This is a genomic window from Pseudothauera lacus (assembly GCF_003034845.1).
In the GTDB taxonomy this organism is placed as follows: Bacteria; Pseudomonadota; Gammaproteobacteria; order Burkholderiales; family Rhodocyclaceae; genus Pseudothauera; species Pseudothauera lacus.
The window spans coordinates 1-227,289 of record NZ_PZKC01000002.1; the positions used below are offsets into that span (position 1 = coordinate 1).

Sequence of the window (227,289 nt, forward strand, 5' to 3'; positions counted from 1 at the left end):
CCAGTTGCGCCAGGCTGCGCTGGCCCTCCTGCGAGCGCGCCAGGCTCTCGCGCGAGCGTTCGCGGACGTCCTCGGTGCTGGAGGCGATGTGGGTGATGTTGCCGAGCATCTCGTCGACCGCGGCGGCCGCGCTCACCGACTGCTCGTTCTGGCGCCGCGAACTCTCGGCCAGACGGCCGGCACTCTCCGACAGGCCATGTGCCGAACCATTGACCGCCGCGGCGGATTCGCTGACCTGCTTCACCAGTCCGGCGATGGTGCTCATCATCTGGTTGAAGGTACCCGCGGTGGAGCCGATCTCGTCGTGCCCCTTGATCGTCAGGCGGCGCGACAGATCGCCTTCGCCGCGGGCGATCTCGGCAAGGCTGTCGGACATGTTGGAAAGCGGCCGGCTGACGAAGGAACGTACGAAGAGGACGACGAAACCGAGCAGCGGGATGGATACCAGTATCGCAAAGAGGAAGATCTGGTTGCGGAAACTGTCCACCGCCTCGTTCACCTGATCGAGCGAGATGCGCATGCTCACCGCGCCGAGGACGGTGCCTTCGGGGACCATGTGGCAGAGCAGACAGTCCTTGCCGAGATAGTTGGCCGAGGCGCGTGAAGGCATCACCACGCGCAGATGCTCGCCGTAGTGCTCATCGCGCTCGACGCGGATCACCGCCTCGCCGCCGGCGAGCACGCCGCGTTCGGCCTCGTCGGTGGCGGTCTCGGCAGCACTGCCGGGACCATAGATACGGGTCGTGCCTTCACCGCGCAGCACCTTCAGATCACGCACCGAGGAGAGTTCCTTGATCTGGTCGAGGAAGACGTCGCGCTGGTCCACGGTGCCGGTGATCATCATCCCGGTCAGCCCCGCCATGGTCATCTCGTTGATGGTGCTGGCAAAGTCCTTGGCCTGCTCGATGGCGGTGTTGCGGCTGACCCGCGTCTCCCAGATGATCATGGTGTTCCAGGCCAGGATCAGCATCAGCCAGATCGCGCCGGTAAGACGGAACCAGATCGGCATGTCGGCCAGACGACGCATGGTGTTCTCTCCCTGAGCGCAAGTCGAGTGGGTGCGCAGTGAATGTCGCCATTATCTACGACCTCAGAACTAAGGTCTTTAGTTTTCGGGGAAAAACGGCCGCCACCTCTTCATACGATCGGAATATGAAAGAAAAAACATATTCCCTGAAACAAAACGCTGCGATGATTGTCGCAGTGGGGTCCGGACGCGTATCCTCCACCCGTATTCCTTAAAAACAGCCAAGCCAAGAGGTCACACATGAAGAAAATCATCGCTGGCGCCGCATTCGGCATTGCCGCCCTTTCCATCGCCACCTCCGCCGCCGCCCAGGTCAGCGTCGAGGACGCCATCAAGTTCCGCCAGGCCGGCTATGCCTTCATGAGCTGGAACATGGGCAAGATCAAGGCCCAGGTCATCGACGGCCAGCCCTACAACCAGGATCAGGTTGCCGCCGCTGCCAACGCCATCGCCGCCATCGCCAACTCCGGCATGGGCGCGCTGTATCCCGCCGGCAGCGACACCGGCACCGGTTTCCGCGCCACCAAGGTGAAGCCGGAGTTCTTCCAGAACATGCCTGACGTCGGCCAACTCGCCGGCAGCTTCAACACCGCCGCCAATGAACTGGCCGCTGCTGCCGCCACTGGCGATCAGGGCGCGATCCGCGCCGCCTTCGGCAAGGTCGGCGAGACCTGCAAGGCCTGTCACGACAAGTACCGCGCCAAGTAAGCAGGTATTGCGCAGCACCGGACGACAGAACGGCCACCCGCGGGTGGCCGTTCTGTCGTTTACCAGGCCGGTACCGGCGCCGGGGGCGGCGGTGGCGGCAACAGGCCGCCGCTGGCCACCCACACCGCGAACAGCGCCACGGCCAGCGCCACCACGAAGGCCAGCCAGCCACCACCATGGGTGGATTGGGCCTCGCCATCGTCGACGTCCTTCCAGCCGGTGATCATCGGCTTCACCAGGTTGTCCTTCTTGACCCGGGCGTAGAACAGGATGGCACCCACATGCACCGCCACCAGCGCCGCCATCACCCACAGCATGTCGCGATGGATGCTGGTGATCCAGGAGCTGAAGGAGGCATCGACGAGGCTGCGCAGGGGGCCGCTGAAGGCGATGTCGTCGGTGGCGAAGAGGCCGCTAAGCGCCTGGAAGCCGAACAGGCCAAGGAGGGCGAGCACCGACAGCGCGCCGAGCGGATTGTGGCCGATGCCGCGCCAGTGGCCGCGCAGGTAGGCAACGATGGCGGCAGGCCCGCGCACGAAGCGGGTGAAGCGGGCGGTGTCCGAGCCGAGTACCCCCCAGGCCAGGCGGAAGCTGATCAGGCCAACGAGAATGAGGCCGAGGCGCTCGTGGTGGACCATCATGTTGCCGCCGTTGAGGCCGGTGAAGATGGCCGCGGCCACGACCACCACGGTCAGCCAGTGAAACAGGCGTACCGGCAGATCCCAAACGCGGATGCGCTTCTTCGTCATTGTTCTATCCTCTGCTGTCATCATTTGTCATGCATGGAGTGCTGCGCTGCGGCAGCGGTTCCCGCACGCGCACCGAGAAACGCGCGCAGGTGGCGCCCGGTGTGCGAGTCGGTGGCGGCGACGATGGTCTCCGGCGGGCCCTCGGCGACCACCCGGCCGCCGCCCTCGCCGCCTTCCGGCCCCATGTCCACGATCCAGTCGGCCTCGGCCATCAGGTCGAGGTCGTGCTCGATCACCAGCACCGTGTGGCCGGCATCGGCCAGGCGCTGCAGCACCTGGATGAGCTTCTCCACGTCGGCCATGTGCAGGCCCACGGTGGGCTCGTCGAGCACGTACAGGGTGTGCTTCTCCGCCGGCAGCGGGCGCCCGCCGGTGGACGCGGATTCCCCGGCGCGGCCGCGCACCTTGGCCAGTTCGGTGACCAGCTTGATGCGCTGCGCCTCGCCGCCGGACAGCGTCGGGCTGGGCTGGCCGAGGGTCAGGTAGCCGAGGCCGACGTCCTGCAGCAGTTGCAGCGGATGGGCGATGGACGGGTGGGCGGCGAAGAACTCCACCGCCTCGTCCACCGGCATCGCCAGCACCTCGGCCACCGTCTTGTCGCGCCAGCGCACCGCCAGCGTCTCGGGGTTGAAGCGCGCCCCGCTGCACACTTCGCAAGGCGTCTTCACGTCGGGCAGGAAATTCATCTCGACGGTGATCTGCCCCTGACCCTCGCAGGCCGGGCAGCGCCCGGCGCCGGTGTTGAAGGAGAAGCGCGAGGCGTTCCAGCCGCGCGTGCGGGCGTCGAAGGTGTCGGCAAAGAGCTTGCGGATGGCGTCCCAGAAGCCGACATAGGTGGCCGGGCAGGAGCGCGGCGTCTTGCCGATCGGGGTCTGGTCCACCTCCAGCACGCGGCCGACCTGCCGCCAGCCGCGGATCTCGCGGCAACCGGCGAGCGCCGCTGCAGGCGCCGGCGCTGCGTCCTTGCCGGCCTTCTTCGCCTTGGCCTTGCCCGCCGGGCTGGCGTCGCCGAGCAGGCGCACCAGATTGGCATGCACCACGTCACGCGCCAGTGAGGACTTGCCCGAGCCGGACACCCCGGTGACCACCACCAGGCGGCCGAGCGGCAGGCGCACCGCGACATCGTGCAGATTGTGCAGGCTGGCGCCGAGCACCTCGATGGCCGGATGGTCGGGCGCCACCGCGCGGCGCACGCCCATTGGATGCGCCAGCGGCGCGCGCAGGTAGCGTCCGGTGGCCGACTCCGGCGCGGCCATCAGCTCCGCCAGGCGGCCTTCGGCCACCACGCGGCCGCCGCGCACGCCGGCGCCGGGGCCGAGGTCGATGACGTGGTCGGCGCGACGGATGGTGTCCTCGTCGTGCTCGACCACCAGCAGGGTGTTGCCGCGGTCGCGCAGCGCCTCCAGGGTGTCGAGCAGCATCTGGTTGTCGCGCGGGTGCAGGCCGATGGTGGGCTCGTCGAGGATGTAGCACACCCCGCGCAGGTTGGAACCGAGCTGGGCGGCCAGGCGGATGCGCTGCGCCTCGCCGCCGGACAGCGTGGGCGCGGCGCGGTCAAGCGCCAGGTAACCGAGGCCGACCTGGCGCAGGAAGTCGAGCCGGCCGCGTATCTCGCTGACCAGATCGCGGGCGATCTCGGCCTCGCGGTGGGCGAGTCCCAGTCCGCCGAAGACCTCGGCCGCGGCATCCACCGACAGCGCGGCGAGCTGGTGCAGACCACGCTCACGGAAACGCACCGCGCGCGCCACCGGGTTCAGGCGGGCGCCCGCGCAGCTCGGGCAGGGTTCGTCGGTGGCGGCGTCGGCCTCGCCCAAGTCGAGCGCATCCGGGTCGTCCACCTTGCCCGCCAGCTTCAGCCCGGTGCCGTAGCAGTCCGGGCACCAGCCGTGCTTGGCGTTGTAGGAGAACAGGCGTGGGTCGGGCTCCGGGAAGCTGGTGCCGCAGCACGGGCAGGCGCGCAGCGTGGAGAAGGTGACCGGTGCAGCGCCGAGCTTGCCGAGCTCCAGCACCTTCATGACCCCCTTGCCGTGCTCCAGGGCTTCGGCAAGCTGGGCGCGCAGCGTGGCTTCCTGCGCGGCGCCGACCACCACCATGCCCACTGGGAGGTCGATGTCGTGCTCCTTGTAGCGGTCCAGGCGCGGCCACTTGGTGGTCGGCAGGTAGTCGCCATCCACCCGCAGCTGGGTGTAGCCCTTGCCCTTGGCCCAGCGCGCCAGCTCGGTGTACAGGCCCTTGCGGTTCACCACCAGCGGGGCGAGCAGTTCCACCGAGCGGCCGTCGAAGTCGCGCAGGATCTGCGCGGCGATGGCCTCGAAGCTCTGCGGGGTGACCGGCACCTCGCAGGTCGGGCAGTACTGGGTGCCGAGCTTGGTATACAGCAGGCGCAGGAAGGGGTGGATCTCGGTCAGCGTGGCCACCGTGCTCTTGCGCCCGCCGCGGCTGGTGCGCTGTTCGATGGCCACCGTGGGCGGGATGCCGAACAGGCCGTCCACGTCAGGCCGGCTGGACGGCTGGACGAACTGGCGGGCGTAGGCGTTGAGCGACTCCAGATAGCGGCGCTGGCCTTCGCCGAAGACGATGTCGAAGGCCAGCGTGGACTTGCCCGAGCCGGACAGCCCGGTGACCACGGTAAAGCGGTCGCGCGGGATCTGCAGGCTGATGTTCTTGAGGTTGTGCTCGCGCGCGTGGCGGATGTCGATGGCCGGCGCAGCCACGAGACGGTAGCGGGCCGGCGCCTCGGCGACGCCGGGAGCGGCCAGCGCGCGGGTCTCCGCCAGCGCCGCGGCATAGTCACGCAAGGCGGCGGCGGTATGCGAAGAATGATGCGCGCGCAGCGTGTCCGGCGCGCCTTCGGCGACCACATGCCCGCCGCCTTCGCCGCCTTCCGGGCCGAGGTCGATCAGCCAGTCGGCGGCGGCGATGACGTCGAGGTTGTGCTCGATGACCACCAGCGAATGGCCCGCGGCCAGCAGGGTGTCGAAGGCGCCGAGCAGGGTGGCGACATCCTCGAAGTGCAGGCCGGTGGTGGGTTCGTCGAACAGGAAGAGCAGGCCGGGGGCGCCGGCCTCGGCGGCCTTGCGCCTGGCGCCCTTCTTCTGCGCCGCCGCGGCCAGGTGGCCGGCGAGCTTGAGGCGCTGGGCCTCGCCCCCGGACAGCGTGGGCACCGGCTGGCCGAGGCGCAGGTAGTCGAGGCCGACCTCGACCAGCGGGGCGAGCGCGGCATGCACCTTGGGCTGGTCGGCGAAGAAGGCGAGCGCCTCGCGCACGGTCATTTCAAGCACGTCCGCCACCGACTTGCCGCGCCATTGCAGCTCCAGCACCTGCGGGCGGTAGCGTTTGCCGTCGCAGTCCGGGCAACGCAGCCAGACGTCGGAGAGGAACTGCATCTCGACATGCTCGAAACCGGAGCCGGTGCAGGTCGGGCAGCGTCCGTTGCCGGAGTTGAAGCTGAAGGTGCCGGGCGAATAGCCGCGCTGCTTGGCCTCCGGCAGCGCGGCGAACAGGTTGCGGATCGGGTCCCAGGCGCCGACATAGCTCACCGGGTTGGAGCGCGAGCTCTTGCCGATTGGCGACTGGTCAACCATCACCACCCCGGCGATGTGCTGCAGGCCGTCGATGGCATCAAAGGCGCCGGGCGCCTCGGTGCCCTCGCCGAAGTGCTTGGCCAGCGCCGGATGAAGGATGTCCTGGATCAGCGTGGACTTGCCCGAACCGGACACCCCGGTGAGGCAGACCAGGCGCTGCAGCGGAAAGGCGATGTCGATGCCGGCAAGGTTGTGCTGGCGTGCGCCGCGCAGGGTGAGTCGCGGGGTGGCGCTGCCGACCGGCCGGGTGGCACGGCTACCCAGGTGCTTGTGGCCGGCCAGCCACGGGCCGGTGACCGAGGCCGGGTCGGCGGCGATGGCCGCCGGGGTGCCGCGCGCGACGATGTTGCCGCCGCGCTCGCCGGGGCCGGGGCCGATCTCCAGCAACTCGTCGGCGGCCAGCATGACCTGCGGGTCGTGCTCGACCACCACCAGGGTGTTGCCGGCGTCGCGCAGCCGGGTCATCACCCCGAGGATGCGGCCGATGTCGCGCGGATGCAGGCCGATGGAGGGTTCATCCAGCACGAACAGGGTGTTCACCAGCGAGGTGCCGAGCGCGGTGGTGAGGTTGATGCGCTGCACCTCGCCGCCGGAGAGCGTGCGCGACTGGCGGTCCAGGGTCAGGTAGCCGAGGCCGACGTCGGCCAGGTACTGCAGGCGGCTGCGGATCTCGCCGAGCACCAGCTCGGTGGCTTCGTCCGCACCGCTGCGCACTGCGCGGCCGGGCTGGGCGAGTTCCTCCACCGCCGCCCGCACGCGGTCGATGGGCAGCGCGAACAGTTCGTGGATGGGCAGGCCATTGCTCTCGCCCAGCGGCAGGCGCCACAGCAGGGCTTCCGGCTTCAGGCGGGCGCCGTGGCAGGCCGGGCATTCGGTGTAGCTGCGGTAGCGCGACAGCAGCACCCGGATGTGCATCTTGTAGGCCTTGCTCTCCAGCCAGTCGAAGAAGTGGCGCACCCCGTACCACTTGCGCGGCCAGGACGATTCCCAGCTCTTCCAGGCGGCGTCGCCTTCCAGCACCCACTGGCGGTGCTCCTCGGGCAGCTCGCGAAAGGGCACGTCCATGGCCACGCCGTACTTCTTCGCCATCTTGGCCATGTCGTCCTGGCATTCGCGGAAGGACGGGCTCTGCCAGGGCTTCACCGCGCCTTCGGCCAGGGTCTTGGATTCGTCCGGGATCACCAGGCTGAAATCCACCCCGATCACCCGGCCGAAGCCGCGGCAGGTGTCGCAGGCGCCGATCGGCGAGTTGAAGGAGAACAGGCCGGGGGTGGGCTCGGCATAGTGGATGTCGCAGTCGGCGCAGTGCAGGTCGCTGGAATAACGCCATTCGATTTCGCCTGACTCCGCCAGCGCATGCACCGACAGGCGCCCGTGGCCGTGGCGCAGCGCGGTTTCCAGGGCTTCGAGCAGACGGCTGCGTTCGGCGCTGGAGGCGCGCAGGCGGTCCTGCACCACCCGCAGGGTGTTGCCCTCATGGGCGTGGATGCGGGTATAGCCCTGCTGTTCGAGCAGGGCGGTGATCTCGGCCTCGCTGTAGTTCTCGGGCACCGTCACCGGGAAGCTGATCACCAGGCGCGGATCGCCGGCCGCGGCGGCGCGCGCGGCCAGGCTGTCGGCGATGCTCTCCGGGGTATCGCGCGCCACCCGTGCGCCGCAGCCGCGGCAGTGCAGGTGCGCGGCACGAGCGTAGAGCAGCTTGAAGTGGTCAGCCAGCTCGGTCATGGTGCCGACCGTGGAGCGCGAGGTGCGCACCGGGTTGGTCTGGTCGATGGCGATCGCCGGCGGCACGCCTTCGATGCGGTCCACCCGCGGGCGGTCCTGGCGGTCGAGGAACTGGCGCGCGTAGGGCGAGAAGGTCTCGACGTAGCGGCGCTGGCCCTCGGCATAGAGGGTGTCGAAGACCAGCGAAGACTTGCCCGAGCCCGACACCCCGGTAACCACCAGCAACTGGTTGAGCGGGATGTCGAGATCGAGCTGGCGCAGGTTGTTCTGACTGGCGCCGCGGATGCGGATGCGGTCGGACGGCGGGGTGGACATGGGGCGATGGGCGACGCGGGAAGGGATCAGGCGTCGATTATCCCGGAAACCGTTACCGTCAGACGCCCTGACTTGAGACAGTGTGCGGCACCAACCCGGCCGCGGCGGATCAGCGACCGGCAGCGTCCTCGCCGGCTTCCTCGACCGGTGCGCCATCCTGTGCCGGCTCGCGCACCGCCTGCACGGCGCCCCGCCCGGCTTCACGGATCTTCATCGCCGCATCGCGGGTGGCATCGAAAATGCGCCGCGCGGCTTCCTCGGTGGCCTCCTTGGCATCGCGCCCGCCGCTGCCCGCGGCAGCACCGGCTTCGACGGCCTTCTCGCCCACCTCCTCGATGACTTCCTGCACCCCTTCGACGACCTTGTCCACACCGCCTGCCTCATCCTCCACATCATCCTGCGCTGCTGCCTCGTCCTGCGGCGGCGCGGGAATCTGGCGCTCCTCGACCGGCGCCGGGGCTTGGGTCGGCACAGGGGCCGGAGTGGATGCTGCGGGTTCGGTGGATTCGCCGGAACAGGCGGCGAGGCCGACGACGATGACGGCCACGAGGCACGTCGCGAGGGGTTTCATGATCGACTCCTGAAGGGGGTGAATGGCACAGCGTATTGTTGGTGCAAAACTACCTGTTCTGACTGCGAATGCAATGCGCAAGATCCTCTTTTGCACGGCGAATGCGCAATTTTTTGCATTTCTGCCCGCCACCAACGCAAGAGGCCCGCAGTTGCGGGCCTCTTGCGTGATGCTGGAACGCGCTTACTTGACGCGGTTCTTGTACTCGTCGGTACGGGTATCGATCTCGATCTTGTCGCCGATCTCGACGAAGGCCGGCACCATCAGCTCGAAGCCGGTGCCGATGGTGGCGGGCTTGAGCACCTTGCCGGAGGTGTCGCCCTTCACCGCGGGTTCGGTGTAGGTGACTTCGCGCACCACCGAGTTCGGCAGTTCGACCGAGATTGCCTTGCCGTTGTAGAACACCACTTCGCAGGCCAGGCCGTCTTCGAGGTACTTGAGCGCGTCGGTCATGTTCTCGGCTTCGACTTCGTACTGCTCGTAGTCGGCGTCCATGAACACGTACATCGGATCGGCAAAGTAGGAATAGGTCACTTCCTTGCGGTCGAGCTGGACGACTTCGAACTTGTCGTCGGCCTTGTACACCGACTCGGACGGCGCGCCGGTGAGCAGGTTCTTCAGCTTCATCTTCACGACCGCGGCGTTGCGCCCGGACTTGTTGTATTCGGTCTTCTGGACCACCAGCGGGTCGCTGCCAACCATGATGACGTTGCCGGAGCGGAGTTCCTGTGCGGTTTTCATGCTGTTTCCTGGAGTCTTTCAGCCGCGGCAGCGCCGCTGCAAATCATTAAAAACTCAGGATTTTACCGCTGCTTTGTGAATTTGCGCCAGTGTCGCGCAAAGATCCGGAAGGGTCGCCAGATGCTCGCACCACAGCGCCGCATGGGCACTTGCACGCGGCAGTGCCGGAGCAAGTCCGGGCCACGCCACGGCCGGTGATTGCGGCATTGCGGTGGCCTTGTCCGGAAGGCCGTTCCAGGCCAGTGCGAAGGCGCGCAAGGCGGCCGCCGCGTCGTCGTCGAGCATCGCCGTGTAACGCTGCAGGAAGGCTTCCAGCTTGACGCGGTGGGCATCTGCCTGCTGCGCGTAGATCTGCCAGACGAAGGGACGCGCCGCCCATTGCGCGCGCACGAAGGAGTCCTCGCCGCGAACGAAGTTGAGGTCGCAGGACCACAGCAGACGGTCATAGTCGTCCTGGGATAGAAAGGGCAGCACCTGCACCCGCAAGGCCTTGCGCTGCAGCGGCACGCCGGGCTGCAGCACGCTGCCGAGCGCGGCAGCGGCGTCGACCGCCATCCTGCCTGCGGGAATCAGCAGTTCGACCGCCCGTTCGCCGTCGGCCCAGCACCCCAGCAGGCTGCTCAGTTGTGGATGGCCATACGCGAACAGCGATACCGCCAGCGCTCCGGGGATCAGTGCAATGCCCTGTGCCGCCAGCCATTCTTCGCGCGCCCTGGCATCCCCTTGAAAGGCCGTGCGCGCGGCAAGCAGGCCGGGCTCACGGAGCAGGCCGCCGGTGCGCGGCTCGAAGCCGGGAAAACAGAAACGCTTCTGCAAGGCCAGGCGCGGGTGTGGTGAAGCGAGCAGATGGCAGTCGGCGACCCAGCTCTCGGCAGAGAGGTATTCGAGGTTCAGCCATGCCGGTGCCACCGGCAAGGCCGCCATGGCCTCCAGTTGCGCGGCGGGCAACTCGCAGGCAAAGGCTTCGATGACCACCATGCCGGGCTGCAGGGCGCGGAAGTCGTCCTCCCAGTGGCACAGCTCGACTCCGCTGACCCATGCGCCTGAGCTGCCGGCCTGTGGGCACAGGCGCAGCAGGGTCGCCCAGTCATCCACCCACAGCCGCGGGCGCAGGCCGCGGGCAGCCAGATCGCGCGCCAGCCGCCAGCACACGCCGATGTCGCCATAGTTATCCACAACACGGCAGAAGATCTCGAAGTCCGGACGGACGCTGGCAGGCATGGCAGTGGGCAAGTGACGGAGGAAGCTGGGGAGGACTTGTGGGTAAGTGGGCAAAAGCGTGGGGGAGCGAAAACGGTCTACATTTTCTCCACAGCCGTATGGCAATCCTGCCAAGCGCTTTTCATCAGCTTAAAGCCATTTAAAAACATAACTTTATATTAGTTATCCACAGAAAATCAGGCACTGTTAACATCTTTGTTGTTTATATAAACCTTAAAAACAGAAGAAAACACTCACCCTACGCAGCACCCGCCAGACCATCCCAGACCAGCCGAACCCCGGTCAGCAGCAAGGCACCATAGAGGATGCGGTAGAACAGCGGACCATCCAGCCTGCCGAGCAGGCGCAGGCCCATCCAGTAGCCCAGCGGGGCCGCCAGGGCGAGCACGAAGCCGGTCTGCAGGGTGGCCATAGGGAAGAGGCCGAGAAAGCCGTAGGGGACCCATTTGGCGGCGTTGATGGCAGCAAAGAACATTGCGCTGGTGCCGACGTAGATGACGCGGTCGAGGTTCTTCGGCAGCAGGTACATCGACATCGGCGGACCGCCGGCATGGGCGACGAAGCTGGTGAAGCCCGAGGTCATCCCCCACAGGCGCCCAAGCCAGCGGTCTGCCCTGCCGCCGGCAAGGAGGCGACGGGGTGGCCCGAACCAGCGTTGAACGACGAAGAGGATGGCGATGCTGCCAATGATCAGCTTCAGCCCGGCAACGTCGAGGTAGCGGAATACAAGGGTGCCGATGAGGATGCCCACCAGGCCGGCGGGCAGCAGCAGTTTCAGCAGGGCAAGGTCGAAGCGCTTGCGGAATACCGCCAGACCGATCAGATCCATCACCAGCAGTGACGGCAGCATCAGCGCGGCAGCGTGTGCCGGTGAGGTGACAAGGGCGATGAGGGGCACCGACAGCACGCCGAAGGCGCCCCCGAAGCCGGCCTTGGAGATGCCGAAGAGGGTGATGGCGACGAAGGCGACCGCCAGCAGCAGGGGGTCGCTGCCAGCCATCAGGCTTGGGGTGGATAGTTGGCGAGCTGGGTGAGGTCGGCTTCTTCGAGCCAGCGCCACTGTCCCGGGGCGAGATCGGCGGGCAGGGTGAAGCCGCCGATACGGCTGCGATGCAGGCGTTCGACGTGGTTGCCGGCAGCCGCCACCATGCGCTTCACCTGGTGGTACTTGCCCTCGGTGACGGTCAGCCGCAAGGCCCGTTCGCCGGTTTGCTCGCAGGCCGCGGCAGCGATGGGCAGCGGTTCGTCATGCAGTTGCACGCCGCGCAACAGCGCGGCAACCTGTTCGGCGGTAACAGTCTCGGCGCAGATCACTTCATACACCTTGGGCACGCGCTTCTTGCCCGAGCTCCAGAAGTGGATGAACTGGCCGTCGTCTGAAAACAGCAGCAGTCCGGTGCTGTCGTGATCCAGGCGGCCAACGGCCTGCACTCCGCGGGTCACCAGCGCCGCCGGCAACAGGCTGAACACACTGGGGTGGAACTGCGGTTTGTGCGAGCACTCGTGGTCGGTGGGCTTGTGCAACACCAGATAGACCTGCGGGCGATAGCGCCAGGTTTCGCCGTTGACGGAAAACTCGAGGTTTTCCGGCACAACTTCGGCAAACGGGTCGTCAATGATGTCGCCGGCAACGCTGACGCGTTCGGCACGGATGAGGGCACGGCATTCCTTGCGGGAGCCGAAACCCTGGGACTGGAGGAGGCGTTCTAGTTTCATGGCTCGATCTTATCCCGCACAGGGTAAACTGTCGCCCGCAAAGCAAGGGAGCGTGTGGGTGAAATTCGAACATCTGGTCCAGGTCAACGACCTCGCCGATCCGGCGCAGCCCCGTCTGACCCGCGAGGAGCTGTGGTTCGGCCTGCTGTGCAGGGCCGAGGATCCGCGGCCCTTCCTGCCCGGACTGGAGCGCTGCGTGATCGTCGAGCGTGCAGGTGAACGCCTCGAGCGCGAGCTGCATTTCGGCGCTGCGGTGGTGCGCGACAGCGTGGTGCTGGCCGAGCTGCAGTGGGTGCGCTTCGATTCCGCGGCGACTGCCGAGCATGCCGGCGGCAGCCTGACCATCCTCATCGAGGAGCCCGCTGCGGATGAGCTGTTCCTGCGTTTCCGCTACCACACCTCGCTGCCCGAAGCATCGACGCAGGACGAGCAGCTGGCGGCCTTTGTGCGTTCGGCCTATCACGAGTCGGATCTCGACACCGTCAGGGTAATCCGCGCCATCGCCGCCTCGGGCCGCCTGCAGTAGGCCGGCGACATTCCCTTGTTTCCCCTCCGGCGCCACGCTGTGCTGCCCGGGCTCTTGTTTGACAGTGAATCAGGACATCCAGACCATGTGGTTCAAGAATCTGCAGATCTACCGCCTTCCCGCGCCGTGGGCGATCACCCTCACCGAGCTTGACGATCAACTCGCACGCCGGCGTTTCCTGCCCTGCGGCAGCCAGGAAGCGGAATCGCGGGGGTGGATCGCGCCGCTTGGCGGCGACGGTCCGCTGGTGCATTCCATCGGTGGGCAGTGGCTGATCGCGCTGGGCATCGAGCAGCGCCTGCTGCCGGCCTCGGTGGTGCGTCAGGTGGCCGACGAGCGTGCGGAGGAGATCGCCGCGCAGCAGGGTTACAAGCTCGGCCGCAAGCAGATGAAGGATCTGCGCGAGGCCGTGCAGCAGGAACTGATGCCGCGCGCCTTCACCCGTCGCCGCAAGATGTACGCGTGGATCGATCCGGAAGGCGGCTGGCTGGGCATCGATGCCCCCAGCCAGACCCGCGCCGAAGATCTGCTCGAAGTGCTGCGCCAGACCCTCGACACCCTGCCGCTGGCACTGGTGCGCACCGAGCGCAGCCCGGTGGCGGCGATGGCCGACTGGCTGGCAGGGGGCGAGGCGCCGGGCAACTTCACCATCGACCAGGACTGCGAGCTGCGCTCGGTCGCCGACGAGAAGGCCGCAGTGCGCTACGTGCGTCATGCGCTGGATGGTGACGACGTGCGCGCCCATCTGGTGGGCGGAAAACTGCCCACCCGCCTGGCACTGACCTTCGACGACCGCGTGAGCTTCGTGCTTACCGAAAAGACCGAAATCAAGCGCCTCGACTTTCTCGATGTGGTCAAGGAACAGATCGACGACAAGGAAACCGATGCGCAGGCGCTCTTCGATGCCGGTTTTGCGTTGATGACCGGCGAGCTGCGCCTGCTGCTGCCGGCGCTGGTCGAGGTGCTCGGCGGTGAGCTGAAGGCGGCGGTGGACACGCCGGCCACCGGCATGGCCGCGGCGGCGGGCGATCCGCCCTTCTGAGCGGCCTGTTTGCCGCGGGTATCGGCGCCGATACCCGCGGCAGCAGTGCGTTCAACTGCCGTGCGCGCGCAGGATCAGCGTGTCGCCGCGCTGGTGGAATTCCAGGTGCTTGAGCACGCTCATGCCCAGCAGCACCTGGTCGTCGCGCATGCCGGGGTTGAGATGGCTGCGCACGTTGCGCGCCAGGAAGGGGCCGAGGCCGAGTTCGGCGATGGTGGTGGTGCGCACGGTGACCGCACCGTTGGCGGTCATCACCTGGGCAGCGGCACCCGGGCTGAGGCCCAGCGCGGGGCCCAGGTGGGCGGGCACTGAAACCTGGGTGGCGCCGGTGTCGAGCAGGAAGACCACCGGCTGGCCGTTGATGGTGCCCGGCGCGACGTAGTGGCCCATGCGGTTGCGCTGCAGGACCAGTTCTCCACTGCCGCCGGGCATTACCGCGAGGTCGCGGTTTGGGTTGTAGCGCCGTTCCAGCTGTTCGCTGAAGAACAGCCACAGCAGACCGAGGATGGCCAGCGCCGCCAGCCAGCTCATTGCCCGGCCGAGGCGGCGGGTGGGATCGGGTGGCGGCGCGTTCATTGGCGGTTGCTGCCGTTCAGCCCAGCACCTGGCCGTGCTCGCGGGTGGCGTGGAAGCCCACCTTGGGCCACTTTTCCATGGTCACCTCCAGGTTGTAGCGGCTGCTGGCCAGATACACCGGGTTGCCGTCCACGTCCTTGCCCAGGCGCATCACCTGTTCGCGCTCGAAATTACGCCGCGTCAGTTCGTCCGGGAAGGTCAGCCAGCGCGCGGTGTGGATGTCGGCGGATTCGAAGATCGCATCCACCTTGTACTCGTCCTTCAGGCGTTGCGCGACGACCTCGAACTGCAGCACGCCGACCGCGCCCAGCAGCATGTTGCCGCCTTCCAGTTCAAAGACCTGGATCGCCCCTTCCTCGCCGAGTTCCTGCAGGCCCTTCTGCAGCTGCTTGGACTTCAGCGGGTCGCGCAGGCGCGCGGCGCGGAACAGTTCCGGGGAGAAGTAGGGGATGCCCTTGAAGCCGAGGTTTTCGCCCTCGGTGAGGGTATCGCCGATCTGCAGCTGGCCGTGGTTGTGGATGCCGATGATGTCGCCGGCCACGCCGTCGTCCATCAGCACACGTTCGTTGGCCATGAAGGTAAGCGCGTTGGCGAGCTTCATCTCGCGCCCGGCACGCACGTGGCGTACCTTCATGCCGGCGCTGTAGCGTCCCGAACAGATGCGGAAAAAGGCGATGCGGTCGCGGTGCTTGGGATCCATGTTGGCCTGGATCTTGAACACGAAGCCGGAGAATTTCTCTTCCGCCGGCTGCACCATGCGCGTGCCGGTCGAATTGACGGCTGCCTCGCGCGGCTGCGGCGGGGGCGCCCAGTCGATCAGCGCCTGGAGGATTTCCTGTACGCCGAAGTTGTTGATACCCGAACCGAAGAACACCGGACTTTGCTTGCCGGCAAGGAATTCGCCGATCATGAAGGGGTTGGAGGCGCCCTGGATCAGCTCGACGTCATCGCGCAGCTGGCCGATCTCCATCGGGAACAGGGTATCGAGCTGGGCGTTGGCAATGCCCTTGATGACTTCCGCCTCGCTGCGCTTTTCCTCGCCGGCGGTGAAGCGCAGCACCTGGTCCTGCTGCAGGTGATAGACGCCGCGGAAGGCCTTGCCCATGCCCAGCGGCCAGGTCACCGGGGCGCACTGGATCTTCAGCACATCCTCGATCTCGGCGAGCAGGTCGAAAGGTTCGCGCACCTCGCGGTCGAGCTTGTTCACGAAGGTGATGATGGGCGTGTCGCGCAGGCGGCACACGTCAAGCAGCTTGATGGTCTGCGCTTCCACGCCCTTGGCGGCGTCGATCACCATCACCGCGGCATCGACCGCGGTGAGCACGCGGTAGGTGTCTTCGGAGAAGTCCTCGTGGCCGGGGGTGTCGAGCAGGTTGATGGTGTGGCCCTGGTAGTCGAACTGCATCACCGAGCTGGTCACCGAGATGCCGCGCTGCTTTTCCACTTCCATCCAGTCCGAGGTGGCGTGGCGCGCGCTCTTGCGCGCCTTGACGGTGCCGGCAAGCTGGATGGCGCCGCCGAACAGCAGCAGCTTCTCGGTCAGCGTGGTCTTGCCGGCGTCGGGGTGGGAAATGATGGCGAAGGTGCGGCGCTTGGCGACGTCGCGCATCAGCTCGGGCGGATAGGGGGTGTGGGTGTCGGTCATGAGGGCGCAGGAAAAGCGAAACCGCCGGCCGCAGGCGGGGCGCTTGCGGTCAGGCGGTGCGAAAGGGGCGATTTTATCAGGAAATCATGGGATTAAAGCCGCTGGCGGCTGCGCGCTGGTGACATCCCGCATTGCCGGCGGTCCACCAGCGGGCGTACAGTCGGCGTTTCTGTTGCACCGCAATAGCGTGCCACGATGTCCGACTTCCTCAACATCCTTGCCTTCTCCTTTTCGGTCACCGGACCGATCTTCGTCATCCTGGCGCTGGGCGTGGTGCTGCTGCGCACCGGCATGCTTACCGATGCCTTCGTCGACGCCGGCTCGCGGCTGGTGTTCAACATCGCCCTGCCGGCGCTGCTGTTCATCAGCATCAGCCAGACCCGTATCGAGGAGACCGCCAACTTCGCCCTCGTCGGCTTCGGCCTCGGCGCCACGCTGGCGGCTTTCGTGGTCCTCGAATGGGTGGCGAAGCTGTTCGTGCAGCCCGAACGCGACCGCGGCGTGGTGGTGCAGGGCGCGTTCCGCTCCAACATGGGCATCGTCGGCCTGGCCTACTGCGTGAATGCCTACGGCGAGGCCGGGCTGGTGGCCGCCTCGCTGTATCTCGGCCTGGTCACCATCCTCTTCAACATACTCTCGGTGATCACCCTGCAGCGCTCGCTGCATCGCGGCGGTGGCGGCCTCGGGCGGATGGCGAAGGGCATCGCCACCAATCCGCTGATCATCGGCATCGTCGCCGGTCTGGCGGTGTCGTGGACCGGCCTGCCCTTGCCGCAGATTGCCCTCAAGTCCGGGCAGTACTTCGCCGATCTGACCCTGCCGCTGGCGCTGCTGTGTACCGGCGCTTCGCTCAACTTCCGCAGCCTGCGCGACGAGATGGGCAGCACGGTGTTTGCCAGCGCCGCCAAGCTGGTGGCGATTCCGCTGCTCTTCGTAAGTGGCGGGGTGGCGCTGGGGTTCCGCGGCATCGAGCTGGGCGTGCTGCTGTTGATGTCCTCGGCGCCCACCGCGGCGGCGAGCTATGTGATGGTGCGCGCGATGGGTGGCAATGCGCCGCTGGCGGCCAACATCATCGCCCTCACCACGCTGGGTTCGCTGCTCACCACCAGCGCCGGTATTACCCTGCTGCGCGCACTGGAGCTGATGTAAGGCGATAAGATGGACGCTTTGCCGCCCCCAAGTACCATGGCCGATACCCTGCTCTCCGCCGCCGCGACCGCCGCCCGCCTGCCCTATCCCGAACTCGCCGCGGAGATTGCCGCGCTGCTCGCCGATGACACGGTGGTGGTGCCGCCCCGCCTGGTGCAGCCGCTGCCCGGCGGTGGCAGCCTGTTCGTGATGCCGGCGCACGATGCGACGGTGGCGATCACCAAGCTGATCACCTTTACGCCGGCCAATGCCGGCAGTGCGCGGGCGACCATACAGGGTGACGTGGTGGTGTTCGACATTGCCACCGGCACGCGCCGGCTGGTGCTCGATGGCCCGACGGTGACGGCGCGGCGCACGGCGGCGGTGTCGCTGCTGGCCGCCCAGCGTCTGGCGCCGCGGCCCGATGGTGCGCTGCTGATCGTCGGTGCGGGGGTGCAGGGGCGGGCGCACCTGGAAGCCTTTGCCGCCGGACTGGGGGTGAAGGAGGCGTGGATCTGCTCGCGCAGCGCCGCCAGTGCGCAGGGGCTCGCCGCCCATGCGCGCAGCCTGGGGCTTGCCGCACGGGTGGTGGACGATCCTGCCGCGGCTCTGGCGCACTGCCCGCTGGTGGTCACCGCGACGCCAGCGAGCGCGGTGGTGCTCGATGCCGCGCCGCGTAGCGATGCCTTCATCGCCGCGGTCGGTGCGTTCACTCCGCGCATGGTGGAGCTGGGTGCGCAGATGTGCCGTGAGCTGCACGCCCGCGGCACCGTGGTGGTGGATACGGGCGATGCCGGACACGAAGCCGGCGATCTGCTGCAGGCCGGCATCGACGTTGCCGCCCTGCCCGCGCTCGCCGCGGTGCTCGCCGGCGAGCCGGTGCGTCCGCCGGGCCCGGTGCTGTTCAAGAGCTGCGGCTGGGCAGGCTGGGATCTGGCTGCCGCCCGCCTCGCGGTGCGCGGTTGAAGCCGTTGCTCAGGGCGGAAAGAGCACCGGCAGCAGTACCACGCAGATCACCATCACGACGACGGTGAAGGGCACGCCGATGCGGACGAAATCGGTGAAGCGGTAGTGTCCGGGGCCGAGCACGAGGGTGTTCACCGGTGAGGACACCGGCGTCATGAAGGCTGCCGAGGCCGCCAGCGCCACCGTCATCGCAAAGGGATAAGGCGAGACGCCGAGCTGTTGCGCGAGAGCGATGCCGATGGGGGCCATCAGCACGGCGGTGGCGGTGTTGGAGATGAACAGGCCGACCACCGCGGTGAGGGCGAAGAGCATCGCCATCACCACGCGCGGCGAAGCCTCGCCGGTTAGGCCGAGCAGGGAGGAGACGATCAGGTCGATGCCGCCGGTCTTCTGCAGCGCGGTGGCGAAGGGCAGCATGCCGATGATGAGGATCAGGCTCTGCCAGTGGATGGCGCGGTAGGCGCTGTTGAGGTCGATGCAGCGCAGCGCGCCCATCAGCAGGCAGCCGATCAGTGCGGCGATGACGTTGGGCAGGGCGCCGCTGACCATCAGCCCAACGGTGACGGCAAGCGCCAGCAGGGCCAGCGGTGCGCGGCTGGCTGCCGGCGCAGCCTCGTCGATCTCTGCCGGCAGGCTGAGAACGAGGAAGTTCTGCGGCTGGGTGTGGAGCAGGCGGATGGCCTTCCAGGTGCCGGCGATCAGCAGGGTGTCGCCCATCTTCAGTTTTTCGTTGAGCAGCCCTTCTTCCAGTGGCTGGCCGTTGCGCCGCAGGCCCATCACGTTGATGCCGCGCTGCGAGCGCATGCGCAGTTCGAGGATGGAGTGACCGATAAGCGTGGAGCCCGGCGGCAGCGTGACTTCGGCCAGCCCCAGCTCGCGCGACATGTCGGTGAAGTAGTCGTTGCGGAAGACACGGTCCTGCAGACGCATGTCGGCGATGAAGCGCTCGATGCCCGCTTCGGCGCAGGAAAAATCCACCAGCAGGATGTCACCGGCGAGGATCTCGCGGTTCGCCGAAGTGCTCAGCATGACGCGGCCGAACTGGCGTTGGCGTTCGATGGCGATGACGTTGGCGCCGTGGCTGGCGCGCAACTGCAGCTCGCCAAGGGTGCGGCCGATCATTGGCGAACTCTGGGCGACCATCATGCGGCGCACCCGGCTGAGCAGGCGGTAATCCTCGGCCAGTTCGCGCAGCCGGCGGCGGCGCTGGTTGCGCTCCGGCTGCGCTTCGGGCTTGTCGGCCAGCCAGCGGCGCGCGAACAGCATGTAGAGCACGCCGGCGGCGAGCACCACGATGCCGGCGGGAGTGAAGTCGAAGAAGGCGAAGCCGTCGTAGCCGGCGCGCTCCAGTTCGCTGCTGACCACCAGGTTGGGCGGAGTGCCGACCAGCGTGAGCATGCCCGACATCAGTGCGGCGAAGGCCAGCGGCATCATCAGGCGCGCCGGACTGGCGCCGATGCGGCGGGCGATGCTGAGCGCCACCGGGATGAAGATCGCCACCACACCGGTCGAGCTCATCACCGAACCGAGGCCGGCCACCGCCAGCATCAGCAGCACCAGCAGGCGGGTCTCGCTGCGCCCGGCGGTGCGCACCAGCCAGTCGCCGACGCGGTAGGCGACGCCGGTGCGCACCAGGCCTTCGCCGATGATGAAAAAGGCCGCGATCATGATCACGCTCGGTTCGCTGAAGCCGGCCAGCGCCTCATGCACCTCCAGCGTGCCGCTGACCACCAGGGCGAGCATGGCGCTCAGCGCCACCACGTCCATGCGCGGACGGTTGGCGATGAAGGCCGCAACACAGGCCCCGAGCAGGACGAAGACCCACAGCATTTCAAGATTCATGTCAGGTGTGTTGCAAAGAATGTGCGGCAGGAATGGGTGACGGCGGGTATGTTAACGAGTGCACGGCCGCCGGCGCGGGAATCTTTCCGCACCGGCGGCATCACACAGCTTTCCCGGCCGCGCCGCTGTCCTGCCTGATCGACGGGCGCGCCCCCGCACAAGGATTTGTCATGCCGTCGAGATACCGTCAGTCGCCGCCCTTTGCGCGCATCCCGCTGCAGGCCGGCGCCCCGCTCAGTCCGTGGAAGAAGCTTGCCGCCGTGCTCGTCGGCGGGGCGATGTTCGTGCTCGCGCTGATGTTCTCGGTGGTGCTGTTCGCCGTCGTGCTTACTGTCGGCGTGGTGGCGTGGGCCTGGCTGTGGTGGAAGACCCGCGCGGTGCGCCGGCAGATGCGTGCCGCCGCTGCCAGTGCGCCGCCGCCGGGAGCGCGCCCGGGCGGCGGGCTGGTGATCGAGGGTGAGGTGATCCGCGAGGTGCGTGAAGAAGACGCCGCGCCGCCGCGCTGACCCGCCCGCAAGCGATGGCCATCGCCACCCCCCTGTCTGCCCGCCGCGTCGCCCTCGTCGCCGCACTGCTTGCGCTCGCCGCGCTGGCCTGGCTGAAGCCGCTCGACCAGCTCGCCGAGCGCTACGCCGAAGCCGGAATGAAGCGTGCAGTGGCCAGCTTTGCCACCGCGCGGGCGCTCAACGCGGTGATTTCGGTGGTGCAGGGCACCGAGGTGAGCGGCAGCCTGGTGGTCGGCATCACGCTGACCCCCGGGCAGGTGCTGGATCCGCTCAACCAGCTCGTCGAACAGTTTTCCACGCTCATGCTGGCCGCCAGCGTGGCCTTCGGCATGCAGTTGCTGCTGATGAAGATCGGCGCCTCGTGGGCCATCAGCCTCGTCCTCAGTGCCGCTGCGGCATGGCTGGCGTGGCTGGTACTGTGCGCCCGGCCGCCGCCGCGCTGGCTGCTGCGCGGCTTCGTCGCCCTGCTGCTGGTGCGCTTCATCGTGCCGCTGGCCTCGCTCGGCAGCGAAGCCGCCTATCACCTTTTCATGGCTGACGAATACCAGGCCCGCCAGGCCAGTCTGGAGCAGGTCGACCAGGGCCTGCTCAGCGTGCAGGGCAGCGAAGGCAGCGGCGGGGTGTGGGAACTGGGCCGCCAGGTCGACCGCCTGAAGGGTGCCATCGCGCAGCTCAAGGACACCGCCGACCGCATCGTCGACGACGTCGTGCGCATCATCGTCGTCTTCGTGCTGCAGACCCTGGTGCTGCCGCTGCTGGTGATGTGGGTGCTGCTCAGGGTTGGCCGAGGGCTGGTGACGGCAGGGGGCGAATGGCGCTGAAACCGCGCCGGTGATCCGTATTGCCGCCTACAGCCCGCGCAGCCAGGCCGGGCGCAGCGCCGCCCCTTCCGGGCGCTCGATGGCCGCACGCACCTCGGCAAGCAGGCGCGCCTTGTCCGCCCCCAGCGTGCCCTTGAGCACCAGCCAGTTCGATGCGTGGTCGGAACGGAACACCGTGCGGCGCAGTTCCAGCGCCGCAAGGAAGCGTTCCATCTCGACGAACAGGCCGTGCTGGTCGAGCGCCTGCCATTCTGGCCAAGCCTCCATGAAGCGCCGGCCGTGGTCGTGCAGGGTAACTACCAGAGTGGACAGGTACTCAGGCTGGGTGGCGTTGGCCAGCCGCGCCGAGTTGTCGGCGTGCTGCGCACTCAGCGCCTGCCCGCCGAGGCCGTTGAGGATCATCACCGAACGCGCGATGCCGGCCTCGCCCAGCTTGTCGAGCGCGCTGCGCGTGGTCTCGAAGCTCTCGCCCTTGTTCACCCGCGCGAGCACCTCGTCGTCGCCGGACTCCGCGCCCAGATAGGCGAGCTTGAGCCCGGCCTCGGCCAGCGTGCGCAGCTCGGCCACGCTCTTCTTCGCCAGATTGCGCGCCAGGCAGTAGCTCGACACCCGATGCACCGCCGGCAGATGGGTGCGGATCGCTTCCAGATAGACCAGCAGGCGGCGGGTGGGCAGCACCAGCGCATCGCCGTCGGCAAGAAAGACGCGGCGCACCTGCGCGCCGTAGCGTTCGCCGGTACGACGGATCGATTCCAGCATCTCATCCTCGCCGCGCGCGCGAAAAGCCTTCTGCGCTGCGGTGTACATCTCGCAGAAGGAGCACTTGTTCCACGAGCAGCCATCGGTGACCGGCAGGATCAGCGACTCGGCCTCGCTGGGCGGGCGGAAGACGGGTTCGACGTAGCGGATGGGGAGCATGAGGTTTGCGCTTGACGGGCCTTGCAGCGGTCGTTGAAGGGCGGTGGCCAGTATACGACGCAGCGCAGACGCGCGCGTTTCACGCCGCAGGCCAGCGTGCTATCTTCCGATGACACATGGCTGGTGTGCTCAATGAACAAGAAGAACCTCTCCGAACGCGACATCTGCACCAGATACGTCACCCCGGCACTGAGTGCCGCCGGTTGGGATGTGCACACCCAGGTGAGTGAAGAGGCCCACCTCTCCGAACAACACCGCATCCTCGCCAGGGGCGATGAACTGATGGCGCTGTGTGACCGCCTGCAGATCGACCTCGCCGCCGCCCGCGCCCACCTGGCCGACACGCTGGTGCAGGCGGCGCTGGAGGCGGCCTGAGCCATGACCGCGCCGCGCCCGATCCGTTTGTTCCACATCACCGCCATCGCCAACCTGCCGGCAATCTGTGCGGCGGGCGCCTTGCTGTCGAAGAACCGCGGTGCGGCGAACGGAATCGCCTACCAGAACATCGCCCACAGCGGCGCTCAGGGCGCGCGGGCAGTGCGGCACCTGCCGGACCCACCGGGCGGAGGCGTGCATGACTTCGTGCCGTTCTACTTCGCGCCGCGCTCACCGATGCTCTTTGCGGTCAACGGCGGCAAGGTAGCGGGATGCGCACTTCGGCAGGCCGACATTGTCCACATCGAAACGACCGTTGAAGCGGTTACCGCGACCGGGGCGGCTTTCGTGTTCTTTGACCGCAATGCGACCCTTGCCTACAGCCAACCGTATACGGACTTGAACGACATCGACGATGCCGTCGCCTGGGATCTGCTGACCGAGCCTCCGCAGCTCGATGGCTTCTGCCAGTACTGGCACAATCGGCACGCGGATCCGCGCCATGTGGACCGGATGGAGCGCAGAATGGCCGAGTTCCTTGTGAGCGACCGTGTGGCGCTGGAGGCGTGCACCCGCATCGGCGTATTCGACACCGCGCGGCAGGCCGAAGTATCGACCATACTTGAGGCAACGGGCGTGAAGCTGCCGGTGATGGTTGTGAAAGACTGGTATTTTCTGGAGTAATGAGATGACGATCCAGATCATGCAGGGCGACTTGCTCAGGCAGGACGACGTGGACGCCATCGTGAACACCGTGAACTGTGTGGGCGTGATGGGCAAGGGTATCGCGCTGCAGTTCAAGAACAAGTGGCCGGCCAACTTCCGCGACTACGCGGCTGCCTGCAAGGCCGGCGAGGTGCGCCCGGGGCGCATGTTCGTGCACGACTCGGGCGGGTTGATGAAGCCCAACTACATCATCAACTTTCCGACCAAGGACCACTGGCGCGGAGGGTCGCGCATCGAGTTCATCCGCGATGGGCTCGCCGATCTGGTGACTCAGGTTCGCAGGCTAGGCATCCGTTCGATCGCGATTCCGCCCCTTGGCTGTGGCAATGGCGGCCTGGAGTGGTCCCGGGTGCGCCCGTTGATCGAGAACGCATTTGCCGCACTGCCCGACGTCGATGTACGGCTGTTCGAGCCCGGAGAGGCACCCGATCCGAGGTCCATGGAGGTCAACACCGCGCGCCCAAGGATGACGCCTGGCCGTGCGGCGATACTCAAGTTGATCGAGACCTACCGCGCGCTGGATTATGGGCTGTCCCGCATCGAGGTGCAGAAGCTTGCTTACTTTCTTCAGGAGTGTGGCCAGCAGCTGGAACTGAAGTTCGTGAAGCACCATTACGGACCGTATTCGGATGCCTTGCGCCATGCGCTGCAGCGCATGGAAGGCCACTTTATCCGCGGTGTTGGCGACGGTGTGGTGGAATCAGAGATTGCACCGCTGAACGAAGCCCTGGTCGAGGCAGAACGTTGCATTGCCGAAGAGGGTAATGAAGCCCTGAATGAACGCGTCGAGCGTATCGCCGTGCTGATTGACGGCTTTCAGTCGCCGTATGGGATGGAGTTGTTGGCAACGGTCCACTGGGTATGTTCGCGTGAAGGCGCAGGCAGCGCGGATGAAGCCTTGTGCCGCATCGGCGAGTGGAATGGGCGCAAGAAGTCGTTGATGTCCGCAGGCCATGTGCAGGCGGCCTGGCTGCAACTCCAACGTACGGGATGGCTGGGCAGGCAGTCCTCGCGGCGCACCCCTGCCGACGAAGCGAGACATTGCACAGCGGGGTGAGTGCACCGCGACAGGGCGGCAGCGGGCTTTCTTGATGAATTGTGTGCGTCGCCTGCAGCTGGCAGCGGCGGGGCAGAAAAGCAGCAGGGCCACCCGGTAGTCCGGCCGGCCCTTCTGCGCGGTGCTCAAACTGGTGTCTCAGGGAAGCACTGCTATACCACAGCCCGAACGGATTTGATCGGTGTTCCCTTGGCGGCGCTCACACGTCGATGTTCTGCGCATACAGCGCATTCCCTTCGATAAAGGCGCGGCGCGGTTCGACGTTGTCGCCCATCAGCGTGGTGAAGATCTCGTCGGCGGCGATGGCGTCGTCGATCTGCACGCGCAGCAGGCGGCGCACCATGGGGTCCATGGTGGTTTCCCAGAGCTGCTCGGGGTTCATTTCGCCGAGGCCCTTGTAGCGCTGCTTGGTGAGGCCGCGTTCGACTTCGTTGAGCAGCCAGGCGATGGCGTCGGCGAAGCGGGTGACCGGCTGGCGCTTTTCGCCGCGGCGGACCTCGGCGCCGGGACCGATGAGGTCGGCGATGGCTTCCGCGGCGGTGCGGATGCTGCGGTAGTCGCCGGAGACGAGGAATTCCTCTTCGATCCAGCCGAACTTGCGGTTGCCGTGGTGCATGCGCTCGATGGTGAGGCGCCAGGCGTCGGATTCGTCGTGGAATTCGGCGCGGATGCTGAGCTCGGCGGGCAGGTACTGGGCGATGCGGGCGGCGGAGGCTTCGGCCGCGGCCTGGTCGGCGAGGCTCACTTCGAGGTTGTGCGCCAGCATGACCTGCAGCACTTCGGGGTCGATCAGGCTGGAGAGGCGGCGGGTGACCGCTTCGGCGAGCAGGTAGCTGCGCGCGAGGCCGCCCAGGGCTTCGTCGGCGATCGGCGTGGCGCCTTCGCGCGGCAGCAGGGCGGCGCCGTCCATGGCGAGCTTGAGGAGGTGGTTGTTGAGCTCGTGGTCGTCCTTGATGTAGAGCTCGCTCTTGCCGTGCTTGATCTTGTAGAGCGGCGGCTGGGCGATGTAGATGTGGCCGCGTTCGACGAGCTCGGGCATCTGGCGGTAGAAGAAGGTCAGCAGCAGGGTGCGGATGTGGGCGCCGTCGACGTCGGCGTCGGTCATGATGATGATGCGGTGATAACGCAGCTTCTCGGGCTTGTAGTCGTCCTTGCCGATGCCGGTGCCGAGCGCGGTGATCATGGTGGCGATCTCCTGGCTTTGCAGCAGCTTGTCGAAGCGGGCTTTTTCCACGTTGAGGATCTTGCCCTTGAGCGGCAGGATGGCCTGGAACTTGCGGTCGCGGCCCTGCTTGGCGGAGCCGCCGGCGGAGTCACCCTCGACGAGGTAGATCTCGCACAGGGCGGGGTCTTTTTCCTGGCAGTCGGCAAGCTTGCCGGGCAGGCCGACGCCGTCGAGCAGGCCCTTGCGGCGGGTCATTTCGCGCGCCTTGCGGGCGGCGTCGCGGGCGCGAGCGGCTTCGACGATCTTGTTGCAGATGGTCCTGGCGTCGATGGGGTTTTCGAGCAGGAAGTCGGTGAGCTTGCCGGCGACCACTTCTTCCACCGCCGGGCGCGCTTCGGAGGACACCAGCTTCATCTTGGTCTGGCTGGCGAACTTGGGGTCCGGCATCTTCACCGAGAGCACGCAGGCGAGGCCTTCGCGCATGTCGTCGCCGGTGATGTCGACCTTGGCCTTCTTGGCGATCTCGTTTTCTTCGATGTACTTGTTGATGACGCGGGTCATCGCCGCACGCAGGCCGGTGAGGTGGGTGCCGCCGTCGGACTGCGGGATGTTGTTGGTGAAGCACAGCACCTGTTCCTGGTAGCTGTCGTTCCACTGCATGGCGACTTCCACCGCGAGCTCGGCGTCGTGGCCGGCGCCGGTGGGGATGCGGGTGGTGCCTTCGGCGTGGAACACGGTGGGGTGCAGCACGGTCTTGGTGCGGTTGATGAATTCAACAAAGCCGCGCACGCCGCCGGCGAAGGCGAAGTCTTCTTCCTTGCCGGTGCGCTGGTCGAGGAGGCGGATCTTGACGCCGTTGTTGAGGAAGGAGAGTTCGCGCAGCCGCTTGGCGAGGATTTCGTAGTGGAATTCCACGGTGCCGAAGATTTCCTCGTCGGCGAGGAAGTGCACCTTGGTGCCGCGCTTGGTGGTTTCGCCGACCACGCGCGCCGGGCTGACCTCGACGCCGTCGACGATTTCGATGATGCGGTTCTGTGCGGCGCCACGCTCGAATTCGATGAGGTGCTTCTTGCCGTCGCGCGCGATGGTCAGGTGCAGCCACTTGGAGAGCGCATTGACGCAGGACACGCCGACGCCGTGCAGGCCGCCGGAGACCTTGTAGCTGTTCTGGTTGAACTTGCCGCCGGCGTGCAGCACGCACATGACGATTTCGGCGGCGGAGCGCTTGGGCTCGTGCTTGTCGTCCATCTTGACGCCGACCGGGATGCCGCGGCCGTTGTCGGTGACCGAGATGGAGTTGTCGGCGTGGATGGTGACGACGATGTCGTCGCAATGACCGGCGAGGGCCTCGTCGATGGCGTTGTCGACGACCTCGAACACCATGTGGTGCAGGCCGGTGCCGTCGGAGGTGTCGCCGATGTACATGCCCGGGCGCTTGCGCACGGCTTCCAGGCCCTCGAGCTGCTGGATGCTGGATTCGTCGTATTCGTTGCCGGAAGGCGCGGGCGTGTTCTGCGGTTCGGACATGGTCATCTCGGGTGATTCAAAGAACAGGATTCCCTCCCCTTCAAGGGGAGGGCCAGGGTGGGGACGGGTTTCGACGGGTGCTGGTTGCTGCCTGAGCGGAAACCCATCCCCCTCCCGACCGGTAGTCTCGGCAGCGCCTCGCCGCTCCGCCGGCAGCGAGCAGTGCTCGCTGAAACCCCGGCTACGCCCCCCTTGAAGGGGGAGGCGTCTGGTGCCGCCGGTCATCCGGCGGAGGCCTTAAATTCGCATCGGCATCACGACGTACTTGAACTGCTCGTTGCCGGGCAGGGTGATCAGGGCGCTGGAATTGCCGTCGTTGAAGCGCCATTCGACGTGTTCGGACGACAGGTTGTTGAGCACGTCGAGCAGGTAGGTGACGTTGAAGCCGATGTCGAGGGCAGCGCCGTGGTAGTCCACTTCGAGCTCTTCGACGGCCTCTTCCTGTTCGGCGTTGGTGCTGATCAGCTTCAGGCTGCCGTCGCCGAGCACCAGGCGCACACCACGGAACTTGTCGGTGGTGAGGATGGCGGCGCGCTGCAGGGCGGCGAGCAGCGGCAGGCGGTCGAAAGTGATCATGTTGGGGTGGTTCTGCGGGATGACGCGCTCGTAGTCGGGGAACTTGCCATCGATGAGCTTGGAGATCAGCTCCACGGCGCCGAAGCGGAACACCACCTGGTTGCCGGCCAGTACCACCTCCAGCGGGTCGTCGTTGTCGGCGAGCTGGCGGGAGAGCTCGAGCACGGTCTTGCGCGGCAGGATGGCTTCGGTGCGTTGTGCGACGGCGTTGTCGAGCGTGCTGGCGGCGTAGGCGAGGCGGTGGCCGTCGGTGGCGACCATGCGCAGTTCGCCGCCGTCGGCGATGATCAGCAGGCCGTTGAGGTAGTAGCGGATGTCCTGCTGGGCCATCGAGTAGGCCACCTGGGCGAGCTGGCGCTTGAAGGTGCGCTGGGCGACGGTGAGGCGGACGACATCGCCGTCGGGCAGGTTCATGCGCGGGTAGTCGGCGGCGGGCAGGGTCTGCAGCGCGAAGCGGCTCTTGCCGGCTTTCACGGTGAGACGCTTGTCGTCGAGGCTGATGCTCACCGCGGCGCTGTCGGGCAGGGCGCGCAGGATGTCCTGCAGCTTGCGCGCGCCGACGGTAATGGCGGTATCGCTGCCATCCTGGTGGCCGGCGGTGGCGGTGCGGATCTGGATCTCGATGTCGGTGGCGAGCAGGGTGAGGGTATCGCCCTGCTTCTCGATCAGCACGTTGGAGAGGATGGGCAGGGTGTGGCGCTTCTCGACGATGCCGGCAACCGACTGCAGCGGGGCGAGGAGCGCGTCGCGGGTGGTGTTGAGCAGGAGCATGGCGTCTGGTCTGGGTGGAGGTTGATCGGTGGGCTTACCCGCGCAGGACCTGGGTGAGCACGTGTACGTCGTGGTTGAGCTGGGGGTCGCCCTGGCGCAGGTCGGCGATGGTGCGGCAGGCGTGCAGGACGGTGGTGTGATCGCGCCCGCCGAAGGCCTCGCCGATCGCCGGCAGGCTCATCGGGGTGAGGTCCTTGGCCAGCCACATCGCCACCTGGCGCGGGCGGGCGACCACACGGGTGCGTTTCTTGGAGTGCATGTCGGCGACCTTGATCTTGTAGTAGTCGGCCACCGTCTTCTGGATGTGCTCGATGGTGAGCTGGCGGTTGTGGGCGTTGAGGAGGTCCTTCAGCGCTTCCTTGGCGAGTTCGAGCGAGATGCCGCGGTTGTGGAAGCGCGCGTAGGCGACCACCTTGTTGAGCGCGCCTTCGAGTTCGCGGACGTTGGAGCGCAGGTTCTTGGCGATCAGGAAGGCGACGTCGTCGTCCACCGCCACGCGCAGCGCCTCGGCCTTCTTCTTCAGGATGGCGACGCGCATTTCCAGTTCGGGCGGCTCGATCTGCACGGTCAGGCCCCAGTCGAAGCGCGAGATGAGGCGGTCCTCGAGGCCCTGGATGTCCTTCGGGTAGGTGTCGCAGGTGATGACGATCTGCTTGCGCGCCTCGGTGAGGGCGTTGAAGGCGTGGAAGAACTCTTCCTGGGTGCGGTTCTTGTTGTTGAAGAACTGGATGTCGTCGATCAGCAGCAGGTCGAGCGAACGGTAGTAGCGCTTGAAGGCGTCGAAGCTCTTCTGCTGGTAGGCGCGCACCACGTCGGCGTAGTAGTCCTCGACGTGCACGTAGCGGATCACCGCGCGCGGGTTGTGCTTGTATACCGCGTTGCCGATGGCGTGGATGAGGTGGGTCTTGCCGAGGCCGACGCCGCCGTAGACGAACAGCGGGTTGTAGGAGGTGCCGGGGTTCTGCGCCACCTGCATGGCGGCGGCGCGGGCGAGGTCGTTGGCGCGCCCGGTGACCAGGGTGTCGAAGGTGAAGTCGGGATTCAGCCGGGTCTTCTCGTAGGCCAGGTCGGCGCTGGGGATGGCGGCTTCGGGTTCGACCTCGGCGACGCTGATGTCAGCGGGGCCGCCGGCGTGCGCCGCGCCTGCCTCAGTGCTGGCGTGAACTGCCACGGCGACGGGCTTCTGCGCGGCCGGCGCGCGTGCCGCAGCGGCCGGCGGCAGCGACAGTTCAACCGCCACCGGGGCGTGGAAGAAGGCTTCGGCGAGTTCCTCGATGCGGCGCAGATAGCGCTCGCGCACCCATTGCAGGACGAATCTGTTGGGGGCGACGAGCTGCAGGCGGGCTTCGCCCTGTTCGTCCTCGGTCCGCGCGCTGAGCGTCTTGATCCAGGTGTTGAACTGCTGTGGGGGCAGTTCGTTTTCAAGGCGCGACAGGCAGAAGGACCAGAAGTCTTGGTTCACGGAACGTGTGGTCTGAGCTTGTGACACGGCGGTCAAAACGCGCCCGGCCCCGGGAAATTGCGCGTGGCGCAGGGGGCAGTGGCGGCCTGAGTGCTTGTTATATCGGGATGCCCATGCCGGCAGGCCGGGGCGCGTGACGGGCGCTGCCGGCCCCTCCTTGAGCCGGCGGGACGCATCGGGGGATTCTACCCTTCAGCGCCCGACTTATCCACAGCAGGGGGGAAAAATTGTTCTTGACAAACATGGGATTATCCAATTAAATCCTGCGTTTGACCTTTCTTCAGGCAAGCTGAAAATGAAACGCACCTACCAACCTTCCGTCGTCCGTCGCAAGCGCACCCACGGCTTCCTGGTCCGCATGAAGACCCGTGGCGGTCGTGCGGTGATCCGTGCCCGTCGTGCCAAGGGCCGTCATCGCCTCGCCGTCTGAGGTGACTGAGCTTTCAGGCGTCGATGTCTGCTTCCGCGACGCCTACAGACTACGCAAAACGGATGAGTATTCATCCGTTTTTGCTTTTCGGCGGGCCATCAAGGGGCGCTGGTTCATCGCCCACTACCGACCCAACGAGGGGGCCACGGCCCGGCTCGGGGTGGTGGTTGCCAAGAAGCTGGCACGCCGGGCCAGTCTGCGCAATCTGATCAAGCGCATCGTGCGCGAGAACTTTCGCAAGACGCGTGCAACCCTGCCGGCGCATGATGTGGTGGTTCGCCTCCATGCGCGTGCCGACGAGGCCACACGTGCGGCGCTCAACGAGGACATCGCCCGCCTGCTGGCGCGGCTGCCGCGATGAGTCCGCGCAAGGGGAGTGCCGAGAGTGTATCGTGTCGCCCTGCAAGGGCGCGGCGGCGGGTTTATCATTGCCCGCTCCGCGTATCGTCCGCTTACTGAATAGAAGTCCCCATGGATCAACGTCGCCTCATTCTCTTTCTGGTCTTCGCCTTTGCCCTGGTCATGCTGTGGGATAACTGGCTGGAGTACAACCGTCCGCAGGCGCCCCAGCCTGCAGTTGCCGCCGGCGCCGACAGCGGCGTGGTGGGCGAGGTGCCGACACCGTCGCCGGGCAGTTCGCTGACCGCGGTGGCGCCGCCGGGCGGCGAGGCCACGATGGCTGCAGCGACGGTGCCACGCATGGTGGTGCGTACCGATACCATGGTGGTGGAGATCTCCGCTCAGGGTGGCGACATCGTCCGCATGGAGCTGCCGGCGCACAAGTCCAACGAGGATCGCGAGCGCAACTTCGTGCTCTTCGATGACGGCGGTCGTCACATCTATGCCGCGCAGTCCGGGCTGATCGGCGAGGGCCTGCCCAATCACAAGACGATGTTCGCGCTGCCCGCCGACGAGGTGGTCCTTGCCGAGGGTGAGAACAGCGTGGTGGTGCGGCTGCAGGCGCCGGAAGAGAACGGCGTGGCGGTGACCAAGGTGATGACCTTCCACCGCGGCAGCTACGTCATGGACGTCGCCTACGAGATCCGCAACAGCGGCGAACGCGCCGTGCGTGCCGATGCCTACTTCCAGTTCACCCGCGACGGCAAGCCCGCCGAGGCGGTCGAGGTGTTCGGGGTCAATACCTTCACCGGGCCGGCGTTCTACACCGATGCGGAGCGCTTCCAGAAGGTGCAGTTCGAGGACATCGAGCGCGGCAAGGCCAAGTTCGCGCGCAATGCCAGCGATGGCTGGGCGGCGATGGTGCAGCATTACTTCGTTGGCGCGTGGCTGCCGGTCGAGGGCGTGGCGCGCGAGAACTTTGCCCGCCAGGTTGGTGGCGGTCTGTTCTCCGCGGGGGTGATCCTGCCGGTGGCGCAGATCGAAGCCGGTCAGGAGGGCAGCGTGGCGGTGCGCCTGTATGCCGGGCCGCAGGAGCAGGACAAGCTCAAGGACATCGCAGCAGGTCTTGATCTGGTGGTCGATTACGGCTTCCTCACGGTCATTGCTGCGCCGCTGTTCTGGGTGCTGTCGTGGTTCCACAGCCTGACCGGCAACTGGGGCTGGGCGATCATCCTGGTGACCGTCGCGATCAAGCTGGTGTTCTTCCCGCTGTCGGCGGCGAGCTACAAGTCGATGGCCAAGATGCGCGTGCTGGGCCCGCGCATGCAGCGCCTGAAGGAGCTCTACGGCAACGACAAGGCCAAGATGCAGCAGGAGATGATGAATCTCTACCGCACCGAGAAGATCAACCCGCTCGGCGGCTGCCTCCCCATCCTGATCCAGATCCCGGTGTTCATCGCGCTTTACTGGGTGCTGCTCGGCAGCGTGGAGATGCGTCACGCACCGTGGCTGGGCTGGATCCAGGATCTGTCGACGAAGGATCCCTACTTCATCCTGCCGGTCATCATGGGCCTGTCGATGCTGGTGCAGATGAAGCTCAACCCGGCGCCGCCCGATCCCATGCAGGCGAAGATCATGATGGCGCTGCCGTTCATCTTCACCATCATGTTCCTGTGGTTCCCGTCCGGCCTGGTGCTGTACTGGGTGGTCAACAACCTGCTCTCCATTGCCCAGCAATGGCAGATCACGCGGATGATCGAGGGTGCCAAGAAGGCCGGAAAGCCCGTCTGACACCATCGCGGCGATCGCCACCGCGCCCGGGCGTGGTGGCATCGGCGTGGTAAGGGTGTCGGGGCGGGGGCTGGAAGCCTTTGCCCGGGAGCTGTGCGGTTTCGTCCCGCAGCCCCGCATTGCCCGTTTCGCCCGCTTCATGGATGCCCGGCAACAGGCCCTCGACGAGGGCCTGTTGCTGTTTTTCCCCGCGCCGTATTCCTTCACCGGTGAGGACGTCATCGAGCTCCAAGGGCATGGCGGTCCGGTGGTCATGCAGATGCTGCTCGCACGCTGCCTGGAGCTGGGCGCACGGCTGGCGGAGCCGGGTGAGTTCACCAAGCGCGCCTTCCTCAACGGCAAGCTCGATCTTGCGCAGGCCGAGGGGGTTGCCGATCTCATCGAGGCGTCTACTGCTGCGGCGGCACGCTCGGCGCTGCGCTCGCTGTCCGGCGTATTCTCGCGCGAGGTCGAGGGCATCCGCGACGGCTTGATCGATCTGCGCATGCTCGTTGAGGCGACGCTCGATTTCCCTGAGGAAGAGCTCGATTTCCTGCATGCAGCACATGCCTTCGAGCGTCTCGATGGCTTGCGCGCGCGTGTTGATGACCTGCTCGACCGTGCTGCCCAGGGCGCGCTGTTGCGCAGCGGGGTGAACGTGGTACTGGTCGGCCAGCCCAATGTCGGCAAGTCCAGTCTGCTTAACCAGCTTGCCGGTGAGGAGCGCGCCATCGTCACGGCGGTGGCCGGCACGACACGCGATGCCTTGCGCGAAACGGTACAGATCGAAGGCATCCCCTTGCACATCATTGACACCGCCGGCCTGCGTGATACCGCCGACGAGGTCGAGCGCATCGGTATCGCCCGCACCTGGCGCGAGATCGAACGCGCCGACGTCATCCTGCGCCTGGTGGATCGCTGCGGCGAAACGGGCGCGGAAGAGGGCATTGACGCACGCCTGCCTGGCGGGGTTGAGCGCATCGTCGTCCACAACAAGATCGACCTGCGTGGGGAGGCAGCGCGGCGCGAGCTCCGTGATGGCACCGTGCATGTACACCTGTCTGCACGGGAGGGTGCCGGCATCGATCTGTTGCGCGCCGAACTGTTGCGGGTCGCCGGCTGGCATGCGCACGGCGAGGACGTAGTGCTTGCCCGTGAACGCCATCTCGAGGCCTTGCGCGACACTGCTGCAGCGATCGTGCGTGCAGGGGAGTGCGGCGACGCGCTCGAGTTGCTCGCGGAGGAGTTGCGCGCGGCACAGGACGCGCTGGGCAGCATTACCGGAGAGTTCAGTGCCGATGACCTGCTCGGGGTGATTTTTTCGCGCTTCTGCATCGGCAAGTAAGGTCTTGCCGTTCGTTGTTGCCTGCACGCCAGTGGGCTGATTGTTTCACGTGGAACAGATGGATATCGATCAGCTCTTCCTGGTGCTGGGCCCCGCAGCCTTCTTTGCGGGTTTTGTCGACGCAGTCGTCGGCGGCGGCGGTCTGATCCAGATCCCGGCCTTGTTCGCCGCCTATCCGACTACGACTCCTGCCACCCTGTTCGGCACCAACAAGGTGGCCAGTATCGTTGGCACCAGTTCCGCGGCCTGGCAGTACGCCCGCAGGGTACGCATACCATGGGCGGCGGCACTTCCGGGCGCGGCGGCGGCACTGCTTGGCTCCTGGTATGGGGCCAAGGCGGTGGCCTACCTGTCCCCCGAAGTCCTGCGGCCGCTGATTCTCATCCTGTTGATCTTCGTCGCCACGTACACCTTTATCCGCAAGGATCTTGGTACCGGATCCAGCGAGGACAACCGCCGCGGACGCACAGTCGCAATCGCCGCCGGCATCGGGCTGGTAATCGGCTTCTACGATGGTTTCTTCGGGCCTGGAACCGGGAGTTTCCTGATCTTCCTGTTCGTGCGTACGCTGGGCATGGATTTCCTGCGCGCCTCGGTGACCGCGAAGATCGTCAATGTGGCGACCAACTTTGCAGCCATCGGTTACTTTGCGCTCAATGTCGAGATCCTCTGGAAGCTGGCGGCGCTGATGGCAGTGTGCAATCTCAGCGGCGCGGTCCTTGGCTCCCGTATGGCACTGCGCCACGGCAGCGCCTTTGTGCGGCGCATGTTTCTCGGGGTGGTGTGTGTGCTGATAGCCAAGCTTGCCTGGGACCTTCTCTGAGGTTTCACGTGAAACAGCATACGGCGTGATTGGTAGAAACTGTATTCGCGCCAATATTGCGATTTCCTTACGTGCTAAAATCGCCAGCTTTCTGTAGTTGGATCGAAGCGCACCATGAACGGACTTCATCTGATTGCGGACCTCTACGACTGCCAGTGCACACCGGCAGTCCTTGAGGACCGTGCAGTACTCGAACGGCTTTGTGTGGATGAGTGCCGTGACGCCGGGCTGACGCCCCTTGGCGCCTACTTCTACCAGTTCATGCACGACGACGGCCAGAAGGCCGGCGTCACCGGCACCGTGGTCCTGGCCGAGTCCCATCTCGCCATCCACACCTGGCCGGAAAGCGGCGACGTCACCCTCGACGTCTACGTCTGCAACTTCTCCCGCGACAACAGCGACCGCGCGCGGCAGGTCTTCCAGCGCGTGCTCGATACTCTCAAACCGCGCGACTCGGCCTGTCACGAAGTGCTGCGCGGCAAGATTCCTGCCGAGGCCTGAGCATGGAGGAGGGCAGGGTGGTGCCGGATGAAGAGCTACTCAGCGAGTGGCTCAACGACGACGCGGGTTTCTTCTATCGTCGGGGGCGCCTGCTGGAAGAGGGCCAGACGGCCTTCCAGCGCTACGAGGTGTGGGAGACGCCGCAGTTCGGCAAGCTCTTCCGACTCGACGGCTACTTCATGACCTCGGAGCGCGACGAGTTCTTCTACCACGAGAACCTCATCCACGTCGGCGCGCTCACCCATCCTGAACCCCGCAGCGCACTGGTCATTGGCGGTGGCGATGGCGGTTCTGCCGAAGAGCTCTTCAAGCACCCGTCGATGGAGAAGGTGGTGCTGGTCGAGCTCGATGGCAAGGTGGTCGATATTGCCCGCGAGCATCTCCAGGCGGTTCACCACGGCGCCCTCGACGACCCCCGCCTGGAGCTGCGCATCGAGGACGGCCTGCGCTACGTGCGCGAAGTGGCGCCGGCCTGCGGCCAGCGTTTCGACCTCATCGTCCTCGATCTCACTGATCCCATTGGTCCAGCCGAGGAACTCTACGGCGAGGCATTCCTCCGCCAGTGCAAGGCCCTGCTGAATCCCGGCGGCGCCTTGACCTTGCACATCGGTGCGCCGATCTTCCAGCCCGCACGCGTGCGTGGCCTGGTTGACGGGTTGCGCCGGGTGTATGCGCGCGTGTCACCGTACTTCCTCTACATTCCGCTGTACGGCAGCCTGTGGGGCATGGCCTGCGCATCGGACACCCTCGCCCCGCAGGAGCTGAGCCCCGGGGAGATCGATGCGCGCATTGCCGAACGCCGTCTGAGCCGGCTTCGGCACTACAATGGCGCAGTGCACAGTGCGCAGTTCGCACTGCCCAACCATCTGCGCGAGCTGCTCGGCTGATCCCCAGCCGGCGGCCGCGCCCGCCAGCCTTCGTGTATCCGTGACCGCCAGCAGATCCCGTGCCCCGCGCGCGCACACCGCGCATCGTCCACCCCCGCCGCCGCCGCCCTCCGACAGCCTGGCCTATGCCCTGCAGCAGGCCGCCGTGCTGGTCGATGCAGTACTCGCCGGCGGCAACCTGAACGAACACTGGGAGGCGCTGCTTGGCGCCAACCCCGAATGGAGTGACGCCACCCGCGGTGCGGTGCGCGACCTCAGTTGGGGCACCCTGCGCGACTACGGCCGCGGCGATGCCGTACTCAAGCGCCTGCTCGACAAGCCGCTCGCGGCGCCTTACCACGCCTTGCTGCTGGTCGCCGTGCAGCGCATGGAGACCCGCCCCGACCAGGTCCATACCGTGGTCGACCAGGCCGTTCAGGCGGTCGGCGCGACCGCCCCGGGCCTGCGTGGCGTGGTCAATGCCGTGCTGCGCAACGTCGTTCGTCGTGCCGACGAAGTGGACGCATGGCGACGTCAGGACGAAGAGGCGCTGCACCGCCATCCGCGCTGGTGGGTGGAGCGCCTGCGCAAGGCCTGGCCGGCGCAGTGGGAGGCGGCTGTGGCCGCCGGCAACAGCCACCCGCCGATGTGCCTGCGGGTCAACCGCCGGCGCAGCACGCCGGCGGCCGTGGTGGCGGAGTTTGCCGCGGCGGGTATCGCTGCCCGCGTCGTCGGCGAGGACGGTGTTCTGCTCGACCGTCCGCTGGCGGTGGCGCGGGTACCTGGCTTTGCCGAAGGCGTGGTCTCGGTACAGGACGCCGGTGCCCAGCACGCCGCGCGCTGGCTGGGTGCGCAGGCCGGTGATCGTGTGCTCGACGCCTGCGCCGCGCCCGGCGGCAAGGCCGCCCATGTGCTGGAACTGGCCGATGTCGAACTGACCGCGCTGGAGCTCGACCCGCGCCGCGCGCGGCGCATCGACGAGAACTTCACCCGCCTGGGCGTCACCGGCCGGGTGGTGATCGATGACGCCCGTCAGCCGGCACGCTGGTGGGACGGCCGCCCCTTCCAGCGCATTCTCGCCGACGTGCCCTGTTCGGCCTCCGGTGTGGCGCGCCGCAACCCGGACATCAAGTGGCTGCGCCGCGCCCCCGACCTCGCCCGCTTCGCAGCCCTGCAGGCCGAGATCATCGATGCGCTTTGGCAGACCCTGGCGCGCGGTGGCACAATGCTCTATGTCACCTGTTCGGTGTTCGACGAGGAAAACCGCGCACAGATCGCCGCCTTCTGCCGCCGCCACGACGACGCCGAGCGCCTGCTGATCGAAGGCCGTCCCGAGCAACAGCTGCTGCCCACCGCCGACCATGACGGCTTCTACTACGCCCTGCTGCGCAAGCGTCCCTGAGCGCATCCTGCGCGCGCTGCTCGTCCTGCTGCTGTGCTGCTGGGTGCCGGCTATTGCCCTGGCCGAGGATGGCGCCGGCGTGCGCCATGCGGAAGTGGTGGCGGGCGAGGATGGCTATGTGCTCAACGCCGAATTCGATTTCGAGCTCAACAGCCGCCTTGCCGAAGCCGTCAATCGCGGCGTGGCCCTGCACTTCGTCACCGAGTTCGTCGTCCACCGTCCGCGTTGGTACTGGTTCGACGAGGTGGTGGTCGAGCGCCGCCTCAACTACCGCCTCAGCTACCACGCCATCACGCGCAGCTACCGTCTCTCGATCGGCGCCTTCCACCAGAGCTTCGATTCCATGGAAGGCGCCCTGCGCACCATGCAGCGCGTGCGCAACTGGTCGGTGGCCGATCATGAGCAGCTCGTTGCCGGGCAGACCTACAAGGCCGCGCTGCGCTTCCGCCTCGACACCGCGCAGCTGCCGCGCCCCTTCCAGGTTACCGCGATCGGCAGCCGTGACTGGCAGCTGAGCACGGAGTGGTCCGAATGGACCTTCCATGGCGGGGAGGCGGAGGGCGAATGAAGCGCATCATCCTGCTGGTGACCGCAGCACTGGCCGGCATCTCGCTGTTCCTGCTGGCTTCGGCGAGTGCCAACACCGACCTGCTGGCCGGCGCCTATCCCTACCTGATCGCCCTCAACGGCGCGGTGGCGGTGACCCTTGCCGGGGTGGTGGCGGTGCAGCTGCGCCGCCTCTGGCGCGAGTACCGCGGCCGCCAGTTCGGCTCGCGGCTGAAGTACCGCCTGATGCTGATGTTCGCGCTGATGGCCCTGCTGCCCGGGGTGGTGGTGTATGCGGTGTCGCTGCAGTTCGTCGTGCGCAGCATCGAGTCGTGGTTCGACGTGCGCGTCGATGCCGCGCTGGAAGGCGGCATTGCCCTCGGTCAGAGTGCGCTCGACTATCTCGTCGGCCAGGTCGGCGACAAGGCCGCGGACATGGCCCTCGAACTCGATGACCAGAGTGCGCTGTCGCCGACCCGCCTGAACCGCCTGCGCGAGCAGGCCGGGGTGGCCACGGTCACCGTGGTCGCCGCCAACGGTCAGCAGGTGCTGGCCACCGCATCCGACGGCAGTGCCGGTCTGTTCCCCGATCTGCCCACCCCCGCGCAACTGCGCCAGGCCCGCCAGTCGCGCCGCTTCACCCAGGTCGACGCGCTCGCCGACGGTTCGTTGATGATCCGCGTCGCGGTGCCGCTGACCACCCGGTCGCTGGTTGCCGAACCACCCTACCTGGTCCTCGGCCAGCCGGTGCCGGAGTCCTTCGCCCGCCATGCCGATGCGGTGCAGGAGGCCTACCGCGACTACCAGCAGCTCTCCCTCGGGCGCGCCGGCCTGACGCGCATCTACACCCTTACCCTGACCCTTGCCCTGCTCCTCGCCCTGCTCGGCGCCGTCGCCTTCGCCTTTGTCCTTGCCCGCCGCCTGGTGGCGCCGTTGCTGATCCTTGCCGAAGGCACCCAGGCCGTCGCCCAGGGCGACTACTCGCCGCGCCAGGCGTTGCCGGCGCGCGACGAGCTCGGCGTCCTCACCCAGTCCTTCAACCGCATGACCCGCCAGCTCGACGACGCCCGTGCGGCGGCGGAGCGCAACCGCGCCGCGGTGGAATCCGCGCGTGCCTACCTCGAAGGCGTGCTCGCCAACCTCTCCGCCGGTGTGCTGGCCTTCGCCGCCGATGGCACGCTGCGCGCGGCCAACCGTGGCGCGATAACCATTCTTGCCGACGAACTGGGCGGCTTCGAGGACATTCCGCTGACCGACTGGCCGCGCCTCGCCCCCCTGCGCGACGCGCTGCTGAAGGGCTTTGCCGAGCACGAGGAGGACTGGCACTGCGAGCTCGAGCTGCAGCACGACGACGCCCCGCCGCAGGTGCTGCTGATCCACGGTGCGCGCCTGCCGGAAAACTCCGGCGGCGGCTCGGTAGTGGTGTTCGACGACATCAGCAGCCTCATTGCCGCGCAGCGCACTGCCGCGTGGGCCGAGGTGGCGCGCCGCCTCGCCCACGAGATCAAGAACCCGCTGACCCCCATCCAGCTCTCCGCCGAGCGCCTGGCGCTGAAGCTGCACGACCGCCTCGACGACGAGGGGCAGGCGATGCTGGAGCGTGCCACGCGTACCATCGTCAATCAGGTCGAGGCAATGAAGAACCTCGTCAACGCCTTCCGCGACTATGCCCGCCTGCCGGCGCCGCAATTCACCGCGGTCGATCTGCAGGCCCTCATCGTCGAGGTGCTGGGGCTCTACGAGAGCACCCCGCTCGCCATCCATACGGATTTTGACAGCGCCCGTGCGGTGGTTCGCGGAGACCCGGCGCAGTTGCGCCAGATCATTCACAATCTGCTGCAGAATGCCGAGGATGCGCTGGCCGGACGGCCAGGTGGCGAGCTTCACATCGCCACGCGCTGCCGCGGCGACCGCGTCAGGCTGACGGTGCGCGACAACGGCCCGGGCTTTCCCGCGGAGATCCTCGCCCATGCCTTCGAGCCCTATTTCACCACCAAGTCGCGTGGCACCGGGCTGGGGCTGGCGATGGTCAAGAAGATCGTCGATGAGCACGGTGGCGACGTGCGGCTGACCAATTGCGACGGCGGCGGGGCGGAGATCCGCATCCGCCTGCGCGTCGCCGACTGAAGTTGACGCTGGACCCGGAGAAACATGGCAAAGGTATTGATTGTTGATGACGAGATGGGCATCCGCGAGCTGCTCTCGGAGATCCTCAGCGACGAGGGCCATGACGTGGAGCTCGCCGCCAATGCTGCCGAGGCCCGCAGTGCACGCAACAGCGCGCGTCCCGATCTGGTGCTGCTCGACATCTGGATGCCCGACACCGACGGCATCACCCTGCTCAAGGAGTGGTCGGCCAACGGCCAGCTCACCATGCCGGTGGTGATGATGTCCGGCCATGGCACCATCGATACCGCCGTCGAGGCCACCCGCATCGGCGCCATCGACTACCTGGAAAAGCCCATCGCGCTGCAGAAGCTGCTCGCCGCGGTGAAGCGCGGCCTGCAGCGTCCGGCCACTCCCGGCGCGCCGGCGGCGCTCAGCCTGGCGGCGTTCACGCGCTCGGTGCCGCTGCGTGAACTGCGCCGCCGCATCGAACAGATTGGCGACAGCTCCCGCGTGCTGCTGCTCAAGGTCGGTGCGGGCAGCATCGCCGAGCTCGCCGCGCGCAGCGTGCAGGCCGCCAATGCGCCGTGGCTCGATCTTGCCGCACTGCATGCACCGATCGACATCGCGCAGCTGCAGGGCGCCGGCGGCGGGGTGGTGTTCGTCGCCGAACTGGCCCGCCTCAGCCGCCCGCAGCAGAAGAATCTTGCTTTCACCCTGGAGCGCCTGGAGCGCTACGACCTGCGCATGGTGCTGGCCACCGACCACAGCCAGGAGGGCCTGCAGCGCCTGGGTTGGGACGACAGCCTGCTCAGCCGCCTGTTCGAGGTCAGCCTGGCGCCGCCTTCGTTGGGCGAACTGCGCGACGAGGTACCCGAGCTCGCCGCGCAGATCCTCCTTCACCTCGTCGAAGCGGGCGAGGTGCCGCGCCATCACTTCTCCACCGCGGCGCTCAACGCCCTGCGCACGCAGAGCTGGCCGGGTGGATACGCAGAGCTGCGCGCGGCGGTGAAGTCGATCGCGCTTGGCACCCTGGAAGAGGAAATCGCCCTCACCGACGTACGCCGCATGATCGCCCCGCCGGCGGATGCCGCAGCCTACGGCCTGCCTCTCGATCAGCCCCTGCGCGAGGCGCGCGAGGCTTTCGAGCGTCTCTATTTCGAGCATCACCTGCGCCTGGAAGGCGGCAACATGACCCGCCTGGCGGAAAAGACCGGCCTCGAACGCACCCACCTGTACCGCAAGCTCAAGCAGCTCGGCCTGCAGGCCGGGCGCAAGAGCGAGGACGGGTAAACCCCTGTTGCTGCGTTGCAACAAAGTATTTCAACAATCACTTCCGCAGGCGTAGAATCGCCCGCTTGTGAAGCGCACGGGCGTATGCGGTGAAGATCATCATCCTCGGCGCCGGCCAGGTCGGCGCCTCGGTGGCGGAAAACCTCGTCTCCGAAGCCAACGACATCACCCTGGTCGACACCAGTGCCGAGCAGCTCGCGGTGCTGCGCGACCGCCTCGAGGTGCGCACGGTGTGCGGCAATGCCGCCTCACCCTCGGTGCTGCGCGATGCCGGCGCCGACGACGCCGACCTGCTCATCGCCGTCACCCAGTCCGACCAGACCAACCTGTGCGCCTGCCGTGTCGCCAAGGCCATCTTCAACCTGCCCACGCGCATTGCCCGCCTGCGCTCGACCGACTTCGTCGACTATCCCGAACTGCTCGACGCCAACAACTTCGCGGTGGACTTCTCCATCTGTCCGGAGCAGATCGTCACCGACTACATCAAGCGCCTGATCGCCTTCCCCGAGGCCCTGCAGGTGCTCGAATTCGCCGACGGGGTGGTCAGCCTGATCGGCGTCAAGGCCTTTGAGGGCGGACCGCTGGTCGGCCATCCGCTGAAGACCCTGCGCTTTCACCTGCCCAACGTCGAGGTGCGCATCGCCGCCATCTACCGTAACGGCGAGCCCATCATCCCGGAGGGCGACACCGTCATCGTGCCCGGCGACGAGGTCTTCTGCCTTGCCGCCACCGTGCACATCCGCCAGGTGATGCGCGAACTGCGCCGTACCGACAAGCCGATGCGGCGGATCATGATCGCCGGCGGCGGCAACATCGGCTTCCGCCTCGCGCGCTCCATCGAGGCCGACTACCACGTCAAGATCCTCGAGGTCAGCCAGACGCGCGCCGAGCAGCTCGCCACCCAGCTTGGCAAGGCCCTCGTGCTGCGCGGCGATGCCACCGACGAGAAGCTGCTGGAGAACGAGGGCATCGACGAGACCGACCTCTTCGTGGCGCTGACCAACGACGAGGAAGACAACATCATGGCCGCGTCGCTGGCCAAGCGCATGGGCGCGCGCCGCACCCTGGCGCTGATCAACCGCAAGAGCTACGTCGACCTGGTGCAGGGCGGGCCGATCGACATCGCCATTTCGCCGGCGCATACCTCCATCGGCTCGCTGCTCGCCCACGTCCGCCGTGGCGACGTGGTGGCGGTGCATAGCCTGCGCCGCGGCGCCGCCGAGGCGCTGGAGATCATCGCCCACGGCAACCCCAAGGACTCCAAGGTGGTGGGGCGCCAGATCGAGGAGGTGCAGCTGCCCAAGGGCGCCACCATCAGCGCCATCGTGCGCGACGAGCGCCGCATCGACGGCAAGGTGCTGCGCCGCATGGTGATCATTCCCCACCACGACACGGTGATCGAGCCTGGCGACCACGTCATCGTCTTCTGTACCCACAAGAATCTGGTGCGGAAGGTGGAAAAGCTCTTCCAGGTCGGCTTCACCTTCCTCTGAGCCGCTGCCCAGCGAATGCGCGCCTATCATCCGGCCCTCAACGCCCTCGGCCTGATCATCATGATCTTCGGCCTGCTGATGGGCTTTCCGCTCGCGGTATCGGCGTGGCTGGGCGACGGCGCTACCCTGGCCTATGACCAGGCGCTGATGGTGACCTTTGCCTGCGGCGCGCTGCTGTGGATGTTCACCCGCCAGCCGCGCCGCGACCTGCGCGTGCATGACGGCTTCCTGCTGGTGGTCGCCGCCTGGGTGGTGCTGCCGGTGTTCGGCGCCCTGCCGCTGCTCGCCTACCTCCCCGGACTGAGCTTCACCCACGCCTATTTCGAGGCCGTCTCCGGCCTCACCGCCACTGGCGCCACCGTGCTCAGCGGGCTCGACGACCTGCCCGTCTCGATCAACCTGTGGCGCACCTTCATGCACTGGATCGGCGGCATGGGGGTGATCGTGCTGGTGGTGGCGATCCTGCCGCTGCTCGGCATCGGCGGACGGCAGATGTTCAAGGCCGAAGTGCCGACGCCGATGAAGGAGAGCAGTCTCACCCCGCGCATTACCGAAACCGCCAAGGGCCTGTGGGTGAGCTACATCCTCCTCACCGTGGCCTGCGGCCTCAGCCTGTGGTGGGTGGGGATGGAGCCCTGGGATGCGCTCATCCATGCCTTCACGGTCGCCGGCTTGGGCGGTTTCTCGAGCAAGGATGCCTCGCTCGGCCACTTCCACAGCATCGAGATCGAAATCGTCGTCATCGTCTTCGCCCTGCTCGCCGGCCTCAACTACGCCACCCATTACCTGGCGCTGGTGCGGCGCAGCCTGATGCCCTACTTCAATGATCCGGAGATCCCCTTCTTCCTCGGCGTGCTGCTGCTCAGCGTGCTTGGCCTGACCATCTACCTCAGCCAGTTCCACGCCCACAGCGATCTGGGCAGCACGCTGCGCTACGTCTCCTTCCACGTCGTCTCGATTGCCACCTCGCTGGGGCTGGCGACCTACGATTACACCCTGTGGCCGATGTTCGCGCAGCTGTGGATCCTCTTCCTCGGCAGCTTCATCGCCTGTTCGGGGTCCACCGGCGGTGGCATCAAGATGATGCGCGCGATGATCCTCTACAAGCAGTTCTTCCGCGAGATCGTGCGCTCCCTGCACCCCAACGCCGTGCGTCCGGTGCGCCTGGGCAGCCAGCCGGTGTCCGAGGGCATCCTCCACGCGGTGCTCGGCTTCTCCTTCATGTACATGGTTTCCATCGTCACCCTCACCCTGGTGCTGTCGGCCTCCGGGCTGGACATCGTCACCGCCTTCTCGGCGGTGGTGGCGTGCATCAACAACACCGGCCCCGGGCTCGGCGCGGTGGGGCCGGCGGACAACTACGCCGGGATGGACGTCTTCCAGAGCTGGGTGCTGGCGTTCACGATGATTCTCGGACGCCTGGAGATCTTCACCTTCCTCGTCGTGCTGACGCCTATGTTCTGGCGCCGTTAGGCGGGCAGGCGCAAAACGCGGGATAATTCCCCCTTGCCCCGGCGCAGCCCTTCGATGCGGGTGCGGCCGGAACGCCCGGACGAAACCAGGAACGTCACACCGTGAGCCGTCTCAAGAACGATACCTTCCTCCGCGCCCTGCTGCGCCAGCCCACCGAATACACCCCCGTCTGGCTGATGCGCCAGGCCGGCCGCTACCTTCCGGAGTACTGCGAGACGCGCAAGCGCGCCGGCAGCTTCCTGCAGCTGTGCAAGAGCCCGGCGATGGCCTGCGAGGTCACCCTGCAGCCGCTCGCTCGCTACGATCTCGACGCCGCCATCCTGTTCTCCGACATCCTCACCGTGCCCGATGCGATGGGGCTGGGTCTGTACTTCGCCGAAGGCGAGGGCCCCCGTTTCGAGCGCCCGCTGCGCGAGGAATGGGAGATCCGCAACCTCGCCGCACCCGATCCCGGCGTCGAGCTGCGCTACGTCATCGACGCGGTGGCGGAAATCCGCCGTGCGCTCGACGGCTCGGTGCCGCTGATCGGCTTCTCCGGCAGCCCGTGGACGCTGGCCTGCTACATGGTCGAAGGCGGCTCCGGCGCGCCCACCGACTACCGCCGCATCAAGACCATGGCCTACAGCCGTCCCGATCTGCTGCACCACATCCTCGCGGTGACCGCGGATGCCGTGGTGGCCTATCTCAACGCGCAGATCGAAGCCGGCGCGCAGGCCGTGATGGTGTTCGACTCCTGGGGCGGGGTGCTCGCCGAGAACGCCTACCGCGAGTTCTCCCTGGCCTACCTGAAGCGCGTTGTCGACGGCCTGGTGCGTGAGCGTGACGGCGAGCGCGTGCCCAGCATCGTGTTCACCAAGGGCGGTGGGGTGTGGATCGAACAGATTGCCGACATCGGTTCCGACGCCGTCGGCCTCGACTGGACGCTGGACATCGGCCGCGCCCGTGAGCTGGTCGGCGACCGCGTTGCCCTGCAGGGCAATATCGACCCCTCGGTGCTGTTCGCGCCGCCTGAGGTGGTTGCCACCGAAGCCCGCCGGGTACTCGATGCCTTCGGCCCCCACCCCGGCCACGTTTTCAACCTCGGTCACGGCATCTCGCAGTTCACCCCGCCGGAGAACGTTTCCGTGCTCGTCGACACCGTACACAGCCACAGCCGGGTCCTGCGCGCGCAGGGCTGAGGAGTGGTGCGCTGCAGCAGGGCGCGGAGTCATTTTTGCACGAAGATTTCCGCGCCCTGTCAAGCACAAAAATTCAGATTCAGGCTTGACTTATACACAACAAAGGGTTCTGCCGTGTTTTCACGCCGGAAACCCGCTGTTTATGCGGATAAAAACATAGGTCATTGAAAAACAACAAGTTTTAATCTGCCTATTGTTGGGGCAAAGCAGCAAAAATGCTTACGCGACGCAGGCTTGCAGCGCTTTCACCCACTTTTCCCACAAAGTTATCCACAGCTTTTGTGGACAAGCCCGGGGGCCGTTTTGGCGGCAAGGACTTAGCCCCTTTTCCCATGTCGGTTGTCAAGAAAGTGCCGCAAGCTGCTGTTTATTCAATACTAGTTGATATCGAGGAGCGTCAGGCGTGCCCATCGTCCGCATAGCGCTGCCCGTGCCGATTCCGCAACTGTTTGATTACACGGCAGAAGATGCAAGTCATGAGGATATCGGCCGCTGCGTGCGGGTACCGTTCGGCGGCGGTGAGAAAAGCGGCCTGATCGTCGACCTGCCCGTCGATGCCGACGTCGATGCGACACGCCTGAAGGCGGTGCGCCACATCCAGCGCGAAGTCTCGCCGCTGCCCGCAGACTGGCTGGAACTGGCGGCCTTCACCGCGCGTTACTACCATGCCGCGCTTGGCGAAGTGGTGGCGCTGGCCTTGCCACCCGGGTTGCGCCGCGCCGACGCGGTGCGCGATCTTGCCGCCGATCCCTTGCTGGCGCCGAGCGCGGCGGGGGCGGCAGTCCTCGCTGCGCCGCGGCGCGCCAGCCGCGCCCTGCGCCTGCTGCAGCACCTCGCCGCGCAGGCGCCGCAACGGCGCAGCGCCCTGCGCGCCCATGCCGATGGCGAGGCGGTGGGCGAGCTGCTGCGCAAGGGTTGGGCCGAGGTGGTACGCGAAGGCGCGCCACTGGTCAGCGGCACACTGCCGATCCTGACCGCCGAGCAGCACGCCGCGGTGGACGCCATCGCCGCCACGGCCACAGGTTACGCCGCGTGGCTGCTGCACGGGGTTACCGGGAGCGGCAAGACCGAGGTCTATCTGCGCCTCGCCGCCAACGCCCTGGCTGCGGGTCGCCAGGTGTTGATGCTGGTGCCGGAGATCGCCCTTACCCCGCAGCTCGAAGCACGGGTGGCAGCGCGCTTTGCCGGCGCCGAGATCGTTGCCCTGCATTCCGGCCTCGCCGAGGGCGCGCGCTCGCGCGGTTTCGTGCGCGCTCTGGAGGGGCACGCCGACATCGTCCTCGGCACCCGCCTGGCGGTTTTCGCGCCGCTGCCGCGCCTCGGTCTCATCCTCATCGACGAGGAACACGATGCCTCCTACAAACAGCAGGAAGGCGTGCGCTATTCCGCCCGCGATCTTGCCGTCTGGCGCGCCCGCCAGCGTGCCGTGACGGTGGTGCTGGGTTCGGCGACGCCGTCGCTGGAGAGCTGGCAGCATGCGCGCAGCGGGCGCTACCGCTACCAGGTGCTGAGCCAGCGTGCATTGGCCAGTGCGCTGCCCGAGGTACGGTGCATCGACACCCGCCGCCTGAAGCTCGACGAAGGGCTCAGCGCAGCGCTGCAGAGCGCCATCGCCGCACGCCTCGAGGCCGGCGAGCAAAGCCTGGTGTTCCTCAACCGGCGCGGCTACGCGCCGGTGCTGTCGTGCCCGGCCTGCGGCTGGGTGAGCACCTGCCCGCACTGTTCGGCGAATCTCGTCGTGCACCTCGCCGACCGCCGCCTGCGTTGCCACCACTGTGGATGCGACGGCCCCATCCCGCGCACCTGCCCAAGCTGCGGCAACCACGACATCCAGCCCTTCGGACGCGGCACACAGCGCATCGAGGCGCGCCTTGCGGAGCTCTTTCCGCGCGCCCGGGTGCTGCGCGTGGACCGCGATTCGGCGCGCACGCGGGCGCAGTGGGAAGCCCTGCTGGCGACCATCGCCGCGGGTGAGGCGGACATCCTCGTCGGCACCCAGATGATGGCCAAGGGGCACGACTTCCCGCGCCTCACCCTGGTCGGCGTGGTCGGTGCCGACGCCTCCCTGCATGCCGCCGATTTCCGCGCTCCGGAGCGCCTCTTCCAGCAGCTCATGCAGGTCGGCGGCCGTGCCGGGCGGGCCCATCTCGCCGGCGAGGTGCTGATCCAGACCGAATACCCCGAACACCCCCTCTACCGTTGCCTGGCCACCCACGATTTCGACGCCTTCGCCGCCATGGCCCTAGACGAGCGCCGCAGTGCGGGCTTTCCGCCGCACACCTTCCAGGCCATGCTGCGCGCCGATGCCCCCCTGCTGCAGGATGCCGTGGCCTTCCTGCGCGAGGCCGCCGCCGTCGCCGCCGGGCTGGCCCCTGCGCAGGTGCATATCTACGATCCGGTGCCGATGCGCCTGACCCGTCTGTCGCGCCGCGAGCGCGCCCAGCTGCTGGTCGAAGCCGCCGAACGCGGCGCCCTGCAGAGCTTTCTCGGCGCCTGGCTGGGCGCCCTGCGCGGACTGCGCACGCCACGTACACTGCGCTGGAACGTGGACGTCGATCCGCTGGAGGTCTAGGAGCCGTGCTCAGCCGTTGCGCAGCAGCCAGTCGTGGCGTTCGCTGAAGCGCTGCTGCCATACCGGTGAGAGGCCGCTGGCAGCGGCGAGGATGGCGAGTTCGGCGGGATCCGGGCGGTGTGCGAGGCGGGCGCGCCAGACCCGTGCGAGGGTGATGCCGGGGGCAGGGCGGTCGAGCAGCCGGAGTTCGTCGCCTGCGCTCACCAGACCTTCTTCGAGGACGCGGTAGTACCAGCCGGTGAGACCCTCGGCGGCGATGAGGCGCGACAGTCCGGGGTGTTCGGCGCGGCAATCGAGCTTCCAGCATGGGCTGCGTGGCTCGGAGACCTGGATGCGCGCCGTGCCGAGGCGGAAGATGTCGCCGACGCACACTGCTTCCTCGTCCCAGCCACGGGTGGACAGGTTCTCGCCGAAGAGGCCGGGGCCCAGGGCGGCGGCCAGCGCGGGCAGGCGTGCGGCCAGACCGGCGTAGTGCTCGGCCGGATAGTGATGGAGGGCCTTGTGCACGCCGCCGTGATAGCGCCGGTCGGCCTGGCGGTCGCCCTCCAAGCCCTCGGCGCCGAGTCGCACGGCGCCGCTCAGCGCGCTCTTGTAGATGCCGGTGAGCTGGCCTTCGGGGGGGAGCGGGCGCAGCCCGCCGGCGTACAGGCCGAGGAGGGGGAGGGTGGCTGGTTCGAGCATGGTCAGGGGTTGAGCCATGCTGCCCCGCGCACGCCGGAGGCGTCGCCATGGTGGGCAGGGAGCAGGCGGGTGGCGATGTGGTCGGAGAACACGTGCGCGCCCCACAGGCGCGGCACCCGGGCATAGAGGCGGTCGATACGCGAGAGGCCGCCGCCAAGCACGATCACCTCCGGGTCGAAGATGTTGATCACCGTTGCCAGCGCGCGAGCCAGGCGTTCCTCGTAGCGTGCCAGGGTGGCATTGCAGGCGGCATCGCCGTGCGCAGCGGCATGGGCGATGGCGGCGGGGTCGGTTGCGGTGCCGCCATGGCGGCGATGATCGGCGCTCAGCGCGGGGCCGCTGAGGTAGGTCTCCACGCAGCCATGGCGTCCGCAGTAGCATGGCGGCAGCGGCAGGTCTGCGCCGGCGGGTGCGGGCAGCGGGTTGTGCCCCCATTCCCCGGCGATGGCGTTGGCGCCTTCGAGCAGGCGGCCATTGACTACCAGGCCGCCGCCCACGCCGGTGCCGAGGATGACCCCGAACACCGTTGCCGCGCCTGCGCCAGCGCCGTCGGTGGCTTCGGAGATGGCAAAGCAGTTGGCATCGTTGGCCATCTGCAGCGGGCGGCGGAGACGCAGCTGGAGGTCGGCGAGCAGCGCGCGGCCGTTGAGACAGGTGGAGTTGGCGTTGCGCATCACACCGCCAAGGCGCGACAGCGAGCCCGGGGTGCCGATGCCGAGCGCGCAGGGGCCGCAGGCGAGGGAGCGCTCGGCATCCTCGACGAGCGTGGCGACGGCTTCGACGGTGGCCGCGTAGTCGCCCTGCGGGGTGGCGATGCGCCGCCGCAGGCGTTCGCCGCCAGCTTCGTCGATGGCGATCAGCTCGATCTTGCTGCCGCCCAGGTCGACGCCGATGCGCATGGTCCCGGACTCAGGCGCGGCGCAGACGGTCGACGGCGTCGCGGTGTACTTCGATGGCCTGCTCGCGGCAGCAAGTGCTGACCTTGAGGTCGCGGATGATGCCGTCGGTGAGGGCATAGCACCAGCCGTGCACGGTGACCTTCTGGCCGCGCTGCCAGGCTTCGCGCAGCACCGAGGTCTGGCTGACGTTGACCACCTGTTGCATGACGTTGAATTCGCACAGGCGATCGAGCTTGAGCACCGGATCATCCACCTCGTCGAGCGCGTGCTGGAAGCGGTCGCGCACGTCCTGGACGTGGCGCAGCCAGTTGTCGGTGAGGCCGACGCGGTTGTTGTTGAGTGCGGCGCTGACGCCGCCGCAGCCATAGTGGCCGACCACCAGGATGTGCTTGACGTGCAGCACGTCGACGGCGTACTGGATCACCGAGAGGGCGTTGAGATCGGTGTGCACCACCTGATTGGCGATGTTGCGATGGACGAAGACCTCGCCCGGCGCCAGGCCGACGATCTGGTTGGCCGGGACGCGGCTGTCCGAGCAGCCGATCCACAGATACTCCGGAGACTGCTGATGAACGAGGCCCGAGAAGAACCCCGGGTCCTCGCTGTGGATGCGTTCGGACCACGCCTTGTTGGCGGCGAAGAGCTGCTCGATGTCGCGCATGGGAATATCGGGCCAGGGATGGCCGCAGAGTTCGGGATATCCGTAATTATGAATTATTGAGCGCCGGGGGGAAAGCCGTGCGCGCCTCCCCGCTCACTTCTGCCAGATTCCCAGCGCATGGAGTTGCGCGCTGGCCGCCTCGGCCCAGCCGCGGTTGGCCGCGGGGCTGGCCGGGCTGGGGTGAAGAATGCGCCCCAGGCGCACGTCCATGCCGGTCAGCGCTGCTGCGGCACGCTTCTCCGCCCACGCGCCGATGCCGATCACCCACTCCGCCTGCACCGCCTCCACGACGCTGCGCAGGTGTGCGTCGCAGGCCGCCAGCAGGGGGCGGGCTTCGGAGGCCGGGAGCTTGTCGGGGGTGAGGTTGCGGCCATGGTCGAAAAAGGCCAGCGGGCAGTAGTTGGCGACGAAGTGGCCGGCAAAGAAGGCTTCGGGGGTGCCGAAGCGGGTACGGAACAGCCCCCACAGGCGCTGCCCGCTGACCTCGCTGCGGGTGCATGCGAAGCCTTCCACGGCGCGCTGCGGATTCGGTGTGGCGGGTTGGCCGACCTCGCCGGCCAGTCCCAGCCAGTCCCTCACCGTGGCGATTTCGCCGAAGGGCACACCGGTCTGCACCATGCCGAAGGGGCCCGGATTCATCCCCAGAAAGACCACCCGGCGGCGGCCGTCGCCGTAGCGCTGCAGATAGTCGCGGTGTATCGCCCAGGCGTAGTCGAGCGGGTTGTAGACATGGCTGACCGGCGCGGCGAAGCGCAGGCCGTCGAGCGCGTCGCCAAGCTGGCGGGCGGCGTCGATGAGGCGGGTGGCGGGATTGGGCATGCGTAGGGCGAGGCGCTGAGCGGAAAGCGCCGATTATCCCCCATCGCGCGTGCTGCGGGCCTTGCGCCTTAGCCGCTGGCGGCGGGCAGCGGTGCGTCGGCCACCAGGCGCGCTGCTGCCTTGGCGGTGGCGTAGTCGTCGTAGAGGATGCTCTCCGGCAGGCTGGGAGCGCGGAGCGCGGCGAGCTGGCTGCGGATGGGCGGCGGCACGACCACGAAGGCGGCGATGTCCTGCGCCTTCAGGCCCTCGACCATCTCCTCCAGGGTGAACACCGCGGAGAGGTCCATGAATGGCACCCGGCTGCAGTCGAACACCACCGCGCGGGTGCCCAGCACCTGGTCGACGCGGTCGATCAGGCGGCTGGTGGAGCCGAAGAAGAAGGGGCCGCCGACTTCCAGCACCCGCACCCCGCCGCGCATGGTGGAGCCGGGGGTGCCGGCAGGTGCGTCCTCGTCAGCCGGCCACACCTTGAAGCTGGACTGGCCGATGAGCTGGTGGATGATCAGTCCCATCGACAGCACCACCCCGGCGCCGACGGCGACGATCAGGTCCACGAACACGGTGAGGCCGAACACCGTCGCCATCACCGCCACGTCGGTGCGCGGTGCGGTGCGGATGAGCTTCAGCATGCGGTAGTCGAGGATGTCCATGCCGACCTTGATGAGGATGCCGGCCAGCACCGCCAGGGGGATCTGCGTGGCCAGCGGTGCGGCGCCGAGCAGCAGGGCGAGCAGGAACAGCGCGTGGGTCACGCCGGAGAGCCGGCCGCTGCCGCCGGCCTTGATGTTGACCACGGTGCGCATGGTGGCGCCGGCGCCGGGCAGGCCGCCGACGAAGGCGCACAGCATGTTGCCCACGCCCTGACCGATCAGCTCGCGGTTGGAGTCGTGCCGCGTGCGGGTGATGGAGTCCGCCACCAGCGAGGTCAGCAGGCTGTCGATGCTGCCCAGCATGGCCAGGGTGAAGCCCAGTACCAGCACGGTGGTCCAGGTTTCGATGGAGAATTGCGGCAGCACGAACTCCGGCACGCCCATGGGGATTGCGCCGATCACCGGCACATCGAACCCGGCATATACCGACAGCACGGTCATGGCGATCAGCGCCACCAGTGGCGCCGGCACGATGCGGCTGACCCGCATCGGCGTGCGGAACACGATCACCAGGGTGAGGAAGGCGAGCAGGAAGGCCTGGCCGTTGATCGCAGCCAGTGTTGCAGGCAAGGCCAGCAGGGCCTTCAGGGGTGCGGACAGCGGCGGTGCACCGAGCAGAGGGGCGATCTGCAGCAGGATGATGATGATGCCGATGCCGCTCATGAAGCCCGACACCACTGGATAGGGGATGAAGCGCACCAGCCCGCCGGCCTTCACCATGCCGAGCAGGATCTGGCACAGGCCGCCGACCAGCACCGCGGCCATCGCCAGCGCGAGGTTGCCGCCCACCGCCACCAGGGTGGAGGCGAAGACTACGGTCATCGGCCCGGTGGGGCCGGAGATCTGCATCCGCGTGCCGCCCAGCAGCGCCGCCAGCAGGCCCAGCGCGATCGCCCCGTACAGGCCGGCGGCAGCACCTGCGCCGGACGCCACACCAAAGGCCAGCGCCAGCGGCAGCGCCACCACGCCGGCGGTCAGGCCGCCGAACAGGTCGCCGCGCAGCCCGGCCTTGCCGAACGAATACTCCATCTAGCCTCCCCACGACTGCTCACCGGCCGGGCGGGTGGTGGCCGATGTTCCGGGACGCTGTCTCCTCCCGCCTTGTTATGTTTTTTGTCGCAAGTCCCGGAAGATGCGGGAAAAGTGCGCCGCATGCAAGCGGCGCGGGGCTCAGTCTTCCTGTTTGCCGTCCTGTCCGGCGGCGATCTCGGCGCGTACCTGGTCCATGTCGAGCTTGCGCACACCGTCGACGATCTGCTCCAGCGCGCTGGCCGGCAGCGCACCGGACTCGCGGAATACCATGACGCGCTCGCGGATCACCGCCAGGGTGGGCACCGAGCGGATGCCGAACACCGAGGCCAGTTCCTGCTGGGCGTCGGTGTCGATCTTGCCGAAGACGATGTCCGGATGCGCCTCCGCGGTCGCTTCGAACACCGGGCCGAAGCTCTTGCACGGCCCGCACCAGGTCGCCCAGAAGTCGAGGAAGACGATGGGGTTGTTGTCGATGACGCTTTCGAAGTTCTCGGAGGTGATCTCGATGCTGGCCATGTGCGGCTCCGTGTGGGGGTGAGCGCCCATGCTAACCCAGCGTGGCGGACGGCGTCATGCCCGGCGCATCGCGCAGACTTCGTCGAGCACGGCAAGAAAACGCACGGTGACTGCTGCCGGAGCCGGTTCGCGCCACGCCACCGCGACGGGGAAGTCGGCCCCGGCATCGGCCACCGGCAGGTAGCGCACGCGCGCGATGCGCACGCAGGAAAGTTGCGCAGGCAGCAGCGCCAGACCGAGGCCGGCAGCCACCAGGCCGATCTGCGTGGTGGCCTCGCGCGCGGTCTGCACGATGCGCGGCTCGTAACCGGCGGCCTGTGCCAGTTCGCGCAGCTTGTCGGGCAGGCCGGTGCCGGTGCCCGGCGGAAAGGTGATGAAGCCCTCGCCGGCCAGCTCGGCCATGCTGACGCGTTCGCGCCCGGCCAGCGCGTGCGCGGCGTGGATCACCAGGTTGAGCGGGTCGCGGCCGATCTCGCGCAGCGCGATGCCGGGCGGTGCGGCACTTTCCTCGACGCGTACCAGGCCCACATCCAGTTCGCCTGCGGCCAGCGCGCGGAACTGCGCCACGGTGAACAGCTCGTGCAGTTGCAGGTCGACCTGGGGATGGGCGCGGCGGAAGGCGGAGAGCAGGTCCGGCAGCATCTCGCTGAAGGGCAGCGATGAGGTGAAGCCCACGCGCAGTTCGCCGATCTCCCCCTGCGCCGCACGGCGCGCCTCGTCGGCGGCATGGCCGGCACGCGCCAGGATGGCCTGCGCATGCGCCAGGAAGCGCCGCCCGGCCTCGGTCAGTTCCACCTTGCGGCGGCTGCGCTCGAAAAGCTGCGCGCCGATTTCGGCCTCCAGATCGCGGATCTGCATCGACAGCGGCGGCTGGCCGATGTGCAGGCGCTCGGCCGCGCGGGTGAAGCTCAGCGTTTCGGCAACGGCGACGAAGTAGCGCAGGTGGCGCAATTCCATATATATACCAGATGTATCAATGGCGTCTGAAGAATATATTGGACTGTCTCTTGTAGGGCAAATAGCATCACCTCATGACAGCTTTGCCACCTCCTCCTCCGCCCGCCGCCCGCCTGGAAGCCGGCTCACCGGCCTTCCGGCGCGCCAACCAGGCGCTCTTCCTCGGTGGCTTCGCCACCTTCGCCATGCTCTACGGCACCCAGCCCATCCTGCCGCTGCTGTCGACCACCTTCGCGGTCAGCCCGGCGCAGGCCAGCCTGTCGGTATCCGCCGGCACCGGCGCGCTGGCCGCGGCACTGATTCCGGCCAGCATCCTGTCCGACCGCTACGGGCGCCGCCAGGTGATGAACGTCGCCCTGGCGCTGGCCGCACTGCTGGCGCTGGCCTCGGCCTTCGTTACCAGCTTCGACCAGTTGCTGGTGCTGCGCGCCCTGCTCGGCCTGGCGCTGGCCGGCCTGCCGGCGGCAGCCATGGCCTGGCTCGGCGAGGAGATTTCGCCGGCTGCGCAGGGCCGCGCGATGGGCCTGTATATTGCCGGCAACGCGCTGGGCGGGATGAGCGGGCGTTTCATCTCCGCGCTGCTCACCGATTTCTTCTCCTGGCGCATCGCGCTGGGCCTGCTGGGTGTGCTCGGCGCGCTCGCCGCGCTGGCCTTCTGGCGCTGGCTGCCGGCCTCGCGCCATTTCAGCGCCCGCCCCGCCACCCCACGCCGCGTACTGCGCGACGTCTGCGCGATCTACCGCGATCCCGGCCTGCCGTGGCTGTTCCTCACCGCCTTCCTGATCATGGGGGCCTTCGTCGGGCTCTACAACTACCTCGGTTTCCGCCTCCAGGATGAACCCTTCCACCTCGGCCAGAGTGCCGTGGGGGCGGTCTTCCTGCTCTATCTGCTGGGCACCTTCGCCTCGGCCTGGGCCGGCCAACTCGCCGACCGCTTCGGCCGCCGCAACGTGCTGTGGATGATGCTGCTGGTGATGGCCGGCGGGCTGGCGCTGACGGTCAGCGAGCGGCTGGCGGTGCTGATCGTCGGCGTCGGGGTGTTCACCTTCGGCTATTTCGCTGCCCACACCGCGGCCAGCAGCTGGGTCGGCAAGCGTGCGCAGGAACACCGCGCACTGGCCGCCGCGCTGTACCTGTGCAGCTACTACTTCGGCAGTAGCGTGCTGGGCACCGTGGGGGGGCTGGCGTGGAGTGCCGCGCAATGGCCCGGCGTGGTCGCCCTGCTGGCCGGCTGCAGCGCGGCCGCCCTGGCGGTGGCGCTGTGGCTGCGGCGGTTGCCGGCGGTGGAGCTCAGTCCTCGCCCTTGATGCCCCTGGCCACTCCGCGGGCACCGTCGCGCACGCCGTGGCCGATCTCGCGGCCGACGGTGGCGGCGCCCTGGCCGACCTTCACGCCGGCGTCGCGGGCAATGTGGCCAATGCTGCGTCCGCTGCCGACCACCGTGCTGCCAATGCCCTTGCCGAGCGCGACCGCCCCTTCGCCGATCTCGCGTGCGGCGCTGCCGACGGCGTGAGCGCTCTGCGCGGCGGTGGAAGAGGGCGGCGGACTGTTGTCGGCCGTGGCGGTGACGGGGAGCACGGCAAGCAAGGCGAACACGCTGCAAAGCGTCAGTGCAGGCCGCGCAATGATATTGCTCGTCACCATCGTTGTGCCTCCATCGAACTTGCTGGTTGGAGTATGAGCCACCGGCCATGGTTGAGCGGTAAGCGACGGTAAGCGGTACCGTGAAGTGGCCGACGGTCGCTGGAGGAATTGCCGTGACTCGCCTGGGGCCCTGTGCTAGCGTGACGAAAGTAATAGAGATGAAAGTTTCGGGCGCCGCAAGGGACGGTGCTCACCGCGAAGAGGTGGCAGATGGGCTTTGAATTGGCAGTCTTGTCCTCGGGGGGGGACGTGGTGCGGCTGGGACTTTCCGGCCGCCTTGAAGTTGGTGACACGCTGGATTTCCACAAGGCATGCCAGCCGGTCATCAAGGACCTCGGCGGCAGCGCCCTGCAGCTCGATCTGGAGCGTCTCAGCTACATCGACAGCTCGGGCATCGGTGCCCTGGTGGTGATGCACAACCGTGCCCGGGACGAGGGCTGGCGGATGTCGCTGTGCAACTGCAGCGGCGACATCATGAAGGTCCTGCGCCTGCTCAACCTCCACCGCCTCTTCCACATCGTCTGACCGTCGCGCCACGCACCCGGCCGGGTGCGTGGCGGCGCGGGAGCCCGTGCATGTTGCCCCAGCCCCCTATACAGGCAGACGACGCCGTCGACGCCGACCGCCTGCTGGCCGCCGCCCTGGAGCGTTGTGCCAGCGAACCCATCCATCTGGCTGGCGCCGTGCAGCCGCATGGCGCCCTGCTGGCCTGTGACGGTGCCGGCACGGTGCGCATGGCCAGCGCCAATCTGGCGCAGCTTACCGGCGACGACGCTGCAACCGTGCTTGGCCGCTCCTTGCCGGAGGTGCTCGGTGCGGCGGCGTGCGATGAGATCGAACGCCACCTGCACCGCGACATCGGCAATCCGTCCATTCCCTTCGCCATTGCCACCGCAGGGGGGTGCGCGCTCAGTGCCCTCGTCCATGCAAGCGACGGCCTGCGCGTGGTCGAGCTGCGCCCCGCTGCCGACGCCGCGCACCTGAACTTCGCATCGATGTATCTGCCGCTGCGCGAGGCGCTCTGGCACTTCGACCGCGACGACGATGTGGTTGCCTATTGCCGTTTCATCGTCGGTGAGATCCGCCGCCTGACCGGCTTCGACCGCGTCCTGGCGTACTGCTTCGATGACCACTGGGACGGCGAGGTCATCGCCGAGAGCCGTAATGAGGCCCTGCCCGGCCTGCTCGGCAACCATTTCCCCGCCTCCGACATCCCCCCGCAGGCCCGTCTGCTTTACCAGAAGAACCTCGTGCGGGTGATGGAGGATACCGAAGCCGAACCCGCCGCCCTGCTGCCGGCGCGCAACCCGCTCAATGGGCGCCCCCTGGACCTCAGCCACTCTGCGCTGCGGGCGATGGCGCCGGTCCACGTGAGCTACATGCGCAACATGGGGGTACGTGCCAGCATCACCCTGTCGCTCAAGCAGGGTGGCCGGTTGTGGGGCCTGATCGCCTGCCACAGTGCCAGCCCCCGCGTCGTGCCCTTTGAGCAGCGCGACCTGCTCGGCTTCGTCGGCAAGACCATCTCGCTCAAGCTGGCCAGTCTCGAACACCTCGCCAGCAAGCGCTACCAGAGCCGCGCCCGCCAGGTGCTGCTCAGCGTTACCCACGCCGTGCGCGATGCCGGTGACCTCGGCGAAGGCCTGCGCCGCGTGCAGGGCGACTACCTCGGACTGGCCGATGCCTGTGGCTGCGTGGTGGCCTTCGACGGTCATGTCGTCACCATCGGCCAGGTGCCACCGCCCGCCTTCCTTGACACCCTGACGGCATGGCTGAAATCGCATCTTTCCGACGACGGCATCCTCCATACCGAACAGCTTGCCAGCCTGCTGCCGGTCGCTGCCGAACATGCCGGAATCGCCTCCGGGCTGCTGGCGATCGCCCTCGACAGCGAGTTGCGCAGCTACATCTGCTGGTTCCGCCCCCAGGAACTGCGCGAGATCCATTGGGCCGGCAACCCGCACAAGCAGCTCGTACATGACGACAGCGGTCCGCGCATCGAGCCGCGGACCTCCTTTGCACGCTGGATCGAGACCGCGCGCAACCGCGCCCGGCCCTGGCAGCATGCCGAGCTTGACGCCGTCAAGCTGCTGTCGCTGGCGGTGCTGCAGGGCGTCGTCCCCCACGTGCTGCGCGCCCGCGAGGCCGCCGATGCGGCCAACCGCGCCAAGAGCGACTTCCTCGCCACCGTCAGCCACGAGATCCGCACGCCGATGAACGCGGTGATGGGCCTCACCTACCTGTGCCTGCAGACCGAGCTCGACACCCGCCAGCACGACTATCTCACCAAGGTCTATGGCTCGGCGCGCAACCTGCTGCAGCTGCTCAACGACATCCTCGACTTCTCCAAGATCGAGGCCGGCAAGCTGGCACTGGAACAGATCGGCTTCCACATCGACGACGTTCTCGAACGCCTGTGTACGGTGGTCTCGGTGAAGGCCCAGGAGAAAGGCCTGGAGTTCACCCTGCACACTGCCATGGACGTGCCGCCGGCGCTCATCGGCGACCCCACGCGGCTGGAGCAGATCCTCATCAATCTCACCGGCAACGCGGTCAAGTTCACACCCGCCGGTGGCGTTGGCGTGGACACCGAGGTGGTGCACCGCGATGGCGAGCGCGTGCGCCTGCAGTTCACCATCCGCGACAGTGGCATCGGCATGTCCGCCGATCAGCTCACGCGCATCTTCCAGCCCTTCGAGCAGGGCGACCGCTCGATCACCCGGCGCTACGGTGGCACCGGCCTGGGCTTGTCGATCAGCCGCCGCCTGGTGGACATGATGGGCGGCGAGATCGACGTCGACAGCGCGCCCGGAAAGGGCACCACCTTCCGCATCCGCCTGCCTTTCCGCATTCCTGCCGATCTCCCCGCCGAACGTCCCCAGCTCACCAGCCTGCACGGCCTGCGCGTACTGGTGCTGGAAAGCGGAGGAGCCGGCCGCGAGGTGCTGCTGGCCTATCTGCATGCCTTCCGCTTCCGTGTCGCCGAAGCCGGCAGTGTCGACGAGGCGTGCACCGTTCTCGCCGGTGCTGCGGCCGCCGGGACGCCCTACGACCTCATCTTTGCCGACCTGCGTGCTGCCGGGTGCACGGCCGGCGAGCTTGCCGCGCGCCTCGGCGCCGCCTGTGCGGAGGGCTCCGCAGCACGGCTGGTGGTACTCGCCAACATTGCCGATGGCGATCCCGGCGGTATCCCGGCGGGTGTCGATGCGATATTGCTCAAGCCTTACACGCAGAGCCGCCTGTTCAACACCGTGGCCCGTCTGTTTGGTATCCAGGCGCTGATCGGCAGTGCCGCGCCCCGCATCGATGACGACACGGTGCGCAGCCACCTGCGCGGCAAGCGCGTATTGCTGGTGGAAGACGACGAGCTCAACCAGGAAGTGGCCGTGCATCTGCTCGCCGCCATCGGCCTCGAGGTCGACCTCGCCGGCAACGGCCAGCAAGCTCTCGAACGCCTGCAGCAGCAGCGCTACGACGCCGTGCTGATGGACGTACACATGCCTGTGCTCGACGGCTACGGCGCCACCCGCGCAATCCGCGCCCAGCCCGCGCTGCGCACCCTGCCGGTGATCGCCATGACCGCCAACGCCATGCTGCAGGATCGCGAGCGCTGCCTGCATGCGGGCATGAGCGACCACATTCCCAAGCCCATCGATCCCGACAACCTGACCCGCTGCATGCTGCGCTGGCTCGCCCCCGATCTCCCCGGCGGCAGCGTGCGCAGCCCCGTGCAGGCCCAGCCAGCCGAGCCCCTGCCCCATCTCGCCGGCATCGATGTCGAGCGTGGCATCTGGCAGACCGGCGGCACGGTGCATCAGTACCTTACCCTGCTCGGCCGCTTCCGCGGCAACTACCAGCAGTTCATCGCTGCGCTGTGTGACGAACTTGCCAGCCACCGCCACGACGATGCCATCCGTCGCGTGCATTCCCTCAAGGGCCTGGCTGGCAGCCTGGGCGCTGTTGCCCTGCAGGAGAAGGCGGCCGCGCTCGAGGAAGCCCTGCGCGCCGGTGCGCGCGATCTCGCCCTGGATGCTCTCATCGGTGCCGTGGACAGCGAACTGCAGGCCTTTCTCGGCGAGATCGCGCGCACCGTCACGGCGCCCCCGCCGGAGGCCGCAGTGGCCGCCGGCGGCCCGTCGCGGACGGCCACGCGTGCCGAGCTGCTTGCCCTGCTCGATGTCGCGCGCAGTTGTCTGGAAGAGTACGACTCGCGCGTCGACGAGGTCGTCGCCCGCCTGCAGCCCCTGGTTGCCGGTCAGGCGGCATGGGCCGGGCACTGCCAGGCGCTGGAAAAGTGCGTGCGCAGCTATGACTACGAAGCCGCCCTGCGTCACCTCGCCGACTGGATGGCGGAGCTGGTGCAGGACGATACGGATGCGAAAGGCCCCTGAATCATGCTTGCCGAAGACGACACCAAGACCGTCCTGGTGGTGGACGATACCCCCGAGAACATCGATATCCTGAAGGGCATCCTCGGCCCCTATTTCAGCGTGCGCGCGGCGACCAGCGGTGAGACCGCCCTGAAGGCAGCACGCGCCGGCCGCCGTCCGGACCTGATCCTGCTCGATGTCATGATGGCCGGCATGGATGGCTATGAAGTCTGCCGCCAGCTCAAGGCCGACGAACACAGCCGCCACGTGCCGGTGATCTTCGTTACCGCACGCTCCAGTCCGCAGGACGAGGCCTACGGCTTCTCCATCGGCGCCGCCGACTACATCATCAAGCCGGTCAGCCCGCCGGTGGTCCTTGCCCGCGTGCGCACCCACCTGGCGCTCGCCGACCGCAGCCGCCATCTCGAAGAGCTGGTCGCCGAGCGTACCGAGAAGCTCCTCGCCCGCAGCCGCGAGCTTGAACACACCCGCCTGGAGATCCTCCGCCGCCTCGGCCGCGCCGGTGAGTACCGCGACTACGAAACCGGCATGCACGTCATCCGCCTCAGCCAGTTTGCCCGCCTGCTCGCCGAAACCCAGGGCATGGGCAGCATCGAGGCCGAGCAGCTGATGTACGCTTCCATGCTGCATGACATCGGCAAGATCGGTATTCCCGACGACATCCTGCTCAAACCCGGACGGCTGAGCGCCGAGGAATTCGCCCTCATGAAGACCCATTGCCGCATCGGTGCCGACATCATCGGTACGCAGGATTGCGCGCTGCTCCAGCTCGCTGCGCAGATCGCCCTCACCCATCACGAGCGCTGGGACGGCGGCGGCTATCCCGCCGGGCTGGCCGCCGAGCACATCCCGCTGGCCGGACGCATCACCGCCGTGGCCGACATCTTCGATGCCCTCACCTCGAAGCGGCCGTACAAGGACGCCTGGCCGGTGGAGCGGGCGCTCGATCACATCGCCGGCGAGGCCGGCAAGGCCCTCGACCCCCGGCTTGCCCACGCCTTCGTCGCCCGCAAGGACGCCATCTGCCGCATCATCGAGCAGTTCCGCGAACATGCCGACTGAGGCCGCGCCGCGCCGCGCGGTCATCCTCGCCGTCGACGACACGCCGTTCAACCTCGACACCCTCACCGAGCTGCTGCGCGACGAGTACACCGTGCGTCCCGCCCTGAATGGCGAGATCGCCCTGCGTCTGGCGCGCGGCAACACCGCCCCCGATCTCATCCTGCTCGACGTCATGATGCCGGAGATGGACGGCTACGAAGTCCTCCGACGCCTCCGTGCCGACCCCGAGACTGCCGACATACCGGTGATCTTCATCACCGCGCTGACACATTTCAGCGACGAAAGCCGCGCCCTCGCGCTGGGTGCCGCAGACTACATCACCAAACCCTTCAGCCCCCCGGTGGTGCTCGCCCGCGTGCGCACCCAGCTCGCCCTGCAGCAGGCCCGCCGCCGCCTGCAGGCGGCCAATGCCCGCCTCCTCGCCGAGCGTGAGCTGATCGAGGATGTCCTTACCCGCCTGCGCGAGACCGAGAGCTTCGACGCCCGTCAGCTGCGCTACCACCTCTCCTCGGTGGATCGCAGCAACGGTGACATCCTGCTTGCCGCGTTCACGCCCGACGGCGGCCAGCGCCTGCTCGCCGGCGACATCGCCGGGCACGGCCCCGCCGCCGCCGCCTGCGCGCCGCTGCTCGGCCACCTCTTCTACACCGCGTGCGCGGAGGGGCACAGCGCCCGCGCCCTCCTTGATACCCTGGGCAGCGTGCTCTTCCGCCGCCTGCCGGCACAGATCTTCCTGGTCTTTGCGCTCGTCGAGATCGCTGCCGGGCGCCGCCACGCCACGGTGTGGAACGGTGGCCTGCCCGGCTGCGTCGTGCTGCGCCCGCAGGCGCCGCCCGTGCATCTGGGCTCGCGCTCGCTGCCGCTCGGCCTGCAGGCGGCCGGTCCGGCAGCAGACGAGGGCGTGTTCGTCGAGCTGGCCGCGGGCGACCGGCTGTGCCTGTTCTCCGACGGTGTCAGCGAAATCACCAACGCTGCCGGTGAGGCTCTGGGTGAGGAGGCTGCGGCAAGGATGCTGCAGCAATGCGGCGGCGATCCCGACGCCTTCGTTGCCGCCCTGGTCGGCTACCAGGGCCACGACCGTTTTCGCGACGACCTCACCATCGCCGCGCTGGAGATCTGAGGATGCGCGCTGCTCAGGTCTCGTCGCCGCCCACCCATTTCGGCACCGCCGGCGGCCGGTAGGCGGCAAAACGCTGCAGCAGTGCCACCGGATCGCTGTCCACGATGACCATCTCGCGGTGTACCGGACGGACGAACTCCTCCGCTGCCGCATGGTCGAGGAAGCCGACCAGGCGATCGTAATAGCCTGCGGCATTGAGCAGGCCGCAGGGTTTGCCGTGGAAGCCGAGCTGCGCCCAGGTCCACACCTCGAAGATCTCCTCGAAGGTGCCGATGCCGCCCGGCAGGGCGACGAAACCGTCGGCCAGCTCGGCCATCAGCATCTTGCGTGCATGCATCGATGGTGTGACGTGCAGCTCGGTGAGCCCGGCGTGAGCGAGCTCCTTGCGCATCAGCGCCTGCGGGATCACCCCCACCGCCTCGCCGCCGAGGCGCAGGATCTCGTCGGCGACCGTTCCCATGATGCCCACGCTGGCACCGCCGTACACCAGGCGGATGCCGCGCGCCACCATCGCCTGCGCGAGGGCGCGCGCCGCATCGGCGTAGACGGGCTGGCGCCCGCTGGCGGAACCGCAGTACACGCACAGGCTGCGCAGTGGGGTGGAGGCAGGGTGGTCGTTCATGCGGGGCTCGTTTCAGTAAAGGGGGTGGTGATGTGCCCGGGCAATTCGGCATCGTAATGCGCGCCGCCAGGAGGGGGGGTCACCTGTTCGTTGAGCGCCTGTCCTCCGCTGCGGCCGCCAGCAGCCCGGTGCGCTTCTACAGCCAGCGCGGCGTGCGGCGGCGGTAGGCAAGATAGGCAGCGCCGAACTTCTCCGCCAGCGCACGCTCCTCGGGAAGGATCTGGAAGCGCGTCACGTAGGCCCAGAACGCGCAGGGGCCGAGCCACACCAGGACGGCATCGAGGCGGATGGCGAAGGCCACCAGCAGCAACAGCAGGCTGAGATACATGGGGTTGCGCGACCAGCGGTACACCCCGCCGGTCACCAGCAGGCGCGCGCGCCGTGGATCGAGCGGGTTGATGGTGGTGCGCGCGCGGTAGAACACCGCCATCGCCGCCAGCGCCAGCGCGGCGCTGAGCAGCGACAGGGCAACGCCGGCCACCATGTGCGCGCTGCTCGCATCCATGATCACTCCGGCCTGCCAGGCATAGGCCTGCATCGCCGCGCCGACGATGGCCGTGAGCACCGGTGCCGGCACCTTTGCGTCCAGCGCACCGGGCACGCGCCGCCCGGGGGTGGAGTGCAGCATCGTCTTCACGTCATCGGCCATCGCTGCTCCGGCTCCGGCACTGCTCCATCACCCAATGAACGCATCCTGTTCAGCTGATCTTCCGGGAGATCTCGGCCAGCCGCTGCTTCATGGCCTCGTCGACCTCGGCAGGCTGGATCTTGGAAATGATGCTGCGCAGGACGCGGATTTCGTTCGGGTCGATGACGCCATCGCGCTCTGCAATCGCCATGATCTTGCCCAGCTCCTCGGCGTCCAGTTTGCCGTCGTTGCTGAAACACTGAATGGAGCGAAACGACATCTCCAGGTAATCCCTGCTTTCGCGCATCTTGCGTTCTCCACCTGAGTTTGAAAATGCCGGCGGTCGCCGGCTTGTTCGAAGCATTCGGCATAAGCGTAGCGTGCGCCATTCATCCGGACAAGCAATTGTGCGCGGACCGGGCGCACAGAGCCGGCCGATCGCCTGCGACTACCTCGGTTGCTCGGTTGCGTCGTTGAACCACTTGTCCGGGTGGCTACCGCGCTTCGCTTCAGCTCTTGCAGCGGGCACGCAGCCAGGCAGTGGCTTCGTGGGCGGGGAGGGGACGGCTGAAATGGTAGCCCTGCAGTTCGTCGCAGCCGAGTTCGGCGAGGCGGGCGACCTGGACGGCGGTTTCGACGCCTTCGGCGACCACCGAGAGGCCGAGGTTGTGGGCCAGCGATACGGCGGCGGTGACGATGGCGGCGTCGTTGGCGTCGTGTTCGATGTCGGAGACGAAGGAGCGGTCGATCTTCAGGCGGTCGAGGGGGAAGAGCTTGAGGTAGGACAGTGAGGAGTAGCCGGTGCCGAAGTCGTCGATGGCCAGGTTGACGCCAAGGCGCTTGAGGTTGGCGAGCACGGCGATGGCGTTCTCGGGTTCCTCCATCACAGCGCTTTCGGTGATCTCCAGTTCCAGCAGCCCGGCAGGGATGTCGGCGGCTGCGAGGGCGCTGCTGACGCCTTCGGCGAGGCCCCTGTGCATGAGCTGGCGGGTAGACAGGTTGACCGACATGCGCAGCGCCGGCAGGCCGGCGTCGCGCCAGTGGCGGGCCTGCCGGCAGGCGGCGCGCAGCACCCAGTAGCCGAGTTCGACGATCAGGCCGGTTTCCTCGGCGAGGGGGATGAAGCGCGCCGGGGAGATCAGGCCGTCGTCGGGGTGGCGCCAGCGAATCAGCGCTTCGACGCCGCACACCTGGCCGCTGGCGGCTTCAATCTGCGGTTGGTACCAGAGTTCGAACTGTTCGAGCTGGAGGGCGCGGCGCAGCTTGCGTTCGAGATCCAGGCGGGCGGTGGCGCTGAGGTTCATCTCCTCGGCGTAGAACTGGTAGTTGGCGCGTCCCAGTGCCTTGGCGTGGTACATCGCGGTGTCGGCATTGCGCAGCAGGGTGGCGGCGTCCTCGCCGTCTTCTGGGAACAGGGCGATGCCGATGGAGGGGGTGGTGTGCAGCTCGCTGCCGCCGATGAGGTAGGGGGCGGAGAGCGCTTCGAGGATCTTCACGGCGACGTGGGCGGCGTCGCTGCTGCCACCAATGGCCTGGACGACGACGACGAACTCGTCGCCGCCCTGACGGGCGACGATGTCTACTTCGCGGACATTGCCGCGCAGGCGGTTGGCGACGTCGACCAGCAGCGCGTCGCCGACGTGATGGCCGAGGGAGTCGTTGATGTGCTTGAAGCGGTCGAGGTCGAGGAAGAGCACGGCGAGGCCGTGGTGGTTGCGCCGCGAGTCGGCAAGCGACTGTTCGAGGCGGGCGTCGAGCCAGAGGCGGTTGGCCAGCCCGGTGAGCATGTCGTGGTGGGCGAGGTGTTCGATCTCCGCGGCGGCGCGCTTGTGTTCGGTGACGTCGGTGTAGATGGTGACGAAACCGCCGTCGGGCAGCGGCTGACCCTGGATGTGCAGCACGGTGCCGTCGGGGCGGGTGCGCTCGAACTGGTGGGATTCGGGATGGCGGGCGCGGTCGAGCAGCTGGGCGACGATCTGTTCGGTGTCGCCGGGGCCGTATTCGCCGCGCTCGGCGTTGTAGCGCATCAGCGTTTCGAGGGTGGGGAGGCCGTCGGCGAAGAGTTCGTCGGGGAATTCGAGCAGGCGCTTGAGCGCTTCGTTGCAGGCCACCAGGCGCAGGTCGCGGTCGAACAGCGAGACCCCGCCGGGGATGTTGTCGATGATGGTCTGCAGGGTGGCGTTCTTGCGTGCCAGCTCTTCCTGCGCCTGACGGTGCTCGGTGATGTCGGTATAGGTGGTGATGAAGCCGGCGACGCGGCCATCGACGAACAGCGGTTCGCCGGAGACCAGATGAGTGCGGCCGTTGGGACGGGTGCGTTCGAGGCGGTGGGGCTTGAACTGCAGTGCCAGCTCGCGGCGCACGCGGACGTGCTCCCTGGGGTCGCCGGGGCCGTACTCGCCGGCCTGGGCCGGCACCATGATGAGGTCGTCGAAGCTCACCCCGCGGTAGAGCAGCGTCGGCGGCAGGCCGAGGACCTCGCCGAAGCCCTGGTTCCAGTACTGCAGGTGAAGGGTTTCGTCGAACACGCTGATGCCCTGCGGCAGGTGATTGACTACCGCGGCAAGGTAGGCGCGCTGGCGTTCGAGATCGCGGGCGATCTGCTGCTGGTTGGTGACATCCTGCACGGTGCCGACCACGCGCAGGGGACGGCCGTCGACGCTGAGCTCGACACGGTAGCGGTTGTGGAAGTGGCGCACCTTGCCGTCGCCGGACACCGCACGATAGGCGAACTCGCCGCCACGGGTGTTGAGATAGGCGCTGGCGAGGGTGTCGGCGACCTGCTGGCGGTCTTCGGGGTGGACGCGTTCGAGGAACAGCTCGCGCGAGGGTTCGGCATCGGATGGCAGGCCGAGGAGCATGCGGGTGCGCTCCGACCACCACAGTTCGCCGGTTTCGAGATTGCGTTCCCAGCCGCCGAGTTCGGCGACTTCCAGGGTTTCGAGGAGATCGTTGCGCAGTTGTTCGAGTTCGCGCCGCGAGCCCAACTCCTGGTTGAGGCGCTCGCGGGTGCTGCGGCGCTGCTGCCGCCAGATGCGCCCGAGGGCGACGGCGGTGCCGAGCAGCAGCAGCAGGCTGGCCGCGGCGGCGCCAAAGATGTGCCGCCGCGGCTGTTCGAGCACTTCGTCGACGTCGATCTTGCTGAGCAGTACCCAGTTGCTGCCGTCGACGCGTGCGAGTGCGCCGAAGACCTGCGAGCCGGGGCGCTGGTCACCGCCCTCGCCGCTGAAGCGGTTGTCGAAGGCGTGGGCCCAGACCTTGCCGGCGTTGCCGGATGCGAAGACCTGCGGCAACTCCATCATGGGGGCGAGGCGGCTGGGCAGTTGCAGCACGAGGCTGTCGCGCTGTTCCTCAAAGAGCAGGTTCTCGCCGCTGTAGCTGCGTCGCGGCCAGCCATGCAGCAGCGGTATCAGGTAGCGTGAGGGGTCGACGCGCAGCACCACCGTGTCGATGTGCCAGGATTCGCCGACCAGCGGTACCGGGACCACCAGGTCGAGGTAAATCGCGCCGTCGGCGTCGCGTTGCAGGGCGGTGAGCGCAGGGGCGCCGGTGATGCGGGTGTGTTCGATGACGCTGGTGGTGTGGGGAGAAATGCTGTGGGCGGTGCCGAGCGCCATCACCGACCCGCCGCTGCGGCTGAGGACCTGTACGGCGGTGTAGTCGAAGGCGTCGAGGTAGCTGTGCAGCCAGTAGCGCAGTTCGGCATTCACCACGCCGTTGCTGACCTGGCCGCTGACGCTGGCGTCGAGGCGCAGCAGGGCGGCGCGGTTGCGGCGCAGGACTTCGCCGTCGCCGAGGCGTTCGTTGCGCCAGCGGCCGACGTCCTGGGCGAGCAGGCGGGCCATCGACTGCAGTTCGGAATGCGTGCTCGCCTTTACCACGGCGAGTTGCTGCTGATAATAGGCGACGTAGGCGAGCGCGATGGCGCTCGCCACAATCAGGAAGACGGCGACGAACTGCAGGGTGAAGGGGTCTGCCTTGCGTGTGAACATGCCTCGCCCGGGTTCGTCGGGCTACGGCCCCGGCCGCTGGCCCTTCATGATGGATGAAAGCGCTTGCGCCCGATTCTGACAGTCGCCTGTGCTGCTTACAATAGTGCGTCGCAACGATACGGCTCCGTACGGGCTTGCCTGCGCGCCCAAGGGGGTCGAAAATGCGGGTTCAAGAAAACCACACCCAATGCGAGGAGATCCATCAATGACCCATCACATCACCGTATCCTTCGGTGCCAATCGTGAGTACGAACTGGTCGTGCACGACGCCGACACCGCCGGCATGGCCAAGGACCAGGCGCGCGCCTGGCTGGCCAAGGAATTCGAGGTGCTCGAATGCACGCCATCCAACCCGATGGGCAAGGTGCTGGTGCTGGACATGATCCTCAACGTCGCCAAGTACGCCGGCGAGGAGCGCTTCAAGACCCCCGGACAGTGGGCACAGCAGTTTGCCAGTGCGGTGGCGGTGGCGCTGGAGCGTCCGGCGATCCGCGTCGACGTCGCCGGCTTCCTGGTCGGCTGAAGCACGGTCGGGCAGCAGTGAATGCGGGGGCCTGCGGGCCCCCGCTTGTCTTTGTTCAGTGCCGGCCGAGGCGGTAGACCGCCATGCTGGCGAGGAAGTTGGGCTCCTCCAGCACCAGCTTGCCGTCGTCGAAGGCCAGGCGTTCGCGGATGGCGATGCCGTCGCGTTCGCACAGGGCTTCGAAGTCGGCGATGGTGAAGAAGCGCACGTTGGGGGTGTCGAACCACTGGTGTGGCAGACTCTCCGAAACCGGCATGTGGCCGTTGAGGATGCTCTGGCGGTGACGCCAGTAGCCGAAGTTGGGGAAGCTCACCACCGCCTCGCGGCCTACCCGCAGCATCTCCGCGAGGATGCCCTGGGTGTTGTGCATGGCCTGCAGCGACAGGCTCATGATGACGTGGTCGAAGAAGCCGTCCTCGAAGCCGGCGAGGCCCTTGTCCATGTCGATCTGGATGACATCCACACCGTTTTCCATGCACGCCAGCAGCTTCTCGGGGTCGTTCTCGACACCGTAACCGAGCACCTGGCGCACCTCGATCAGGTGGCGCAACAGGCTGCCGTCGCCGCAGCCCAGGTCGAGCACCTTCTCGCCGGGTTCGATCCACTGGGCGATGACCTCGTAGTCGTAGCGATAGCTCATGCGTGCACCTCGATGCGGTCGAACCAGCGCCCGAGCACGGCGTGGTATTGCGGTTCGTCGAGCAGGAAGGAATCGTGCCCGGCGGCGCAGTCGATCTCTGCGTAGCTCACCCGGCGCCGGTTGTGCAGCAGGGCGTAGACGATCTCGCGCGAGCGCGCGGGGGCAAAGCGCCAGTCGGTGGTGAAGGACACCACGAGGAACTCCGCGCGCGCCGCGGCCAGCGCCGCCGGCAGCTTGCCGCCATGGGCGAAGGCGGGGTCGTAGTAGTCGAGCGCCTTGGTGGTGAGCAGGTAGGTGTTGGCGTCGAAGTAGCCGGCGAACTTGTCGCCCTGGTAGCGCAGGTAGGACTCGATCTCGAACTCGACGTCGTAGCTGTATACCGCCTTGCCGTGGCGCAGGCTGCGGCCGAACTTCTCCGCCATGGCGTCATCGGAGAGATAGGTGATGTGGCCGACCATGCGCGCCAGCTTGAGGCCGCGCGCCGGCACCACGCCGTGGTCGTAGTAGTGGCCGCCGTGGAAGTCGGGATCGCTGAGGATGGCCTGGCGGGCGACCTCGTTGAAGGCGATGTTCTGCGCGGTGAGCTTCGGCGCCGAGGCAATTACCGCGGCGTGGCGCACGCGCTCGGGGTATTGCAGGGTCCACGACAGCGCCTGCATGCCGCCGAGGCTGCCGCCGATCACTGCGGCGAGGCGCTCGATGCCGAGGCGGTCCATCAGCCGCGCCTGGGCATCCACCCAGTCTTCCACGGTGACGAAGGGGAAGTCCGCCCCCCAGCGCCGCCCGGTGGCCGGGTTGATGGCGTTGGGGCCGCTGCTGCCGTAGCAGCCGCCGAGGTTGTTGACGCCGATGACGAAGAACTTGCGCGTATCGACGGGTTTGCCAGGGCCGACGAGGTTGTCCCACCAGCCGGTTGTGGCGGGGTCGCCGTCATAGGTGCCGGCGACGTGGTGCGAGCCGGACAGCGCGTGGCATACCAGCACGGCGTTGTCGCGCGCGGCGTTGAGTTCGCCGTAGGTCTCGTAGACCAGTTCGTAGTCTTCCAGGCAGCCGCCGCTGCGCAGTGCCAGCGCTTCCTGGAAGCGCGCACGCTGCGGCACGACGATGCCGACGGATTGGGGTTGGATCATGATCTGCCGTTGAAAAACGAAAAGCCCAGCCGGCTGGAAAACGCGGACTGGGCTGCCCTCGCTTTAGCCGGATTTGTTGAGCGCCCGCAAGCTGTGAATCAAATCGGCGCTATAGGAGGCGAAAGTTATCCCCGCGGGGGGGAAAAGTCAAATTCCACTTGCGCCAGGGCGCTTCAGCCGGCGAGACGTTCGACGGCCTCGCGCACGCGCATCGGTTCGTCCATCCTGAGGATGCGCTGTACCTTCGGGGCCAGTTCGCCGACGTCGGCGCGCAGCACCTGCTGCTTGATTTCCAGCACGTTGGCCGGGTGCATGGAGAAGTGGCGCAGACCCATGCCCAGCAGCAGCAGGGTGTAGGCCGGATCGCCGGCCATCTCGCCGCACACCGATACCGGCAGGCCGTAGCGCGCGCCGGTCTGGATGGTCGCGCCGATGAGCTTGAGCACCGCTGGATGGAGGGGATCGTAGAGGTGCACGACGGCTTCGTTGGCGCGGTCGATGGCCAGCGTGTACTGGATGAGGTCGTTGGTGCCGATCGACAGGAAGGACAGCCGGCGGACGAACATGCCCAGCGCCAGCGCCGCCGCGGGGACCTCGACCATGCCGCCGATCTCCACGCTCTCGTCGAACCTGACCCGCTCGGCACGCAGCTCGGCCTTGGCGCGGTCGACCAGCGCCAGGGTCTGGTCGATCTCGTGGGCATGGGCCAGCATCGGCACCATGATGCGCAGCTTGCCGTGCGCCGAGGCGCGCAGCAGGGCGCGCAGCTGGGTGCGGAACATCTTCGGCTCGGCGAGCGAATAGCGCACCGCGCGCAGCCCGAGGGCCGGATTCGGCTCGACCCGGGTGTTGCCGTTGAGGGCCTTGTCGGCGCCGACGTCGAAGGTACGGATGGTCACCGGGCGCTTGCCCATGGTCTTCAGCACGCTGCGGTAGGCTTCGTACTGTTCATCCTCGTCGGGCAGGCTGTCGCGGCCGATGAAGAGGAATTCGGTACGGTACAGGCCGACACCGTCAGCGTTGACCGCACGCGCTGCGGCGATGTCCTTGGGGCCTTCGATGTTGACCAGCAGGTCGATGTGCTCGCCGCACAGCGTGTTCGCCGGGGTGTCCTTGAGGCGTTTCAGCTTCGAGCGCTCGAGCTCCAGCTCGGTGCGGCGCAGGCGGTACTCCTCGACGATGTGCTCGTCGGGGGCGACGATCACCACCCCGCGGGTGCCGTCGACGATGACCAGTTCGTCGTCTTCGAGCACGTCACGGATGTGATGCAGGCCGACTACCGCAGGGATGCCCAGGCTGCGTGCGACGATGGCGGTGTGGCTGGTGGGGCCGCCGACGTCGGTGACGAAACCGGCGATGTTGTGGTCGCGGAAGCCGATGGTGTCGGCCGGCGAGAGGTCGTGGGCGACGACGATGGTGCCAAGCCCGTCACGGCGCTTCGCCGGCAGGCGCCCGGGGTGGCCGAGCAGCACCTTCACCAGACGCTCGACGACCTGCACGACGTCGGCCTGGCGCTCGCGCAGGTAGGGATCCTCGATCTGCTGGAACTGTTCGACGAGATGCTCCATCTGCTGCACCAGCGCCCATTCGGCGTTGCAGCGGCGGGTGCTGACCAGCTCGCGGGCGGCGTCGACGAGCATCGGGTCGGCGAGCAGCATGATCTGCAGATCGACGAAGGCGCCCAGTTCGCTGTGCGCCTGACCGCCGCTGGCCGCCGCCTTGAGGCCGATGAGCTCGCCGTGCACGGTGGCGACGGCGTCGTCGAGGCGGTAGAGCTCCTCGGCGATGTACTTCTGCGCCACGTGGTAATGGTTGACCTCCAGCAGGGCATGGGAGATCAGGTGCACATGGCCGATGGCAATGCCCTGGGAGACGGCGAGGCCGTGGATGGTGAAGGCCATGACCCTATTCCTCTTCGCCGAAGCGGTCGGCGATCAGCGCGACGACGGCGGCCAGCGCCTCGTCGGCATCGGGTCCGGCGGTCTCGACGGTGACCGTGGAGCCGCGCGCCGCGGCCAGCATCATCACCCCCATGATGCTCTTGGCGTTGACGCGGCGGCCGTTGCGCTCCAGCCACACTTCGGCAGTGAAGGCGCTGGCGGTCTGGGTGAGTTTGGCCGAGGCGCGTGCATGCAGGCCGAGCTTGTTGATGATGGGGGCGTCCGCGGTGGGCATGGTCGGGGGCTCACTTGAGATGCAGCACGCCGTCGCAGCCGCCGGAGATGGCGCGCTGGACGAGTGTGTTCATGTCCTTGTCACGATAGGTCAGCACGCGCAGCAGCATGGGCAGGTTCACCCCGGTGATGCCTTCCACGCGCCCCGGATCGAGCAGCTTGGTGGCAATGTTGGAGGGAGTGGCGCCGTAGATGTCGGTCAGCACCAGCACTCCGCGGCCGCTGTCGGCCCACGCCACCATCTGTCGTGCCGAGGGCAGCAGGTCGAGCGGGTCGTCCTGCGCCGAGACGCCCAGTTGCAGCACCTGCTGCGGACGCTTGTTGAGGACGTGGCAGGCACACTGCAGCAGCGCTTCGCCGAGGGTGCCGTGGGTGATGAGGAAGATGCCGATCATGAGAGTGGTCTGTACGCGTCGCCCGATTGTAGCCGAAGCACAGCGAGCTGCTCATGCCGCACTGCGCCATGCTTTTTGCGCCTGCCGGGGGCTATGATCCTCCTCTGCCGTGCGCCTGTCGCGCCGGCCGTGCGGAGCCCGAACTTGGAACCCCTGCTCGTCATCGCCGTGCTTGCCGTCTGTGTGGTGCTGCTGTTCGACTACACCAACGGTTTTCACGATGCCGCCAACGTCGTTGCCACGGTGATCGCTTCGCGGGCGATGACGCCGGCGCGCGCGGTGGTGCTGGTGGCCACCTTCGAGTTTCTTGGCCCCTTGCTTGCCGGTACCGCGGTGGCCAATACCATCGGCGGCTTCGTCGATCTTGGCGAACTGCCCGCCGAGCTGTCGCTGGGGGTGCTGCTGTGCGGGCTCCTCGGCGCCATCGGCTGGAACCTGCTGACCTGGTGGTGGGGCATTCCGTCGTCGTCCTCGCACGCCCTGGTGGGCGGCCTGATCGGCGCGGTGGTCGCTGCCGTGGGCGCCGGCCACGTGGTCTGGGGCTTCGAGGCGTGGCTCGCCGGCGGCTCGCCCAGCGGGGTCAGCAAGGTGCTGCTGGCGCTGGTGCTGTCGCCCCTGCTCGGCTTTGCCGTCGGCTATCTCATCCACCGCCTGCTGTCCTTCCTGCTGCGCGCCGCGCGTCCGGCGTTCAACCGCCGCCTGCGTGCGGCGCAGTACTTCACCACTGCCGGACTGGCCTTCTCGCACGGCGCCAACGACGCCCAGAAGAGCATGGGCATCCTCACCCTGGTGCTGCTGCTCGGCGGCTTCATCCCCGCTTTCGAAGTCCCCTTCTGGGTGGTGCTGGCCTGCGCCACGGCAATGACCCTGGGCATCCTCTCCGGCGGCTGGCGCATCGTGCGCACGCTGGGCTTCGCGGTGTACAAGGTGCGTCCGCTGCACGCGCTGGACTCGCAGCTGACCTCGGCGGCGGTCATCCTCTCCGCCTCCATCGCCGGCGCCCCGGTATCCACCAGCCATGTCGTGGCCAGCTCCATCATGGGCATCGGCGCCTCCGAGCACCCGCGCCGGGTGCGCTGGGGCAAGGCCGGCGAGATCGCCGCCACCTGGGCGATCACCATCCCCGCGTCGGCTGCCGCCGGCGCCCTGTTGCTGCTGCTGCTGCGCCCCCTGTTCGAATGAGAGCCGCATCATGAGCGATACCCCGCCATCCATCGTCCACCGCATCCTCGACCGCGTCTTTCCCAAGGCCCCGGACTTTCACCGCCTGCTTGCCGAACAGGCCGACCAGGTGGTGCATACCGTGACCCTGCTGGTGCGCTTCATGGAAACCGCCGACCCGGCTACCGCCAAGCAGATCAAGAAGGACGAACACACCGCCGACACCATCAAGGTGCGCAACATCCACACCCTCAACGAAGCCTTCTCCACCCCCTTCGACCGCGAGGACATCTATCGCGCCATCATGGACCTCGACGAGGTGGTGAATTACTGCAAGAGCACAGTGAATGAGATGGACGTGCTCGGCGTTGGCCCCGACGTCTTCATGCACGACATGGCGCGCTGCCTGCACGAGGGTGTGATGGCCCTGGCGGCCGGCTTCGCGCGCCTCAGGACCACCCCCGAAGCTGCCGCCGGCGACGCCGACATCGCCCGCAAGGCCGAGCGCCGGGTGGAGAAGCTCTACCGCCGCGCGCTCGCCGAGCTCTTCCAGGGCGAGGACTACCTCAACATGTTCAAGCGCCGCGAGATCTACCGCCACCTCTCCAACGCCGCCGACCGCATGGCCCACGGCGCCAACACCCTGCACGACATCGTCGTCAAGAGCTGCTGAGCAGGGCTGCCTCGCGAGACCTCAGCGCACTGCGTTGAGGAAGTGCATGTGGCGCTCGTACTGGTCGAGCACGTCGTTGATGATGTCGGCCTTGGCCCAGCCCATGATGTCGTAGTCCTGGCCGCCCTCGCGCAGGTGCACCTCGGCGCGGTAGTACTTGAGCGCTTCGGCGCGTTCGCGCACGGTGTCGGCGATGACGAAGGAGGGCGGCTCGTAGGCGCGCGGGCGCACCGAGTAGAAGAAGTCGATCTCCTCGCCGTGGCCTACCTCGACCCACACGCGGCCGTCGCCGCCCTCTTCGTCCCCACCCCCGGTGCGCACGGTGAGGCCCTGGCGGCCCAGTTCCGCGGCGACTTCGTCGAGTGCCGGCAGCGCCACCTCGCGGAGGAAGCGCACCACCTCGTGGCGTTTGGGCTGGTGGATGATGTTGCGCAGGCGGCGCTGCCAGTTCAGTGCGGCGTGCGGGCCATGCGGCATCACGCGGGCGTCGCGCAGCGCGCTGCGCTTGAGTAGTTCGATGCGCAGCGCGCGCACCATGCCCCAGCACATCAGGATCATCACCAGGGTGAAGGGCAGTGCCGCGGCGATGGTGGCGGTCTGCAGCGCCCCCAGCCCCCCGGCGGCGAGTAGCGCCGCGGCCACCACGCCTTCCACCACCGCCCAGAACACCCGCTGCCATACCGGCGAATCGTCATGGCCGCCGTTGGTGAGCATGTCCACCACCAGCGAACCGGAGTCCGACGAGGTGACGAAGAAGGTCACCACCAGCAGCGTGGCGAGTAGCGAGGTGATCGCCGACAGCGGCATCTCCTCGAAGAAGCGGAACAGTGCCACCGCGGTGTCGGCGGCTACCGCGTCGGCGAGCTGACCGAGGCCCTGGATCATCACCATGTGGATGGCGGTGTCGCCGAAGAAGGTCATCCACATGAAGGTGAAGCCCACCGGCACCAGCAGCACGCCGACGACGAATTCGCGGATGGTGCGTCCGCGCGACACGCGCGCGATGAACAGGCCGACGAAGGGCGACCAGGCGATCCACCATGCCCAGTAGAACAGCGTCCACCCCCCGATCCAGCCGGTGGGCTCGTAGGCGTAGAGGTTGAAGGTCATCTCGAACAGGCTGGACAGGTACATGCCGGTGTTCTGCACCAGGGTCTGCAGCAGGAACACCGTTGGTCCGGCGACCAGAACGAAGGCCAGCAGCAGGACTGCGAGCAGCATGTTGAGCTCGGAGATGCGGCGGATGCCGCCGTCCAGGCCGAGCGCCACCGACAGCGTGGCGATGGCGGTGATCACGGCGATCAGCACCACCTGCACGGTGAGCGTGGTGGGGACGTCGAAGAGGTGGTTGAGCCCGGCATTGACCTGGATGACGCCGAAACCCAGCGAGGTGGCGACGCCGAAGATGGTGCCGAGCACCGCGAAGATGTCCACCGCGTGGCCCAGCGGGCCGTGGATGCGCTCGCCGATCAGCGGATAGAGCGCCGAGCGGATGGCCAGCGGCAGGCCGTGGCGGTAGGCGAAGTAGGCCAGCGAGAGCGCCACCACGGCGTAGATCGCCCAGGCGTGCACGCCCCAGTGGAAGAAGGTGATGCGCATCGCCTGGCGCGCGGCCTCGGCAGTCTGGGCGTCGCCTACCGGCGGGGTGACGTAGTGCATGATCGGCTCGGCGACGCCGAAGAACATCAGGCCGATGCCCATGCCGGCGGAGAACAGCATGGCGAACCACGAGGTGTTGCTGTAGTCCGGGCTGCTGTGCTCGGGGCCGAGGCGGATCTGGCCGAAGCCGGATACCGCGAGGATCACCACGAAGGTCAGGAAACCGGCTACCGCCAGCACGTAGAACCAGCCCGCGGAGGCGATGGTCCAGTCGCGCATGACGCCGAACACGCGCTCGGCGGACTCCGGCGCCAAGACGCCGAAGAGCACGAAGGCCAGCGCCAGGATGCTGGAGGTGTAGAACACCGGGGGGTTGATGAGGACGCGCGGGCGGGCGGCGCGGGCGGGGGGCTGTTCGGTCATGCAGTCTTCTCCGTGGAAGAAGGCCGGTGGGCCTGTTGCCGGTGGCGACGGGGGTGTCGTCGCCAGGAGTGACGCGCGCATGAGGCACGCCGGAAAAACACGCGGCGGCCACGGCCGCCACGGTTCACTCTAGCCCGCATGCCTCCCGCTGTCACTGCCGCTGCCATGAGCTCAGGCCTGATGGATCAATGCCGGGGGCTTGCGTAGAATGACAACGTCGATTTCACGGAACCCATAATGAGTATGTCCATGAACAACAAGATCCTCACTCTGCTGCTGCTCGCCCTCCCCGCCACCGTCATCGCCCAGGGCCGTTCGGCGGACTACGAACTGCAGCGCCTCGAGGATCTGGCGCCCTGCCTGCAGGTGCGCACCGCGGAACGCTGCCTGGCCTCTCTCGATGCCTATGTTGGCAGTCATCCCGAACAGGCCTATCCGGCGGGCAAGGCCGTCAGGCTGCACTTCAGGCACTGGGCGGCGCTGCGCTTCTTCGATCGCGCACTGCAGGGCGAGCAGGCCGACCAGGTTTGTGCGGACGAGGATTTTGCCCTCGCCATGCTGGCCGCCCTGGAGCTCCCGGCGGACCATGCGGAGCAGCAGATGGCGCGCGCACTGCTGCCCGGGCGTTGCTTCACCGATGTCCTGCCGGTGATCGAGGGCGCGCTGCAGCAGAGTTCGGCGAGCAGCTATCTGGTCAATGCCGCCTGCCCCACCCTGCAGCAGCACGGCCGTGTCCCGCCTGCCTGCCGCGGTGGCGCGCAGGATGGTGCTGCCGTGGCCGCAGCGGTGGTGGAAACCCTGCCGGAGCTCGACCCTGCGGCGCAGGATGTCGTCGGTCCGGTCACGGTGCTTGGGGGGCCGGAGGGCGCGGTGCTGCAGTTCGCTGCCCTGCAGGCGGAAGGCCTCTACCTCGTCAAGCTGAGCGGGGCAGGCGGGGACTGGGAAGGGCGCGTCCTCCTGCACCGGGAGGACAGCCGCGGGCTTCAGGGTTCCAGCTTGTGGACCGAGCACCAGGGCCAGCGCTTCGTCACCGTGGTCAGACGCGACCGGCGTGGCTACCCGAGCTACGTTGTTTCCCTGCCCGGGCGCAACAGCGCGGTGTACCGGTATCTCCACGACGACAGCAAGGCCGCCTCGGCCCGCCTCCTGCTGGACGAATGGCGCCGTCAGTCGAGATAGGTGTCGATTCGCCGCCAGCCGGGGCTGGCGGCGTCTGCCTTACTCCAGGCCCTGGCTGGCGAGGTATTCCTCGTAGCTGCCGCGGTAGTCGACGATGCTGCCGTCGAGCTTGATCTCGATGATGCGGGTGGCCAGCGAGCTGACGAACTCGCGGTCGTGCGAGACGAACACCAGGGTGCCGGGGAATTTCTCCAGGCCGCTGTTGAGCGACTCGATGGATTCCATGTCGAGGTGGTTGGTGGGCTCGTCCATCAGCAGCACGTTGGGGCGCGACAGCATCAGCTTGCCGAACAGCATGCGGCCCTGCTCGCCACCGGAGATCACCTTCACCGACTTCTTGACCTCGTCGCCGGAGAACAGCAGGCGGCCCAGGGTACCGCGTAGCAGGGTCTCGTTGTCCTCGCCGGTGGCCGCGGCGGTGATGCGCGAGTACTCGGCGATCCACTCCGTGAGGCTGACGTCCTGCGCGAAGTCGGCAGAGTGGTCCTGCGCGTAGTAGCCCAGCTTGGCCTTTTCGGCCCACTTCACGTGGCCCTTTTGCGGCGTCAGTTCGCCCATCAGCAGCTTCATCAGCGTGGTCTTGCCGACGCCGTTCTCACCGATGATCGCCACCTTGTCGCCGGCGTCGATGGCCATGCTGAACTTGCTGATCAGCGGCTTCTCCATGCCCTCGTAGGCGAAGCCGAGGCTGTCGATCTCGCAGGCGAGGCGGTGCAGCTTGTCCTTCTCGTCGTAGTCGAAGCGGATCCACGGGTACTGGCGGGAAGACGGCTTGACGTCCTCGGGCTTCAGCTTGTCGATCAGCTTCAGGCGGCTGGTGGCCTGCTTGGCCTTCGACTTGTTGGCCGAGAAGCGCCGCACGAAGGCCTGCAGCTCCTGGATCTTGTCCTTGGCGCGCGCATTGGCGGCTGACTGGCGCTCGCGCGCCATGGTGGACGCTTCCATGTAGTCGTCGTAGTTGCCGGCGTACACGGTGATGGTGCCGTAGTCCAGGTCCGCCATGTGGGTGCACACCTGGTTGAGGAAGTGACGGTCGTGGGAGATGATCACCATGGTGGAATTGCGCTCGTTGAGCACCTCTTCCAGCCAGCGGATGGTGTTGATGTCGAGGTTGTTGGTCGGCTCGTCGAGGAGCAGGATGTCCGGGTTGGCGAACAGCGCCTGGCACAGCAGCACGCGCAGCTTCCAGCCCGGGGCGACGTTCTTCATCGGCCCGTTGTGCAGTTCGGTGCCGATGCCCACGCCCAGCAGCAGCTCGCCGGCGCGCGCCTCGGCGGTGTAGCCGTCGTACTCGCCGACCTTGCCTTCGAGCTCGGCGGCGTGCATGTAGTCGTCTTCGCTGGCCTCAGGGTTGGCGTAGATGGCGTCGCGCTCCTGGATCGCCGCCCACAGCTCCTCGTGGCCCATCATCACCACGTCGAGCACGCGCTGCTCTTCATAGGCGAACTGGTCCTGGCGCAGATAGGCCATGCGCTCGTGGGTATCCTTGGAGACGTTGCCTGCGGAGGGCTCGAGGATGCCGCAGAGGATCTTCATGAAGGTCGACTTGCCGGCGCCGTTGGCGCCGATCAGGCCGTAGCGGTTGCCCTCGCCGAACTTGACGGAGACGTTCTCGAACAGGGGCTTGGCCCCGAACTGCATGGTGATGTTGGCGGCGACGAGCACGGAAGATCCTGATATTCAGATAAAACAAAGCCTTGCATTATAGCGCAAGGCGTGTTTGGCTGCCGCGCATTGTGCGCTGCGGCAAGCTTACAGCCACTTCTGCAGGAACAGCGCCTGGCCGGCTGCGGGGTCGAGCTGGTAGGGGGCGAAGCCGGCACGCGCGTAGGCGGCCAGCGCGGGTCGATTGTTGGACAGTACTTCCAGGGTGAGCTTGCAGCAGCCGCGTGCGCGCGCGGCACCCTCGGCGGCGGCGAGCAGGGCGGCGCCTACGCCGCGGCCGCGGTGGCCGGCATGCACGGCGATGTCGTGGATGTTGAGCAGCGGCCGCGCCTTGAAGGTGGAAAAACCCTCGAAGCAGTTGATCAGGCCGACGGCCTCGTCGGCGGCGAAGGCGAGGAAGGAGACGAAGCCGGGATGGTCGGCGAGCCGCGCCGGCAGTTCGTCCTTGACCGCTTCGGCGAGCCCTTCGCCGCCGCCCATGGGGTCGCGCGCGTAGTGGTCGAGGAGGGCGACGAAGGCAGCCGCGTGGGGGCGGCGACGCAGGTCGGTTGCTTCGATGCGGAGCATGGCGGGGCTCACTCGGTAGCAATGACGACGCGGTTGCGGCCGTCGTGTTTGGCGCGGTAGAGCGCGTCGTCGGCGCGGTTGACCAGGCGCTGGTAGTCGGGGTGGCCGTCGTGCATGGCCAGGCCGATGCTGGTGGTGACGCGCAATGAGCGACCGTCGGCGAGCAGGAAGCTCTCCTGTTCGACACGGCTGCGGATCTTTTCTGCCACCCGGCGGGCGTGCGCCTCGTCCACCTCTACCAGCAGCACCAGAAACTCCTCGCCGCCGTAACGGAACAGGAAGTCGCCCGAGCGCACGGTGTTCAGCAGCAGGCTGGCCATCTGCTGCAGCACGCGGTCGCCGGCTTCGTGGCCGTGGCGGTCGTTGATGTGCTTGAAGTGGTCGACGTCGACCAGCAGCAGGGCGAAGGGCTTGCCCTGGTTGCGGCTGATCTCGGTCTCGCGGCTGAGGATGGCGGGCAGGAAGCGGCGGTTGAGCAACTGGGTGAGGGCATCCTTGCCCGATTCGAGATCGACGAAGCGTTCGAACATTGCCCCGACGAGGAACTTGAGCTGCCCCAGTTCGGCCTGCACGGCCTTGATCAGGCGGCGGGTCTCCTCGCGCTCGCCGTTTTCGAGCTGGCCGGCGCACAGCGGCAGGAGGTTGTCGTCGACGCTGTGGATGGCGAGGCGGATCGCCGGCAGCTCGGAAGAGCCTTCGAAGATCGCCGTGGCTTTGTGGTGCAGCCACAGGCCGAAGGAGGAGTCGCCCAGGGTCTGCAGTTCGTCACCGGCGGCACCGGCCATCATTTCCTGCAGGAAGCGGTTTTCCCAGTCGAGCAGGGCGGCGCGCTGGCGTTCGCGCTCCAGCGACATGTTCTGGCCGTAGGAGAACACCCGGTAGGCTTCATCGATGCGCGCGGCGCGTTCGTGCGAGGCGACGTAGGCCGAGCTCATCTCCTCGAAGGCGATGTCGATGAGGTTGTCGGCGTACAGTACCGCGTCCACCAGCGCTTCGCCGTCCAGCCCGCCCTGCAGCAGGCGGTGGGCGATCTCGCCCTTCAGCACACGGGCGCCGCGGGCAACGATATTGACCGGCAGTTCCACGCGCGCGTGCACTTCGCCGACGTGGCGCTGCATGGCCATGGCGGCGGCGAACTGGTCGCGGTCGGCACAGGAAAACAGCGTGCTCAGCCAGCGCTGCATGGAGTGCCGGAGGCGCTTTTCCACCGCGTCATGGGTAAGGAAGGGGCGCGCGTCGACATCGCCCATCATGCGGGCGTAGAACGCTACCGCCATGTCTTCGCAGTGCTCGTCGACGACCTTGCGGAGGGCGTTGCGGGTGCTCTCCGGCACGCTGTCGAAGAGGCTGATCCAGTCGGCTTCCATGGTGCCGCTGAGCGGCAGGTTGTTGGTGTGCATGGGGTAGGCGCGGTGTTGGGGGGGTGGCCGCACATTCTCCCACGAAGCCGCGGCGCTTGCCGGGCGTCCTGTTCAGCGCTGGCGCACCAGCAGCAGTCCGCACTCCAGATGGTGGGTGTAGGGAAACTGGTCGAAGGCGGCGGCTGCGGCGATGCGATGGGTGGCGGCGAGCGCTTCGGCGTTGTCGCGCAAGGTCTGTGGGTTGCAGGAGATGTAGAGGATGTGCTCGAAGCCGGCGGCGAGCGCCACCGTGGCCGGGTCCAGGCCGCTGCGCGGCGGGTCCACGAACAGCGTCGAGAAGCGGTAGCCGGTCAGGTCCACGCCCTGCATGCGGCGGTACTCGCGCCCGCCGGCCATGGCGTCGGAGAGTTCCTCGCTCGACATGCGCACCATGGTGATGTTGTCGGCGCCGTTGGCCTCGATGTTGTAGAGCGCCGCGCGCACCGAGGACTTCGACAGCTCGGTGGCCAGCACCCGCCCGAACAGCGGCGCCAGCGCGATGGTGAAGTTGCCGTTGCCGCAGTAAAGCTCCAGCAGGTCGCCGCCCGCATCTGCGGCCTGCGCGCGCGCCCAGCCCAGCATCTTGCGGTTCACTTCGCCATTGGGCTGGGTAAAGCTGCCTTCGATCTGCTGGTAGCGCAGCCGGCGGCCGTCGAGTTCGAATTCTTCCAGCAGCCAGTCGCGCTCCAGCACGATCTTCTGCCCGCGGCTGCGGCCGATGATCTGCGCGCCCAGTGCGGCGGCCAGTTCGCGCGCGGCGGTCTCCCATTCCGGGCCCAGCTTGCGGTGGTAGACCAGGCTCACCATCAGCTCGCCGGAGAGCGTGGCGAGGAACTCGACCTGGAAGATGCGCCGCTTGAGTTCCTCGCTGGCGATCAGCGCCTCGCGCAGGCGCGGCATGGCGCGCGCGATCGGCGCGGCGGCGGGCGGGAAGTCGTCGAGCAGGATGGGTTGCTTGGGGTTGTCGGCGTCGAACATCGCGTAGTCGACGCGTCCGCCGTGGTGCCACAGGCGGAACTCGGCGCGCATGCGGTAGTGGAGCGGCTCCGAGCTGAACACCTGCGGCTCGGGCAGGCCGAGCGGGGCGAAGTCGGCCTTGAAGCGGGCGAGCTTGTCGGCGAGCTGGGCGTCGTAGTGGGCGGGGTCGAAGATGGGCAGGGGCATGGGTGATGGACGGCGGCTTCCACCGAAGCGGGTTACGCGGCGGAGCACCTAAAGTGGAACAACGAAGCGCCCTCCCCTTGAAGGGGAAGGAACCTGCAAATACGGGCTTTACCAGTGTCGCATTAGGGTGCCAGAAAACGGGCGATGAAGCAGGGCGCGGCCGGGTCGACCCCGGCGGGCAGGGCCAGCCAGGCGCGGTGGCCGCTGCCGGGCAGGCGCTCGATGGGGTTGCCGTCGGCGTCCTCCAGGCGGTCGACCACGGTTTCGACATTGCCGCCGGGCTGTACGAACTCCAGCCGGTCGCCGCGCCCGAAGGCGTTCCTGGCCTCGATCTCGATGCGTCCGCGTGCCGCGTCGAAGCCCGCCAGGTCGCCCACATACAGGCTGCGTCCGGACTCCGAATGGCCGCGCAGGTAGTTCTGGTGGTCCGGGGTGTGGTGGCGCTGGTAGAAGCCGTCGGTGTAGCCACGGTTGGCCAGGCCTTCCAGTTCGCCCAGCAGCGTGGGGTCGAAGGGGCGGCCGGCAAGCGCGTCGGCTATGGCGCGGCGGTAGGCCTGCGCGGTGCGTGCGACGTAGTAGGGGCTCTTGGTGCGGCCTTCGATCTTCAGCGAATCGACGCCGATCTCGACCAGGCGCTGGACGTGCTCGATGGCGCGCAGATCGCGCGAGTTGAGGATGTAGGTGCCGTGCTCGTCCTCTTCGGCCGGCATCAGCTCGCCTGGCCGGCTGCCTTCTTCCAGCAGCCAGACCTTGCTGCCGCCCAGGTGGCGCGGCCCGCCGCCCAGCGCCGCGCCGCTGCGGGTGGCGGTACCGACGGTGCCGAAGTCGGTGGGATTGCCGAGCGGCGCGCTGCCGCAGGCGTGCACGTCGCCGGCGGCGTTCTCGTCGGCTTCATGCAGCTTGTAGTCCCAGCGGCAGGAATTGGTGCAGCTGCCCTGGTTGGGGTCGCGGTGGTTGAAGTAGCCGGAGAGCAGGCAGCGCCCGGAATAGGCGATGCACAGCGCGCCGTGCACGAAGACTTCCAGCTCCATGTCCGGGCAGGCGTCGCGGATCTCGGCCACTTCGTCGAGCGACAGCTCGCGCGACAGGATGATGCGTTTCACCCCCACCGACTGCCAGAAGCGCACCGATGCCCAGTTGGTGGTGTTGGCCTGCACCGACAGATGCACCGGCAGTTCCGGCCAGCGCTCGCGCACCATCATGATCAGCCCGGGGTCGGCCATGATCAGCGCGTCCGGGCGCAGCTCGACTACCTCGGCCATGTCTTCCAGGTAGGTGCGCAGCTTGGCGTTGTGCGGGACGATGTTGCTGACCAGGTAGAACTGCTTGCCGGCGGCGTGAGCCTCGTGGATGCCGGTGGCCAGGGTATCGACGCGGCCGAAGTCGTTGTTGCGCACGCGCAGCGAGTAGCGCGGCTGGCCGGCATACACCGCGTCCGCGCCATAGGCGAAGGCGGTGCGCATCATCGCCAGCGAGCCGGCGGGGGCGAGCAGTTCGGGGCGTTTCATGAGAATGGAGACGGGCGGGGGAAGGCGGGGTGGGGCGCGATTCTACCGCGCCCGCGCCTCAGGCCTGCTCAAAGCGGCGGCGAAAGCCGTCCGGTACGCCGGCAATCTTGCGTGCGCCATAGTCGAAGAAGACGATGCCGGTCTTGCCGCGCGCCACTTCGCGGCCGCTGTCGCGCTCGCGCATGCGCCACACCAGGTCGCAGCCGTACTTGCCGAACTCGCGGGCGTCCATCTCCACCTGCATGACCTCGCCGTGAAAGGCTTCGGACTTGTACTGCAGCGCGGCGTCGGCGACGATGATGCCCAGGCCTTCGACGTCCAGTTCGCCGTAGCCCATGGACTTCAGCCAGCGCACCCGCGCCTCCGAGACCACGGTGAGCAGCAGGGCGTTGTCCAGATGGCCGCCGTAGTTCATGTGGCTCAGATAGAGCGGGATCTCGGTGGCAAAGACGAAGCGGTCGGGCAGGTCGATGTGGATGCGGGCCATGGTGTCGGGCGGCAGTGAACCGCGGGTTGGGATGAGCCCGCGATGATAGCGCCAGAGCTCAGCGCTCTTCAGACAACTTCATTGCCTGCGGCTTCGGGCTTGGGCGGCAGTTTGCTGGCGAGAAAGTCGTCGAGGCCCTTGTGCACCAGCTCGAAGGTCTTCATGATCGCGCTCTCGACCTCGCCGCCGAGCACGCCGAGGCCGTCGAGGATGTCGCGGGCCTCGTTGAAGCCTTTCTCGAAGCCGCCGCGGATGAGATCGACGAAGTCGCGCGCGACCTGCTCGGCGTCGCCATCGGGGCGCTGTGCGGCAAAGGCCTCGAAGAAGCCGGTGGCGAAGCTGAGGATGCGTTCTGCCGTGGCTTCCGGGGAGTTGTCCTGGTTGGCGGCGGCATTCTCGATGGCATTGGGGCCGAGTTCGGCTTCCAGTGTTTCGTTGAGGCTGTCGATGGCGCTGCGGTAGAGCAGGGCGAGGGCGTCGTCGCCGGCCTTGATGGAGACTTCCAGCGAGGATTGCAGGATCTGCGTGTTGAGCGTCTGCTGCGCGGCGGCGCGGGTGTCGGCCGGGCGTGCGGCGGCAGGAGCAGCGGACTTGTCGGCGGAGGCGGGGCGGGCTTCGCCGGCGGGGCTGATGGGCAGTGCGGGCATGGCGACTCTCCTTGGCGGTCGGCATACACGGCCGCGTTGCAGCGTTAACGGCAGCGCGGCACAGAACTTGAGGGCTTTGCTGCGCCGGCGCTTGTGCTGCGCCGGAGGGCGACTTATCGTGCGCGCTTTCCCCTGTCAGCTTCATCTCATGCCCGAACCCGCACAACAATCCGGCCTTGGCCTCATGGACGTTGCCACTTTCGGGCAGGTGTTCACCCCGGAAGCGGTGGTGGGCGCGATGCTCGCCCTGCGCCAGCGCGCCGGCCGCGTGCTGGAACCGTCGTGCGGCGATGGCGCCTTCCTGGGCCGCTTGCCGGGTGCGGTGGGCATCGAGCTGGACGCCGGCCACTGCCCCGCGGGCGCGCTCAACATCGACTTCTTCGCCTATCCGGACAGCGAGAAGTTCGACACCATCATCGGCAATCCGCCCTACGTGCGCTTCCAGGACATCCTGCCGGAGACCCGTCGGCGGCTGGCCTCGGCGCATTTCGACGGGCGCTCCAACCTCTACCTTTTCTTCATCGAGAAGTGCCTGCGCCACCTCGCCCCGGGGGGCGAGCTGATCTTCATTACCCCGCGCGACTTCCTCAAGGCCACCTCCGCGGTGCGCCTGAACCGCCTGCTCTACCAGCAGGGCAGCATCACCCACGCCATCGAACTGGGTGACGCGCGGGTGTTCGACGGCGCGCTGCCCAACTGCCTGATCTGGCGCTTCGAGAAGGACTGCGGCGAGCGCCGCATGCAGGTTGCCGAACTGGGCAGCGGTGACGACGTCGCGGCGCTGCTCGCCGATCCGCCCTGGCAGGAACGCCACTTCGTCGAGGCCGGCGGCCACCTGATGTTCGCCCGCGGCGACTATCCGCTGCACCTGGGCGACGTGGCGATGGTCAAGGTCGGCGCGGTGTCCGGTGCCGACGAGGTATACGAAGACATCCTGCAGGGCAATCGCGACTTCGTCTGCTCCTCCACCGTGGCCACCGGGCGCACCCGCCGCATGATCTGGGTAGACCCCGGCGACCCGCCGCCGCACGCCCTGTTGCCCTACAAGGCGCGCCTCATCGCGCGCAAGGTGCAGAAGTTCGACGAACGCAACTGGTGGCAGTGGGGGCGCGGCTACTACCAGTCCGAGCGCCCGCGGGTCTACGTGAACGGCCGCACCCGCCAGCCCGCGCCCTTCTTCCTGCACCCCTGCACGCACTACGACGGCGCCGTGCTGGCGATCTTCCCGCACTGCGAGGACATCGACCTCGCCGCCTTCCGCGACGCGCTCAACGCCGTAGACTGGGCCGATCTCGGCTTCGTCTGCGACGGCCGTTTCCTGTTCACCCAGCGCAGCCTGGCCCACGCGCCGCTGCCGGAGCACTTCCGCCGCTTTCTGCCCGAAAAGGGGTGAAAGTGGCCTGCAGCCCTTGGTGTAACATTGCCCGCAAACAATCGCCGCAGCGCATCCGCCTGCGGCGTTCTTCGCGAGAACAGCCTCCATGGTTCCCCATCTCACCACCGCACTGACCGGCCCCCTGCTGGAGCTGGAAAAGACCTTTCTCGACAAGGCCACCGAGATCGAACGCTGGATGCGCGTGCAGTGGCAGGACCACCTGCCACCGTTCTACGGTTCCACCGACCTGCGCAATTCCGGCTTCAAGCTCGCGCCGGTGGACCTCAACCTCTTCCCCGGCGGCTTCAACAACCTCAACGACGCCTTCATGCCCTTGTGCGTGCAGGCCGCGCAGTCGGCCATCGAGCGCATCTGCCCGGATGCGCGCAGCCTGCTGCTGATCCCGGAGAACCACACCCGCAACCAGTTCTACCTGCAGAACGTTGCCAAGCTGGTGTCCATCCTGCGCCTCACCGGGCTCAAGGTGCGCATCGGCTCGCTGCTGCCGGAGATCGCCGAGCCCACCGTGCTGGAACTGGCCAACGGTTCGACGCTGACTCTGGAACCCCTGCGGCACAGCAACGGACGCCTTGGTCTGGACGGCTTCGAGCCCTGCGCGGTGCTGCTCAACAACGACCTGTCCGGCGGCGTGCCGGAAGTGTTGCGCGGACTTGAGGACCAGTGGCTGATCCCGCCGTTGCACGCCGGCTGGCATGTGCGCCGCAAGTCCAGACATGCCGAATGCTATGACCGCGTGGCGCGCGAGTTCGCCACCGCCATCGGCATCGATCCCTGGCGCATCAACCCGGAATTCGGCGTCTGCGGGCAGATCAACTTCCAGGAGCGTACCGGCGAGGAATGCCTGGCCGCGCAGGTGGACAGCCTGCTTGCCCGCATCCGCGAGAAGTACAAGGAGTACGGCGTCACCGACGAGCCCTTCGTGGTGGTCAAGGCCGATGCCGGCACCTACGGCATGGGGGTGATGACGGTCAGGGATGCCTCCGAGGTGGTCGGCCTCAACCGCCGCCAGCGCAACAAGATGGCGGTGGTCAAGGAGGGCCTGGAGGTGCACGAGGTCATCATCCAGGAAGGCGTGCACACCTTCGAAACCGTCGAAGGCGCGGTCGCCGAGCCGGTGGTGTACATGATGGACCACTACGTCGTGGGCGGTTTCTACCGCGTGCACACCGAGCGCGGGCGCGACGAGAACCTCAACGCCCCGGGCATGCACTTCAAGCCGCTGGCCTTCGAGACCTGCTGCACGCTGCCCGATACCGCCCAGGGCCCGGATGCGCCGCCCAACCGTTTCTACGCCTATGGCGTGGTGGCGCGTCTGGCACTGCTGGCAGCTTCGGTGGAGATCGAGGAAACCGCACCGGCCGCCGACCTCGCCGAGCTGGCGGCGCTGGGGTGAGACGATGAGCACGACCCTGCGCCTGGCCTTCATCCTCGACCCGCTCGCCGCACTGAAGCCCTACAAGGATTCCAGCATCGCCATGATGCGCGCGGCCGCGGCGCGTGGCCACGAAATCTGGACCATCCAGCGCGAGGCCCTGGCCTGGCGCGACAGCGCCGTGCATGCGCGCGCCCTGCGCGTCCGCCCGCTGACCGGCGATCAGCCCTGGTACGAGGCCGGCGAAGCCGCCGTGGTGCCGCTGGCGCAGTTCGACGCCGTGGTGATGCGCCAGGATCCGCCCTTCGACTTCGAATACGTCACCGCCACCTGGCTGCTGGAGCGTGCGGCGGCCCGCGGCGCGCGGGTGTTCAACGCGCCGCGGGCGATCCGCGACCATTCCGAGAAGCTCGCCATCACCGAGTTCGCGCAGTTCACCGCCACCACCCTGGTGGCGCGCGATGTGGGCGAGATCAACGCCTTCATCGACGAGCTCGGCGAGGTGGTGCTGAAGCCGCTCGACGGCATGGGCGGCAGCCAGATCTTCCGCGTCCGTGCCGACGACCCCAACCGCAACGTGATCCTGGAAACCCTCACCCACGAGGGCGCGCGCACCATCATGGCGCAGCGCTACCTGCCGGCCATCAGCGCGGGCGACAAGCGGGTGCTGATCATCGGCGGCGAGGTGGTGCCCTATGCCCTGGCGCGCATCCCCAAGGCCGGCGAGACGCGCGGCAACCTCGCCGCCGGCGGACGCGGCGTGGCGATGCCGCTCACCGGGCGCGAACGCGAGATCGCCGAGACCCTCGCCCCCGTGCTGTGGGCGCGCGGCCTGATGGTGGTCGGCCTTGACGTCATCGGTGGCCACCTTACCGAGGTCAACGTCACCAGCCCCACCTGCTTCGTCGAGATCGCCGCGCAGAGCGGCTTCGACGTCGCAGCGCTGTTCGTCGACAAGCTTGAGGCGGCCTGCGCGCAGGCGCGGGGCGGCGCATGACCGACCTGCGTTCATGGGGCCGCCGCGTTGCCCTGCTTGGCCTGCTGCTGGCCTGCGCAGCCCTGTTCGGGGCCTGCTCGCGCGCCGAGGTGCACCGCCAGGAGGCCTATGTGTTCGGCACCCGGGTGGATGTCTCGGTGTATGGCAGCGACCCCGCCGAGGCGCGCCGCGCGATGGACGCAGTGCTGCGCGAGTTCGACCGCCTGCACGCCGCCTATCACGCCTGGAAACCGTCCGAACTGACCCGCCTCAACGAGGCCCTGGCGCGCGGCGAGACGGTGGAGGTCTCCGAGGAGCTCGCCATGCTGCTGCGCGATGCGCAGGCCATGGCGGCGACCGGCGGCGAACTCTTCGACCCCGCGCTGGGCCGCCTGGTCGCACTGTGGGGCTTCCATACCGACGAGTTCGTGCCGGTGCAGCCCGAACCCGAGGCGCTGCAGGCGCTGCTCGACGCCCGTCCGCGCATGGCCGACCTGAGCATCGTCGGGCGCCAGGTCTCCAGCCGCAACCCGATGGTGCAGATCGACCTCGGTGGTTACGCCAAGGGCTACGCGCTTGAGCGCGCCGCCGCCATCCTGCGCGAAAAGGGTTCCACCAACGCGCTGGTGAACATCGGCGGCAACGTCATCGCACTTGGCGCCAAGGGCGACCAGCCCTGGCGCATCGGCATCCAGCACCCGCGCGAACCGCGCCCGCTGGCCACCATGCCGCTGTACGACGGCGAGGCCATCGGCACCTCCGGGGATTACCAGCGCTATTTCGAATCCGGCGGCGAACGCTTTTCCCATCTCCTCGACCCGCGCACCGGCTACCCGGCACGCGGCACTCAGGCGCTCACCGTGCTGATCACCGGCCGCGAGCACGCCGGCACGCTGTCCGACGGCCCCAGCAAACCGGCCTTCATCGCCGGTGACGCGTGGCGCGAATACACTCGGCGCTACGGCATCGACCACGCCCTGCGGGTGGCCGCCGACGGCCGCGTGGAGGTCACCCGTGCGCTGCGCGCGCGCCTGCAGTGGGTGCCGGGCAGTCAGGCCGACCTCGTCGTGGACTGAAGAACTTTGCCCCCCCGCAGCGCTCTCAAGCGCATGCGTACTCTCTTCCGCCTCTGCCTGATGGGTCTGGCCACGCTGCTGCTGGCCGGTTGCGGCGTGCGCTTCGCATACACCCAGCTCGACTGGCTGCTGCCCTGGTATCTGCGCGATTTCGTCACCCTGCAGGGTGAGCAGCGCAGTGCACTGGATCAGCGTCTGGACAGACTGCTGGACTGGCACTGCCGTGAGCAGCTGCCGGATTACGCTGCCTTGCTGCGCGACACCCGGACGGCAGTGGACGAAGGCGCGCTGGATGCGCAGCGTCTCGATGCCCTGCTGGCCCGTGGCGAGGGCTTGTGGGACGTGCTGATGACGGCCGTGGTGGACGATGCAGAGGCATTGCTGGCCAGCCTCGACGACGCCCAGGTGGCTGAGCTGGCAGCGGCCTTCGAGCGCCGCAATGCCAAGGCGCGCAAGGAGCATCTCGAAGGTTCTGCCGAGCACCTCCACGCCGGTCGCGTCGAGCGCATGGAGAAACGCCTGCGCGACTGGTTCGGCCGTCTCGAAGACCCTCAGCGCGAGCAGGTGGCGGCGTGGAGCCGCGCCCTGCAGCCCACCGCCGAGGATTGGCTGGCGCACCGCGCGGCCTGGCAGCGCGCTCTTCTCGACCTCCTCGGCCGGCGTGCCGGCGGCACCCTGCCGGCGGGCGAGCTGGAGCCCCTGTTGCGCACTCCGCAGGCGCACTGGGACGCCGCTTACCGCGCCCGCGTGACGCACAACCGCGCCCTTACCCTGAGCCTGTTGGCCGATCTCGTCAACGCCGCGACACCGCGCCAGCGCCTGCGCCTGCGCGCCGAGCTCGACAAGCTGGCCAGCCAGTTCGAACGCCTGGCTTGCGCTCCGTCGCTGCCCGCCCCGGCCTGAGGCGGGGCGGATACAGTCGGCCGACGATTCGCCCCGGCGCTGCACCCGGCGTTTCCCATCGCGGCGGTGTAGCATCGACGCTCGCCTGCCGCATGGCGATACCACCACCGTGCCCGAGAACCGCCCATGCCTCCCAAGACCCAGCTCGACCGCCTCGCCATCGGCATGATGGTGCTGTTCTGCACCATATGGGGGGTGCAGCAGGTCGCCATCAAGCTTGCCAATGCCGGCATCTCCCCGGTCTGGCAGGCCGGCCTGCGTTCCATCGGCGCGGCGCTGCTGGTGCTGGCGTGGGCCGTCGGTCGGCGGGTGAGACTTTTCGAGGCCGATGGCAGCCTGCCCGGCGGGGTGCTCGCCGGCCTGCTGTTTGCCGCTGAATTTGCGCTGATCTTCATCGGCCTGCAGTACACCAGCGCCTCGCGCGGGGTCATCTTCCTGTACACCGCGCCCTTCTTCGTTGCCCTCGGGGCGGTGTGGCTGCTGCCCCACGAGCACATGCGCCGCACCCAGTGGGCGGGCATGGCGCTGGCGTTCTGCGGGGTGCTGGTGCTGTTCGGCGAGAACCTCCTCGGCGCCGCCGGGGAGGCCTGGAAAGGCGATCTGCTGATCTTCTGTTCCGCCTTCTTCTGGGCGGCAACCACCCTTACGGTGAAGGCGTCGGCGCTCAACCGCGTCAGCGCCGAGAAGACCTTGCTCTACCAGCTTGTCGTCTCCGCGCTGATCCTGCCGCCGCTGGCGCTGCTGATGGGCGAGCCGGGCATCTTCGCGCCCTCGCCGCTGGTGTGGGCGAGCCTCGCCTTTCAGATCGTGGTGGTCGCCTCGGCGAGCTATCTGGGCTGGTTCTGGCTGGTACGCCAGTATCCGGCGACGCGGCTGTCGTCGTTCTCCTTCCTGACCCCGGTGATGGGGGTGCTGGCCGGTGGCGTGCTGCTCGGTGAGCCGCTCACGCCGGCAGTGTTCGCCGCCCTCGGGCTGGTCGGCAGCGGCATCTGGATCGCCAACCGTCCCCCGCGTCGACGCTGAAGAGGTGTGAACGGGCGCGCTTTACGTTGTCCCGTCAGCCCGCGCTGCCGTCTCTGGCGGCTTCCACCACCCAGTCGGCAAAGCGCTGCACCTCGCTGCGCATCGTCCGCGGTGCGGGAATCAGCCAGAAGCCGCGTCCGGGTATAGGCAGGCGCTGGCTGCCGATCACCTGCAGGCGGCCGTCCTCGATCAGCGGATCGATCAGCACGCTGCGCCCGATTGCCAGCCCCTGGCCGGCAGCCGCAGCGTGGATGAGCTGGTCGTAGTGCGAAAAGACGATGCGCGTGCGGGGCCGCACACCCTCCAGTCCAGCGGCCTGCAGCCAGTGTTCCCAGCCCAGCCAGGGAAAGCCCGGCTCGCCATAGTCGAGCAGGGTGAGTCCGGGCAGGGTGGCAGCGTTCAGCTCCAGCCCGGCAGCCAGTGCCGGGTGGCCGACGGGCATCACCGTTTCGCTGAACAGCTTTACCGCCTCCGCCGGTGTGTCGCGGTCGGCGCAGTAGCGCAGGGCGAGGTCGACATCCTCGCGCGCCAGGTCGATTACCCGGTTGCCGGCGGCAATGCGCACCTCGGTCTCGGGGTGACGCTGCTGGAAGTCGCGCAGCCGTGGCACCAGCCACAGCGCGGCAATGCCGATGGAGGCCGTTACGGTCACCGGGCGCGCGCCGGATGGGCGTATCGCCGCGGCCAGGCGGGCGTACTCGTCGAGCCAGCCAGCGGCGGCGGCGGCCAGACGGCTGCCGTCGGCGGTGAGTTGCAGGCTGCGCACACCGCGGTGGAAGAGCGTCACGCCGAGGGCGGCCTCCAGCGTCTGCACCTGACGGCTGATCGCCGACTGGGTGAGATGGAGTTCGTCCGCCGCGAGGGTGAAGGAGAGGTGACGGGCAGCGGCAACGAAGCCGCGCAGTGGATCCAGCGGCAGTCGTCTGAAGGTATTCTCATGCATGAATAAAACGCATCCTTGTGATGCGAATTGGCCGTTTGTATGGAGGCTAGTGGATGTCGATACTGCATGCAAGGGCGTCTGGTCCGGGGTCATCCCGATCCGCGGCGGCGGCCCGCCAGGAGATGATCATGGACAGGCTCGACGACACGCGTGCCCTGACGCTGCGTGCCCACGCCACCGAGGTGCTGAGCGGCGCCGCCGGCACCGAGGTGTTCTGTCGCAGCGGCTGCGTGTGGATCACCCAGTACGGTGACCACCGCGACATCATTGTCACCGCCGGGCAATCCTTCGTGCTGACCCTGCCCACCGCGGTGGTGCTCAGTGCCCATCGCGGGGCGCGCATCGAACTGCGCCAGACAGTGCCGCGCCGCCGGGCCTGGCGCAGCCTGCTCGGCTGGCTCGATCCGCGCAATGGCAGCGCGGCGGCGCGTGAGCTGAGCGGCCGTCTGCGCCACTGGCAGGATGCCACCGGCGGACGCGACATGCGTCCGCTATAGTGGCAGCGTGAGCAAGCCGCCGGGAGCGCCGATGTCTGCCATCACCGCCGCGGAGGGCAATCCGCAGATCGAGTTCTGGTTCGAGTTTGCCAGCACCTATTCCTATCTCGCGGTGATGCGCATCGAGGCGGCTGCGCAGGCCGCCGGGGTGGACGTGGTGTGGAAGCCCTTCCTGCTCGGCCCGGTGTTCCTGTCGCTGGGCTGGAACGATTCGCCGTTCAACATCTATCCGCCCAAGGGGCGCTACATGTGGCGCGATCTCGCCCGTCTGGCGGCCAGGTATGGCCTGCCCTTCCGCATGCCCAGCCAGTTTCCGCGCAACGGTCTGCTCGCTGCGCGGGTGGCGCTGGTTGGGGTTGCCGAGGGCTGGGTGGCGGCATTCTCCCGCGCCGCCATGTTGGCGAGCTTCGCCGAGGATCGTGACATTGCCGACGACGCAGTGATCGGTGAGCTCCTCGCTGCGCTCGGCTTGCCGGCGCCGGAGGTGCTGGCGCGCGCGCAGGCGGCGGAAAACAAGCAGGCCTTGCGCGCGCAGACCGAACGCGCGGCCGAGATCGGCCTGTTCGGCGCACCCAGCTTTCGTGTCGGCGAGGAGCTGTTCTGGGGCAACGACCGACTGGAGGATGCCCTGGCCTGGGCACGCGCCGGACCTTGAGCCGGGGGGATCTTACTGCCGTTCGGCTTCGCGCTTGCGGATGCGCTCTTCGTAGCGTGCGCGGTCGCGTGCGGCCTGATCGGCGCGCTGTGCGGCAGCAGTTTCGGCACGGCTGCGACGTTCGTCGCGTTCGGCATCGCGTGCGCTGCGTGTCTGTTGCGCTTCGGCCTGGCGCCGCGCGGCGGCAGCCTCACGCTCCTGCTGGCGCTGTGCTGCCTCGGGGCTGGGGGTGGGGTCGGGGAGGGTGATCGCGGTCGGTGCGGCGGCGCCTTCCGGCGGCGGCACGGCCCCCAGGGCCGCGGCGCGGCGCTGGCGCTCGGCAAGGTCGAGGCGGCGCGCCTCGGCTTCCAGTTCGCGGGCGCGGCGGATCTCCGCCAGGCGTGCGTCCTTGGCCTGCTGGATGCACCGGTTGACCTGGAAGCGCTCGTAACACTGCGGCTCCTCGGCGGCGAAGCGCGCCTCCGCAGCGTCGCGGATGGTCTTGGCCTCGTCCTGCAGGCGGGTGCTGCGCTGCAGATCGGTTTCGGCGATCGCTGCCGGGCTGATGGCCAGCAGTACGGCAAACACGGCGGCGGGTGCGGAGAGCAGGGCAGGTCGGGTCATGCGGGCACCGGGTGGAGGCAGCGGACGCGTAGAATAACGCCTTTGTACTCCGAAGCGATGACGTGATCCAGTTTCGAAATATGTCATTGGCGCGCGGCGCCCGCGTGCTGGTCGAAGAGGCCACGCTGCAGATCCACCCTGGCTGGCGGGTCGGCCTGACCGGCGCCAACGGCAGCGGCAAGTCCAGCCTGTTCGCCCTGCTGCGCGGCGAACTGCACCCCGAGCGCGGTGACCTGGAGATGCCGGCCGCCTGGGTGATCGCCCATGTGGCGCAGGAAACCCCCGCCCTGCAACGTTCGGCGCTGGACTACGCGCTCGACGGCGACGCCGAACTGCGCCGCATCGAGGACGAGCTCGCCCGCCTGGAAGCCCATCACGACCCCGCGGACGGCGCCCATATCGGCGAACTGCACGCCCGCCTGCACGAGATCGGCGGCTATGCCGCACGTGCGCGCGCCGCGGCGCTGCTGGACGGCCTGGGCTTCCTGCCCGCCGACCTGGAGCGCCCGGTGGCGGACTTCTCCGGCGGCTGGCGGATGCGCCTGAACCTCGCCCAGGCGCTGATGTGCCGCTCCGACCTGCTGCTGCTCGACGAACCCACCAACCACCTCGACCTCGACGCGGTGATCTGGCTCGAGCAGTGGCTGCGCGACTACCGCGGCACCCTGCTGCTGATCTCGCACGACCGCGAATTCCTCGACGCCTGCGTGAGCCATGTCGCCCATGTGGAGAACCGCCGCCTGACGCTGTACTCCGGCGGCTATTCGGACTTCGAGCGCCAGCGCGCCGAACGCCTGTCCCAGCAGCAGCAGCTCTTCGACAAGCAGCAGCGCGAGATTGCCCACATCGAGGACTACATCCGCCGCTTCCGCGCCAAGGCCACCAAGGCGCGCCAGGCGCAGAGCCGCATCAAGGCGCTGGAACGCATGGAGCGCATCGCCGCGGCGCATGTGGATACCCCGTTCTCCTTCAGCTTCCGCGATGCCCCCCCGGCGCCCGACCCGCTGCTCGCCATCGAGGACGGCGCCGTGGGCTATGGCGACACGCCCATCCTGTCGGGCTTCAAGCTCACCCTGCGCCCCGGCGAGCGCATCGGCCTGCTGGGACGCAACGGCGCCGGCAAGTCCACGCTGATCAAGCTGCTCGCCGGCGAACTCGCCCTCGCGGCCGGCAGCCGCAGCGAAGGCAAGGGCCTGGCCACCGGCTACTTCGCCCAGCATCAGCTGGAAACCCTGCGCCCGGACGAATCGCCCCTGCAGCACATGGTGCGCCTCGACCCGGCGGCGCGCGAGCAGGACCTGCGCGACTATCTGGGCGGTTTCGACTTCCGCGGCGACGGCGTGGGCGGCACCTCCACCCCGGCCACCGGGCCCTGCGGCAGCTTCTCCGGCGGCGAGAAGTCACGTCTGGCGCTGGCGCTGCTGATCTGGCGCCGCCCCAACCTGCTGCTGCTGGATGAGCCCACCAACCACCTCGACCTCGAGATGCGCCACGCATTGACGCTGGCGCTGCAGGACTACGAGGGCGGCATGGTGCTGGTCTCCCACGACCGCGCGCTGCTGCGCGCCACCTGCGACCGCTTCCTGCTGGTCGATGGCGGCCGCGTACAGCCCTTCGACGGCGACCTCGACGACTACCGCGACTGGCTGGCCGAACGCCGCGTGCAGGCGGCAGCCGCCGCGCAGTGCCCCGACCGCGTCGCCGACAAGGCCGCGCGCAAGGCCGACCGCGCCCAGGCCGCGGCCGACCGTCAGGCCCGCCTGGCCGCCCGCCGCCCGCTGGTCAAGGAAAGCGAGCAACTGGAGCGCAAGCTCGCCGGCTGGCAGGCCGAGAGGCAGCAACTCGACACCCGTCTCGCCGACCCCGCCTTCTACGCCAACCCCGACCCCGCCGAACTGCAGGCGCTCAACCGCCGCCAGGCCGAACTCGGCGCGCTGATCGAGGACGCCGAACTGCGCTGGCTGGAACTCGCCGAAGCGCTCGAAGCGCTGGCGGTGGACGGCGACTGAGAGACCCTGCCGGCGATGGTAGAATCGCCCGCTGTTCCCGCCATCCAACCCAAAGGCCCCACCGTGCAGATCGTCTGTCTCGACCTCGAAGGCGTGCTCGTCCCGGAAATCTGGATCGAATTCGCCGAGCGCACCGGCATCCCGGAACTGCGCCGCACCACCCGCGACGAACCCAACTACGACACCCTGATGAAGTACCGCCTGGACATCCTGGCGCAGAAAAAGCTGGGCCTGCCCGACATCCAGGAAGTGATCGCCAGCATGGGGCCGATGGACGGCGCGCGCGACTTCCTCGACGATCTGCGCGAGAGCTATCAGGTGGTGATCCTCTCCGACACCTTCTACGAGTTCGCCCACCCGCTGATGCGCCAGCTCGGCTGGCCGACGCTGTTCTGCCACAGCCTGGAAGCCGACACCAGCGGCGTGCTGGTGAACTACCACCTGCGCATGGCCGACCAGAAGCGCGAGGCCGTCAGGCGCTTCAAGGAACTGAACTTCAAGGTGGTGGCCGCGGGCGACTCGTACAACGATACCGCGATGCTGGGTGAAGCCCACGGCGGCATCCTCTTCCATCCGCCCGAGAACGTCGTGCGCGAATTCCCGCAGTACCCGGTGGTGCGCGACTACGCCGCCCTGCGCGCAGAGATCGATCGCGCCTTCGCCCGCAGCGCCTGACCGCCGCCATGCACCGCACGCGCTTCTACACCCTGTCGGCGTCCTGCCCGGACCGCAGCGGCATCGTCGCCCGGGTCTCCGGCTTCATTGCCGAACACCAGGGCTGGATCCTCGAAACCTCGCTGCACGCCGAACCGCCGCGCGAAGGCGAGGCCGTCGGGCGCTACTTCATGCGCATCGAGATCCGCGCCGATTCGCTGCCCTTCCATCTTGCCGAATTCCGCGAGCGCTTCCGCCCCATCGCCGAAGAACTGGAGATGGAGTGGAAGATCACCGATTCGGCGGTGAAGAAGCGCGTGGTGGTGCTGGTCAGCAAGCAGGAACACTGCCTCTACGACCTGCTCGCGCGCTGGCAGTCGAAGGAGCTCGACATCGAGATCCCCTGCGTGATCTCCAACCACGACGACTTCCGCGGCTTTGTCGAGTGGCACGGCATTGCCTTCCACCACGTGCCGGTCGGCGCCGACAACAAGGCTGCCGCCTATGCCGAGGTGCAGCGCATCTTCGAGGAAGTGCGCGGCGACACCATGGTGCTGGCGCGCTACATGCAGATCCTCTCGCCCGAGCTGTGCGCCGCCTACCCGGGGCGCATCATCAACATCCACCACAGCTTCCTGCCCAGCTTCGTCGGCGCCAAGCCCTACCACCAGGCGTGGACCAAGGGCGTCAAGCTGATTGGTGCAACCTGCCATTACGTCACCGCGGATCTCGACCAGGGGCCGATCATCGAGCAGGACGTGATCCGCATCGACCACTCCGACGCCGTCGAGGACATGGTGCGCTACGGCAAGGACATCGAGAAGACCGTGCTCGCGCGCGGCCTGCGCTACCACCTCGAAGACCGCGTGCTGGTCCACGGCAACAAGACCATCGTCTTCCGCTGAACGTCCCTCAGGCCTGTCCGTCGATAGCGCTGCCCGGCGCAGTTGCCGTCGATTCGGCCAGCAGGCCGATGAGCTGATCACGGCGGAACACGCCGGTCTTGCGATAGATGCGCTGCATGTAGGTCTTTACCGACGATTCCGAAATGCCCAGGGTCGCGCCCACCTCACGATAGGTGCGGTGGCTGAGTACCGCAAGCAGGACCTGACGCTCCTGCACCGAGAGCGACTTCTCCAGCGTTGGTGGCAGCACCGAGGAGACGGCGGTGGCTGAAGGGGGCAGGTTCTCCGCAAGCTGAGGCGTTTGCCGCGCGCGCTGGACGAACAGCGCCAGGACGGACAGGTTGAGCAGAATCAGCGCGACCAGGCTCACGGAGTCCGTATGCGCGGCGGTCAGCCCCGAGAGCCAGTGGCCTGCGGCGATGCCGCCGACCAGTGCGGCGACGCCGTAGCCATAGGCGCGCAGCTGATTGGTGAAGGACAGCACGTAGGCGAGCAGGAACAGATCGACGATTCCCGCGGCGGCCATCATCGCGTGCACGCCGGCGTGCTTCGCTGCAGTTGCGGGCAACAACTGCCAGCACGCGAAGGCCAGCATCGCCACGCCCACGCCCAGCAGTACGGTCAGTTCGCGGTTGCGCACGCTCAGGCCGATCACTGCAAAAGCGCCACCGATGTAGAGCAGCAGTTCGCTGCCGGGCAGGACGGCGATGGCATGGTAGGCCGGCAGCATCTGCCCGTACATCAGCCCGCTGACCAACTGGAAAAACATCACGAATGGCAGATAGCGGGGGAGTCCTGCACAGGGTCCGGAGAGATGCTCGGCCCGCGCACCGGGCGCAAGCAGGATTCCCGGCAGGGCGCCCGCCAGCAGCCCCAGCTTGCTGGCATCGCTCAGCGGCAGCAGGCCCAGTGCCAGGTTGAGCAGGTTGCCGCCCGCGAGGCCAAGTGCCGCCAGGATGACAGGGCGTTCTCCGCCCTTGAGCAGCACGCCCATGTAGATCGAAAGGGGAGCTGAGACCACACCGAGGCTGGCGAGGACGGGGTTGGTGAGTGACCCCTGAAGCGGGATGAAGGCGATCGTCAGTACTGCGGTCAGCAGAACGCTGGCGAACAGCAAGGGCTGGAAGATCCGCGCGCTGGCAAAGCGCGCGCACAGCAGGAGCATTGCGCACTGCGGCCACAGGAACCACGCCATGTCGCCCGTCTCACCCAGCAAAGGGCCGGACATCGGCAAGGCCGTAAGCCAGAGGACATACAGCGTGAAGCCTCCGGCACGAATCAACTCGCCTGGCAGAGCGACCACGGCAACGACCACAAGAATGCAGGGAAGAAGAGTCTAACTCAGCGCTACGCCGATGGGCTGAGCTGCCTTGGCAAGTGCCGGGCGCATGCTCCCCAAGCTGGGCAGTGATGACAGGAGGACGGCGAAACGAGAACAGAATCACAGGGTTTACAGCAGGGATGACATGAATCGGTGCGGATGACAGGGCGCCGACTGTCGATCCGCTGCGGCGCCGGTGTATCTTTGTATGCAGGTGTTACAAGATTTAACCCGCCGAACGGATCGCGCAGATGAAGCTCAGACCTCGCACCTTTGCCGTACTTCTGGCCGCCCTCAGCGGCGGTGCCGGCGCGCAGCCCGCCGAGACGGCAGCCACCGCGGAAACGGTGCCGCCGCGGACAGGGCTGATCGTGCCCCTCACCCCGCCGGATACCCTGAGTGCGCCGGTAGCGCCAAAAGGACCGGCGTTCGGTGAATTCAGCTTTACCACTGAGGAAACCGAGAGCTCCCTGGAGGTCACCCTGCGCAGCATGTTCGAGAGCCACCACATCTCGGGCCCGGGGCGCGCCGCGAGCATTCTCGAACCGGGTCGCCACTGGCTGCACGACCTCGAGCTCAACGCCAGGCACAGCCTAGGCGACAACTGGACCACCGAGTTCAACGCCATCCTGCGCTATACCGATTCCCGCCGCCACGACCCGCAGACCAAGTCGCTGCAGCGCCTGCAGCTTGTCGCCTCCGACCAGGTCAACCACCTTACCCTTGGCGATTACTACGCCACCCTCTCGCAGTACTCGCTGAACCGCGCCATCAAGGGCATCGGCTATCAGCGCAACATCGGCGAGGCGAGCTACGTACGTTTTGTCGCCGGTGCCTTTGACGCGCGCTGGAACCATCTCCTCAACCAGGTCGAGGACGAGCCCATAGACCGACACGTCACCGGCCTCCGCGCGCAGACCGCGGGGGACAACTACCGCATTGGCATCAACCTCGTTTCGGCCTGGGATCGTGACAACGATCCGGCGCGCACCACCGAGGATACCTACCGCCAGATCCTGCCCGCCTTCGACTGGGAATATCGTGCCGACAGTGGCCTGCGTCTCAGCGGCGAGCACGCCCAGGCCAAGACGCGGCGGCAGACTGCCGCCGGGGTGCGCGAGAACCTCAGCGGCTCGGCCCACCGCCTGAACATGGATGGCACGCTCGGCAAGCTGCGCCTGCGCGGCCGCGCCGAGCGCGTCTCCCCCGACTTCTACACCATGGGTGGCGGCGCGGCGCTCGACCGCCTGCGCACCTATGTGCGCGGCGATTACCGCCTCGGCACGGTGTGGAGCGTCTACGGGGCCTACGACTGGTTCCGCAACAACCTCGACGGCCAGCTTGCTGCCACTACGCGCACCAGCATTCCCGAGGTCGGCGTCAATGCCCGCGGCCTGTTCGACCGCCGCAGCCTCACCTTTGCCACCAGCCTGCGCCAGCGCCGCGTGGATACTGGCGCGCCGCAGCGCCGCGAGCAGGTCTCCGAGCGCCTCTACGTCAGTCTGGCCGACCGCTTCGACCAGGTATCGGTGCGCGGCGAGGTCGAGGCCCTGCTGAATACCCGCAAGGACACTTCCCCACGGCAGAGCAATGACGACCTGCTCTACCGCCTGGTGATCGACTCCCGCCACCTGATTGCCGGCGGCCGCTACGACCTGCGTCCTTACCTGAGTCTCGAGCACCAGGAGGTCGAGGACCCGGGCAGCGGGCGCATGGTGCGCACCGACGGCGCGCGCTTCGATCTGCGCCTGCTTACCCAGGGACATCTGTCCTACGGACTCAACCTCGAGCACCGCAGTACCGAGAATCGTGTCCCGGGCGCGGAGGATACCCGCCTGCGGCGCTATGCTCTCAACCTCGACAGCCAGCCGGCCTTGCTGCGCGGAGGAACCCTGCGCGCCGAGATCGGCCATGCCGAGTACCGTTTCGGCGACGCCGCAAAGAACTATCGTGAACGCTACGTCCGCGTGCTGACGGACATCCCCTTCAATTTCGGGAACTGAACCGATGGCCACCCACGCACACTTCAACCGCAGCCTGGTCGCCCTGCTCCTTGGCCTCGCCTGCATGCTGTTCAGTCAGTTTGCGGCGGCGCAGTGGTGGCGCTTCGGCGCCGATGCCGGCGAACCGGTGTTCACCGACCTGCTCTTCAACCAGGTCAATGCCCTGCGCGTCGAGCGCAGCCTGCAGTTCTCGCCCGGCGATCTCGATGGTGGCAAGGTCATCGTGCGCGGCCGTGCGGAAGTCGCGCAGGGCGCCATCGGGCGCGTCGAAGCCAGCCTCGACGACGGCTTGAGCTGGGTCGAGGTACCCTTCAGCGATCGCGGCATGTTTGCCTTCGAGTTCGCGCCCCAGTTCGAGCAGCCCTATCGCTTCAAGCTGCGCGCCCTGAGCACCACCGGGCAGGCCAGCAACGACAGCGAACACGCCTTTGAATTCAGGCTCGTGCGCGACGACAGCCGCGCGCTCGCGGAGGCTGCCTTCGAGCAGTTGCTGGAGCGCTACATGGCGCGCGACCGCGCCGGCTTCATGGCCATGGTGTCACGCGACTTCATCGGCAACGAGACCGCGCTCGACAGCGCCCTCAGCAACGATTTCCGCTTCTTCGACGCCATCCGCATCCGCCCCACCATCCAGCGCATGGCGGCTGCCGACGACCGCTGGACCATCTACTTCCTCTTCAACCGCCAGGTCAGGTCGGTGCGCACCGGCCAGTTGCTGCAGGACCAGGCCAACACTTCGGTGACCCTGGTTCGTGAGGGCGATGGCTACAAACTGCACGAACTTGCCGCGCCACTGATCTTCGGGGTGTCGGATCCGGGCAACCTCGCTTCCTTCGTCACCGACGAATCGATCGGCACCGATGTACTGGTGCTTGACCGCGACGGCAATGTCGTCACCCAGCCGCAAGGGCAGGCTACGGAGGGCACCCCGTCGAATGTGCGCACCGGCAGCTTCGCGCTGAACCCCGGTTTCGGCTACTCCTTCCTGAGTCGCCAGGTATTGGCACACATGTCGACCACCGCCTTCGCGTTCGATGGCAGCGATAGCTTGAGCAATTTCGGTGGAGAAACCGAAGGCGGGCAGACGCTCAGCGGTGTGACCAGCCTCGACGCGGTCACTTCGGTGCCGGCGGACATGCCCGAATGGTGGGGCGACACGACGGCGGTGATCGGCAGGGTGTACGCGCTCAAGCTGGTAGATGGCACCTACGTGATCTTCCGCATTGCAGGCGGCAGCCTGAGCACCGGTCCGATCACCATCGAGTATCGCCACCAGCTCAACGGTACGCCCAACTTCCGCTGATTCCGGCGGAATCCGAAGATCGGCGCGCCCGTCGCGGCGGGCGGCGCCCGGCATCCCCTTGTGCGTGAAGCCAGGGGCAGGAGAGATTCATGTCCATCCTACGCACCGCAGCGCTTGCCGTGCTGGTGTCGTGGCTCGCCGCCGTGCCGGCGTTGGCCAGCGAGGCCTTGCAACGCCAGCATGAGATTGCCGCACTGGAACTGGAGATTGCCGGCCTTGAAAGGCTTGCCGCGCAGCTTGGCCACGAGCGCGCCTTTCACGATGGGAGGGGCGCGCGCGGAAACCAGTCTGCGGAGGACGTCGCGCGCCTGACGGCCGAGATGCAGGCCGAGCGCGAGCGCCTTACCGAGCAGATGGTTGATCTGCGCCAGCTCGCCGAGTATGCCGCGCTGCGTCGCGACGATGTGCGCCGGGCCCGTGAGGAGCTGCAGCGCTATACCGAGCAACTGGCCCTGGTGCAGCGCCAGAATGTGGCCAAGACGGCGATCACCCTCGGGCTGGCGACGGCGCAGGAAGTGATGGCCTTTGCCACCACCAGCGGCAAGATCCACGAGATTGGCGCCTGGGTGGCCGAGAAGATCGCCGGCGAGGCGGTCAAGAAGGCGCTGAGCGGCGGCGACGAGTACTACACCCGTCGTCTGCAGCGCCTCTCTGCCAGCACCCAGGCAGTGGTGCCGGAGCTGGAGGAGCTTGGCCGCCTGTCCGGACAGACCATCGAGTTCTGGCAGTCCTACCTGCGTGTGCGCGAGGACAAGGACATCTCCGGCAGCAACGCCACGATCCTCGCCAAGGGGCGCATCCTGCTCGATCTTGCCGCGCGCGCGGCAACCCGCCTCGAAGCGCTCGACAAGGAGCTCGAAGACACGGCCAGAGGTGCCGAGGAAGAGATCGAGCGGCGCCACAACCGCATCGCCGAACTGATCGGAGTAGCCAGGGCGCTGGAGCAGGGCGCTGCCGAGGCGGCCCAGCTGATCGAAGCCGCGAGGATCGAGCAGGAGCGTGTCGCCGCGGAGCATGCGGCCATCGATGCCAGGCTCGCCGCCTTGCGTCAGCGCCTGGAGGCCTTGCGCGCGGCTCCCGTCGCTGCGCCGGAGCCGCTTGCCGACATTGATGCGCAGATGAACCGCTATCGCAGCCTGCTGACCAACTGGCAGCGCGACCACCCGGGTTTCGCCGAGCAGGCGCAGCGTCTGCGTGCCGCCATGGACGCTCTGGAGGCCGCGCTGACCGCGTTTGCGGAAACATCTGCACGCCACCTTCAGGCGCGCGACGAACGGGTCAGGGACAGCGTCGGGCGACCCATCTACCCATACGGCGACGTAGCCGACAGCGACAAACTCGCCGCTTATGAGGACTATCACCGCGCCATGCTCAGGTTGCGCGAGACGCAACTGCCCGAGCGGCGCTCGAGTGTCGATGCAGTTGCCACGGAGTACGACCGCATCGGCGAGTTGCTGGTACGCGCGCCATTTGACGCCTCCAGTGAAGGGATCGTGCTTGCCGAGTTGAGCGCGGCGCGCAACGGTGCGGCGCAATTGCTCACCCGCGAGCGCCTTCGCCTCGAGCGTGAACTGCGCGCCGTCCTGTACTCCCAGCGCGATGCCCTGCAGCGCCAGTTGCAGCGCGTCGTCGAGCGCGAGCGCGAGCTCGCCGCCCTCCATGCATCAGAGCCGGCGCCAGCTTACGGGGCCAATGGCGCCCTGGGCGTGCAGGGGCGCCAGATCCTCGAGCGCCAGCGCAGGGCCGTGGCCGGTCTGCACAACGCAGTGGCGGCCGCCGAAGCCGAGATCGACCACGAGCGTGCGGCATTGCCCGAGCGCATTCGCGCCATCGAGCGCGAGATCGCTGCCCAACGGGAGGGCTACCGGCTGGCGGCGCAGGACTACATCGCCCAGGCGCAGGACCACCGTGCCGCGCTCGACCGTGAGACGACCGAGAAGGCTGCCTTGCTGGCCTTCTTCAGGCGCCTGGTGGCGCAGGGGGTGTTGAGCGAGTCGTCGTCGACGGGTGCTCACGAGGCGCCGATGTTCAATGTCAGCCGGACGTGGATCAGCACCGCCACTGCCGGCCTGGCGCGCAACTGCGCCGCGGTCGAGGCCGTGCATGGCCTCCTGCTGCCGCTCGCCGAGGAGTCGCAGCGTCTCCTTGCGCGCGTCAATTCGGCCTCTCAGGCAACCGTCCATGGCCTTGGCAGTGCACCCTTGTCACGCTGGAGCGAACTCAATGAACCCCTGCTCCATGCGCGGGTTACCGAGATCGCCAGGGGGGTCGATGAAGCGCGTGCCGGCCGCGCCGACGCGCGGGTGTACCCCCGTGACCCGATCTCGCCTTTCCTGCAGGGCCTGCTTGGCGGCGTGGTGATGATGGAGCACTTCAATGACATCATCCGCGGCATGAGCGAGAGCCAGAACCGTATCGCATCTGCGCTCGCCATCAACATCGCCCATGCCGGGCGTCTGGCCGCCGATGAGCGCATTCCGGCGGATGCCGTGCCGGCGATGCGTGAGCAGCTGAAACGCCTGACCGCACTGTACGAGAGCGAGCTGAGTTGCCTGGGCGACGACTTTCTCGCCAATGGCGAGATCATCGACAGGCTGGGGCAGCTGAAGACGCTGACCGAGCGCCTCGCGGGCAAGGCGACCTACGCCGATGCCAGCGCCCTGATCGCCGCCGCGCAAGGACTGATGCAACGTCTGGAGGGGCTTGCGATGGGCTACGACGAGGCCTACCGTGCAGGGCTGGCGGCCATGCAGGCAGAGTTCGACAGTCTCGCTGCGGCCAGCAGCCAGGGCAACCGTCTGGCGCCCGGAGACGCCCGCGACCTCGCTGCGCTGGTCGGCCGCATCGAACCATTGCTGGAACAGCACCTCGCCCACAGCCGTTCTCCGCAGGGTGCTCCGCGCATCAGCGACGAACAGGTGCGCATGCTCTACCAGTCCTTCATCGACGCCTATGCGCGTGGCGACGTGCGTGCCCTGCTTGGCCTCCTTGCCCCCGACTGGCAAGGCGGCGACGGCGCCGATCTGCGCGATGTCGAGGACTACCTGAGCAACTCGTTCAGGGTCTTCGAGCGCATCCAGTACCGCATCAGCGGCTTTCAGGTACTGGCGAGCTCGTCCGATGGGTCGGTGAGGGTTGGCTACAGCGTGCGCATCGTCGGCGAGAACCGGCGCCAGCGCATGAACCACGAGGAAAGTTCGCGGGTCGTCGAGGAAGTTGGCCTCATCGACGGCCAGCCGCGCATCCTGCGCACGCTGAGCGGCACCCAGTGGTTGCGCTGAATGCGCGCTATTCCGGGGGGAGGCTCAGCCCCGGCGGCGGCGCGCCAGCCCCCCGGCGATCAGGCCGATGCCGAGCAGGGCAAGGATGCCGGGTTCCGGGACCTGCAGGCGTTCGCGAACGCTGAGCTGGTTCTGCGAGGCTGCGCTGCGCAGGGTAAAGAATTCGTAGCTGTTCGACTGATAGGGGCTGGTAAGCCCGGCGTACCAGGTGTTGAGTTCGCCGAGCCAGTCGCTGGCGATGCTGCGCTGGCCGCCGAAGGCATGGCTGGTGCGGAAGCTGCCATTGCCCAGATTCAGCATGCCGGCGCCGTCGGCAACGATCTCCCACAGCACGAGCTGGAAGGCGGCGGTCTGGGCATTGCTCACCGCGCGGGCGTAGAAATTGTCGTAGAGCCCGGCGATCAGGCTCTGCTGGGCGCTGCCGAACAGCGACAGGCCGTTTTCGATGACGTACACCGCCGGCGTGCTGAGGGTCTGCGAGGGTTCGATGCAGAAGGCGTCAAGGATGCCGGCGCCGAATCCGTAGCTGCTGCCCTGCGAGTAGTTGAAGCTGATCTCGCCGGCCCAGGTGCTTTGCGTGCTGCCGTTGTAGGTGAATGAGCCGCTCTGCTTGCTGCTGGCGAGCTGGTAGCTGTCGAGGCTGATCACCCCGGCCTGGGCGGCAGGGGAAAAGGCTGCGGCGAGGGCGCAGCAGAGGAGGAGCGGGCGCAGTTTCATGAGGGCTGGATGTGGCGGCGCACAATGAATGGTCGTTGGACGCATTGTCCCTGTGCCGTTGCCGCCGGCAAAGCCGAATGTTTAAACTTTGGTGATATCCATCACGGCGCCCTCGAAGTGAAACGGGCGCCCCCTGGGGAGGCGCCCGTTTCCCGTGCGTGGGGAGGAGTGGCCCGCGCACGGTCTGCTGCACGCCGCGCCTGGCGCGGCGGTGGTGCTCAGAAGCTGCGACTGACTGAGAGGATCACGCGTTCGTCGGCAATGCGCGAGTTCTTGATGTCGGTGTCGACGTAATGCAGACCGAAATCAAAGCCGCCGTAGGAATAGGTCGCACCGAGTTTCCAGTCCTCGTAGTTATCGGCATTGTGGATGTCGGAGTAGCCGTAATGGGCGTCGAGGGTGAGGCCGTCCATGACCTCGTACGAAAGCGAGAGGTCATAGTAGTCACTGCCCTTGGAGTCGGCGGTGCCGAACAGGTTGGTGAATGAGTGCGAGTACTTGAAGGAGAGGAACGCCCAACTGACACCGACGTAGCCTTCCAGAGTGTTCGGGCTCTTCATGCCGTTGGCGGCCTTCCACGCGGAGTCGAAATCGCCCGGGTAGTAGTACTGCAGCAGGCCGACGTCGAGGCCGATGGGGCCGATCTCGGCGGCGTAGCCAGCGTACAGGTTGGTTTCCAGGCTGCTGCCGCGCGCGTCCAGATCGCTCAGCCAGGACACGTTGGAGGCCCACACGCCGACGTAGAGGCCGCTGTCGTGGGCATAGTCGAAGCCGCCCTGGATGGCCGGACGCTGATCAGTCTGACTGACGCCGCGGAAGGCATAGTCGGACACGATGCTGACATTGGCCGAGAACGGGATGTCTTCGGCGAGGGCGGCGCCCGAGCCGAGCATGGGGGCGGCGAGAAGGGCGGCGAGGATACGTTTCTGCATGGTCATCTCCTAGGGTAAAGCGTTATTACGCGGTGCACTAAATGCACACTCCGTGCCAGTTCGTGGAATGTGCTGATCTGCTTTGTTTCTGCGCCGTTACGGGCGCCATGGGTGCCGATCTGCTTTGGTTGCAGTGCAGTATCGGTGCGTGTTTGCGCTGGCATGCACTGAGCCTGTGCATGGCCTGGTGGCGGTCCGGGGCACTAAAAAGGGGTGCCGCAGCACCCCTTTCCGCGGGCCTTCGGTTGCCGGCTTACTTGGAGACGAACTCCGGATAGGCTTCCTGGCCGCATTCGGTGAGGTCGACCCCTTCGTACTCCTCTTCCTCGGAGACGCGGATGCCCATCACCGCCTTCAGCGCGCCCCAGACGATCAGGCTGCACACGAACACCCAGGTGAAGATGGTGATCGCGCCGATGATCTGGCCGGAGAAGGTGGAGTCGCCGTTGGTCACCGGCACCAGCAGCAGGCCGAGCAGGCCGCAGCTGCCGTGCACCGAGATGGCGCCGACCGGGTCATCGATCTTGAGCTTGTCGAGGAAGGTGATCGACAGCACCACCAGTACGCCGCCGGCGGCACCGAACACCGTGGCCAGCAGCGGAGTCGGGGTGGAGGGCTCGGCGGTGATCACCACCAGGCCGGCCAGCGCACCGTTGAGCAGCATGGTCAAGTCAGCCTTGCCGAACATCAGCTTGGAGAGGATCAGTGCAGCCACCGCACCACCGGCAGCGGCGGTGTTGGTGTTGAGGAACACCATCGCCACCGAGTTGGCGCTGGCGATGTCGCCGAGCTTCAGCACCGAACCACCGTTGAAGCCGAACCAGCCCATCCACAGGATCAGGGTGCCGAGCGTGGCCAGCGGCAGGTTGGCGCCCGGAATCGCGCGCACCTCGCCGTTGGGGCCGTACTTGCCCTTGCGGGCGCCGAGCAGCATCACCCCGGCGAGTGCCGCGGCCGCGCCGGCCATATGGACGATGCCGGAGCCGGCGAAGTCGGAGAAGCCCAGATCGCCGAGGTTGAACATGCCGAAGACGTCTTCGCCGCCCCAGGTCCAAGAACCTTCCATCGGGTAGATGAAGCCGGTCATGACGATGGCGAAGGCCAGGAAGGCCCACAGCTTCATGCGCTCTGCCACGGCACCGGAGACGATGGACATGGCGGTGGCGACGAACACCACCTGGAAGAAGAAGTCCGAGGCGCTCGAATACACCGAATCACCGTCGAACGATTCGCGCTCGCCGAAGGCCGCAAAAGCCTCATCAACGAGCGCTTCACCGCCGTCGATGCCGGAAAGGAAGATGCCGCCGCCGTACATGATGGCGTAGCCGCATATCAGGTACATGATGCACGAGATGGAAAACAGCGCGACGTTCTTGGTGAGGATCTCGGCGGTGTTCTTGGAGCGCACCAGACCGGCCTCGAGCATCGAGAAGCCGGCGGCCATCCACATCACCAGTGCGCCGCACACCAGGAAGTAGAAGGTGTCGATGGCGTACTGCAGTTCGAAGACGTGCTTGAGCACTTCGCCTTCATCGGCCAGCGCGGGGCCGGCGAGGCCGGCGGCAGCTGCCGCGAGCAGGGGGGTGAGGATCTTTTTCATGCTGTTGCTCCCTTACAGCGCATCGCCGCCGGTCTCGCCGGTGCGGATGCGGATGGCCTGTTCCAGATCGAATACGAAGATCTTTCCGTCACCGATCTTGCCGGTGGATGCTGCCTTCTCGATGGCCTCGATGGCCTGGTCGAGGATGTCGGCCGAGATGGCGGCCTCGATCTTCACCTTGGGCAGGAAATCGACGACGTACTCGGCGCCGCGGTAGAGCTCGGTGTGGCCCTTCTGGCGGCCGAAGCCCTTCACTTCGGTGACGGTGATGCCCTGCACGCCGATGGCGGAGAGGGCTTCGCGCACTTCGTCGAGCTTGAAGGGCTTGATGATGGCGGTGATGAACTTCATGAGAATCTCCTTTGGCCCCGCAGGGGCAGAACAGCACGGTCGTGAGGCATGGGTTATCTCCCGGGTAGGTATCGCAGCGAGCATCCTCTAGCGCATTCCGTGCCAGATCGCAAAAAGCCAGTCAGCACAAGGATCCGGGCGCAATTTCCGGGCGCTGCTGCGGCGCAGCGAGGCGGGGCTGGCGCCACTTGGGTGCAGATGCACCGTTGTGGTGCATCAATGCGGTGCAGGGGCGCTGCGCCGCAGCGCCGTGCTAGACTGCGCGCCATCCACACTGCCTTGCGGAGCCCGCCATGAGCACCCCACGCATCCTTGACGAGATCGGCGCGCGGCTTTCCGAACTGGCCGCCGCCAGCCCTGCCCGTGACCTCGAGAAGAACGTCCGCGCCATGCTCGGCAGCGCCTTCTCCCGCCTTGAACTGGTCACCCGCGAGGAGTTCGAGGTGCAGCGCGAGGTGCTTGCCCACAGCCGCCAGCGCCTCGCCCAGCTCGAAGCGCGCGTCGCCGAGCTGGAAGCCCGCCTCGGCGCGCGCAGCGGCGGCGACTGAAGACTGCCGCCGGGATGGCGGCGCGGCTATGCATTTGAGATAAACTGCGGACTCCCCAGCGTGGAGTCCGCAGATGTCCCTTGCCCTTGTCCATGCGCGTGCCCTCGATGGCATGCACGCCCCGGCGGTCACCGTCGAGGTGCATCTGGCCAACGGCCTGCCGGCCTTCAACCTCGTCGGCCTGCCCGATACCGAGGTACGTGAGGCGCGCGAGCGCGTCCGTGCGGCGATCGCCACCGCGCAGTTCGAGTTCCCCCAGCGCCGCATCACCGTCAATCTCGCCCCTGCCGACCTGCCCAAGGAAGGCGGACGCTTCGATCTGCCCATCGCGGTGGGCATCCTCGCCGCCTCCGGGCAGATCGACGGCACAGCGCTGGCGGCCCACGAGTTCATCGGCGAACTGTCGCTGTCGGGCGAGCTGCGCGCGGTGCGCGGCGCCCTTGCGGCGGCGCTGAAGGCGACCGCCGCCGAGCGCGCGCTGGTGCTGCCTGCCGCCAACGCCGCCGAAGGGGCGCTGGCCCGCACGGCCACCGTGCTGCCGGCCAGTGATCTGCTGGCTGTGGCGGCCCATCTCAACGGCCACCAGGCCCTGCTCCGCGAAGCGCCCCCGGCGCCCACCGCCGCCGCCGCGGGCGGCCCCGACCTTGCCGACGTCAAGGGCCAGCAACAGGCGCGCCGCGCGCTGGAGGTGGCGGCCGCCGGGCAGCACGCCCTGCTCATGTACGGTCCGCCCGGTACCGGCAAGTCCATGCTGGCGCGCCGCCTGCCCGGCCTGCTGCCGGCGCTCGGCGAGGCCGAGGCGCTGGAGTGTGCGGCGGTGCATTCCCTCGACGGCAGTTTCGACTGCGCGCAGTGGGCCCGCCGCCCGCTGCGTGCGCCCCATCACTCTGCCTCCGCCGCGGCCCTGATCGGCGGCGGCAGCGTGCCGCGTCCGGGCGAGATCTCCCTCGCCCACCACGGCGTGCTGTTCCTCGACGAACTGCCGGAGTTCGACCGCCGCGTGCTCGAATCCCTCCGCGAGCCGCTGGAAACCGGCTCGGTGGTGGTGGCGCGGGCGCAGCGGCGCAGCGAGTTTCCAGCGCGCTTCCAGCTGGTGGCGGCAATGAATCCCTGCCCCTGTGGCTATCTCGGTCATCCCACGCGCGCCTGCAAGTGCACTCCGGACCAGGTCGCGCGCTACCGCGGCCGTCTTTCGGGGCCGCTGCTCGACCGCATCGACCTCCTCGTCGAAGTGCCACTGGTGCCGCCCGAGGTACTCGCTGCGCGCCCCGCGGGTGAATCGAGTGCCTGCGTGCGTGAGCGGGTCGCGGCGGCCTGGGCGCGCCAGCACGCGCGCCAGGGGGTGCCCAACAGCCGTCTCGACGAGGCCGCAGTGGAGCACCATTGCACCACCGCGGCCGACGCCGCGGCGCTGCTAGGCAACGCCGTTTCCCGTCTCGGCCTGTCGGCACGGGCGTATCATCGCGTCTTGCGGGTGGCGCGCACGATCGCCGACCTGGCCGGTGCGCCGGCCATCGCCGCGGCCCACGTTGCCGAAGCCATCCAGTACCGCCGCCCCTTCGACGCGCGCTGACGGCAGCCCGCGGCGTTGGCGGCGCCAACTTCCGGGATACCCATGCCTCAGCACTCCAGATGGCTGGCCACCTTGCTGGCAGCCCTCTCCGCCATCGGCCCGTTCTCCATCGACACCTACCTGCCGGCCTTTCCGGCCATGGGCGCGGCACTGGGCGCCAGCCCCCTGCAGGTGCAGCAGACCCTCACCGCCTACATGCTCACCTTCGCCTTCATGACCCTCTGGCACGGGGCGCTTTCCGACCGCTACGGGCGGCGCGGGCCGCTCGTGCTGGCGATGGGGCTGTTCGCCTTTGCCTCCCTGCTGTGCGCCTTCGCGCCCAGCATCGAGTGGCTGTGGGCAGGGCGCGCGCTGCAGGGCATGAGCGCCGGTGCCGGCATGGTGGTGGGGCGGGCGATGGTGCGCGATCTCTACGACGGCGCCCAGGCCCAGCGCCTGATGTCGCGGGTGATGCTGATCTTCGCGCTGGCACCGGCGGTGGCACCGCTGGTCGGTGGCGTGCTGCTCGCGGTGGCGGGCTGGCGTGCGGTGTTCTTCTTCCTTGCCGCCTTCGGTGGCGCGCTGGGCTGGCTGTCGTGGCGCTACCTGCCCGAAACCCTGCCGCCCGCCGCCCGCCAGCCGCTCAATGCCGCCAGCCTCGCACGCGGCTACCGCGCCGTGCTGGGTTCCGGCGCTTTCCTGCTGCTTGGCATGGCGCTTGCGCTGAACTTCAACGGCTTCTTCGTGTACGTGCTCTCCGCGCCGGTGTTCGTCATGGACCACCTCGGTCTCGGCGAACTGGACTTTGGCTGGCTGTTCGTGCCCGCGGTCGCCGGGATGATGATGGGGGCCTGGGTGTCGGGGCGGGTGGCCGGGCACTGGAGCGCGCGCCGCTCCATCTGCGCCGGCTTTGCCCTGATGCTCGGTGCGGCGCTGCTCAACGTCGTCCATGCCGGGCTGATGCCGGCCACGGTGCCGGGCTCGGTGCTGCCGATCGCGTTGTACACCTTCGGCATGGGGCTGGCGATGCCCAGCCTGACCCTGCTCGCCCTCGATCTCTTTCCGCAGCGCCGTGGCATGGCGGCGAGTTGCCAGAGCTTCCTGCAGGTCGGTACCAATGCGCTCACCGCCGCCTTCATTGCGCCGCTGGTGTGGCCCCTGCCGGTGACCCTGGCGCTGGCCATGAGCGCCTTCTGCGCGCTCGGCCTGCTTGCCTTCGTGCTGTGGGCGAGGCGGCAGCCGGCAGGCTGATCAGCACTGCTCCCAGGGCAGGCCGGCATGGCGCCAGCCGTTGACCGAGTTGCGGTGGTGGTTGTCGTCGAGTTCGCCCTCGAAGCCTTCGGTGATGTTGAAGACCTTGCTGAAACCGGCCGCTTCCAGCGCCTCGCCGGCGGAGACCGAGCGGTTGCCGCTGCGGCAGATCAGCAGCAGCGGGCGTTCGCCGCCGTGGCCGGCGAGCTTCTTGACCTCGCCGACGAAGTGCGGATTGATCTCCCAGTCGGGGCCGTCATTCCACGACACGTGAATCGCCCCCACCGGATGGCCGACGAAGAGATACTCGATCTCGCTGCGCACGTCGATGAGCAGCGCGTCGGGGTTGGCTTGCAGGTACTGGTGCGCTTCGCGCGGCGTGATGTGTTTCATTGCGGGCGAGGATCGGGGTCGGGGAAGTGCGGAGTATAAGTCCGGCAGGCCGCCGGATCACAGGCCGCCCAGATAGGCCGCGGCGACGGCCGGATCGTCGCGCAACTGCGCGCTGTCCCCTTGCATCGCCACCTCGCCGCTGGCGAGCACGCAGGTGCGCATCGACAAGCTCATTGCACGCCGCGCATTCTGCTCCACCAGCACGATGCTGACGCCGTTGCGGGCGATCTCGGCGATGCTGGCGAAGATGTCGTCCACAAGCCGCGGCGCCAGCCCCATCGACGGTTCGTCGAGCAGCAGCAGGCGGGGACGGGCCAGCAGCGCGCGGCCGATGGCGAGCATCTGCTGTTCGCCGCCGGAAAGCGTGCCCGCACTCTGCGTCAGGCGCTCGCGCAGGCGCGGCAGCAGGCTCAGCACCTGCTCCAGGTCGCTGGCCACCGCGGCGGCATTGTGGCGGCTGTAGGCGCCCAGGCGCAGGTTGTCGGCGACGCTGAGGCTGGCGAACAGGCCGCGCCCCTCGGGCACCAGGGCGATGCCGCGGCGCACGCGCAGATGGGGGGGCTGGTCGTGGAGCGCCTCGCCACAGTAGCGGATGCTTCCGCCGCTGAGCGGCAGAAGGCCGGCGATGGCCTTCAGCAGGGTGGATTTGCCCGCGCCGTTGCTGCCGATGATGCTCAGCACCTCGCCTTCGCGCACGTTCAGGCTGACCCCGCGCAAGGCTGCAATGGCGCCGTGATGGACATGCACCGCGTCGACGTCGAGCAGCACGGGGCGGAAGTCAGTGCCCATTTTCAGCGCTGCCAAGGTAGGCGTCGATCACCGCCGGATTGCGCTGCACCGCCGCCGGTGTACCTTCGGCAATCTTGCGCCCGGCATCGAGTACGGCGATGCGGTCGCACAAGTCCATCACCAGTGGCACGTCGTGATCGACCAGCAGCACGGTGACGCCGTCGGCCCGGATGCGCCGCAGGAGCTTGCCGAGGGCTGCCGATTCGGTGGCATTCATGCCCGCGGCGGGTTCGTCGAGGGCGAGCAGCACGGGGCGCGCGGCGAGCGCACGGGCGATCTCCAGACGGCGCTGGTCGCCGTAAGGCAGGGTGGCGGCCGGGCGTTCGGCGTAGTGCTCGATGCCCACGTAGCGCAGCCACTCCAGCGCGCGCTCGTGGGCCAGGCGCTCGTTCTCGCGTGCGCCGCCCAGCCCCAGCAGCGTGCCGAGGACGCTGCCGCCGTCGTGGCGGTGGCCGCCGATGAGGACGTTCTCCAGCACGCTCAGTTCGCCGAACAGGCGGATGTTCTGGAAGGTGCGCGCAATGCCGCGCGCTGCGCTGCGGTGGGCCTGCAGTGTTGGCAGCACCACGCGGTCGAAGACGATGCCGCCGCTGTCGGCAGCGCAGAACCCGGTGAGAATGTCGAAAAAGGTCGATTTGCCAGCGCCATTGGGGCCGATCAGGCCGAAGATCTCTCCTTCATGGATGTCCACCGAGAAGGTGTCGAGCGCCACGATGCCGCCATGGCGCTTGCACAGCTCGCGCGCCTGCAGCAGCGGCACGCGAGCCGCGGCTGTCGCTGCGCAGGGGCTGGGAGAAGGTGGGCTGGTTCGGGGAGCGCTCATCCGGAGGGGGAAAATGTTGCAAAAGCTCACCGCAGCGGGCTTGCGCGCTGCCGGTACGGGTGAGATTCTAGACCACACCCCAGCCCCGGCACGGTGCCCGGATGAAAAGACTGCTTGCCCTGATCTGCGCCGCCCTCTCGGCCCTCGGCCTCGCCGCCTGCGAGGAGCTCGATCCCTACCGCGCGCTGCGTCCCGGCAGCTCCACTGCCGAAGAGGTGCGCGCGCGCCTGGGGCCGCCGCAGCGCGAATGGCCCGATGCGCAGGAGGGCACCACCACCTGGGAATACTCGCACCAGCCCGAAGGGGCGGAGTGTTACATGCTCACCTTCGCTGCCGATGGAGTGCTGATCGCGGTAGACCAGGTGCTGAACGAAGCGCGCTTTGCGCGCATCCAACCCGGTATGGACGAAGAAGCGGTCAGTCGCCTGCTGGGCCGTCCGGCGCGCAACGAGTTCTTTGCCCTCAAGCAGGAAAGGGTGTGGTCGTGGCGCATCGAGCGTGGCAGCACCATCGTCGAGCCCACCTTCTTCACCGTTTCCTTCGATACCGCAGGCCGGGTGGTGGCTACCGGCCGTTACACCCAACCGAGGCCGTGAAGCGATGAACTCCTCAATCCTGCAGCATGGACCGGCGCGCTGGCTGCACCTCGTCGCCGTCGGCGTGCTGGCCCTCGCCCTCGGCGGCTGCGCCGCCTTCGCTCCGCCCCGCCCCTTCACCACCGCCGACGAAGCCCTCGCCGCACGCGGCGAGCCCACCGCGCGCTGGCCTGCCGACGACGGCACCACCGTGCTCGAATTCGCTACCCAGCCCCATGGCACCTCCTGCCTGATGGTGGAAGTGGACGCCACCGGCGTCGTGCTGCGCCAGTGGGATGCGCTTGCCGCGGACAACCTCGCCCGCGCCCGCCCGGGCATGACCCAGGACGAGATCCGCCGCCTGCTCGGCCAGTATCGCTCCGTGCAGCGTTTCCCGCTGTCGCAGGAAGAGGTGTGGGACTGGAACGTACGCAAGGAATGGCCGGATCTCGTCGCCACGCGCTTCAACGTGCACTTCGTCGACGGCAAGGTCAAGCGCACCAGCTACAGCCACGAGTACCCGCGCGAACGCTGGATGTTCGGTTTCGGCATCGGTCGTGGGGTGAATCCGCACTGGGGTTTCGGCTGGCGCTATCCGTACTGGGATCCGTGGTGGGGGTGGTAGCAGGCCTGCCTCGACACCTGCCACTTTCGCCAGTAAAATCACGCCCTTGCCGAGGAGCGCTGCGACCCGCCACACGGGCCAGGCTCGGCAACCGAACAACGGCGCTCGCAGACCACCCCGGGTTTGCCGCGCCGTTCGCTTTTGTGGCGCCGCGTGCCGGGGCAATGACCCGATCGAAGAGGCCACCCGATGCAAGCCGACCGCAGTTCCGAACTCCGCCAGCACCTCGCCCGCCGCATCCTGATCCTGGACGGCGCCATGGGCACCATGATCCAGCAATACAAGCTGGCGGAAGGCGATTACCGCGGCACACGTTTCCTCGATCACCCGAAGGACCTCAAGGGCAACAACGATCTGCTGGTGCTCACCCGCCCGGACGTGATCGGCGAGATCCACCGCGCCTACCTCGACGCCGGTGCGGACATCATCGAGACCTGTTCCTTCAACGCCACCCGCGTCTCGCAGGCCGAATACGGCCTCGCCGAGGTGGCCTATGAGCTCAATGTTGCCTCCGCCCGCCTGGTGCGCGAGCTGTGCGACGAATTCACCGCGCAGAACCCCGCCAAGCCGCGCTACTGCGCCGGCGTGGTCGGGCCGACCTCGCGCACGCTGTCGATCAGCCCGGACGTGAACGACCCCGGCTACCGCAACATCAGCTTCGACGCCCTGGTCGACGACTACTACGACGCCGCGCGCGGCCTGATGGAAGGCGGCGCCGACCTGCTGCTGATCGAGACCATCTTCGACACCCTCAACGCCAAGGCGGCGGTGTTCGCCATCGAGAAGCTGTTCGACGACCTGGGCCGCCGCCTGCCGGTGATGATCTCCGGCACCATCACCGACGCCTCCGGGCGCACGCTCTCCGGGCAGACCGCGGAAGCCTTCTGGAACTCGCTGGCGCATGCGCAGCCGATCTCCTTCGGCCTCAACTGCGCGCTCGGCGCCAAGGAACTGCGCGCCTATGTCGATGAGCTGTCGCACGTCTGCGACACCTTCGTCTCCGCCCACCCCAACGCCGGCCTGCCCAATCCGCTGGCACCCACCGGCTACGACGAAACGCCCGAGCAGCTCGCAGAAGCGGTGGTCGAATGGGCGCGCGCCGGCCTGGTGAACATCCTCGGCGGCTGCTGCGGCACCACCCCGGCGCACATCGCCGCCATCGCCGCCGCGGTGGAGGGCATCGCCCCGCGCGCCGTGCCGCAGGTCGACAAGAAGCTGCGCCTGTCCGGCCTGGAGCCCTTCAACGTCGGCGCGGACAGCCTCTATGTGAACGTCGGTGAGCGTACCAACGTCACCGGCTCGCGCGCCTTCGCGAAGATGATCCTGGAAGGCCGCTTCGACGACGCCCTGGCGGTCGCGCGCCAGCAGGTCGAGAACGGCGCCCAGATCATCGACATCAACATGGACGAGGCCATGCTCGACTCCATGGCCGCGATGGAGCGCTTTCTCAAGCTCATCGCCTCCGAGCCGGACATCTCGCGCGTGCCCATCATGCTCGACTCCTCCAAGTGGAGCGTAATCGAAGCCGGCCTGAAGTGCATCCAGGGCAAGGGCGTGGTGAACTCCATCTCCATGAAGGAAGGCGAGGCCGAGTTCCTGCGCCAGGCGCGCCTGTGCCGGCGCTACGGCGCCGCGGTGATCGTGATGGCCTTCGACGAGAAGGGCCAGGCCGACACCTACGCGCGCAAGACGGAGATCTGCAAGCGCGCCTACGAACTGCTCACCCGCCCGGTGGCCGAGGGCGGCGCCGGCTTCCCGCCCGAAGACATCATCTTCGACCCCAACATCTTCGCCATCGCCACCGGCATCGAAGAGCACGACAACTACGCCGTCGACTTCATCGAAGCGGTGCGCTGGATCCACACCCACCTGCCGCACGCCAAGACCTCCGGCGGGGTGTCCAACGTCAGCTTCAGCTTCCGCGGCAACGACGCGGTGCGCGAGGCCATCCACACCGTCTTCCTCTACCACGCCATCCGCGCCGGCATGAGCATGGGCATCGTCAACGCCGGCATGCTCGGCGTGTATGACGAACTCGACCCCGTGCTGCGCGAGAAGGTCGAGGGCGTGGTGCTGAACCGCCACCCGGGCGCGGGCGAAGCGCTGGTCGAGTTCGCCCAGACGGTCAAGGAAGGCAAGGCCAAGGACAGCGGCCCGGACCTCTCCTGGCGCGAGCAGGCGGTGGAAGAACGCCTCAAGCACGCGCTGGTGAAGGGCATCACCGACTTCGTCGTGGCCGACACCGAAGAGGTACGGGCGAAACTGGAAGCCGCAGGCAAGCCGCCGCTCGCCGTCATCGAAGGCCCGCTGATGGCCGGCATGGACGTGGTCGGCGACCTCTTCGGCGCCGGCAAGATGTTCCTGCCCCAGGTGGTGAAGTCCGCCCGCGTCATGAAGCAGGCCGTGGCCCACCTGATCCCCTACATCGAAGCCGAAAAGCTGCGCACCGGCTCCACCAGCAAGGGCCGCATCGTCATCGCCACGGTGAAGGGCGACGTGCACGACATCGGCAAGAACATCGTCGGCGTGGTGCTGGGCTGCAACGGCTACGAAGTGATCGACCTCGGCGTGATGGTGCCCACCGACAAGATCCTCAACGCCGCGCGCGAACACGGCGCGCAGGCCATCGGCCTGTCGGGCCTGATCACCCCCTCGCTGGAAGAGATGAGCCATGTCGCGGCCGAAATGCAGCGCCAGGGCTTCGACGTGCCCTTGCTGATCGGCGGCGCCACCACCAGCCGCGCCCACACCGCCATCAAGATCGCCCCGCACTACCAGCAGCCGGTGGTCTACGTGCCGGATGCCTCGCGCGCGGTCGGCGTGGTCACCGCGCTGCTCTCCGAAGGCGGCGCGGACGACTTCAAGGCCCAACTGGCCGCCGACTACGACAAGATCCGCGCCCAGCACGCCAACAAGAAAGGCGTGCAACTGGTCAGCCTGGAAGCGGCGCGCGCCAACGCCTTTGATGCGCTGTCGGTGCCGGGCTACCTGCCGCCCGAACCCAACACCACCGGCGTAATCGCGCTGGACGTCGATCTCAACGAGCTGCGCGACTACATCGACTGGGGCCCCTTCTTCCAGACCTGGGACCTCGCGGGCAGCTTCCCCAAGATCCTCGATGACGAGATCGTCGGCGAAACAGCGCGCAACGTCTTCCAGGACGCGCAGAACATGCTGGAAGACCTGATCGCCGGCGAATGGGTGCAGGCCAAGGCGGTGTTCGGCCTGTTCCCGGCCAACAGCGTCGGCGACGACATCGAGTTCTTCGACGACGAATCCCGCGCCCACCCCATCATGACCTGGTACGGCCTGCGCCAGCAGCACGAACGCCCGGCCGGCAAGCCGCATTGGTGCCTGGCCGACTACGTCGCCAGCAAGGATTCCGGCGTGCGCGACTGGGTCGGCGCCTTCGCCGTCACCGCCGGCCTGGGCATCGAGCACAAGCTCGCCGAGTTCGAGGCCGCGCACGACGACTACCACGCCATCATGCTGAAGAGCCTCGCCGACCGCTTCGCCGAAGCCACCGCCGAATGGCTGCACGAGCGCGTGCGCAAGGAATACTGGGGCTACGCCGCCGCCGAAGCGCTGGACAACGCCGCGCTCATCAAGGAACAGTACCAGGGCATCCGCCCCGCCCCCGGCTACCCCGCCTGCCCGGACCACACCGTCAAGGCCGCGCTGTTCCAGCTGCTGGACGTACCCACCAACACCGGCATGGGCCTCACCGAGTCCATGGCCATGACCCCCGCCGCGGCCGTCAGCGGCTTCTACTTCGCCCATCCGGAAAGCCACTACTTCGCGATTCAAAAGATCGGCCGCGACCAGCTCGAAGACTGGGCGCGCCGTACCGGCATGAGCGTGGCCGCCGCGGAGCGCTGGCTGGCGCCGTTGTTGTAGGGCGCTGGGGCATCGCCGCCGTTTGCGCTGAACAGCCAGCGCAGGGCTGGCGTGCCGTTTGTGCCCGGTGGGAGCGCCTCGGTCTCCCTGCGTTTTCTGGAGTGGTTTGCACGGCCGCCTCCGGGGTGTAATACTACGACGTGATATCACATTAAGGAGGGCGACCATGAGCACCATTGCCCGGGTCTTCATGAGCGGTCGCAGCCAGGCGCTGCGGCTACCCGCCAAACTGCGACTCGAAGCCAAATCGGTCCGCATCGAGCGGATCGGCGGCGATCTATGGCTGCACCCCGAAACACCCCCGGAGCGGGATATGGGGCTGTGGCTGCAGCAGTTCTACGCGAACAATGAAGCGCTGCCGGAAGACTTCCTTGCCGAGCGCCACGATCCGCCCGCGCAGGAACGCGACTGGTCCTGATAGAGCGAGCGTCCAACATGTTGCGTACCCTCGACACAAACATCTGCAGCTACATCCTGCGTCGCCACCCTGCGGCCATGATCGAACGCTTCGCCAGTCTGGATCCGGGGAGCGTATGGCTGTCAGCGATCGTCGCCGCCGAGCTGCGCTTTGGCGCCGCCAAGCTTGCAGCGCCCCGTTTTCACGCGGCCGTCGAGGCCTGGCTGGCAGGTTTTGACCTCCGCCCGTGGTCACTGGAGGCAACCCACCATTACGCGCAGACCCGTGCGGCCCTTGAGCGAGCCGGCAAGCCCATCGGTGGAATGGACCTCATGATCGCAGCCCACGCCATGGCGGAGGACAGCGTGCTCATTACCAACAATGCTCGCGAATTCCTGCGCGTGCCGGGATTGGCGGTGGAAGAATGGGCAATCGAAACTCCGTTGCCGTGAGGGTCGCGAGATGAGCATTGTTGTAAGGCGGGAGAGATTGACGCGCCTGATCGGGCAGCCTTGCAGGCAAATGATCGGGCTGCCTTGACATGACGTACCCGACACGTACGTTGCGCTCAAAGAGGTACGCCATGTCCACACTTTCTGCCAGCGACGCCCGCGCCAATCTCTACCGTCTCATGGACCAGGCTGCGGAGTCGCATCAGCCCATCCTCATCACCGGAAAGCGCCACAATGCCGTCCTGCTTTCCGCCGAGGACTGGCAGTCCATCCAGGAAACCCTGTACCTGCTGTCGGTGCCCGGCATGCGCGAGTCCATCCAGGAAGGGCGGGCCGAACCCGTCGAGTCGTGCGCCAAGGAGCTCGACTGGTGAGCTGGAGCGTCTTCTTCGCCAGGTACGCCCAGAAAGACGCACCCAAACTCGCTGCGGCCGGCCTCAGGGCCAATACGCAGGAACTGCTTGCCAGCATCACGGAGAAACCCTTCCAGAATCCGCCGCCGGACGAAAAGCTCGTCGGCGATCTGAAAGGTGTTTACTCCAGGCGTATCAACATCCGGCACTGCCCGGTTTATGAAGTGCTCACAGCAGAGAACACAGTGAAGGTGCTGCGCATGTGGTCGCACTACGAATAGGCATGTGCGGCGACGGAGCCACCGGAGACAAAAATCCGAGATTCCTTCGGTGGCGTGCCGTGACCTGTTTGCCGGGGTTCTCGAAGATTCACTCCGTGCCGACCCGGCACAGACCTGAAAGGAGAATCAAGATGGCCAAGTCTACAACATCTGGAGCCTCGACTCCGTCCAACCCGATGACTGCCACCGCTGCTGCGCGCATCCAGAGCGCAGGTGCCAAAGCCAACGGGGGTGGGGTGTCGAAGGGCAGCTTTGCTGCGCGTGCCCAAAGTGCAGCCGCCAAGTCCGGAAACCGCTAACTTTTTAGGAGCGGGCGGGGTTAAGAGCCTCGCCCGAGGACGTGCTTATGACCACTACGACTGTTCCCCAGCTTGGGGAGATGTTCCGCGCGCTGATTAATGCTGGCGGTTATCGGGGGCTTCTCACCGAGCGTGGCCTTGATAAGGATCTCGATGACCTTGCTGGTGGCAAAGGGCGCCGCGGCACGCTTATTGAGCTCTTTGAGGAGCTTGAGGACAAATGCAGCAAGGAGGTTGCGCAGGATTGCGGTAACCAGTGGGCTGAGTTGATGCGCCGTGGATGGCTTCAGACACGCGGCATGCTTCAAGGAGTGGCACTGCAAATCGAGACAAGCCCACTGCCGCCGTCGGATGGTCGTGCGCTTTTCAACAAGCTCTTCGGCGTTCCGTTACTGTCTCTCTTCATCCAGTCAACGACCGCCCTTCGAGGAGCTCCGGATTTGTCCGTATGGTTACTGCGCCCGTTCAAGGTGTGGGTCGAATTCGCTGCAAAGCGCCTTTCCGTCACAGAGAGCACTCTCCTTGAGCGTCTCGAGACAGAGCTGGACGCCGACACCCGTTCCCTAGAGCGCTGGCTCAACGGAGAGCCGATCTCCAAACTGACATGGCCCTATGCGCGAAAAGTAAAAGCTCTCCTCGCTAGCGATCCTCATGCTACCGGCGAGGATGTTCCGGAGCCTGAAGTGCATCTGCTGGCCGGGTGGCTACTGCTGAGCCGCGCTTTTCAGTCCTTGCCCCTCGAGCTTCGCGACGCTGTCCGTCGTGACTTCATGCTGCGCAAGCAGCAGCCGTGGGTATTCGGAGAGTCCATGGTTGCGTTGGGCAGTGCGAGCATGGCCCCCAAGGGGTGGCCCCGTGCACTCGAAGTGTTGCCCCTGATTGATGAGATACAAAACCTATTTAATGTGCGCCCGCTTTCCGCTGAGCGCCTTAGAGGGGTTCTGGATCAGTTCGGTCGAGTGCTTGAAAGTGCTCCGATGTCCTTCAAGGTGGCCTACCAGCCGGTCCTTGACTGGTTCGCTGCGCGAGCAGCGGCTACGTGTGGAGATGAGCAGGCGGCCCTCGAATTGTATGAAGGCGCTGTGAACGGTGCCTGGTGGCGTGCGGGGAAGAACCAGATTCCGATGCTTGAGGAGGCGCTGACCTATGCGGTAGGGGTTGGCGCGAAGGATGCCGCCAATACGTACTGGGACAAGACTTTCATGCTCGGCGTGAATCGGGGGCCTAAGCCTCCCCTAGATGCTCAGGAGATGCGTCGCATCGCTTTCGCGTTTGAGCTCAAGTTCCATCCCCAGAAGGCCAAACACCGTATCCCTCCGGAGGCTGAACTGGTCGTGCGCGAGGAGGCATACGCACCTGGCCGCAAAGAGCTCAAGAACCCCAACCAGAAGACCAAGTACGTTGAAGGGTGTACCCGCAGAACGCCGTTGATGAACGCCGTTTCGGAAGGGTCCTTGGACGACGTTAAGCAGTTGGTCGCCTCAGGCGGCGATCCAAACGACTTCCTCCCCGAGTCTGGCGAGGGGCCTCTGAGTTATGCGATGCGTAGAGCCTGCGACCGCCACGATCCGATCATCATGGAGTATCTCCTCAGCCTCGATCTCGCGCCCGAGACCGTAAATCGCCGCGCTTCGACCTTGCGCGAAACGCCGCTCAAGATTGCCATCGAGATGGCGGATGCCAAAGCAGTCTCTCGCTTGATCGAGCTCGGGGCGGACGTTGAAGCGCCCTGCGATACCCTGCCATCAGCACTTTGCTTTGCGATGCACATGCTCTCGTTCAGCCTGCACGGTTTTGGTGAAGAGGAGCAGAGCGCTTACTTCGAGGGCAAGACTCCGGCCACGAGTTACGATGCCAAGGACGGAGCGGTGCTTGATATTCATTTGGCTGCTCGACGTTATATGCAAAAGCAGCGACAGGAATCTTCACGCCGTAACCGCGAGATCCGGGATGAAGTTTTTGCAAACCTCCGGCACCCAACTGAAGACTGCCGCAAAGTCATTCAGGCGCTGATGGCAGCTGGTGCCGATGCGAACCGCGGTTATCGCGTCGAGCCTCAGCATCTGTCAGTCTGGACCCCGATCTTGTACGCCGCACAGCTGGGTGATCTGGAGGTGTTCAGAATGCTGGTTGAGCACCCCGGTGAGAATCGTGGTGATCCCAACCTGCCCTTGATGCCGCCAAACAGCCTTGAGCGCTTCGACGCGCTGTGGGTAGCCATAGATCATGGTCGCCATGCCATCGTTTCTTACCTGATGGAGCGTGAGAAGGGCCTCGCATCGGGCGTGTGATGGTATTTCTGAAGGAAGCTTTCGCTCCAGTGTTGGGACACTGAGCCCATGAAATCCGATCCTCAGCGGCAACCCAACTGCCGTCGAGGATCGGTTATGCGCTACTGCAGCAACAAGGATGTGAATCAGCTTGTCCGGGAGCTGGTCCAGGCCGGCTGGACCTTCCGGTGCGGACGCCATGGCAAGCTTGTACCCCCATCAGGTTTGGGCTTCATCACGATCTCTCAGACGCCCAGTGATCATCGGTGTCTGCTGAAGATTCGGCGCGATATCCGCCGTTTGCAGCGGGGCGCAGGGCAGTCGGAACAAGCCAAGATAGTTGTCGCCTGATTCATGCAACCAGACTGCAATAGGGGACAGACCACGATTATCAAGGCCGTGGTCTGCCCCACTGGTGTCCCCTGCAGGGGGTAATGGTGCAGCCATCGCCCGTGGCGGTGGCAAGGAAGCCAGGCGCTTTGACCCGCGCCGGCGGCGAGGCACGCACGGTATAGTGGCGGCGTTGGACGATGGGCTGCGGGTGACCGATCCATCGTCCGAGCGGGGGCTGCGCAGTCGGCCGCGCGGGTCTCTCAATTCAAACGCTGGAGCTGCCCATGACCTCCGTGACGCGTCCTGCGGACCGCCATGACAAGATTCGCGCACTGTTTGACGAGTACATCGAGCTCTACGCCGCGCGCGATGACCGCTTGACCGCGCTGTTCAGCGAAGATTTCAGCGGTTATACGGGCGGCGGCAGCGTTCTGGTCAAGGATCGCGACGAGTGGGTGAAGATCACCCGGCAGGATTTTGCCGAGGTGCCCGGACGCCTCCGCATCGACATGCGCGACATCGCCTTGCAGGACTTGAGCGAGCATGTCGTTGCGGTGACCGCTTTCTTCCACATCCACCTGCCGGTGCCCGAACATGTGCTGTCGCGGGAGATGGCGCGGCTGGTGTTGATCTTTCGTCTTGAGGGCGAGGCCTGGAAGATTGTCCACAGCGGCATCTCGATTCCCTATCACCTGGTGCAGGATGGCGAGGTCTATCCGCTTCATGAACTGCAGGAGCGTAACCGGACACTGGAAGCGCTGGTTGAGGAGCGCACCCGGGCGCTGAATGAAAGAGAGGTTTTCTATCGGCTCCTCACCGAAGACGCCCTGGACGTGCTGTGGCGGGCCGACAGCGAACTGCGCATCACCTACATCAGCCCATCGGACGAGCGCTTTCGCGGCTTCAAGGCGGAAGAGGTGGTCGGCCATCATGTCTTCGAGCTGTTCAACGAGGAGGGCGTTGCCATCGTGTCGGAAGCCTGGCGCAGGCGCCTGGAGGCTGAGCGGGAAGGCAGGGACCTTGGTTTTGTCAGCTTTGATGCGCCCCACCTGTGCAAGGACGGCAGCGTGATCTGGGGCGAGGTGTTCTCCAAGGCGGTACGGGACGAGAGCGGGAAGATTACCGGGTTCCACGGCATCACGCGGGAGATCACCAGGCGCAAGCAGATGCAGGAGCAGATTCAGCAACTGGCGTTCTATGACACGCTGACCCACCTTCCCAACCGCCGCTTGCTCAGCGACCGCTTGCTGCATGCGCTGGCCGCCAGCAAGCGCAGCGGGCGCCATGGCGCCCTGATGTTTGTCGATCTGGATAACTTCAAGCCCTTGAACGACAGATACGGCCACTTTGTCGGGGACCTGCTGCTGATTGAAGTGGCAGATCGCCTGAAGCGCTGTGTTCGCGAAATGGACACCGTGGCGCGCTTTGGCGGCGATGAGTTCGTGGTGATGCTGGGTGAACTGGTGAAGGATCACGAAGAGTCCATCGCCCAGGCCGCGGCCGTTGCCGAAAAGATTCGCCTCCGGCTGGCCGACGACTATCAGCTCAACGCGGCCCGCGAGGGTGAGGTCGAGAACATCGTCACGCACCATTGCTCGGCGAGTGTCGGGGTGTTTGTCTTCCTGGACCATGAAGCCGGCGCGGATGAAATTCTGAAATGCGCCGACATCGCCATGTATCAGGCCAAGGCAGCAGGGCGCAATACCGTCCGTATCTATGCGGCAGACGCGCCGCCGGCGAATCTGCCCGGTGACCAAGCGCCTGGCTTCGGAGCGCTTTGAGCGCGCGCTCGACTTGGCCCATGCTTGACAGACGTCGGGACGCCGTCTTCAATTGATTCGTCAGTAACGCGCGTTTGATCGAATCATGCCCTCTCGCAAAGCCCTCCATTCGGTGCAAGAACCTGCAGCCGCCTATTCCGTGGCCGAAGGCGGCGGGGCCAGCGTGCTCGCCTACCTGCATGCGGGCTCCGCGCTCGAACGGGACCACATGGTGCGGGGGGGCTTCGAACCCGCTTCCCTCGATGCCTTCGCCAGCCGCTTCAGCCGCAGCGGGCGCAGTCTCGCGCAACTTCTCGGCGTGGCGCCGGCCACCTACGACCGCCGTGTGCGCGAGGGCAAGCCGCTGTCGCAGGACGATTCGGACCGCATCGCGCGCCTGATCGAGGCCGAGCGTGCGGCGATCCGCGTGTTCGGCGACGAGGACGCGGCGCGGCAATGGCTGGCGTCGCCGGTGCCCGTGCTGGAGGGGGCGGTGCCGATCAGCCTGCTGGCGACCACGCCGGGCCATCAGGCGGTGATGAACGCGCTGCGGCGGATCATGGCGGGCACGGCCGCCTGATGGCGAGCTTGTGGCGGCTGGCGCAGGACTGGGTGGACCTGGACAGCGGCGCGCTGCTGTGCGCGGCGGAGGACTTCTCCTGCGCCGGCGCGGGCGCCGCGGCCGTGGGGGGACGCTGGAACAGCGTCGGTTCGGCGCTCATCTATCTCGCCGACAGCGTCGCCCTGGCGCAACTGGAGCGGCGCGTGCATGCACCCCACCGTCCCCCGGCCGCGCAGGTGCTGGTGGAGGTGGACCTGCCGGCCCCGGTGCTGGCCGCGGCCCGCGTCATCGATCCGCCGCCCGGCTGGGATGCGCCCAACACCGACTGGAGCGTGGGCCGCTGCGCGACGCAGGCCCTGGGCGATGCCTGGTGCGCGGAAGGGGGGACCTTGCTGCTGCGCGTGCCCTCGGTGGTGGTGCCGGTGGGCTGGAACTACCTGCTCAATCCGCGCCACCGCGACATGAAGAGGGTGACCACCCGGCGCATGTCCTACGCACCCGATGCACGGCTGTGGTGATTGGCGTCGGCACGCCCACCTGCCGCCCTTGGGCAGGACGTGTAGCAGCAACGGAGCGCGTGGCGCGCCATGCCAATGTTATGATTGGCACGCTTCCGGAATGCATATGTGAAGCTTGCTTCAACGCCAGCCTCGGAGCAAGTCATGCGCCGTCCCTTGGTGCGCTACCTCTTCGCGGCCATGGGCGTTATCGCCCGCAACAGTACAAGGGCTGGCGCTGCTACAGGGGATGAACCCCTGTGCAGTGCTGGCTTCAATTCGGCCGACTCCCCGCCTTCTTTACAGAACAGACCGTTTCTTTCAATCACTCAAGGTGAACCATGTCGCAGCGCGTGCCTGTTGTAGCGATGGTGCTGATCTCACTGTCCCCCGCATGCGTTGCACAGCCGCTTGTGGAAGCACTGACGGTCATTCGCAACCAGGCCGAGGTAATGCAAGCTTGTACGGCCGACCGTCTCTGCGCCGAAGTTTCGCCATGGGCTCCTGGTTGTGAAGGCCAGGCATGCGAGACCGGCTTGCCGCATCGTGGGGGCTGGACCCTCAGGCTGTCTGTCAGCCAGAACGATCCTGCTCACACCACCTATGGTCTGGAGGGCCTCGCTTCCGGGGACTACGACCCTTCATTCAGTCTGTGGCCCAGCCTCATCCGCTTCGAGGGGGGTGTGCTGGCAGGTGTGGAAACTCACGCAACAGCGATGTATTCGGGCGGCGGCGCCAACTCGACGACCCTGCATCTCATTGCCTTCCTGCCCGGCCAGCTGCCCTTTGAAGTTCTCAGCGTTGCCTACAGCGCCAACGTGATGATCCGGGCGTGTTTCAGCGAGCGTGATCTGAAGCACCGCGCCGGCGCCTGCCACGACCTTTACAGCTTCGACGCGACTATCATCCCGGAAGAAGCAGTCGCGGGCGGGATGCCGCTGCTGCACTACCGCAGCGAGGCGACCTCCTTCCCGGGGCCGGTGTCGCGCTCCAGAGATTCACGGGACGGTAAGCCGCTTCGCAAGGGCGACCTCGTTGAAGCAACTGATCCGCAGTGCAGCTATTACAGACTGTACCGGTTCGACCCGGAGGCCCGCGGCTACCTGCCCGACGCCCCACTGCCCGATTGCTCGGACTATACCGAGCCCTGAATCAGGCGCGCGCGCCTTGCCCCGCGCGTAGCTGCGCGGCACGCGTCGCGACGCCGATGCCGACCAGCCCGGCGGAGGCCACGCCCAGCACCAGCGCGGCGGCCGAGCCGTAGAAGATGCCCGAGGTCATGCCGGCGTCGAGCATCGCACCGAACACCGGGGCGGCCAGGCAGAAGCCGAGGTCGAGGCCAGAATATACGGTGCCATACACCCGGCCGGTGGCGCCCGGCGGCGCGGCGCGCTTGATCAGCATGTCGCGCGAGGGGCCTGCCAGCCCGCTGCCCAGGCCGGCGAGCGCGGCCACGGCGAGCGCCGCGCTGCCGGGCAGCCAGCCGCTGCCGGCGAGCGCGAGCAGTGTGGCGGCGGCGAGCAGGCTGGGGGTGATGACCTGCTCCAGGCGCTGCGTGCGGGCCACCAGGAAACCGCCCGCCACCATGCCGGCGGCGCCGCACAGCATGTAGCCGCTGACCACCAGCGCGGTGAGCGACAGCGGCAGGCCGTAGAGGCTGTGCAGGGCGGGGCTGGCGAAGCTCTGGATGGCGGTGAGCGCGCAGGTGCTCCAGAAGAAGAAGGAAAAGCACAGCCACACCGAGGGCAGGCGCAGGAAGGCCAGCGCATGCTCGGGCGGGCTGGCGCCGCCTGCGGCGAGCGCGTTGGCGGCGGCGCGGCGGCCGTCGTCGAGCGCGGCGCGCTGCCACAGCATGAGTGCCAGCACCGCCAGCGCCAGCACCCCGGCGGCCACGCAGGCCAGGCGCCAGGAGCCGCTGGCGCTGGCGATGCCGGCCATGAACAGGGGCGCGGCGGCCCAGCCGAGGTTGCCGGAGATGCCGTGCACCGAAAAGCCATGCCCCAGGCGCTGCGGCGAGACGTGCTTGTTGAGGATGGTGAAATCCACCGGATGGAAGGGCGCGTTGCCCAGTCCGGCCAGCGCCGCGGCGGCGAGCAGGCCGCCGTAGCCGTCGGCCGCGGCGGCGCTGAAGGCCGCAGCGGCGAAGCAGGCCAGGGCGATGAACAGCACCGGGCGCGCGCCGACGCGATCGACCAGGAAGCCGGCGAGCGCCTGCCCGACGCCGGAGATGGCAAAGAACACCGACACCAGCAGGCCGAGCTCGGAATAGCTGAAGCCGAACTCGCCGATCAGGAAGGGGAACAGCGGCGGCAGCAGCATGTGGAAGAAGTGCGAGGTGCCGTGCGCCAGGCCGATCAGGCCGATGGTGCGGGCATCCTGCTGCAGTGGGGCGGAAGCGGTGTGTGCGGGATTCATGATTGCCATCATAGGCAGGGCAGCGCAGGCGGGATTACGATAGCAGGACATGTTCTGTCGCGATCATGCCAATGCCGAGCCCTTCCCCTTCTGCCCCCGCAGCGCAGGCCGCGCCCGCACCGGTGACCGCGGTCACCCCGCATCTGTTCGTGCCCACGCGCGAGCGCCCGGTGCGCGCCAAGGTGCGCCAGTTGTGCGCGGCCACCCAGGTGCTGCCGCACCGCCATGCCTGGGCGCAGATGGCGATCTCCACCACCGGGGTGATCCGCCTCAGCGTGCCGCGCGGCACCTACATCGTGCCGCCCTCGCGCGCGCTGTGGATACCGCCCGGGGTGGAGCACGCGGTGACCATGGTGGAGGATGCCGACCTGCGCACGCTGTACTTCTACCAGCCGCCCGGGCGCTGCGGCCCGGACGTGGCGCCGGACGAGGAAGAGCCGTGGCGCCAGTGCCGGGTGCTGCAGGTCTCCGAGCTGCTGCGCGCGCTGGTGCGCGAGATGCCCGGCGTGGCGGACGACGCGGCGCCGCTGTCGCCCGCCGTGCTGCGCCGCGAGGCCCTGCTGAGCGCGCTGATCCTGGAAGAGATGCGCAACGCCCACGCGGTGCGCCTGGGCGTGGACCTGCCGCGCGACAAGCGCCTGCGCCACCTCTGCGAAGCGGTGCTGGCCGACCCCACACGCCACGACACCCTGGCTGGGTGGGCGCGCGACAGCGGCGCCAGCGCGCGCACCGTGGCCCGCCTGTTCCGCCAGGAACTCGGCAGCACCTTCTCGCAATGGCGCCAGCAGGTGATCCTCGCCAAGGCCGTGGCGCTCGCCGCGGGGCGGCGGCCGATCAACCAGATCGCCGCCGAACTGGGCTACGACAGCCCCAGCGCCTTCAGCGCCATGGTGCGCCGCGCGGTGGGCATGCCGCCGGCGCGCTTCCTTGGCGTGCGGCAGGACTGAGGGGGCGTTTGGGCGCCGCTGTCAGCGGTAGCGCAGGAAGGGGGCGCTGCGTTCGCGCCAGGCGGCTTCGTCGGCGCTGGCGAGGGCGTCCAGGTCGGCGGGCCGGGCGGCGGGGTCGTCCACCCACTCGCGCAGCGCCGGGCCGCCGTTGATCAGGTCGATGGCGAGGCGGTCGTGTTCGTACTCGTAGGCGAAGTCGCGCCACAGCGGGTAGTCCGGCTGCAGCCGGCGCAGGGCCTTGAAGGCCAGTGCCTGCAGGCGCCAGGGGCGGAAAGCGGCGTGCGCGTAGGCGCCGTCTTCGACATGGATGTGCACGCCGTTGCACAGCTTGCCGGCGTGCTTGTGGAAGGTGGGTTCGAACCAGCATTCGCGCAGCCGGCAGCCGGCCAGCCAGGCGGGGGCGAGGGCGTGCATCTCGGCGAGCAGGGCGCGGGCGTCGACGTCCGGTGCGCCAAACAGCTCCAGCGGGCGGGTGGTGCCGCGCCCTTCGGAGAGCGTGGTGCCTTCCAGCATTACCGTGCCGGCGTAGCTGCGCGCCATCCACAGGTTGGCGGCGTTGGGGCTGGGATTCACCCAGCTGCGTTCGCCCAGCGGCCAGCCGTAGCCGGGCGCGGCATCAGGCTGCCAGCCGGCCATGTCGATGACCTGCAGGTCCACGTCGAGCCCGAGCTCGGCGACGAACCAGTGGGCGAGTTCGCCCATCGTCAGGCCGTGGCGCATCGGCAGTGCGCCGGCGCCGACAAAGCTCTCCCAGCCCGGGCGCAGGGTGGTGCCTTCCACCGGGCGGCCGGCCGGGTTGGGGCGGTCCAGCACCCACACCGACTTGCCGTGGCGCGCGGCGGCTTCCAGCACGTAGCGCAGTGTGGTGATGAAGGTGTAGATGCGGCAGCCGAGATCCTGCAGGTCCACCAGCAGCACGTCGAAGGTGGACATCATCGCGTCGGTGGGGCGGCGCACCTCGCCGTAGAGGCTGAACACCGGGATGCGGTGCAGGGGGTCCTCGAAGTCCGGCGACTCGATCATGTTGTCCTGCTTGTCGCCGCGCAGGCCGTGCTGCGGGCCGAAGGCGGCGGTGAGGCGCAGGTCGGGCAGGGCGGCGAGGGCGTCGAGGGCGTGGCTGAGGTCGGCGGTGACCGAGGCCGGATGGGCGAGCAGGGCGAGGCGGCGGCCGGCCAGCGGGCGGCGCAGGGCGGGGTCGGCGAGCAGGCGGTCGAGGCCGAACTGGGTGTGGGTCATGCGTGTTCTCGGGTGGTTGCGGCGGGCAGCGCAAGGGCCAGCGCAAAGCTGCGACGGTCGTGGAAGTCGGCTTGGGCGGTGGGGTGGCGCAGCGCCCAGTACTGCAGGGCGCCATCGGCATCCTCACTCACCACGCTGAGGCCGAGCATCAGCAGGCGGCCGCGCGGCACCGCCGGCAGGGCGGTGGCGGGCAGGGTGGCGCTCAGGTGCAGAGCCGTGCCGTCGTCGTGGCTGTCGACCCGCGGGGGTGGCAGCGCGGTGTCGGGCGCGCGGCGGCGGTAGTCGGCGAAGTCGTAGACCGCCCACTGGCCGGAGGGCGAGAAATTGAACTCGCGGTAGGCGGTGTCGCCGGCTACCGCCACAAAGACTTCGCAGCAGGTGTGCGCCCACAGCCCGTCCGCTGCGCCGGGCGGGCGGGCGGGGGGGATGCGCAGGCGGCCGTCGTGGCTGAGGGTGTAGCGCAACTGCAGGCCGCCGTCAGCACCCAGATCCACGCTCACCGCAACGGCGTCGACGGCTGTCGCGGGGTTAGCCGGATGGGGTTGCAGTGACAGGCAGGCGGGCAGGCGGGCGGGCATCGGCAGGGGGGCGGTCGGGCGCAGGCGCACATGGTAGCCCGCATTTCTCACCCTGGCACGTCACCAGGGGGGCGCGGCGGTGCGAGGGCGTACGGTGCGTACCGGCACCCGCAGCAGGGGGAGTGCGAGAAATGCGGGCCAGTGCCTGTTGCGCACGCTACGGTACGCCAATGCCGCGCAGGTGGGCGGCATAGCCGGCTTTGCAGCCGGCGGCGCCGGCGTTGCTCAGTGATTGAGGATCTGGCCGAGGAAGGTCTTGGTGCGCTCGTTCTGCGGATTGGAGAAGAACTCCTCCGGTGGCGCCTGCTCGATGATCTCGCCGCGGTCCATGAAGATCACGCGGTCCGCGACGGTGCGCGCAAAGCCCATCTCGTGGGTGACGCAGAGCATGGTCATGCCACTGTCGGCGAGCTGGATCATGGTGTCGAGCACCTCCTTGACCATCTCCGGATCGAGCGCCGAGGTCGGCTCGTCGAACAGCATGATCTTGGGCTTCATGCACAGCGCGCGGGCGATCGCCACGCGCTGCTGCTGGCCGCCGGAGAGCTGGCCGGGGTACTTCAGCGCCTGCTCGGGGATGCGTACCCGCTCCAGATAATGCATGGCCACTTCCTCGGCCTCGCGCTTGGGCATGTTGCGCACCCACATCGGCGCCAGGGTGCAGTTCTGCAGTACGGTGAGGTGGGGGAAGAGGTTGAAGTGCTGGAACACCATGCCGACCTCGCGGCGGATGGCCTCGATGTGCTTGAGGTCGGAGGTCAGCTCGACACCGTCGACGACGATGGTGCCGGCCTGGTGTTCTTCGAGACGGTTCAGGCAGCGGATGGTGGTCGACTTGCCCGAGCCCGAGGGGCCGCACAGCACGATGCGTTCGCCCTGGCGTACGGCGAGGTTGATGTCCTTGAGGACGTGGAACTCGCCGTACCACTTGTTGACCCCTTCCATCCTGATCATGATGGTTTCGCCCAGGGTGTGGGCGTGGCTGTTTTCAGTCATTTCCAGAGCGTTCCTGTCTAGCGTTTGTGCCCGGTGTGCAGGCGGCGTTCGAGGCGCATCGAATAGCGCGACATGCCGAAGCAGAAGATCCAGTAGACCAGCGCCGCGAAGACGTAGCCTTCGATGGCGAAGCCCAGCCAGGCCGGGTCCACGGTGGCCTGGTGGATGCTGTTGAAGAGGTCGAAGAGGCCGATGATGATGACCAGGCTGGTGTCCTTGAAGAGCGCGATGAAGGTATTCACGATGCCCGGAATGACCATTTTCAGCGCCTGTGGCAGGATCACCAGGCCCATCATCCGCCAGTAGCCCAGGCCCAGCGCGCGGGCGGCCTCGTACTGGCCCTTGGGGATGGCCTGCAGGCCGCCGCGCACCACTTCGGCGATGTAGGCGGCCTCGAAGAGGATGACCGCGATCAGCGCGCGCAGCAGCTTGTCGATGGTGACCTGTTCGGGCAGGAACAGCGGCAGCATCACCGAGGACATGAACAGCACGGTGATCAGCGGCACGCCGCGCCAGAACTCGATGAAGGTGACGCAGATGACGCGGATCGCCGGCATCTCCGAGCGCCGCCCGAGGGCCAGCAGGATGCCCAGCGGCATGGCGCCGGCAATGCCGACGACGGCGATCACCAGGGTCAGCATCAGGCCGCCCCACTGGCTGGTCTCGACGATCTCGAGGCCGAGGCCGCCGTACAGCAGCCAGAACGCCAGCCACGGATAGACCAGCAGATAGGCGGCGCCGTACACCAGCTTCTTCGGCATCGCGCGCACGAACAGCGGTACCGCACCGACGATGGCCAGCACCACGGTTAGATCGACCCGCCAGCGCAGCTCGGGCGGATAGAAGCCGTACATGAACTGCGCGAAGCGGCTCTGGATGAACACCCAGCAGGCGCCGCTGCCGGCGGCGCAGTCGTCGCGGGTGCTGCCCGTCCAGGTGGCGTCGAACAGCGCCCAGCTCAGCACCGGCGGCACGATCAGCCAGATCAGGTAGAGCGCGGCGAAGGTCAGCGCGGTGTTGAACCAGTTCGAGAACAGGTTGGCGCGCATCCAGCCCAGCGCGCCCACCGACAGCGTGGGCGGCGGCAGATCGGGTTTGAAGGCATGTGTGCTCATCGGCTCAGCGCTCCACCAGCGCGATGCGCTTGTTGTACCAGTTCATCAGCAAGGAGATGCTCAGACTGATCGCCAGATACACCGACATGGTGATGGCGATGGTTTCGATGGCCTGGCCGGTCTGGTTGAGCACCGTGCCGGCGAACACCGACACCAGGTCGGGGTAGCCGATGGCGGCAGCCAGAGAGGAGTTCTTGACCAGGTTGAGGTACTGGCTGGTGAGCGGCGGGATGATTACCCGCATCGCCTGCGGGATGATCACCAGGCGCAGCGTGTGCCCCGGGCGCAGCCCCAGCGAGCGTGCCGCCTCGGTCTGCCCGTGGCTCACCGACTGGATGCCGGAACGCACGATCTCGGCGATGAAGGCCGCGGTGTAGATCGACAGCGCCAGGGTCAGTGCCACCAGTTCCGGAATCACCACCCAGCCGCCGCGGAAGTTGAAGCCGGTGAGTTCCGGCACCGTCCACACGAAGGGGTTGCCGGCCACTGCCGCGGCGATGCCGGGGAGCACCACCAGCAGGGCGATGACGCCGAGGCTGACCGGGAAGCGCTGGCCGCTGGCTTCTTGGCGTGCGCGTGCCCAGCGCACCAGAACCACGCTGGCGACGAGGGCCACTGCGAGGGCGATGAGGAAGGGCCACAGCCCTTCGCCGGCACCCGGCGAGGGCAGGTAGAGGCCGCGGATGTTGAGGAAGACGGTCTCGCCCAGCTCATGGCTCTGGCGCGGCGGCGGCATGGCGCGCAGCACGGCGAAGTACCAGAAGAAGATCTGCAGCAAGGGCGGGATGTTGCGGAAGATCTCGATGTACACCGCGGCGAGGCGGCTGATCAGCCAGTTCGGCGACAGCCGGGCGACGCCGATGACGAAACCGATGACGGTGGCGATGGCGATGCCCAGCACCGACACCAGCAGGGTGTTGAGCAGGCCGACGACGAAGACGCGGCCGTAGGTGTCGCTCTCGGTGTAGTCGATCAGCGATTGCAGGATGCCGAAGCCGGCGGAATTGTTCAGGAAGGCGAAGCCCGAGGTGATGCCGCGCTGCGCCAGATTGCTCTGCGTGTTGTGGAACAGGTACCAGCCGGCGGCAAGTACGGCGGCGATGGCGATGAGCTGGAAGGCCCATGCGCGCACCTTGGGGTCGGTCATCATCGAGCCGCGTACGGACGGCCCGCTTGCCGGATTCTGCATGGCAGACCCTTCAACAAGGGTGGATGGGAAGGGCACCGCCGCGCGGGCGCGGCGGTGCCCTCAGGCGGGGAAGGCGCTCAGCGGATCGGCGGGGCGTACTGCAGGCCGCCGGCGTTCCACAGCGCGTTGAGGCCGCGCTGGATCTTCAGTTCGCTGCCCATGCCGACGTTGCGCTCGAACATCTCGCCGTAGTTGCCGACCTGCTTGACCAGCTTCACGGCCCAGTCGCGCGGCAGGCGCAGATCCTTGCCGTACTCGCCTTCGGCGCCCAGCATGCGGCGCACGTCGGGGTTCTGCGAGCTGCGCGCGAGGTTCTCGACGTTGGCCGAGGTAATGCCCAGTTCCTCCGCGTTCACCAGCGCGAACAGCGTCCAGCGCACGATGTTGAACCATTCGTCGTCACCCTGGCGCACCACCGGGCCGAGCGGCTCCTTGGAGATCACTTCGGGCAGCACGATGTAGGCCTCGGGGTCGGCGAGCTTGATGCGCTGGGCGTAGAGCTGCGACTGGTCGGAGGTCAGCACGTCACAGCGCCCGGCTTCGAGCGCCTTCACGGTCTCGTCGGACTTGTCGTAGGTGATCGGGGTGTACTTCATGCCGTTGGCGCGGAAGTAGTCGGAGAGGTTGAGCTCGGTGGTGGTGCCGGCCTGGATGCACACCGCGGCGCCGTCGAGCTGCTTGGCGCTGGTGACGCCGAGCTTCTTGCTGACCAGGAAGCCCTGGCCGTCGTAATAGGTCACGCCGGTGAAGTTGAGGCCCATGCCGGCATCGCGCGAGCTGGTCCAGGTGGTGTTGCGGGAGAGGATGTCGACCTCGCCGGACTGCAGCGCGGTGAAGCGCTCCTTGGCGGTCAGCGGGGTGAAGCGCACCTTGCTGGCATCGCCGAACAGTGCGGCGGCCACGCCGCGGCAGACATCGACGTCGATGCCGAGGAAGTTGCCGCGTGCATCGGTATAGGAGAAGCCGGGCAGCCCGTCGCTGACTCCGCACTGCACGAAACCCTTCTTGACCACGGCGTCGAGCGTGGTGCCGGCACTGGCCTGCGCGGAGAGGCCGAGTGCGGCGACGGTGACGGCGGATACCAGCGTGGATTTGACAATCTTCATGCAACACCTCCGAAAGATATGAGTCGCCGCGGCGCGGCGCTCCTTGTGGGAGCCTGCCGTGCCCCGGCAGGGTGTGCGGCGAGGCCGCGAGGGGGCAGTATTGGCCCTGCGAAAAAGCTGTGCAATGGCTTTAGGGAAAGCCCCAACACCATTCTGCGCAGCACCTTGCATCCATAGAGCAGGGAGCGTGCCAGCCATGCTGCAGTGCGCCAGCACGGCGGTGGCACAGGCCTGGGCAGCGGTGCGGATGCAGAAAAGACAGTGTTTCCGCCCCACTGTGGGGCGTTGCGGAGCGCGTGCTGGTGCATCGCCATGCGCGCCTCAGGGTTGTCCCTGATCGTGCTTCCCGCAATGCACAAGAAAAAGGGCCGTACGGGTATCCCCGTACGGCCCTGTGCGCTTGAGGCAGCGCCGATGCCGCTTACTTCATCTCGCCGACGGCTTCGTAGGTGTTGCCGCTGACCTTGAAGAAGGCGTACTGGCCGGGCACGTCGCCGGCCCTGTCGAACTCGTGGTCGCCGGCGGCGCCCTTGTAGTCGATGTCCTTGCCTTCGGCGATCAGCTTCTTGGCCTTTGCCCACTCACCGGGGAGGATCGGCTCGCCCGGCGCGGAGGCCACCGCACGCAGCGCCTCGGCAAGCTTGCTGCGGTCGCCGCCAGCCTTCTCGATGGCCAGCGCGACCAGGAAGGCGGCATCGTAGGAGGTGGTGGTGAAGATCGCGTCGGGGTTGCCGCCGGCAGCCGAGAAGGCCGTGCGGAAGGCGTCGAGCGAGGCGGAAGCTTCGCCGACCGGGGCGGAGGCAAAGAAGTTGGTGAGGTTGGCCGCACCCAGCGAACGGATCACCGCTTCGGACTTCATGCCGTCGGCGCCGATGAAGGTCTTGAAGAAGTTGTTCTCCAGCGCCTGGCGCAGGATGGTCAGGCCGGTGCCGTCGCCATAGTCGAAGATCACCAGGGTGTCGGCGCCGCCACGGGCGAGCTGGGCGAGGTCGGAGCGGTAGGAGGCCTTGCCGTCCTCATGCCCGGAGTAACCGGCAATGGTGCCGCCGCCGGCTTCGAACTCGGCCTTGAAGGATTCAGCCAGACCCTTGCCGTAGTCGTTGTTGAGGTAGGCCACCGCCACCTTGGTGATGCCGCGGGCCTTCAGGGTACGCGCCAGGGCGCGGCCCTGGTAGTCGTCGGAGGGCACGGTGCGGAAGACCAGGTCGCGGTCGTTGATGCGGGTGATCTCGGGCGAGGTGCCCGACGGGGTCACCACCAGCACGCCGGCGGGCACGGCCACCGAGTTGGTGGCGGCAAGCACGGCGCCCGAGCAGTGCGGGCCCACCGTGGCGATGACACGATCGATGTTGACCGCCTTGGTGGCGGCGTCGGTGGCGTTCTGCGGATTGCAGGCGCTGTCGCCGACGACTACTTCGAGGCGGCCGCCGTTGAGGATGCCGCCCTGTTCATTGACCTGGTTGAAGGCCAGACGCGAGGCGTCGAGCATCGACGGCGCCATCGCCGCGATGGGGCCGGTGATGCCGCCGAGCAGGCCGACCTTGACGTTCTGCGCGTGGGCCGGCGCAGTCAGCACGGCAGCGCCGAGCACGGCGCCGACAAGGCTGGCGAGGGTCTTCTTGTTCACTATCGTCACCTCCTGAAAGTGCCCGTGGGCACGTGGTAGAAAATCACAACGGAAAGCGTCGGCGATTCTGTCCTGCGCCTGCTCAGGTGCGCGGCGGCGGCACTGGCTGACGCTCCGGCAGTATGCCTTCGGGGCGGAAGCGCAGCACCAGCTGCAGGGTCAGGCCGATGATGAACACCCGCACGTACTTGGCCTGGATGGCCAGTTCGGTGGGCAGGCGGTCGGTGAGCAGTTCGGACACCGACCAGATTATCCAGATTACCGCCGCGCCGAGGATGGCGCCGCGGTTGTTGCCCGAGCCGCCAAGGATGAGCATGATCCAGATCAGGAAGGTGGCGATCATCGGGTCGATCGCCTCGGGCGTGATCGAACGGTTGAAGTGCACGAACAGCGCGCCCGCCAGGCCCATCAGCGCGGAGCCGAAGACGAAGGCCTGCAGGCGGCGCGCGGCGATCTGCTTGCCCATTGCGGCGGCGGCGTTCTCGTTGTCGCGGATGGCGCGCATCATGCGCCCCCACGGTGCCTTCAGCTGGCGTTCGACGAGCAGGTAGGCGAGCAGCACGAGGACGATGACGATGGCCAGGTAGGCGATTTGCGACTGCATGTAGGGCAGGTCGCCGAAGGGCCGCGGTACGCCGGTGATGCCGCGCACGCCGCCGGTCAGCCAGCCTTCGGTGCGGATCACCAGGCGGATGATCTCGGCGATACCGATGGTGGCGATGGCGAGGTAGTCGGCGCGGAAGCGCAGACAGATCTTCCCGATCGGCCAGGCGATGGCCGCGGCCACCACCATTGCGCCGGCCCAGCCGAGCAGCAGTGGCAGCTCGAAGCCGCCGAGGCGGTGCGCGGCAGGGATGCTGGTGATGATCGCCGAGGTGTAGGCGCCGATGGCGAAGAAGCCGGCGATGCCGGCATTGAACAGGCCGGAGAAGCCCCACTGAATGTTCAGCCCGAGGGCGAGCAGGGCGTAGATGCCGATCAGGATGGCCATGAAGACCGCGTAGTTGGCGAGGCCGACGATATCCATGGTTACAGCACCTTGCCGTTGAGCAGGCCGCGCGGGCGGACCAGCAGGATCAGGAGGAGCAGGGCGAAGGCGGTGGCGGCCTTGTACTGCGCCGGCAGGATGAACACCGACAGCTCTTCGGCAATGCCGACGATCAGGCCGCCGAGCACCGCGCCCTGCACGCGGCCGACGCCGCCGAGGATGGCGGCGGCGAACATCGGCAGCAGCAGGTGCCAGCCCATCATCGATTCGACTTCGGTGTTGATGCCGAGCATGAAGCCGGAGGCCGCGGTGAGGGCGCCGACGATGGCCCAGGTGAGCATGGTGACCTTGCGGTTATCCACCCCGGAGAGGCGGGCGAGGTCGGGGTTGTCGGACATCGCGCGCATTGCCTTGCCCCACTTCGAGCGCCGCAGGAAGAGCTCCAGGCCGACGACGATGAGCACCACCGCGGTAAGGGTGTACAGCTCGCGCGGGCGCAGCAGGATGCCGAAGTAGTCGGTGGGGCGGACGATGCCGGTGACGTAGGTGGTGGGGTCCACTCCCCATAGCATCTGCACCACCGAGCGCAGCATCAGCGCCACGCCCAGCGAGGCCATCACGGTGACGATCTTGGGACGCGCCTTGAGGTAGTCGTAGAAAGTGCGGTCGATGCCGATCGCCACCCCGGCGGTGATCGCCATCGCCAGCGGCAGCGCCGTCCATGGGTCCATCCCGGCGGTGACCAGGGCGAGCGCGATGAAGGCGCCGAGGGTGGCCATGTCGCCGTGGGCGAAATGGGCGAAGCGCAGGATGCCGAACACCAGCGTGATGCCGATGGCGCCCACCGCGTAGATGGAGCCGAGCACGATGCCCGGCACCAGGTAGAAGTTGATGAAGTCGAGCAGGGTCATGGATGGATTCTCTCAGCCGCCGAGGAACATCTCGGCCACTTCGCGATCGGCGAGCAGGGCCTGGCCCGTGCCTTCGTGGCGGTTGGCGCCGGTGGCCAGCACGTAGCCGCGGTCGCAGAAGGCCAGTGCCTGCTTGGCGTGCTGTTCGACCAGCAGGATGGAGACGCCGGCATCGCGCACGTCGCGGGTGATCTGGAAGATCTGCTCCATGTACTTGGGCGACAGGCCGGCGGTGGGTTCGTCGAGCAGCAGCAGCTTGGGGTCGAGCATCAGCGCGCGCCCCATCGCCACCATCTGGCGCTGGCCGCCGGAGAGGTCGCCGGCGAGGTTCCTGCGCTTGGCCTTGAGGTCGGGAAAGAGCTCATAGACGCGTTCGTAGGCGGCGGAGAGGTCGCCCTTGCGCAGGAAGCCGCCCATCTCGAAGTTCTCATGCACCGTCATCTCGCGGAACACGTTGTCCACCTGCGGCACGTAGCAGATGCCGCGCTGCACGATGCGGTTGGGCGCCCAGCCGGTGATGTCCTCGCCGTCGAAGACGATGCTGCCGCCGCGCACGTTGAGCAGGCCGAAGACAGCCTTCATGGCGGTGGATTTGCCGGCGCCGTTGGGGCCGACGATGACGACGATCTCCTTCTCGGCGACGGTGATCGACACCCCCTGCAGGATGTCGGCGTCGCCGTAGCCGCCGCGCACGGCCTTCATGTCGAGCAGGGGCATCAGAGGTCCTCCTTGTGCAGTTCCTGCTCGCGCAGTTCCTCGACTTTCGGGTCGTGCTCGAATTCGTTGCGCTCGATTGCCGCAGGGGTCTCGCCAAGGTAGGCCTCGAGCACGCGCGGGTCGGAGCGCACGGTGTGGAAGTCGCCTTCGATCAGCACCTTGCCTTCGGCCATGCACACCACAGGGTGGCAGAGCTTCTCGATCATCTCCATGTCGTGTTCGATGAGGATGAAGGTGTAGCCACGTTCGCGGTTGAGGATGAGGATCTTCTCCTCCAGCTTGCGCAGCAGGGTGCGGTTGACCCCGGCCGCGGGCTCGTCGAGCAGCACCAGCTTGGCGTCGGTCATCATCGTGCGGCCCAGTTCGAGCAGCTTCTTCTGCCCGCCGGAGAGGTTGCCGGCACGCTCGTGGGCGACATGGCTGAGTTCCAGGAAGGCCAGGGTGTCTTCGGCCTTGCGGCGTACCTCGTCTTCCACGCGCTGCACCTTGCCCCATGCCAGCCAGTTGGCAAAGAGGTTCTCGCCGGGTTGCCCGGGCGGCACCATCATGAGGTTCTCCAGCGCGGTGAGGCGATGGAATTCGTGCGGGATCTGGAAGGTGCGCACCAGGCCCTTGTGGAACAGGGCGTCGGTGGACAGCGGGGTGACGTCCTCGCCGAGAAAGCGGATGGTGCCGCCGCTCGGTTGCAGCGCGCCGGCGATGAGGTTGAATAGGGTGGTCTTGCCGGCGCCGTTGGGGCCGATGAGGCCGAGGATCTCGCCCTTGTTGACGCGCAGCGTACAGCCGTCCACCGCGCGAAAGCCCCCGAACGCCTTGACCAGGCCGTCCACTTCTAGCATGTCTGTTCCTGTCGCCGCCGTGCTTCGTGGCACGCGGCAAGAGCCCGCAGGACGGCGGCTTGATGCCGTCTGCAGGCGGATTGTTTCGATACTTGGGGCAGGCAGATTACCGTATTGCGAAAGTGGCGCAAAGTCCGGGTCTACCGCAGTGCCCGGTACCTCATGCGGGGGTGCATTCGGCGCTGCGGGCGGCGGCGCAGCTGTCGGCCACGGCGTCGAGGAAATCCTGCCCCCAGCGGTGGATGTCATTGTGCTGGACGACGCCGAAGAGCTCGCGCAGGCGCGCTTCGGCCTCGGGGCGGTTCATGGCGATGCCCAGATAGAGCTTGTCGCGCAGATCCGCCGGATCGTGGGGGTTGGTCAGCACCGCGCCGTGCAGCTCGGCGGCCGCGCCGGCAAACTCCGACAGCACCAGCACGCCGCGCCCCTCGGTCAGCCCCTGCACGGCGACATATTCCTTGGCCACCAGGTTGAGGCCGTCGCGCAGCGGGGTGATCCACATCACGTCGGCCATTGCGTACCAGGCCACCACCTCCTCGAAGGGCAGGGCGCGGAAGAAGAACTGCACCGGCGTCCACCCCACCCGCGAGAAGCGCCCGTTGAGGCGTCCCACGGCCTGCTCGATCTGCGTCTGCAGGGTGTCGTAAATGGTCATCTCGCGCGCCGCCGGCACACACACGGCGAGCAGGGAGACCTTGCCGAGCAGTTCGGGATGGCTGTCGAGCAGGGCCTCGAAAGCGCCCAGCTTCTCCAGCGTGCCCTTGGTGTAGTCGAGCCGCTCGACCGACAGGATGACGCGCTGGCCGGTGAGTTCGCTGCGCAGCGCGGCCATGCGCCCGGCGGTCTTGGGGTCGTCGAGGATCTGGCGCACGCGGCCGACGTCGAGGCCCACCGGGTGGGCACCGAGGCCGATGCGGCGGCCGTGTACCTCGATGGCGGTGGTCATCTCGTCGAGTCCCACCGCACAGCCGTAGCTGAGAAAGCGCGGTGCGCAGTTGCGCGTCTCCAGCACCTTCACCGGCGCCACGCCGCGCGCCACGTCGACGAAGTTCTCCGCCTGGCGCGGGATGTGGAAGCCGACGTAGTCGCACTGCAGCAGGCTGCCGACGATCTCGCGGCGCCACGGCAGGACGTTGAAGACGTCTGCGGAGGGGAAGTAGGTGTGGTGGAAGAAGGCGATCCTGAGATCCGGGCGCAGTTCGCGCAGGAAGGCCGGCGTCATCCACAGGTTGTAGTCGTGCAGCCACACCACCGCGCCCTCGGCCGCTTCCGCGGCGGTGCGCTCGGCAAACAGGCGGTTGACCTTGAGGAACACCGCCCAGTCCTCGTCGCGGAACACCGCGCGCTCCCAGAAGGTATGCAGCGTGGGCCAGAAGGCCTCCTTGGAAAAGCGCTTGTAGAACACGTCCACGTCGTCCTTGCTGAGCGGTACGCGTGCTGCCACGAGGTTGGGGAAGCGCTCGCGATCGACATCGGTGTGAATCTCGAAAGGGATCGCCTTCCTGGGGTCGTGGATCGACCACGCCACCCAGGCGCCACGCCGGCCGTCGCCGAAGAAACCGAGCAGGGTGGGGATGATGCCGTTCGGCGAGGTCGGCCGCCGGCGCACCAGTCGGCCATCCTCGAAGGCCTCCTCGTAGGGCAGGCGGTGGTACACCATGACCAGCTCGGAGCGCCCGCGCGCCTCCATCGCGCGCAGCTCGGCATCCACTCCCTGGGGGCCGAGGAAGCCGAAATGGCCGATCGCCTCAAGGATGCCGCCACAGCCGGTATGCACGGAATGCAGCACCAGCGCGCGGTCGCGGGTGGCCTCCAGCAGCGCCGGCTCGGACTCGCCGACGCACACGCCCTTGAAGCCGACCTCGTACATCGACAGGTCGTTCAGGGTGTCGCCAGCCACCAGCACCTCGCCGGGATCGATGCCGAGGTGGGCGACCAGGGCACGCAGGGTGCTGCCCTTGTTGACGCCGCGCGGCAGGATGTCGAGGTACATGCCGGCGGAGAACAGCACCTCGCAGTCGAGCTGCGCGGCGACGCGGTGGATCTCCGGGCTCACCGCCTCGGCAGCGCAGAAGTACGAGCAGCGGCGCTGCTGCGGCACCTCCTGGCGCTCCAGGTCGGCGAAAGGCGCCATCGCGTCCGCGACCGCGCGTTCGCCGGGCCAGCGTGCCTCGATCTCGGTCTGCAGCGGCAGCACGGCCTGGCGGCTGTGGCCATCGACCACCGTGGCACCGACGTCGCAGATGATGTAGTCCGGCACCGGGATGGTCGGATCGGAAAGCAGCGGCAGCACCACCTCCAGGCCGCGTCCGGTGACGAACGCAAGGCTGATCTCGGGGTGGGCGTTGATGAGCTGGTAGAGGCGCTGGCGGTTTTCCGGATCGCCGGCGAGAAAGGTACCGTCCAGATCGGTTGCGAGCAGCATGTGCGTTTCTCCTGTGATGCGTGAACGCCGACACGGATGCCGACAACGTGGGTGAGCGGGATCAACGGGGCGCGGCGGTGGCCTCCGTGGCGGCGCTGTCCTCCGGGGTCATCATCTCCAGCGCCGCCGGCGAGGTGCGCAGCAGGGGCATGAAGTGCGCGGCCTCGTCGACGATCTCGTCGGCGCCGCGGCGCGAGCTGAGCGCGGCAAAGAGCGCTGCGGCGCCGAAGCAGACGCTGAAGTAGAGCGGCAGGGCGGCGGCGCCGAGCAGGCTCATCAGCATCCCGGCCAGAGCCGGGCCGAGCGCCGCCGCGGCACCGTGCAAGAGCAGCAGCGCGGCGTTGCCGGAAAGGATGTCCTCCTGGTGGAGGTGGTCGATGAGGTGGGCGACCACCACCGGATATACCGCGAAGGCCGCCGCCCCGAAGACCACCGCACCTGCCAGCACCGCCTTGCCGAAGCCGCCGAGGATGGCCATCAGCACGCCGCCGGTGGCAGCGACGGCGCAGATCAGCGCCAGCGCGCGGCGGCGGTCGATGCTGTCGGAGAGGCGTCCGAAGGGCAGTTGCAGCAGCGCCCCGGCAAGAATGGCGAGGGTGATGAAGGTGGCCACGCCGGCTTCCTCCAGCCCCAGACGCCCCGCATATACCGCGCCCAGCCCCCAGAAGGCCCCCATCGCCAGCCCCGAGGCGAGGGCGCCGAAGATCGCCACCGGCGCGGCCTGCCACAGCCGCGACAGCGGCAGGCGCGGGGTGTCGCTCAGCGGCGGCGGAGGCAGGCGGGTGGCCATCACCGGCATCACCGCGACGATGACGAAGATCGCCGCCACCGCAAACAGCGTGAATGCCGCCGGCGATGCCAGGTGGAGAAACTGCTGGGCGCCGGCCAGCGCGAACAGGTTCACCGCCATGTATACCGCGAACACCTGCCCGCGCCGCGCCCCCGGCGCCTGGCTGTTGAGCCAGCTCTCGATCACCGTGTAGAAGCCCACCAGGGCAATGCCGGTGACCACCCGCAGCACCATCCACACCAGCGCATCGACGACCAGCACGTGCCCCAGCACACTGGCCGCCGCCGCTGCGGCGAAGAAGCCGAAGGCGCGCACATGGCCCATGCGGCGGATGAGGGCGGGGGCGACGAAGGTGCCGGCGAAGAAGCCGAGGAAATACGCCGAACCGATCAACCCGAGGGTCTGGTCGCTGTAGCCCTCCATGCTGCCGCGCAGGGCCAGCAGGGTGTTGAGCAGGCCGGTGCCGAGCAGCATCAGGGCGACGCCGGCGAGCAGGGCACCGATGGGGAGCAGCAGGGGCAACATGCGGGGACGGACTCCTCGCCCGCGCGCCGCGGCGTGATCACGCGTGCAACGCAAGGCCCCGCAGGATCGCCACGGGGCCATGGGCTGATATATTGGTGCAAATATTGTAACAGCAATGCCCGCCCTGCCCAAGCTGGCGGCTCCCGCAGCGCTTGCTTCGGCGCGCGTTCCCTCCTATCGTTGGCGATTGCCTTCCTGCTTCTCCGACCGTGTCCGCACCTGCGCCTAAGCTTCGTTCGTTCTGGGATCGCGTGCGCCAGATCAGCCTGTTCGAACTCGGCGGGCTGCTGCTGATCACCCCGCCCTTTGCGTGGCTGAGCGGCGTGCCGCTGGCCGAGTCGGTCGGCCTGCTGGCACTCATCGCCCTCATCGCGGCGCTGTGGAACGCCAGCTACAACACCGCCTTCGACTGGTTCGAGGGCCGCCTCACCGGCCGCACTGCCGATCGCCGCCCGGTGCGCCTGCGCGTGCTGCACGCCTTCGGTTTCGAGACCGGCCTGCTGCTGATGAGCCTGCCGGTGATCATGTGGTGGACCGGTATGGGCTGGGTGGAGGCGCTGCTCGCCGACATTGGCCTGGCGGCGGCCTACGTGGCCTATGCCTTCCTCTTCAATCTCACCTACGACCGCTACTTTCCGATTGCCGCGGATCCCCGCCATGCCGACTGATGCCCTTCCCGCCGTGCACAGCGACGTCGCTCTCGACGCCTTCAATACCTTCGGCCTGTCGGCGCGCGCGCAGCGCTACGTGGCGATCGACGACATCGCCGCGCTGCAGGCGCTGATCGGCAGCCCGCAGTGGCCCGCTGCGGACCGCCGGCTGGTGCTGGGCGGGGGCAGCAACCTCATCTTCGCGGGCGACTATCCCGGTCTGGTGGTGCACGTGGCCTTGCGCGGGCGCCGCCTGTGTGGCGAGGACGACGGCGCCTGGTGGGTGGAGGCGGCTGCGGGTGAGCCGTGGCACGACTTCGTGCGCTGGACGCTGGCGCAGGGCTGGCCGGGGCTGGAGAACCTGTCGCTGATTCCCGGCACCGTCGGTGCGGCGCCGGTACAGAACATCGGCGCCTACGGAGTGGAGCTGGCGGCGCACTGCGATACGGTGGAAGCGGTCGATCTCGACAGCGCGACGCTGCGCCGCTTCACTGCGCAGGAGTGCGCCTTCGCCTACCGCGACAGTGTGTTCCGCCGCCAGCCCGGGCGCTGGCTGATCACCGCGGTGCGCTTTCGTCTGCCGCGGTGCTGGCAGCCCGCGCTGGGCTACCCCGAACTGGCGCGCGAAGTGGCCGCGCGCGGGTGGGCGGCGCCGACGCCGACCCAGGTCTCCGACGCGGTGATCGCCATCCGCCAGCGCAAGCTGCCCGACCCTGCGCAGCTCGGCAACGCCGGCAGCTTCTTCAAGAATCCGCTCGTCGATGGCGCCCGCTTTGCCGCCCTGCATGCGCAGTGGCCGGCCCTGCCGCACTACCCGCAGGCCGACGGCCAGATCAAGCTCGCCGCCGGCTGGCTGATCGAGCAGTGCGGCTGGAAGGGGCGCCGTGACGGCGCCGTGGGCTGCCATGCCGGGCAGGCGCTGGTGCTGGTCAACCATGGCGGCGCCCGTGGCGAGGACGTGCGCCGGGTGGCGGCGGCGATCCGCGCCGACGTCGCGGCGCGCTTCGGCGTAGAGCTGGAAGTGGAACCGGTATTCGCATAGGGCATGCTAAGATCGCAGGTCATGTGGCGGCGCTCCAGGCCGCCTTGCCGTACTCAATGCGGAGAACTTGTGATGCCCATCAATTCCTCCCGGGCCTGGTTCAATGGTGTACGTACCTTGTCGGCGGCGTTCCTGCTCGCCGGCAGTGTCATGGCTCACGGTGCCGGCGAGGCCGCCGACCTGGTCAGCCGTGCGGCGGCCGATCCGGCGCTGCGCCAGACCCTGGTCGCCGAAGGCGCCAAGGCTGCCTTCTTCTGCGCCAACTGCCACGGCGAGGCCGGCATCAGTCGCTTCGGCAACGTGCCCAACCTGGCCGGCCAGCATCCGCAGTACGTCCTCACCCAGATCGAGGCCTTCCTTTCCGGCGAACGCAAGGATGCCTTCATGGAAGGCCTGATGCGCGTGCTCAACGAGCGTGAGAAGGCCGCCATCGCCCTCATGTACGCCGCCCAGAACGTGCCGCCGGCCACCGCGCCGGGGCCGCGCACCGCCCAGGGTGCGCAGCTGTTCGGAATGTACTGCGCGCGCTGCCACCAGGAAGATGCCCACGGCGGCAAGGATTTCCCGCGCCTCGCCGGTCAGCAGCCGGAGTACATCCGCATCAGCCTGCGGCGCTACCTGACCATGTCCGGCGAGCGCTTCTACCCGCCGATGACCGCCGCGGTGTCACAGCTCGGGCGCGACAACATCGAGCTGATGGCGGAATACCTCTCCAGCCTGCCCTGAGCCCCTGCGCGCTTCTGCTGCCATGGAAGACGACATCCAGCGCCGCGGCGTGACCGCCCGTTACGCCGACTCCACCACCCACGCCGGGGTGGTGTACACCGTCGAGGTGCCGGCGAGCGCGGACACCGACATCCGCACCCAGACCGCCGAGACCCTTGCCGGCCTCGAGCGCCTGCTCGCCGAGGCCGGCAGCGCCAAGTCGCGCATCCTGATGGCCACCATCTACCTCGTCGACATGGCCGACTATGACGGCATGAACGAGGTCTGGGACGCCTGGCTGCCCCCCGGCTGTGCCCCCGCGCGGGCCTGCGTACGGGTGGCGGGGTTGGCGCGCCCGGGCTGGCGGGTGGAGATCGCCCTCACCGCAGCCCGCCTCTGAGTCCGTTTGCTGCAGGTGCACATTTGTCCCTGCGCGTCATAAGGTCTTGATTTGTGCTGCGTGTTGCACTGCGCTTGGTTAGAATCACAGGTTCCCCTGCAGCAGTAAGCCCGGTGCGCCAATGACCCAACGCCTGCGAGAAATCCCCTACAACTACACGTCGTTCTCGGATCGCGAGATCGTCATCCGCCTGCTCGGCGCGGAAGCCTGGGGGGTGCTTGACGAGTTGCGCGGCGAGCGCGTCACCGGCCGTTCGGCGCGCATGCTCTACGAGGTGCTCGGCGACATCTGGGTGGTGCGCCGCAATCCCTACCTCGAAGACGACCTGCTGGCCAGTCGCGAGCGCCGCGAGGCGCTCATCGGCGCCCTCAACCACCGCGTCAGCGAGGTCGAGAAACGCCGCCAGGGCAACGAGCGCGTCGCCCTGCTGATCGCCCGTGCCCGCGAGGCGGTGGCCGACTTCGAACACTGGTTCGCCGACACCGCGCGCCGCCGCAAGGCCGTGGCACGCGCGCTGGGGCGCCATACGCGCCGTGACAACATCTGCTTCGACGGCCACGCGCGCGTCTCCCATGTCACCGACGCCACCGACTGGCGGGTGGAGTACCCCTTCGTCGTCCTCTACCCGGACACCGAGGAGGAGATGGCGCCGCTCGTGCGTGCCTGTATCGAGCAGGGCCTGACCATCATCCCGCGTGGCGGTGGCACCGGCTACACCGGCGGCGCGGTGCCGCTGGATGCGCGCTCGGTGGTGATCAACACCGAGAAGCTGATCGCCATCGGCGGCGTCGAAGAGATGGTGCTGCCCGACGCCGACGGCAAGCCGATGGCCTCGCCCTATGCCACCATCCGCACCGGTGCCGGCGTGGTCACCGAGCGCGTCGCCGAAGCGGCCAGTGCCGCCGGGCGGGTGTTCGCCGTCGATCCGACCTCGGCGAGCGCGTCCTGTGTGGGCGGCAACATCGCCATGAACGCCGGCGGCAAGAAGGCCGTGCTGTGGGGTACCGCGCTGGACAACCTGGCGTGGTGGAAGATGGTCACGCCGGACGGCAACTGGCTGGAGGTCGAACGCCTCGACCACAATTTCGGCAAGATCCACGAGCAGCACATCGCGCGCTTCCGCCTGCGCCGCTTCGACGGCCTCAGCTACGCCCCGCTGGGTGAGGAAGTCCTCTCCATGCCGGGCGCGCACTGCCGCAAGGATGGCCTCGGCAAGGACGTCACCGACAAGTTCCTCGGTGGCATCCCCGGGGTGCAGAAGGAAGGCACCGACGGCCTCATCGTCGCCGCGCGCTGGGTGCTGCACAAGATGCCGCCGGTCACCCGCACGGTGTGCCTGGAGTTCTTCGGCCAGGTGCGCGAGGCGGTGCCGGCGATCGTCGAGATCACCGACTACTTCAAGCCTGGCGGTGCCGGCAACAGCGCCGGTGTGCTCCTCGCCGGCCTCGAACACCTCGACGAACGCTATGTGAACGCGGTCGGTTACACCACCAAGGCGAAGCGCCACGGCCGCCCCAAGATGGTGCTCATCGGCGACATCGTCGGCTTCGACGAGGACGCGGTGATGACGGCCGCCTCCGAGGTCGTGCGCATGACCAACGTGCGCGGTTCGGAGGGCTTCATCGCGGTCAGCCCCGAGCAGCGCAAGCGCTTCTGGATGGAACGCAGCCGCACCGCGGCGATCTCGCGCCACACCAACGCCTTCAAGATCAACGAGGACGTGGTCATCCCGCTGCCGCGCATGGGCGAGTACTGCGACGGCATCGAGCGCATCAACATCGAGCTGTCGATCCACAACAAGCTGCAGCTCTGTGACGCGCTGGCGGAGTTCCTGCGTGGCGCGCTGCCGCTCGACCAGGGTGATGCCGGCATTGACCGCGACGTCATCATCGGCGACCGCCGCGAGGCCGCGCTGGCCTACGTGGACAGCGTGCGCGCGCGCTGGCAGTGGCTGCTCGACAGCCTCGACCTGCCGCTCGCCGAGGCCGAGGCGCGCTTCGCCGAGTTCGGCATCGTCGCCGGCGAGCTCACCAACCGCGCCGCCGAACCGCGGCTCTTCCACCGCCTGCAGGACTACTCCATCCGCGTGTCGTGGAAGGCCGAGCTCAAGCCGCGCGTGGACAAGATCTTCGAGGGCGTGGTGTTCGCCCCGGTGCTCGAACGCGTCGCCGCGATCCACAAGGAAGTGTTGCGCGGGCGCGTCTTCGTCGCCCTCCACATGCACGCCGGCGACGGCAACGTGCATACCAACATCCCGGTCAACTCCGACCACTACGAGATGCTGCAGACCGCCAACCGCGCGGTGGACCGCATCATGGCGCTGGCGCGCAGCCTCGACGGGGTGATCTCCGGCGAGCACGGCATCGGCATCACCAAGCTCGACTACCTTACCGACGAGGAAATGGCGAGCTTCTGGGCCTACAAGCAGAAGGTCGATCCCGAGGGCCGCTTCAACCGCGGCAAGCTGATGAAGGGCGGCAATCTCGACAATGCCTACACCCCCAGCTTCAACCTGATGGGGCACGAATCGCTGATCATGGAGCAATCCGAGATCGGCGAGATCGCCCATGACATCAAGGACTGCCTGCGCTGCGGCAAGTGCAAGCCGGTGTGCTCCACCCACGTGCCGCGCGCCAACCTGCTCTACAGCCCGCGCAACAAGATCCTCAGCACCTCGCTGCTGATCGAGGCCATGCTCTACGAAGAGCAGACCCGCCGCGGCGTCTCGCTCGCCCACTGGGCGGAGTTCGAGGACGTCGCCGATCACTGCACGGTGTGCCACAAGTGCGAGAAGCCCTGCCCGGTGGACATCGACTTCGGCGACGTGTCGATCAAGATGCGCAACCTGCTCAGGAAGCAGGGCAAGAAGTCCTTCAACCCCGGCAAGGCCGCGGCGATGGCCTTCCTCACCATCCGCGATCCGGCCACCATCAAGCTGATCCGCAAGGGCATGATCGAGTGGGGTTACAAGGCCCAGCGCCTCGGCCACAAGGTCGGCAAGGCGCTCGGCCTGGTGCAGCCCCAGCTCAAGGCTCCGCCGGCCACCCTCGGCAAGGCGACGCTGAAGGCGCAGGTGATCCACTTCATCAACAAGCCCATGCCGGGCAACCTGCCCAAGAAGACCAGCCGCGCGCTGCTCGACATCGAGGACGACAAGGTCATCCCGGTGATTCGCGACCCGCTCAAGACCAGCAGCGAATCGGAGGCGGTGTTCTACTTCCCCGGCTGCGGCTCGGAGCGGCTGTTCAGCCAGGTCGGCCTGGCCACCCAGGCCATGCTCTATCAGGTCGGCGCGCAGACCGTGCTGCCCCCCGGCTACCTGTGCTGCGGCTATCCGCAGACCGCCGCGGGGGAAGAGGCCAAGGGGCAGAAGATCACCACCGACAACCGCGTGCTCTTCCACCGCGTCGCCAACACGCTCAACTATCTCGACATCAAGACGGTGATCGTGTCCTGCGGCACCTGCATGGATCAGCTGCAGAAGTACGAGTTCGAGAAGATCTTCCCCGGCTGCCGCCTGCTCGACATCCACGAGTACCTGATGGAGAAGGGCGTCAGGCTCGAAGGTGTGCAGGGCGTGAAGTACATGTACCACGAGCCCTGCCACACGCCGATGAAGCAGTATCAGGGCATCAAGGTGGCCAATGAGCTGATGGGCACGCGCGTCGACCTCTCCGACCGCTGCTGCGGCGAATCCGGCACCCTGGCGGTGGCTCGCCCGGACATCTCCACCCAGGTGCGCTTCCGCAAGCAGGAAGAGATCGAGAAGGGCGCGGCGGCGCTGCGCGGCGACGATACCGATGCCAGGGTGAAGATCCTCACCTCCTGCCCGTCCTGCCTGCAGGGCATGCACCGTTACGCGAACGATGGCGGCGGCGTGGAGCCGGACTACATCGTCGTCGAACTCGCCCGCCACCTGCTCGGCGAGAACTGGCTGCCTGAATACGTCGCACGCGCCAATAACGGCGGCATCGAGCGCGTGCTGCTGTAAGGGGAGGGCATGCGCTCCCGGGCTGCGGCCCGGGAGCATTGCGGCGCCGTTCAGGCCGGATGCAGGCGCCCCCAGATTTCCTGCATTGCCTGCGCCGCGCCCATGCGCAGGCGCACGCTGGCGAGGTGGCTCACTTCGGTGTCGCCGGGGTTGATTTCCACCACCGCGATGCCGTGCTGCTGCGCCCACCACACTGGCCCGGCAATGTAGGGGAAGACGCTGGTGGTGCCGATGCTGACCACCGCGTCCAGCCCGCCGGCGAGGATGGTCTGCAGGCGGTCGAGGGCGTGTGTGGGGAGCATCTCGCCGAACAGCACCACGTCCGGGCGCAGTACCCCGCCGCACAACGGGCAGGCCGGCGGCAGGCTGAGGCCGGAGAAGTCCGGCACGTTGCGGTTGTGCGGGCATTCCGTGCAGCGCAGGCGATGCACCGTGCCATGCACTTCGATGAGCTTCTGCGAGCCGGCGGCGCGGTGCAGGCCGTCCACGTTCTGCGTCAGTACCCACACCCCGCTGCGTTCGCGCTCCAGCTCGGCAATCAGGCGGTGCGCGGCGTTGGGGCGGGCATCGCGGCAGTTGGCCTCGATCTCGGCGATGTAGCGCCAGGCGATGTCCGGGCGCTGCGCCATCATCTCGCCGGAGAGCGCTTCCTCGATGGTCAGGCCCTCGGCGGTCAGGCGTTCGTGGTAAAGCCCGCCGATGCCGCGGTAGGTGGGCAGGCCGGAGTCGGCGGAGATGCCCGCGCCGGTGATGAAGAGGATGCGCTGGGCGTCGGCCAGCGCCGCGCAGGCGCGGTCGACGGCAGTGTCGTGGTTCATGTGCGGCTGACCTCCACCAGGCAGTCGTAGAAGCAGGCTCCGCCACCGAAGTCGGTGAGCGCGTCGCTGGTCACCGCATTGGCGTTCTCGCCGTCGCCGGAGAGCTTGCGCCACCAGATCGACGGGCTGACCACCACCCCGGGGCGCACCCGCGCGGTGATCACCGCGCGCGCGCTGAAACTGCCGCGGTCGTTGTGGATGCGCACGCGCTCGCCGTCGGCGATGGCGCGCGCGGCGGCGTCGGCGGGATGCAGTTCGAGCTTCGGCGTGCCCTCGTCGGCCAGGAAGCGCGGCAGGTTGGCAAAGCTGCTGTTGAGGAAGTTGCGCGCCGGCGGTGAGATCAGCGCGAGCGGGAAGCGTGCCGCAAGGGCGGGATTGACCGCCGCCGACTCGCGCGGTGGATGCCACGCCGGCAGCGGGTCGTGGCCGGCCGCGGCGAGGGTTGCGGAATGGAACTCGCACTTGCCCGAGGGGGTGCGGAAACCGCCTGCGGCAAAGGGGGCGAAGGGCCGCGGCAGGTTCAGCCTGGCCCAGCCGCGTGCGCGCAGGGTCGCCGGATCGAGCCCGTGGGCGCGGCGGTCGCCGTGATCGAAGGCCGCCGCGGCGACGGTCTCGTCGTCCTCGCACAGCGCGGTGTCGGTAAAGCCGAGGCGGGCGGCGAGCTGGCGGAACACCTCCGCATTCGAGCGTGCCTCGCCGAGCGGGGCGATGGCCGGGGTGTTGGCGAGGGCGTAGAAATGCCCGTAGGCGGTGTGCACGTCGTGCTGTTCGAGCTGGCTGGTGGCCGGCAGCAGGATGTCGGCGTAGTCCGCGGTGTCGGTCTGGAAGAGTTCATGGACGACGCAGAACAGGTCCTCGCGCGCGAAACCCTCGCGCACCCGCCTGCCGTCTGGCGCCACCGCAAGCGGATTGGCGTTGTAGACGTAGATTGCGCGGATCGGCGGAGCGCTGGCTTCGAGCAGGTCGCGGCCTATCGTCGTCATGTTGATGGTGCGGGGCGGGAAGCGCTCCGGGTCGGGATACAGGTCGGGGCGTTCGAGGGCGTGTTGGTCTACCGGGAAGTTGCCCGAGGTGGACAGCAGCGCGCCGCAGCCCGGCTTGCGCCAGGCGCCAGTGAGGGCGGGCAGGCAGGCAATGTTGCGCACCGCCATGCCGCCGCCGGCATGGCGGTTGAGGCCGTAGTTGAGGCGGATCAGCGTATCCCCGCCGGCGGCTCCGTACTCGCGCGCCAGCGCACGGATGGTGGCGGCGTCCACGCCGCAGAGGGGGGCGGCCCATTCCGGCGTGTGGGTTTGCACGCGCTCGGCGAGCGCGGCATAGCCGAGGGTATGGCGGGCGATGTAGTCGTGGTCGAGGAGGTCCTCGGCGATCAGCACCTGCATCATCGCCAGCGCCAGCGCACCGTCGCTGCCAGGCAGCGGGGCGATGTGGAGGTGGCACTTCTCTGCCGTCGCGGTGCGCCAGGGGTCGATGCAGATCAGCCGCGCGCCGCGCCGTTTGGCCTCCAGCAGATGGCGCCAGCCATGGAGGTTGGAGACCACCGGATTGGCACCCCAGATCAGGATCAGGCGGGCATTGGCGACCGCCTCCGGGTCGGCGCCCTGCGATGCGCCGACGGTGGCCTTCCAGCCCATCGCGCCGGCGCTGGCGCAGATGGTGCGATCGAGCAGCGAGGCGCCAAGACGGTGGAAGAAGCGCCGGTCCATCCCCGCACTGTGCACCAGGCCCATGGTGCCGGCGTAGGAATAGGGCAGGATGGCCCGCGGATCGTCGGCGGCGATGGCGGCAAAGCGCGCGGCGATGGTGTCCAGGGCCTCGTCCCAGGAGATGCGCGCGAAGCGTCCCTCGCCCTTGCGGCCGATGCGCTTCATCGGATGGAGCAGGCGCTGCGGGCTGTAGACCCGCTCCAGGTAGTGCGCCACCTTGGTGCACAGCGCGCCGTGGGTGAAGGGCATGTCGGCCGCGCCGCGCACCTTCAGTGCGCGCCCGTCGGCAACCTCCACCTCCATCGCGCAGCTGTCGGGGCAGTCGTGCGGACAGGCGGCCCTGACGATGTGGGACGCCGCGTCGCTCACTTTCAGCGCCTCCGCGGGTCGTCGCGGGTGAGCTCGATGTAGCGCCGGCGGTCCTCTTCGAAGCGCGCGCGCACGGCGGCGGCCTCGCGGTTCTTGGCGTCGATGATGCTGCGCTGGGCGGCGAGCTCGCCCTCCACCGTGCGCAGTTCGTCGGCGAGCTCGCGCGGCACCTCGCCGTTGCGGTAGAACTCGGTTTCCTGGGCGAGGCGGTCGCGGCGCAGGGTGAGCTCGGCGAGGCGCTGGCGGACATCGCCAAGGCCGGTTTCCACCTCCGCGAGGGCGCGCTCGCGGCGGGCGTCGAGTTCGCTCAGCGTCGGATAGGTTTCCAGCAATGCGGCATCCAGGCGGCGCTGCTGCAGCGCGCGGGCCTCTTCGGCCTTGCGGCGCTGCTCCGCCGCCTGACGGCGGGCGACCTCTTCCGGGGTCAGCGGCGCGGCGACGAAGCGCCGCACCGTGCCCTGCGGGCTGATCTCGCGGTAGGCCTTGCCGTAGCACATGCCGGGAAGCACGTCGCCGCATACCGGACGGCCGTTGTCGTCCTCGCAGCAATAGATGGTGCGGCCGCCGCCCTGGGCGGCGGCGGCCAGCGGCGTCAGCAGCGCCGCGCAGAGCAGGGCGTGGCTAAGAAGCCTGGGTTCCATAAGTGTCGCGGTAGGCGCTTACCGCCTCCAGATTGGCCGCCAGTTGCGGACTGTCGGCAAGGTAGCCGATGAGGTCTTCGAGGGTGGCCACCGCCACCACCGGAATGCCGAACTGCTCGCGCACCTCCTGTACCGCCGAGAGGCTGCCGGTGCCGCGCTCCATGCGGTCAAGCGCAATCACCACGCCGGCCGGCACTGCTCCTGCGGCGCGGATGATGTTCACCGATTCGCGCACCGAGGTGCCCGCGGAGATGACGTCGTCGAGGATCAGTACCCGTCCGGCGAGCGGCGCGCCGATCAGTGTGCCGCCCTCGCCGTGGTCCTTGGCTTCCTTGCGGTTGAAGGCGAAAGGCAGGTTTACGCCGTGTTCGGCAAGCCGCACCGCGGTACCGGCGACCAGCGGAATGCCCTTGTAGGCGGGGCCGAAAAGCATGTCGCAATGCACCGCGGAGGCCTGGATGGCGCGGGCGTAGAAGCCGCACAGCTCACGGAAGGAGGCGCCATCATCGAACAGGCCGGCGTTGAAGAAGTAGGGCGAATTGCGCCCCGCCTTGGTGATGAACGACCCGAAGCGCAGCACGCCCTTGCGACAGGCCAGTGCGATGAATTCACGGCTAAAATCCACGTTCGCCTTCCGAAGCACCAATTTCCGAGAATCTCCGCATGTTACGCATCATCTCCGCCAATCTCAACGGCATTCGCTCGGCCACCAGCAAAGGCTTCCTCGACTGGTTGGCTGCCCAGGAGGCCGATTTCGTCTGCGTCCAGGAGCTCAAGGCCCAGGCCGCCGACCTTGGCGAACCCATGAAGGCCTGCGCCGGCCTGAGGGGCTATTTCCATCATGCCGAGAAGAAGGGCTACAGCGGCGTCGGCATCTACACCCGGCATGAGCCCGAGCGCGTCGTCGAGGGGCTCGGCATTGCCGACATCGATGCCGAAGGGCGTTACCTGCAGCTTGACTACCCCGGCGTCTCGGTGGTGTCGCTGTACCTGCCGTCCGGCTCCAGTTCAGACGAACGCCAGCAGGCCAAGTTCGGTTTCATGGCGCGCTTCCTCCCCCATCTTGCCGAACTGCGTGCCAGCGGTCGCGAGGTGGTGATCTGTGGCGACTGGAACATCGCCCACCGCGAGATCGACCTCAGGAACTGGAAGAGCAACCAGAAGAACTCCGGCTTCCTGCCCGAGGAGCGGGCGTGGCTGAGCCAGGTGCTGGATGAACTGGGCTGGGTCGACGTCTACCGCCGTCTCTACCCCGATGCCACCGGCGACAGCTACACCTGGTGGTCCAACCGCGGCCAGGCGTGGGCAAAGAACGTCGGCTGGCGTATCGACTACCACCTCGCCACTCCCGCCATCGCCGCCACCGCGACCGTCGCGGCGGTCTACAAGGCCCAGCGCTTCAGCGACCACGCGCCGCTGACGGTCGATTACGGCTTCGCCCTGACGGCCTGACGCTGGAATGAAAAGGGCAGGGGAGCCCCTGCCCTTCAAGCGCTGCGTTGTGCCTGCGATCAGGCGGCGAGCTTGCGCCGGCGGGTTGCGGCGAGACCGGCAAGGCCGAGCCCGAGCAGCCCCAGGATGGCAGGTTCCGGCACCGGGTTGACCGGCGGCACGCCGGTAAGCGGGAAGCTGGCGGAGATGTACGGCAGGATGCTGCCGTCCGTGCGCTCGTGGCCGAAGTGGATGAACATCTCCACGCCATTGGGCTGAACGCCGATCGGCGCCATGCCTACCGTCTGGCCGCCGCCCCAGAGTTCGGTGGGGGTCACGCCGGCAAGCAGCACCGAGGTCGGATCGGCGAAGTTGACCGGGTTGCTGTAGCTGCCGGTGACGATGTTGATGCCGATTTCCTGCAGGAACGGGTTGGCGTTGCGCGTCCATTCCGGGTTGTGGTCGGTACCCACCCAGACGCCGCCGCCGGCCGCTTCCAGGTTGGAGGCGACGTTCTGCAGCAGGGCCTGCTCCGAGGCATTGGTGGGCTGGAAGTGATAGCCGTAAGAGCGCGTATCGACGACCAGGCCACGATTGTTCCAGAAGCCGGCCAGCGCAGCGACGTCGTCATTGTTGAGATAACGGGTGCCGGTGAGGTCGAAGAGGAAAACCTGGTCATAGAAGGTCGAACCCAGGGTGCTCGCCAGCGTGCCCGCGGTGCGGGTATCGACGACATTCACGGTGTGGCCGGCCGCGGCGAGCGTGCTGGCCATCTCGGTGTACCCGGTGTAGTCGAACTGGGTGATGAGGATGGTGGCGGCACCGGCTTGGGCAGATGCGGAAAGGGCGACAAGCGCCGCAAGCAGTTTCTTCTTCATGGAATACTCCGAAAGTGAATCGATAAACGCAAAAAGCCTGTCGATGCGATCGGAAGCAAGTGTCTTGCCAGTTTCCAATGGCCGCCATACGCCAATGATCTGGGCGCATATTGCAGAGGAGATTGCCCGAGAGTGTAAAGAAATCCGACAGGGCGCATGCCGGATGACTTGCTTTGGCGCGGAGCGCTCGGTGCTGGCGCAGGCGACGGCAGCTGCATGCCCACCCCCCTGCCGGCTGACCCTCGACAGCCCCCCGCAACGGGGAGGTCAGGTGCGTCGTGGAGCTCGCCCTCAGGGCGGCGTACTGCCCGCGGTGCCAGCGTGATCGGCAGCAGGTGAGATGCGGTTGCGGCCGGCCTGTTTGGCTGCGTACAGCTGCCTGTCGGCAGCGTCGAGGAGTTCGCCGGCAGTGTGCGCTGCACCGGCGACCGTTGAGGCCACCCCGAGGCTGATCGTCACTAGTTCACTGACGGTGGAGGCCGGGTGCTGAATCGCGAGCTGCGCGACCGCCTCCTGCAATGCTGCAGCCTTGCGCAGCGCACAGGGGAGGTCGCAGTCGGCGAGCAGGACGACAAACTCCTCACCGCCGTAACGGGCAACGAAGTCGTGCCCCCGCTTCGGCAGTGCCTGCAATGCCCCCGCAACGGCCTTCAGGCACTGGTCGCCGGCGATATGGCCGAGGTGGTCGTTGTAGGTCTTGAAGAAGTCGATGTCGAGCAGGATCAGGCTCAAAGGCATGTGGTGACGCTGGCTGCGCGCCCACTCGGCGTCGAGGTGCTGGTCGAAGTAACGCCGGTTGGCCACGCCGGTGAGGCCGTCAAGGTAAGCCAGCGCGCGCAGCTGGTCAGCCTGTGCCTTGAGGGTGAGATGGGTCCTGACGCGGGCCCGGACCACTGCCGGATTGACGGGCTTGGTGATGTAGTCCGCGCCCCCGGCTTCGAGGGCCAGGGATTCCGATTCGAAATCCTCTTCGGCAGTGACGAAGAGTACCGGAATGTCCGCAAGTGCCGGATTCTGCTTGAGGCGCTGGCAGACCTCCATGCCGCTGATGTCGGGCATGTTGAGGTCGAGCAGGATGAGATCCGGGCACAATCGTCCGGCTTGCGCGAGCGCCTGTTCTCCATTGCGCGCCATGAAGATCTCGTACTGATCGCGAAAGATCTCGTGCATGGTCTGAATGAAAAGCGGCTGGTCGTCGACGACCAGCAGCTTTGGCATGGCTGTCGGCGAGGAGTATTCGGCTCTCATCGGGATTGTCCGCCGTTGTGTACCTGGAGGTGGCTGCTGGCCTGCTGCGCGAACTGCAGCGCGCTATCAAAGTCCAGTGCCTGCAGGGCTTCATCGAGCCTTGCGGTGAGTTCCGGCGATACCTCGCGGAGTCCGTTCTGCACTGCGGCGAACGCGTCGGCAGCGCGCAGGTTGCCATCCTGAAGCAGGCGCACGAGTTCTGCGACGCCCTCGGCGAGTGAGGGCTGCGTGACCGTGGCGGGGGCACCCGCGTGCGTGCCCGCCGGTACTGCCACCGCCTCCGCGAGTGCGGCGGCGGCGGCGTTCCATGCCGCTTCCAGTGCAGCGGGCCAGTCGGCAGCGGGCCTCGCAGCGGGGGTGCTCTTCAGCCCCGCTTCGATGGCACGCGCACGGCTGGCAAGCTGCCCCAGCCCCAGTGTTGCTGCCAGCCCTTTGAGGGTGTGCAGTGCGGGGAGAACCTGAGCGGCCGCCGGTGTGCGCAGTGCGCGCACCAGGTGCGCGACCTCCTCGCCCTGCGTGCTGAGGAACTGTGCGGCCATCCGCGCGAGAAGGTCGCGCTTGCCGCCGCAGGCGCGCAGCGCCATATCAAGGTCGAAGACTGCGTCGGCCTCGGTGCCGGCAGTCGCCTCCGCGCCGGCCGGCACGGTCCCCTGCTGCGGAGCGTCATGCCTGCTGCCTGTGCAGTGGCGCAGCAGCAGATCGACCAGACGGTCGATCTCGAACGGTTTGCCGACATGGTCGTTCATGCCGGCGGCGAGCGCGGCCTGGCGGTCAGCAGGCAGGACATTGGCGGTCATGGCAATTACCGGCAGCGTTGCGCAGCCGGGCAGCGCGCGCAGTTGCCGGGTGGCTTCGAAGCCGTCGATGCCGGGCATCTGGATGTCCATCAGCACCGCATCGAAGCGCGCACTGCCGGTACGCAACAGTTCGAGCGCCTGGTAGCCGTCCGTCGCCATGACCACTGCGGCACCCTCGGCGGCGAGCAGTTCTCCGGCAACCTGACGGTTGATATCGTTGTCCTCGACCAGCAGGATGTTGGTGCCGTGCAGCCGCCTGTTTCCAGCCGGCGCGAAGGCATCTCCGCCGCCGTCGGCGCTGGTGCAGGCAGCGTGGGCGACCGTGGCGGCCAGCATCGTCGGCGTAACCGGCTTGAGCAGGTAGCCGTCGAGCGGGCAGTTGCCGCTCGTCAGCGCATCGTTGATGGCTTCGCGGCCGTGGGCGGTGACCATGACGATGAGCGGCGAGGTGCCGGGCAGGTCGAGCGTCCTGATGAGGTGGGCGGTCTGCAGTCCATCGAGTTGTGGCATCTGCCAGTCGAGGAGGATGCAGTCGAAGGCGAAGCCCCGTTGCGCGGCGACCTGCACCCTGTCGATGGCGTCCGCGCCGTCGGCCGCACACTCCACCTGCCAGCCGAGCTGCTCGGCCATTGCCCGCAGCGTGGTGCGGGCAATGTCGTTGTCGTCGACAACGAGAACGCGCCGTGCGGCCGCCTTTACTGGCGGCGGGCGTGCGCCTTCGTCGGCGATCCTGAACTCCAGCGTAAAGGAGAAGCAGCTACCCTGGCCGGGGGAGCTGTCGACCTCCAGATTGCCCCCCATCAGGGTTACCAGACTGCGGCTGATGGCAAGCCCGAGGCCGCTGCCGCCATACTTGCGGCTGGTGGAGGAGTCGGCCTGGGTAAAGCCGCTGAAGATGGTTTCGAGCTTGTCCGCAGGAATGCCAATGCCGCTGTCGCGAACCTCGAAGCGGATCCTTGCCTTGCCCGGCGGCGCGCTGCCGGCGTCGTGCAGGGCGACGACTACGGCGCCGTGCTCGGTGAACTTGATCGCATTGCTGCCCAGGTTGAGCAGCACCTGCTGCAGCCGCAGGGCATCGCCATGGAGCGCCGCGGGCAGACCCGGGCCGACGTCGAATACCACCTCCAGGTCGCGGTGCTCGACTGCCCCGGAGAACACCACGGAGAGATAGCGCAGCACGTCCTCAAGCCTGAACGCCGCGTCCTCGAGTTCCATCCGGCCGGCTTCGACGCGGGAGAAGTCGAGTACATCGTTGAGGATGCCAAGCAGGCCGCGCGCCGCCACCTCGGCCTTCTGCGCATAGTCGCGCTGGCGCTGGTCCAGAGCCGTACGCTCCAGCAACTGCAGCAGGCCCAGGATGGCGTTCATCGGAGTGCGGATCTCGTGGCTCATGTTGGCAACGAAACGGCTCTTTGCCGCGCTCGCCTCCTCCGCTCGCTGGCGGGCGTCGACCAGTTCGGCCTCCGCCTGCTTGCGCGCGCTGATGTCCTGGTGAGTGCCACGCATCAGCAAGGGCTTGCCATCGGCGCTCCACTGCTGCACCTTGCCGCGGTCGAGCACCCACACCCAGTGACCATCGCGGTGGCGCATGCGCGCTTCGCACTCGTAATACTCGCTGCTGCCGTCGAAGCAGCGCTGCAGCGCTTCACCGCTGGCGGCAAGATCGTCGGGGTGGGTGAAGTGCTTCCAGGTCTCGATGCTGGTCGGTTGCAGTTCCTCGAGCGTATGGCCGACGATCTCTGCCCAGCGCTCGTTGAACACCGTATCGCCGCTCTGTACATGCCACTCCCAGGTGCCCACATGGGTGCCTTCGATGATGCCGGCGAGGCGGTCGCGCTCTTCATTGAGTGCGGCCTCGACATCCTTGAGCCGGCTCTGGTCGAACAGATAGCCGCGAATCTGCACCAGCGCGCCGCTGGCATCGCGGATCAGGCGGGTAAAGTCGTAGAGCCAGCGGTAATGGCCGTGCACATCACGTACGCGGTAGCTTTGCTCGTAGGTGTCGACACCGTTGGCGATATGGGCGGCGACCTCTGTGCCAATCCGGTCGCTGTCGTCGGGGTGGATGAGGTTCCCCCAGGGCAGGTGGCCAGTGGTGAACTGCGTTGCCTTGTAGCCCAGCACATCCTCGACGTTGGCGGAAATGCGTTCCACCGGCCAGCCTGCGCTGGGGGCCCAGGCCACCGAGAACACCGGGCCGGCGGAAAACAGGTCGCGCTCGGCGCGCAGCTCGGCGGCCAGCCCGTCGCTGGTGGCTTCGATCCTGCTCCGGTGGCGCTGGTACCAGGCCAATGGGCCAATGGTGACAAGGCACAGCGCTGCATAAAGGCTCAGCCCCAGTCGGGCGGACTCTCGCCATGGAGCGTCGATCTCATCGAGATCGCGCCCGCTGGCCACTACCAATGGCCAGTCGAGTCTGAGCCCGGGTGGGGAGACTGTGCGCAACGCCATCATCCGGTGTTCGCCGGTGGCGTGGACCCGCCCTTCGAGGACGCTGGCCTCCATCCCGCTGAGCTTGTGGCGGGTGAAGAAGGAGTCGGGTGTGTCCAGGCGCAGCCCCCCCATGCCCGGCCGGTCCGGAGCCATGATGACCTGGATGCCGTCACCGTGCGCGAGCGCGCTCCACATGTCCGGCGCGTAGTTCACCGACTCCAGCACGGTGGTAAAGAACGGTCCCTCCAGACTGGCCACCACAGTGCCCGCAAATACGCCGTCCGGGCCATTGAGGCGGCGCGCCAGGGCAACGATCCAGATGTCTTCCACCGCGGACTTGAAGGGGCGCGAGAGGAACAGGACCGCCGGGCGGTCATCGTGCTGCGGGGCGGTGAAGTACTCGCGTCCGGAGAAGTCGCCACCCCGCAATGCCTTGCGACTGCTCGCCTGCGTGTAACCCTGCGCATCCAGCCACATCAGCGAACGTACGCCGGGCATGACCGCATTGAGTGCTTCCATCCGCCGGTTGGCCTCGCCTCCTGGGTCCTTGCCGGTGAGCCAGACGGCGTGTTCGGTCTCCAGATGGCTCAGGACGTTGGCGATGGCCTGAAGTTGAGCGCTGATATTGACCGCAGCGACCCGCGCCTGGGTGGCCAGGCGGTCGCTCTCCTCGCTGCGGACGCGCTCGCGCTCGGTGAGGATGCTGGCCGTCACGGCGATCCCCGCGACGAACAGGATGAAGCCCAGCACCAGCCGTTCGGCCAGGTTCCGCCGCCGTCTTGAGCCGTGCTGCGTGGGCAGGTCGGGATTGCTGGCGCGCGGTGGAGCTGTGTCCATGAGCGATCCTGTGCTGTGAAGGCGGCAGGCCGCGGGTGCGCCGGTGGGCGGAGCGCAGGCCTCGGCGTGAGCTGTCGCGGCTATGTCTTTCGGCACATCTTAGCGGAAAAGTTCAAATGCACCGCGGGCACGGCTGCGCCATGCACGGAATATTGCACGACGCCGGTCACCCCGCCGGCAAGGCCTCGATGGCCGGGCGGGCGAAGAGGTAGCCCTGCTGGTAGCGGACGCCGAAGTCGAGCAGACAGTCGCGTTCGTCGGTGGTCTCCACCCCCTCGCCGATGAGGGTGATGCCGAGGCGTTCGGCGGTCAGCGCAATGCCGGCGACGATGGCCTGGCGGGCGGGGTTGGCGTCGATGTCGCGGATCAGCTCCATGTCCAGTTTCAGCACGTGGGGCTGGAACTTCGCCAGCAGGTTGAGGCCGGCGTAGCCGGCGCCGAAGTCGTCGATGGCGGTGATGAAGCCGCGCTTGCGGTAGTCCGAGAAGATGCGGATCAGGTGCTCGCCGTCGCTGACCTGTTCGCCCTCGGTGACCTCGAACATCAGCCGCTGCGAGGGGAAGCCGAAGCGCTCGCAGGCCTCCAGGGTGGAGCGGATGCAGCTCTCCGGGCGATAGATGGCATTGGGCAGGAAGTTGATCGACAGCCGCGTGCCGTTGATCGCGCCCAGGCCCAGCCCGGCGGCGAGCTCGATGGCCTTTACCCGGCAGGCCTGGTCGAAGCGGTAGCGGTTGTCGTCATTGACCTGGGCGAGCACGCTCGCCGCGCCTTCGCCCGCGGGGCCGCGCACCAGCGCCTCGTAGGCGAAGGGGGCGCCGCCGAGCAGGTCGACGATGGGCTGGAAGGCCATGGTGAACTCGAAACCCAGGGCCGCGGCATTGCGGCACTGGTCGCATCCGGCGGGTTCGAAAGGTTGCGGGAAACGGGTGCTCATCGCGGGTGCTCTGGAGTGTGCTGCGGTTGACGATATCACGCCCGCAAACCTCGTCAGCGCGCCGTTTGCCTTCCCCTGCGAATGGGTTTAGCCTTGAGTCGGGCGCTGCTGGCGCGTATGTCATAACCTGCGATAACGGAGTCGATCATGGCTGCAACAAGCGAACAGAACCACGCCGCAAAGGAAAAGCTGGTAGCGGATTTCAAGGCCGTGGTTGCCGATACCGAAGAGCTGCTCAAGCTCACCGCCGGGCAGGCCGGTGACAAGCTCAGCGATGTGCGCGGACGCCTCTCCGAGCGCCTCGTCGGCGCCAAGGAGCGCCTTGCCGACGCCGAGCACGCGCTGCGCGAAAATGCCCGCAAGGTGGCCCACGCCACCGACGACTACGTGCATGCCCACCCCTGGCAGTCGGTCGGCATCGCTGCCGGTGTCGCCTTCCTCCTCGGCCTGCTCTCCGGCCGGCGCTGAACGCGGCGATGAGCGAAGAACGGAAACCGCGCCTGGCCGACAGCCTGCGCGGCTTCCTGGATAGCGGGCTGGCCACCGCGCAGACCCGTCTGGAACTGCTTGCGGTGGAGTTCCAGGAAGAGAAGCTGCGCCTCTCCGGGCTGCTCTTCAACCTTGCCCTGAGCGCCATCCTGCTCGGTTTCGGGGTGGTCTTCCTGGCGCTTTTCCTCACCGTGCTGTTCTGGGAAGGGCACCGCCTGCTGGTCCTCGGTCTCGCCACCGTGGCGCTGATCGGCGGCGGCCTGTTCGCCGCCTCCAATGCCGCCCGCGAAATCCGCCGCGGCAGCCGCCTTTTTGCCGCCAGCCTTGCCGAGCTGGCGCGCGACCGCGAAGCACTGCGGCGCAAATGAACGCCAGGGTAATCGAGCTCGCGCTGCGCAAGCAGCGCCTGCAGATTCAGGCCGAAGGTCAGCGTGCCGACATGCTGCGGCGGCTGGAGGGTTTCGAGTCCGCGCTGGATGTTGCCGACGGCGTGCGCGAGAACCTGCGCTGGGCGAGCCAGCACACCCCGGCGCTGTCGGCCGGGGCGGTGCTGTTCGTGTTGTGGAAGCCCCGGCTCGTGCTGCGTCTGGCCAAGCGCGCCTGGCTGGGCTGGATGCTGTACCGCAAGGTCGGGCGCGCCGCGGCCCCCGCCCTGGCGGCGGCCGCTGGTCTGCTCAGTCGCTGGCGCGCTGCGCGGGCAGGATGAAGTTCAGCAGGATCGCCGCGATCCCGCACAGACTCACGCCCTGCAGGGTGAAGCCATCGAGGTTGAGCGCCAGGCCGCCGATGCCGAACACCAGGATGCACGAGACGATCACCAGATTGCGCGGTTCGTCCATGTTCACCTTGCCCTTGATCAGGGTCTTCAGCCCCACGCTGGCCACCGAGCCGAACAGCAGCATCATGATGCCGCCCATCACCGGCACCGGGATGGACTGCAGGAAGGCGTTGAACTTGCCGACGAAGGCCATCGCAATGGCGAACACCGCCGCCCAGGTCATCACCGCCGGATTGAAGTTGCGGGTCAGGGTCACCGCGCCGGTGACTTCCGAGTAAGTGGTGATCGGCGGCCCGCCCACGGAGCCGGCGAACAGCACGCCGAGGCCGTCGCCCGCCAGGGTGCGGTGCAGGCCGGGGCTCTCGGTGTAGTCCTTGCCGGTGACCCCGCCGATGGCGACCACGTCGCCGACGTGCTCGATGGCCGGGGCCAGTGCCACCGGCAGCATGAACAGGATCGCTGCCCATTCAAAGCTCGGTGCCACGAAGCTCGGCATGGCCAGCCAGGGTGCGGCGCCGACCTTGGAGAAATCCACCAGCCCGAAGGCCGCGGCGGCCATGTAGCCGGCCGCCACGCCGGCGAGGATGGGCACCAGCTTGAGGAAGCCGCGCGCCAGCACCGCAACGGCCACCGTAGTACCGAGGGAGATTGCCGCAACGATCAGTGCGGTACCGTAGGGCACCAGTTCGACGCTGCCGTCACCGCTGCGCCCCATCGACATGTTGACCGCCACCGAGGCCAGCGACAGGCCGATGATCATGATGATCGGGCCGATCACCACCGGCGGCATGAAGCGGTGGACGACCTGGGCGCCGTGTTTCCATACCAGCCCGGCAAAGGCGAAGTACACCAGGCTGACGCAGGCCAGCGCGCCCATCGTGGCGGACATCCCCCAGGTGTGCATGCTGTAGATGATGGGGGCGATGAAGGCGAAGCTGGAGCCGAGGAAGATCGGCACCTGACGGCGGGTGACGAGCTGGAACAGCAGGGTGCCGACGCCGGCACCGAGCAGCGCCATGCTGGGATTGAGCCCGGTGAGCAGGGGCACCAGCACCAGCGCCCCGAAGGCCACGAAAAGGATCTGGCCGCCGGCCACCGCCTGGCGCCACGGCGGTTCCCCGCCCTGGATCGGTAGTTCTCGCATGCGTGTTCTCCGTTCGCCCGGCAGGGCGGAATGTATTTGCTGTTATGGGTGCTGCGGGTGCTGCGGGTGCTGCAGGGACTGCGTGCCGCGTTCAGTTGTGCTTGGTGCCGAAGATCTTGTCGCCGGCGTCGCCGAGGCCGGGGATGATGTAGCCAATGTCGTTGAGGTGGCTGTCGATGCTGGCGGTGAAGATGTCCACGTCCGGATGCTGCTCGGCCATCAGGCGGATGCCCTCCGGGGCGGCCACCAGCACCAGCGCGCGGATCTGCGCGCAGCCCTTGCGCTTGAGCATGTCGCAGGTTGCCGCCAGCGAGCCGCCGGTGGCCAGCATCGGGTCGATGATCAGCGCCATGCGCTCGCTCAGCTCGCCGACGAACTTCTCGAAGTAGGGCGCCGGCTGCAGGGTTTCCTCGTTGCGGGCAATGCCCACCACGCTCACCTTGGCGCTCGGGATCATGTCCAGCACGCCGTCGAGCATGCCCAGGCCGGCGCGCAGGATGGGTACCACGGTGACCTTCTTGCCCTTGATCTGCTCGATCTCCACCGGCCCAGCCCAGCCCGCGATGGTGACCTTTTCGAGCGGGAAATCCTTGCAGGCCTCATAGGCCAGCAGGCGGGCGAGTTCGGCGGTGAGCTCGCGGAATTTCTTGGTGCTGATCTCGCCTTCGCGCATCAGGCCGATCTTGTGGCGGACGAGAGGGTGGTCGATTTGCTGGATGGGCATGATGGAGCGGTCCGATGGCGGCGCAAATGGCGCAAGTCTACCCTGCGTCGGCGATGGCGTCGTGTGCGTCTTGCAGCCTGCCCTGTGCATCATTGCAGTTCAGGCGCTGCTGGTTGGCGAGGATGCGTTCGATGAGCGGCTGGGCGTGTTGACGGCTGGCCAGTTCCAGGGCCTGGTCGAGCCAGGCGCGCGCCGTTGCGCACTGCTTGTCGCCATGTATCAGCAGCAGCGCTTCTGCACGCAGACGCAGGAGTTCGGCAACGTAATACTGCTCGGCGAGCTCTTCGGCAGTCAGCAAGGCACGCTCAATCAGGGTCAGGGCTTGTTGGGGATGCCCCATGGCAAGTTGCGCTTCGGCGCATATCGACAACACGGTGACGCCACCGCCGCGGTAGGCCTCATGGACGGTGGCGCTGCCTTGTTCGAGAGCGCTGCCGGCGAGGGCGCCTTGGTGGACCTGTGCCCAGGCCTCGATCAAGGTGCCGACGCCGATCCACAGCGTGAAGCCGTAGCGTTCAGCCAGTGAACGGACCATCCGCGCATAGCGCTCCGCACCGGTAGGGTTACCGCGAAAGCGCTCGAAGAGTGCCGAGAAGGAGAGTGCAAAGCAGTGCGAATGCTCATTGCCGCAAGCGGCGCCGAGACGGCGTGCGTTGGCGAGGGTGCTTGTGGCCTCCGTCTGCTCACCGAGAAACCACAGCGTAAGGCCGAGAAAGGACTGACCGGTCACGGCGACGTCGTCGCCGCCGTGCCATGAGCGCCCGCCGAACCAGTTGCGCTCTGTTGCGGGTGCGCGCTCGGCGAGTTGATGCAGGCGGACCAAGGCGTCGCGGCTGGTCGCGAAGTTGCCCCGCCAGAAGTTGGAATTGCCCAGGGCGAAGAGCGCGAACATGCGCTCGCTGTTGTTGGTGGCACTGTCATGCAGTAGTTGAGCGGTTTCGAGGCCGCGGGCGTGTTCGCAGTGGGAACTGTCGCTCTGGTAGAGGCGCGCGAGCGCCATGAAGCGGCCGGTGCTGTCGTCACTGCGGACAGCGATGTCGAGTGCGCGCTCCATGAGCTTGCGGGCGGTAAGTGAGCCAAAGCCCTCGGAGAGGATGAGGGCGTCGCCGAGATCGAACATCAACGCCATCGTTGTTGCGGTAGAGGTCAGTTCCGGGTGGCTCTCGGCGATCTGCAAGGCGTTACGATAGTGCGCGACGGCGTCGGTGGCAGCTTGCCTGCGAGCGGCGAGTCGTCCGGCCTTGTCCCACCAGAACAGGCCCTGGCGGAGATCGCCCCCGGAGGTGGCTTGCCAGGCCACAACTTCTGGTCGTTTCTCGGCGACGCCTGGAAACACGGCAGTGAGCACAGTGGCAACGCGCAGGTGCAACGCGGTGCGGCGAACGCGGGTCATCGACTGGTAGGCGGCGTCGCGTATCAGCGCGTGGGTGAAGCGGTAATTGCCGTCACCCTCCGCGACCAGCAGCTGGTTGTGCTCCAGGCGTTCAAGCGCAGGGGAGAGGTCGGCGTGGTTGCCCAGAGCTTCTGCGAGGATGTCGATCTCAAAGCGCTGACCGAGCACTGCTGCTGCGCGCAGGACGTGTGCGTCGGCACCGATGCGGTCGATACGTTCGCGCAGGACGGCCTGAAGGGTGTATGGAATGTCCTCGAAGGCACCATCATGGCCTCGTTCTCCAGCCAGTGTTGCCAGTTCGTGCAGGTAAAGCGGGATGCCTCCTGCCCGCCGAATCAGCTCATCGCGAGCTTGGGCGTCGAGCGCCGCGGTCGCCGGCAATGCCTGCAGGAGCGTGTGTGCGAGGCCATCGTCGAGCGGGCCAAGGCGGATGCAGGAGGCTTGGGAGACGTGTCCACGTACCGGGAGCTCCTCGCGGGTGGCGACGAGGGTCATGATGGGCAGTCTGGCGAGCGCCAGTCGATCAATCAGTTCCAGCGTGGTTGCATCCGCCCAGTGTGCATCCTCCAGCGCCAGCACCACAGGCTGCTGGCTGCTGAGGTCGTTGAACATCTCTATGAGCAGGCGAAACAAGGCCTCCTTGTTGTGCATCGCCTCGCCGTCGCAGTCGATCAGGTCGACAATCAGCGGAAAGGCCGTCCCCACCTTGTCGGGCCACTCGCGCTGAAGGTAGTCGAGCAACTTCTGGCGACGCGCTGCGCGAGGATCATCCGGGCCAATTCCGCTGCGTTCCTCGATCATGCCTCCAAGGGGGGCGAGCGGAGAAAGGCGCAACTCCGGGCGGCAGATGAATGCGCGCAGTGCTCCGCCATTGCTGAGTGCGTGGCGAAAAAAATGCGCCAACAGTGTCGACTTGCCAATTCCGGCTTCGCCGCTGATGACCACCGTGCGGCCATTGCCGGCCTTGGTTTCGCTCCAGTGCGCGAGCAGATGGGTCATCTCTGCGCCGCGCCCGAGCATGATGGACCGGTCGGCGCTGACCGGCGACGGTGTGATGCCGGTCACGCGATAGACTGCGCCGCTGTGGGTGGCGTTCAGCGGCTGGTAAGAGAAGCGCTCGCCGGTGACTGCGGTCATGTGCTCGCTGATCACGGTATCGCCGCCAAGGGCAAGGAGGCGCAACTGACTGGCTGTCTCACTCAGTTCGCCGAGCTCATCCGGCGTTTCACCGCTGATCGTCCGTCCCCAGTGCAGCCCGATCCGCACCTGCGCCTGCGCGCCAAAGCGGCGGTGTAACGCGAGGGCTGCGCGAACGGCGTCGGCGGGTGCCGAATCACGCGCGACCGGCCAGCCAAAGTAGGCGATCAGGCTCTGCCCGGGGGCGCTGACCGCATGGCCGCCGTACGCGGTGAGGCATTCAATCACATCCCTGCGGAGGTTGCGGTGGTGCAAAACACCATCTTCCGGATCCGCACACGGCGCAATGCACTCGCAGCACAGCACGGCAAGGCTGCGGTATTCATCCGTGCCTGGGTGGTGTTGGCTTGGCGCCGATGCAAGAGGGCGTTCATCGGCACGCGCTGCCCTCAGCGTGCCTTCGGCTATGCTCTTCTGCAGCAGGGCTGTTTCAGTGTCCGGTGGCACGCCGAGTTCACGCTGCATCAGGCTCGCGAAGGTCTCGAACTGGCGGAGGGCGCGTTCGCGTAGGCCGTGCTGTGCATAGGCCCGCATCAGGCGACGCTGATTGAGTTCATCCAGCGGATCCAGAGTTTCCAGGCGGCGGCCGAGATCAAGCGCGTCGTCCATGCGCCCCGCTTCCAGTGAGCAGTCGGCGAGGCGATGGAGGGCGTCGATGCTGCGCTGGCGGAAGAAGCTGCGTTGCCGATCGAGCCATTCAGCGAAGGCCTCGCAACCTGGCAGGGAAAAGCCAGCAAGCAACTCCTGCCCCAGGCCGTCGGTGAGACTGCGCTCGTCGGGATTAAGGGAGCACTGCGAACCGATGCATTTGCGGCAGATCTGAACGGGGGCCGCATCGAGGAGATGTACATCGATCCACAGTGCCGGATGCTGGTCCAGTGCCACGCTGTGGCGGGTGACCTGCAGGCCCGGCGAGCGCACTCCGGCGGTTGACAGCAAGTGGCCCAGATTGCCGAGCACCTGGCGCAGGTTGGCCTTGCCCGCATCTGCTGGCAGCTGCGGCCAGAGGAGATCGGCGAGGTGCTCGCGGCTGTGTGCCGCCCTGTTTTCGATAGCCAGGTAAGCCAGCAGGGCCAGCGTCCGGCGGTACTTCATTGTCGGGCCGAGGTCGTGTTCGCCCCGGCGAATGCGGGCGGGCCCCAAGAGCTGGATGCGCAACTGCTGAGATGGTGCGGCGTTGTGCTCAGCAGGGCTCATGAATGCGGGGATCTGTCGCTGGAGAGGTATCGGGCCCTTGGGCCGGGAAGGTGCGCTCCCGACCGTCACTGCGGCGGAGAAGGTAAAAATCTGCAAAGCGGCTGCCGATTATAGGTCAGCGCAAAGCAATCCATCCGCTGGTTTTTTGCCCAGAGCGCGAACCATTACCCATGCCGGCAGAACTTCCCATCCGCGCAGAGGAAGCGTCGAAAGCCGAATGCCCCGTACAGGCGCGCCCTGCAGCCTGTCGATCGATCAGCGCGACAGGCGCAGATAGCCGGTCATCAGTGGGGCCTGGGCTTCGTCAGTGCCCGGCTGAGCGGCGCTCCAGGGCTGGCTTGCCGCCGCCACGGAGGCTGCATGGGCATCTTCGCGCAGGCGCCCGAAGCGGGCATCGATGCGTCCGTCGAACTGGTTGTCGAGCATGCTGGCCAGTGCCGGGGTAAGGCCGATGAGCTCCATCACGTTGCGATTGCGCACGAGGTAGCTGCCCGGCGTTGCGGCGGGCTCGGACCACTGCCGCGCTGTCAGGCAAACCTGCAACTGCCGGGGATTGCCGGCAGCATCGAGATAGACGGCGAGATCCTCGCTGCCTTCGGCGCGACCGTTCGGCAGGGTGATGCCTGCAGCCTGCATCGCGCCACGCAGGGCAAGTCCGCACAGTGGCGTGTCGAGGGCACCATTCACCAGTCCGGTGGGATCGGCAGCGGGGTCGCCGGGTACCTGGCCGGTGCCGTTGAAATAGGTGTCATAGGCCAGTGCCCAGCCCTGGACGAACTCTGTGGCGAGGCGCTGGTTGGCAGCTCCACGCTGCACGTCACGGCCGATCGTGACCGCTGCGAGAATGATGCCGATGATCACCAGCACGACGGAGAGTTCGACCAGGGTGAAGCCGCCATGGCGGGTGGTCTGGGGAGATCGGCGAAAGTGGCTGGAGTTCATGGGGCGATAGTCAGGAAGGCAATCAGGGAATGAGCCCGACGGGCTGGTCGAACAGGCCGGCTGCGTGTACTGCAGTGGCGTTGGTGCGGATGCTGTCGCGCAGTGCTGCGGCAGGAGCCAGGTAGGTCTGCGCTTCACCTGCGACGCGTTCGGCCTCGGCAAGCGCGATTCCGGCGGCAATCGGGCTGCCGAACGAAGCCACAATTGCCGCCGCGTTGGAAATCGCCGCCAAGGATGCGGCGGTGATCAGCGCTGGGCCCAGGGTACCCAGGCTGATCAGGGTCTGGGCGATCTTGTTGGTCATGTCACCGGAGCTCTTGGCGGCACCGCCTGCGGCGATCAGCGGGGCGGCCGCTGCGCTGGCCATCTTGGCTTTGGCGACGTCGTGCAGGATGTCGAGCTGGGTAGCGTAGTCGACCCAGCTTTGCGCCAGCATCGCCGCCGATGCAGCGTGGTTGGGGTGGGCGTGGGCAGCGCTGGCAACGGTTTCGCTGCAGGACAGTCTTCCCCACAGGACGTCGAAGTCCGCCGCCACCACGCGGTCGCTGTAGCTGGCGTCGAGGGCGCGTGTCGGGGCCTCGAAAATGGCATCGGCTGCACCGTGGATGCCGTCGAAGGGGTTGCCGTCGCCGTCGCCATCCCGGTGCATGCTGTGGGCCAGTGCGAAGGCCACCGGCGCGGTGTTGCCATTGCTGTGCCGCACCCGCAAACGGTTTGCATCGGGCGCCAGGCTGGCCGCGCGCAGGGCCGCGCAGAGATCGAGGCCGCGTCCGCTGGCGATGGGTGGCAGATAGCTCGCCAGCAGTGCGCTGCCATGCAAGGTCAACGTGCTCTGCCGCGGTGTTGGTGTGCTCAGACTCACCGCGCCGTGATAAACACCGTAACGCAATTCGCCTCCGCTTCCTGCCGTCATGCCGACGGCCCGCCAGGGCAGGCGGCCGACCTCCGTACCGCAGTTCTCATTGCCGTCGCCGGTGGTATCCGGGCAGGGCAGGCGGTCATGCGCGAAAATGAAGCCAAGCACGGCCGCGTGGGCCTCGCCGAGCGCGCGTTCGGCGCTCTCGCGGTCGCGGTCGGCCACCTGCCGGGCAGAGAGCTGCACGGCCAGAAGTGCGAAGACACCGATGACGGCCAGCATTACTGCCAGCTCAACGAGTGTCAAACCTCTCTGGCGATGTTTCATTGCAGCCCTCCATGGTCGAGTCGGCGCGCGCGCGCCAGCGAGGCAGCGGCCTGCAGGGCCGCCCGCTGGCGATAGGCGGTTGCCGCGCTATGCTGGCTGCTGGCTTTTGCCAGCGCTTCGATGGCGTTGTCCAGGCTGATCCCCGCGAAAACAGTGTTGGTAGTGGCGGCGCCGACCGCAATCACAGCGGCAGCCGCCGCAGGTGCGGCTGAGCCAACGGCGCTGATGGAAACTGAGATAGCGGTCAGCGAGGTGGCGGTAGCCATTACCAGGTCGATGGACGCGACGGTGACGTCGGCAATTGCCATCTCGCGATTCATGCTGCGAACCTCCACACCGAAGGCGCGAAACGTCTCGTATGCCAGCGCCACCTGGTAGTGGTCGTGGTCTGCCCAGGCGGTGCGATGTGCTGCGTGCGCGGCGGCGAGTTTCTCGACGCACCCCAGGCGCGCCGCCAGGGTGGTGAAACCGAGGCCACGGGTGTGGTCATCGTAAATGGGCGAGTGCGCCAGCGTTGGATCGGTAAAAGTCGAGGCGCTGCGGTTGTCACCGTCGAAGAGGTTGCCGTCGTTGTCGGCATCGAGGCTGCCCGGGTGGGCCACGGCGAAGGCCAGCGGCGCGCCGCTGCTGAAACTGATTGCCGCTGCGCCCGGTTCTCGCGCGGCGCTGCGCAGGCCGGCGCAGAAATCCAGGCCGTTGACGATGGTGCCGGTGGTGCCATCGGGCCAGCGCGGAGTGTGGCGCGCCACCGCAGCGGCGAGGTCTCCGGCCCCCGCGGTCTGGCGACTGACTCCATAGCGCAGGCGATCCGGCAGGACGATGCCCAGGGTGCGCACGGGCAGCCAGCCCACTTGTTCGGTAGTGCCACACTCCTCCACGCCGTCGCCGTTGACATCCGGGCAGGGCAGTCTTCCGTGCAGCCGTGCAAAACCAGTGAGGGCGAGTTCGGCGCGTTCGAGCTGGGTGTGTGCCGCACCGCTGTTGACGGCCGCATCGCCGATCAGCGGTAACAACCGCCATACGCCGAGGCCGATGGTGCCGATGATGGCCAGGACCACCGCCATCTCGATCAGCGAGAAACCGGAATGGGGGTGCCTGCGGAGCGCAGATGATGTCTGGAGGTGATGGTGGGTCATGGTGAGACAAGGAGTCTGAGGGGTCCGGTACCACGTTGGTCTGCTGCACGCAGGACGTTCAGTGCGCCACTCCAGATTGCCGTGCCGCCGCCGCTGGTGCCATCTGGGTTGGCTATTGCCGCAGCGACCTGATCGTAGGCCTCTGCCATCTGCTGTGCGGCCTGCTCCAGCGCATTCGCGTTGGCACTGCGTTCGTTGGCCAGGTACTGAGCACCGCGTGCGTCGCGGTAGGCATCGTAGTAGTGGCTGTGAATCACCGATCCCAGGCTGGGGATGACAGCGTTGGCTGCAGTGATCGCGGCATTGGTTGCACCGCGGGCATTGTTGGTCGCCGTGATGGCGTTCTGCCAACTGGTGTAGGCGATGTTGCGTGCCTCCAGTGCGGTGTCACGCTCCCGTTCGAGACGGCTCGCAGCGTCGCTCTTGGCGGTGTCGCCAGGGTCGTCATTGGCGCGCGCGCGGGCCTCCTCTGCGAACGCTCTCTTGCTGTTGTACTCGTTGTTTGCCGCTTGGTAGCGCCCCTCGGCGAGACCCTGCTGCAGTTCGGCTTCGACCAACTCACGTGCCCGTGCAGTGGAGGTGTCGATGAGCGTGCGGACGGAGTTCCTGAGTGCCTCGTCTTCAATGCCATTGGCAAATGAAATGAGCTCGTTGTAACGGGAATTCTGTGTTTCCCACAAGGCGTTGGCCTGTTCGCTCGCAGCATTGGCCTCGTTGCGCGCGGCGGTTGCATCCGCACGGGCCTGGTCGCGTTGGGCGCGCAGGTCGTCAAGTGCGGCCCCCAGATCGATGCCGGTGGAATCGACTTCTGCGCCCGCACGAACCGCGGCCGCAATGGAGAGGCCCAGAGCGACGGTCATCGGTACGATCGCGACAAGGTTGAGTGCCAGCGCAGTGGCGCCAAAGCCGATTGCCAGACCTGCCGAGAAGACGGCAGCCGTGAGTGCGGGAATGGCGGCGCAGCCGACCAGCACCACGCATGAGGCGATTGCTGCGGTGAGCGCTGCCGATGCGGTGGCCAGGGTGGCAATGGCGGTGGCGATCAGATAGCCCGACAGTGCGGCCTTGACGATCAGCACGCCAATCTTCACCCCGGCCATTGCCGCGCCGATGGCAGCGCTCCGGGTGGTGGCAGCCTTCATGCTATCCACTTCGTCAACCACTTCCACCATCAGCGACAGTCCGTTCAGTGACGCCATCGCGGCGGCGCAGCCCAGTGCATCGGACAGTTCACCGAGGGTGCGTATGCGCACGGTGTCGCCATAGTCGTCGTCGGGCGTGCGCGCGGGGAGCTCCATGGCAGGGCTGGCGTCCGCATTGCTGCCCCCGAAGCTGCCGCTCAGCCCTCGCCCGGCGCCGCTGGCGGCGAGCGCATAGGCAACATTGGCAGGCTGTCCCGTGCTCAGCACATGTGCGGCAGCGGCGGTGCTGTCGGCGTTGAGTGCCGAGGCAAGACGGAAGCAGAAATCCACTCCGCTGATGTTGCCCAGCGCGCGCCGTGAGACGAGAGCTCCCGTGTCATTGCCGGAGATCGGCTCGAAGGTGTTGCTAGGGCCGTCCCCTTGGTCGAGTTCTCCGCCCTGCCGATAGACGGCGTAACGCAGCCGGATCGGACCGAGGACCGGGGCGCTGTCGGCTAATCCGACGGTACTGACCGGCAGCCAGCCCTTCTGCGCCCCGCCCGCGCAGTCCTCCACCCCGTCACCGTCCACGTCCGGGCAGGGCAGGCGGCCGCGGGTGGCGGCAAAGGCGATGACACGATGGTCTGCCCATTCGAGGAGGGCGCGGTTGTCGTCGGCGCGGCGCAGGGCCTGCGATGCCTCGTTGATCACGAAGCCGGCGACCAGCAGTCCTGCCACGGCCCCGAGCAGCAGCAGGGTGTCCCACAGGGTGAGGCCGCTCTGGCGCTTCCTGGCTGACAGAGGTGCTAAGGGGTGGGTCGCGTTGATCATCTGGGTTGCCCCTCACATCATCGGCGCGGTGACCGCCTGGCGTACGAGGTCGTACACCGGCAGCAGCAGGGCGACCACCATGAGCAGGAAGATTGCCCCGGCGAAGAGGATCACCGCTGGCTTGATGATCTCGGCGAGGGATTCGATGACATGGTCGAGGCGGGCACGGTACTCGCCAGCAAGATGGCGCAACTGGGCGTCCAGTGAGCCGGTCTCCTCACCTACCGAGATCATCCGCACCGCCATCGCCGGGAAGTCACCCACCTGGCGCATTGCCGCCGCCAGCCGCTCGCCGCGCTCGACAACGCGTTTCACCTCGGTGATCTTGCGGCGGTAGAACTCGTCACCGATGGAGCGTTCGAGTACCGCCAGGCTGCGCACCATGTCGAGGCCGGCGGCGATCAGCAGTGCCAGGTGCTCGGTGATGAAGGCCATGCCTGAGGAGCGGACGATCACCCGGGCTATCGGCAGGCGATGGGCGAGGGCGAACAGGCTATGGCGGAAGCGTCCGCTCTCCCGGATCGCCAGCCAGATCAGGATTGCAAGGCCCACGGTCAACCACAGCGCAAGGGAGAGATGGCTGCTCAACCACTCCGAGAGTGCCATCACCGCCACGGTGATGGGCGGCAACTCCACCCGCATCTGCAGGAACAGGCCGCTCAGATGCGGAATGACGTAGAGGATCCAGAACAGCGCGGCGCCGATGATGGCCGAGAACACGAAAGCAGGGTAGATCAGTGCGCGTTTGGCATCGCGCGACATGGTACCGAGGCGCTCGATATGATCGGCGGCTTCCATCAGCATGCGATCCATGGCGCCCGTTTCGTCGCCGATGGTGATGAGGTTGCGCACCGTTTCCGGGAAGAGATCGGGATGGCGATTGAAGGCCTCGCTCACCGAGGCGCCGGCGTCGAGGTCGTCGAGCAGGGCACGGGCAATGCCGGCAATGCGCTTCTGCCCGGCGAAGCGGCTCTCCTCGGTGATTGCCGTCAGTGCTTCGAGCATTGGCACGCCAGCCCTGCTCATGATGGCAAGGTCGCGCAGGAATCCGCCCAGGTCCTCCGGGCGCAGCGGTTGGCGAAGGAGGCCGCCGCGCACGTCGCCGAGAAATCCGGGCAGGCGATGGAGTGCCAGCACCACCCCGCCGTGCCGCCGCTCCAGCCACAGGCGGGCAGAGAAGTCGCGCTCCACCGCCAGGCGCAGAAGGCCGCTGCGCACACGACCTTCATCGTTCAGAACGCGGTAGTAGTAAGTGTTCACGTATGCTCTCCGTGCGGTCCCTCGCCCACTACCCGGCGCACTTCTTCGGGTGTCGTGCGGCCCTGTGCAACCATCCACCTGGCCATCTCGATCATCGGACGGAAGCCGTTTTCGAAGGCAAGGCGATGAATGGCTTCACGCCCGCAGCCATCGGCGATGGCGTGTGCCATCGCCTGTTCGACGAGCAGGATCTCGTAGGCCGGCAGGCGCCCGAGATAGCCGGTGCCGCGGCAGGTGTCGCAGCCGCGGCCGCGTTTCGGTGTGGCATCGGGGTAATCGGCGAGCCAGGCGGCGGTCGCCGCGTCGGGAGCCGCCGCGGTGCTGCACACCGGGCAGTTGCGCCGTACCAGACGTTGGTTGATTACCGCGACCAGGTTATCGGCAATCGACTGGGCGTCCAGTCCGAGTGGGCGCAGGCGCGGGACGACGCCGAAAACGCTGGAAACGTGCAGGGTGGACAGCACCAGGTGGCCGGTCGCTGCCGACTCGATTGCCGCCTGAGCAGTTTCGCCGTCGCGGATCTCGCCGATCAGCATCACGTCCGGGTCATGGCGCAGGAAGTGGCGCAGAGCGGTACCGAACTCATAACCGGCACGCCTGTTGACCTCCGTCTGCCCAGCACCCGGGACGCGGTACTCGATCGGGTCCTCCACCGTCAGGACGTTGCGTTCGATGAGTGACTGCAGGCGCAGCGCGGCGTGCAGGGTTGTGCTCTTGCCCGATCCGGTGGGGCCGGTGACCAGCACCAGGCCCGCCGGACGATCGAAGACGCGTTTGAGAATGCTCACGTCCTCGACACGGAAGCCGAGCTGGGCCAGGCCGGTGAGGTCGCTGCGCTCGGGCAGCAGGCGCAGCACCATGCGCTCGCCGTGCTCGGTGACGATCGTCGACACGCGCACGGTATAGGGCATGTCGAGCACGGTGGTCTGAAAGCTGCCGTCCTGCGGGCGGCGCTGCTCGGAGATGTCCATCTCAGCGGTAAGCTTCACGAACACCATGGTGCGTGCGAGCATCGCGGGCATGGCCAGCATTGGCCGTAACACCCCGTCGATGCGCAGCAGGACGTGGAGGCTGGTGGCCGACGGCGTGATGTGGACATCGGTGGCGCGTTCGCGCACCGCCAAGTGGAGGAGCAGGTCGAGCAGGCGTTCCGGACTGTAGGCGTGGTCGATGTCCTCGCCGAGCACCTTCACTTCGCGGCGGATCAGATCTTCGACCGGGTTCTGCGCGAAGTAATAGCTCTGCCTGGTGAGCTGTGCGACGCGGGTGAACTCTCCCTGAACGAAGTGGCAGGGCAGGCCGCAGCGCTGGTTGACGAGCTCGGCGATGGCAACCGGATCGCCGTCGCCGAGCAGCACCTGAATGCCGCGGCTGGAACGCTGCAGCGGCAGGAAACCGCGGCTCAGGCAAAGCTCGTTGTTGAACAGCGCGAGCACTGCCGGATCGGGAGCGGGGAGGTCATCCGCATGGACGAATTCAGTGTGGCGCTGCTCCGCCAGAACCTTGGCAACGTCGTACTCCAGGGCCAGTCCATGCTGCACCAGCAGACTGCCCAGGCGCTGCCCTTCGACAGCCTGCTTCTGCAGCGCATAGGCCAGCTGTACGGGACTGAGCAGGCCTGCATCGCGCAACAGGTCGCCGAGACGGCTGGCCGGGTTGGCGGACGACCGCAGGGCCGGGGCGGGAGAAGTCGGGCTATCCATTCTGTTGATCCAGCTTGCTGGTGAAATGTCGTTTTGCCGCACGGGTCAGCATGTAAAGCGTCGCGGGATCGGCAAAGCCGGTCGGCGGCAGGCCGTCGGCGGTTTGAAAGCTGGCAATGGCGCGGCTGGTCTGAATGCCGATGACGCCGTCCAGCTCGCCGTGGTAATGACCCAGCGTGGCGAGTGCGCGCTGCAGGCGCAGCGCCCCATCACTGCGCTTGCCGTAAGTGAGGGGCCGATCCTCGGGCCAGTCGTGCGTCCACAGCGCGTGACGTTCGTCGACCAGGCACACGGCAGGGTCGTCCTGCGCACCTGCTGCCAGCGTCGGTGGCAAGACCAGCAGGTCGACGGCTGGATCGGCTGCGGCAAGCGCGCTGGCAAGGTCGACGGCAGCGAGCGGGCCTCCCGCCTTACGCCACGACTGATCGAGCCTGGCCTGCAGGCAGGGCGGCAGGCGTTCGTCCGGTGCAGAGGCCGTACTTGCCGCGCTGCTCGATGGCGGCGTGTCGGCAGCCATTTCGTGCCCGGGCGCGAGCGCCGTGGCGCCAAGGGCGGTCACCGCAGAGGCCGCCAGTGCGGCATATGCGGCCTTGCGTCGCCAGCCCGCGGACGCGCGCAAGGGGGCCAGATGCCCTTCCTGCAGGCCCGATTCGCGCGCTGCCGCGCTGACCAGTGCGGCATCGACGGTACGTACGTGCCGAGCCACCAGTCCGTACAGGCAGCGGTCAAGCACGATGTGCATGCGCCGGGGGTTGCCGCGGGTGTGCTGGAAAAGGCAGTGGTGCGCGGCCTCGGTCACTGTGATGCGCCCCGCAGCGCCGGCAAAGCTGAGGCGGTGGTCGACGTATCGCATCGCCTCCTGAGGCCCCAGAGGTTGCAGTCGCACGTGCTTGACGATACGGCTGGTGAGCTGGCGAATCTCTCGCCGCTCAAGCGTGTCGACCAACTCCGGCTGGGCGATCAACACGATCTGCACGAGCTTCTCCTGGCCTGTTTCCAGATTGGTCAGCAGGCGCACCAGCTCCAGGCTTTCCATGCAGAGGTTCTGGGCGTCGTCGATGAGAATGGCCGTGGTGTGGCCTTCCTGCTGGCGCGCCAGCAGGAAGGCATTCAGTCCTGCTAGGTTGGCGCCGAAGTCGTCGCTGCCAGGCAGCCCCAGGTCGCGGTTGATCTCGCGCAGCAACTCGCGTTCGCGCAGGAAGGTGTTGAGCACCAGTGCAACGGCACATCCCTGCGCTTCAAGGGTGGCGATCATGCGTCTGGCCAATGTGCTCTTGCCCAGACCGACCTCTCCGGTGACGACCACGAAGCCCTTGCGTTCGAGCACGCAATGCACGGCCTCGGCCAGCTCGCCTTCGAGCAGGTCGGTGTGAAAGTAGGCCTCCGCATCCGGAGTGGTCGGGAACGGATGGCGGCTCAGCCCCAGCAGCTGGAGGTGGGCAGCGGGTGGTCGCAGCGCCATTACTGCCTCTGCATCGCCTGTCGGTAGTGACGGAGCAGCTCGGAGTCCGGGTTACGGACGCGCAAGCCTTCGATGATCGCGCGCGCATCGTCGTGACGGCCCGCGTCCCACGCCAGAATGGCCGCATTGACGCCGGCGTTCTCGTCGCCGGGCAGGCGGTGCAGGATCTCGCCATACAGCAGGCGGGCCTGCCCGGCGTCACCGGCGGCCATCGCATGCCAGGCGCGCAGGCGCAGCAGGGTGATGCTCTCGGGGCGCAGCTCGCGGCCCAGCCGGGCCAGTGCCTCGGCAGCGGCGCCGAGCTCCTCACGCCCCATCGCGGCGTTGAACTCAGCCACGCCCGCGGCAATGCGCGCTTCCTGTGCGCTGTTGTCGACCACTGCCGTTCTCGCCGCGGGGGTCGGCGCCGCTGCGGTCGGCCGTACGAAAACCGCCGGGATACTGGCGCGGGGGCTGGCCTCCGCCGGCTGAGGCGGCGCCTCCGGTGCCGCCGGTTCCGCTGCAGGGGGTGCCGCATCCGGAGTGACCAGGGGGGAGATGGCCGGTGTCGGCAGTGCGGCAGCTGGCGGTGCCAGGACTGCCGGTTGATCAGCAGGGGCCATGGCCATCGTCGCGGGCGCTTCCGCAATGTCGAGCGGGGCGGGTACTGCGACCGATGCCGGAAATGCGCCTGCCGCTAAAGCGGGTGGGGGTGTCACGGCTGCCGTGACGGCGGCGTCGCCATTGTCGAGCAGCGCCCAGGCGGCCGCTCCGGCGGCGCCCGCCAGAGCCACGCCGAAGAGCGCAGGCGCAGCGAAGCGTCGCCGTGGTGGCGTGGCGACGGCTGCTGCATCGACCTTCCCCGCAGGTTTGTCGATTTCGCGCAAGGCAGAGTAGATCATGCTCATAGCACATGCACCCGCAGGATCATGATCATCTCGCGGCTCTTGTGCGAATCGCTCTCCTGGCCGAACAGTTTGCCCAGCCCGGGCACGTCGGCTGCCCCGGGAATGCCGCGGTTGCGCGCACTCGTTTGCTGATCGATGAGTCCGCCAAGCAGCACCGTGTCACCGTCGCGTACGCTCAGGGTGGTGGTCATGCCCTTGAAGTTGACCACCGGGAGGGTCACCTTGCTGCTGCCGTCGGTGGTCTTGGCGACTTCGACGAGCGCCAGACTGCCGGGCTCGACATCGGTCTGCATCGGATGGACCAGCAGCTCGACAGTGCCGTCCTCGCGAATGAAGGGCACCACGCCGACCACGACGCCGGCGAACAGCGCGTCGGTCTCAACGTCGGCGGAGGCGGTCGTTGCCCCGCCGCCGGGGTTGGTGACGGTGACCGTCGAGCGCGACACATAGCGCGTGTTGGTACCTACGCTGAGCATCGCCGGAGTACCGTTGCGTGCGCGGATGCTGGGGTTGGAGAGCACCCTCACCGCACCGAAGCTGCGCAGCATGTTGATGGCCATCGCAAAGGAATCGTTGCCCAGCAGGATGCCGCCGGCACTGCCGCTATTGCTGCCGCCGGCCGATAGCGAGGGCAGGGTGATCTGCTGCGGCAGCGGCAGGCGCGAGTTGTTGGGGAAGGCAGGCGCCGTCATGTTGCCGAGCTCGATGGAGCCGCTGCCGAAGGTCGCGGCAACCGAGCGGCGCAGCAGGTTCCAGTCCACGCCGAACTCGAAGCCGTCGGCGAGCTCGACGTCGAGCAACTGTGCTTCGATCAGCACCTGCCGGCCAAGGACGCTCTTGTAGCGCTGCACGATGCGCTCCACCGAGCGCACTTGTGATGGACGCGCCCTCACGTAGAGCGTGCCGGTGGTCGGGTTGAGGGCGTAGCGCGGGCTCAGTTCCGGGTTGCGAGGCGTACCCGTACTTCCTTCGCTGCCGTCGCCGATGATGCGTTCAAGCGCTATTTCGAGCTGCTGGAACACGCCGGTGTCGTCGCCCGAACGTCCATCCAGGGAGAAGTTGCCGCGCAGCGCGTCCGCGCCTCCACCCCCGCCGCCGCCGCTGCTTTGATTGGAGCCGAAGACGTTGCCCCCCGAAGCGATGTTGACGCTCATGCGGGTGTTGAGGAAATCGAGGTCGAAAACCTGCTCCTGCATCAGCCCGACCTGGAGGGTGCTGCCACGGACTTCGCCATGCAGGTCGAAGACATCGAGGATGCTGCGGAACACCTCGCGCGCGGAAACGTTGTTGAGGTGCAGGTTGGCGCGCTTGTTGATGGCGACGACCTGAGGGTCCATCAGCAGGTTCATGCCCAGTTGATCGGCCATGGTCCACAGCAACTGGCCGACGTCGGCCTCGTACATGCGGATCGACACCACGCGGTTTTCCAGGGCATCGTAGGCCGGCGGGAGCGGGGCGAGCGCCGGCAAGGGCTGCACGCGTTCGACGCGTTCGCGCAGTTGGTCGTGATTGGCGGCCAGCTTGCGCGACTCTTCGGCGACCTGGCGGCTCATTTGTTCGAGCGTCTCACGGTCGACCTCGCCCATGTTCTGGACGCTCTGCCTGGGTCCCTTGGCCGCGCAGCCGCTGAGCACCGAGGCTGCCAGGCAGAGAAGCAGCAGTTTGCGCATGCCGCCCTGATGGACGTGCCCGTGCGCAGGGGAGCGAATTTCGTTGTTCATAGGATCTCGATCTCGACCGTTAAAGTTCAATGACCGCCTGCGAGCAGGAGACCGGCCAGGGTTGCCAGGCCATGTGCAAGCACATGGTCGTCGTAAGCGGTGCTTGCCGCGCGGTTCGGTGAGGCAATGCATGCCCCGCTGCTGGGCAGGGCGGCGTGGTTGGCGTCGAAGGGGCTGCCGTTGCCGTTGCGGTCCTCGCCCGGAATCACCACGGCAAATGCAGGGTGGTAGCGCCGGTTGGAGGCGCAGTCGGCGGCACCTTCCAGACCGTCGTTGCCGGTGACGTGGACGTGGGTCGCGCCGACGGGCTGGTTGGCGGCGTTGCCAAGTGCGGCGAGCAGGTCATTGCGCGAGCGGTGCCCGTTGGACGGCGCCAGGTCGCCCGTGCGCTCCGCCAGAACGACGAGGTCGGCATCGACCGCGACGTTGCGATACACCAGATAGCGGGCGCGCGACTGTGTAGACGGGTTGGCCAGTCCCAGCGCTTCGTAGGGCACCCAGCCAGTCTCGACACCGTCAGGGCAATCTCCTGCAGCGTCACCTTCGCGTCCATTGGCGCTGGTGTCCGGGCATGGCAGGCGGTGCTGCAGCCGGGCAAACGCCACCACCGCCGCTTCGATCTGCAATGCGCTTGCGGTGGCATCACCGCGCTGATCCGCGCGCAGGGCAAAGGCGCCTGCTGTTGCGCCGGCCAGCATGCCAATCACCACCAGCACGATGGCCAGTTCGGTGAGTGTGAAGCCGCGAGCCCGGTGCCGGAGCGCTTTCATCGCTGGGCCGGCGCCATGAAGTCGAAACGCATCTGCGCCTGCAGCGCCTGCAGGCGGTCGAGCTTGCGTTGCAGGGCGGCGCTGTCGGCTCCGCCCGGCTGACGGGAGAGTTGCTCGATTTCCATGGCAAGCGCCTGCATTTCGCCGGCAAGAGCGAGGTTGCCGCGCAACACGCTTATGTCCACGCCGCCAACGACAGTGCCGCCGTGGGCTTGCTGCAGCTCGCCAAGCAGGGCATCCACCTCAGCGATCTCGGGCGGCTTGCCGCTGTTGATCAGCGTCATGAGCTTTTGCTGAACCTCGGCAAGTGCGGGTGCCGATGCAGATGTGCCGCTCGCGCTCGCGGATGCGGGGGCTGTGCCGGCACCGGCCATCCACGGTGGCGGCGCTTCCGCAGGTTGTTGCTGTGGCACAGCCGGTGCGGTCACCGTCTCCGCAGGGCGCGGTACCGTTGCGGTCGCCGGGCGTGACGCAGTGTCGGCAACGGGCTGCACAGGGCGCAGGAACCAGACCGCGCCCGCGCCAAGACCGACACCCAGCGCTCCGGCGAGGATCCAGGGAGTGATGCGGTTCATCAGCGCATCCCCCCTTGCCGGGGCGCGGAGGCGGGCCGCGGATCGGGCACGCTCAAGGTCTGGCGTCCGTGTGCATCGTGCACGATTACGGTGTTACGGCCGATGTGAGTGATGCGCCCGCCGTCAGGCAAGGTATCGCCGCGGCGCACGTAGTTGCCGTCTATGACCGCGCGCAGAAAGCCGTCGCCTGCGTAGATGAGGCTCAGTTGGCGCTCCTGCGGGATGTCCGAGGGGCCGAATGCAAGCGTACCGCCTGCCACAGGCTGTGTTGACGCCGTGCTTGCAGGCGGTCGGCTCGCCACCAGCGTCGTCAGCGGCGGACTGTAACGGTTGAGGCTGGCGGCAATCGGCTCAAGTTCGGCCTGCAAGGCCCTCAACCGGGCCAGTTCGGCATCGGTGGCGCGCAGCCGTGTGTGCAGCTCTGCCGCGGCAGGAGGAGCGAACGCGGGGGCGGCAGCGGGGATCATGGAAGCGCCGAGCGCCGCGACGGCGCAGAGCGCGAACAGCCCCCCCAAAGGCAGGTATTTCATCAGGTGCGTCCTCCATAGGCGTGCTCGGTCCGGGTCAGGCGGTAGGAAAAAACGCCTGAAGCCTGGCTGCCACTGGCCGGGTCCAGAGCCTGGACCTCAAAGCCGCCTTGACGCAGGCGGGAGACGAAGCGGGCCAGTTGATCGCCACCGCGCATGCCGTTGTCGGTGGCGCCTTCCAGGACGATTCCACTGCTTGGGTCGTCGAAACGCACGCGCAGAATGCGCACGCCGCTGCCCGCGGCGGCAGACAGGTCGCGCAGCAAGGCAACCACGTCCTCCTGCTGGCGGGTGCGACTCAAGCGTTCGAGGAACTGCAGATCGCCCAGCGGCTGTGGGCCCAGCGTCAGCAACTGGCGCTCGACCTGCTCGGCGCGCAGGACCAGGGCCGCTTCCTGGGCGAGCAGGGACTCGGCCTGCGCGCTGGCGCTGCGAGCCTGGAGATGGGTACCGATGCCGCTGGCAAGCAGGATCGCGCCGGCCACCAGGGCGGCGGCGCTAGCCCATGGTAGAAGTTGCTCGGCGTGTGCGAGCAGGCGCGGCACAAACAAGGAGGTGCTGTCGCTGACGCGTGCCGCTGCCGCCATCGTTGGCAGTGCGGAGAGCAGCTTGCCGGTGTCCGAGCTGAGCGCGTGCAGCGCTGCGAGGTGGGCGCGAGCCCCCGCGCTCAGCGCAAAGCTCGCAACCAGCGCGGCCTCGGCGCTCTCGTCGCGGCAGAGGGTACTTAACCACAGAGTCTCGGGGATCTCCCCGGAGGTGTGCATCGCATCGCTGACGTGGCGCCCCAGTGCGGCTGCGGCGGCCTGGAGATCCTCCGCGCTTTCGCTGTAGGCCCGCGTCTCCGCATGGATGATCGAGTCGCGCCCGCAGTGCACATAGCGAAAAAGGAGACCGTGACGAATGGCCACCGCCTGCTTTTCGCTGCCCAGGCGGCGCATCACCGCCAGCAGGGGGAGAACCAGACAGTGATCGGGCTGGCGCTCACTCCAGGCCAGCAGCCGTTGCCACTCGTTCATTGGCACCGCCGTATACAAGGCCTTGAAGCCGCGCCCGAGGGCTAGGCGGTGGCACAGCACGACCTTGTTCTCGCCGTCCACAATACCTTCGGTGCGCAGGCGCTTCTCGATCAGGGCTTCGGCTGCGGCGGGCTGCCCCTCCAGGGCCAGGGCGCCACTATGCGCTGCGCCAAAATCACTGATCACGACAGCTGGCGCAGCGGGCTCAGGAAATGCGCCGAGTTCGCGCAAGGCCCCGCCGTCGAGCATCAGCCAGCGGTTGTCGAGGTGGAATACGGGCAGGGCGGTCTTCATTGTGGCTCTCCTGCGCGGAACAGCACGGTGCCGCGCAGCGACATGCGCAGTGGGTTGGCGCCGCTCTCCGGAGCGTGGAACAGGCCTTCGTCGAAGCGCGTCACCGACAGTTCGAAGGCTTCCGCGACGAACAGGCGTCCGCGCCCCTGGCTGGTGCCGAGCAGTACCTCGTTGGCATCCTCGCGTGGCAGGCTCTGGTCGCGGATCGCCATCCGCCGCTCGGCCCAGTGCGCCGGGGTGAGGCCCAGCGACTGCATGCGGATGCGCAGTGCGGAACCTGTCTCGGCCAGCATCACCTGGCGCTCTGCCAGTTGCAGACGGTCCTGCGCCTGGGCCAGGGCGGCCTCGGCTTCGATGTGGGCGCGCTCGGCATGCTGGGCACGGTTGCGGCCGTCCGCAAAGGTCAGCAGTCCGCCGCCCAGCACCAGTGCGGCCAACGCGCAGCCGGCCAGGCGGGTACGGCGCCGGACGGCCAGCCCGGCGGAACTCGGCAGCGGTGAAGTATCGGCGGGCATCATTACTGGTCCATCACCCAGTGCGCGGTCAGCAATTGCACGCGATCCTCATCGCGGTTGCGCCCGCTGCCCGTCCCGGTGGCGTTGGCGGCGGCCTCGGCCTGGGCGTAGGTGTTGTTGCCCAGCCATTCCGAGCCAGGGCGCTGGCGAGTGTTCTCGGCGTCGTTGCCGGCGCTGTTCTGCTGACGGAAGCGACCTTCGAGTGCGTCGGGCTTGCCGTCGATGAGCTGGTCGAGATAGCGTGCCAGGTCCGGAGTCAGGCCGCGCAGTACCAGCACGTTGCCAGCACCGGAGATGGTTCCCGGCGGATTCCACTGGAAGCACACCTGCAGTTCCACCGCGTTGCCGTTGCTGTCCTGGTAAAGGTAGCGGTCTTCACGCCCCTCGCCGCGGCCGGGGGGCATGCGGACCCCGATGCGCTGCATCAATGCACGCAGGTTCTGTTGAGAGAGAGCGGGATCACCGGCGCCCACGGTGCTGAGGGCATAACCCTGGCCGTTGCAGATACGCAGGCCGGTATTGGCGAAGCTCTCCGGGATGCCCGGCAGGGCGCCGTCGAGGTTGCCGCCAGCGCCGGTGGTGGCACCACCGATGGTGGCCGCCCCTCCGTTCACCATGTAGGTGGGCGAGGTCTGTACATCACCCAGCACCACGCCAGCGCGTTGAAAATGCTCGTCGTATGCCTTCTTCCAGCCCATGGCGAACTTGTTGGCGACCTTCTGGTACTCGGCGTTGCGCTGGACATCCTTGCCGATTGCCACCGCACCCAGGATCAAGCCGATGATGACCAGCACGATGGCCATTTCGATGAGGGTGAAGCCCCCTTGCGTGCGGCCCGTGCGACGGATGGACGTGTTCATGCTCATGCTCCTGTGCTGAATCCCGCTTACTGATTCATCTTGTAGTGGGCGACGACGGTGACGATCTGGTCCTCGTCGCGGTTACGCGCATTGACCGGATTCCCGCTGGGGTCGATGCCGGTAAAGCCCGCTTCCATGGTGTTGTTGAAGGCCCACTGCGCGCTCGGGGTGCCACTGGTGGCGCATGCCGCGCCTTCGCGGCGGAACTGGCCTTCGCATTCGTCGGCCTGGCCGTCGATCATCTGGTCGAGTGTGCGTGCCAGGTCGGGAGTCAGGCCGGCGATGACCATCACGTTGCCGGAGCCCGATGCCGTCCCGGGGTTGTTCCACTGAAAGCACACCTGGAGTTCCTGCGGATTGCCGTTGCTGTCGAGATAGACGTAGCGGTCTTCGGAGCCCTCGGCGCGTCCTGGCGGCATGCGCACGCCGGCGCGCTGCATGATGCCGCGCAGGTCGAACTCACCGCCGCCGCCCGTAGTCTCCTGCGCGCCGCGAGCGATGCGCGCGGATCCACCGCGGCAGATCGCTGCAGGGGCGGTTGCCGTGGTCATGTCGCCACCAGAGGCCGTAGCATAGTTGGCGCCGTTGACCATCAGCTGCGGCGCGGTCTGGTTATCACCCGGCGCTACCCCGGTGCGCTGGACGTGGGTGTTGTAGGCCACTACCCACTGATCAATGAACTTCTGCTTGATCTTGGCGTACTCTGCATTGCGCTGGACGTCCTTGCCGATCATCACTGCGCCCAGGATCAGGCCGATGATCACCAGCACAACCGCCATTTCCACCAAAGTGAAGCCGCCCTGCGATGCCCTGTTCGACTGTCTGTTCATCTGTTCTCACCTTCTGAATGGTTCATGCCGTCAGCCCGGCGAGTCGCCGCACGAGCTACTCTGTCCGTAGTTGTGCCGACGATATCCAGCGATCGTGAGAGAAACGTGAGAGAAAGGCGTGGCGGCGGGGGGCACAACAGGCTTGGTGCGACTTTTTTCACATCGACGGGTAATTCGTCCGTAACTCGTCCTGCCCGCCTTGCAGCCATGACCTTCGCGGCATAGACGGCTATCATCCGTTGTGCGGGACACTTGCCGGTTTGGCAGGGTGTTGGACCGCCCCAGACATTCAGGAACAGAGATGGTGGTAGATCTGCAGGAAATCATCCGTACCCGTGAAGAGGCCGACTGCCTCGCCGACGCCGCCGCCGTCGAGGCCGCGCTGGGGCGCATGGCAGCCGACATCAGCGCCCGCCTGCGCGACAGCAACCCGCTGGTGTATACGGTGATGAATGGCGGCCTGATCCTTGCCGGGCAGCTCATTCCGCGGCTCGACTTCCCGCTCGAAACCGCCTACCTGCACGCCACCCGCTATGGCCTCGCCACCCGCGGCACGCTGCTCGACTGGCGGGTGCGCCCCACCCAGGACCTGCGCAACCGCAGCGTGCTGGTGCTCGACGACATCCTTGACGAAGGCCACACCCTGGCCGCCATCATCGAGCACCTGCGTGAAGAGGGCGCGCGCGAGGTGCTCTCCGCGGTGCTGGTGCACAAGCTCCACGAGCGCAAGGCCTATCCCGGCATGCGCGCCGATTTCACCGGCCTCGACATCGCCGACCGCTTCCTGTTCGGTTGCGGCATGGACTACAAGGGCTACTGGCGCAACGCGCCCGGCATCTATGCCGTCAAGGGCCTGTAAACAGGGAGGGCAGAGAGCATGCTGGTCGTATTCAAATCCGCCGCCGCCGCCGACGTGATCATGTTCGGCGAGGTGGCGAAGAAACTCATCGCTGCGATGGGCAAGGACCCCGCGGACGCCAAGGGCATCGTCACCGTCGAGCAGCTCCCCGAAGCGGCCGCCCGCCTGCGCGTGCTGATCGAGGAAGAAAAGGCCCGCGCCGCTGCCCAGGCCGTCGCCGAGGATGACGAGGCCGCCCGCGAGGCCGGACACACCGGGATGGCTGCGCCGGTCAACCTCGCCCAGCGCGCCTGGCCGCTGCTGGAGATGCTCGACTACTCGATCAAGGAAGAAGTGCCGGTGGTCTGGGGCGTCTGAGCCCGCTCCTCACTCGGCGTCCGGCTGGTTTGCCGGCGCCGCCAGGCGGAAGGCCTCCAGCGCCTCGCAGGCCTCGGCGATGCGCAGCACCGTGGGGATGTGCGCGGTGTTGCACTTGAAGCGCTGCGCGTTGAAGACCTGCGGCACCAGGCAGATATCGGCCAGGGTGGGCGTGTCGCCAAAGCAGAAGCGTCCGCTGCGCGGCGCTTGGGCCAGCATGGCCTCCACCGCGGCGAGGCCTTCTTCCACCCAGTGGCGGTACCAGGCGGTTTTCTGCTCCTCGCTGGCGCCCAGTTCGCGGCTCAGGTACTGCAGCACGCGCAGGTTGTTGATCGGGTGGATGTCGCAGGCGATGGCCTGGGCCAGCGCGCGGATGCGCGCGCGCCCGAGCGCATCGCCCGGCAGCAGGGGCGGCTGCGGGTGGGTTTCGTCGAGGTACTCGATGATCGCCAGCGACTGGGTGAGCACCGCGCCGCCGTCTTCCAGCGCCGGCACCAGCCCGGCCGGGTTGAGCGCCAGGTAGTCCGCCTGGCGCTGTTCGCCGCCGTTGCGCAGCAGATGCACCGGCACCGCCTCATAGGGCAGGCCCTTCAGGTTGAGGGCGATGCGCACCCGGTAGGCGGCGGAAGAGCGGAAGTAGGTGTAGAGCTTCATGGTTTCATCATCCGGATTACGCAGGTCTTCCAACACTGCCCGGGCTTCGACAAGCTATCAAGAAACAGCTTTCTAAGTCATCGCCTGAAACGGGCGCAGAGTCCAAATCCGTTCGGGCTGAGCCTGTCGAAGCCCGCTCAAAGGCACCGCCATCAAGTGCCCTTCGACAGGGGCGAACGGTTGTGGTTGTTTCAAAGACTCGCCTTGCCACGCCCACCGCGGGGCTTACTTCGCTCAGCCCGAACGGTGTTGGCTGCTGTACGGTCTGTTCAGCGCGCCAGTGGCGCCACCTTCTGCTCGATGGCGCCGAAGATGCTCTGCCCGCGCTCGTCGCGCATGTCGATCTTCACCCGGTCGCCGAAGCGCATGAAGGGGGTGGCCGGCTTGCCGCCCTCGATGGTCTCGTACATGCGCACCTCGGCCAGGCAGCAGTAACCCACCCCGCCGTTGGCGATGCTGGAGCCGTACAGCCCGCCCTGCTTGTTGGAGACGGTGCCCGAGCCGATGATGGAGCCGGCTTCCAGTTCGCGCGTCTTCGCCACATGGGCGACCAACTGCGGGAAGGAGAAGGTCATGTCCACGCCGGCATCGGGCTTGCCGAAGGGCTGGCCGTTGAGTTCGACTTCCAGCGCGCGGTGCAGCTTGCCGTCGCGCCAGGCCGCGCCCAGCTCGTCCGGGGTTACCGCCACCGGGCTGAAGGCCGAGGCCGGCTTGGACTGGAAGAAGCCGAAGCCCTTGGCGAGCTCGGCCGGGATCAGGTTACGCAAGGACACGTCATTGACCAGCATCAGCAGGCGGATCGCGCCGGCGCATTGTTCCGGCGTGGCGCTCATCGGTACGTCGCCGGTGACCACTGCCACCTCGGCCTCGAAGTCGATGCCCCAGTCCTCGCTGGCGGCGACGATGTCGTCGCGCGGGCCGACGAAGCTGTCCGAGCCGCCCTGGTACATCAGCGGGTCGGTGTGGAATTCCGGCGGCAGCTCGGCGCCACGCGCGCGGCGCACCAGCTCCACATGGTTGATGTAGGCCGAGCCGTCCGCCCACTGGTAGGCACGCGGCAGCGGCGAATGGCACATCGCCGGGTCGAAGGGCATGGCGTGGCGGGCGTGTCCGCCGTTGAGCATGTCGTAGACCAGCTCCAGCTGCGGGGCGACGTCGTCCCAGTCATCCAGCGCGGCCTGCAGCGTGCGCGCGATGCCGGCCACGGCCTGGCAGCGGCTGAGATCGCGGCTGACCACGACCAGCGTACCGTCGCGGCCGCCGTGCTTGATGGTGGCGAGTTTCACGGGTGGGGTCTCCTTGTTGGGGGCGTGTGTGGGGGGGGGGGTGCTGATCCGCTCCCTCCCCTTCAAGGGGGCGTAGGCGGGGTTTCGCGGAGCTTCGCTCTGCGCCGCCGGAGCGGCGGAGCAAAGCGGAGACTCCTGGGCCGGGGATGGGTTTGTACAAGCGTATTTAGAAACCCATCCCCCTCCTGTCTGGAGGGCTGGCTTTGCACAGCCAGCCCGCTCCGGCGGCGCGAAGCAGTGCTTCACGAAACCCCGCCTACGCCCCCCTTGAAGGGGAGGGAGCGAACCAGCGTCCGTCGCCCGGATGCAGCGTAGCGTAATCCGGGACGGCGCTCAGTTGAACATCGTCTTGTACCTGCCGTCGTGCATCCACGCCGCGTGCTTGGGTGCCTTCTTCGTCCTGGCCCACTCTTCCAGCATCTCCCACTTCACCTTGTCGAGCGCGTCCAGCATGCCCGGGCGCAGGGTGTTGGCGGCCAGTTCCAGGCGGTGGCCGTTGGGGTCGAAGAAGTAGATGGACTGGAACAGCGCGTGGTCGGTGGGGCCGACCACCTCGATGCCTTCGGCCTCCAGGCGGGCCTTGGTGGCGAGCAGTACCTCCATCGATTCGACTTCCAGCGCCAGGTGCTGGGTCCACGCCGGAGTGTTCTCGTCGCGGCCCATCGGCGCGCGGGTCGGCAGTTCGAAAAAGGCGAGGATGTTGCCGCCGCCTGCGTCGAGGAAGATGTGCATGTAGGGGTCCGGCTCGCCGGTGGACGGCACGGCGTCTTCTGCGATTGACAGCACCAGCTTCATGTCCAGGTGCTTTTCGTACCAGCGCGCGGTTTCCAGCGCGTCCTTGCAGCGGTAGGCGACGTGGTGGATCTTGTTGACCAGCATGGGGTTACCTCCGGGTGTTCGTGGTGCGCCCCTCCCCCTTCAAGGTGGAGGACAGGAGGGGGATGGGTTTCGTTGTGCCGTGGCAACCCATCCCCACCCCAGCCCTCCCCTTGAAGGGGAGGGGGCTTCTTTTGGCGATACTGCGTCAGACGCCTCCACGCGCGATCCGCATCGCCTCGCGCAGCACCGCGATGTCGCCGATGTGGTTGGCGAGCAGCAGGATCAGGCGGGCGTTGACCTGCGCGCTCTGCTCGTCGGTCAGCTCGCGGTGGGTGTCGATCAGCAGTTCGTAGAAGTCGTCGCCCGGGCTGAAGGTGCGGAAGTAATGCGTGCCCGGCTCGAAGAAGTTGGGTTGGGTGTTGAGTGCCATGGATGCGGGCTCCTTCAGGCGTTGCAGGTGGCGCGGGCGACGGCGGCGCGCACCGCGGCGGCATCGAGCGTGCGCCAGCGCGCGGCCACATGCTGGTCGGGGCGGGCCAGGTAGGCCGTGCCCGGCTGCAGGTCGTAGCGTTCGCGGATGCGGCCCTTGGTGTCGGTCACCGTGGCCAGCCCCATCGGCGCACTGCCGCGGGCGGCCACCACCAGCGCCTGCACCGGAATCGGCCCGTCGGCCAGGCCGGCCAGTGTGGCGGCGGTGGCGGCGTCCAGCGTGGCGGCGTCTTCCACGTAGTAGAGCAGCTGGAAGCGGTTGCCCAGCACCTGCAGCAGCCAGTCATCGCCGTCGGCAGTGCGCACCGGGGCGTCTTCCATCGGCGCGCCGGGCACCATCTGACCGGCAAAGGGGGCGCTGTCCGGCGTGTTGAGCGGCGAGCCGGTGAGGAAGCAGGGCACCGACAGGCGGCCGGAATTGACCAGCGCGCGGGCAAAGGGGTAGTGCTCCGCCAGGCCCAGCACCGCGTTGCGGAAGGTCTTGCTGACCGCGCTCTTGGGGGTGATGAAGTCGGTGGAGCGGGTCGAGTTCATGATGTTCTCGTCCGCGCCGAAGGTGCGCTCTGCCGAATAGGTGTCGAGCAGGGTGGACGGCGCCTTGCCCTCCATCACCAGCTTGAGCTTCCACACCAGGTTGTCGGTGTCCTGGATGCCGGAGTTGGCCCCGCGCGCGCCGAAGGGCGAAACCTGGTGCGCGGCGTCGCCGACGAAGAGCACGCGGCCGTGGCGGAAGTCGTTCATGCGGCGGCACTGGAAGGTGTAGATGCTCACCCATTCCAGGTCGAACTCGCGTTCGTCGCCGAGCATGGCCTTGATGCGCGGGAGCACCTTCTCGGGCTTCTTCTCTTCTTCCGGGTCCACGTTCCAGCCAAGCTGGAAGTCGATGCGCCAGACGTTGTCGGCCTGCTTGTGCAGCAGCACCGATTGGCCGGGGTGGAAGGGCGGGTCGAACCAGAACCAGCGCTCGGCCGGATAGTCGGCCTTCATCACCACGTCGGCGATCAGGAAGCGGTCCATGAAGATCTTGCCTTCCACCTCCAGGCCCAGCATGTGGCGGATCGGGCTGCGCGCGCCGTCGCCGACGATCAGCCAGTCGCAGGTCAGGGTGTAGGCGCCGTCCGGTGTTTCCACCCGCAGCGTGACCTTGTCCTCGCCCGGAGTGACCGCGATCACCTTGTTCTTCCAGCGCAGGTCGATGTTGCCCACCGCCTCGGCGCGCCGCACCATGTACTCTTCCAGATAGTACTGCTGCAGGTTGATCATGCCCGGGCGGTGGTGGTCCGGCTCCGGGCAGAGGTTGAAGTTGAACACTTCCTGCTCGCGGAAGAAGGTGCGCCCCACATTCCACGACACGCCCTTCTCCACCATCTCGTCGCCGCAGCCGAGGCGGTCCAGCACCTCCAGCGCGCGCTTGGCGTAGCACACGCCGCGCGAGCCGATCGAGACGATGTCGTCGTCATCGAGCAGCAGCACCGGGGTGCCCTGCTGTGCCAGGTCGATGGCCGCGGCCAGCCCCACCGGACCGGCACCCACCACCACCACCGGGTAATGCCCGTCGCGGGCCTCGGCCAGTTCCGGCGGGCGCCGGTAGGCGTACTTCGGGTATTGATACGTGCTCAGCACGGTGTCTCCTCCTGTGTGCTCGTTTTGCCGGGCCGCCTTTTGTCGGGCGTGTCACCGGGTACGTCTGTGAAACCCTGTTGGTTCGATAGCGTTCGGGTGATCAACCACCGTTCGCCCTTCGGCTGCGCTCAGGACGGGCCTGTCGAAGCCCGTTCGAAGGCACTGCCATCAAGTGCCCTTCGACAGGCTCAGGGCGAACGGAGTACCCGTTTCCTGCGTCTGCTTTGCCACGCCCGCGGCGGGGCTTACTTCGCTCAGCTCGAACAGTGGTTGCTTACTCCTGCAGCGCGTGCCACATCTGCTGGTCGCGTTCCGCCGTCCAGATGCGCGGGTCGCGGATGCCGCTGGCTTCGTCGTGAGCGCGCGTCACGTCGAAGGGCAGGCAGTGTTCGTAGATGAAGACCTGGCCGAACTTCGGGTCCATGTTCCTGCGCGTGTGCGCCATGGTGGCCTTCAGGTCCATGCCCTGCGCCACCGCTTCCTGCGCGCTGGTGAACAGCGTGGAGACGAAGTCGCGGGTGTAGGCCAGGCCGGCCTGCACGCGTTCCGGCGTCATCAGCGCCGGGCCGCGCCCCGGGACGAGCTTCTGGAAGTTCATCGCCGCCAGATTGTCGAGGGTCTGCGGCCAGTCGGCCAGGTAGGCGTCGCCGGTGTAGCAGGCGGCGTCGGCTTCCACCAGGTCGCCGGAGAAGCAGATCGACTGCGCGGGCAGGTACACGATGGTGTCGCCCTTGGTGTGGCCGCGCCCCACCTGCTTGATCTTCACTTCCAGCTTGCCCAGCCACAGCGTCATCTCGCCCTGGAAGGTGAGCGTCGGCCAGGTCAGCCCGGGCACGCTCTCCACCGCGTTGAACAGACGCGGGAAGCGGCCGATCTCGGAATCCATGTCCTGCTGGCCGCGCTCGACGATCAGGTCCCAGGTGTCCTGGCTGGCGATGATCTGTTCCAGGCCCTCGTTCTTGTAGCCGGAGGCGCCGAGCACGCGCACCGCGTGGTAGTGGGTGAGCACCACGTACTTGATCGGCTTGTCGGTGATCTCGCGCACCTTGGCGATCACCGCCTGCGCCATCACCGGCGTGGCGGTGGCGTCGATGATCATCACCGCGTCGTCGCCGATGATCACCCCGGTGTTGGGGTCGCCTTCCGCCGTGTAGGCGTAGGCGTTGTCGGACAGCTTGTCCCAGCTGATCTGCTTCTCTTCCAGGTCTGCCTGTGAGGCAAAGGCCTTGGTATTCATCGGATGTCTCTCCTCTTGTCGCTTCCGTGGATGGACGAATCCTAGTTCACAGTTTGTTAATGGTCAATACGTTCGCTATTGTTAAATTACGACAAGCGGAATACGATCCATTGCAACTGCTAAGATGCCGCCCTGCAGGGCTAGCGGAGGCATGAGGGGAACGGTTTGGAAGAAGAACGCAACGGCAGTCGCGGCGCGGACCGCCGCGGCATCCAGTCCATCGAGGTGGGCGGCGCGCTGCTGCAGGCGCTGGTGCGCCAGGGCGCACCGATGATGCTCAAGGACCTCGCCCGCGAGGCCGGCATGCCGCCGGCCAAGGCCCACCCCTATCTGGTGAGCTTCGGCAAGCTCGGCCTCATCGAACAGGACCCGCTCACCGGGCGCTACGGCCTGGGGCCGTTCTCCCTGCAGATGGGCCTCACCGCCCTGCACGGGCTGGACCCGCTGAAGGCCGCCACCATCGAGGCCGCCGGCCTCGCCGACGAGATCGAACTCAACGTCGCCATCGCGGTGTGGGGCAACCACGGCCCCACCATCGTGCGCATCGAGGAAAGCAGCAAGCAGATCCACGTCAACATGCGCCCCGGCACGGTCATGACCCCGCTGCTGCTCTCCGCCACCGGCCGCGTCTTCGCCGCCCTGCTGCCGGCGCGCATCACCCGCCCCATCCTGGAAAAGGAAGTTGCCCAGTTCGCCGCCTCGCCGCAGGCCGCGCTGCGCCTGTCGCGCCGCCATGTAGACGAGATCGTCGCCGAAGTGCGCCAGCACGGCATGGCGCGCGCCGTCGGCAACCCCATCCCCGGCATCAACGCCTTCTCCGCCCCGGTGTTCGACAGCAGCGGCAACCTCGCCCTGGCGATCACCGCCATGGGGCCGGCGGACGCCTTCGACCCCAGTTGGGAAGGCGAGACCGCGCACAAGGTGCGGGCGTGTGCCGCGGCAGTTTCACAGCGGCTGGGGAGTAGGGCGGGGTAGCTTAAGGGACTGAATGGCCGGACTTCGCGGCTTTGCGTAGTGGAGATAATCGGCGAAATGTCGCCTGTGCCGGCTGTCTCGGCAGGCTCACTATACGAGCGCATAGCTATGGAATAATGCCGTATCACTTCACGCCAAGGCGAACGGCATGGATGCGCTCACGTCCTCGGACCTCAAGACCATCCTCCACTCCAAGCGGGCAAACCTTTATTACCTGGAGCATTGCCGTATCCTGGTGAACGGCGGCCGCGTCGAGTACGTCACCGACGAAGGCAAGCAGTCGCTGTACTGGAACATCCCCATCGCCAACACCACCACCCTGCTGCTGGGCACCGGAACCTCGGTCACCCAGGCGGCGATGCGCGAACTGGCCAAGGCCGGGGTGCTGGTCGGTTTCTGCGGCGGAGGCGGCACACCGCTGTTCACCGCCAACGAGGTCGACTTCGAAGTCGCGTGGTTTTCGCCCCAGAGCGAATACCGCCCGACCGAATACCTGCAGTCCTGGGTGCGCTTCTGGTTCGACGACGCGCTGAGGCTGAGCGCCGCCAAAGCCATCCAGCAGGCCCGGCTCACTCGCATCGCCGCGCACTGGACCAACAACCGGCGACTCGCGGAAGCCGATTTCGCCGTACCCCGCGAACGGCTCGAAGCCGCACTGGAAGCCTCCCGGCGCGCCATCACCACGGCACCGGACAACACCGCCCTGCTCACTGAAGAAGCCCGCCTCACCAAGACCCTCTTCAAACTCGCCTGCGACGCCACCGACTACGGCGAGTTCACCCGCGCCAAGGGCGGCAGCGGCGGCGACCCGGCCAACCGCTTTCTCGACCACGGCAACTATCTCGCCTACGGGCTGGGCGCCACCGCCACCTGGGTGCTCGGCCTGCCACACGGCCTGGCGGTGTTGCACGGCAAGACGCGCCGCGGCGGGCTGGTGTTCGACGTCGCCGACCTGGTCAAGGACGCGGTGATCCTGCCGCAGGCCTTCGTCTCCGCGATGCGCGGCGACAGCGAACAGGAGTTTCGAGACAACTGCATCGAGACCCTGGTCCAGACTGAGTCGCTGGACTTCATGATCGACACCATCAAGGCCATCGCCACCGAAACCGGGAAATGCGCCGCATGAACGTGCTGCTCATCTCCCAATGCAGCAAGAACGCGCTCACCGAAACCCGGCGCATCCTCGACCAGTTCGCCGAACGCCGTGGCGATCGCACCTGGCAGACGCCCATCACCCAGGCCGGCCTGGAAACCCTCTACCGCCTGCTGCGCAAGACCGCGCGCAAAAACACCGCCGTGGCCTGCCACTGGATCCGCGGCAAGGACCATAGCGAGCTGCTGTGGATCGTCGGCGATGCGCGGCAGTTCAACGAGCGGGGGGCGACGCCGACCAACATGACACGGCGTAACGTGCTGCGCGCGGAATCGGAGAACGACTGGCACAGCCTCACCCTCATCCATCAGCTGGCCTCGCTCGCGGCGCTGCTGCACGACCTCGGCAAGGCCTGCCTCGCGTTTCAGCAAAGACTCGCAGCAAAGGGACCTGTCGCACGCAACCTGTATCGCCACGAGTGGGTATCACTGCGTCTGTTCCAGGCTTTCGTCGGCAACAGCACCGACACCGAATGGCTGGAGCGGCTCATCGCCCCGTCTGCGGAAGATGACACCAGCTGGATCGATCGCGTGCTGCGGGACGGGATCGACTCCAATGCGCGCGACAGCAAGCCGTTCACCGTGCTACCGCCGCTCGCGCGGACGGTCGCGTGGCTGGTGCTGACCCATCACCGTCTGCCGCTCATGCCGACTAAGGATGCCAATGGGCAATGGAAGTGGCTGGGGGCACGTGTAACCGATCTGAGCGCAGCCCAACTGGACAACCTGTTGGAGAAGGTGGAAGCGAACTGGAACGAACTTTCTAATGGAGCGAACAAGGACGAGATCAAGCCGTACTGGACGTTCCCCCACGGACTTCCGGTCACAATCGATGCCTGGCGCAAGCGCAGCGCACGCGTGGCACGCCGGCTGCTGGCAATCGTGCAAAGCGCCGATGCGCGCGACTGGTTACAGGATCCCCACGTGATGCACCTCGGCCGTCTCGGCCTGATGCTGGCGGATCACCACTACTCCAGCCTCACCGACCCGACCGCGCGCAGCGACCTCAATCCGGCCTATCCACTGTTCGCCAATACCAACCGCAAGACCGGCACCTTCAATCAGACGCTAGACGAACACCTGCTCGGCGTCGCCCGGCACGCTGGCATGGTCGCCCATGCGCTCCCCGGCTTCGAGCATCACCTGCCACGGCTTGTCCGCCACAAGGGCTTGCGCAAACGTAGCGCCGACGCCCGCTTTCGCTGGCAGGACCGCGCGGCCGACCTCGCCGGGGCAATGCGCGAGGCCGCCGCCCGCCATGGCGCATTCATCGTCAACATGGCCTCCACCGGCTGCGGCAAGACGCTGGCCAACGCCCGCATCATGAACGCTCTCGCCGACCCGTCGCGCGGGCTGCGCTGCGCCTTCGCGCTCGGCCTGCGCACCCTCACGCTGCAGACCGGCCGCGCCTTCCGCGACGAACTGCAGCTATCGGACAACGCGCTGGCAATCCGCGTCGGAGGTGCCGCCAACCGCGAACTGTTCGAGCACTACGAGCAACTCGCGGAGCAGAGCGGATCGGCTTCCACCCAATCCTTGGTGCCCGAGGACGCGGGTGTGGTGTTCGAGGGCAACACTACTCACCCCTTGCTGCGGCGCCTGTTCCACGACCCGCGCATCCACGCGCTGATCGCCGCGCCATTGCTCGTCTGCACCATCGACCACCTCACCCCGGCCACTGAGAGCCAGCGCGGCGGCGGCCAGATCGCACCGATGCTGCGCCTGATGAGCGGCGACCTGGTGCTGGACGAACCGGACGACTTCGACATCGACGACCTGCCCGCACTGGCCCGCCTGGTGCATTGGGCCGGCCTGCTCGGCAGCCGCGTGCTGCTGTCCTCCGCCACCCTGCCGCCGGCACTGGTGCAAGGGCTGTTCGAAGCCTATCTCGACGGGCGGCGCTGGTTCCAGCGCAATCGCGGCGAGCGGCCCGGCACCGCGCCCGAGGTGTGCTGCATGTGGGTGGATGAGTTCGACCAGACCCGGCATGACTGTGGCGAGGGCGATGCGTTTGCCACCCAACAGCTGGCGTTCGCCCAGCGCCGCCATGCGCGCCTCGCCAAGGAGGCCGCACGGCGACGCGCCGAACTCTTGCCCCTTCCGCTCGCAGGCAAGGCGCACGATGTCCTGCGCCCCACCATGGCGGCGAGCATGCGCGAGGCGGGCTTGAGCCTGCACGCCGCGCATCATGCCATCGACCCCCAATCAGGCAAGCGCGTCAGCTTCGGCCTGATCCGCATGGCCAACATCGACCCGCTGGTCGACGTCGCGCTGGCCCTCTACGCCCTCGGCGCGCCGGAAGACACCCGGATACACCTCTGCACCTACCACTCGCAATTTCCGCTGCTCATCCGCTCCGCCATCGAGCACCGCCTGGATGCCGCGCTCAACCGCCGCAAGGCTGACGCCGTCTTCGCGCTACCGGAGATCCGCAGCCGGCTCGACACCAACCCGGAGGCGGACCACCTCTTCATCGTGCTCGGCAGCCCGGTTACTGAGGTCGGGCGCGACCACGATTACGACTGGGCGGTGGTTGAACCCTCCTCGATGCGCTCGCTGATCCAACTCGCCGGGCGCATCCGCCGCCACCGGCCAGGTGCAGTAGACACGCCCAACATGATGGTGCTGGACAGCAACCTGCGCCATTTCGAGCACCCCGGTGAACCGGCCTACTGCAAGCCCGGCTTCGAGATGCCCGCCCCACCCTTCAAGCTGCAGTCCCATTCGCTCGCGGACTTGCTCGAGTCCGAACAACGCGAGGTCATCGACGCCCGCCCGCGCATTCTGCCCAAGCCGGACGAAGCGCTGCAGCCAACGGCGAGACTGGTGGACCTCGAGCACGCCCGCATCCAGTTCCAGATGCGCCCGCAAACCGGCGAGGCCGAACTCAGCGACTATCAACGGCGCAAGGGCCGCCGCCCGGCTCCGTCGATCAACGCCACCACTCACTGGCTGCGGCCCGGTGTCTCACTGACCGCGGTTCTGCCCCAGCAACAGCCCTTCCGCTACGACCCCCAACCCAAGGTGGACGTCGTCCTGCTGCCCGAAGAGGAAGGCGAGGACTACGCCCTTCACCGCGTCGCGCCCGCGGAGGAGCGCTATCGCAAGCTGTACGTGAGGATCGAGGACGGCCTGAACCACCGCATCGCCGATGCGCAGGTGACCGGCACACGCATGACGCCTTGGGGCGTTACCGACTACATGACGGAACTGGCCGCGCTGGCCGAGGAACGGGACATGACGCTGGAAGCATGCGCCGAGCGCTACGGCACGGTGACGCTACCCGAGAACCCGCAGGGTTGGCGGTTTCATCCTGCGCTCGGTTTCACGAGGAAGCGGTGATGAGCGCGACTACCCGTGGCCTTTGCCTATTCGGCATCGAACTCACCCGCAGCTTGCAAGAGTCCTGGCAGCTTCACGGCAAGTTCCGGCACTGCGTCACGCACCGTGTCCCACACCACCTCGATATCAAGCTCGAAGTAGCCGTGGGCAATCCGGTTGCGCATGCCCCGCATCGCAGCCCACGGAATCTCCGGGTGGGCAGCAATGAAGCCCGGAGCACCCTCGGCGATTCTCGACGCCACCTCGCCGATCAACAACAGATTCAGGACGACTGCCTGCTGGGTCCGCTTGTCGCGCTCGAAGGCCGCGAAGTCAAGCCCATCGACATAGCCGCATGCATCCCCCGCAGCCGCCTGCATCTGCTCAACCCAAAGCGTCAGACGCTCCGCGCGCTTCATAGCGGACGGGCTTCACCAACGACTTGCGCGCGGATCCGTGCGGGCAGATCGCCGGGGGTGACCACATCAACGCGCACGCCCAGCATGTCTTCAAGCTCCACCTGCAGACCGCCCAGGTCAAACAAGGTCGTTCCGGGTTGCGGATCGACCAGCAGGTCGAGATCACTACCGTCTGTGTCGGTCCCATGCAGCACCGAGCCAAACACACGCGGATTGCGCACACGAAAACGTGCGACTGCCTCGCGGATCGACTGCTCGCGATGCTGAAGTGCGTCTGAAGGCTTCATGAGTCACCTATGAATTGGACCAGCAATCGCATTTGACCAAGGGGAGGACTGGAATGCAATCACGTTCAAGTATCCGAAACGACGATACGGGGGGTTCTTCATGAGTACATCCCCCGAACGCCGGACCGCTTTCCGAAACGCCATCGAGCACTTCCTCAAGGAGCGCCTCGACGAAAAACTCAAAGGGCTCGCTGACGACAATCCAAAGCGCGTCGAACTGATCGCCCGACACGAGCGTGATACGTGGCTGGCCAACGCCGCTCGACGAGTAACGTGGATCCAGATCGCCACGCATACCCTCAAGCCCATCCACCCCGACGCCCGCGGCACCAACCTCTTCCGTGCCCCCCAAGAGTTGCCTGCACACCGGGAAGTCGGCAGCCACGTCCTGGGACAGAACTTCAGTAGCGACGTGGTCGGCGACGCGAAGGCACTCGACGTCTTCAAACTGTTGAAGCTACCGGTCGACGGACGCCCCCTGCTCGCCTGGATGCAGGACGGCGATCCCGACATGCTCGGGGCACTCAGTGACGACGCCGATCAGGCAAGCGAATGGCTGGCCGCGTTCACCGGCATCACCGCCCCGCGCAGCGCCACGCCGAGTTCGCACGCCCTGGCCAAGCAGCTCTACTGGCTGGCGGGTGAAGACCCCGCCGACGACGCTCATTATCACCTGCTCGCGCCGCTGTATTCGAGCGCGCTGGCCCACGCCGTCTTCCAGACCATCAACGAGGACCGTTTCGGCGAAGCCGGCATGCTCGCGCGACAGGCACGCTACGCGCAACGGGACCACGACACCGGCTACCGCGAGTATCCCGATCTCGCCGTGCAGAAGTTCGGCGGCACCAAGCCGCAGAACATCAGCCAGTTGAACAGCGAGCGCGGGGGCAACAATTACCTGCTGGCCTCGCGTCCGCCCAAGTGGAAGTCGCGAGCCTTGAAGGCGCCGCTGTTAGCCGAATCGGTTTTCCCCCGGTTCGGCGGGATTCGGGAGGTGCGGGCCACGGTGCGCGTCCTGCGTGATTTCCTCGAGAGCGACCCGCCCTCCACCATGGAAACCCGCAACCGCCGGGACGCCCTGCTCGATCGGCTGATCGACGAACTGGTCGCCTTCGCCCATCCCCTGCAAGCCACCCTTCCGGCCGGTTGGACGCGCGATGCGGATTGCCGCCTGGTCGAAGCCGAACGGCTCTGGCTGGATCCCAGGCGGGCAGAAGCCGACGACGAGGCTGACACGGAATTTGGCGCAACCTGGCAACGCATGGACTGGCCCGCCGAAATCGGTCGCCGCTTTGGCAACTGGCTAAACCACGAACTCGGGCAGATCTTGCCCTTGGGCGACATCGAGAGCCGCTTCTGGCGCGACGAACTGCTGCACCACACGACATGGGCTGGCAAGTTGCACGCACTGCGGATCCAGGGCGATGCGCCGACCTACATTCCGGTTCGGGAGGCCGTGCAATGAATACCTTGCCCAATAGCGATGGCCTGCTGATCCTGCCGCGCCTGCGCGTGCAGAACGCCAACGCCATCTCCAGCCCGCTGACTCACGGTTTCCCCTCGATGACGGCCTTCCTTGGCCTGATGTGGGCGCTCGCCCGCAAGCTGGAAGCGCACGACTTGCCGCTTGCCTTCGACAGTGTCGGCGTGATCTGCCATGACTTCGATGAACAGGTCACCGAGGGCGGCTATGTAAAGGCCTTTCGCCTGACGCGCAACCCGGTGGGCAAGGACGGCGGCAGCGCAGCCATCGTCGAGGAAGGCCGCATGCACATGGAGATCACGCTGATCTTCGGCATCAGCGGCGGCTTCGTCGAACTCGACGACCGCGCGCACGACGCCATCGCCCAAACCGTCGCCCATGAACTGGCCGGCATGCGCATCGCGGGCGGCAGCGTGCTGCCCAGCAGCGACTGGCGCAGTCGCCCGGCGGTGCTGCGCTTCGGCGACGATGCCGAAGACGTTCGCCGCCGCTTCCGCCATCTGCGCCGCCACTGGCTGCCGGGCTTCGCGCTGGTGTGCCGGGACGATCTGCTGCACGCGCGCCTCGATCAACTGCGCGAAGCCGCACCGGAGACCACCGCGCTGGATGCCCTGCTCGATCTGTCGCGCTTCAACTGGCGGCCGGTTGGGCCAGACGCTGAATCCGATGGCGCATCCGCCACAACGGCAAAGGTCGAGTGGAAACCGGAGCCACGGCCGGGCTGGATCGTGCCCATCCCGGTCGGCTTCGGCGCACTGTCCGAGCTAATGCCCGCGGGCGAAGTACAAAGCGCACGCGACCGCAACACGCCGTTCCGTTTCGTCGAAAGCGTGTACTCCATCGGCCAGTGGATCAGCCCACACCGCCTGGACAACGCCGCGCAACTCCTCTGGTACGCCAGCACCGACCCGGCCGCCGGCCTGTACCGCTGCCGCAACGACTTCGCATCCCGGCTATCCGCCTGAACCGACCGAACCACTCACTTCAAGGAATCCAGATCATGACGCTCAAGACCGCTTCCGTACTCGCCTTCGAACGCAAACTCGACCCGTCCGATGCCCTGTTCTACGCCGGCAACTGGGATCAACGCGACACCGCCGACGACTGGCAAGCCGTACCGATCCGCGAGAAGTCCGTGCGAGGCACAGCTTCCCATCGTATGAAGGTGAAAGGCGGCGCCGACTCCATCAAGCAAGACATGAAATTCGAGTCACCGAACCCGCAACTCGTAGACGTTGCCACCCTTCCCAACGAAGCAGACACCTTGAAGGTGGTGTTCACGCTGCGCGTACTGGGCGGCACCGGCAAGCCGTCCGCGTGCAATGACGCGGACTACCTGAACAAGCTGCTCGACACCGTGCGCGGCTACGCAGACACGCAGGGCTTCGGCGAACTCGGCCGGCGCTACGCCTTCAACCTCGCCAACGGCCGCTTCCTGTGGCGCAACCGCATCGGTGCGGAGCAGGTGGAAGTGCGGATCGCCCATCTGGTGAGCGGAGCCGCGCAGGAAACCTGGACCTTCGACGCCCTGGCGCTCCCGCTGCGTAGCTTCGAAGCTCCCTCAGAAGCCGCAGACGCGCTCGATAGCCTCGCCCGCCTGATCACCGATGGCCTGGCCGGGCAACAGCACGTGCTGCTGCAAGTCACCGCCTTCGTCCGCATCGGCGCCGGGCAGGAAGTCTTCCCGTCGCAGGAGCTCATCCTCAAAGATGAAAGGAACCGTGGCGACAAGAGCAAGACGCTCTACCACGTCAACAACATCGCCGGCATCCACTCCCAGAAGATCGGCAACGCCCTGCGCACCATCGACACCTGGTACGAAGGCGCCGACGAAATGGGGCCGATCGCCGTCGAACCCTACGGCTCCGTCACCACCCAGGGCAAGGCCTACCGCCAGCCCAAGCAGAAGCTCGACTTCTACAACCTGCTCGACAACTGGATCATCAAGGACCAGACCCCACCCGTGGAGCAACAGCACTTTGTAATCGCCACTCTGGTGCGCGGCGGGGTCTTTGGCGAGGCGGGCTGAGCATGGACCACTACATCGACATCACCGTGCTGCCAGACCCGGAGTTCCCGGTAACGACGCTGATGAACGCCCTGTTCGCCAAGCTGCACCGCGGGCTGGTCGATCACGGCGGGCGAGACATCGGCGTCAGCTTCCCCGAAGTCGTGCAGGGCAAGCGAACGCTCGGACCGCGGCTGCGCCTCCATGGCGACAGTTCGAGTCTCGATCGGCTCATGGCGATCGGGTGGATGCAAGGCATGCGCGACCACGTCACCGTCACACCGGTTCAGCCAATACCGGCCGAAGTGCAGCATCGCGTCGTGCGCCGCGTTCAAGCCAAGAGCAGCCCTGAGCGACTGCGCCGTCGCCTGATAGCCCGCAAATCGATCGATGCTGAAACGGCTCGAACGGCGATTCCCGACAGTGCGGCGGAGATGCTGGAACTTCCCTACGTCGAGATCGCGAGTCGCAGCACCGGCCAACGATTCAAGCTGTTCATCGAGCACCTGAAGCCGGTATCAACCGCTACGGCCGGCCCGTTCGGAACCTACGGCCTCGGCACGAACGCGACCGTTCCGTGGTTCTAGACCCTTTTCTCGGCGCCCGTTACGAACGGTTGAAAATCAGCGCGTTACGAGCTGTCGTGTGAGTTGGGTATTCGGGCGCGTTTGCGCCCGAACTCTTTAACAATTAGGATCTTAGGCGCCAAATCGTGTAGCTCACTGCCGGACAGGCAGCTCAGAAACAGCATGGGCAGCGGCCATGCAGGCGCTGGGCGCTCACTGCCGGACAGGCAGCTCAGAAAATTCGCGAACCACGCGTAAAGATCAAGTATCGGCTCACTGCCGGACAGGCAGCTCAGAAAAGCGAATGCAGGCCGAGGAACGGCTACTGATCGCTCACTGCCGGACAGGCAGCTCAGAAACGGAGCGTCTCGCGCACGTGCGCCATCAGACCGCTCACTGCCGGACAGGCAGCTCAGAAAAGGGGTCGAGCGCGATGCTGCGGGGGACGGTGGCTCACTGCCGGACAGGCAGCTCAGAAAGCGGGTTGTGCGCAGCCTGTATTGCGGGATGGGCTCACTGCCGGACAGGCAGCTCAGAAAGCGCACCTGGACACTCTCCGCGGCCTGCTCGCGCTCACTGCCGGACAGGCAGCTCAGAAATTCTACCGCCGCCTCGCGTCGGATGCGGAGATGCTCACTGCCGGACAGGCAGCTCAGAAATCGGCGGCAGCTGGATCTACATCGACCCCGCCGCTCACTGCCGGACAGGCAGCTCAGAAAATTGGGGAGGGTCATTTGCCCGCCCTGTACGGGCTCACTGCCGGACAGGCAGCTCAGAAAATCCCCGCCGCCCGCCGCAGCGATGCCCCCCCGCTCACTGCCGGACAGGCAGCTCAGAAAGGACGTCGCAACGACCTCCGCGTATGCTGTGAGCTCACTGCCGGACAGGCAGCTCAGAAAGCTCGCTCCCACTCGCGCAGGCGGCGCACCTCGCTCACTGCCGGACAGGCAGCTCAGAAAATTCGGCCAAATGGCTATGATGCAGGCGGACTGCTCACTGCCGGACAGGCAGCTCAGAAAATCAACTACTGCGGCCGCAGGAGCATCACGACGCTCACTGCCGGACAGGCAGCTCAGAAACAGCATGGGCAGCGGCCATGCAGGCGCTGGGCGCTCACTGCCGGACAGGCAGCTCAGAAAATGTCGACGGTGAGCCATTGGAGCAGGCGCAGGCTCACTGCCGGACAGGCAGCTCAGAAAACCGCCCATGCGGTGCTGCGGCTGGCGTCGTGGCTCACTGCCGGACAGGCAGCTCAGAAATGCACGGTGCGAATGTCGGAACCCTGCTCGAGGCTCACTGCCGGACAGGCAGCTCAGAAATACCGGTGCGAGGGACATTTGGTGATGAGCGCGCTCACTGCCGGACAGGCAGCTCAGAAATGGGGTATTTGCGCTCGATGGCGTGGGGTAGCGCTCACTGCCGGACAGGCAGCTCAGAAACGCAGGCGCAGGCCTTCCTTGAGCCGCATGCCGCTCACTGCCGGACAGGCAGCTCAGAAATGTGAGCGGCGGCAGGGTTGCTGGGGTGCCGGGCTCACTGCCGGACAGGCAGCTCAGAAATCACCGACGTTGCTCGCGGCCGCTGCATCGGGGCTCACTGCCGGACAGGCAGCTCAGAAATCTACGCCATCGGCGAGTATCCGGCGGTGTCGGCTCACTGCCGGACAGGCAGCTCAGAAAAAACGGTGCCGGCGGGTGGCGCAATGTCGAATGCTCACTGCCGGACAGGCAGCTCAGAAAAGCGTGTGCCGGCGGGGTCGATGTAGATCCAGGCTCACTGCCGGACAGGCAGCTCAGAAACGACCACGCGCATTGCGCTGCAGATGCTGCTCGCTCACTGCCGGACAGGCAGCTCAGAAAGAATCTGGTGAGGGTTACGGTGATGCTGATGCGCTCACTGCCGGACAGGCAGCTCAGAAAGGCAACATGAAGCGCCGCCGGCCGCACATCGTGCTCACTGCCGGACAGGCAGCTCAGAAATGGCAGGACTGGGAAGCCGGTAAGGCCCGCATGCTCACTGCCGGACAGGCAGCTCAGAAAGCCATCGCCCGGAGACCCGCGCCATGCTTGAAGCTCACTGCCGGACAGGCAGCTCAGAAAATGTAGCGCGCGTGGTTGTAGGCCGCCTTGGTGCTCACTGCCGGACAGGCAGCTCAGAAAAGCAACTTCGGCTTGGTGAATCCATCCGAATCGCTCACTGCCGGACAGGCAGCTCAGAAACGGAGAGACTCGCGCACGCGGTCCATCAGGCGGCTCACTGCCGGACAGGCAGCTCAGAAAGCTGCGCGATGTGCGCACATGCCTGCCCAGCGCGCTCACTGCCGGACAGGCAGCTCAGAAATGGAGGCCATCGCCAGCGATGCAACAGCGCTGGCTCACTGCCGGACAGGCAGCTCAGAAATGTTGCGAGGAAATCGCCGACTTTATCCTGAAGCTCACTGCCGGACAGGCAGCTCAGAAAAGTCCTCAGCGCCACAGCAACCGCCGGGCGACGCTCACTGCCGGACAGGCAGCTCAGAAAGTTATCAGACAATCCCCCCAACTCCTCGCGCTGCTCACTGCCGGACAGGCAGCTCAGAAAGTTGGGCCCGCCTGACCTCAGGCGTTGGCAGGGCTCACTGCCGGACAGGCAGCTCAGAAATTTCCCGGCGCGGATGATGATCTCGCGGCGTTGCTCACTGCCGGACAGGCAGCTCAGAAAACATGGTGCCGGCGATAGACCCCGGTGCGCGGGCTCACTGCCGGACAGGCAGCTCAGAAATGTTCTTCGGGGATGCGCAGGGTGACGATGCTGCTCACTGCCGGACAGGCAGCTCAGAAATTGCCGGCGCCATCGGCGTAGCCGGCGAACTTGCTCACTGCCGGACAGGCAGCTCAGAAAAAGACGCGCAGATCACCATCCATATGCCCCCAGCTCACTGCCGGACAGGCAGCTCAGAAAGCGTCCAGTCTGCCTGATGCAGGTCCTGGCACGCTCACTGCCGGACAGGCAGCTCAGAAAATCACCCCCAACAGCAGCACAACCTCCCCAGTGCTCACTGCCGGACAGGCAGCTCAGAAAGCCGGATCAAGCGCCACCGTGCAGTGCCACTCGCTCACTGCCGGACAGGCAGCTCAGAAATACATGGAACGAACGTTGAAACCATCCTTCCTGCTCACTGCCGGACAGGCAGCTCAGAAAATGTAGCGCGCGTGGTTGTAGGCCGCCTTGGTGCTCACTGCCGGACAGGCAGCTCAGAAAACGCAGGCCATGGCCGACGGCGTGGACGTGTCGCTCACTGCCGGACAGGCAGCTCAGAAAAGCGCGACCGCGCCCGCGATGCTCTTGCGAAGGCTCACTGCCGGACAGGCAGCTCAGAAAACAGTCTCGCCCACAGATTCTGGGGATAAGCCGCTCACTGCCGGACAGGCAGCTCAGAAATCGCCGAGACTGGCGCCATGCTTGGAGGGTGGGCTCACTGCCGGACAGGCAGCTCAGAAAAGAAAGCCGACAGGCATTCGGTGCCCGAAGCCGCTCACTGCCGGACAGGCAGCTCAGAAATTGATGATTCGCCCGTCTTTGACCGTGATCTCGCTCACTGCCGGACAGGCAGCTCAGAAGCGCTCCGAAGGGTCGCGCGCTGAAAGCCCCGGTGCTCACTGCCGGACAGGCAGCTCAGAAACGATCCAGCGTCAGCCCCTGCCGCGGGAACGCGCTCACTGCCGGACAGGCAGCTCAGAAAGGGGGCCGAAAGGCCCCGCCGCAAATCCATCGGCTCACTGCCGGACAGGCAGCTCAGAAATTGCTGTGGTTGCGGAAGACGGCGAGCCGGCCGCTCACTGCCGGACAGGCAGCTCAGAAAATCTGAGTTAGACGACATCCGCAGCGGAATAAGCTCACTGCCGGACAGGCAGCTCAGAAACTGATCGTTGCGCACTTGCCCGGATGGGCAGGGCTCACTGCCGGACAGGCAGCTCAGAAAGGCTCGAACGGCTACGAGGGGCAGATGATCATGCTCACTGCCGGACAGGCAGCTCAGAAAATCACCAAGGACTTGCTGCGCCAGCACGACGCGCTCACTGCCGGACAGGCAGCTCAGAAATCAATGGTGCGCTTGGCGGCACGGCCCAGGGAGCTCACTGCCGGACAGGCAGCTCAGAAAACATCAAGGGCTCGCTGGCCGGGCAGCCGATCGCTCACTGCCGGACAGGCAGCTCAGAAATACATGAGCCCCGGTGATCTGGGCCTTGCACTGCTCACTGCCGGACAGGCAGCTCAGAAAGCACGCGGCGGCTACCTGGCGGCGCGCAGCTCGCTCACTGCCGGACAGGCAGCTCAGAAAAGGCCATCGACCGCCTACGGGTGCGCAACGTGGCTCACTGCCGGACAGGCAGCTCAGAAACTGAGCCGTCAGGGCGTTTCCAGTTGCCGACGGCTCACTGCCGGACAGGCAGCTCAGAAATGATGCAAAGCCGGGCATGGCCGCGCCACCCTGCTCACTGCCGGACAGGCAGCTCAGAAAAGTCGCCGGCGGGGATGTCGGCGAATGCCACGGCTCACTGCCGGACAGGCAGCTCAGAAACACTCGGCGTCAGCGAATGTGCGGCGACCGGGGCTCACTGCCGGACAGGCAGCTCAGAAAAAGCGCATGCTGCAGATGCGCGCACGCGCCTTGCTCACTGCCGGACAGGCAGCTCAGAAACCGAAAGTCGCCCTAAATACTCTAGGCTTGACGCTCACTGCCGGACAGGCAGCTCAGAAATCGTCCATCCAGTCATAGGTAGCCCCCGGAGTGCTCACTGCCGGACAGGCAGCTCAGAAAGAGATCGAGGCGGCGAAGAAGGTGCAGGCGGTGCTCACTGCCGGACAGGCAGCTCAGAAAGTGCGCAACCAGCGCGCGACGGGAACGTTCCCGCTCACTGCCGGACAGGCAGCTCAGAAAGGAATGCCACCGATCGGGCGGCGGGTTTCGGGGCTCACTGCCGGACAGGCAGCTCAGAAATCAGCTCGTCGATAGCCTGCCCGTTCGAAATAGCTCACTGCCGGACAGGCAGCTCAGAAAAGGTGAACAGGCCGTCGCTGCTGGCGATGGTCGCTCACTGCCGGACAGGCAGCTCAGAAAAATGTCATGGGCGTTGTGAATCCGCTGGTACCGCTCACTGCCGGACAGGCAGCTCAGAAAAGAAAATCCAGCTCGGCAAGCGCAAGCTCAACGCTCACTGCCGGACAGGCAGCTCAGAAAACAATCACGCCGCATTGGCACGTCGCCACAAAGCTCACTGCCGGACAGGCAGCTCAGAAATCCCCGGAATGAGGGGGCAAGGAGAAGAAGATGCTCACTGCCGGACAGGCAGCTCAGAAAACGTCCGGCAGATCGTGCGCAACAGCACGGTCGCTCACTGCCGGACAGGCAGCTCAGAAATGGTCCATCTCGGCCCCGAACGCATCCCCGTTGCTCACTGCCGGACAGGCAGCTCAGAAAAGTTCGGCCGCTGAGTAATGGGTTTTCGTCACGCTCACTGCCGGACAGGCAGCTCAGAAAATGGACCCCACCTGGCCCAACGCCAAAAGTTTGCTCACTGCCGGACAGGCAGCTCAGAAAAACTTGCAGATGCCAGCCTTGCGTGCAGCCACGCTCACTGCCGGACAGGCAGCTCAGAAACTTCGATCCACGTTTCGACGATGTACTCCTGCGCTCACTGCCGGACAGGCAGCTCAGAAAACATGACCTGGTGCAGGTTGGCGTCGAAGAACGCTCACTGCCGGACAGGCAGCTCAGAAATGGAGGAATGTGTGCACCGTGGGCGCGTGTTCGCTCACTGCCGGACAGGCAGCTCAGAAATCCGCAAACTGCCCCCAGCGCGGCATGTCATGGCTCACTGCCGGACAGGCAGCTCAGAAAGAGATCAACCGGGCGCACGGCGAGGCTTACATGCTCACTGCCGGACAGGCAGCTCAGAAAACTGCCTCGCGCCCCTCGCCTCCACCTGTGCCGCTCACTGCCGGACAGGCAGCTCAGAAATTGGGCAGCGGCGTACCAGCGAAGAAGGTATCGCTCACTGCCGGACAGGCAGCTCAGAAAATCGAGGACGCCAAGCGCGCCGGACTGGCCGGGCTTACTGCCGGACAGGCAGCTCAGAAACAGTGCCCCGCCATGGTCGGCGCAGGTACTCGGCTCACTGCCGGACAGGCAGCTCAGAAATAAACCACCCGGAACGCACGCAGGACCGCAGGGCTCACTGCCGGACAGGCAGCTCAGAAAAGGAGGCCGCATGACCCCCAGCCGCCACACCGTGCTCACTGCCGGACAGGCAGCTCAGAAAACAACCATGACGGATGGGAGGCCAGTTGGCCCGCTCACTGCCGGACAGGCAGCTCAGAAAAAAGCCGCATGGCAGGCAAAAGCCAACGCAGCGCTCACTGCCGGACAGGCAGCTCAGAAATCATCCCCGGCACGGGGGCAGGGGACGTAAAAGCTCACTGCCGGACAGGCAGCTCAGAAAACGCATCCGCCTCGGCCAGCATGTCGCAGAACGCTCACTGCCGGACAGGCAGCTCAGAAACTTCGCCATCGAGACCGCCAACGGCGACAAGAGCTCACTGCCGGACAGGCAGCTCAGAAAACGGCGCGCAGGGTTGGCGTCCATGTCACCAGGCTCACTGCCGGACAGGCAGCTCAGAAAAGCTCGCGCAGGCTTCAAGCGGACACGTCCAGGCTCACTGCCGGACAGGCAGCTCAGAAAGCCATCGCCCGGAGACCCGCGCAATGCTTGAAGCTCACTGCCGGACAGGCAGCTCAGAAATGGAGCGCCGCGAGATCATCGTCCGCGCCGGCGCTCACTGCCGGACAGGCAGCTCAGAAACTGGCCGACTGCGTGACCATCCCGCGCAGCCCGCTCACTGCCGGACAGGCAGCTCAGAAAAAGAGCCGCGCCGAACGCGTGGGCGGGCGCCCGCTCACTGCCGGACAGGCAGCTCAGAAACTGGTTATCGCGGGCGGCCGGCGGCCACCCACGCTCACTGCCGGACAGGCAGCTCAGAAATGGTACTCGATCATGTCGACGGGCTTCATGGTGCTCACTGCCGGACAGGCAGCTCAGAAATGGAATACCCGCCATGGGTACTCCCACACGCCGCTCACTGCCGGACAGGCAGCTCAGAAAATGCAGAGAAGGCGAGCCTGACCTGTGGAACAGCTCACTGCCGGACAGGCAGCTCAGAAAATGTGGGTCGCCTTGCTGCCCAGGGTGTTGCGGCTCACTGCCGGACAGGCAGCTCAGAAAAGGAAGCCGCGGAAATGAAACCTAACTCCAATGCTCACTGCCGGACAGGCAGCTCAGAAAAAACCCAAAATCTGTGCAATCGTCATCGCTCAGCTCACTGCCGGACAGGCAGCTCAGAAAACCACGGCAAACGCTCGCCGCGAGAGATGGGCGCTCACTGCCGGACAGGCAGCTCAGAAAAACTGCCTGCCGCGCGGCACGCCCGCATGAACGCTCACTGCCGGACAGGCAGCTCAGAAATGGAGCGCCGCGAGATCATCGTCCGCGCCGGCGCTCACTGCCGGACAGGCAGCTCAGAAATGGGCAACGTTGTGAACTATGACCCGGTGCGGCTCACTGCCGGACAGGCAGCTCAGAAAGACGAATTGCCGCTCTATCGCCGGCAGAAGGTGCTCACTGCCGGACAGGCAGCTCAGAAAATTCAGGAAACCAACGAGGGGTATTGTCGGACGCTCACTGCCGGACAGGCAGCTCAGAAATCAAGAAAAAGCCCACCTCCGTCGGTGAGCTTGCTCACTGCCGGACAGGCAGCTCAGAAATCGCACGGGCGGTCTGAAAACGTCGTTTTGCCGCTCACTGCCGGACAGGCAGCTCAGAAATGAAACCATCGAACGAAAAGCGACACCCGCGCAGCTCACTGCCGGACAGGCAGCTCAGAAATTGAGCACCGCACGGCATCCGTTCTCGTCCAAGCTCACTGCCGGACAGGCAGCTCAGAAAGTAAAGCTGCTCGCCCCCGCGCGCCAGGCGCTGCTCACTGCCGGACAGGCAGCTCAGAAAATCACAGCGCCCTCCAGCACGTCCCCGCACCCGCTCACTGCCGGACAGGCAGCTCAGAAAAGCCATCGGCGCGCTGAATGCTCCAGCCTCCGGCTCACTGCCGGACAGGCAGCTCAGAAACGATTCCGCGGCGAACTTGGGGACGGTGACGTGCTCACTGCCGGACAGGCAGCTCAGAAAATGAAAACATCGGGGCACGTCCGCTGTGCTCACATAGACGCTGCTGCCGTTCGTCCCCCACGTGCTCGTTGGGATAGGCCGAGCAGTACGGCTCTGTACCCGACGAATCGACCGTGCCGGTCGCAGCTTACCAGCGGCATGCTGGCAAGCCTGGTCAGTTGCGTTTCGATCCCGGCATCGTGTTCGTCGATCACGCGGGGGATGAGTTGATGGGTCCCAAGGTCCCGAAGCCGGTGGTCGCGTGTTCCCCGTGCGCGCCTTGTGCCTCAGACCACGGCGCGGCGGCGGGTGTGCAGGCCGAGCAGGGTGAGGCTGCCGAGCAGCAGGGCGAGGGTGCCTGGTGCGGGGATGCCGGTGGGTGGGTCGAGCGGGGGCAGGGTTGTGGGCGGCTGGAGGTGGATCTCGCCGTGCTGTTGCAGGCTGGTGACGACTACGCTGCCTTCGATGTTGTTGTAGTTGGTGAGGTGGGCGTTGGGGGCGAGGACGGTGCCGCCGAACTGGGTGTGGAGGGTGATGGCGGTGGCCTGGTGGAAGTTCCAGATCACCTGGGTGGCGATGCTCAGTGCGCTGCCGCCGAGGAAGTTGGCGGCGATGTTGATGATGGGGTCGTCGATGTTGATGATGACGATCTGGGCGCCGCCGAGGTTGAAGTCGAATTCGCTGGCGGCCAGCACCAGGGTGTCGAGGTTGTGGAGGTCGAATACGGCGATGCCGTTGGCGCCGGGGATGGCGGTGAAGCTGGCCCTGTTGCCGCTGATGGCAACGCTGCTGCCGCTGTCGGCGAGGCCGGCGAGTTGGCTGGAGAAGGCGCGCAGGGTGGATTCGAAGGCGGCGGTGTCGGGCTGTGCGGTGGCGGTGGTGGTGCGTCCGCCGTTGAAGTTGCTGGCGCCTGCCGCGCCGCCGACGTAGGCGGGGCCGCCGTTGAAATTGACGTTGCTGGCATTGCCGGCGACGTGGGCGCTGCCCTGGTTGATGTTGGCGTTGGCGAGGTTGCCGCCGATGCTGACGCCGCCACCGTTGACGTTGACCCGGGTGGCATTGCCGCCGACCACCAGCCCGGCGTAGTCGGAGTCGAGCAGGCGGTGGGGGTGCTGGGCGTAGTCGCCGCCGCTGACGTTGCCGCCGATGTAGGCGCGCCCATCGACGTCGGAGGTGGAGACGACGTTGCCGAAGGCGACCAGGTTGAATTGCTGGAGGATTTCGCTGGCGCTCAGCGGGGCGGCGTGTGCGTTGACGACGCAGGCCATGCAGGCGAGGGCGCCGGTGAGGCGGCGGAGCGCGTTGGGGGTGATGTACATGGCGGCCGGTCGGTTTGGATTTGCCCGCGATGATAGGGCTGCGGGCGCGGCCGCCGGTGTGCGCTATCTCACGCGGTGGCGGTATTCGGTGCGGCACTGGTACGCCACCGTCTGTCAGTGTCCATACTGGTGTAATGGTCTTCTGCCACCCTTTGCTGGAGCTTTGACTGCGGGGGGCAGATCATGGAAATCGGTGAGGCAGGTGGTGCCAGCCTTGGGCGCTGCATGGATTGCGGGCGCCTGCGGGCGGATGGTGAGGACGGCTTGTGCGCGCACTGTCGCCTGCGCCTGGAGCTGCTGCGCTCCGCGCTGTATGCGGAGGAGCGCTACGGGGTGACCTGGGTGGTGTTTGCGGCGCTGGTGGCGGTGATTCTCTTTCTTGCGATTTCCGGTGCCGGTTCGGTGGACCGCGGGTTGCTGGGGGCCTGGTTCCGCTGATCGGCGGGTTCAGCTGCCCGCCTGCGCACAGGCGAGCAGGTCTTCGAGCCATTGGCGGGTTTCGCGGCGGGCGCGCTCTTCGGTGAGGCGCTTGCACAGCGATTCGCGCACTTCCGCCCAGGGTACGGTGCGTTCGGGGTGGATCTGTTCGCACCACAGCAGGTGGAGGCCGAGCTCGGACTCCACCACGGCGCTGCGCCCGCCTTCGGGCAGTGCAAAGAGGGCGGCTTCCAGTTCGGGGTAGAGCTGGCCGCGGGCGACTTCGCCGAGCAGGCCGCCGTTCATTGCGGTGGGGCATTCCGAGTGTTTCATGGCCTGTTCGGCGAAGCGCTCGGGGCGTTGCGCGATGCGCGCGGCGATGGCGTTGATGCGGGCGCTGGCGGCGTCGCGGTGGTTGTCGGGGAAGTCTTCGTTGATGGTCACCAGGATGTGGCGCGCGGTGCGCCGCTCGGGGGTGCGGAAGCGTTCGAGGTGGGTGTAGTAGAAGATTTCCGCCGCGGTCGCGTCGACGGCCGGTACGCGTGCGCCGACCCGTGCCATTACGGCGTCCACGCGCAGTTTGCGGGCGAGGGCGTCGCGCAGGCTGGTGGGGTTGAGGCCGGCTTCGTCGAGGGCGTCTTCGAAGGCGGTGGTGCTGTCGTAGCGCGCGGCGATTTCGCCAAAGGCTTCGTCTACGGCGCCCGGCGGCAGGCATACGCCGCTGGCTTCGCTGCTGCCGAGGACGGCGGTTTCGATGCTCAGGTAGCGTTGGGCAACGGCGCGCATCTTGCGCGTCTGGGCTTCGTCGAGGGCGCTGCAGGGCTTTTCGAAGAGGGCCTGGGCGGCCTGCAGTTCGTAGTAGGCGCGGGTGTTCATGGCTGCGCTTCCTCGCCGCAGGGCAGCGGGTTGAGCGAGATCAGCGAGGCTTCGGGTACGCACAGCACGCGGTCGCCGAAGATGACGTGGTAGTGCACGCCGCCGGGCATGTCGCGCATTACCTTGAGCACCTCGCCGTTGCTGCCGGCTTCTGCCACCACTTCGCCGCCGATGGCGAAGCTGCGCAGTGCGCGGACCTTCTCACGGGATTCGAAGCGGCTCGGTTGCCAGGGTTCGTCGGCACCGATGAGTTCTTCCTCGCGACAGCCGACGATGCGTCCGGCGTCGAGAAAATGCACGGTGTAGATGATCTGGTCCTGCAGGAAGGTGCCGATCTCGATCACCGTGCCGACGCTGCCACGGCGCATCAGCAGTTCGCCGATTTCCATGCCGGGGTAGGTGCCGTCGTTGCGTACGTTGCGGATCACCCGCACGCTGTCGCCGTATTCGAATTGATGGATCATGATCGTCCTGCCTTGTCGATGCGTGGTGCGCCCGGCGGCCTCAGCGCTGGATCGAGCTCAGTGGCACGAAGGCCGTGCCGCTGGCCTTGCGGAACACTGCGAAGACTTTCTCGGTGACGGCGTCGGAGACGGTGAAGTCGCGGTAGGCGAGTTCGAGAAAGCGCTGGTAGTGGGCGCGCGCGGCGGCGTCGTCACCCTGCGGGGCGGGGTTGTTGGCGAGGTAGTCGTGGTAGCGCTGGAGGATGTGCAGGCGATTGACGTGGACCACCGCGGGGTCGTAGGCAATGCCGAAATAGTCGAGGAAGTCCTCGGCGGTGCTCAGTTCTTCCAGCGCTTCTTCAAGGCTCAGGTCTTCCATGATGGGTGCTCCCGGTGGTTGTTCAGGTGGGCTGGGTGTCGTGCTGGCGGGCGTGGGCGATGTCGAGCAGGGCCTGGCCGCCGAGGCGGTCGGCTTCGTCGATGCGCACGAGGTCTTCGAGCAGGCACACGGCGCCGCTGATGTCGCCGATGCGCAGGCGGACGTAGGCGGCGGCCTTGAGTGCGGAGAGGTAGAAGCGCGTGAGGGTCATCGACTGGGCGGCGGCCGCGGCCACGGCGGCGGCGTCAAGGGCGCGGCCGTCGGCGGGCAGGCCGAGGCGGCGGCCGGCGCTGGCGACGGCTTCCCACACCACGGCCTGCGCTTCGGTGAGGCGGTGGCGGTAGAAGTAGAAGCGGTAGCGCGCGACGAGGACGACGAGGTGTTCGGGGGCGAGGGCATGGGCGCGTTCGAGGAGGGTTTCGGCCTCGGGTTCGGCAAAGCACTCGCCGGCGCCTTCGATGAGCGCCTGTACGCCCTCGGGTAGCGCGTCGTCGAAGTACAGCGGCTGGGGATCGAAGTGCAGGAGGTCCATCAGCGCGTCTTGCCGTCTTCGCCCTGACAGGCGCATTCGGTACAGGCGAGCTCGGTGTTGGCCTGGCAGTCGACTGCTTCGGTGATCACGATGGCAGGCCGGGCGGCGGCGCCGCGGCGCAGTTCGCCGAGTTCGGTCTCCAGGCTCTTGATGCGTTCGACCAGGCAGTTGAGGGTGTGGCCGACGGGGTCGGGGAGCAGGTGGTGGTCGAGGTTGAGCTCGTCGGTGGCGGCGAGGATGGGGGCGTTGCGCCGCACCACGCGCGCCGGGATGCCGACCACGGTGCGGTCGGCGGGGACGTTCTTGACCACCACGGAGTTGGCGCCGACGCGCACCCGCGCGCCGATGGTGATGGCGCCGAGGATCTTGGCGCCGGCGCCGACGACGACGTGGTCGCCAAGGGTGGGGTGGCGCTTGCCGGGGTTCCAGGTGGTGCCGCCGAGGGTGACGCCGTGGTAGAGGGTGACGTCGTTGCCGATCTCGGCGGTTTCGCCGATCACCACGCCGGCGCCGTGGTCGATGAAGAAGCGCCGGCCGATGCGTGCCCCCGGGTGGATGTCGACATTGCTCACCACGCGGGCGACAAAGCTCAGCAGGCGGGCGGCGTAGCGCCAGCCGCGGCGCCACAGGGCGTGGGCGAGACGGTAGAGGATGATGGCGTGCACGCCGGGGTAGGTGGTCAGCACCTCCCAGGTGGTGCGTGCGGCGGGGTCGCGTCCGAACACGCAGCGCACGTCCTCGCGCAGCAGCGCGAACAGGCCGGGGGGGGCGGTGTCGGCGGTCATGGGCAGGCTGTCGGCAGTCATGGTCAGGCTCCGTGGGCGGAGAGCGCGAGGGTGTCGAGCAGGGCGTTGCAGTGTGAGCTGCTGGCCAGCAGTTCGTCGTGGAAGCGGCGCAGTTCGGCGGCCTGCGGGCTGCGCTTGGTGCGCGTGGCAAAGTCGCGCACGCGCGCCAGCAGACAGGCGGCCTGGGCCGGTTCGAGGGTGATGCCAAGTGCTGCGTAGGCGCTGCTCACCGCGCGCGCGCCGGAGTGCTTGCCGAGGATCATGCGGTGGCTGCGGCCGAGCAGGGCGGGGTCGATGCCCTGATAGTTGCGCGGGTCCTTGAGCAGGCCATCGACGTGGATGCCGGCTTCGTGGGTGAATACGCCTTCGCCGACCACGCTCTTGTGCCAGCCCACCGGCCGCCCGGAGGCCAGCGCGACCTGTTCGGAGGCGGCCAGCAGACGGCTGAAATCGACGATTCCGCTCATGCCGTGAAACTGCCGCAGACCGAGGGCGACTTCTTCCAGCGCGGCATTGCCGGCGCGTTCGCCCAGGCCGTTGACGGTGGTGTTGACGTGGCTGGCGCCGGCACGCACGGCGGCCAGGGTGTTGGCGGTGGCGAGGCCGAGGTCGTCGTGGGCGTGCATCTCCAGTTCCAGCGTGGTGGCGGCGCGCAGGCGGGAGATGGCTTCGAAGGTGGCAAAGGGGTCGAGCACGCCGAGGGTGTCGGCAAAGCGGAAGCGGCGCGCACCGGCAGCGGCGGCGGCCTGCACGACTTCGATGAGAAAGGCCGGATCGGCGCGCGAGGCGTCCTCGCCGCCGACACCGACGTCGAAGCCGGCCTCCAGCGCCACCGGCACCCAGCGTGCGATGCGTTCCAGCACGGCGTCGCGGTCGCTGCCGAGCTTGTGGCGGATCTGCTGGTCGGAGACCGGCACCGACAGTTCCAGCATGTGCACCGGCAGGCTGCGACAGGCGTCGATGTCGGCTGCGCCGAGGCGCCCCCAGACGATCAGGCGGGTGGCCTCGGGCACGCTGTCGGCAATGGCGCGGATGTCGCCACGCTCCTCCTCGCCCATCGCCGGGATGCCGATCTCCAGCTCGCGTACGCCGATCTGCGCCAGGGTGGCGGCGATGGCGCACTTTTCGGCGCGGCTGAAGGCCACCCCGGCGGACTGTTCGCCGTCGCGCAGGGTGGTGTCGTCGATGATCACGGAGGCGTTCATGGCGGGCGCGGCGCGTCAGGCGTAGGTGGGGGCGAAGGCCTTTTCGGGGTCGGCCACCGGGCCATCGCCGTCCCAGTAGGGCGAGAGCTTGCGCAGCTGGGCGATGATCGGCGGCACCGCGGCGATGACGCGGTCGATTTCTTCCTCGGTGTTCTCGCGCGACAGCGAGAAGCGGATGGTGCCGTGGGCGGCGGTGTAGGGAATGCCCATGGCGCGCATCACGTGCGAGGGTTCCAGCGAACCGGAGGTGCATGCCGATCCGGAGGAGGCGGCGATGCCCTGCTTGTTGAGCAGCATCAGGATGGCCTCGCCCTCGACGTACTCGAAGGCGATGTTGAGCGTGTTGGGCAGGCGGTTGTCGAGGTCGCCGGTGGCGAAGGCGTTGGGCACCGCGGCGAGGATGCCGGCCTGCAGCTTGTCGCGCAGCGCACGCACGTGAGTGTTCTCGAAGGACATGTGCTCCAGCGCAAGGCGGGCGGCAACGCCGAGGCCGATGATGCCGGGGACGTTCTCGGTGCCGGCGCGGCGCCCGCGTTCCTGGCCGCCGCCGCGCAGCAGCGGGCGGAAGCGCGAGCCGCGGCGCAGGTAGAGCGCGCCGATGCCCTTGGGGCCGTGCAGCTTGTGGCCGGAGAGGGAGAGCATGTCGATGGCCGATTCGGCCATGTTGATCGGCACCTTGCCGACCACCTGCACCGCGTCGGTATGAAAGAGGATGTTGGCGTCACGCGCCATGCGCGCCATCTCTTCGACCGGGAAGAAGGTGCCGGTCTCGTTGTTGGCCCACATCACCGAGACGATCGCCACCTTGTCGGTGAGCAGCTTGCGGTATTCGTCGAGATCGATGCGGCCCCTGCCGTCCACCTTGAGGCGGTGGATGGTGTAGCCGTCCTTCTCGAGCTGGTCACAGAGGTGCAGCACGGCGTGGTGTTCGACCGCGCTGGTGATGATCTCCTTGCGGTCCGGCGATGCCTTCAGCGCCGAGAGGATGGCGGTGTTGTCGGCTTCGGTGCCGCCGGCGGTATACACGATCTCGGAGTCGTACTCGGCGCCGATCAGCTTCTGCAGCGCCGCGCGTGCGGCCTTCACTTCGTGACCGACCTTGGCTCCGAAGCTGTGCATCGACGAGGGGTTGCCGAACTGCTCGGTGAAATACGGCAGCATTGCCGCGACCGCTTCGGGGGCGCAGCGCGTGGTGGCGTTGTTGTCGAGATAGATCGGCTTCAGCAGGGAATTCGGGGTGCTCATCGCAGTTCTCCAGCGCTAGCGGTGTTCCATCGTTCCCGGATGCCGGCCACTGACCAGGGCATCCGGGCTGCGCGACCGGAGTCGCAGTGCTACGTGTTTGCTCAGCTCGGGTTCACCAGCCCCTGCGGGCTCTTCAGCTTCACCGGCACCAGCTTCACCAGTTCGCCCAGGGCTTCGATCATCTGCTGCTGGATGCCGCCCAGGGTCAGCGCTTCCATCTGGCAGCCGGCGCAGGCCCCCTTCATGGCCACGTAGATGGTCTTGCCCTCGACGTCGACCAGCTCAATGTCGCCGTGGTCGCGCTGCAGGTTGGGGCGGGCGCGCTCGATGACCTGCTCGATGCGGCGGATGCGCTCCAGCGTGGACAGCTTGCCGGGGCGGGTCTTCTCCGGCGGCGGCGCCGGCGAGAAGGTCTCGCCGCGCTCGGCCATCACCTTGGCGAGGATTTCCTCGATGCCTTCATGGCACGAAGAACAGCCGCCGCCGGCCTTGGTGTAGTTGGTCACCTGCTCGACGCTGCACAGATTGTTGGCGCGGATGGTGTCCTCGATCATCACCGAGTCGATGGCGAAACACTTGCAGATCAGCGCGCCTTCCTCGTGGTCGTCCTTCCATTCCTCGCCACGGAAGTTGGCCACCGCGCTCTGCAGCGCCTCGCGCCCCATCACCGAACAGTGCATCTTTTCCGGCGGCAGGCCGCCGAGGAAGTCGGCGATATCCTGGTTGCTCACCGCCAGCGCCTCTTCCAGGGTCTTGCCCTTGATCATCTCGGTCAGTGCCGAGCTCGACGCGATCGCCGAGCCGCAGCCGAAGGTCTGGAAGCTCGCATCGACGATCTTCTCGGTCTCCGGCTCCACCTTCAGCATCAGGCGCAGCGCATCGCCACAGGAAATCGAACCCACCTCGCCGATCGCGTTGGCCTCAGGCATCGGGCCGGCGTTACGCGGGTTGTAGAAGTGTTCCTTGACGGTTTCTGAGTAATCCCACATGGCTGTTCTCCCCGCTCAGGCAGTAAAGGACTGGCCACAGGCGCAGCCGCCGGAGGCATTCGGATTCTCGAACTTGAAGCCCGAACCAGTGAGCGACTCGACGTAATCCACGGTCACGCCCGAGAGCAGCGGCGCGGAGAACGGATCGACCAGGATGGTCACGCCGTCGACTTCAACCGCAACGTCGTCCTCGGCCTTCTCGGCTTCCAGCTTCATGCCGTACTGCAGCCCGGAACAGCCGCCGCCCTGCACATGAATGCGCAGCCCGGCAACCGGATCGGCGGAACCACTGATGAAACGGCCAACGGCCTGCAGTGCGGTGGGGGTGAGGATGATCATGATCTTGTCTCCTGGGGAAATCGGGGGTTCGGGAGACAAGTTGCAAGGTGCGTGCCACGTGCTGCGGTAGCGTAAGGCCTTGATTTAGTTGTGTTGTCGGGTTGTTGTCGTTGTCGGAAGCGGGACGCGGATGGGGCGTTGTCGGGTTTGCTACATGGGGCTCGGGTCGCTCGCGCCGGGTATAGCCGCGCCGCCTCTTTCAGTCATGGAAATGGTGGCTTGCTTCCAATCGCTCCCTACTTTCGTCATTTTGCATGGAAGGCAAAATGGGTATGATCTCAGAAAAGTTCGCTTCAACTTAGATTGCCAACGGTCACATCATGAGCGCGCCCAAATACGTACCCGCCTATTGCCACAAATGCCGGGATCAAGTCATGGCAGTTGGGAAGAGGCCGAATCACGTCTTGCACCTTGTTCTTGCCGTCGTCACAGCAGGTTTTTGGATCATTGTCTGGCTCCCGCTTGTGTTGCGTCGCGGTCCCCTTAACTGTTCAAAATGTGGATCGACGCTATGATCAAGTGGTTGATCCATTCTCTAGTGCTCCTGCCTTTGGTCACGCTCTCAACGGCGATCCAAGCCGATGTTTTTCGATGCACGCTTTCGAATGGCAAAGTCGTTTATCAAGGCACCCCATGTTTCGACGGAGTAGAAAGAACTATTGATGACAGGGACACGCGCAGGCTTGAGCGGATCGCGCAGCAGAGGAGGGAAGATGAGGAGCGCATGCGTGCTCTAGAGCGTGAAGAGAACCAAAAGTGGGCTCGCTGCGAAGCAGATGGATCCTGCGAAGAACGATGTGGCAACGCAGGTGCAACCCTCGCCATAGTCTATCTGGCTAACTTCAGGCAGGCCGCCGGCGTTGGCCTTATGGCTTCGGATACTATGCGCCAAGGATGTGAGCGGCTTGTAGGTAGCCGGGGTGTCTCCTGCGTACGCCAATGCGAGACCGGCTTCAAGGTTGAAGCACGAGGGGCCTTGCGTTAAATCAACAATTGGACCAACTGTCGGGGACAGACCACGGCTTTCATTAGACCGTAATCGGTCCCCGATTCGTCGTGGATGGATAGACGCCGTTGGCCGGATTAAGTTTGACCCGACCTCAGTGATTCAATGAAGGTGCGCAATGCAATCCGTAAACATCCATGAAGCGAAGACGCATCTGTCGCGTTTCGTCGATCTCGCCGCGGCGGGCGAGGTGATCATCATTGCGCGCGCCGGCAAGCCGGTCGCGCGTCTGGTCGCGCTGTAGGCGCCCGAAGATGCCCCGCGCCAGCTTGGCCTGGGCAAAGGGCGCTTTAGCTTGCCCGCTGCTTCAATGCACTGGCTGCGCAGGAGATTTGCGCCATGTTCGAAGGCAGCCCCGCAGATGAGCGCTGACAAGTCATCCGGTGCGGTCCTCCTGCTCGATACCAGCATCCTGCTGGCCGCACTGATTGCGCCGGAGCGGCTGCCGGCCGCCGTGCGCACTGACCTCGAATCCCCTGCGAACAGCATCCTGTTCAGTGCCGAGAGCATCTGGGAGATTGCCATCAAGCGCTCCCTGCAGCGCGACGATTTTGACTTCGAGCCCGGAGGACCTCGAGGCTCTGGCCCTGCAGACCGACTTTGCTGAACTGCCGGTGCGGACGGCGCACTGCCATCGCGTGCGTCGTCTGCCGTGGCATCACCGCGACCCCTTCGACCGCCTGCTGGTGGCGCAGGCGGAGGCGCTGCCTGCGCATCTGCTGAGCTCGGACGGAATGCTTGAGCGCTACACAGCGCTGGTCAGGCGGGCAGGAGGACCGAAGGGGTCGGACACGAGCGATTCACTCAGCACAGCATCGTCATGAGCCGATGTGCTGAGTGACTCATCACCGCCGAATGGGCAGCGTGCGCGGGATTGGCAACAAGGTGTGGGCCGCTTTACGCCGAGCCGACGTGCAGCTTCCCCGGATCAGGCCGCCGGCGTATCGCGCCAGCAGCGGATGGCGCGCTGGAAGAACAGGCTGTTGGGGATCTGCAGCACGGTGTTGCCGCCGTAGGGGGAGTGTTCCTGCAGGGTGGTGTAGATCAGGTTGATGTCGACCACCTGGCCCTTGAGGCCGGGTTTGTCGCCGCCTTCCAGTACTTCAATGTGGTCGTGCAGGCGGAACGGGCGGGTGGTGAAGATCAGCAGGCTGCAGAAGATGTTGGAGAGCACGCTCCATGCGGCGAAGAAGGCCACCGCGGCGACGGCGGCGAAGCCGGTGAAGGCGGTCCATAGCACCGTCGCAGAAACGCCGACGCGGTCCAGCACCAGCAGTGCGGCGCCCGCAAAGAGCAGGATGCTGCCCAGGCGCTGAACCATGAAGGCCAGGTCCGGCGGCAGTCCGTAGCGCACGCCCACCCGCCGCAGGACGCGGCGCAGCAGCGCATGCAACAGGGCCGCGCAGATCAGGATCACCAGCACCTGCAGGGCGACCGTGATGTCGTCCAGCCAGGGTTCGGCCCATGCGGGCAACAACTGCTTCATGCGCACTCCATTTGATGCGGTGCCGCGCCGGGTTGGCGGGAATGTGCGCATTGTAGGCCACCCCGCCGGTGCGCTGGCGGGGTGGCCGGGAAGGGCGTCACCCCCGCAGTTGGGCGGTGAGCTGCTTGAGATCCAGGGTCCGTGCGCGTTCGGCGATCTGCGGCTGGTAGCGCGACTGCAGGCCGCGCGCTTCGTCGGTGAGGCCGGCGAACATCTGCTTGAGGGCGGCTGAATCGAGCTTGCGACCGCCGCTGTAGTAGCGCTTGGCGACCTGTCCGAGCGCCCAGGTGGTGGCGAAGGAGAAGGCCGAGCCGGTGGCTGCACTGCCGAGGGCGCGTCCGGTCTTGCCCAGCACCTTGCCGAGCAGGCCACCCACCAGCTTGCGGCCGAACTGTTCGACGTACTGCGAGGTGAGGCCGACGCCGATGGTGGCGAGGAAGTCGGTGATGTGGCCGCGGTCCAGCTCAAAGCCGTGGGCCTTGCCGACGCGATACACCAGCCGGGTCTGCAGCGGGATGATGGCCCACGAGGCGAGCGACTGCGGCAGCAGTTCCAGCGCGCCGTTGAGGATGGATGCGTTGAGGATCATGCGGTCGAGCTCGGCCTGGTCGGGTCCCGGCGTGGTAGCCGCACTGGCAGCAGGGGGCGGTGCCGCCGGATCGGCTGGCAGCGGCGGCAGGGCGCCGTCGACCGGCGCGTCGGCGAGCGCGTCGGCTTCATCGACGAGCGCATGCGCGCGCCCGGCATCCAGGCCGAGCAGGGCGGCAAGGCGCTCCAGGAAGGCGGTCTCGTCCGCGCTGTGATGGCCGTCGGCGTCGCACACGCCCACCGCGGTCTCAAAAGCGAGCTGGCGCAGTTCGGGCGCATCCAGCGCGGCGGCGGCGTCTTCCAGCTTCACCCGGCGCAGCAGCACGTCCTGGTAGAGGGTGATGAAGTCGGCGCCGGCGGCGCTCGACAGTGATTCGGCAATGCGGCGCACGTGTTCGCGCTCGCGCGCGTCCTGGTGGCCGTCGGCAAAGGCGGCCATGAGGGCGATGGTGAGCAGGGCGCGGGTGTGGTCGGGGTTCATGCGGGGCTCCGAGGGTGTTGGGGCGGGTCGAGGGCTTCGACTGGGGAATGGAGAGAAGTTCCCGGGGGGCGTGCGATGTGGGGGTGAGGATGGGTTCAAAGCCCCGACAATCGCTTCGACCACCGCATCCGTCTCCATCAGCACTTCGTTATTCCAGAACCGCAGCACGCGAAACCCCGCCCGCGTCAGAACCTCGGTGCGCGCTGCATCTTGCTGCATAGCTTCAGCATGCTGCGAACCATCCACTTCCACTACGAGGCGCTGTTCCAGGCACACGAAGTCGAGCACATAGCCCTGGAATGGATGCTGCCGGCG

General features: G+C 67.1%; 198 protein-coding genes, 1 pseudogene, 1 CRISPR repeat array and 1 riboswitch (1 of these 201 only partly in view). Of the genes and pseudogenes, 87 read left to right on the forward strand and 112 right to left on the reverse strand.

Annotation, left to right across the window (positions count from 1 at the left end; genetic code table 11):
* Positions 1 to 1,027: methyl-accepting chemotaxis protein (locus C8261_RS02005; protein ID WP_146161633.1), on the reverse strand; the 1,027-nt coding region annotated here is incomplete at its 3' end.
* Between the two features lie 240 nt (positions 1,028 to 1,267).
* On the opposite strand from C8261_RS02005, the gene C8261_RS02010 reads away from it, so the two are divergent.
* Positions 1,268 to 1,735 carry a c-type cytochrome gene (locus C8261_RS02010; protein WP_107492004.1) on the forward strand — a complete coding sequence of 156 codons (468 nt, stop codon included), beginning with the start codon at positions 1,268 to 1,270 and terminating at the stop codon, positions 1,733 to 1,735.
* A 59-nt stretch (positions 1,736 to 1,794) separates the two neighbouring features.
* Here the strand turns inward: C8261_RS02010 and C8261_RS02015 are convergent, their stop codons facing one another.
* The 7 genes from C8261_RS02015 to C8261_RS02045 form a co-directional block, all read right to left on the reverse strand.
* A complete protein-coding gene (locus tag C8261_RS02015; RefSeq protein WP_107492005.1) occupies positions 1,795 to 2,484 on the reverse strand; it encodes a cytochrome b/b6 domain-containing protein in 690 nt (229 codons plus the stop codon).
* 20 nt (positions 2,485 to 2,504) lie between these two features.
* Positions 2,505 to 8,108 carry an excinuclease ABC subunit UvrA gene (gene uvrA / locus C8261_RS02020; protein WP_107492006.1) on the reverse strand — a complete coding sequence of 1,868 codons (5,604 nt, stop codon included), beginning with the start codon at positions 8,106 to 8,108 and terminating at the stop codon, positions 2,505 to 2,507.
* A 109-nt stretch (positions 8,109 to 8,217) separates the two neighbouring features.
* Complete coding sequence (locus tag C8261_RS02025) at positions 8,218 to 8,679, reverse strand: hypothetical protein (RefSeq protein WP_107492007.1); 462 nt, start codon at positions 8,677 to 8,679, stop codon at positions 8,218 to 8,220.
* A gap of 183 nt (positions 8,680 to 8,862) precedes the next feature.
* Complete coding sequence (gene efp, locus C8261_RS02030; protein WP_107492008.1) at positions 8,863 to 9,420, reverse strand: elongation factor P; 558 nt, start codon at positions 9,418 to 9,420, stop codon at positions 8,863 to 8,865.
* Between the two features lie 54 nt (positions 9,421 to 9,474).
* The gene (gene earP / locus C8261_RS02035; protein ID WP_107492009.1) at positions 9,475 to 10,641 is read right to left on the reverse strand and encodes an elongation factor P maturation arginine rhamnosyltransferase EarP; all 1,167 of its coding nucleotides are present in this window, start codon (positions 10,639 to 10,641) and stop codon (positions 9,475 to 9,477) included.
* A gap of 238 nt (positions 10,642 to 10,879) precedes the next feature.
* The gene (locus C8261_RS02040) at positions 10,880 to 11,641 is read right to left on the reverse strand and encodes a sulfite exporter TauE/SafE family protein (protein ID WP_107492010.1); all 762 of its coding nucleotides are present in this window, start codon (positions 11,639 to 11,641) and stop codon (positions 10,880 to 10,882) included.
* Positions 11,641 to 12,357, reverse strand: a complete 717-nt coding sequence (locus tag C8261_RS02045; protein WP_107492011.1) for a pseudouridine synthase — start codon at positions 12,355 to 12,357, stop codon at positions 11,641 to 11,643. Before C8261_RS02045 ends, C8261_RS02040 begins: the two co-directional genes overlap by 1 nt.
* Before the next feature lie 58 nt (positions 12,358 to 12,415).
* Here C8261_RS02045 and C8261_RS02050 point away from each other — a divergent pair, with 58 nt between their 5' ends.
* Both C8261_RS02050 and C8261_RS02055 read left to right on the forward strand, forming a co-directional pair.
* Positions 12,416 to 12,883: an SRPBCC family protein gene (locus tag C8261_RS02050; protein ID WP_107492341.1), complete on the forward strand. Its 468-nt coding sequence runs from the start codon at positions 12,416 to 12,418 to the stop codon at positions 12,881 to 12,883.
* 85 nt (positions 12,884 to 12,968) lie between these two features.
* A complete protein-coding gene (locus C8261_RS02055; protein WP_107492342.1) occupies positions 12,969 to 13,925 on the forward strand; it encodes a recombination-associated protein RdgC in 957 nt (318 codons plus the stop codon).
* A gap of 51 nt (positions 13,926 to 13,976) precedes the next feature.
* Here the strand turns inward: C8261_RS02055 and C8261_RS02060 are convergent, their stop codons facing one another.
* Together C8261_RS02060 and C8261_RS02065 are read right to left on the reverse strand one after the other, a co-directional pair.
* Positions 13,977 to 14,501, reverse strand: coding sequence for a retropepsin-like aspartic protease family protein (locus C8261_RS02060; protein ID WP_107492012.1), 525 nt, complete (start codon positions 14,499 to 14,501; stop codon positions 13,977 to 13,979).
* A 16-nt stretch (positions 14,502 to 14,517) separates the two neighbouring features.
* Entirely contained in the window at positions 14,518 to 16,146 is a 1,629-nt protein-coding gene (locus C8261_RS02065; protein WP_107492013.1) for a peptide chain release factor 3, read from the reverse strand.
* Between the two features lie 195 nt (positions 16,147 to 16,341).
* Between C8261_RS02065 and C8261_RS02070 the strand changes: the two genes are divergently transcribed.
* Together C8261_RS02070 and C8261_RS02075 are read left to right on the forward strand one after the other, a co-directional pair.
* Positions 16,342 to 17,295 (forward strand): AEC family transporter, encoded by a 954-nt coding sequence (locus tag C8261_RS02070; RefSeq protein ID WP_107492014.1) that lies wholly within the window; start codon positions 16,342 to 16,344, stop codon positions 17,293 to 17,295.
* A gap of 9 nt (positions 17,296 to 17,304) precedes the next feature.
* Positions 17,305 to 18,240, forward strand: a complete 936-nt coding sequence (locus tag C8261_RS02075; protein ID WP_219905113.1) for a delta(1)-pyrroline-2-carboxylate reductase family protein — start codon at positions 17,305 to 17,307, stop codon at positions 18,238 to 18,240.
* 9 nt (positions 18,241 to 18,249) lie between these two features.
* Here C8261_RS02075 and C8261_RS02080 read toward each other — a convergent pair whose 3' ends face one another.
* Positions 18,250 to 20,082, reverse strand: a complete 1,833-nt coding sequence (locus C8261_RS02080) for an SLC13 family permease (RefSeq protein WP_107492016.1) — start codon at positions 20,080 to 20,082, stop codon at positions 18,250 to 18,252.
* A 170-nt stretch (positions 20,083 to 20,252) separates the two neighbouring features.
* Between C8261_RS02080 and C8261_RS02085 the strand changes: the two genes are divergently transcribed.
* Together C8261_RS02085 and C8261_RS02090 are read left to right on the forward strand one after the other, a co-directional pair.
* The gene (locus C8261_RS02085; protein ID WP_181358816.1) at positions 20,253 to 20,588 is read left to right on the forward strand and encodes a hypothetical protein; all 336 of its coding nucleotides are present in this window, start codon (positions 20,253 to 20,255) and stop codon (positions 20,586 to 20,588) included.
* Between the two features lie 14 nt (positions 20,589 to 20,602).
* Positions 20,603 to 21,409: a hypothetical protein gene (locus C8261_RS02090; RefSeq protein WP_107492017.1), complete on the forward strand. Its 807-nt coding sequence runs from the start codon at positions 20,603 to 20,605 to the stop codon at positions 21,407 to 21,409.
* Positions 21,410 to 21,436: 27 nt separating this feature from the next.
* Here the strand turns inward: C8261_RS02090 and C8261_RS02095 are convergent, their stop codons facing one another.
* Positions 21,437 to 22,327, reverse strand: coding sequence for a radical SAM protein (locus C8261_RS02095; protein ID WP_107492018.1), 891 nt, complete (start codon positions 22,325 to 22,327; stop codon positions 21,437 to 21,439).
* 132 nt (positions 22,328 to 22,459) lie between these two features.
* On the opposite strand from C8261_RS02095, the gene C8261_RS02100 reads away from it, so the two are divergent.
* Genes C8261_RS02100 through darG form a run of 3 tightly spaced genes read left to right on the forward strand, consistent with a single transcriptional unit; the run spans position 22,460 to position 24,485 of the window.
* Complete coding sequence (locus C8261_RS02100; protein ID WP_107492019.1) at positions 22,460 to 22,702, forward strand: restriction endonuclease subunit S domain-containing protein; 243 nt, start codon at positions 22,460 to 22,462, stop codon at positions 22,700 to 22,702.
* A 3-nt stretch (positions 22,703 to 22,705) separates the two neighbouring features.
* On the forward strand, positions 22,706 to 23,386 hold the full coding sequence (gene darT / locus C8261_RS02105) for a type II toxin-antitoxin system toxin DNA ADP-ribosyl transferase DarT (RefSeq protein ID WP_107492020.1): 681 nt from the start codon (positions 22,706 to 22,708) through the stop codon (positions 23,384 to 23,386).
* Between the two features lie 4 nt (positions 23,387 to 23,390).
* Complete coding sequence (darG, locus tag C8261_RS02110; RefSeq protein ID WP_107492021.1) at positions 23,391 to 24,485, forward strand: type II toxin-antitoxin system antitoxin DNA ADP-ribosyl glycohydrolase DarG; 1,095 nt, start codon at positions 23,391 to 23,393, stop codon at positions 24,483 to 24,485.
* Positions 24,486 to 24,684: 199 nt separating this feature from the next.
* On the opposite strand, the gene gyrB is transcribed toward darG, so the two are convergent.
* From gyrB to dnaA, 3 genes are all read right to left on the reverse strand, one after another.
* Complete coding sequence (gene gyrB / locus C8261_RS02115; protein ID WP_107492343.1) at positions 24,685 to 27,177, reverse strand: DNA topoisomerase (ATP-hydrolyzing) subunit B; 2,493 nt, start codon at positions 27,175 to 27,177, stop codon at positions 24,685 to 24,687.
* A 237-nt stretch (positions 27,178 to 27,414) separates the two neighbouring features.
* Positions 27,415 to 28,524, reverse strand: a complete 1,110-nt coding sequence (gene dnaN, locus C8261_RS02120) for a DNA polymerase III subunit beta (protein WP_107492022.1) — start codon at positions 28,522 to 28,524, stop codon at positions 27,415 to 27,417.
* A 34-nt stretch (positions 28,525 to 28,558) separates the two neighbouring features.
* Positions 28,559 to 29,986 (reverse strand): chromosomal replication initiator protein DnaA, encoded by a 1,428-nt coding sequence (dnaA, locus tag C8261_RS02125; RefSeq protein WP_219905114.1) that lies wholly within the window; start codon positions 29,984 to 29,986, stop codon positions 28,559 to 28,561.
* Between the two features lie 295 nt (positions 29,987 to 30,281).
* Between dnaA and rpmH the strand changes: the two genes are divergently transcribed.
* The 15 genes from rpmH to C8261_RS02200 all read left to right on the forward strand — a co-directional run bounded on the left by rpmH (position 30,282) and on the right by C8261_RS02200 (position 48,123).
* A complete protein-coding gene (gene rpmH / locus C8261_RS02130) occupies positions 30,282 to 30,416 on the forward strand; it encodes a 50S ribosomal protein L34 (RefSeq protein ID WP_002926183.1) in 135 nt (44 codons plus the stop codon).
* A gap of 1 nt (position 30,417) precedes the next feature.
* Positions 30,418 to 30,777, forward strand: a complete 360-nt coding sequence (gene rnpA, locus C8261_RS02135; RefSeq protein WP_107492023.1) for a ribonuclease P protein component — start codon at positions 30,418 to 30,420, stop codon at positions 30,775 to 30,777.
* Between the two features lie 110 nt (positions 30,778 to 30,887).
* Positions 30,888 to 32,546 (forward strand): membrane protein insertase YidC, encoded by a 1,659-nt coding sequence (yidC, locus tag C8261_RS02140; protein ID WP_107492024.1) that lies wholly within the window; start codon positions 30,888 to 30,890, stop codon positions 32,544 to 32,546.
* Positions 32,518 to 33,870 carry a tRNA uridine-5-carboxymethylaminomethyl(34) synthesis GTPase MnmE gene (mnmE, locus tag C8261_RS02145; RefSeq protein ID WP_107492025.1) on the forward strand — a complete coding sequence of 451 codons (1,353 nt, stop codon included), beginning with the start codon at positions 32,518 to 32,520 and terminating at the stop codon, positions 33,868 to 33,870. Before yidC ends, mnmE begins: the two co-directional genes overlap by 29 nt.
* A gap of 58 nt (positions 33,871 to 33,928) precedes the next feature.
* Complete coding sequence (locus tag C8261_RS02150; protein WP_107492026.1) at positions 33,929 to 34,693, forward strand: sulfite exporter TauE/SafE family protein; 765 nt, start codon at positions 33,929 to 33,931, stop codon at positions 34,691 to 34,693.
* Between the two features lie 114 nt (positions 34,694 to 34,807).
* On the forward strand, positions 34,808 to 35,194 hold the full coding sequence (speD, locus tag C8261_RS02155; protein WP_107492027.1) for an adenosylmethionine decarboxylase: 387 nt from the start codon (positions 34,808 to 34,810) through the stop codon (positions 35,192 to 35,194).
* 2 nt (positions 35,195 to 35,196) lie between these two features.
* Complete coding sequence (gene speE, locus C8261_RS02160) at positions 35,197 to 36,081, forward strand: polyamine aminopropyltransferase (RefSeq protein ID WP_107492028.1); 885 nt, start codon at positions 35,197 to 35,199, stop codon at positions 36,079 to 36,081.
* A 130-nt stretch (positions 36,082 to 36,211) separates the two neighbouring features.
* Complete coding sequence (rsmB, locus tag C8261_RS02165) at positions 36,212 to 37,462, forward strand: 16S rRNA (cytosine(967)-C(5))-methyltransferase RsmB (protein ID WP_235864821.1); 1,251 nt, start codon at positions 36,212 to 36,214, stop codon at positions 37,460 to 37,462.
* Positions 37,422 to 38,030, forward strand: a complete 609-nt coding sequence (locus C8261_RS02170; RefSeq protein ID WP_107492030.1) for a DUF4390 domain-containing protein — start codon at positions 37,422 to 37,424, stop codon at positions 38,028 to 38,030. The genes rsmB and C8261_RS02170 overlap by 41 nt, the downstream gene beginning before the upstream one ends.
* A complete protein-coding gene (locus C8261_RS02175; protein ID WP_107492031.1) occupies positions 38,027 to 40,135 on the forward strand; it encodes a sensor histidine kinase in 2,109 nt (702 codons plus the stop codon). The genes C8261_RS02170 and C8261_RS02175 overlap by 4 nt, the downstream gene beginning before the upstream one ends.
* A gap of 24 nt (positions 40,136 to 40,159) precedes the next feature.
* Positions 40,160 to 41,407 (forward strand): sigma-54-dependent transcriptional regulator, encoded by a 1,248-nt coding sequence (locus C8261_RS02180; protein WP_107492032.1) that lies wholly within the window; start codon positions 40,160 to 40,162, stop codon positions 41,405 to 41,407.
* An 89-nt stretch (positions 41,408 to 41,496) separates the two neighbouring features.
* The gene (trkA, locus tag C8261_RS02185; RefSeq protein ID WP_107492033.1) at positions 41,497 to 42,900 is read left to right on the forward strand and encodes a Trk system potassium transporter TrkA; all 1,404 of its coding nucleotides are present in this window, start codon (positions 41,497 to 41,499) and stop codon (positions 42,898 to 42,900) included.
* Between the two features lie 15 nt (positions 42,901 to 42,915).
* Entirely contained in the window at positions 42,916 to 44,373 is a 1,458-nt protein-coding gene (locus C8261_RS02190) for a TrkH family potassium uptake protein (protein ID WP_107492034.1), read from the forward strand.
* A 101-nt stretch (positions 44,374 to 44,474) separates the two neighbouring features.
* Positions 44,475 to 45,551: a uroporphyrinogen decarboxylase gene (hemE, locus tag C8261_RS02195; RefSeq protein WP_107492035.1), complete on the forward strand. Its 1,077-nt coding sequence runs from the start codon at positions 44,475 to 44,477 to the stop codon at positions 45,549 to 45,551.
* A 403-nt stretch (positions 45,552 to 45,954) separates the two neighbouring features.
* Positions 45,955 to 48,123 (forward strand): primosomal protein N', encoded by a 2,169-nt coding sequence (locus tag C8261_RS02200; RefSeq protein ID WP_107492036.1) that lies wholly within the window; start codon positions 45,955 to 45,957, stop codon positions 48,121 to 48,123.
* Between the two features lie 9 nt (positions 48,124 to 48,132).
* Here the strand turns inward: C8261_RS02200 and C8261_RS02205 are convergent, their stop codons facing one another.
* From C8261_RS02205 to C8261_RS02235, 7 genes are all read right to left on the reverse strand, one after another.
* Positions 48,133 to 48,822 (reverse strand): MOSC domain-containing protein, encoded by a 690-nt coding sequence (locus C8261_RS02205; protein WP_235864806.1) that lies wholly within the window; start codon positions 48,820 to 48,822, stop codon positions 48,133 to 48,135.
* Positions 48,807 to 49,703, reverse strand: coding sequence for an ROK family protein (locus tag C8261_RS02210; protein ID WP_107492038.1), 897 nt, complete (start codon positions 49,701 to 49,703; stop codon positions 48,807 to 48,809). The genes C8261_RS02205 and C8261_RS02210 overlap by 16 nt, the downstream gene beginning before the upstream one ends.
* Positions 49,704 to 49,713: 10 nt before the next feature.
* Complete coding sequence (gene can / locus C8261_RS02215) at positions 49,714 to 50,364, reverse strand: carbonate dehydratase (RefSeq protein ID WP_107492039.1); 651 nt, start codon at positions 50,362 to 50,364, stop codon at positions 49,714 to 49,716.
* A 93-nt stretch (positions 50,365 to 50,457) separates the two neighbouring features.
* On the reverse strand, positions 50,458 to 51,183 hold the full coding sequence (locus tag C8261_RS02220) for a uracil-DNA glycosylase family protein (protein ID WP_107492040.1): 726 nt from the start codon (positions 51,181 to 51,183) through the stop codon (positions 50,458 to 50,460).
* Between the two features lie 68 nt (positions 51,184 to 51,251).
* The gene (locus C8261_RS02225; protein ID WP_107492041.1) at positions 51,252 to 52,862 is read right to left on the reverse strand and encodes a SulP family inorganic anion transporter; all 1,611 of its coding nucleotides are present in this window, start codon (positions 52,860 to 52,862) and stop codon (positions 51,252 to 51,254) included.
* Positions 52,863 to 53,003: 141 nt separating this feature from the next.
* Positions 53,004 to 53,381: a thioredoxin family protein gene (locus tag C8261_RS02230; RefSeq protein WP_107492042.1), complete on the reverse strand. Its 378-nt coding sequence runs from the start codon at positions 53,379 to 53,381 to the stop codon at positions 53,004 to 53,006.
* A gap of 54 nt (positions 53,382 to 53,435) precedes the next feature.
* Positions 53,436 to 54,338 carry a LysR substrate-binding domain-containing protein gene (locus C8261_RS02235; RefSeq protein WP_107492043.1) on the reverse strand — a complete coding sequence of 301 codons (903 nt, stop codon included), beginning with the start codon at positions 54,336 to 54,338 and terminating at the stop codon, positions 53,436 to 53,438.
* Positions 54,339 to 54,412: 74 nt separating this feature from the next.
* Here C8261_RS02235 and C8261_RS02240 point away from each other — a divergent pair, with 74 nt between their 5' ends.
* Positions 54,413 to 55,645, forward strand: a complete 1,233-nt coding sequence (locus C8261_RS02240) for an MFS transporter (RefSeq protein ID WP_107492044.1) — start codon at positions 54,413 to 54,415, stop codon at positions 55,643 to 55,645.
* On the opposite strand, the gene C8261_RS02245 is transcribed toward C8261_RS02240, so the two are convergent.
* Entirely contained in the window at positions 55,629 to 55,934 is a 306-nt protein-coding gene (locus tag C8261_RS02245) for a hypothetical protein (protein WP_181358817.1), read from the reverse strand. The genes C8261_RS02240 and C8261_RS02245 overlap by 17 nt on opposite strands.
* 300 nt (positions 55,935 to 56,234) lie before the next feature.
* On the opposite strand from C8261_RS02245, the gene C8261_RS02250 reads away from it, so the two are divergent.
* The 4 genes from C8261_RS02250 to C8261_RS02265 are packed head-to-tail and all read left to right on the forward strand — an operon-like array spanning position 56,235 to position 62,555.
* Positions 56,235 to 56,507 carry an STAS domain-containing protein gene (locus tag C8261_RS02250; RefSeq protein ID WP_181358818.1) on the forward strand — a complete coding sequence of 91 codons (273 nt, stop codon included), beginning with the start codon at positions 56,235 to 56,237 and terminating at the stop codon, positions 56,505 to 56,507.
* Between the two features lie 50 nt (positions 56,508 to 56,557).
* Positions 56,558 to 60,373, forward strand: a complete 3,816-nt coding sequence (locus C8261_RS02255) for an ATP-binding protein (RefSeq protein ID WP_107492047.1) — start codon at positions 56,558 to 56,560, stop codon at positions 60,371 to 60,373.
* A 3-nt stretch (positions 60,374 to 60,376) separates the two neighbouring features.
* Positions 60,377 to 61,435 carry an HD-GYP domain-containing protein gene (locus tag C8261_RS02260; protein ID WP_107492048.1) on the forward strand — a complete coding sequence of 353 codons (1,059 nt, stop codon included), beginning with the start codon at positions 60,377 to 60,379 and terminating at the stop codon, positions 61,433 to 61,435.
* Positions 61,425 to 62,555: a SpoIIE family protein phosphatase gene (locus tag C8261_RS02265; protein ID WP_107492049.1), complete on the forward strand. Its 1,131-nt coding sequence runs from the start codon at positions 61,425 to 61,427 to the stop codon at positions 62,553 to 62,555. The genes C8261_RS02260 and C8261_RS02265 overlap by 11 nt, the downstream gene beginning before the upstream one ends.
* Positions 62,556 to 62,568: 13 nt before the next feature.
* Here the strand turns inward: C8261_RS02265 and C8261_RS02270 are convergent, their stop codons facing one another.
* From C8261_RS02270 to C8261_RS17275, 4 genes are all read right to left on the reverse strand, one after another.
* Positions 62,569 to 63,177 carry an LOG family protein gene (locus C8261_RS02270; protein ID WP_107492050.1) on the reverse strand — a complete coding sequence of 203 codons (609 nt, stop codon included), beginning with the start codon at positions 63,175 to 63,177 and terminating at the stop codon, positions 62,569 to 62,571.
* 136 nt (positions 63,178 to 63,313) lie between these two features.
* The gene (locus C8261_RS02275) at positions 63,314 to 63,826 is read right to left on the reverse strand and encodes a methyltransferase family protein (RefSeq protein WP_219905115.1); all 513 of its coding nucleotides are present in this window, start codon (positions 63,824 to 63,826) and stop codon (positions 63,314 to 63,316) included.
* 49 nt (positions 63,827 to 63,875) lie between these two features.
* Positions 63,876 to 64,112 (reverse strand): hypothetical protein, encoded by a 237-nt coding sequence (locus C8261_RS02280; protein ID WP_107492051.1) that lies wholly within the window; start codon positions 64,110 to 64,112, stop codon positions 63,876 to 63,878.
* A gap of 202 nt (positions 64,113 to 64,314) precedes the next feature.
* Positions 64,315 to 67,797, reverse strand: a complete 3,483-nt coding sequence (locus tag C8261_RS17275; protein WP_181358819.1) for a sensor domain-containing protein — start codon at positions 67,795 to 67,797, stop codon at positions 64,315 to 64,317.
* A gap of 205 nt (positions 67,798 to 68,002) precedes the next feature.
* On the opposite strand from C8261_RS17275, the gene C8261_RS02290 reads away from it, so the two are divergent.
* Positions 68,003 to 68,320, forward strand: coding sequence for a hypothetical protein (locus C8261_RS02290; RefSeq protein WP_107492052.1), 318 nt, complete (start codon positions 68,003 to 68,005; stop codon positions 68,318 to 68,320).
* A 55-nt stretch (positions 68,321 to 68,375) separates the two neighbouring features.
* On the opposite strand, the gene metW is transcribed toward C8261_RS02290, so the two are convergent.
* The 5 genes from metW to C8261_RS02315 form a co-directional block, all read right to left on the reverse strand.
* Complete coding sequence (metW, locus tag C8261_RS02295) at positions 68,376 to 68,960, reverse strand: methionine biosynthesis protein MetW (protein ID WP_107492053.1); 585 nt, start codon at positions 68,958 to 68,960, stop codon at positions 68,376 to 68,378.
* Complete coding sequence (metX, locus tag C8261_RS02300) at positions 68,957 to 70,090, reverse strand: homoserine O-succinyltransferase MetX (protein ID WP_107492054.1); 1,134 nt, start codon at positions 70,088 to 70,090, stop codon at positions 68,957 to 68,959. The genes metW and metX overlap by 4 nt, the downstream gene beginning before the upstream one ends.
* A gap of 173 nt (positions 70,091 to 70,263) precedes the next feature.
* On the reverse strand, positions 70,264 to 71,991 hold the full coding sequence (ptsP, locus tag C8261_RS02305) for a phosphoenolpyruvate--protein phosphotransferase (RefSeq protein ID WP_107492055.1): 1,728 nt from the start codon (positions 71,989 to 71,991) through the stop codon (positions 70,264 to 70,266).
* A gap of 4 nt (positions 71,992 to 71,995) precedes the next feature.
* Positions 71,996 to 72,265, reverse strand: a complete 270-nt coding sequence (locus C8261_RS02310) for an HPr family phosphocarrier protein (protein WP_107492056.1) — start codon at positions 72,263 to 72,265, stop codon at positions 71,996 to 71,998.
* Positions 72,266 to 72,275: 10 nt separating this feature from the next.
* Positions 72,276 to 72,659: a PTS sugar transporter subunit IIA gene (locus tag C8261_RS02315; protein WP_107492057.1), complete on the reverse strand. Its 384-nt coding sequence runs from the start codon at positions 72,657 to 72,659 to the stop codon at positions 72,276 to 72,278.
* A 144-nt stretch (positions 72,660 to 72,803) separates the two neighbouring features.
* Between C8261_RS02315 and C8261_RS02320 the strand changes: the two genes are divergently transcribed.
* Together C8261_RS02320 and C8261_RS02325 are read left to right on the forward strand one after the other, a co-directional pair.
* Positions 72,804 to 73,841, forward strand: coding sequence for an inorganic phosphate transporter (locus tag C8261_RS02320; RefSeq protein WP_107492347.1), 1,038 nt, complete (start codon positions 72,804 to 72,806; stop codon positions 73,839 to 73,841).
* A 10-nt stretch (positions 73,842 to 73,851) separates the two neighbouring features.
* Entirely contained in the window at positions 73,852 to 74,493 is a 642-nt protein-coding gene (locus C8261_RS02325) for a DUF47 domain-containing protein (RefSeq protein ID WP_107492058.1), read from the forward strand.
* 21 nt (positions 74,494 to 74,514) lie between these two features.
* Here C8261_RS02325 and betT read toward each other — a convergent pair whose 3' ends face one another.
* Positions 74,515 to 76,515 carry a choline BCCT transporter BetT gene (betT, locus tag C8261_RS02330; protein ID WP_107492059.1) on the reverse strand — a complete coding sequence of 667 codons (2,001 nt, stop codon included), beginning with the start codon at positions 76,513 to 76,515 and terminating at the stop codon, positions 74,515 to 74,517.
* Between the two features lie 249 nt (positions 76,516 to 76,764).
* On the opposite strand from betT, the gene C8261_RS02335 reads away from it, so the two are divergent.
* Positions 76,765 to 77,694 carry a hypothetical protein gene (locus C8261_RS02335; protein ID WP_107492060.1) on the forward strand — a complete coding sequence of 310 codons (930 nt, stop codon included), beginning with the start codon at positions 76,765 to 76,767 and terminating at the stop codon, positions 77,692 to 77,694.
* Between the two features lie 39 nt (positions 77,695 to 77,733).
* On the opposite strand, the gene C8261_RS02340 is transcribed toward C8261_RS02335, so the two are convergent.
* The 7 genes from C8261_RS02340 to C8261_RS02370 form a co-directional block, all read right to left on the reverse strand.
* Positions 77,734 to 79,359, reverse strand: a complete 1,626-nt coding sequence (locus C8261_RS02340; RefSeq protein WP_107492061.1) for an ABC-F family ATPase — start codon at positions 79,357 to 79,359, stop codon at positions 77,734 to 77,736.
* Positions 79,360 to 79,446: 87 nt separating this feature from the next.
* Complete coding sequence (locus C8261_RS02345; RefSeq protein ID WP_107492062.1) at positions 79,447 to 79,926, reverse strand: GNAT family N-acetyltransferase; 480 nt, start codon at positions 79,924 to 79,926, stop codon at positions 79,447 to 79,449.
* Between the two features lie 8 nt (positions 79,927 to 79,934).
* Positions 79,935 to 81,326, reverse strand: a complete 1,392-nt coding sequence (locus C8261_RS02350; RefSeq protein ID WP_107492063.1) for a diguanylate cyclase — start codon at positions 81,324 to 81,326, stop codon at positions 79,935 to 79,937.
* Between the two features lie 72 nt (positions 81,327 to 81,398).
* On the reverse strand, positions 81,399 to 82,490 hold the full coding sequence (gene trmA, locus C8261_RS02355; RefSeq protein WP_107492064.1) for a tRNA (uridine(54)-C5)-methyltransferase TrmA: 1,092 nt from the start codon (positions 82,488 to 82,490) through the stop codon (positions 81,399 to 81,401).
* Positions 82,491 to 82,612: 122 nt separating this feature from the next.
* Positions 82,613 to 83,998, reverse strand: coding sequence for a prephenate-dependent tRNA uridine(34) hydroxylase TrhP (gene trhP / locus C8261_RS02360; RefSeq protein WP_107492065.1), 1,386 nt, complete (start codon positions 83,996 to 83,998; stop codon positions 82,613 to 82,615).
* Between the two features lie 58 nt (positions 83,999 to 84,056).
* A complete protein-coding gene (locus C8261_RS02365; protein ID WP_107492066.1) occupies positions 84,057 to 84,485 on the reverse strand; it encodes an acyl-CoA thioesterase in 429 nt (142 codons plus the stop codon).
* Positions 84,486 to 84,553: 68 nt separating this feature from the next.
* Positions 84,554 to 85,132: a DUF5610 domain-containing protein gene (locus C8261_RS02370; RefSeq protein ID WP_107492067.1), complete on the reverse strand. Its 579-nt coding sequence runs from the start codon at positions 85,130 to 85,132 to the stop codon at positions 84,554 to 84,556.
* 184 nt (positions 85,133 to 85,316) lie between these two features.
* On the opposite strand from C8261_RS02370, the gene C8261_RS02375 reads away from it, so the two are divergent.
* From C8261_RS02375 to C8261_RS02400, 6 genes are all read left to right on the forward strand, one after another.
* The gene (locus C8261_RS02375; RefSeq protein WP_235864807.1) at positions 85,317 to 86,525 is read left to right on the forward strand and encodes an Eco57I restriction-modification methylase domain-containing protein; all 1,209 of its coding nucleotides are present in this window, start codon (positions 85,317 to 85,319) and stop codon (positions 86,523 to 86,525) included.
* A gap of 88 nt (positions 86,526 to 86,613) precedes the next feature.
* Entirely contained in the window at positions 86,614 to 87,921 is a 1,308-nt protein-coding gene (gene gshA, locus C8261_RS02380) for a glutamate--cysteine ligase (RefSeq protein WP_107492069.1), read from the forward strand.
* 4 nt (positions 87,922 to 87,925) lie between these two features.
* The gene (gene gshB, locus C8261_RS02385; protein ID WP_107492070.1) at positions 87,926 to 88,897 is read left to right on the forward strand and encodes a glutathione synthase; all 972 of its coding nucleotides are present in this window, start codon (positions 87,926 to 87,928) and stop codon (positions 88,895 to 88,897) included.
* Positions 88,894 to 89,952 (forward strand): FAD:protein FMN transferase, encoded by a 1,059-nt coding sequence (locus C8261_RS02390; RefSeq protein WP_181358820.1) that lies wholly within the window; start codon positions 88,894 to 88,896, stop codon positions 89,950 to 89,952. Before gshB ends, C8261_RS02390 begins: the two co-directional genes overlap by 4 nt.
* A gap of 33 nt (positions 89,953 to 89,985) precedes the next feature.
* A complete protein-coding gene (locus tag C8261_RS02395) occupies positions 89,986 to 90,855 on the forward strand; it encodes a DUF6279 family lipoprotein (protein ID WP_107492071.1) in 870 nt (289 codons plus the stop codon).
* A gap of 126 nt (positions 90,856 to 90,981) precedes the next feature.
* Complete coding sequence (locus tag C8261_RS02400; protein WP_107492072.1) at positions 90,982 to 91,878, forward strand: DMT family transporter; 897 nt, start codon at positions 90,982 to 90,984, stop codon at positions 91,876 to 91,878.
* Between the two features lie 34 nt (positions 91,879 to 91,912).
* Here the strand turns inward: C8261_RS02400 and C8261_RS02405 are convergent, their stop codons facing one another.
* On the reverse strand, positions 91,913 to 92,821 hold the full coding sequence (locus tag C8261_RS02405; RefSeq protein WP_107492073.1) for a LysR substrate-binding domain-containing protein: 909 nt from the start codon (positions 92,819 to 92,821) through the stop codon (positions 91,913 to 91,915).
* Between the two features lie 128 nt (positions 92,822 to 92,949).
* Here C8261_RS02405 and C8261_RS02410 point away from each other — a divergent pair, with 128 nt between their 5' ends.
* Positions 92,950 to 93,318, forward strand: coding sequence for a DUF2917 domain-containing protein (locus C8261_RS02410; protein WP_181358821.1), 369 nt, complete (start codon positions 92,950 to 92,952; stop codon positions 93,316 to 93,318).
* Between the two features lie 31 nt (positions 93,319 to 93,349).
* Positions 93,350 to 93,973, forward strand: a complete 624-nt coding sequence (locus C8261_RS02415; RefSeq protein WP_107492075.1) for a 2-hydroxychromene-2-carboxylate isomerase — start codon at positions 93,350 to 93,352, stop codon at positions 93,971 to 93,973.
* A gap of 12 nt (positions 93,974 to 93,985) precedes the next feature.
* Here the strand turns inward: C8261_RS02415 and C8261_RS02420 are convergent, their stop codons facing one another.
* Entirely contained in the window at positions 93,986 to 94,576 is a 591-nt protein-coding gene (locus tag C8261_RS02420; RefSeq protein WP_107492076.1) for a hypothetical protein, read from the reverse strand.
* Between the two features lie 62 nt (positions 94,577 to 94,638).
* Between C8261_RS02420 and C8261_RS02425 the strand changes: the two genes are divergently transcribed.
* The 3 genes from C8261_RS02425 to purU all read left to right on the forward strand — a co-directional run bounded on the left by C8261_RS02425 (position 94,639) and on the right by purU (position 98,144).
* Positions 94,639 to 96,585, forward strand: coding sequence for an ATP-binding cassette domain-containing protein (locus C8261_RS02425; protein WP_107492077.1), 1,947 nt, complete (start codon positions 94,639 to 94,641; stop codon positions 96,583 to 96,585).
* Between the two features lie 63 nt (positions 96,586 to 96,648).
* Positions 96,649 to 97,260 (forward strand): bifunctional phosphoserine phosphatase/homoserine phosphotransferase ThrH, encoded by a 612-nt coding sequence (thrH, locus tag C8261_RS02430; protein ID WP_107492349.1) that lies wholly within the window; start codon positions 96,649 to 96,651, stop codon positions 97,258 to 97,260.
* Between the two features lie 8 nt (positions 97,261 to 97,268).
* On the forward strand, positions 97,269 to 98,144 hold the full coding sequence (gene purU / locus C8261_RS02435; protein WP_107492078.1) for a formyltetrahydrofolate deformylase: 876 nt from the start codon (positions 97,269 to 97,271) through the stop codon (positions 98,142 to 98,144).
* A 7-nt stretch (positions 98,145 to 98,151) separates the two neighbouring features.
* On the opposite strand, the gene C8261_RS02440 is transcribed toward purU, so the two are convergent.
* Positions 98,152 to 99,459, reverse strand: coding sequence for a helix-turn-helix transcriptional regulator (locus tag C8261_RS02440; protein WP_146161634.1), 1,308 nt, complete (start codon positions 99,457 to 99,459; stop codon positions 98,152 to 98,154).
* Positions 99,460 to 99,716: 257 nt separating this feature from the next.
* On the opposite strand from C8261_RS02440, the gene C8261_RS02445 reads away from it, so the two are divergent.
* From C8261_RS02445 to C8261_RS02455, 3 genes are all read left to right on the forward strand, one after another.
* Positions 99,717 to 101,468, forward strand: a complete 1,752-nt coding sequence (locus C8261_RS02445) for a hypothetical protein (RefSeq protein ID WP_107492080.1) — start codon at positions 99,717 to 99,719, stop codon at positions 101,466 to 101,468.
* A gap of 4 nt (positions 101,469 to 101,472) precedes the next feature.
* Positions 101,473 to 102,771, forward strand: coding sequence for a hypothetical protein (locus tag C8261_RS02450; RefSeq protein WP_107492081.1), 1,299 nt, complete (start codon positions 101,473 to 101,475; stop codon positions 102,769 to 102,771).
* Between the two features lie 89 nt (positions 102,772 to 102,860).
* Positions 102,861 to 106,052 (forward strand): coiled-coil domain-containing protein, encoded by a 3,192-nt coding sequence (locus C8261_RS02455; protein ID WP_107492082.1) that lies wholly within the window; start codon positions 102,861 to 102,863, stop codon positions 106,050 to 106,052.
* A gap of 24 nt (positions 106,053 to 106,076) precedes the next feature.
* On the opposite strand, the gene C8261_RS02460 is transcribed toward C8261_RS02455, so the two are convergent.
* From C8261_RS02460 to glnK, 4 genes are all read right to left on the reverse strand, one after another.
* Positions 106,077 to 106,769 (reverse strand): PEP-CTERM sorting domain-containing protein, encoded by a 693-nt coding sequence (locus C8261_RS02460; protein ID WP_181358822.1) that lies wholly within the window; start codon positions 106,767 to 106,769, stop codon positions 106,077 to 106,079.
* Positions 106,770 to 106,987: 218 nt separating this feature from the next.
* Positions 106,988 to 107,701 carry a TorF family putative porin gene (locus C8261_RS02465; RefSeq protein ID WP_107492350.1) on the reverse strand — a complete coding sequence of 238 codons (714 nt, stop codon included), beginning with the start codon at positions 107,699 to 107,701 and terminating at the stop codon, positions 106,988 to 106,990.
* Between the two features lie 253 nt (positions 107,702 to 107,954).
* The gene (locus tag C8261_RS02470; protein ID WP_107492084.1) at positions 107,955 to 109,301 is read right to left on the reverse strand and encodes an ammonium transporter; all 1,347 of its coding nucleotides are present in this window, start codon (positions 109,299 to 109,301) and stop codon (positions 107,955 to 107,957) included.
* A 12-nt stretch (positions 109,302 to 109,313) separates the two neighbouring features.
* Positions 109,314 to 109,652 carry a P-II family nitrogen regulator gene (gene glnK, locus C8261_RS02475; protein ID WP_107492085.1) on the reverse strand — a complete coding sequence of 113 codons (339 nt, stop codon included), beginning with the start codon at positions 109,650 to 109,652 and terminating at the stop codon, positions 109,314 to 109,316.
* 293 nt (positions 109,653 to 109,945) lie between these two features.
* Here glnK and C8261_RS02480 point away from each other — a divergent pair, with 293 nt between their 5' ends.
* The 3 genes from C8261_RS02480 to C8261_RS02490 all read left to right on the forward strand — a co-directional run bounded on the left by C8261_RS02480 (position 109,946) and on the right by C8261_RS02490 (position 113,003).
* Positions 109,946 to 110,200 carry an accessory factor UbiK family protein gene (locus C8261_RS02480; RefSeq protein ID WP_107492086.1) on the forward strand — a complete coding sequence of 85 codons (255 nt, stop codon included), beginning with the start codon at positions 109,946 to 109,948 and terminating at the stop codon, positions 110,198 to 110,200.
* A 73-nt stretch (positions 110,201 to 110,273) separates the two neighbouring features.
* Entirely contained in the window at positions 110,274 to 111,773 is a 1,500-nt protein-coding gene (locus C8261_RS02485; protein ID WP_107492087.1) for a YifB family Mg chelatase-like AAA ATPase, read from the forward strand.
* Between the two features lie 42 nt (positions 111,774 to 111,815).
* The gene (locus C8261_RS02490; RefSeq protein ID WP_107492088.1) at positions 111,816 to 113,003 is read left to right on the forward strand and encodes a multidrug effflux MFS transporter; all 1,188 of its coding nucleotides are present in this window, start codon (positions 111,816 to 111,818) and stop codon (positions 113,001 to 113,003) included.
* Here the strand turns inward: C8261_RS02490 and C8261_RS02495 are convergent, their stop codons facing one another.
* Genes C8261_RS02495 through C8261_RS02505 form a run of 3 tightly spaced genes read right to left on the reverse strand, consistent with a single transcriptional unit; the run spans position 113,004 to position 114,945 of the window.
* Positions 113,004 to 113,396, reverse strand: coding sequence for a rhodanese-like domain-containing protein (locus C8261_RS02495; protein WP_107492089.1), 393 nt, complete (start codon positions 113,394 to 113,396; stop codon positions 113,004 to 113,006).
* A 57-nt stretch (positions 113,397 to 113,453) separates the two neighbouring features.
* Positions 113,454 to 114,185, reverse strand: a complete 732-nt coding sequence (locus tag C8261_RS02500) for an ABC transporter ATP-binding protein (protein WP_181358823.1) — start codon at positions 114,183 to 114,185, stop codon at positions 113,454 to 113,456.
* Positions 114,175 to 114,945 (reverse strand): ABC transporter ATP-binding protein, encoded by a 771-nt coding sequence (locus C8261_RS02505; protein ID WP_235864808.1) that lies wholly within the window; start codon positions 114,943 to 114,945, stop codon positions 114,175 to 114,177. The genes C8261_RS02500 and C8261_RS02505 overlap by 11 nt, the downstream gene beginning before the upstream one ends.
* A 164-nt stretch (positions 114,946 to 115,109) precedes the next feature.
* Between C8261_RS02505 and bamE the strand changes: the two genes are divergently transcribed.
* From bamE to C8261_RS17130, 13 genes are all read left to right on the forward strand, one after another.
* On the forward strand, positions 115,110 to 115,604 hold the full coding sequence (bamE, locus tag C8261_RS02510) for an outer membrane protein assembly factor BamE domain-containing protein (protein WP_107492091.1): 495 nt from the start codon (positions 115,110 to 115,112) through the stop codon (positions 115,602 to 115,604).
* A gap of 4 nt (positions 115,605 to 115,608) precedes the next feature.
* The gene (locus C8261_RS02515) at positions 115,609 to 116,208 is read left to right on the forward strand and encodes a hypothetical protein (protein WP_107492092.1); all 600 of its coding nucleotides are present in this window, start codon (positions 115,609 to 115,611) and stop codon (positions 116,206 to 116,208) included.
* A gap of 45 nt (positions 116,209 to 116,253) precedes the next feature.
* Positions 116,254 to 116,322, forward strand: a riboswitch (S-adenosyl-L-homocysteine riboswitch).
* A gap of 75 nt (positions 116,323 to 116,397) precedes the next feature.
* The gene (gene metH, locus C8261_RS02520) at positions 116,398 to 120,105 is read left to right on the forward strand and encodes a methionine synthase (protein ID WP_107492093.1); all 3,708 of its coding nucleotides are present in this window, start codon (positions 116,398 to 116,400) and stop codon (positions 120,103 to 120,105) included.
* Positions 120,106 to 120,271: 166 nt separating this feature from the next.
* Positions 120,272 to 120,523, forward strand: coding sequence for an antitoxin (locus C8261_RS02525; protein WP_107492094.1), 252 nt, complete (start codon positions 120,272 to 120,274; stop codon positions 120,521 to 120,523).
* A 17-nt stretch (positions 120,524 to 120,540) separates the two neighbouring features.
* Entirely contained in the window at positions 120,541 to 120,954 is a 414-nt protein-coding gene (locus C8261_RS02530; protein WP_107492095.1) for a type II toxin-antitoxin system VapC family toxin, read from the forward strand.
* A 131-nt stretch (positions 120,955 to 121,085) separates the two neighbouring features.
* Positions 121,086 to 121,328, forward strand: coding sequence for a type II toxin-antitoxin system Phd/YefM family antitoxin (locus C8261_RS02535; protein WP_107492096.1), 243 nt, complete (start codon positions 121,086 to 121,088; stop codon positions 121,326 to 121,328).
* The gene (locus C8261_RS02540) at positions 121,325 to 121,588 is read left to right on the forward strand and encodes a Txe/YoeB family addiction module toxin (protein ID WP_107492097.1); all 264 of its coding nucleotides are present in this window, start codon (positions 121,325 to 121,327) and stop codon (positions 121,586 to 121,588) included. Before C8261_RS02535 ends, C8261_RS02540 begins: the two co-directional genes overlap by 4 nt.
* Positions 121,589 to 121,934: 346 nt before the next feature.
* On the forward strand, positions 121,935 to 124,178 hold the full coding sequence (locus tag C8261_RS02545; RefSeq protein ID WP_107492098.1) for an ankyrin repeat domain-containing protein: 2,244 nt from the start codon (positions 121,935 to 121,937) through the stop codon (positions 124,176 to 124,178).
* Positions 124,179 to 124,226: 48 nt separating this feature from the next.
* The gene (locus tag C8261_RS02550; protein WP_219905117.1) at positions 124,227 to 124,508 is read left to right on the forward strand and encodes a hypothetical protein; all 282 of its coding nucleotides are present in this window, start codon (positions 124,227 to 124,229) and stop codon (positions 124,506 to 124,508) included.
* Positions 124,509 to 124,774: 266 nt separating this feature from the next.
* The gene (locus C8261_RS02555; protein ID WP_107492100.1) at positions 124,775 to 126,271 is read left to right on the forward strand and encodes a diguanylate cyclase; all 1,497 of its coding nucleotides are present in this window, start codon (positions 124,775 to 124,777) and stop codon (positions 126,269 to 126,271) included.
* A 112-nt stretch (positions 126,272 to 126,383) separates the two neighbouring features.
* Positions 126,384 to 126,830, forward strand: coding sequence for a type II RES/Xre toxin-antitoxin system antitoxin (gene parS, locus C8261_RS02560; RefSeq protein WP_235864809.1), 447 nt, complete (start codon positions 126,384 to 126,386; stop codon positions 126,828 to 126,830).
* Positions 126,830 to 127,330 (forward strand): RES family NAD+ phosphorylase, encoded by a 501-nt coding sequence (locus tag C8261_RS02565; RefSeq protein WP_107492102.1) that lies wholly within the window; start codon positions 126,830 to 126,832, stop codon positions 127,328 to 127,330. Before parS ends, C8261_RS02565 begins: the two co-directional genes overlap by 1 nt.
* 320 nt (positions 127,331 to 127,650) lie before the next feature.
* Positions 127,651 to 128,460, forward strand: coding sequence for a hypothetical protein (locus tag C8261_RS17130; RefSeq protein WP_146161635.1), 810 nt, complete (start codon positions 127,651 to 127,653; stop codon positions 128,458 to 128,460).
* A gap of 1 nt (position 128,461) precedes the next feature.
* Here C8261_RS17130 and C8261_RS02575 read toward each other — a convergent pair whose 3' ends face one another.
* Positions 128,462 to 129,724: an MFS transporter gene (locus tag C8261_RS02575; protein ID WP_107492352.1), complete on the reverse strand. Its 1,263-nt coding sequence runs from the start codon at positions 129,722 to 129,724 to the stop codon at positions 128,462 to 128,464.
* Positions 129,725 to 129,795: 71 nt separating this feature from the next.
* Between C8261_RS02575 and C8261_RS02580 the strand changes: the two genes are divergently transcribed.
* On the forward strand, positions 129,796 to 130,671 hold the full coding sequence (locus C8261_RS02580) for an AraC family transcriptional regulator (protein WP_235864810.1): 876 nt from the start codon (positions 129,796 to 129,798) through the stop codon (positions 130,669 to 130,671).
* Positions 130,672 to 130,692: 21 nt separating this feature from the next.
* On the opposite strand, the gene C8261_RS02585 is transcribed toward C8261_RS02580, so the two are convergent.
* The 13 genes from C8261_RS02585 to C8261_RS02645 form a co-directional block, all read right to left on the reverse strand.
* Positions 130,693 to 131,907, reverse strand: coding sequence for an exo-beta-N-acetylmuramidase NamZ family protein (locus C8261_RS02585; protein ID WP_107492105.1), 1,215 nt, complete (start codon positions 131,905 to 131,907; stop codon positions 130,693 to 130,695).
* Entirely contained in the window at positions 131,904 to 132,485 is a 582-nt protein-coding gene (locus C8261_RS02590; protein WP_107492353.1) for a DOMON-like domain-containing protein, read from the reverse strand. The genes C8261_RS02585 and C8261_RS02590 overlap by 4 nt, the downstream gene beginning before the upstream one ends.
* Positions 132,486 to 132,710: 225 nt before the next feature.
* Positions 132,711 to 133,439 (reverse strand): amino acid ABC transporter ATP-binding protein, encoded by a 729-nt coding sequence (locus tag C8261_RS02595; RefSeq protein WP_107492354.1) that lies wholly within the window; start codon positions 133,437 to 133,439, stop codon positions 132,711 to 132,713.
* A gap of 59 nt (positions 133,440 to 133,498) precedes the next feature.
* Complete coding sequence (locus C8261_RS02600; protein ID WP_107492106.1) at positions 133,499 to 134,596, reverse strand: amino acid ABC transporter permease; 1,098 nt, start codon at positions 134,594 to 134,596, stop codon at positions 133,499 to 133,501.
* A 4-nt stretch (positions 134,597 to 134,600) separates the two neighbouring features.
* Positions 134,601 to 135,746, reverse strand: coding sequence for an amino acid ABC transporter permease (locus tag C8261_RS02605; protein WP_107492107.1), 1,146 nt, complete (start codon positions 135,744 to 135,746; stop codon positions 134,601 to 134,603).
* Between the two features lie 116 nt (positions 135,747 to 135,862).
* The gene (locus C8261_RS02610) at positions 135,863 to 136,891 is read right to left on the reverse strand and encodes an amino acid ABC transporter substrate-binding protein (RefSeq protein ID WP_107492108.1); all 1,029 of its coding nucleotides are present in this window, start codon (positions 136,889 to 136,891) and stop codon (positions 135,863 to 135,865) included.
* 421 nt (positions 136,892 to 137,312) lie between these two features.
* On the reverse strand, positions 137,313 to 138,518 hold the full coding sequence (locus C8261_RS02615; protein ID WP_107492109.1) for an ABC transporter substrate-binding protein: 1,206 nt from the start codon (positions 138,516 to 138,518) through the stop codon (positions 137,313 to 137,315).
* A gap of 82 nt (positions 138,519 to 138,600) precedes the next feature.
* A complete protein-coding gene (locus C8261_RS02620) occupies positions 138,601 to 139,545 on the reverse strand; it encodes a branched-chain amino acid ABC transporter permease (RefSeq protein WP_107492110.1) in 945 nt (314 codons plus the stop codon).
* Between the two features lie 2 nt (positions 139,546 to 139,547).
* Positions 139,548 to 140,417 carry a branched-chain amino acid ABC transporter permease gene (locus C8261_RS02625; RefSeq protein ID WP_107492111.1) on the reverse strand — a complete coding sequence of 290 codons (870 nt, stop codon included), beginning with the start codon at positions 140,415 to 140,417 and terminating at the stop codon, positions 139,548 to 139,550.
* A gap of 12 nt (positions 140,418 to 140,429) precedes the next feature.
* Entirely contained in the window at positions 140,430 to 141,134 is a 705-nt protein-coding gene (locus tag C8261_RS02630) for an ABC transporter ATP-binding protein (protein WP_107492112.1), read from the reverse strand.
* The gene (locus tag C8261_RS02635) at positions 141,134 to 141,973 is read right to left on the reverse strand and encodes an ABC transporter ATP-binding protein (RefSeq protein WP_107492113.1); all 840 of its coding nucleotides are present in this window, start codon (positions 141,971 to 141,973) and stop codon (positions 141,134 to 141,136) included. Before C8261_RS02635 ends, C8261_RS02630 begins: the two co-directional genes overlap by 1 nt.
* Before the next feature lie 160 nt (positions 141,974 to 142,133).
* Entirely contained in the window at positions 142,134 to 144,398 is a 2,265-nt protein-coding gene (ggpS, locus tag C8261_RS02640; RefSeq protein WP_107492114.1) for a glucosylglycerol-phosphate synthase, read from the reverse strand.
* Between the two features lie 61 nt (positions 144,399 to 144,459).
* Entirely contained in the window at positions 144,460 to 145,713 is a 1,254-nt protein-coding gene (locus C8261_RS02645; protein ID WP_107492115.1) for an MFS transporter, read from the reverse strand.
* A 209-nt stretch (positions 145,714 to 145,922) separates the two neighbouring features.
* Here C8261_RS02645 and C8261_RS02650 point away from each other — a divergent pair, with 209 nt between their 5' ends.
* From C8261_RS02650 to C8261_RS02670, 5 genes are all read left to right on the forward strand, one after another.
* Positions 145,923 to 146,381 carry a PACE efflux transporter gene (locus C8261_RS02650; RefSeq protein ID WP_107492116.1) on the forward strand — a complete coding sequence of 153 codons (459 nt, stop codon included), beginning with the start codon at positions 145,923 to 145,925 and terminating at the stop codon, positions 146,379 to 146,381.
* Positions 146,371 to 147,405 (forward strand): UDP-N-acetylmuramate dehydrogenase, encoded by a 1,035-nt coding sequence (gene murB / locus C8261_RS02655; protein WP_107492117.1) that lies wholly within the window; start codon positions 146,371 to 146,373, stop codon positions 147,403 to 147,405. Before C8261_RS02650 ends, murB begins: the two co-directional genes overlap by 11 nt.
* Positions 147,406 to 147,477: 72 nt before the next feature.
* Positions 147,478 to 148,131: a c-type cytochrome gene (locus tag C8261_RS02660; RefSeq protein ID WP_235864812.1), complete on the forward strand. Its 654-nt coding sequence runs from the start codon at positions 147,478 to 147,480 to the stop codon at positions 148,129 to 148,131.
* A 22-nt stretch (positions 148,132 to 148,153) separates the two neighbouring features.
* Positions 148,154 to 148,510: a RidA family protein gene (locus C8261_RS02665; RefSeq protein WP_107492118.1), complete on the forward strand. Its 357-nt coding sequence runs from the start codon at positions 148,154 to 148,156 to the stop codon at positions 148,508 to 148,510.
* Positions 148,511 to 148,631: 121 nt separating this feature from the next.
* On the forward strand, positions 148,632 to 152,501 hold the full coding sequence (locus C8261_RS02670; protein WP_107492119.1) for a DUF3683 domain-containing protein: 3,870 nt from the start codon (positions 148,632 to 148,634) through the stop codon (positions 152,499 to 152,501).
* Between the two features lie 50 nt (positions 152,502 to 152,551).
* Here the strand turns inward: C8261_RS02670 and C8261_RS02675 are convergent, their stop codons facing one another.
* The 4 genes from C8261_RS02675 to pyrE are packed head-to-tail and all read right to left on the reverse strand — an operon-like array spanning position 152,552 to position 156,660.
* On the reverse strand, positions 152,552 to 153,319 hold the full coding sequence (locus C8261_RS02675; RefSeq protein WP_107492120.1) for an NAD-dependent deacylase: 768 nt from the start codon (positions 153,317 to 153,319) through the stop codon (positions 152,552 to 152,554).
* A complete protein-coding gene (locus tag C8261_RS02680; protein ID WP_107492121.1) occupies positions 153,316 to 155,394 on the reverse strand; it encodes a molybdopterin-containing oxidoreductase family protein in 2,079 nt (692 codons plus the stop codon). The genes C8261_RS02675 and C8261_RS02680 overlap by 4 nt, the downstream gene beginning before the upstream one ends.
* Positions 155,395 to 155,396: 2 nt before the next feature.
* A complete protein-coding gene (locus tag C8261_RS02685) occupies positions 155,397 to 156,035 on the reverse strand; it encodes an FUSC family protein (protein ID WP_107492122.1) in 639 nt (212 codons plus the stop codon).
* Positions 156,016 to 156,660, reverse strand: coding sequence for an orotate phosphoribosyltransferase (gene pyrE, locus C8261_RS02690; RefSeq protein ID WP_107492123.1), 645 nt, complete (start codon positions 156,658 to 156,660; stop codon positions 156,016 to 156,018). Before pyrE ends, C8261_RS02685 begins: the two co-directional genes overlap by 20 nt.
* A gap of 38 nt (positions 156,661 to 156,698) precedes the next feature.
* On the opposite strand from pyrE, the gene C8261_RS02695 reads away from it, so the two are divergent.
* Positions 156,699 to 157,487, forward strand: coding sequence for an exodeoxyribonuclease III (locus tag C8261_RS02695; protein WP_107492124.1), 789 nt, complete (start codon positions 156,699 to 156,701; stop codon positions 157,485 to 157,487).
* Positions 157,488 to 157,546: 59 nt separating this feature from the next.
* On the opposite strand, the gene C8261_RS17555 is transcribed toward C8261_RS02695, so the two are convergent.
* The 4 genes from C8261_RS17555 to C8261_RS02715 all read right to left on the reverse strand — a co-directional run bounded on the left by C8261_RS17555 (position 157,547) and on the right by C8261_RS02715 (position 164,593).
* Positions 157,547 to 158,344 carry a PEP-CTERM sorting domain-containing protein gene (locus C8261_RS17555; protein ID WP_235864813.1) on the reverse strand — a complete coding sequence of 266 codons (798 nt, stop codon included), beginning with the start codon at positions 158,342 to 158,344 and terminating at the stop codon, positions 157,547 to 157,549.
* Positions 158,345 to 158,635: 291 nt separating this feature from the next.
* Positions 158,636 to 159,562, reverse strand: a complete 927-nt coding sequence (locus C8261_RS02705; protein WP_235864814.1) for a diguanylate cyclase — start codon at positions 159,560 to 159,562, stop codon at positions 158,636 to 158,638.
* 26 nt (positions 159,563 to 159,588) lie between these two features.
* Entirely contained in the window at positions 159,589 to 163,659 is a 4,071-nt protein-coding gene (locus tag C8261_RS02710) for a response regulator (protein WP_107492126.1), read from the reverse strand.
* Between the two features lie 166 nt (positions 163,660 to 163,825).
* On the reverse strand, positions 163,826 to 164,593 hold the full coding sequence (locus C8261_RS02715; protein WP_107492127.1) for an EAL domain-containing protein: 768 nt from the start codon (positions 164,591 to 164,593) through the stop codon (positions 163,826 to 163,828).
* 147 nt (positions 164,594 to 164,740) lie between these two features.
* On the opposite strand from C8261_RS02715, the gene C8261_RS02720 reads away from it, so the two are divergent.
* From C8261_RS02720 to C8261_RS02730, 3 genes are read left to right on the forward strand one after another with little or no spacing between them, the layout of a single operon-like run.
* Positions 164,741 to 165,061: a DUF883 family protein gene (locus C8261_RS02720; RefSeq protein ID WP_107492128.1), complete on the forward strand. Its 321-nt coding sequence runs from the start codon at positions 164,741 to 164,743 to the stop codon at positions 165,059 to 165,061.
* An 8-nt stretch (positions 165,062 to 165,069) separates the two neighbouring features.
* The gene (locus C8261_RS02725; RefSeq protein WP_107492129.1) at positions 165,070 to 165,450 is read left to right on the forward strand and encodes a phage holin family protein; all 381 of its coding nucleotides are present in this window, start codon (positions 165,070 to 165,072) and stop codon (positions 165,448 to 165,450) included.
* Positions 165,447 to 165,788: a YqjK-like family protein gene (locus C8261_RS02730; RefSeq protein ID WP_107492130.1), complete on the forward strand. Its 342-nt coding sequence runs from the start codon at positions 165,447 to 165,449 to the stop codon at positions 165,786 to 165,788. Before C8261_RS02725 ends, C8261_RS02730 begins: the two co-directional genes overlap by 4 nt.
* On the opposite strand, the gene C8261_RS02735 is transcribed toward C8261_RS02730, so the two are convergent.
* From C8261_RS02735 to C8261_RS02825, 19 genes are all read right to left on the reverse strand, one after another.
* The gene (locus tag C8261_RS02735) at positions 165,757 to 167,004 is read right to left on the reverse strand and encodes a uracil-xanthine permease family protein (RefSeq protein WP_107492131.1); all 1,248 of its coding nucleotides are present in this window, start codon (positions 167,002 to 167,004) and stop codon (positions 165,757 to 165,759) included. The genes C8261_RS02730 and C8261_RS02735 overlap by 32 nt on opposite strands.
* A 91-nt stretch (positions 167,005 to 167,095) precedes the next feature.
* A complete protein-coding gene (gene upp / locus C8261_RS02740) occupies positions 167,096 to 167,728 on the reverse strand; it encodes a uracil phosphoribosyltransferase (protein ID WP_107492132.1) in 633 nt (210 codons plus the stop codon).
* Positions 167,729 to 167,765: 37 nt separating this feature from the next.
* Complete coding sequence (locus C8261_RS02745; RefSeq protein ID WP_107492133.1) at positions 167,766 to 171,515, reverse strand: AAA family ATPase; 3,750 nt, start codon at positions 171,513 to 171,515, stop codon at positions 167,766 to 167,768.
* A gap of 255 nt (positions 171,516 to 171,770) precedes the next feature.
* Complete coding sequence (locus C8261_RS02750) at positions 171,771 to 172,457, reverse strand: type II secretion system protein (RefSeq protein WP_107492134.1); 687 nt, start codon at positions 172,455 to 172,457, stop codon at positions 171,771 to 171,773.
* A 22-nt stretch (positions 172,458 to 172,479) separates the two neighbouring features.
* Positions 172,480 to 173,595, reverse strand: coding sequence for a hypothetical protein (locus C8261_RS02755; protein ID WP_107492135.1), 1,116 nt, complete (start codon positions 173,593 to 173,595; stop codon positions 172,480 to 172,482).
* Between the two features lie 41 nt (positions 173,596 to 173,636).
* Positions 173,637 to 174,776 carry a type II secretion system protein gene (locus tag C8261_RS02760; protein WP_107492136.1) on the reverse strand — a complete coding sequence of 380 codons (1,140 nt, stop codon included), beginning with the start codon at positions 174,774 to 174,776 and terminating at the stop codon, positions 173,637 to 173,639.
* Complete coding sequence (locus C8261_RS02765) at positions 174,773 to 176,728, reverse strand: hypothetical protein (RefSeq protein WP_107492137.1); 1,956 nt, start codon at positions 176,726 to 176,728, stop codon at positions 174,773 to 174,775. The genes C8261_RS02760 and C8261_RS02765 overlap by 4 nt, the downstream gene beginning before the upstream one ends.
* A 12-nt stretch (positions 176,729 to 176,740) precedes the next feature.
* Positions 176,741 to 177,988, reverse strand: a complete 1,248-nt coding sequence (locus C8261_RS02770) for a type II secretion system F family protein (RefSeq protein ID WP_107492138.1) — start codon at positions 177,986 to 177,988, stop codon at positions 176,741 to 176,743.
* Positions 177,985 to 179,691, reverse strand: a complete 1,707-nt coding sequence (locus tag C8261_RS02775; RefSeq protein WP_219905118.1) for a GspE/PulE family protein — start codon at positions 179,689 to 179,691, stop codon at positions 177,985 to 177,987. The genes C8261_RS02770 and C8261_RS02775 overlap by 4 nt, the downstream gene beginning before the upstream one ends.
* Positions 179,684 to 181,153, reverse strand: coding sequence for an ExeA family protein (locus C8261_RS02780; protein WP_107492139.1), 1,470 nt, complete (start codon positions 181,151 to 181,153; stop codon positions 179,684 to 179,686). The genes C8261_RS02775 and C8261_RS02780 overlap by 8 nt, the downstream gene beginning before the upstream one ends.
* Positions 181,153 to 182,034, reverse strand: a complete 882-nt coding sequence (locus tag C8261_RS02785; protein WP_181358825.1) for a tetratricopeptide repeat protein — start codon at positions 182,032 to 182,034, stop codon at positions 181,153 to 181,155. Before C8261_RS02785 ends, C8261_RS02780 begins: the two co-directional genes overlap by 1 nt.
* A 2-nt stretch (positions 182,035 to 182,036) precedes the next feature.
* The gene (gene mshL / locus C8261_RS02790) at positions 182,037 to 183,710 is read right to left on the reverse strand and encodes a pilus (MSHA type) biogenesis protein MshL (protein WP_107492357.1); all 1,674 of its coding nucleotides are present in this window, start codon (positions 183,708 to 183,710) and stop codon (positions 182,037 to 182,039) included.
* A gap of 77 nt (positions 183,711 to 183,787) precedes the next feature.
* Positions 183,788 to 184,531, reverse strand: coding sequence for a type II secretion system protein (locus tag C8261_RS02795; RefSeq protein WP_107492141.1), 744 nt, complete (start codon positions 184,529 to 184,531; stop codon positions 183,788 to 183,790).
* Entirely contained in the window at positions 184,528 to 184,815 is a 288-nt protein-coding gene (locus C8261_RS02800) for a hypothetical protein (RefSeq protein ID WP_107492142.1), read from the reverse strand. Before C8261_RS02800 ends, C8261_RS02795 begins: the two co-directional genes overlap by 4 nt.
* 290 nt (positions 184,816 to 185,105) lie before the next feature.
* A complete protein-coding gene (locus C8261_RS02805) occupies positions 185,106 to 185,636 on the reverse strand; it encodes a hypothetical protein (protein WP_107492143.1) in 531 nt (176 codons plus the stop codon).
* The gene (locus C8261_RS02810; protein WP_107492144.1) at positions 185,636 to 186,943 is read right to left on the reverse strand and encodes a hypothetical protein; all 1,308 of its coding nucleotides are present in this window, start codon (positions 186,941 to 186,943) and stop codon (positions 185,636 to 185,638) included. The genes C8261_RS02805 and C8261_RS02810 overlap by 1 nt, the downstream gene beginning before the upstream one ends.
* A complete protein-coding gene (locus C8261_RS02815) occupies positions 186,940 to 187,461 on the reverse strand; it encodes a hypothetical protein (RefSeq protein WP_107492145.1) in 522 nt (173 codons plus the stop codon). The genes C8261_RS02810 and C8261_RS02815 overlap by 4 nt, the downstream gene beginning before the upstream one ends.
* A complete protein-coding gene (locus C8261_RS02820) occupies positions 187,461 to 188,318 on the reverse strand; it encodes a type II secretion system protein (RefSeq protein WP_107492146.1) in 858 nt (285 codons plus the stop codon). Before C8261_RS02820 ends, C8261_RS02815 begins: the two co-directional genes overlap by 1 nt.
* Positions 188,319 to 188,344: 26 nt before the next feature.
* Complete coding sequence (locus tag C8261_RS02825; RefSeq protein ID WP_107492147.1) at positions 188,345 to 189,148, reverse strand: type II secretion system protein; 804 nt, start codon at positions 189,146 to 189,148, stop codon at positions 188,345 to 188,347.
* A gap of 301 nt (positions 189,149 to 189,449) precedes the next feature.
* On the opposite strand from C8261_RS02825, the gene C8261_RS02830 reads away from it, so the two are divergent.
* Positions 189,450 to 190,007, forward strand: a complete 558-nt coding sequence (locus C8261_RS02830; protein ID WP_107492148.1) for a hypoxanthine-guanine phosphoribosyltransferase — start codon at positions 189,450 to 189,452, stop codon at positions 190,005 to 190,007.
* Positions 190,008 to 190,025: 18 nt separating this feature from the next.
* On the forward strand, positions 190,026 to 190,364 hold the full coding sequence (locus C8261_RS02835; RefSeq protein ID WP_107492149.1) for a DUF1840 domain-containing protein: 339 nt from the start codon (positions 190,026 to 190,028) through the stop codon (positions 190,362 to 190,364).
* Positions 190,365 to 190,373: 9 nt separating this feature from the next.
* Here the strand turns inward: C8261_RS02835 and maiA are convergent, their stop codons facing one another.
* The 6 genes from maiA to C8261_RS02865 all read right to left on the reverse strand — a co-directional run bounded on the left by maiA (position 190,374) and on the right by C8261_RS02865 (position 196,472).
* Positions 190,374 to 191,018, reverse strand: coding sequence for a maleylacetoacetate isomerase (gene maiA, locus C8261_RS02840; RefSeq protein ID WP_107492150.1), 645 nt, complete (start codon positions 191,016 to 191,018; stop codon positions 190,374 to 190,376).
* Positions 191,019 to 191,287: 269 nt separating this feature from the next.
* Positions 191,288 to 192,304 (reverse strand): fumarylacetoacetate hydrolase family protein, encoded by a 1,017-nt coding sequence (locus C8261_RS02845; protein ID WP_107492151.1) that lies wholly within the window; start codon positions 192,302 to 192,304, stop codon positions 191,288 to 191,290.
* Between the two features lie 333 nt (positions 192,305 to 192,637).
* Positions 192,638 to 193,183, reverse strand: a complete 546-nt coding sequence (locus tag C8261_RS02850; RefSeq protein WP_107492152.1) for a VOC family protein — start codon at positions 193,181 to 193,183, stop codon at positions 192,638 to 192,640.
* A gap of 145 nt (positions 193,184 to 193,328) precedes the next feature.
* Positions 193,329 to 193,553: a DUF2783 domain-containing protein gene (locus C8261_RS02855; RefSeq protein WP_107492153.1), complete on the reverse strand. Its 225-nt coding sequence runs from the start codon at positions 193,551 to 193,553 to the stop codon at positions 193,329 to 193,331.
* Between the two features lie 14 nt (positions 193,554 to 193,567).
* Positions 193,568 to 195,235: an FAD-dependent oxidoreductase gene (locus C8261_RS02860; RefSeq protein WP_107492154.1), complete on the reverse strand. Its 1,668-nt coding sequence runs from the start codon at positions 195,233 to 195,235 to the stop codon at positions 193,568 to 193,570.
* 274 nt (positions 195,236 to 195,509) lie between these two features.
* Positions 195,510 to 196,472 (reverse strand): MBL fold metallo-hydrolase, encoded by a 963-nt coding sequence (locus C8261_RS02865; RefSeq protein ID WP_107492155.1) that lies wholly within the window; start codon positions 196,470 to 196,472, stop codon positions 195,510 to 195,512.
* Positions 196,473 to 196,637: 165 nt separating this feature from the next.
* Here C8261_RS02865 and C8261_RS02870 point away from each other — a divergent pair, with 165 nt between their 5' ends.
* The 3 genes from C8261_RS02870 (at position 196,638) to cas3f (ending at position 201,941) form a co-directional block, all read left to right on the forward strand.
* Positions 196,638 to 197,447 carry an IclR family transcriptional regulator gene (locus C8261_RS02870; RefSeq protein WP_107492156.1) on the forward strand — a complete coding sequence of 270 codons (810 nt, stop codon included), beginning with the start codon at positions 196,638 to 196,640 and terminating at the stop codon, positions 197,445 to 197,447.
* Positions 197,448 to 197,595: 148 nt separating this feature from the next.
* Positions 197,596 to 198,573 (forward strand): type I-F CRISPR-associated endonuclease Cas1f, encoded by a 978-nt coding sequence (gene cas1f, locus C8261_RS02875; protein WP_107492157.1) that lies wholly within the window; start codon positions 197,596 to 197,598, stop codon positions 198,571 to 198,573.
* Complete coding sequence (gene cas3f / locus C8261_RS02880; protein WP_107492358.1) at positions 198,570 to 201,941, forward strand: type I-F CRISPR-associated helicase Cas3f; 3,372 nt, start codon at positions 198,570 to 198,572, stop codon at positions 201,939 to 201,941. Before cas1f ends, cas3f begins: the two co-directional genes overlap by 4 nt.
* A gap of 26 nt (positions 201,942 to 201,967) precedes the next feature.
* On the opposite strand, the gene C8261_RS02885 is transcribed toward cas3f, so the two are convergent.
* Positions 201,968 to 202,339, reverse strand: a complete 372-nt coding sequence (locus C8261_RS02885) for a HepT-like ribonuclease domain-containing protein (protein ID WP_107492158.1) — start codon at positions 202,337 to 202,339, stop codon at positions 201,968 to 201,970.
* Positions 202,336 to 202,626, reverse strand: coding sequence for a nucleotidyltransferase family protein (locus C8261_RS02890; protein ID WP_107492159.1), 291 nt, complete (start codon positions 202,624 to 202,626; stop codon positions 202,336 to 202,338). Before C8261_RS02890 ends, C8261_RS02885 begins: the two co-directional genes overlap by 4 nt.
* A gap of 100 nt (positions 202,627 to 202,726) precedes the next feature.
* Here C8261_RS02890 and csy1 point away from each other — a divergent pair, with 100 nt between their 5' ends.
* From csy1 to cas6f, 4 genes are read left to right on the forward strand one after another with little or no spacing between them, the layout of a single operon-like run.
* On the forward strand, positions 202,727 to 204,091 hold the full coding sequence (csy1, locus tag C8261_RS02895; RefSeq protein WP_107492160.1) for a type I-F CRISPR-associated protein Csy1: 1,365 nt from the start codon (positions 202,727 to 202,729) through the stop codon (positions 204,089 to 204,091).
* Positions 204,088 to 205,074, forward strand: coding sequence for a type I-F CRISPR-associated protein Csy2 (gene csy2, locus C8261_RS02900; protein ID WP_107492161.1), 987 nt, complete (start codon positions 204,088 to 204,090; stop codon positions 205,072 to 205,074). The genes csy1 and csy2 overlap by 4 nt, the downstream gene beginning before the upstream one ends.
* A 35-nt stretch (positions 205,075 to 205,109) precedes the next feature.
* Entirely contained in the window at positions 205,110 to 206,138 is a 1,029-nt protein-coding gene (gene csy3 / locus C8261_RS02905) for a type I-F CRISPR-associated protein Csy3 (protein ID WP_107492162.1), read from the forward strand.
* Positions 206,139 to 206,140: 2 nt separating this feature from the next.
* On the forward strand, positions 206,141 to 206,704 hold the full coding sequence (gene cas6f, locus C8261_RS02910) for a type I-F CRISPR-associated endoribonuclease Cas6/Csy4 (protein ID WP_107492163.1): 564 nt from the start codon (positions 206,141 to 206,143) through the stop codon (positions 206,702 to 206,704).
* 130 nt (positions 206,705 to 206,834) lie between these two features.
* A CRISPR array of direct repeats spans positions 206,835 to 214,905; the repeat unit is 28 nt; unit sequence GCTCACTGCCGGACAGGCAGCTCAGAAA.
* Between the two features lie 266 nt (positions 214,906 to 215,171).
* Here cas6f and C8261_RS02915 read toward each other — a convergent pair.
* Positions 215,172 to 216,203 (reverse strand): collagen-binding domain-containing protein, encoded by a 1,032-nt coding sequence (locus C8261_RS02915; RefSeq protein ID WP_107492164.1) that lies wholly within the window; start codon positions 216,201 to 216,203, stop codon positions 215,172 to 215,174.
* 183 nt (positions 216,204 to 216,386) lie between these two features.
* Between C8261_RS02915 and C8261_RS02920 the strand changes: the two genes are divergently transcribed.
* Positions 216,387 to 216,641, forward strand: a complete 255-nt coding sequence (locus tag C8261_RS02920) for a hypothetical protein (protein ID WP_107492165.1) — start codon at positions 216,387 to 216,389, stop codon at positions 216,639 to 216,641.
* A 9-nt stretch (positions 216,642 to 216,650) separates the two neighbouring features.
* Here the strand turns inward: C8261_RS02920 and nifM are convergent, their stop codons facing one another.
* The 9 genes from nifM to C8261_RS02965 form a co-directional block, all read right to left on the reverse strand.
* Positions 216,651 to 217,496: a nitrogen fixation protein NifM gene (gene nifM, locus C8261_RS02925; RefSeq protein ID WP_107492166.1), complete on the reverse strand. Its 846-nt coding sequence runs from the start codon at positions 217,494 to 217,496 to the stop codon at positions 216,651 to 216,653.
* On the reverse strand, positions 217,493 to 217,960 hold the full coding sequence (locus tag C8261_RS02930; protein WP_181358826.1) for a nitrogen fixation protein NifZ: 468 nt from the start codon (positions 217,958 to 217,960) through the stop codon (positions 217,493 to 217,495). Before C8261_RS02930 ends, nifM begins: the two co-directional genes overlap by 4 nt.
* Before the next feature lie 40 nt (positions 217,961 to 218,000).
* Positions 218,001 to 218,318, reverse strand: coding sequence for a nitrogenase-stabilizing/protective protein NifW (nifW, locus tag C8261_RS02935; protein WP_107492168.1), 318 nt, complete (start codon positions 218,316 to 218,318; stop codon positions 218,001 to 218,003).
* Positions 218,319 to 218,340: 22 nt separating this feature from the next.
* Positions 218,341 to 218,850 carry a hypothetical protein gene (locus tag C8261_RS02940; protein ID WP_107492169.1) on the reverse strand — a complete coding sequence of 170 codons (510 nt, stop codon included), beginning with the start codon at positions 218,848 to 218,850 and terminating at the stop codon, positions 218,341 to 218,343.
* Positions 218,850 to 219,656 (reverse strand): serine O-acetyltransferase, encoded by an 807-nt coding sequence (cysE, locus tag C8261_RS02945; RefSeq protein WP_107492170.1) that lies wholly within the window; start codon positions 219,654 to 219,656, stop codon positions 218,850 to 218,852. The genes C8261_RS02940 and cysE overlap by 1 nt, the downstream gene beginning before the upstream one ends.
* 2 nt (positions 219,657 to 219,658) lie before the next feature.
* The gene (gene nifV / locus C8261_RS02950) at positions 219,659 to 220,840 is read right to left on the reverse strand and encodes a homocitrate synthase (protein WP_107492171.1); all 1,182 of its coding nucleotides are present in this window, start codon (positions 220,838 to 220,840) and stop codon (positions 219,659 to 219,661) included.
* 15 nt (positions 220,841 to 220,855) lie between these two features.
* Complete coding sequence (gene nifS, locus C8261_RS02955) at positions 220,856 to 222,085, reverse strand: cysteine desulfurase NifS (protein WP_219905119.1); 1,230 nt, start codon at positions 222,083 to 222,085, stop codon at positions 220,856 to 220,858.
* A 101-nt stretch (positions 222,086 to 222,186) separates the two neighbouring features.
* Positions 222,187 to 223,074: a Fe-S cluster assembly protein NifU gene (nifU, locus tag C8261_RS02960; RefSeq protein ID WP_107492172.1), complete on the reverse strand. Its 888-nt coding sequence runs from the start codon at positions 223,072 to 223,074 to the stop codon at positions 222,187 to 222,189.
* Positions 223,075 to 223,089: 15 nt separating this feature from the next.
* A complete protein-coding gene (locus tag C8261_RS02965) occupies positions 223,090 to 223,413 on the reverse strand; it encodes a HesB/IscA family protein (RefSeq protein WP_107492173.1) in 324 nt (107 codons plus the stop codon).
* A 1,124-nt stretch (positions 223,414 to 224,537) separates the two neighbouring features.
* Between C8261_RS02965 and C8261_RS02970 the strand changes: the two genes are divergently transcribed.
* From C8261_RS02970 to C8261_RS17790, 3 genes are all read left to right on the forward strand, one after another.
* Positions 224,538 to 224,663 (forward strand): type II toxin-antitoxin system Phd/YefM family antitoxin, encoded by a 126-nt coding sequence (locus C8261_RS02970; RefSeq protein WP_107492174.1) that lies wholly within the window; start codon positions 224,538 to 224,540, stop codon positions 224,661 to 224,663.
* 117 nt (positions 224,664 to 224,780) lie between these two features.
* The gene (locus C8261_RS17435) at positions 224,781 to 225,026 is read left to right on the forward strand and encodes a PIN domain-containing protein (RefSeq protein ID WP_219905120.1); all 246 of its coding nucleotides are present in this window, start codon (positions 224,781 to 224,783) and stop codon (positions 225,024 to 225,026) included.
* A gap of 7 nt (positions 225,027 to 225,033) precedes the next feature.
* Positions 225,034 to 225,243 (forward strand): PIN domain-containing protein, encoded by a 210-nt coding sequence (locus C8261_RS17790; protein WP_328588040.1) that lies wholly within the window; start codon positions 225,034 to 225,036, stop codon positions 225,241 to 225,243.
* A 104-nt stretch (positions 225,244 to 225,347) separates the two neighbouring features.
* On the opposite strand, the gene C8261_RS02980 is transcribed toward C8261_RS17790, so the two are convergent.
* The 3 genes and pseudogenes from C8261_RS02980 to C8261_RS17840 all read right to left on the reverse strand — a co-directional run.
* Positions 225,348 to 225,905, reverse strand: coding sequence for a mechanosensitive ion channel family protein (locus tag C8261_RS02980; protein ID WP_107492175.1), 558 nt, complete (start codon positions 225,903 to 225,905; stop codon positions 225,348 to 225,350).
* A 97-nt stretch (positions 225,906 to 226,002) separates the two neighbouring features.
* The gene (locus C8261_RS02985; protein WP_219905132.1) at positions 226,003 to 227,112 is read right to left on the reverse strand and encodes a YcjF family protein; all 1,110 of its coding nucleotides are present in this window, start codon (positions 227,110 to 227,112) and stop codon (positions 226,003 to 226,005) included.
* An 18-nt stretch (positions 227,113 to 227,130) separates the two neighbouring features.
* A pseudogene (locus tag C8261_RS17840) lies at positions 227,131 to 227,289 on the reverse strand (endonuclease domain-containing protein); its annotated part runs 159 nt beyond the window's last position; the annotation flags it as partial.

What these genes read in the sequence shown, in the direction of transcription:
- C8261_RS02835 (WP_107492149.1), top strand. Translation starts at nt 190,026, where the DNA reads ATGCTGGTCGTATTCAAATCCGCCGCCGCCGCCGACGTGATCATGTTC.
- mshL (WP_107492357.1), bottom strand. Translation starts at nt 183,710, where the DNA reads ATGCGCAAACTGCTGCTTCTCTGCCTGGCAGCCTCGGTGCTCAGCGGC.
- earP (WP_107492009.1), bottom strand. Translation starts at nt 10,641, where the DNA reads ATGCCTGCCAGCGTCCGTCCGGACTTCGAGATCTTCTGCCGTGTTGTG.
- C8261_RS02205 (WP_235864806.1), bottom strand. Translation starts at nt 48,822, where the DNA reads ATGGCTCAACCCCTGACCATGCTCGAACCAGCCACCCTCCCCCTCCTC.
- C8261_RS02045 (WP_107492011.1), bottom strand. Translation starts at nt 12,357, where the DNA reads ATGAAACTAGAACGCCTCCTCCAGTCCCAGGGTTTCGGCTCCCGCAAG.
- cas1f (WP_107492157.1), top strand. Translation starts at nt 197,596, where the DNA reads ATGGATGCGCTCACGTCCTCGGACCTCAAGACCATCCTCCACTCCAAG.
- C8261_RS02815 (WP_107492145.1), bottom strand. Translation starts at nt 187,461, where the DNA reads ATGATGCCCGCCGATACTTCACCGCTGCCGAGTTCCGCCGGGCTGGCC.
- gshB (WP_107492070.1), top strand. Translation starts at nt 87,926, where the DNA reads ATGAGCACGACCCTGCGCCTGGCCTTCATCCTCGACCCGCTCGCCGCA.
- C8261_RS02365 (WP_107492066.1), bottom strand. Translation starts at nt 84,485, where the DNA reads ATGGCCCGCATCCACATCGACCTGCCCGACCGCTTCGTCTTTGCCACC.
- C8261_RS02325 (WP_107492058.1), top strand. Translation starts at nt 73,852, where the DNA reads ATGAGCGATACCCCGCCATCCATCGTCCACCGCATCCTCGACCGCGTC.
- C8261_RS02075 (WP_219905113.1), top strand. Translation starts at nt 17,305, where the DNA reads ATGGACGCTTTGCCGCCCCCAAGTACCATGGCCGATACCCTGCTCTCC.
- C8261_RS02230 (WP_107492042.1), bottom strand. Translation starts at nt 53,381, where the DNA reads ATGGCCAGCATCGAGATCACCTCCGAGAACTTCGAAAGCGTCATCGAC.
- C8261_RS02580 (WP_235864810.1), top strand. Translation starts at nt 129,796, where the DNA reads ATGCCGAGCCCTTCCCCTTCTGCCCCCGCAGCGCAGGCCGCGCCCGCA.
- C8261_RS02290 (WP_107492052.1), top strand. Translation starts at nt 68,003, where the DNA reads ATGACCCATCACATCACCGTATCCTTCGGTGCCAATCGTGAGTACGAA.
- C8261_RS02850 (WP_107492152.1), bottom strand. Translation starts at nt 193,183, where the DNA reads ATGCTGGTCAACAAGATCCACCACGTCGCCTACCGCTGCAAGGACGCG.
- nifW (WP_107492168.1), bottom strand. Translation starts at nt 218,318, where the DNA reads ATGGAAGACCTGAGCCTTGAAGAAGCGCTGGAAGAACTGAGCACCGCC.
- C8261_RS02525 (WP_107492094.1), top strand. Translation starts at nt 120,272, where the DNA reads ATGAGCACCATTGCCCGGGTCTTCATGAGCGGTCGCAGCCAGGCGCTG.
- yidC (WP_107492024.1), top strand. Translation starts at nt 30,888, where the DNA reads ATGGATCAACGTCGCCTCATTCTCTTTCTGGTCTTCGCCTTTGCCCTG.
- C8261_RS02495 (WP_107492089.1), bottom strand. Translation starts at nt 113,396, where the DNA reads ATGAAACACATCACGCCGCGCGAAGCGCACCAGTACCTGCAAGCCAAC.
- C8261_RS17275 (WP_181358819.1), bottom strand. Translation starts at nt 67,797, where the DNA reads ATGTTCACACGCAAGGCAGACCCCTTCACCCTGCAGTTCGTCGCCGTC.
- purU (WP_107492078.1), top strand. Translation starts at nt 97,269, where the DNA reads ATGCACCGCACGCGCTTCTACACCCTGTCGGCGTCCTGCCCGGACCGC.
- C8261_RS02225 (WP_107492041.1), bottom strand. Translation starts at nt 52,862, where the DNA reads ATGGAGTATTCGTTCGGCAAGGCCGGGCTGCGCGGCGACCTGTTCGGC.
- C8261_RS02095 (WP_107492018.1), bottom strand. Translation starts at nt 22,327, where the DNA reads ATGCTCCCCATCCGCTACGTCGAACCCGTCTTCCGCCCGCCCAGCGAG.
- metH (WP_107492093.1), top strand. Translation starts at nt 116,398, where the DNA reads ATGCAAGCCGACCGCAGTTCCGAACTCCGCCAGCACCTCGCCCGCCGC.
- C8261_RS02920 (WP_107492165.1), top strand. Translation starts at nt 216,387, where the DNA reads ATGGAAATCGGTGAGGCAGGTGGTGCCAGCCTTGGGCGCTGCATGGAT.
- nifV (WP_107492171.1), bottom strand. Translation starts at nt 220,840, where the DNA reads ATGAACGCCTCCGTGATCATCGACGACACCACCCTGCGCGACGGCGAA.
- C8261_RS02670 (WP_107492119.1), top strand. Translation starts at nt 148,632, where the DNA reads ATGACCCAACGCCTGCGAGAAATCCCCTACAACTACACGTCGTTCTCG.
- C8261_RS02810 (WP_107492144.1), bottom strand. Translation starts at nt 186,943, where the DNA reads ATGAAGACCGCCCTGCCCGTATTCCACCTCGACAACCGCTGGCTGATG.
- C8261_RS02965 (WP_107492173.1), bottom strand. Translation starts at nt 223,413, where the DNA reads ATGATCATCCTCACCCCCACCGCACTGCAGGCCGTTGGCCGTTTCATC.
- C8261_RS17130 (WP_146161635.1), top strand. Translation starts at nt 127,651, where the DNA reads ATGTCGCAGCGCGTGCCTGTTGTAGCGATGGTGCTGATCTCACTGTCC.
- gyrB (WP_107492343.1), bottom strand. Translation starts at nt 27,177, where the DNA reads ATGTCCGAACCGCAGAACACGCCCGCGCCTTCCGGCAACGAATACGAC.
- C8261_RS02675 (WP_107492120.1), bottom strand. Translation starts at nt 153,319, where the DNA reads ATGAACCACGACACTGCCGTCGACCGCGCCTGCGCGGCGCTGGCCGAC.
- uvrA (WP_107492006.1), bottom strand. Translation starts at nt 8,108, where the DNA reads ATGTCCACCCCGCCGTCCGACCGCATCCGCATCCGCGGCGCCAGTCAG.
- C8261_RS02090 (WP_107492017.1), top strand. Translation starts at nt 20,603, where the DNA reads ATGGCCATCGCCACCCCCCTGTCTGCCCGCCGCGTCGCCCTCGTCGCC.
- trmA (WP_107492064.1), bottom strand. Translation starts at nt 82,490, where the DNA reads ATGCCCCTGCCCATCTTCGACCCCGCCCACTACGACGCCCAGCTCGCC.
- C8261_RS02100 (WP_107492019.1), top strand. Translation starts at nt 22,460, where the DNA reads ATGAACAAGAAGAACCTCTCCGAACGCGACATCTGCACCAGATACGTC.
- C8261_RS02280 (WP_107492051.1), bottom strand. Translation starts at nt 64,112, where the DNA reads ATGCGCGAAAGCAGGGATTACCTGGAGATGTCGTTTCGCTCCATTCAG.
- C8261_RS02585 (WP_107492105.1), bottom strand. Translation starts at nt 131,907, where the DNA reads ATGACCCACACCCAGTTCGGCCTCGACCGCCTGCTCGCCGACCCCGCC.
- nifU (WP_107492172.1), bottom strand. Translation starts at nt 223,074, where the DNA reads ATGTGGGATTACTCAGAAACCGTCAAGGAACACTTCTACAACCCGCGT.
- C8261_RS02765 (WP_107492137.1), bottom strand. Translation starts at nt 176,728, where the DNA reads ATGATCAACGCGACCCACCCCTTAGCACCTCTGTCAGCCAGGAAGCGC.
- C8261_RS02220 (WP_107492040.1), bottom strand. Translation starts at nt 51,183, where the DNA reads ATGCCCAATCCCGCCACCCGCCTCATCGACGCCGCCCGCCAGCTTGGC.
- maiA (WP_107492150.1), bottom strand. Translation starts at nt 191,018, where the DNA reads ATGAAGCTCTACACCTACTTCCGCTCTTCCGCCGCCTACCGGGTGCGC.
- C8261_RS02260 (WP_107492048.1), top strand. Translation starts at nt 60,377, where the DNA reads ATGCTTGCCGAAGACGACACCAAGACCGTCCTGGTGGTGGACGATACC.
- C8261_RS02625 (WP_107492111.1), bottom strand. Translation starts at nt 140,417, where the DNA reads ATGACCCTGCTCGACTTCATCAACTTCTACCTGGTGCCGGGCATCGTG.
- C8261_RS02645 (WP_107492115.1), bottom strand. Translation starts at nt 145,713, where the DNA reads ATGTTGCCCCTGCTGCTCCCCATCGGTGCCCTGCTCGCCGGCGTCGCC.
- csy3 (WP_107492162.1), top strand. Translation starts at nt 205,110, where the DNA reads ATGACGCTCAAGACCGCTTCCGTACTCGCCTTCGAACGCAAACTCGAC.
- cysE (WP_107492170.1), bottom strand. Translation starts at nt 219,656, where the DNA reads ATGACTGCCGACAGCCTGCCCATGACCGCCGACACCGCCCCCCCCGGC.
- C8261_RS02235 (WP_107492043.1), bottom strand. Translation starts at nt 54,338, where the DNA reads ATGGAATTGCGCCACCTGCGCTACTTCGTCGCCGTTGCCGAAACGCTG.
- C8261_RS02590 (WP_107492353.1), bottom strand. Translation starts at nt 132,485, where the DNA reads ATGCCCGCCCGCCTGCCCGCCTGCCTGTCACTGCAACCCCATCCGGCT.
- C8261_RS02630 (WP_107492112.1), bottom strand. Translation starts at nt 141,134, where the DNA reads ATGCCCCTGCTCGACATGAAGGCCGTGCGCGGCGGCTACGGCGACGCC.
- C8261_RS02255 (WP_107492047.1), top strand. Translation starts at nt 56,558, where the DNA reads ATGTTGCCCCAGCCCCCTATACAGGCAGACGACGCCGTCGACGCCGAC.
- C8261_RS02370 (WP_107492067.1), bottom strand. Translation starts at nt 85,132, where the DNA reads ATGCCCGCACTGCCCATCAGCCCCGCCGGCGAAGCCCGCCCCGCCTCC.
- gshA (WP_107492069.1), top strand. Translation starts at nt 86,614, where the DNA reads ATGGTTCCCCATCTCACCACCGCACTGACCGGCCCCCTGCTGGAGCTG.
- C8261_RS02180 (WP_107492032.1), top strand. Translation starts at nt 40,160, where the DNA reads ATGGCAAAGGTATTGATTGTTGATGACGAGATGGGCATCCGCGAGCTG.
- C8261_RS02150 (WP_107492026.1), top strand. Translation starts at nt 33,929, where the DNA reads ATGGATATCGATCAGCTCTTCCTGGTGCTGGGCCCCGCAGCCTTCTTT.
- C8261_RS02750 (WP_107492134.1), bottom strand. Translation starts at nt 172,457, where the DNA reads ATGAACTCCAGCCACTTTCGCCGATCTCCCCAGACCACCCGCCATGGC.
- rpmH (WP_002926183.1), top strand. Translation starts at nt 30,282, where the DNA reads ATGAAACGCACCTACCAACCTTCCGTCGTCCGTCGCAAGCGCACCCAC.
- C8261_RS02730 (WP_107492130.1), top strand. Translation starts at nt 165,447, where the DNA reads ATGAACGCCAGGGTAATCGAGCTCGCGCTGCGCAAGCAGCGCCTGCAG.
- C8261_RS02065 (WP_107492013.1), bottom strand. Translation starts at nt 16,146, where the DNA reads ATGACCGACACCCACACCCCCTATCCGCCCGAGCTGATGCGCGACGTC.
- metW (WP_107492053.1), bottom strand. Translation starts at nt 68,960, where the DNA reads ATGAGCTATCGCTACGACTACGAGGTCATCGCCCAGTGGATCGAACCC.
- C8261_RS02275 (WP_219905115.1), bottom strand. Translation starts at nt 63,826, where the DNA reads ATGGCCGATGACGTGAAGACGATGCTGCACTCCACCCCCGGGCGGCGC.
- C8261_RS02855 (WP_107492153.1), bottom strand. Translation starts at nt 193,553, where the DNA reads ATGGCACTCAACACCCAACCCAACTTCTTCGAGCCGGGCACGCATTAC.
- C8261_RS02550 (WP_219905117.1), top strand. Translation starts at nt 124,227, where the DNA reads ATGAAATCCGATCCTCAGCGGCAACCCAACTGCCGTCGAGGATCGGTT.
- C8261_RS02890 (WP_107492159.1), bottom strand. Translation starts at nt 202,626, where the DNA reads ATGAAGCCTTCAGACGCACTTCAGCATCGCGAGCAGTCGATCCGCGAG.
- C8261_RS02795 (WP_107492141.1), bottom strand. Translation starts at nt 184,531, where the DNA reads ATGAAAGCGCTCCGGCACCGGGCTCGCGGCTTCACACTCACCGAACTG.
- speD (WP_107492027.1), top strand. Translation starts at nt 34,808, where the DNA reads ATGAACGGACTTCATCTGATTGCGGACCTCTACGACTGCCAGTGCACA.
- C8261_RS02420 (WP_107492076.1), bottom strand. Translation starts at nt 94,576, where the DNA reads ATGACCCGACCTGCCCTGCTCTCCGCACCCGCCGCCGTGTTTGCCGTA.
- C8261_RS02780 (WP_107492139.1), bottom strand. Translation starts at nt 181,153, where the DNA reads ATGGCGCTGCGACCACCCGCTGCCCACCTCCAGCTGCTGGGGCTGAGC.
- C8261_RS02240 (WP_107492044.1), top strand. Translation starts at nt 54,413, where the DNA reads ATGACAGCTTTGCCACCTCCTCCTCCGCCCGCCGCCCGCCTGGAAGCC.
- nifS (WP_219905119.1), bottom strand. Translation starts at nt 222,085, where the DNA reads ATGAGCACCCCGAATTCCCTGCTGAAGCCGATCTATCTCGACAACAAC.
- C8261_RS02025 (WP_107492007.1), bottom strand. Translation starts at nt 8,679, where the DNA reads ATGAAACCCCTCGCGACGTGCCTCGTGGCCGTCATCGTCGTCGGCCTC.
- C8261_RS02085 (WP_181358816.1), top strand. Translation starts at nt 20,253, where the DNA reads ATGCCGTCGAGATACCGTCAGTCGCCGCCCTTTGCGCGCATCCCGCTG.
- C8261_RS02930 (WP_181358826.1), bottom strand. Translation starts at nt 217,960, where the DNA reads ATGATCCATCAATTCGAATACGGCGACAGCGTGCGGGTGATCCGCAAC.
- C8261_RS02735 (WP_107492131.1), bottom strand. Translation starts at nt 167,004, where the DNA reads ATGCGAGAACTACCGATCCAGGGCGGGGAACCGCCGTGGCGCCAGGCG.
- C8261_RS02825 (WP_107492147.1), bottom strand. Translation starts at nt 189,148, where the DNA reads ATGAACAGACAGTCGAACAGGGCATCGCAGGGCGGCTTCACTTTGGTG.
- C8261_RS02040 (WP_107492010.1), bottom strand. Translation starts at nt 11,641, where the DNA reads ATGGCTGGCAGCGACCCCCTGCTGCTGGCGGTCGCCTTCGTCGCCATC.
- C8261_RS02170 (WP_107492030.1), top strand. Translation starts at nt 37,422, where the DNA reads ATGACGGCTTCTACTACGCCCTGCTGCGCAAGCGTCCCTGAGCGCATC.
- C8261_RS02190 (WP_107492034.1), top strand. Translation starts at nt 42,916, where the DNA reads ATGCGCGCCTATCATCCGGCCCTCAACGCCCTCGGCCTGATCATCATG.
- C8261_RS02080 (WP_107492016.1), bottom strand. Translation starts at nt 20,082, where the DNA reads ATGAATCTTGAAATGCTGTGGGTCTTCGTCCTGCTCGGGGCCTGTGTT.
- C8261_RS02375 (WP_235864807.1), top strand. Translation starts at nt 85,317, where the DNA reads ATGGACGTTGCCACTTTCGGGCAGGTGTTCACCCCGGAAGCGGTGGTG.
- C8261_RS02445 (WP_107492080.1), top strand. Translation starts at nt 99,717, where the DNA reads ATGAAGCTCAGACCTCGCACCTTTGCCGTACTTCTGGCCGCCCTCAGC.
- C8261_RS02725 (WP_107492129.1), top strand. Translation starts at nt 165,070, where the DNA reads ATGAGCGAAGAACGGAAACCGCGCCTGGCCGACAGCCTGCGCGGCTTC.
- C8261_RS02470 (WP_107492084.1), bottom strand. Translation starts at nt 109,301, where the DNA reads ATGAAAAAGATCCTCACCCCCCTGCTCGCGGCAGCTGCCGCCGGCCTC.
- C8261_RS02885 (WP_107492158.1), bottom strand. Translation starts at nt 202,339, where the DNA reads ATGAAGCGCGCGGAGCGTCTGACGCTTTGGGTTGAGCAGATGCAGGCG.
- darT (WP_107492020.1), top strand. Translation starts at nt 22,706, where the DNA reads ATGACCGCGCCGCGCCCGATCCGTTTGTTCCACATCACCGCCATCGCC.
- C8261_RS02705 (WP_235864814.1), bottom strand. Translation starts at nt 159,562, where the DNA reads ATGCCAAAGCTGCTGGTCGTCGACGACCAGCCGCTTTTCATTCAGACC.
- speE (WP_107492028.1), top strand. Translation starts at nt 35,197, where the DNA reads ATGGAGGAGGGCAGGGTGGTGCCGGATGAAGAGCTACTCAGCGAGTGG.
- dnaN (WP_107492022.1), bottom strand. Translation starts at nt 28,524, where the DNA reads ATGCTCCTGCTCAACACCACCCGCGACGCGCTCCTCGCCCCGCTGCAG.
- C8261_RS02055 (WP_107492342.1), top strand. Translation starts at nt 12,969, where the DNA reads ATGTGGTTCAAGAATCTGCAGATCTACCGCCTTCCCGCGCCGTGGGCG.
- C8261_RS02745 (WP_107492133.1), bottom strand. Translation starts at nt 171,515, where the DNA reads ATGAGCCCTGCTGAGCACAACGCCGCACCATCTCAGCAGTTGCGCATC.
- C8261_RS02710 (WP_107492126.1), bottom strand. Translation starts at nt 163,659, where the DNA reads ATGGACACAGCTCCACCGCGCGCCAGCAATCCCGACCTGCCCACGCAG.
- glnK (WP_107492085.1), bottom strand. Translation starts at nt 109,652, where the DNA reads ATGAAGTTCATCACCGCCATCATCAAGCCCTTCAAGCTCGACGAAGTG.
- C8261_RS02605 (WP_107492107.1), bottom strand. Translation starts at nt 135,746, where the DNA reads ATGATGACCGACCCCAAGGTGCGCGCATGGGCCTTCCAGCTCATCGCC.
- C8261_RS02575 (WP_107492352.1), bottom strand. Translation starts at nt 129,724, where the DNA reads ATGAATCCCGCACACACCGCTTCCGCCCCACTGCAGCAGGATGCCCGC.
- C8261_RS02685 (WP_107492122.1), bottom strand. Translation starts at nt 156,035, where the DNA reads ATGGAACCCAGGCTTCTTAGCCACGCCCTGCTCTGCGCGGCGCTGCTG.
- C8261_RS02600 (WP_107492106.1), bottom strand. Translation starts at nt 134,596, where the DNA reads ATGAGCACACATGCCTTCAAACCCGATCTGCCGCCGCCCACGCTGTCG.
- C8261_RS02315 (WP_107492057.1), bottom strand. Translation starts at nt 72,659, where the DNA reads ATGATCGGCATCTTCCTCATCACCCACGGCACCCTCGGCGAAGCGCTG.
- bamE (WP_107492091.1), top strand. Translation starts at nt 115,110, where the DNA reads ATGAAAAGACTGCTTGCCCTGATCTGCGCCGCCCTCTCGGCCCTCGGC.
- C8261_RS02070 (WP_107492014.1), top strand. Translation starts at nt 16,342, where the DNA reads ATGTCCGACTTCCTCAACATCCTTGCCTTCTCCTTTTCGGTCACCGGA.
- C8261_RS02010 (WP_107492004.1), top strand. Translation starts at nt 1,268, where the DNA reads ATGAAGAAAATCATCGCTGGCGCCGCATTCGGCATTGCCGCCCTTTCC.
- C8261_RS02785 (WP_181358825.1), bottom strand. Translation starts at nt 182,034, where the DNA reads ATGATCTACTCTGCCTTGCGCGAAATCGACAAACCTGCGGGGAAGGTC.
- murB (WP_107492117.1), top strand. Translation starts at nt 146,371, where the DNA reads ATGCCGACTGATGCCCTTCCCGCCGTGCACAGCGACGTCGCTCTCGAC.
- C8261_RS02060 (WP_107492012.1), bottom strand. Translation starts at nt 14,501, where the DNA reads ATGAACGCGCCGCCACCCGATCCCACCCGCCGCCTCGGCCGGGCAATG.
- C8261_RS02530 (WP_107492095.1), top strand. Translation starts at nt 120,541, where the DNA reads ATGTTGCGTACCCTCGACACAAACATCTGCAGCTACATCCTGCGTCGC.
- C8261_RS02485 (WP_107492087.1), top strand. Translation starts at nt 110,274, where the DNA reads ATGTCCCTTGCCCTTGTCCATGCGCGTGCCCTCGATGGCATGCACGCC.
- C8261_RS02755 (WP_107492135.1), bottom strand. Translation starts at nt 173,595, where the DNA reads ATGCTGGCCGTCATCGGTGTCTTCGCACTTCTGGCCGTGCAGCTCTCT.
- darG (WP_107492021.1), top strand. Translation starts at nt 23,391, where the DNA reads ATGACGATCCAGATCATGCAGGGCGACTTGCTCAGGCAGGACGACGTG.
- cas3f (WP_107492358.1), top strand. Translation starts at nt 198,570, where the DNA reads ATGAACGTGCTGCTCATCTCCCAATGCAGCAAGAACGCGCTCACCGAA.
- C8261_RS02415 (WP_107492075.1), top strand. Translation starts at nt 93,350, where the DNA reads ATGTCTGCCATCACCGCCGCGGAGGGCAATCCGCAGATCGAGTTCTGG.
- betT (WP_107492059.1), bottom strand. Translation starts at nt 76,515, where the DNA reads ATGACCGAACAGCCCCCCGCCCGCGCCGCCCGCCCGCGCGTCCTCATC.
- can (WP_107492039.1), bottom strand. Translation starts at nt 50,364, where the DNA reads ATGCGCGACATCGAGCAGCTCTTCGCCGCCAACAAGGCGTGGTCCGAA.
- csy2 (WP_107492161.1), top strand. Translation starts at nt 204,088, where the DNA reads ATGAATACCTTGCCCAATAGCGATGGCCTGCTGATCCTGCCGCGCCTG.
- C8261_RS02515 (WP_107492092.1), top strand. Translation starts at nt 115,609, where the DNA reads ATGAACTCCTCAATCCTGCAGCATGGACCGGCGCGCTGGCTGCACCTC.
- C8261_RS02665 (WP_107492118.1), top strand. Translation starts at nt 148,154, where the DNA reads ATGGAAGACGACATCCAGCGCCGCGGCGTGACCGCCCGTTACGCCGAC.
- csy1 (WP_107492160.1), top strand. Translation starts at nt 202,727, where the DNA reads ATGAGTACATCCCCCGAACGCCGGACCGCTTTCCGAAACGCCATCGAG.
- C8261_RS02985 (WP_219905132.1), bottom strand. Translation starts at nt 227,112, where the DNA reads ATGGAGACGGATGCGGTGGTCGAAGCGATTGTCGGGGCTTTGAACCCA.
- C8261_RS02720 (WP_107492128.1), top strand. Translation starts at nt 164,741, where the DNA reads ATGGCTGCAACAAGCGAACAGAACCACGCCGCAAAGGAAAAGCTGGTA.
- C8261_RS02775 (WP_219905118.1), bottom strand. Translation starts at nt 179,691, where the DNA reads ATGGATAGCCCGACTTCTCCCGCCCCGGCCCTGCGGTCGTCCGCCAAC.
- C8261_RS02455 (WP_107492082.1), top strand. Translation starts at nt 102,861, where the DNA reads ATGTCCATCCTACGCACCGCAGCGCTTGCCGTGCTGGTGTCGTGGCTC.
- C8261_RS02620 (WP_107492110.1), bottom strand. Translation starts at nt 139,545, where the DNA reads ATGGATATCGTCGGCCTCGCCAACTACGCGGTCTTCATGGCCATCCTG.
- ptsP (WP_107492055.1), bottom strand. Translation starts at nt 71,991, where the DNA reads ATGGCCTTCACCATCCACGGCCTCGCCGTCTCCCAGGGCATTGCCATC.
- C8261_RS02940 (WP_107492169.1), bottom strand. Translation starts at nt 218,850, where the DNA reads ATGGACCTCCTGCACTTCGATCCCCAGCCGCTGTACTTCGACGACGCG.
- C8261_RS02335 (WP_107492060.1), top strand. Translation starts at nt 76,765, where the DNA reads ATGAACAACAAGATCCTCACTCTGCTGCTGCTCGCCCTCCCCGCCACC.
- C8261_RS02595 (WP_107492354.1), bottom strand. Translation starts at nt 133,439, where the DNA reads ATGATCAGGATGGAAGGGGTCAACAAGTGGTACGGCGAGTTCCACGTC.
- C8261_RS17555 (WP_235864813.1), bottom strand. Translation starts at nt 158,344, where the DNA reads ATGAAGAAGAAACTGCTTGCGGCGCTTGTCGCCCTTTCCGCATCTGCC.
- metX (WP_107492054.1), bottom strand. Translation starts at nt 70,090, where the DNA reads ATGATCCAACCCCAATCCGTCGGCATCGTCGTGCCGCAGCGTGCGCGC.
- C8261_RS02610 (WP_107492108.1), bottom strand. Translation starts at nt 136,891, where the DNA reads ATGAAGATTGTCAAATCCACGCTGGTATCCGCCGTCACCGTCGCCGCA.
- C8261_RS02210 (WP_107492038.1), bottom strand. Translation starts at nt 49,703, where the DNA reads ATGCGCATCGGCGTCGACCTGGGCGGCAGCAAGATCGAGCTGATCGCC.
- cas6f (WP_107492163.1), top strand. Translation starts at nt 206,141, where the DNA reads ATGGACCACTACATCGACATCACCGTGCTGCCAGACCCGGAGTTCCCG.
- ggpS (WP_107492114.1), bottom strand. Translation starts at nt 144,398, where the DNA reads ATGCTGCTCGCAACCGATCTGGACGGTACCTTTCTCGCCGGCGATCCG.
- trhP (WP_107492065.1), bottom strand. Translation starts at nt 83,998, where the DNA reads ATGAAACGCCCCGAACTGCTCGCCCCCGCCGGCTCGCTGGCGATGATG.
- C8261_RS02715 (WP_107492127.1), bottom strand. Translation starts at nt 164,593, where the DNA reads ATGAGCACCCGTTTCCCGCAACCTTTCGAACCCGCCGGATGCGACCAG.
- C8261_RS02535 (WP_107492096.1), top strand. Translation starts at nt 121,086, where the DNA reads ATGTCCACACTTTCTGCCAGCGACGCCCGCGCCAATCTCTACCGTCTC.
- C8261_RS02555 (WP_107492100.1), top strand. Translation starts at nt 124,775, where the DNA reads ATGACCTCCGTGACGCGTCCTGCGGACCGCCATGACAAGATTCGCGCA.
- C8261_RS02695 (WP_107492124.1), top strand. Translation starts at nt 156,699, where the DNA reads ATGTTACGCATCATCTCCGCCAATCTCAACGGCATTCGCTCGGCCACC.
- C8261_RS02865 (WP_107492155.1), bottom strand. Translation starts at nt 196,472, where the DNA reads ATGAATACCAAGGCCTTTGCCTCACAGGCAGACCTGGAAGAGAAGCAG.
- C8261_RS02760 (WP_107492136.1), bottom strand. Translation starts at nt 174,776, where the DNA reads ATGACCCACCATCACCTCCAGACATCATCTGCGCTCCGCAGGCACCCC.
- C8261_RS02480 (WP_107492086.1), top strand. Translation starts at nt 109,946, where the DNA reads ATGAGCACCCCACGCATCCTTGACGAGATCGGCGCGCGGCTTTCCGAA.
- C8261_RS02970 (WP_107492174.1), top strand. Translation starts at nt 224,538, where the DNA reads ATGCAATCCGTAAACATCCATGAAGCGAAGACGCATCTGTCGCGTTTC.
- C8261_RS02265 (WP_107492049.1), top strand. Translation starts at nt 61,425, where the DNA reads ATGCCGACTGAGGCCGCGCCGCGCCGCGCGGTCATCCTCGCCGTCGAC.
- C8261_RS02820 (WP_107492146.1), bottom strand. Translation starts at nt 188,318, where the DNA reads ATGAACACGTCCATCCGTCGCACGGGCCGCACGCAAGGGGGCTTCACC.
- C8261_RS02390 (WP_181358820.1), top strand. Translation starts at nt 88,894, where the DNA reads ATGACCGACCTGCGTTCATGGGGCCGCCGCGTTGCCCTGCTTGGCCTG.
- C8261_RS02565 (WP_107492102.1), top strand. Translation starts at nt 126,830, where the DNA reads ATGGCGAGCTTGTGGCGGCTGGCGCAGGACTGGGTGGACCTGGACAGC.
- C8261_RS02635 (WP_107492113.1), bottom strand. Translation starts at nt 141,973, where the DNA reads ATGCTAGAAGTGGACGGCCTGGTCAAGGCGTTCGGGGGCTTTCGCGCG.
- C8261_RS02450 (WP_107492081.1), top strand. Translation starts at nt 101,473, where the DNA reads ATGGCCACCCACGCACACTTCAACCGCAGCCTGGTCGCCCTGCTCCTT.
- C8261_RS02310 (WP_107492056.1), bottom strand. Translation starts at nt 72,265, where the DNA reads ATGCCCACCGCGGACGCCCCCATCATCAACAAGCTCGGCCTGCATGCA.
- C8261_RS17435 (WP_219905120.1), top strand. Translation starts at nt 224,781, where the DNA reads ATGAGCGCTGACAAGTCATCCGGTGCGGTCCTCCTGCTCGATACCAGC.
- C8261_RS02805 (WP_107492143.1), bottom strand. Translation starts at nt 185,636, where the DNA reads ATGAAATACCTGCCTTTGGGGGGGCTGTTCGCGCTCTGCGCCGTCGCG.
- C8261_RS02500 (WP_181358823.1), bottom strand. Translation starts at nt 114,185, where the DNA reads ATGGGCACTGACTTCCGCCCCGTGCTGCTCGACGTCGACGCGGTGCAT.
- C8261_RS02175 (WP_107492031.1), top strand. Translation starts at nt 38,027, where the DNA reads ATGAAGCGCATCATCCTGCTGGTGACCGCAGCACTGGCCGGCATCTCG.
- C8261_RS02465 (WP_107492350.1), bottom strand. Translation starts at nt 107,701, where the DNA reads ATGCAGAAACGTATCCTCGCCGCCCTTCTCGCCGCCCCCATGCTCGGC.
- C8261_RS02460 (WP_181358822.1), bottom strand. Translation starts at nt 106,769, where the DNA reads ATGAAACTGCGCCCGCTCCTCCTCTGCTGCGCCCTCGCCGCAGCCTTT.
- C8261_RS02980 (WP_107492175.1), bottom strand. Translation starts at nt 225,905, where the DNA reads ATGAAGCAGTTGTTGCCCGCATGGGCCGAACCCTGGCTGGACGACATC.
- C8261_RS02800 (WP_107492142.1), bottom strand. Translation starts at nt 184,815, where the DNA reads ATGACGCTGATCAACAGCGGCAAGCCGCCCGAGATCGCTGAGGTGGAT.
- C8261_RS02345 (WP_107492062.1), bottom strand. Translation starts at nt 79,926, where the DNA reads ATGCTCCGCATCGAAGCAACCGACCTGCGTCGCCGCCCCCACGCGGCT.
- C8261_RS02830 (WP_107492148.1), top strand. Translation starts at nt 189,450, where the DNA reads ATGGTGGTAGATCTGCAGGAAATCATCCGTACCCGTGAAGAGGCCGAC.
- C8261_RS02660 (WP_235864812.1), top strand. Translation starts at nt 147,478, where the DNA reads ATGCCCATCAATTCCTCCCGGGCCTGGTTCAATGGTGTACGTACCTTG.
- C8261_RS02350 (WP_107492063.1), bottom strand. Translation starts at nt 81,326, where the DNA reads ATGCACACCAACAACCTGCCGCTCAGCGGCACCATGGAAGCCGACTGG.
- C8261_RS02405 (WP_107492073.1), bottom strand. Translation starts at nt 92,821, where the DNA reads ATGCATGAGAATACCTTCAGACGACTGCCGCTGGATCCACTGCGCGGC.
- efp (WP_107492008.1), bottom strand. Translation starts at nt 9,420, where the DNA reads ATGAAAACCGCACAGGAACTCCGCTCCGGCAACGTCATCATGGTTGGC.
- nifM (WP_107492166.1), bottom strand. Translation starts at nt 217,496, where the DNA reads ATGAACACCCGCGCCTACTACGAACTGCAGGCCGCCCAGGCCCTCTTC.
- C8261_RS02915 (WP_107492164.1), bottom strand. Translation starts at nt 216,203, where the DNA reads ATGTACATCACCCCCAACGCGCTCCGCCGCCTCACCGGCGCCCTCGCC.
- C8261_RS02400 (WP_107492072.1), top strand. Translation starts at nt 90,982, where the DNA reads ATGCCTCCCAAGACCCAGCTCGACCGCCTCGCCATCGGCATGATGGTG.
- upp (WP_107492132.1), bottom strand. Translation starts at nt 167,728, where the DNA reads ATGCCCATCCAGCAAATCGACCACCCTCTCGTCCGCCACAAGATCGGC.
- C8261_RS02410 (WP_181358821.1), top strand. Translation starts at nt 92,950, where the DNA reads ATGGACAGGCTCGACGACACGCGTGCCCTGACGCTGCGTGCCCACGCC.
- C8261_RS02270 (WP_107492050.1), bottom strand. Translation starts at nt 63,177, where the DNA reads ATGAACGACCACCCTGCCTCCACCCCACTGCGCAGCCTGTGCGTGTAC.
- C8261_RS02545 (WP_107492098.1), top strand. Translation starts at nt 121,935, where the DNA reads ATGACCACTACGACTGTTCCCCAGCTTGGGGAGATGTTCCGCGCGCTG.
- C8261_RS02490 (WP_107492088.1), top strand. Translation starts at nt 111,816, where the DNA reads ATGCCTCAGCACTCCAGATGGCTGGCCACCTTGCTGGCAGCCCTCTCC.
- C8261_RS02015 (WP_107492005.1), bottom strand. Translation starts at nt 2,484, where the DNA reads ATGACGAAGAAGCGCATCCGCGTTTGGGATCTGCCGGTACGCCTGTTT.
- C8261_RS02395 (WP_107492071.1), top strand. Translation starts at nt 89,986, where the DNA reads ATGCGTACTCTCTTCCGCCTCTGCCTGATGGGTCTGGCCACGCTGCTG.